The 230,686-nt window shown below is 35.4% G+C and carries 199 protein-coding genes, 2 tRNA genes, 1 pseudogene, 1 riboswitch and 7 other annotated features (2 of these 210 running past the window's edge); of the genes and pseudogenes, 29 read left to right on the plus strand and 173 right to left on the minus strand.

What is annotated here, in order from left to right; genetic code table 11:
* From yajC to safA, 11 genes are all read right to left on the minus strand, one after another.
* Positions 1–258: the 5' portion of a preprotein translocase subunit YajC gene (gene yajC / locus MHH96_RS22260; protein WP_047944300.1), read on the minus strand. Its footprint begins 45 nt before the window's first position; the window shows 258 of its 303 coding nt (coding positions 1–258); it begins with the start codon at positions 256–258; the stop codon falls past the left edge of the window.
* Between the two features lie 29 nt (positions 259–287).
* A complete protein-coding gene (gene tgt / locus MHH96_RS22265; RefSeq protein ID WP_061800802.1) occupies positions 288–1,427 on the minus strand; it encodes a tRNA guanosine(34) transglycosylase Tgt in 1,140 nt (379 codons plus the stop codon).
* Between the two features lie 170 nt (positions 1,428–1,597).
* On the minus strand, positions 1,598–2,626 hold the full coding sequence (gene queA / locus MHH96_RS22270) for a tRNA preQ1(34) S-adenosylmethionine ribosyltransferase-isomerase QueA (RefSeq protein ID WP_061800803.1): 1,029 nt from the start codon (positions 2,624–2,626) through the stop codon (positions 1,598–1,600).
* Between the two features lie 34 nt (positions 2,627–2,660).
* Positions 2,661–2,867: a DUF2905 domain-containing protein gene (locus MHH96_RS22275; protein ID WP_047944297.1), complete on the minus strand. Its 207-nt coding sequence runs from the start codon at positions 2,865–2,867 to the stop codon at positions 2,661–2,663.
* A 51-nt stretch (positions 2,868–2,918) separates the two neighbouring features.
* Positions 2,919–3,914 (minus strand): Holliday junction branch migration DNA helicase RuvB, encoded by a 996-nt coding sequence (ruvB, locus tag MHH96_RS22280; protein ID WP_047944296.1) that lies wholly within the window; start codon positions 3,912–3,914, stop codon positions 2,919–2,921.
* A 40-nt stretch (positions 3,915–3,954) separates the two neighbouring features.
* Positions 3,955–4,566, minus strand: a complete 612-nt coding sequence (gene ruvA, locus MHH96_RS22285; protein ID WP_047944295.1) for a Holliday junction branch migration protein RuvA — start codon at positions 4,564–4,566, stop codon at positions 3,955–3,957.
* 198 nt (positions 4,567–4,764) lie between these two features.
* Positions 4,765–5,295, minus strand: a complete 531-nt coding sequence (locus MHH96_RS22290; RefSeq protein ID WP_061800804.1) for an intercompartmental signaling factor BofC — start codon at positions 5,293–5,295, stop codon at positions 4,765–4,767.
* A gap of 210 nt (positions 5,296–5,505) precedes the next feature.
* Positions 5,506–6,435, minus strand: a complete 930-nt coding sequence (locus MHH96_RS22295; RefSeq protein WP_061800805.1) for an NAD-dependent epimerase/dehydratase family protein — start codon at positions 6,433–6,435, stop codon at positions 5,506–5,508.
* A gap of 271 nt (positions 6,436–6,706) precedes the next feature.
* Entirely contained in the window at positions 6,707–7,381 is a 675-nt protein-coding gene (locus MHH96_RS22300) for a YhcN/YlaJ family sporulation lipoprotein (RefSeq protein ID WP_047944292.1), read from the minus strand.
* 107 nt (positions 7,382–7,488) lie between these two features.
* Positions 7,489–8,469: a phosphotransferase gene (locus tag MHH96_RS22305; RefSeq protein WP_061800806.1), complete on the minus strand. Its 981-nt coding sequence runs from the start codon at positions 8,467–8,469 to the stop codon at positions 7,489–7,491.
* Positions 8,459–10,432, minus strand: a complete 1,974-nt coding sequence (gene safA / locus MHH96_RS22310; RefSeq protein WP_341118031.1) for a SafA/ExsA family spore coat assembly protein — start codon at positions 10,430–10,432, stop codon at positions 8,459–8,461. The genes MHH96_RS22305 and safA overlap by 11 nt, the downstream gene beginning before the upstream one ends.
* Positions 10,433–10,816: 384 nt before the next feature.
* On the opposite strand from safA, the gene MHH96_RS22315 reads away from it, so the two are divergent.
* Positions 10,817–11,359, plus strand: a complete 543-nt coding sequence (locus tag MHH96_RS22315; RefSeq protein WP_047943611.1) for a transcription repressor NadR — start codon at positions 10,817–10,819, stop codon at positions 11,357–11,359.
* Between the two features lie 74 nt (positions 11,360–11,433).
* On the opposite strand, the gene pheA is transcribed toward MHH96_RS22315, so the two are convergent.
* The 30 genes from pheA to MHH96_RS22465 form a co-directional block, all read right to left on the minus strand.
* Positions 11,434–12,285: a prephenate dehydratase gene (gene pheA, locus MHH96_RS22320; RefSeq protein WP_061801222.1), complete on the minus strand. Its 852-nt coding sequence runs from the start codon at positions 12,283–12,285 to the stop codon at positions 11,434–11,436.
* A 115-nt stretch (positions 12,286–12,400) separates the two neighbouring features.
* Positions 12,401–12,856 carry an ACT domain-containing protein gene (locus MHH96_RS22325; protein WP_047943609.1) on the minus strand — a complete coding sequence of 152 codons (456 nt, stop codon included), beginning with the start codon at positions 12,854–12,856 and terminating at the stop codon, positions 12,401–12,403.
* A 180-nt stretch (positions 12,857–13,036) separates the two neighbouring features.
* A complete protein-coding gene (gene obgE, locus MHH96_RS22330; protein ID WP_061801223.1) occupies positions 13,037–14,326 on the minus strand; it encodes a GTPase ObgE in 1,290 nt (429 codons plus the stop codon).
* Positions 14,327–14,517: 191 nt separating this feature from the next.
* The gene (locus tag MHH96_RS22335; RefSeq protein ID WP_061801224.1) at positions 14,518–15,066 is read right to left on the minus strand and encodes a Spo0B C-terminal domain-containing protein; all 549 of its coding nucleotides are present in this window, start codon (positions 15,064–15,066) and stop codon (positions 14,518–14,520) included.
* Between the two features lie 489 nt (positions 15,067–15,555).
* Positions 15,556–15,846 (minus strand): 50S ribosomal protein L27, encoded by a 291-nt coding sequence (rpmA, locus tag MHH96_RS22340; protein WP_016201696.1) that lies wholly within the window; start codon positions 15,844–15,846, stop codon positions 15,556–15,558.
* A 17-nt stretch (positions 15,847–15,863) separates the two neighbouring features.
* Positions 15,864–16,196 (minus strand): ribosomal-processing cysteine protease Prp, encoded by a 333-nt coding sequence (locus MHH96_RS22345; protein ID WP_061801225.1) that lies wholly within the window; start codon positions 16,194–16,196, stop codon positions 15,864–15,866.
* A 12-nt stretch (positions 16,197–16,208) separates the two neighbouring features.
* Positions 16,209–16,517 carry a 50S ribosomal protein L21 gene (gene rplU / locus MHH96_RS22350; RefSeq protein ID WP_016201698.1) on the minus strand — a complete coding sequence of 103 codons (309 nt, stop codon included), beginning with the start codon at positions 16,515–16,517 and terminating at the stop codon, positions 16,209–16,211.
* A gap of 15 nt (positions 16,518–16,532) precedes the next feature.
* Positions 16,533–16,613: a sequence feature (ribosomal protein L21 leader region), on the minus strand.
* A gap of 79 nt (positions 16,614–16,692) precedes the next feature.
* Positions 16,693–18,126 carry an Rne/Rng family ribonuclease gene (locus MHH96_RS22355; RefSeq protein ID WP_144546501.1) on the minus strand — a complete coding sequence of 478 codons (1,434 nt, stop codon included), beginning with the start codon at positions 18,124–18,126 and terminating at the stop codon, positions 16,693–16,695.
* A gap of 146 nt (positions 18,127–18,272) precedes the next feature.
* Positions 18,273–19,139 carry a site-2 protease family protein gene (locus tag MHH96_RS22360; protein WP_144546499.1) on the minus strand — a complete coding sequence of 289 codons (867 nt, stop codon included), beginning with the start codon at positions 19,137–19,139 and terminating at the stop codon, positions 18,273–18,275.
* Positions 19,132–19,902 (minus strand): M23 family metallopeptidase, encoded by a 771-nt coding sequence (locus tag MHH96_RS22365; RefSeq protein ID WP_047943603.1) that lies wholly within the window; start codon positions 19,900–19,902, stop codon positions 19,132–19,134. The genes MHH96_RS22360 and MHH96_RS22365 overlap by 8 nt, the downstream gene beginning before the upstream one ends.
* A gap of 249 nt (positions 19,903–20,151) precedes the next feature.
* The gene (minD, locus tag MHH96_RS22370) at positions 20,152–20,955 is read right to left on the minus strand and encodes a septum site-determining protein MinD (RefSeq protein WP_144546497.1); all 804 of its coding nucleotides are present in this window, start codon (positions 20,953–20,955) and stop codon (positions 20,152–20,154) included.
* A gap of 1 nt (position 20,956) precedes the next feature.
* The gene (gene minC / locus MHH96_RS22375) at positions 20,957–21,634 is read right to left on the minus strand and encodes a septum site-determining protein MinC (RefSeq protein WP_047943601.1); all 678 of its coding nucleotides are present in this window, start codon (positions 21,632–21,634) and stop codon (positions 20,957–20,959) included.
* A 599-nt stretch (positions 21,635–22,233) separates the two neighbouring features.
* The gene (gene mreD, locus MHH96_RS22380) at positions 22,234–22,749 is read right to left on the minus strand and encodes a rod shape-determining protein MreD (RefSeq protein ID WP_047943600.1); all 516 of its coding nucleotides are present in this window, start codon (positions 22,747–22,749) and stop codon (positions 22,234–22,236) included.
* A complete protein-coding gene (mreC, locus tag MHH96_RS22385; protein ID WP_047943599.1) occupies positions 22,746–23,636 on the minus strand; it encodes a rod shape-determining protein MreC in 891 nt (296 codons plus the stop codon). The genes mreD and mreC overlap by 4 nt, the downstream gene beginning before the upstream one ends.
* Before the next feature lie 21 nt (positions 23,637–23,657).
* Positions 23,658–24,680 carry a rod shape-determining protein gene (locus MHH96_RS22390; protein WP_047943598.1) on the minus strand — a complete coding sequence of 341 codons (1,023 nt, stop codon included), beginning with the start codon at positions 24,678–24,680 and terminating at the stop codon, positions 23,658–23,660.
* Positions 24,681–24,848: 168 nt separating this feature from the next.
* Positions 24,849–25,532 carry a RadC family protein gene (gene radC / locus MHH96_RS22395; protein ID WP_095322620.1) on the minus strand — a complete coding sequence of 228 codons (684 nt, stop codon included), beginning with the start codon at positions 25,530–25,532 and terminating at the stop codon, positions 24,849–24,851.
* A gap of 60 nt (positions 25,533–25,592) precedes the next feature.
* Positions 25,593–26,171, minus strand: coding sequence for a Maf family protein (locus MHH96_RS22400; protein ID WP_061801229.1), 579 nt, complete (start codon positions 26,169–26,171; stop codon positions 25,593–25,595).
* A 306-nt stretch (positions 26,172–26,477) separates the two neighbouring features.
* Positions 26,478–27,578 (minus strand): SPOR domain-containing protein, encoded by a 1,101-nt coding sequence (locus MHH96_RS22405; protein ID WP_186325703.1) that lies wholly within the window; start codon positions 27,576–27,578, stop codon positions 26,478–26,480.
* Positions 27,579–27,679: 101 nt separating this feature from the next.
* Positions 27,680–28,135: a type II secretion system protein gene (locus MHH96_RS22410; protein ID WP_251687517.1), complete on the minus strand. Its 456-nt coding sequence runs from the start codon at positions 28,133–28,135 to the stop codon at positions 27,680–27,682.
* A 30-nt stretch (positions 28,136–28,165) separates the two neighbouring features.
* Entirely contained in the window at positions 28,166–28,930 is a 765-nt protein-coding gene (locus tag MHH96_RS22415) for a pilus assembly protein PilO (protein WP_144546487.1), read from the minus strand.
* Entirely contained in the window at positions 28,927–29,577 is a 651-nt protein-coding gene (locus MHH96_RS22420; protein WP_144546485.1) for a fimbrial assembly protein, read from the minus strand. The genes MHH96_RS22415 and MHH96_RS22420 overlap by 4 nt, the downstream gene beginning before the upstream one ends.
* A 2-nt stretch (positions 29,578–29,579) precedes the next feature.
* Complete coding sequence (gene pilM, locus MHH96_RS22425; RefSeq protein WP_047943592.1) at positions 29,580–30,572, minus strand: type IV pilus biogenesis protein PilM; 993 nt, start codon at positions 30,570–30,572, stop codon at positions 29,580–29,582.
* A 67-nt stretch (positions 30,573–30,639) separates the two neighbouring features.
* A complete protein-coding gene (locus tag MHH96_RS22430) occupies positions 30,640–31,386 on the minus strand; it encodes a prepilin peptidase (protein WP_144546483.1) in 747 nt (248 codons plus the stop codon).
* Positions 31,387–31,411: 25 nt separating this feature from the next.
* Complete coding sequence (locus MHH96_RS22435; RefSeq protein WP_095258084.1) at positions 31,412–31,840, minus strand: prepilin-type N-terminal cleavage/methylation domain-containing protein; 429 nt, start codon at positions 31,838–31,840, stop codon at positions 31,412–31,414.
* Positions 31,841–31,943: 103 nt separating this feature from the next.
* Positions 31,944–33,149 carry a type II secretion system F family protein gene (locus MHH96_RS22440; RefSeq protein ID WP_144580359.1) on the minus strand — a complete coding sequence of 402 codons (1,206 nt, stop codon included), beginning with the start codon at positions 33,147–33,149 and terminating at the stop codon, positions 31,944–31,946.
* Between the two features lie 2 nt (positions 33,150–33,151).
* The gene (locus tag MHH96_RS22445) at positions 33,152–34,192 is read right to left on the minus strand and encodes a type IV pilus twitching motility protein PilT (RefSeq protein ID WP_095258083.1); all 1,041 of its coding nucleotides are present in this window, start codon (positions 34,190–34,192) and stop codon (positions 33,152–33,154) included.
* An 11-nt stretch (positions 34,193–34,203) separates the two neighbouring features.
* On the minus strand, positions 34,204–35,868 hold the full coding sequence (locus tag MHH96_RS22450) for a GspE/PulE family protein (RefSeq protein ID WP_095258082.1): 1,665 nt from the start codon (positions 35,866–35,868) through the stop codon (positions 34,204–34,206).
* Positions 35,869–35,895: 27 nt separating this feature from the next.
* Complete coding sequence (locus MHH96_RS22455) at positions 35,896–37,254, minus strand: VanW family protein (protein ID WP_172865360.1); 1,359 nt, start codon at positions 37,252–37,254, stop codon at positions 35,896–35,898.
* A gap of 19 nt (positions 37,255–37,273) precedes the next feature.
* A complete protein-coding gene (locus MHH96_RS22460) occupies positions 37,274–38,008 on the minus strand; it encodes a PRC-barrel domain-containing protein (protein ID WP_095258080.1) in 735 nt (244 codons plus the stop codon).
* 12 nt (positions 38,009–38,020) lie between these two features.
* Entirely contained in the window at positions 38,021–39,274 is a 1,254-nt protein-coding gene (locus MHH96_RS22465; RefSeq protein WP_341118035.1) for a hypothetical protein, read from the minus strand.
* Positions 39,275–39,430: 156 nt separating this feature from the next.
* Here MHH96_RS22465 and MHH96_RS22470 point away from each other — a divergent pair, with 156 nt between their 5' ends.
* From MHH96_RS22470 to MHH96_RS22490, 5 genes are all read left to right on the plus strand, one after another.
* The gene (locus MHH96_RS22470; protein WP_061801238.1) at positions 39,431–39,925 is read left to right on the plus strand and encodes a type IV pilus modification PilV family protein; all 495 of its coding nucleotides are present in this window, start codon (positions 39,431–39,433) and stop codon (positions 39,923–39,925) included.
* Positions 39,909–40,490, plus strand: a complete 582-nt coding sequence (locus tag MHH96_RS22475) for a type II secretion system protein (protein ID WP_047943582.1) — start codon at positions 39,909–39,911, stop codon at positions 40,488–40,490. Before MHH96_RS22470 ends, MHH96_RS22475 begins: the two co-directional genes overlap by 17 nt.
* Before the next feature lie 14 nt (positions 40,491–40,504).
* Positions 40,505–42,553 (plus strand): hypothetical protein, encoded by a 2,049-nt coding sequence (locus tag MHH96_RS22480; RefSeq protein WP_341118037.1) that lies wholly within the window; start codon positions 40,505–40,507, stop codon positions 42,551–42,553.
* A 153-nt stretch (positions 42,554–42,706) separates the two neighbouring features.
* The gene (locus MHH96_RS22485) at positions 42,707–43,384 is read left to right on the plus strand and encodes a helix-turn-helix domain-containing protein (protein WP_047945095.1); all 678 of its coding nucleotides are present in this window, start codon (positions 42,707–42,709) and stop codon (positions 43,382–43,384) included.
* Between the two features lie 5 nt (positions 43,385–43,389).
* Positions 43,390–44,175: an IS3 family transposase gene (locus MHH96_RS22490; protein ID WP_341118148.1), complete on the plus strand. Its 786-nt coding sequence runs from the start codon at positions 43,390–43,392 to the stop codon at positions 44,173–44,175.
* Between the two features lie 126 nt (positions 44,176–44,301).
* On the opposite strand, the gene MHH96_RS22495 is transcribed toward MHH96_RS22490, so the two are convergent.
* From MHH96_RS22495 to spoVID, 6 genes are all read right to left on the minus strand, one after another.
* Entirely contained in the window at positions 44,302–47,154 is a 2,853-nt protein-coding gene (locus MHH96_RS22495; protein WP_341118038.1) for a vWA domain-containing protein, read from the minus strand.
* Positions 47,155–47,421: 267 nt separating this feature from the next.
* On the minus strand, positions 47,422–49,137 hold the full coding sequence (locus tag MHH96_RS22500; RefSeq protein WP_341118039.1) for a sensor domain-containing diguanylate cyclase: 1,716 nt from the start codon (positions 49,135–49,137) through the stop codon (positions 47,422–47,424).
* Between the two features lie 182 nt (positions 49,138–49,319).
* Entirely contained in the window at positions 49,320–50,621 is a 1,302-nt protein-coding gene (locus tag MHH96_RS22505; protein WP_341118040.1) for a bifunctional folylpolyglutamate synthase/dihydrofolate synthase, read from the minus strand.
* 144 nt (positions 50,622–50,765) lie between these two features.
* Complete coding sequence (locus MHH96_RS22510; RefSeq protein ID WP_095322606.1) at positions 50,766–53,411, minus strand: valine--tRNA ligase; 2,646 nt, start codon at positions 53,409–53,411, stop codon at positions 50,766–50,768.
* A gap of 66 nt (positions 53,412–53,477) precedes the next feature.
* Positions 53,478–53,707, minus strand: a binding site (T-box leader).
* A gap of 167 nt (positions 53,708–53,874) precedes the next feature.
* Positions 53,875–54,963, minus strand: a complete 1,089-nt coding sequence (ysxE, locus tag MHH96_RS22515; RefSeq protein WP_235844482.1) for a spore coat protein YsxE — start codon at positions 54,961–54,963, stop codon at positions 53,875–53,877.
* Between the two features lie 191 nt (positions 54,964–55,154).
* Positions 55,155–56,378, minus strand: a complete 1,224-nt coding sequence (gene spoVID / locus MHH96_RS22520) for a stage VI sporulation protein D (protein ID WP_047943577.1) — start codon at positions 56,376–56,378, stop codon at positions 55,155–55,157.
* A 292-nt stretch (positions 56,379–56,670) separates the two neighbouring features.
* On the opposite strand from spoVID, the gene MHH96_RS22525 reads away from it, so the two are divergent.
* Positions 56,671–57,426, plus strand: a complete 756-nt coding sequence (locus tag MHH96_RS22525) for a polysaccharide deacetylase family protein (RefSeq protein ID WP_341118042.1) — start codon at positions 56,671–56,673, stop codon at positions 57,424–57,426.
* A gap of 7 nt (positions 57,427–57,433) precedes the next feature.
* The gene (locus MHH96_RS22530; protein WP_095258072.1) at positions 57,434–58,402 is read left to right on the plus strand and encodes an ABC transporter substrate-binding protein; all 969 of its coding nucleotides are present in this window, start codon (positions 57,434–57,436) and stop codon (positions 58,400–58,402) included.
* A gap of 286 nt (positions 58,403–58,688) precedes the next feature.
* Here the strand turns inward: MHH96_RS22530 and MHH96_RS22535 are convergent, their stop codons facing one another.
* The 8 genes from MHH96_RS22535 to hemA form a co-directional block, all read right to left on the minus strand.
* Positions 58,689–59,441: an ABC transporter permease gene (locus MHH96_RS22535; RefSeq protein ID WP_236691807.1), complete on the minus strand. Its 753-nt coding sequence runs from the start codon at positions 59,439–59,441 to the stop codon at positions 58,689–58,691.
* The gene (locus tag MHH96_RS22540) at positions 59,438–60,181 is read right to left on the minus strand and encodes an ABC transporter ATP-binding protein (protein ID WP_095322604.1); all 744 of its coding nucleotides are present in this window, start codon (positions 60,179–60,181) and stop codon (positions 59,438–59,440) included. The genes MHH96_RS22535 and MHH96_RS22540 overlap by 4 nt, the downstream gene beginning before the upstream one ends.
* A 206-nt stretch (positions 60,182–60,387) precedes the next feature.
* Entirely contained in the window at positions 60,388–61,677 is a 1,290-nt protein-coding gene (gene hemL, locus MHH96_RS22545) for a glutamate-1-semialdehyde 2,1-aminomutase (RefSeq protein ID WP_047943573.1), read from the minus strand.
* A 14-nt stretch (positions 61,678–61,691) separates the two neighbouring features.
* Positions 61,692–62,666 (minus strand): porphobilinogen synthase, encoded by a 975-nt coding sequence (gene hemB, locus MHH96_RS22550; RefSeq protein WP_095258069.1) that lies wholly within the window; start codon positions 62,664–62,666, stop codon positions 61,692–61,694.
* A 15-nt stretch (positions 62,667–62,681) separates the two neighbouring features.
* Entirely contained in the window at positions 62,682–63,446 is a 765-nt protein-coding gene (locus MHH96_RS22555; RefSeq protein WP_095258068.1) for a uroporphyrinogen-III synthase, read from the minus strand.
* Entirely contained in the window at positions 63,439–64,374 is a 936-nt protein-coding gene (gene hemC / locus MHH96_RS22560; protein ID WP_061798674.1) for a hydroxymethylbilane synthase, read from the minus strand. The genes MHH96_RS22555 and hemC overlap by 8 nt, the downstream gene beginning before the upstream one ends.
* 38 nt (positions 64,375–64,412) lie before the next feature.
* Positions 64,413–65,237: a cytochrome C assembly family protein gene (locus tag MHH96_RS22565; protein ID WP_047943569.1), complete on the minus strand. Its 825-nt coding sequence runs from the start codon at positions 65,235–65,237 to the stop codon at positions 64,413–64,415.
* Positions 65,238–65,442: 205 nt separating this feature from the next.
* The gene (hemA, locus tag MHH96_RS22570; protein ID WP_341118047.1) at positions 65,443–66,792 is read right to left on the minus strand and encodes a glutamyl-tRNA reductase; all 1,350 of its coding nucleotides are present in this window, start codon (positions 66,790–66,792) and stop codon (positions 65,443–65,445) included.
* 365 nt (positions 66,793–67,157) lie between these two features.
* On the opposite strand from hemA, the gene MHH96_RS22575 reads away from it, so the two are divergent.
* Complete coding sequence (locus MHH96_RS22575; RefSeq protein ID WP_047943567.1) at positions 67,158–67,646, plus strand: LiaI-LiaF-like domain-containing protein; 489 nt, start codon at positions 67,158–67,160, stop codon at positions 67,644–67,646.
* 176 nt (positions 67,647–67,822) lie between these two features.
* Here MHH96_RS22575 and yihA read toward each other — a convergent pair whose 3' ends face one another.
* The 14 genes from yihA to MHH96_RS22645 form a co-directional block, all read right to left on the minus strand.
* A complete protein-coding gene (gene yihA / locus MHH96_RS22580) occupies positions 67,823–68,410 on the minus strand; it encodes a ribosome biogenesis GTP-binding protein YihA/YsxC (RefSeq protein WP_047943566.1) in 588 nt (195 codons plus the stop codon).
* Positions 68,407–70,734 carry an endopeptidase La gene (lon, locus tag MHH96_RS22585; RefSeq protein ID WP_047943565.1) on the minus strand — a complete coding sequence of 776 codons (2,328 nt, stop codon included), beginning with the start codon at positions 70,732–70,734 and terminating at the stop codon, positions 68,407–68,409. The genes yihA and lon overlap by 4 nt, the downstream gene beginning before the upstream one ends.
* Before the next feature lie 524 nt (positions 70,735–71,258).
* Positions 71,259–72,932 carry an ATP-dependent protease LonB gene (lonB, locus tag MHH96_RS22590; RefSeq protein ID WP_328283439.1) on the minus strand — a complete coding sequence of 558 codons (1,674 nt, stop codon included), beginning with the start codon at positions 72,930–72,932 and terminating at the stop codon, positions 71,259–71,261.
* 396 nt (positions 72,933–73,328) lie between these two features.
* Entirely contained in the window at positions 73,329–74,594 is a 1,266-nt protein-coding gene (gene clpX, locus MHH96_RS22595; RefSeq protein ID WP_047943563.1) for an ATP-dependent protease ATP-binding subunit ClpX, read from the minus strand.
* A gap of 364 nt (positions 74,595–74,958) precedes the next feature.
* Entirely contained in the window at positions 74,959–76,245 is a 1,287-nt protein-coding gene (tig, locus tag MHH96_RS22600; protein WP_047943562.1) for a trigger factor, read from the minus strand.
* Between the two features lie 215 nt (positions 76,246–76,460).
* Entirely contained in the window at positions 76,461–77,483 is a 1,023-nt protein-coding gene (locus tag MHH96_RS22605) for a tetratricopeptide repeat protein (RefSeq protein WP_144546655.1), read from the minus strand.
* 186 nt (positions 77,484–77,669) lie between these two features.
* A complete protein-coding gene (gene leuD, locus MHH96_RS22610) occupies positions 77,670–78,260 on the minus strand; it encodes a 3-isopropylmalate dehydratase small subunit (RefSeq protein WP_047943560.1) in 591 nt (196 codons plus the stop codon).
* Between the two features lie 14 nt (positions 78,261–78,274).
* Entirely contained in the window at positions 78,275–79,687 is a 1,413-nt protein-coding gene (gene leuC, locus MHH96_RS22615; protein WP_047943559.1) for a 3-isopropylmalate dehydratase large subunit, read from the minus strand.
* Positions 79,688–79,952: 265 nt separating this feature from the next.
* Positions 79,953–81,053: a 3-isopropylmalate dehydrogenase gene (leuB, locus tag MHH96_RS22620; RefSeq protein WP_047943558.1), complete on the minus strand. Its 1,101-nt coding sequence runs from the start codon at positions 81,051–81,053 to the stop codon at positions 79,953–79,955.
* Between the two features lie 47 nt (positions 81,054–81,100).
* Positions 81,101–82,636 carry a 2-isopropylmalate synthase gene (locus MHH96_RS22625; protein WP_047943557.1) on the minus strand — a complete coding sequence of 512 codons (1,536 nt, stop codon included), beginning with the start codon at positions 82,634–82,636 and terminating at the stop codon, positions 81,101–81,103.
* Entirely contained in the window at positions 82,623–83,645 is a 1,023-nt protein-coding gene (gene ilvC / locus MHH96_RS22630) for a ketol-acid reductoisomerase (protein ID WP_047943556.1), read from the minus strand. Before ilvC ends, MHH96_RS22625 begins: the two co-directional genes overlap by 14 nt.
* Positions 83,646–83,693: 48 nt before the next feature.
* A complete protein-coding gene (gene ilvN / locus MHH96_RS22635; RefSeq protein ID WP_047943555.1) occupies positions 83,694–84,212 on the minus strand; it encodes an acetolactate synthase small subunit in 519 nt (172 codons plus the stop codon).
* Positions 84,209–85,924, minus strand: coding sequence for an acetolactate synthase large subunit (gene ilvB, locus MHH96_RS22640; protein WP_341118056.1), 1,716 nt, complete (start codon positions 85,922–85,924; stop codon positions 84,209–84,211). Before ilvB ends, ilvN begins: the two co-directional genes overlap by 4 nt.
* 125 nt (positions 85,925–86,049) lie before the next feature.
* Positions 86,050–86,303, minus strand: a binding site (T-box leader).
* A 431-nt stretch (positions 86,304–86,734) separates the two neighbouring features.
* The gene (locus MHH96_RS22645; protein ID WP_047943553.1) at positions 86,735–86,926 is read right to left on the minus strand and encodes a YolD-like family protein; all 192 of its coding nucleotides are present in this window, start codon (positions 86,924–86,926) and stop codon (positions 86,735–86,737) included.
* Between the two features lie 531 nt (positions 86,927–87,457).
* Here MHH96_RS22645 and MHH96_RS22650 point away from each other — a divergent pair.
* Positions 87,458–87,853 (plus strand): general stress protein, encoded by a 396-nt coding sequence (locus MHH96_RS22650; protein ID WP_047943552.1) that lies wholly within the window; start codon positions 87,458–87,460, stop codon positions 87,851–87,853.
* Between the two features lie 318 nt (positions 87,854–88,171).
* Here the strand turns inward: MHH96_RS22650 and MHH96_RS22655 are convergent.
* The 4 genes from MHH96_RS22655 to MHH96_RS22670 form a co-directional block, all read right to left on the minus strand.
* Positions 88,172–88,245 (minus strand) — tRNA-Arg (locus MHH96_RS22655).
* A 166-nt stretch (positions 88,246–88,411) separates the two neighbouring features.
* A tRNA-Arg gene (locus MHH96_RS22660) sits at positions 88,412–88,485 on the minus strand.
* A gap of 131 nt (positions 88,486–88,616) precedes the next feature.
* A complete protein-coding gene (locus MHH96_RS22665; RefSeq protein ID WP_047943551.1) occupies positions 88,617–89,126 on the minus strand; it encodes a metallophosphoesterase family protein in 510 nt (169 codons plus the stop codon).
* 6 nt (positions 89,127–89,132) lie between these two features.
* On the minus strand, positions 89,133–89,738 hold the full coding sequence (locus MHH96_RS22670) for an XTP/dITP diphosphatase (RefSeq protein WP_047943550.1): 606 nt from the start codon (positions 89,736–89,738) through the stop codon (positions 89,133–89,135).
* Between the two features lie 337 nt (positions 89,739–90,075).
* On the opposite strand from MHH96_RS22670, the pseudogene MHH96_RS22675 reads away from it, so the two are divergent.
* A pseudogene (locus tag MHH96_RS22675) lies at positions 90,076–90,855 on the plus strand (alpha/beta fold hydrolase).
* Between the two features lie 103 nt (positions 90,856–90,958).
* On the opposite strand, the gene MHH96_RS22680 reads toward MHH96_RS22675, so the two are convergent.
* From MHH96_RS22680 to gerE, 4 genes are all read right to left on the minus strand, one after another.
* Entirely contained in the window at positions 90,959–92,026 is a 1,068-nt protein-coding gene (locus MHH96_RS22680; protein ID WP_047943548.1) for a GerMN domain-containing protein, read from the minus strand.
* Positions 92,027–92,200: 174 nt separating this feature from the next.
* Positions 92,201–92,998 carry a glutamate racemase gene (racE, locus tag MHH96_RS22685; RefSeq protein WP_047943547.1) on the minus strand — a complete coding sequence of 266 codons (798 nt, stop codon included), beginning with the start codon at positions 92,996–92,998 and terminating at the stop codon, positions 92,201–92,203.
* Between the two features lie 9 nt (positions 92,999–93,007).
* The gene (locus tag MHH96_RS22690; protein ID WP_047943546.1) at positions 93,008–93,466 is read right to left on the minus strand and encodes a MarR family winged helix-turn-helix transcriptional regulator; all 459 of its coding nucleotides are present in this window, start codon (positions 93,464–93,466) and stop codon (positions 93,008–93,010) included.
* Positions 93,467–93,714: 248 nt separating this feature from the next.
* Complete coding sequence (gene gerE, locus MHH96_RS22695) at positions 93,715–93,939, minus strand: spore germination transcription factor GerE (RefSeq protein WP_016201768.1); 225 nt, start codon at positions 93,937–93,939, stop codon at positions 93,715–93,717.
* A 345-nt stretch (positions 93,940–94,284) separates the two neighbouring features.
* On the opposite strand from gerE, the gene MHH96_RS22700 reads away from it, so the two are divergent.
* A complete protein-coding gene (locus tag MHH96_RS22700; protein ID WP_144546657.1) occupies positions 94,285–95,433 on the plus strand; it encodes a hypothetical protein in 1,149 nt (382 codons plus the stop codon).
* Positions 95,434–95,468: 35 nt separating this feature from the next.
* Here the strand turns inward: MHH96_RS22700 and sdhB are convergent, their stop codons facing one another.
* The 3 genes from sdhB to MHH96_RS22715 are packed head-to-tail and all read right to left on the minus strand — an operon-like array spanning position 95,469 to position 98,648.
* Entirely contained in the window at positions 95,469–96,227 is a 759-nt protein-coding gene (sdhB, locus tag MHH96_RS22705) for a succinate dehydrogenase iron-sulfur subunit (protein WP_047941933.1), read from the minus strand.
* A gap of 1 nt (position 96,228) precedes the next feature.
* Entirely contained in the window at positions 96,229–97,992 is a 1,764-nt protein-coding gene (gene sdhA / locus MHH96_RS22710; RefSeq protein WP_047941932.1) for a succinate dehydrogenase flavoprotein subunit, read from the minus strand.
* A 47-nt stretch (positions 97,993–98,039) separates the two neighbouring features.
* Positions 98,040–98,648 (minus strand): succinate dehydrogenase cytochrome b558 subunit, encoded by a 609-nt coding sequence (locus MHH96_RS22715; protein ID WP_047941930.1) that lies wholly within the window; start codon positions 98,646–98,648, stop codon positions 98,040–98,042.
* 587 nt (positions 98,649–99,235) lie between these two features.
* Here MHH96_RS22715 and MHH96_RS22720 point away from each other — a divergent pair.
* Positions 99,236–99,697, plus strand: coding sequence for a YslB family protein (locus tag MHH96_RS22720; RefSeq protein WP_047941929.1), 462 nt, complete (start codon positions 99,236–99,238; stop codon positions 99,695–99,697).
* 76 nt (positions 99,698–99,773) lie between these two features.
* Here the strand turns inward: MHH96_RS22720 and MHH96_RS22725 are convergent, their stop codons facing one another.
* From MHH96_RS22725 to MHH96_RS22815, 19 genes are all read right to left on the minus strand, one after another.
* On the minus strand, positions 99,774–101,003 hold the full coding sequence (locus MHH96_RS22725) for an aspartate kinase (RefSeq protein ID WP_047941928.1): 1,230 nt from the start codon (positions 101,001–101,003) through the stop codon (positions 99,774–99,776).
* Between the two features lie 169 nt (positions 101,004–101,172).
* Positions 101,173–101,355: riboswitch (Lysine riboswitch) on the minus strand.
* Between the two features lie 60 nt (positions 101,356–101,415).
* Entirely contained in the window at positions 101,416–103,188 is a 1,773-nt protein-coding gene (gene uvrC, locus MHH96_RS22730; RefSeq protein WP_047941927.1) for an excinuclease ABC subunit UvrC, read from the minus strand.
* Between the two features lie 301 nt (positions 103,189–103,489).
* Positions 103,490–103,804 carry a thioredoxin gene (gene trxA / locus MHH96_RS22735; protein ID WP_047941926.1) on the minus strand — a complete coding sequence of 105 codons (315 nt, stop codon included), beginning with the start codon at positions 103,802–103,804 and terminating at the stop codon, positions 103,490–103,492.
* 131 nt (positions 103,805–103,935) lie between these two features.
* The gene (locus tag MHH96_RS22740) at positions 103,936–104,895 is read right to left on the minus strand and encodes an electron transfer flavoprotein subunit alpha/FixB family protein (protein WP_047941924.1); all 960 of its coding nucleotides are present in this window, start codon (positions 104,893–104,895) and stop codon (positions 103,936–103,938) included.
* Between the two features lie 13 nt (positions 104,896–104,908).
* Positions 104,909–105,667: an electron transfer flavoprotein subunit beta/FixA family protein gene (locus MHH96_RS22745; RefSeq protein WP_141232338.1), complete on the minus strand. Its 759-nt coding sequence runs from the start codon at positions 105,665–105,667 to the stop codon at positions 104,909–104,911.
* Positions 105,648–107,330, minus strand: coding sequence for a long-chain-fatty-acid--CoA ligase (locus tag MHH96_RS22750; RefSeq protein WP_047941923.1), 1,683 nt, complete (start codon positions 107,328–107,330; stop codon positions 105,648–105,650). Before MHH96_RS22750 ends, MHH96_RS22745 begins: the two co-directional genes overlap by 20 nt.
* A gap of 224 nt (positions 107,331–107,554) precedes the next feature.
* On the minus strand, positions 107,555–107,962 hold the full coding sequence (locus MHH96_RS22755; protein ID WP_047941922.1) for a DUF350 domain-containing protein: 408 nt from the start codon (positions 107,960–107,962) through the stop codon (positions 107,555–107,557).
* Positions 107,963–108,000: 38 nt separating this feature from the next.
* A complete protein-coding gene (locus MHH96_RS22760) occupies positions 108,001–110,352 on the minus strand; it encodes an endonuclease MutS2 (RefSeq protein WP_047941921.1) in 2,352 nt (783 codons plus the stop codon).
* Positions 110,353–110,540: 188 nt separating this feature from the next.
* Complete coding sequence (polX, locus tag MHH96_RS22765; RefSeq protein ID WP_047941919.1) at positions 110,541–112,256, minus strand: DNA polymerase/3'-5' exonuclease PolX; 1,716 nt, start codon at positions 112,254–112,256, stop codon at positions 110,541–110,543.
* A 148-nt stretch (positions 112,257–112,404) separates the two neighbouring features.
* Positions 112,405–112,947, minus strand: a complete 543-nt coding sequence (locus MHH96_RS22770) for a CvpA family protein (protein ID WP_047942150.1) — start codon at positions 112,945–112,947, stop codon at positions 112,405–112,407.
* An 8-nt stretch (positions 112,948–112,955) separates the two neighbouring features.
* Positions 112,956–113,219: a cell division protein ZapA gene (zapA, locus tag MHH96_RS22775; protein WP_047941918.1), complete on the minus strand. Its 264-nt coding sequence runs from the start codon at positions 113,217–113,219 to the stop codon at positions 112,956–112,958.
* 463 nt (positions 113,220–113,682) lie between these two features.
* Positions 113,683–114,642: an ROK family protein gene (locus tag MHH96_RS22780; protein WP_095258059.1), complete on the minus strand. Its 960-nt coding sequence runs from the start codon at positions 114,640–114,642 to the stop codon at positions 113,683–113,685.
* Positions 114,643–114,711: 69 nt separating this feature from the next.
* Positions 114,712–115,728 carry a LacI family DNA-binding transcriptional regulator gene (locus MHH96_RS22785; protein ID WP_047941916.1) on the minus strand — a complete coding sequence of 339 codons (1,017 nt, stop codon included), beginning with the start codon at positions 115,726–115,728 and terminating at the stop codon, positions 114,712–114,714.
* Positions 115,729–115,821: 93 nt separating this feature from the next.
* The gene (locus MHH96_RS22790) at positions 115,822–116,670 is read right to left on the minus strand and encodes a carbohydrate ABC transporter permease (RefSeq protein ID WP_047941915.1); all 849 of its coding nucleotides are present in this window, start codon (positions 116,668–116,670) and stop codon (positions 115,822–115,824) included.
* The gene (locus tag MHH96_RS22795) at positions 116,667–117,650 is read right to left on the minus strand and encodes a carbohydrate ABC transporter permease (protein WP_217275553.1); all 984 of its coding nucleotides are present in this window, start codon (positions 117,648–117,650) and stop codon (positions 116,667–116,669) included. Before MHH96_RS22795 ends, MHH96_RS22790 begins: the two co-directional genes overlap by 4 nt.
* Before the next feature lie 235 nt (positions 117,651–117,885).
* Positions 117,886–119,166 (minus strand): ABC transporter substrate-binding protein, encoded by a 1,281-nt coding sequence (locus MHH96_RS22800; protein WP_095258095.1) that lies wholly within the window; start codon positions 119,164–119,166, stop codon positions 117,886–117,888.
* A 687-nt stretch (positions 119,167–119,853) separates the two neighbouring features.
* Positions 119,854–122,268 (minus strand): phenylalanine--tRNA ligase subunit beta, encoded by a 2,415-nt coding sequence (pheT, locus tag MHH96_RS22805; protein ID WP_047941913.1) that lies wholly within the window; start codon positions 122,266–122,268, stop codon positions 119,854–119,856.
* 16 nt (positions 122,269–122,284) lie between these two features.
* On the minus strand, positions 122,285–123,325 hold the full coding sequence (pheS, locus tag MHH96_RS22810) for a phenylalanine--tRNA ligase subunit alpha (RefSeq protein WP_061798697.1): 1,041 nt from the start codon (positions 123,323–123,325) through the stop codon (positions 122,285–122,287).
* A 65-nt stretch (positions 123,326–123,390) separates the two neighbouring features.
* Positions 123,391–123,642 (minus strand) — a binding site (T-box leader).
* 80 nt (positions 123,643–123,722) lie between these two features.
* On the minus strand, positions 123,723–124,469 hold the full coding sequence (locus tag MHH96_RS22815; RefSeq protein WP_061798699.1) for a TrmH family RNA methyltransferase: 747 nt from the start codon (positions 124,467–124,469) through the stop codon (positions 123,723–123,725).
* Positions 124,470–124,654: 185 nt separating this feature from the next.
* Between MHH96_RS22815 and sspI the strand changes: the two genes are divergently transcribed.
* Positions 124,655–124,861: a small acid-soluble spore protein SspI gene (sspI, locus tag MHH96_RS22820; protein WP_047941909.1), complete on the plus strand. Its 207-nt coding sequence runs from the start codon at positions 124,655–124,657 to the stop codon at positions 124,859–124,861.
* 133 nt (positions 124,862–124,994) lie between these two features.
* Positions 124,995–126,553 (plus strand): IS3 family transposase gene (locus MHH96_RS22825; RefSeq protein ID WP_156485505.1). Its coding sequence is split into 2 segments (ribosomal slippage): positions 124,995–125,634 and positions 125,634–126,553, totalling 1,560 coding nucleotides; the frame shifts between segments, so codons are not numbered across the junction.
* A gap of 207 nt (positions 126,554–126,760) precedes the next feature.
* Here MHH96_RS22825 and xylB read toward each other — a convergent pair.
* Together xylB and xylA are read right to left on the minus strand one after the other, a co-directional pair.
* Positions 126,761–128,260 carry a xylulokinase gene (gene xylB / locus MHH96_RS22830; protein ID WP_047941908.1) on the minus strand — a complete coding sequence of 500 codons (1,500 nt, stop codon included), beginning with the start codon at positions 128,258–128,260 and terminating at the stop codon, positions 126,761–126,763.
* Between the two features lie 182 nt (positions 128,261–128,442).
* The gene (gene xylA, locus MHH96_RS22835; protein ID WP_047941906.1) at positions 128,443–129,750 is read right to left on the minus strand and encodes a xylose isomerase; all 1,308 of its coding nucleotides are present in this window, start codon (positions 129,748–129,750) and stop codon (positions 128,443–128,445) included.
* A 275-nt stretch (positions 129,751–130,025) separates the two neighbouring features.
* Here xylA and MHH96_RS22840 point away from each other — a divergent pair, with 275 nt between their 5' ends.
* Positions 130,026–131,186 (plus strand): ROK family protein, encoded by a 1,161-nt coding sequence (locus MHH96_RS22840; protein WP_061798701.1) that lies wholly within the window; start codon positions 130,026–130,028, stop codon positions 131,184–131,186.
* 277 nt (positions 131,187–131,463) lie between these two features.
* Positions 131,464–132,576 carry an AI-2E family transporter gene (locus MHH96_RS22845; protein ID WP_047941903.1) on the plus strand — a complete coding sequence of 371 codons (1,113 nt, stop codon included), beginning with the start codon at positions 131,464–131,466 and terminating at the stop codon, positions 132,574–132,576.
* 91 nt (positions 132,577–132,667) lie between these two features.
* On the opposite strand, the gene MHH96_RS22850 is transcribed toward MHH96_RS22845, so the two are convergent.
* Positions 132,668–133,753 (minus strand): M42 family metallopeptidase, encoded by a 1,086-nt coding sequence (locus tag MHH96_RS22850; protein ID WP_047941902.1) that lies wholly within the window; start codon positions 133,751–133,753, stop codon positions 132,668–132,670.
* 281 nt (positions 133,754–134,034) lie between these two features.
* On the opposite strand from MHH96_RS22850, the gene MHH96_RS22855 reads away from it, so the two are divergent.
* Entirely contained in the window at positions 134,035–134,388 is a 354-nt protein-coding gene (locus MHH96_RS22855) for a sigma-w pathway protein ysdB (protein ID WP_341118059.1), read from the plus strand.
* 130 nt (positions 134,389–134,518) lie between these two features.
* Here MHH96_RS22855 and MHH96_RS22860 read toward each other — a convergent pair whose 3' ends face one another.
* From MHH96_RS22860 to MHH96_RS22960, 21 genes are all read right to left on the minus strand, one after another.
* Positions 134,519–135,094 carry a TVP38/TMEM64 family protein gene (locus MHH96_RS22860; RefSeq protein WP_047941900.1) on the minus strand — a complete coding sequence of 192 codons (576 nt, stop codon included), beginning with the start codon at positions 135,092–135,094 and terminating at the stop codon, positions 134,519–134,521.
* A gap of 68 nt (positions 135,095–135,162) precedes the next feature.
* A complete protein-coding gene (locus MHH96_RS22865) occupies positions 135,163–135,429 on the minus strand; it encodes a DUF1294 domain-containing protein (RefSeq protein ID WP_082138309.1) in 267 nt (88 codons plus the stop codon).
* 67 nt (positions 135,430–135,496) lie between these two features.
* Positions 135,497–135,853: a 50S ribosomal protein L20 gene (gene rplT, locus MHH96_RS22870; RefSeq protein WP_031534824.1), complete on the minus strand. Its 357-nt coding sequence runs from the start codon at positions 135,851–135,853 to the stop codon at positions 135,497–135,499.
* Positions 135,854–135,879: 26 nt separating this feature from the next.
* Positions 135,880–136,080: a 50S ribosomal protein L35 gene (rpmI, locus tag MHH96_RS22875; RefSeq protein ID WP_016201803.1), complete on the minus strand. Its 201-nt coding sequence runs from the start codon at positions 136,078–136,080 to the stop codon at positions 135,880–135,882.
* A gap of 15 nt (positions 136,081–136,095) precedes the next feature.
* Positions 136,096–136,599 (minus strand): translation initiation factor IF-3, encoded by a 504-nt coding sequence (gene infC / locus MHH96_RS22880; RefSeq protein ID WP_016201804.1) that lies wholly within the window; start codon positions 136,597–136,599, stop codon positions 136,096–136,098.
* A 150-nt stretch (positions 136,600–136,749) separates the two neighbouring features.
* Positions 136,750–136,887 (minus strand) — a sequence feature (ribosomal protein L20 leader region).
* 188 nt (positions 136,888–137,075) lie between these two features.
* On the minus strand, positions 137,076–139,013 hold the full coding sequence (gene thrS, locus MHH96_RS22885; RefSeq protein ID WP_047941898.1) for a threonine--tRNA ligase: 1,938 nt from the start codon (positions 139,011–139,013) through the stop codon (positions 137,076–137,078).
* Between the two features lie 82 nt (positions 139,014–139,095).
* Positions 139,096–139,336 (minus strand) — a binding site (T-box leader).
* A gap of 71 nt (positions 139,337–139,407) precedes the next feature.
* On the minus strand, positions 139,408–140,253 hold the full coding sequence (gene ytxC, locus MHH96_RS22890; RefSeq protein ID WP_047941897.1) for a sporulation protein YtxC: 846 nt from the start codon (positions 140,251–140,253) through the stop codon (positions 139,408–139,410).
* 166 nt (positions 140,254–140,419) lie between these two features.
* Positions 140,420–140,728, minus strand: a complete 309-nt coding sequence (locus tag MHH96_RS22895) for a hypothetical protein (RefSeq protein WP_047941896.1) — start codon at positions 140,726–140,728, stop codon at positions 140,420–140,422.
* Between the two features lie 41 nt (positions 140,729–140,769).
* Positions 140,770–141,699, minus strand: coding sequence for a primosomal protein DnaI (gene dnaI / locus MHH96_RS22900; protein ID WP_341118060.1), 930 nt, complete (start codon positions 141,697–141,699; stop codon positions 140,770–140,772).
* Positions 141,700–141,720: 21 nt separating this feature from the next.
* Positions 141,721–143,127: a replication initiation and membrane attachment family protein gene (locus tag MHH96_RS22905; RefSeq protein WP_047941893.1), complete on the minus strand. Its 1,407-nt coding sequence runs from the start codon at positions 143,125–143,127 to the stop codon at positions 141,721–141,723.
* 105 nt (positions 143,128–143,232) lie between these two features.
* Positions 143,233–143,688, minus strand: coding sequence for a transcriptional regulator NrdR (gene nrdR, locus MHH96_RS22910; protein ID WP_047941891.1), 456 nt, complete (start codon positions 143,686–143,688; stop codon positions 143,233–143,235).
* A 112-nt stretch (positions 143,689–143,800) separates the two neighbouring features.
* The gene (coaE, locus tag MHH96_RS22915; protein ID WP_047941890.1) at positions 143,801–144,406 is read right to left on the minus strand and encodes a dephospho-CoA kinase; all 606 of its coding nucleotides are present in this window, start codon (positions 144,404–144,406) and stop codon (positions 143,801–143,803) included.
* A gap of 146 nt (positions 144,407–144,552) precedes the next feature.
* Positions 144,553–145,188, minus strand: coding sequence for a sporulation membrane protein YtaF (gene ytaF, locus MHH96_RS22920; RefSeq protein WP_047941889.1), 636 nt, complete (start codon positions 145,186–145,188; stop codon positions 144,553–144,555).
* A 78-nt stretch (positions 145,189–145,266) separates the two neighbouring features.
* The gene (gene mutM, locus MHH96_RS22925) at positions 145,267–146,094 is read right to left on the minus strand and encodes a DNA-formamidopyrimidine glycosylase (protein WP_047941888.1); all 828 of its coding nucleotides are present in this window, start codon (positions 146,092–146,094) and stop codon (positions 145,267–145,269) included.
* Between the two features lie 126 nt (positions 146,095–146,220).
* Positions 146,221–148,845, minus strand: coding sequence for a DNA polymerase I (gene polA, locus MHH96_RS22930; RefSeq protein WP_053215650.1), 2,625 nt, complete (start codon positions 148,843–148,845; stop codon positions 146,221–146,223).
* A 933-nt stretch (positions 148,846–149,778) separates the two neighbouring features.
* A complete protein-coding gene (gene pnpS / locus MHH96_RS22935) occupies positions 149,779–151,533 on the minus strand; it encodes a two-component system histidine kinase PnpS (RefSeq protein WP_047941885.1) in 1,755 nt (584 codons plus the stop codon).
* Positions 151,534–152,250, minus strand: a complete 717-nt coding sequence (locus tag MHH96_RS22940; RefSeq protein WP_047941884.1) for a response regulator transcription factor — start codon at positions 152,248–152,250, stop codon at positions 151,534–151,536. It abuts the gene before it with no gap.
* Between the two features lie 225 nt (positions 152,251–152,475).
* Positions 152,476–153,411, minus strand: coding sequence for a malate dehydrogenase (gene mdh / locus MHH96_RS22945; protein WP_047941883.1), 936 nt, complete (start codon positions 153,409–153,411; stop codon positions 152,476–152,478).
* A gap of 186 nt (positions 153,412–153,597) precedes the next feature.
* A complete protein-coding gene (icd, locus tag MHH96_RS22950; RefSeq protein ID WP_047941882.1) occupies positions 153,598–154,866 on the minus strand; it encodes an NADP-dependent isocitrate dehydrogenase in 1,269 nt (422 codons plus the stop codon).
* A gap of 213 nt (positions 154,867–155,079) precedes the next feature.
* Positions 155,080–156,195 carry a citrate synthase gene (gene citZ, locus MHH96_RS22955; protein WP_047941881.1) on the minus strand — a complete coding sequence of 372 codons (1,116 nt, stop codon included), beginning with the start codon at positions 156,193–156,195 and terminating at the stop codon, positions 155,080–155,082.
* Positions 156,196–156,705: 510 nt separating this feature from the next.
* Positions 156,706–157,173 (minus strand): DUF441 domain-containing protein, encoded by a 468-nt coding sequence (locus tag MHH96_RS22960; RefSeq protein WP_047941879.1) that lies wholly within the window; start codon positions 157,171–157,173, stop codon positions 156,706–156,708.
* 191 nt (positions 157,174–157,364) lie between these two features.
* Between MHH96_RS22960 and ytvI the strand changes: the two genes are divergently transcribed.
* Positions 157,365–158,489 (plus strand): sporulation integral membrane protein YtvI, encoded by a 1,125-nt coding sequence (ytvI, locus tag MHH96_RS22965; RefSeq protein WP_047941878.1) that lies wholly within the window; start codon positions 157,365–157,367, stop codon positions 158,487–158,489.
* Positions 158,490–158,712: 223 nt separating this feature from the next.
* Here the strand turns inward: ytvI and MHH96_RS22970 are convergent, their stop codons facing one another.
* Positions 158,713–159,696 (minus strand): aldo/keto reductase, encoded by a 984-nt coding sequence (locus tag MHH96_RS22970; protein WP_095258050.1) that lies wholly within the window; start codon positions 159,694–159,696, stop codon positions 158,713–158,715.
* 307 nt (positions 159,697–160,003) lie between these two features.
* Here MHH96_RS22970 and MHH96_RS22975 point away from each other — a divergent pair, with 307 nt between their 5' ends.
* On the plus strand, positions 160,004–161,179 hold the full coding sequence (locus MHH96_RS22975) for an ROK family transcriptional regulator (RefSeq protein WP_061798707.1): 1,176 nt from the start codon (positions 160,004–160,006) through the stop codon (positions 161,177–161,179).
* Between the two features lie 155 nt (positions 161,180–161,334).
* On the opposite strand, the gene MHH96_RS22980 is transcribed toward MHH96_RS22975, so the two are convergent.
* From MHH96_RS22980 to dnaE, 20 genes are all read right to left on the minus strand, one after another.
* Positions 161,335–161,505 carry a hypothetical protein gene (locus MHH96_RS22980; protein WP_186325646.1) on the minus strand — a complete coding sequence of 57 codons (171 nt, stop codon included), beginning with the start codon at positions 161,503–161,505 and terminating at the stop codon, positions 161,335–161,337.
* Between the two features lie 595 nt (positions 161,506–162,100).
* Positions 162,101–162,946, minus strand: coding sequence for an SDR family oxidoreductase (locus MHH96_RS22985; RefSeq protein ID WP_047941876.1), 846 nt, complete (start codon positions 162,944–162,946; stop codon positions 162,101–162,103).
* 185 nt (positions 162,947–163,131) lie between these two features.
* Positions 163,132–163,932, minus strand: coding sequence for a YesL family protein (locus tag MHH96_RS22990; RefSeq protein ID WP_341118069.1), 801 nt, complete (start codon positions 163,930–163,932; stop codon positions 163,132–163,134).
* 95 nt (positions 163,933–164,027) lie between these two features.
* Positions 164,028–165,656 carry an ABC transporter substrate-binding protein gene (locus MHH96_RS22995; protein ID WP_047941873.1) on the minus strand — a complete coding sequence of 543 codons (1,629 nt, stop codon included), beginning with the start codon at positions 165,654–165,656 and terminating at the stop codon, positions 164,028–164,030.
* Between the two features lie 111 nt (positions 165,657–165,767).
* Positions 165,768–166,637, minus strand: coding sequence for a carbohydrate ABC transporter permease (locus MHH96_RS23000; RefSeq protein WP_047941871.1), 870 nt, complete (start codon positions 166,635–166,637; stop codon positions 165,768–165,770).
* Between the two features lie 13 nt (positions 166,638–166,650).
* On the minus strand, positions 166,651–167,613 hold the full coding sequence (locus MHH96_RS23005; protein ID WP_061798712.1) for an ABC transporter permease: 963 nt from the start codon (positions 167,611–167,613) through the stop codon (positions 166,651–166,653).
* 369 nt (positions 167,614–167,982) lie between these two features.
* Positions 167,983–168,615 carry a Nif3-like dinuclear metal center hexameric protein gene (locus MHH96_RS23010; protein WP_341118071.1) on the minus strand — a complete coding sequence of 211 codons (633 nt, stop codon included), beginning with the start codon at positions 168,613–168,615 and terminating at the stop codon, positions 167,983–167,985.
* A gap of 222 nt (positions 168,616–168,837) precedes the next feature.
* Positions 168,838–169,473 (minus strand): YesL family protein, encoded by a 636-nt coding sequence (locus MHH96_RS23015; RefSeq protein WP_047941867.1) that lies wholly within the window; start codon positions 169,471–169,473, stop codon positions 168,838–168,840.
* A 406-nt stretch (positions 169,474–169,879) separates the two neighbouring features.
* Positions 169,880–170,776, minus strand: coding sequence for a carbohydrate ABC transporter permease (locus MHH96_RS23020; RefSeq protein WP_047941866.1), 897 nt, complete (start codon positions 170,774–170,776; stop codon positions 169,880–169,882).
* Positions 170,777–170,790: 14 nt separating this feature from the next.
* Complete coding sequence (locus MHH96_RS23025) at positions 170,791–171,669, minus strand: carbohydrate ABC transporter permease (RefSeq protein WP_095258042.1); 879 nt, start codon at positions 171,667–171,669, stop codon at positions 170,791–170,793.
* Positions 171,670–171,869: 200 nt separating this feature from the next.
* Positions 171,870–173,189, minus strand: coding sequence for an extracellular solute-binding protein (locus tag MHH96_RS23030; RefSeq protein WP_047941864.1), 1,320 nt, complete (start codon positions 173,187–173,189; stop codon positions 171,870–171,872).
* Between the two features lie 128 nt (positions 173,190–173,317).
* Positions 173,318–174,097: a response regulator transcription factor gene (locus MHH96_RS23035; protein WP_047941863.1), complete on the minus strand. Its 780-nt coding sequence runs from the start codon at positions 174,095–174,097 to the stop codon at positions 173,318–173,320.
* A 1-nt stretch (position 174,098) separates the two neighbouring features.
* Positions 174,099–175,841, minus strand: coding sequence for a sensor histidine kinase (locus MHH96_RS23040; RefSeq protein WP_047941862.1), 1,743 nt, complete (start codon positions 175,839–175,841; stop codon positions 174,099–174,101).
* A 183-nt stretch (positions 175,842–176,024) separates the two neighbouring features.
* The gene (locus tag MHH96_RS23045; protein ID WP_047941861.1) at positions 176,025–176,423 is read right to left on the minus strand and encodes an FxsA family protein; all 399 of its coding nucleotides are present in this window, start codon (positions 176,421–176,423) and stop codon (positions 176,025–176,027) included.
* Between the two features lie 215 nt (positions 176,424–176,638).
* The gene (pyk, locus tag MHH96_RS23050; protein ID WP_047941860.1) at positions 176,639–178,399 is read right to left on the minus strand and encodes a pyruvate kinase; all 1,761 of its coding nucleotides are present in this window, start codon (positions 178,397–178,399) and stop codon (positions 176,639–176,641) included.
* A 117-nt stretch (positions 178,400–178,516) separates the two neighbouring features.
* Complete coding sequence (pfkA, locus tag MHH96_RS23055) at positions 178,517–179,482, minus strand: 6-phosphofructokinase (RefSeq protein ID WP_217275753.1); 966 nt, start codon at positions 179,480–179,482, stop codon at positions 178,517–178,519.
* Positions 179,483–180,203: 721 nt separating this feature from the next.
* Positions 180,204–181,157 carry an acetyl-CoA carboxylase carboxyl transferase subunit alpha gene (gene accA / locus MHH96_RS23060; protein ID WP_047941859.1) on the minus strand — a complete coding sequence of 318 codons (954 nt, stop codon included), beginning with the start codon at positions 181,155–181,157 and terminating at the stop codon, positions 180,204–180,206.
* A complete protein-coding gene (gene accD / locus MHH96_RS23065; protein ID WP_047941858.1) occupies positions 181,151–182,020 on the minus strand; it encodes an acetyl-CoA carboxylase, carboxyltransferase subunit beta in 870 nt (289 codons plus the stop codon). Before accD ends, accA begins: the two co-directional genes overlap by 7 nt.
* 69 nt (positions 182,021–182,089) lie before the next feature.
* Positions 182,090–182,710 carry a FadR/GntR family transcriptional regulator gene (locus MHH96_RS23070; RefSeq protein WP_082138306.1) on the minus strand — a complete coding sequence of 207 codons (621 nt, stop codon included), beginning with the start codon at positions 182,708–182,710 and terminating at the stop codon, positions 182,090–182,092.
* Between the two features lie 157 nt (positions 182,711–182,867).
* Positions 182,868–186,230, minus strand: coding sequence for a DNA polymerase III subunit alpha (gene dnaE, locus MHH96_RS23075; protein WP_047941857.1), 3,363 nt, complete (start codon positions 186,228–186,230; stop codon positions 182,868–182,870).
* A 460-nt stretch (positions 186,231–186,690) separates the two neighbouring features.
* On the opposite strand from dnaE, the gene MHH96_RS23080 reads away from it, so the two are divergent.
* Together MHH96_RS23080 and ytrI are read left to right on the plus strand one after the other, a co-directional pair.
* Entirely contained in the window at positions 186,691–187,023 is a 333-nt protein-coding gene (locus MHH96_RS23080; RefSeq protein WP_016202788.1) for a YtrH family sporulation protein, read from the plus strand.
* A complete protein-coding gene (gene ytrI / locus MHH96_RS23085) occupies positions 187,024–187,533 on the plus strand; it encodes a sporulation membrane protein YtrI (RefSeq protein ID WP_047941855.1) in 510 nt (169 codons plus the stop codon). It abuts the gene before it with no gap.
* An 81-nt stretch (positions 187,534–187,614) separates the two neighbouring features.
* Here ytrI and MHH96_RS23090 read toward each other — a convergent pair whose 3' ends face one another.
* From MHH96_RS23090 to MHH96_RS23100, 3 genes are all read right to left on the minus strand, one after another.
* Positions 187,615–188,547: a DHH family phosphoesterase gene (locus MHH96_RS23090; RefSeq protein ID WP_047941854.1), complete on the minus strand. Its 933-nt coding sequence runs from the start codon at positions 188,545–188,547 to the stop codon at positions 187,615–187,617.
* A 15-nt stretch (positions 188,548–188,562) separates the two neighbouring features.
* On the minus strand, positions 188,563–189,882 hold the full coding sequence (locus MHH96_RS23095; RefSeq protein ID WP_047941853.1) for a CBS domain-containing protein: 1,320 nt from the start codon (positions 189,880–189,882) through the stop codon (positions 188,563–188,565).
* Between the two features lie 556 nt (positions 189,883–190,438).
* The gene (locus tag MHH96_RS23100; RefSeq protein ID WP_047941852.1) at positions 190,439–190,684 is read right to left on the minus strand and encodes a hypothetical protein; all 246 of its coding nucleotides are present in this window, start codon (positions 190,682–190,684) and stop codon (positions 190,439–190,441) included.
* 228 nt (positions 190,685–190,912) lie between these two features.
* On the opposite strand from MHH96_RS23100, the gene MHH96_RS23105 reads away from it, so the two are divergent.
* Together MHH96_RS23105 and MHH96_RS23110 are read left to right on the plus strand one after the other, a co-directional pair.
* Complete coding sequence (locus tag MHH96_RS23105; RefSeq protein ID WP_082138305.1) at positions 190,913–192,013, plus strand: M24 family metallopeptidase; 1,101 nt, start codon at positions 190,913–190,915, stop codon at positions 192,011–192,013.
* 260 nt (positions 192,014–192,273) lie between these two features.
* On the plus strand, positions 192,274–192,885 hold the full coding sequence (locus MHH96_RS23110) for a cupin domain-containing protein (RefSeq protein WP_047941851.1): 612 nt from the start codon (positions 192,274–192,276) through the stop codon (positions 192,883–192,885).
* Between the two features lie 254 nt (positions 192,886–193,139).
* On the opposite strand, the gene MHH96_RS23115 is transcribed toward MHH96_RS23110, so the two are convergent.
* Complete coding sequence (locus MHH96_RS23115) at positions 193,140–193,286, minus strand: hypothetical protein (RefSeq protein ID WP_156485418.1); 147 nt, start codon at positions 193,284–193,286, stop codon at positions 193,140–193,142.
* 109 nt (positions 193,287–193,395) lie between these two features.
* Between MHH96_RS23115 and MHH96_RS23120 the strand changes: the two genes are divergently transcribed.
* The gene (locus MHH96_RS23120) at positions 193,396–193,842 is read left to right on the plus strand and encodes a universal stress protein (protein WP_047941850.1); all 447 of its coding nucleotides are present in this window, start codon (positions 193,396–193,398) and stop codon (positions 193,840–193,842) included.
* 67 nt (positions 193,843–193,909) lie between these two features.
* Here MHH96_RS23120 and argH read toward each other — a convergent pair whose 3' ends face one another.
* The 19 genes from argH to ezrA form a co-directional block, all read right to left on the minus strand.
* Positions 193,910–195,301 carry an argininosuccinate lyase gene (argH, locus tag MHH96_RS23125; protein ID WP_047941849.1) on the minus strand — a complete coding sequence of 464 codons (1,392 nt, stop codon included), beginning with the start codon at positions 195,299–195,301 and terminating at the stop codon, positions 193,910–193,912.
* Positions 195,298–196,506: an argininosuccinate synthase gene (locus tag MHH96_RS23130; RefSeq protein WP_047941848.1), complete on the minus strand. Its 1,209-nt coding sequence runs from the start codon at positions 196,504–196,506 to the stop codon at positions 195,298–195,300. Before MHH96_RS23130 ends, argH begins: the two co-directional genes overlap by 4 nt.
* Positions 196,507–196,827: 321 nt before the next feature.
* Positions 196,828–197,334, minus strand: a complete 507-nt coding sequence (locus MHH96_RS23135; RefSeq protein ID WP_047941847.1) for a MogA/MoaB family molybdenum cofactor biosynthesis protein — start codon at positions 197,332–197,334, stop codon at positions 196,828–196,830.
* A complete protein-coding gene (helD, locus tag MHH96_RS23140) occupies positions 197,327–199,648 on the minus strand; it encodes an RNA polymerase recycling motor HelD (RefSeq protein ID WP_047942139.1) in 2,322 nt (773 codons plus the stop codon). Before helD ends, MHH96_RS23135 begins: the two co-directional genes overlap by 8 nt.
* Before the next feature lie 65 nt (positions 199,649–199,713).
* Positions 199,714–200,550 (minus strand): EcsC family protein, encoded by an 837-nt coding sequence (locus MHH96_RS23145; RefSeq protein WP_047941846.1) that lies wholly within the window; start codon positions 200,548–200,550, stop codon positions 199,714–199,716.
* Positions 200,551–200,733: 183 nt separating this feature from the next.
* Positions 200,734–201,924: an acetate kinase gene (locus MHH96_RS23150; RefSeq protein ID WP_047941845.1), complete on the minus strand. Its 1,191-nt coding sequence runs from the start codon at positions 201,922–201,924 to the stop codon at positions 200,734–200,736.
* Between the two features lie 270 nt (positions 201,925–202,194).
* Positions 202,195–203,178: a class I SAM-dependent methyltransferase gene (locus MHH96_RS23155; protein ID WP_047941844.1), complete on the minus strand. Its 984-nt coding sequence runs from the start codon at positions 203,176–203,178 to the stop codon at positions 202,195–202,197.
* 141 nt (positions 203,179–203,319) lie between these two features.
* The gene (tpx, locus tag MHH96_RS23160) at positions 203,320–203,820 is read right to left on the minus strand and encodes a thiol peroxidase (RefSeq protein ID WP_047941843.1); all 501 of its coding nucleotides are present in this window, start codon (positions 203,818–203,820) and stop codon (positions 203,320–203,322) included.
* 166 nt (positions 203,821–203,986) lie between these two features.
* A complete protein-coding gene (ytfJ, locus tag MHH96_RS23165) occupies positions 203,987–204,439 on the minus strand; it encodes a GerW family sporulation protein (RefSeq protein ID WP_047941842.1) in 453 nt (150 codons plus the stop codon).
* 19 nt (positions 204,440–204,458) lie between these two features.
* Positions 204,459–205,145 (minus strand): DUF2953 domain-containing protein, encoded by a 687-nt coding sequence (locus MHH96_RS23170; protein ID WP_047941841.1) that lies wholly within the window; start codon positions 205,143–205,145, stop codon positions 204,459–204,461.
* A gap of 199 nt (positions 205,146–205,344) precedes the next feature.
* A complete protein-coding gene (locus MHH96_RS23175; protein WP_047941840.1) occupies positions 205,345–205,908 on the minus strand; it encodes an RDD family protein in 564 nt (187 codons plus the stop codon).
* A 12-nt stretch (positions 205,909–205,920) separates the two neighbouring features.
* The gene (gene sppA, locus MHH96_RS23180; RefSeq protein WP_047941839.1) at positions 205,921–206,934 is read right to left on the minus strand and encodes a signal peptide peptidase SppA; all 1,014 of its coding nucleotides are present in this window, start codon (positions 206,932–206,934) and stop codon (positions 205,921–205,923) included.
* 105 nt (positions 206,935–207,039) lie between these two features.
* Entirely contained in the window at positions 207,040–207,966 is a 927-nt protein-coding gene (rarD, locus tag MHH96_RS23185) for an EamA family transporter RarD (RefSeq protein ID WP_047941838.1), read from the minus strand.
* 108 nt (positions 207,967–208,074) lie between these two features.
* Positions 208,075–209,673, minus strand: coding sequence for an amidohydrolase (locus MHH96_RS23190; RefSeq protein ID WP_047941837.1), 1,599 nt, complete (start codon positions 209,671–209,673; stop codon positions 208,075–208,077).
* A gap of 93 nt (positions 209,674–209,766) precedes the next feature.
* The gene (mbcS, locus tag MHH96_RS23195; protein WP_047941836.1) at positions 209,767–211,344 is read right to left on the minus strand and encodes an acyl-CoA synthetase MbcS; all 1,578 of its coding nucleotides are present in this window, start codon (positions 211,342–211,344) and stop codon (positions 209,767–209,769) included.
* Positions 211,345–211,589: 245 nt separating this feature from the next.
* The gene (locus MHH96_RS23200; RefSeq protein WP_031534962.1) at positions 211,590–211,796 is read right to left on the minus strand and encodes an alpha/beta-type small acid-soluble spore protein; all 207 of its coding nucleotides are present in this window, start codon (positions 211,794–211,796) and stop codon (positions 211,590–211,592) included.
* A gap of 121 nt (positions 211,797–211,917) precedes the next feature.
* Positions 211,918–213,126 (minus strand): tRNA uracil 4-sulfurtransferase ThiI, encoded by a 1,209-nt coding sequence (gene thiI / locus MHH96_RS23205; RefSeq protein WP_047941835.1) that lies wholly within the window; start codon positions 213,124–213,126, stop codon positions 211,918–211,920.
* Positions 213,123–214,268: a cysteine desulfurase family protein gene (locus tag MHH96_RS23210; protein WP_047941834.1), complete on the minus strand. Its 1,146-nt coding sequence runs from the start codon at positions 214,266–214,268 to the stop codon at positions 213,123–213,125. The genes thiI and MHH96_RS23210 overlap by 4 nt, the downstream gene beginning before the upstream one ends.
* Before the next feature lie 380 nt (positions 214,269–214,648).
* Positions 214,649–216,352, minus strand: coding sequence for a septation ring formation regulator EzrA (gene ezrA / locus MHH96_RS23215; RefSeq protein ID WP_047941833.1), 1,704 nt, complete (start codon positions 216,350–216,352; stop codon positions 214,649–214,651).
* 406 nt (positions 216,353–216,758) lie between these two features.
* On the opposite strand from ezrA, the gene hisJ reads away from it, so the two are divergent.
* Complete coding sequence (gene hisJ, locus MHH96_RS23220) at positions 216,759–217,565, plus strand: histidinol-phosphatase HisJ (RefSeq protein ID WP_047942138.1); 807 nt, start codon at positions 216,759–216,761, stop codon at positions 217,563–217,565.
* Here hisJ and refZ read toward each other — a convergent pair.
* The gene (gene refZ / locus MHH96_RS23225) at positions 217,548–218,174 is read right to left on the minus strand and encodes a forespore capture DNA-binding protein RefZ (RefSeq protein WP_047941832.1); all 627 of its coding nucleotides are present in this window, start codon (positions 218,172–218,174) and stop codon (positions 217,548–217,550) included. The genes hisJ and refZ overlap by 18 nt on opposite strands.
* Before the next feature lie 226 nt (positions 218,175–218,400).
* On the opposite strand from refZ, the gene MHH96_RS23230 reads away from it, so the two are divergent.
* Positions 218,401–218,883: a GAF domain-containing protein gene (locus MHH96_RS23230; RefSeq protein WP_047941831.1), complete on the plus strand. Its 483-nt coding sequence runs from the start codon at positions 218,401–218,403 to the stop codon at positions 218,881–218,883.
* A gap of 85 nt (positions 218,884–218,968) precedes the next feature.
* Here MHH96_RS23230 and MHH96_RS23235 read toward each other — a convergent pair whose 3' ends face one another.
* Entirely contained in the window at positions 218,969–220,843 is a 1,875-nt protein-coding gene (locus MHH96_RS23235) for a sensor domain-containing diguanylate cyclase (protein WP_047941830.1), read from the minus strand.
* A 716-nt stretch (positions 220,844–221,559) separates the two neighbouring features.
* Between MHH96_RS23235 and rpsD the strand changes: the two genes are divergently transcribed.
* The gene (rpsD, locus tag MHH96_RS23240; protein ID WP_047941829.1) at positions 221,560–222,162 is read left to right on the plus strand and encodes a 30S ribosomal protein S4; all 603 of its coding nucleotides are present in this window, start codon (positions 221,560–221,562) and stop codon (positions 222,160–222,162) included.
* A gap of 68 nt (positions 222,163–222,230) precedes the next feature.
* Here the strand turns inward: rpsD and MHH96_RS23245 are convergent, their stop codons facing one another.
* Together MHH96_RS23245 and tyrS are read right to left on the minus strand one after the other, a co-directional pair.
* On the minus strand, positions 222,231–222,953 hold the full coding sequence (locus tag MHH96_RS23245) for a hypothetical protein (protein ID WP_141232337.1): 723 nt from the start codon (positions 222,951–222,953) through the stop codon (positions 222,231–222,233).
* 322 nt (positions 222,954–223,275) lie between these two features.
* Positions 223,276–224,532 carry a tyrosine--tRNA ligase gene (gene tyrS / locus MHH96_RS23250; protein WP_047944488.1) on the minus strand — a complete coding sequence of 419 codons (1,257 nt, stop codon included), beginning with the start codon at positions 224,530–224,532 and terminating at the stop codon, positions 223,276–223,278.
* Between the two features lie 85 nt (positions 224,533–224,617).
* Positions 224,618–224,842: a binding site (T-box leader), on the minus strand.
* Positions 224,843–224,989: 147 nt separating this feature from the next.
* On the opposite strand from tyrS, the gene MHH96_RS23255 reads away from it, so the two are divergent.
* Positions 224,990–227,932, plus strand: coding sequence for a transglycosylase domain-containing protein (locus tag MHH96_RS23255; protein ID WP_047944489.1), 2,943 nt, complete (start codon positions 224,990–224,992; stop codon positions 227,930–227,932).
* A 410-nt stretch (positions 227,933–228,342) separates the two neighbouring features.
* Here MHH96_RS23255 and ccpA read toward each other — a convergent pair whose 3' ends face one another.
* Together ccpA and MHH96_RS23265 are read right to left on the minus strand one after the other, a co-directional pair.
* A complete protein-coding gene (ccpA, locus tag MHH96_RS23260) occupies positions 228,343–229,341 on the minus strand; it encodes a catabolite control protein A (protein WP_047944490.1) in 999 nt (332 codons plus the stop codon).
* Positions 229,342–229,699: 358 nt separating this feature from the next.
* Positions 229,700–230,686, minus strand: the 3' portion of a protein-coding gene (locus MHH96_RS23265; RefSeq protein WP_047944526.1) for a bifunctional 3-deoxy-7-phosphoheptulonate synthase/chorismate mutase. Its footprint extends 90 nt past the window's final position; 987 of the gene's 1,077 nt are visible here — the last part of the coding sequence; the start codon falls outside the window, past its right edge — the gene reads right to left on this strand; the stop codon is at positions 229,700–229,702.

The following is a 230,686-nucleotide window of genomic DNA, read 5'->3' on the forward strand; positions in this document are numbered from 1 at the left end:
GGATTCTACTACTTCACGAATTGCATTACGATCAAATGTCAGGCGTGAGCCATCTTTTGATTTTAATACAACCGTTCCTTCATCAATTGCATCGATTGTAGCATGCATGCCGCCAATCGTGACAATCTTGTCCCCTTTTTTTAAGCTACTTTGCATATCACGCACAGCTCTTTGACGCTTTTGCTGTGGACGAATTAGCAAGAAATAGAATAGTACAAACATTAAAATAAACGGTAGTAAACCAGCTAAATTTCCCATCTATATTTCCCCTCCTTTCAAATTCTCTATTAAAAGTTTTTAGCGTTTGGTTTATTAAAACCATAACGTTCGAAAAACTCTTCTTTAAAATCTCCTAAACGGTCGTTTCTGATTGCGTCTCGGACATTCTCCATTAAGTTTAACAGAAAATATAGATTATGGTAAGATGTAAGCCTTATTCCGAATGTTTCGTCACATCGAATAAGGTGACGAATATATGCCCGGCTATAATTTTTACAAGTATAGCAATCACACTCAGGATCCAATGGTCCAAAATCTCTAGCATATTTAGCATTTTTCACAACAAGACGGCCTTCACTTGTCATCACCGTACCATTTCTTGCTATTCTGGTTGGTAACACACAGTCAAACATATCAATCCCACGAATTGCACCATCGATTAATGAATCTGGTGAACCTACTCCCATTAAATAACGCGGTTTATTATCTGGCATTAATGGCGTTGTAAATTCAAGGACACGATTCATCACATCCTTAGGTTCCCCAACTGATAATCCACCGACTGCATAGCCAGGTAAATCTAAAGAAACTAAGTCTCTTGCACTTTGTTTGCGAAGCTCTTCGTATTCTCCACCTTGAATAATACCAAATAAACCTTGATCCTCTGGACGTTTATGTGCCTTTAGGCAGCGTTCTGCCCAACGAGAAGTTCGTTCCACTGATTTCTTCATATAATCGTATTCTGCTGGGTAGGGCGGACACTCGTCAAATGCCATCATAATATCTGACCCTAGGGCATTTTGTATTTCCATTGCTTTTTCTGGGGAAAGGAATAATTTATCCCCATTTAAGTGGTTGCGAAAATGTACGCCTTCTTCTTCGATTTTGCGGAAATCACTTAAACTAAAGACTTGAAATCCGCCCGAGTCCGTTAATATCGCTTTATCCCAATTCATGAATTTATGAAGCCCGCCTGCTTCTTTCACAATGTCATGACCTGGTCTTAACCATAAATGATAGGTATTACTTAAAATGATATTTGCTCCCATCGTTTTTAAATCTTCTGGTGCCATTGTTTTTACTGTTGCTAACGTTCCAACTGGCATAAAAGCCGGCGTTTCAAAAGATCCATGGGGTGTATGGACAATCCCCAATCTGGCGCCTGTTTGCTTACAAGTTTTTATGAATTCATAACGTATTGCTGTCAAATTTATTTTCTCCTTCATATAAAGTGAATCTTTCTCAGATTCATGATTAATTTTCCGTTTTTAATGAAAAAATATCTAGTAACTAAAAAACAGTAGAATCGACTATATTATTCTAAAGAATATTACTGCGAAACTCAAGCAATTGATAACCTATCATGATGATCGATTACTTATTGTATAAACATTGCATCGCCAAAACTAAAGAAGCGGTATCTTTCTTTGACTGCTGTTTCATACGCATGAAGAATGTTCTCTCTTCCTGCCAGTGCGCTTACTAGCATAATTAACGTCGATTTAGGCAAATGGAAATTCGTAATCATGCCATCAATTCCTTTAAATTCATATCCAGGGTAAATAAAGATACTTGTCCATCCACTGCTTTCTACAAATTCACCATTATTGGCAGAGGCAATTGTTTCAAGCGTTCTAGTTGAGGTTGTACCTACAGAAATTATTCGTCCGCCTTGACCTCTTACACTATTTAATAAGGCAGCTGTTTCCTTATTAAGCTGATAAAACTCCGCATGCATTTCATGTTTATCTACATCCTCAACGTTTACTGGTCGGAAGGTGCCAAGACCAACATGCAGAGTAATAAAGGCAATATGTACACCCTTTTTCTTTAGTGCATCTAACAATTCTGTTGTAAAATGGAGCCCAGCTGTTGGAGCTGCCGCAGACCCCCTTTCCTTCGCGTAAACAGTTTGATAACGATCTTGGTCGTCTAGTTTTTCTTTAATATAGGGAGGCAGCGGCATCTCGCCAAGCTGATCCAAGATTTCGTAAAAAATGCCCTCATATTGAAAATCAAGAATACGCCCACCGTGTTCCAACTCTTTTACACAAACTGCTTTTAGTGTTCCATCTCCAAAGGAAATAACGGTACCTTCTTTGACTCTTTTGGCTGGCTTGACAAGTGTTTCCCACTTGTCATCTTTTTGCTGCTTCAGCAATAAAACTTCAATATGTGCTCCAGTATCTTCTTTTTCACCATGTAATCTAGCTGGCAATACTCTTGTATCATTTAATACTAAACAATCTCCAGGATTAATATACTCATATATATCTTTAAACTTGCGATGTTCTAAATCGCCAGTTTCTTTATTAACGATCATGAGTCTGCTGCTTGTACGATCCTCTAAAGGCGTCTGCGCAATTAATTCTTCTGGTAAATAAAAATCAAATAAATCTACTTTCATATCTGTCCACCTATTCTCTTTTATACAATCTTTTTTAGCGAAATTTCCCGATAAAATAAAAAACTAAAGATAAAATGATACTAATCACAATACAAGTTGTAATTGGAAAATAAAAAGTTGAATGCTCTTTTTTAATCAAAATGTCACCAGGAAGTTTTCCAATCGGCACAAACTGCATTACTAATCCAATAAGAAATACAATCACACCAATAGTCATTATATACTTAGGAATATCATTCATTATTTTCGTCCTTCATACCGCTTATTCTTTTCTATTATTTAAATGTTTCCATCAATCCAATTTTATATTTAAATGTTCATAAACAAGATGTGTGACGCTTCTCCCTCTAGGAGTGCGCTGCAAGAAACCAATCTGCAGTAAATATGGTTCATAGACATCTTCAATCGTATGTGCTTCTTCCCCAATTGTTGCAGCAATGGTTTCTAATCCTACTGGTCCACCTTTAAATTTATAAATCATTCCTAGTAATAATTTATGGTCAATATGATCTAACCCTAAACGGTCCACTTGCAAAAGTTCAAGGGAATGGTCTGCCAATTCTTTCGTAATCATTCCATCACCCTTTACTTGTGCAAAATCCCGCACTCTTCGTAAAAGGCGATTCGCAATTCGAGGTGTACCTCTTGATCGTCTAGCAATTTCCCATGCTGCAAGGTCCTCTATTCCAATTTGAAGTACATCTGCTGTTCGGGAAACAATATCTTTGAGTTGATCTACCTCATAATATTCCAATCTAGACAGAACCCCAAAACGATCTCTTAACGGTGCAGAAACGGAACCCGCTCTAGTAGTCGCACCAACAAGAGTGAATGGAGGTAAATCTAGGCGAACTGATCGAGCACTGGGACCTTTGCCTATTACAATGTCTAAACAGTAATCTTCCATGGCAGGATATAAGACCTCTTCTATAGCTCGCGGCAAACGATGTATTTCATCAATAAATAACACATCCCCAGGCTCTAAGGCAGTTAAAATTGCTGCTAAATCACCTGGCCTTTCGATTGCTGGACCAGCAGTTGTACGAATATTAACTCCCATTTCATTCGCAATAATCGTTGCAAGTGTTGTTTTCCCTAAACCAGGGGGACCATATAATAATACGTGATCAAGAGCCTCTTCTCTATATTTAGCCGCTTCGATAAACACTTTTAAATTTTCTTTTACTTTATCTTGCCCAATATATTCCTGTAATTGAATGGGTCGAAGACTTTTTTCAAATGATAAATCTTGTGTATCTGCTTCACTTGAAATAATTCGATCATCCATAACATTCACTCCTTTCTTCTAGATAATCGTTTATCCACATTTATCTTTTTAAAAGAAGCTTCAATGCCAATTTGATATAACCATCTGTTGATAATTGTTCCTTCTTTAAATGTGGGATAATTTTTTTGACTTCTTTCTCCGAATATCCAAGTGCGGTTAAAGCAAGCATCGCTTCATCCATTGCTGAATCACTTTCTGCTTTCGCTACATGCCTTTCTACTGTAAATAAATCCGGGGAGAAATCTGGCATAAACTCTGCTAGTTTCCCTTTCAAATCCAAAATCATTTGTCTTGCTGTTTTCTTGCCAACACCAGGGAACTTCACAAGGAATGCTTCATCTTCCGCTTCAATAGCGGATATTACTTGGCTCGGTTCTCCAGATGCAAGGATAGCCAATGCTCCCTTAGGTCCGATTCCTGAAACGTTAAGGAGCTTGGTAAATAAAGCTTTTTCATCTTGCGAACGAAAACCGTATAAGCTAATATTATCTTCTCTAACATAATGGTATGTATATACAGTAATCTTACTACCAGAAAAGGCAGAAAACGAAAATGGATTAGGTGTTTTAATCTGATAACCAATCTCATTATTTTCCACTACGATGTATTCTGGTCCAACAAATTCTACATTCCCTTTTATATATTCGTACAAATTATATTCTCTCCCTTATAAAGAAAACTTCCAAAAGTAGGGCTCCGTGCCCCTTAAGTGTGGGATAAATCCTAGCCCTTATTTTATCATACTATTTTGTAGAACTGCTATTATAGATGATTTTCATAATATTCTTGCAAAAAAAAAGTGAGCAGATTCGACACGTTTACTGTGTTTCCTCTGTTCACTGATAATTCCTTAATTAGTAGTTTCAATTGTTGTTAAGTTTTTAAAGGTTTCAAGTACTTTTACATAACGATCTCTTGATTTAATCGGAATACCTTTTTGTAAATCTTCATGTTGTTTCGACTCCAGCTTCTTTAAATCAAGCTGGAAAAAGGACTGAATAATGTTCTCTTCAGCCGGTTTTCCATTATAAATGGTTAAAATCCCTTCTTCATTAATGCCAAAATAACCATTTGTTTTCAACAATGGAGATATATCATCAACTTCTTGTTTAAAAACAAGCTCTCTGCTTGTCATATCTACCAGCTGCCATTTATCATACTTTGACCAGAAATCTTCCATCGACCATACTGTCTCTTCTATTGTTTCTTCACTCACTTCTCCGTCTAAATAAATCCTTTGCAATACGACTTGCAATTTTTTAGGATTCTCATTTTGAGAGACACCGCTTCCAGTCTTTCCATATACTTGTCCGTTTGATAAAAAGACAGTAAGAATACTGACAAGAAGAACAGTTGAAAATAAAAGGAATCTGGTTTTCATTATAACCACCTCTTCACATTACTCACAACAGCATCTTTATTTCCAAGGAAATAAGGTACTGTCAATCTAAAGTTTGGTTTTAAACAACCTTACTCTCTATTATTCTCACCATAAAAAATAATTTCATTCCTAATTTTTAGCAATCTTATATTGGAGGGTTCTCTCATAGCGTATCGTAGTAACTCTCTCCAGGTGGAATCATAATGAATCCTATTTCAATAGTTCGTTTTTCTGTTTTAGGGCATGTTTTATATTAACCATCGCTAATCTAATCCCCTCTATAAACGACACTTGAGCATGCCATCCAAGATGGACTTGTGCCTTCTTTGTTGAAATTCTACTTTTCTCTCCTTTTTTCAAACCCACGCGAGGAAGAGAATCTTCATTTATCAATGACTGAATAATAGAGACAACTTCTTTCATTGAATATTTTTCCATCGGACAAATATTAAAAATTTCATTCGTGCCTTTATTTAAACTAGAAATAAAGGCTTTAACAGCATCACTAATATGTAAAAAATGTTTCTTATCTTCTCCGTCTTTAAAACAAATAGACGGACGATTTTCCAACACATTTTTGATTGTTGTTTCCACTATACTTTCGTTCTGCTTCTGGAAGGAATATTCTCCATATAAAATAGGAAATCGTAAAATCGTATAAGAAAGACCATATAATGTATGATAATGTTGTATATATTTCTCCACTATCTTTTTCGATAATCCTTCAAATAGCACTGGTTGTAAAACCATATCCTCTGTGATCACATCTTCCAAGTCCCCATAAACTGCTATGGTAGACGGAAAAATAATTTTTCCTACTTTAGCTTCCACACATGCCTCCAGTACTTCAAGCGTACGAGCAATATTCTTCTCTGAATGTTCAAAGGAATCTTTCATTTTGTTAGACATAATTGGCTCATTTGATAAGTCAATTACACAATCGATTTGATACTTTTCCATTAAATCTGCTAATTCCATCTTGTTCAAGAAAGTGTTTACTTGATGATGAACTAGAGAGGACAGGATGCTATTTTCTTTTTTCCGATCAGCTACTATGTAACAAACTTGCTTGTTTGAAAGTTCTTGCATTAGAGCATGTCTAATTTTATTCTCTTGTCCACCTACGATTAGCACTCTCACTATATATCCCTCCGCCATTTTCGGCTTTTAACTAACATTTTAAAGTTCTTTATAACGAATGTATTTTTCATTATAAAGTATATCTCTTTTCTCTTGTAATTTCAATAACTAATTCATTATATAGAACGATCCTTTTTTCTATTATAATCATGCTTTTCTTCTTGTATATTTGGGGGAATATCGTCTATCACTTTTAAAACGTTTCTAATAAAGAACAAATGGACTAAAAACTAACCCCAAGTGGTTATACCACTCAAAGTTAGTTTTTTTATTATCTATTGTCCCTAGCTGGATTTAAATCCTGAAAAATATTTTCAATATTATGGTTAATCGTTTGCCGCGGCTGACCATTTCGAATCGAACGATTTATATCTTCTATACTGTTAAATATTCCTCTATCTGTGATGATTGAAATGTCTCTTCCGTTTAGTGAATCATTTAGTTTGTCTTTTACCTGCGCTTTTGTTTTGGCCACATTCTTTGTATTTTCCACTTCCAATGCAACTAAAACGTTCTCTCCATAAACAAGCGTACGTGCATTTTTTACATTATCCATTTTAGTAACTCGATCGGATATTTTTTCAGCTAATTCTGTGTCATAAGATACTCTTTCATTCTGATCATTTATATTTACGTTATCACGATTGTTGTGATTATTTACATTTCTTACGTTTGTTCTGTTTCTATTGTTTACATTCCGAACATTGGATCCATTTGTATTTCCTTCATCCCCAAAAGTATGGTCCATCATTTCTGTAATTGGTCCATCATTATCGGCATTCCCAACGCCATTGTTTCCTTCATGCTGTTCATTTGAATAATATCCAATTGGCCTAGTATTATTAAGGCGATTTCGATCAGCAGTTTGATCCTCATTTACACCACAACCTGTTAATCCAAAAGACAATGTCAACAGAACTGGAGCAACTAGTTTAACTTTACGCATAGTAGAATTCTCCCCTTCATGTAAAACTTGAGCAACCTTGCTCTCTTTTATCTTCTACTGTTCGGAAAGAAACATACTGTAAAGTCTAGCCAGTCTTTTTTTATGTCTTATGTTCCTACAAGTTGTTGCAGTTTTTGATAAAATTTCTTCCTTTTGTGAAACTGATTGGTTGTTAATAATTGTACTTGTTCTAACAAGTAGGCATTATCTACATCTTTATTTCTGATTATTCTATTCCATTCCCTCAGAATATCTGTCGGATATATTAAAGCCATTAAAAACCATTTATCTTTAAAAAGATCGGCGTAGCCTTGCATACTTTGTAAATCTTGTATAGACCATCCTATATCAGGAAGAATGCGATTAGCAAATTGTAAATAGTCTGCAATTCGTGGACCAATACTAATTAAATCAAAATCAATTAAGTATAATTCATTATTCCTAACACGTAAGAAATTATGATGAGCAACATCCCCATGCAGGATTACGTTTGGGTTTGTATCCAAATAGTCTATTTTGTTTTTTATTGAACCAAATGAATAATCAGCCCATTCCATTATTTCCTTTACTATGTCTTTTTTTACATATTGCTCAATAATTGGTATATTCATTCGATATTCTTCTAGTCTGTGTTCAAATTTTTTCATTAAATGAAAAGTTGGCAAGATATACTTATATATTTCTACCAGTCGCTCTGTAACCGAATAATAATGCTCCAATAATTGAAGTGCTTCCCGTCTATTCCGCTTACTATGATATGAAAAAGAATCTTTATGTGGGGGAAGATATTCAATCAGCCCATACACTTTATTATCGATAACAATTGGCTCCTCATCGAACTCATAAAATTGATATGTCTGTGTAAAACCTTCTTGTTTAAGCGCTCTTGTAAAAGCAACTTGAACTTTGAGTTTTTGATAACTAGTAAAACCTTTTAAAATTATCCAATATTGCTTCGTTTTTATTAGATATACATCATTTCTAATCCTGCTTAATTCGATGATTTGGAACGGTATTTTTTTTTCTAATAAAGAAAGGAGACGATAATAAAAAGTATCGTCCCCTCTATGAAAAAAATCATAGATCACTGCTTTCATCCTCTTGGTATCTTGGCATTCCAAATGGAGTACCTTGATTCATGCCATATGGATTCATAAATGGCGGCTGCCCAATAGTAGGATTATAAGGTGGTGTGAATACTGGAGCATTCCCTCCCGGTCCATAAGCAGGTGATGCCACTTCTGAAGTAATCGCCCCTTCATAAGATGGCGCCTCTTGAACTGGACCATTATTTTCCGTTGAATAGGAGTTTGGCGTATTTCCAACAGCATCTTGAGGATAAGGAGATTGATTTATTGAAGATTGATTATATCCGGTCGGATAGCTTCCCATTTCCGGACCAAATCCTTGTGGCATTCCTCCCATTTCCATTCCTGGATTGAACATCCCCGCCATTGGATGACCTCCTAATTCCGGGCTAAATCCTTGCGGTATTCCTCTCATATCCATTCCTGGATTGAATCCCCCCGTCATTGGATAGCCTCCCATTTCCGGACCAAATCCTTGCGGCATTCCTCCCATTCCTGGATTAAATCCTCCGCCCATTGGATAGCCTCCCATTTCCGGACCAAATCCTTGCGGCATTCCTCCCATTCCTGGATTAAATCCTCCGCCCATTGGATGGCCTCCCATTTCCGGACCAAATCCTTGCGGCATTCCTCCCATTCCTGGATTAAATCCTCCGCCCATTGGATGGCCTCCCATTTCTGGTCCGAATCCTTGCGGCATTCCTCCCATTCCTGGATTAAATCCTCCGCCCATTGGATAGCCTCCCATTTCTGATCCTAATCCTTGCGGCATTCCTCCCATTCCTGGATTAAATCCTCCGCCCATTGGATGGCCTCCCATTTCCGGACCGAATCCTTGCGGCATTCCTCCCATTCCTGGATTAAATCCTCCGCCCATTGGATGGCCTCCCATTTCCGGACTAAATCCTTGCGGCATTCCTCCTTTTCCAGAAACGGCTCCTTGCATCATTCCCTCTACTTGAAAATTGCTTGCTGGAGGGAATGATGGACCACCACAACCACAATCCTCTTTAACAGGAAGTGTAATGGTCGGATGAACTGCTGTGTGGGTAGGGGCATTTACTTTATGCGCTGCACCTGCTACATGGGAAAAAGGTTCTTCTACTTTATGATGAAGATTCTCCTTAGGCAGCTGACTATACTGAACCCATGGTTTTTGATTATTTTGCTGTGGTGCATGATTAACATGGGAAGGTGTCTGATTGATAAAAGCAGAATAGGACGAAGAAGACTCTTCCCAATGGTGTTTTTCTGTATATTCTACTCCAGGAAATGTTGGATAAACTTGGGATCCTATTTGTTCAACCGGAACTCCTTCTGGCGGGCAAACCCCTGGAGGAAAACCGCTTCCTGGCATCATTGGCGATACTTCATAACAATAAGGCTGATAAGGGACAATTGGTGGACATACATCTTTTTGAATTGGTTCTTGATTCGGTAAAACTGGTGCAAGTTTTGGTGGTACAGGTTTTGTCGGTGCTGGTTTTACTGGTGCCGGCTTTACTGGTGCCGGTTTCACTGGTGCTGGTTTCACTGGTGCTGGTTTTTCTTTCATTTCGACATCAATATCTACATCAACATTAGTCATATTCATGGAATAATAATTCGTAACATCAATTTCCGGAATGATTGGAGTAGGCATTTTTGGTGTAAAAGGTTTCTCCTTTGGTACTTCTTTTTTAGGTATTTCTTTTTTTGGTGTTTCTTTTACTGGCATTTCTTTTTTCGGTGCTTCTTTCACAATTGGTTCCATTGTAATCGGCATTTCTTTTTTTGTTCCCATTTGAGGAGCTTCTTTCTTTATACTTCCTCCTAAAGTAGGAACTTTAATTTTCATGCCAGGCATAATCATATCTGTATTAGTCAATTGGGAATTTAACGACTTTAACTCTTCGAAATTCACCCCATATTTTTTGGCAATTTCCCAAAGAGTATCCCCTTTCTGAACAATATGGATCTTCACTATAGATTCCCTCCTATGCATATGTCCATATAGTCTATGTTCACACGGCAAAATGGTTATCATTCTATTCAAAAATCTATGCGTTTTTTTTTAAAATATGTGTTCTAGTCGTACAAAGATTGCTCAGATCTTTGTCCTTCTTTTCGCCAATTAATTTATTCGTTTCCTATGAAAAATAATTTGGTTTATTCATTTAGATATTCTTTTGGTAAAATAGAATGAAGGAAAAATAAATACTGAGTTCTGCCTTTCAAGCAAAACAGGGAGCTGCCACTATTTTTCAAATAAAATACCAATAAATTTGTGTTAATGACTTTACCGTAGATAGCAGATAAAAAAAGGTAATTTTTTAATCAGAGTAACTGCAACAAAAGGAGAGATTGGATGACTGAATCAAAAAAAATGCTTGGTGAAGAAAGAAGGGCTTATATTCTTACTTTACTAAAAGAGAAAAATCGACCTTATACTGGCAGTGAACTTTCAAAATTGACAAATGTTAGTAGACAAATAATTGTTGGAGATATTACACTGCTAAAGGCGAAAAACGAACCAATTTTGGCAACTAGTCAAGGCTATTTATATTTACAAGAATCAAAACCGATGCTCTACGAAAGAATTATTGCGTGTAATCATCCACCAGAAAAAACGGAGGAAGAGTTAAATATCCTTGTTGATAATGGAGTAACGGTTAAGGATGTCACAATTGAACATCCAGTATACGGCGATTTGACGGCTTCTATCCTCGTCTCTAATCGAAAAGAAGTGAAACAATTTATGAAGAAAATTAAGCATACAAATGCTGCTTATTTATCTGAATTAACGGCAGGTATTCATCTGCATACCATTACCGCTCCATCCCTTGATACATTACTAGAGGCAGAAGAAGCTTTACGAAAGGCAGATTTTTTAATGGAAGAAGAAGCTTAAGGTAAATGACAAAAATCACTAAGACTTTAATCGTCATTAGTGATTTTTTTGCATTCTTCGTATAGTGGTTCTATCTATTCCGTCATGTAATAAGGATAACTCCCCAGTATCTTTACTTCACAGCCTATTGCCTCTAATTCTGCAATAGCGCCTGGTATTAATACGTCATCCATTTTTCTATCTAAGTCAATAAGAAAGAAATAATTCCCTAATCCAGTTTTTGTTGGCCTTGATTCAATTTTCACTAAGTTTAGTTTTCTCCATGCAAAGGCAGACAATACTTGATGGAGAGCACCAGAACGATCGGCAGGCAAAGTGACCATAAGACTTGTTTTATGACCAACCAGATGACTTGTTGCTGCTGAATAATGTACAGGATTTTTCGATAAAATGAGAAAACGGGTATGATTATTCATTGAATCATGAATATTATGTTTTACAATCTTCAGACCATATTCTTCAGCTGTTAGCAAATTTCCAATAGCTGCCCCGTTGATATGCGGATTTTCTTTAACAAACTGTGCTGCTGCTGCTGTTGACGTCATATACTCACAAGCAATCCCGTTTAATTCTGTATGTAGAAACTTATGGCATTGAGCAATTGCATGGGAATGACTATAGACTACTTCTATTTCTCTCCATTTGTCTTCCCGGAATGGATGAACCATTATATGTTGTTTTATCGGAACCGTCACTTCCCCATGAATAGGTAAAAATACTTCATGGATTAAATAATCTAATGTAATGTTGACCGATCCTTCTAATGTGTTCTCAACCGGAACTAAAGCAACATCCACTTTATCTTCCATCACAGCATCGAGGCAATTGGGAATGGTTAGAAAAGGAACGGATTCCACCCCAGGAAATTGCTGATTTACCGCCATATTTGTAAATGTTGCTTTTGGACCTAAGTAGCCTACTTTCACTTCTTTCTCCTCCAAAAAAATTATTTATTCTGAATTTAACCTTTATAAAAAGAAGATTGACTGAAAAAGCCATCTTCCTAATAACAACAGGATCTCCTTATAAATAAATGACTTTTTATGCGCCCGTACTCAGAACGTCCACTTTCTCCACAAATTCAAGCATACGCAATCGCTCTAACAACATATCAATGGATATTTCCATTTCTGCGGTATTTAACGACAGTGTTACATTGGCTCTTCCTTGCAGTGGAATCGTTTGATGAATTGTCAGTACATTGCATCCAGCAGAAGCAACAACACTTAGCAATTTAGATAAGGTTCCCGATCGATCTTCAATATAAAAGAATAACGTAATCAATCTTTCTTTCACTATTGTGTGGAAAGGAAAGATGGTATCACGATATTTATAAAATGCACTTCGGCTTAAATCTACCTTTTTTACTGCCTCATGGACAGACTCTGCTTTTCCTCTTTCTAAGAGCTCTTTGGCATCTAAGGTTTTGCGCATTGCCTCTGACAGTACATCTTCTCTTACTATAAAAAATTTATGATCTATTTTACTTTGTTTCATCTGCTCACCCCTATAAGGTATAACGGATACTAATTATGTATGATAGAAATAACTCTGGTTTAACAACTAGACTTTTTCGAATTAGTCATTATTTTCTATTTCGTATGAAAAACTGCCCTCTCGTATTATTCAGCTTTGACGAGAGGGAAGATCTTTCATCTTTTTTTAAACCATGTTTTCTTAGTCAATGAATTCAAATTCATATTCCATTAACTTTACAGTATCTCCATCTTTAGCGCCTCGCTGACGTAATGCTTCATCGATGCCCATGCCGCGCATTTGACGAGAGAATCTGCGAACAGACTCATCACGGGAGAAATCTGTCATCTTAAATAGTTTTTCAATACCTTCACCTGAAAGAACAAAGCTGCCATCTGGATCTCTTGTAATATAGAATTGACGCTCATCTACTTCATGTTTATAAACAACGCGGTGAATACCTGCTTCCTCTTCTACTTCCTCTAATGGGAACTCAGGAGTATTCTCTAATTTATCCGCAATCGCAAAAAGAAGTTCTCGCAGACCTGATCTAGTTAAAGCGGACACTGGGAAAATTGGATAGTCCTCCTCCAATTTTTCTTTAAATACTTTTAGGTTTTGTTCTGCATCTGGCATGTCCATTTTATTAGCAACAATAATTTGCGGTCTTTCTAATAAACGCATATTGTATTCCTGCAGCTCGTTATTAATCGTAACATAGTCCTCATATGGGTCTCTGCCTTCAATAGCAGCCATATCAATCACATGGACAATAACTCTTGTACGTTCAATGTGACGAAGAAACTGATGACCTAATCCGATACCCGAATGTGCTCCTTCAATTAGCCCTGGCAAATCAGCCATAACAAAACTTCTATTATCTTCCGTTTCCACCATTCCTAAATTAGGGGCGATTGTTGTAAAATGATAGTCAGCTATTTTAGGTTTCGCAGCAGATACAACAGACAGTAAGGTAGATTTACCAACACTCGGAAATCCTACTAAACCAACATCTGCTAATACCTTTAACTCCAGAGTAACATCTCTTTCCTGACCTGGTTCCCCATTTTCCGATAATTCTGGGGCAGGGTTAGATGGACTTGCAAAACGAGAATTTCCTCTTCCTCCACGGCCGCCACGTGCAATTACAGCTTGTTGGCCATGCTCAGTTAAATCTGCAATAACTTCCTTTGTATTCGCATCGGCAACGATTGTACCCGGCGGAACCTTGACAATCATATCTTTTGCATTGCGACCGTGCTGATTTTTTGACATCCCATGCTCTCCACGTGGTGCTTTGAAATGACGTTGATATCGGAAATCCATTAAAGTACGCAGACCTTCTTCTACTTGGAATATTACATCTGCACCTTTTCCTCCATCTCCACCAGCTGGGCCACCTTTTGGGACAAACTTTTCTCGGCGAAAAGCTACCATACCATTTCCGCCATCTCCGCCCTTCACATAAATCTTAACCTGATCCACAAACATAAATTTATTTCCTCCTATTAAGAAAAACATAAGCAGCTTATTTGTCTAATAGTGAACAAGGATTAATCCTTATGAAAGGAGGGTTGCTCTCCTCACTAGAAGGACCAATTATTTTATTCCTACAAACATTTGCAGCTATTTTTTCTAAAAATCACAATTTCCTTTTATGCTATTCAAACAAGTCCTTCTTATTATTTACCTGTTTGCTCTCTATCCATCCAAACTTCAAATAGGAGCTCGTCCTTGCTCATTTCAATATTTTCCAATTTCAAATAAGAAAAAGGTTGATGAAGAAATTGAAACATGGATTCACTATCTAGCAGCTCTCCGTTAAAATCAACATACAAACGAAATCCTTCCACCATTGAATGAATGGAAATGTATAGATGATTATCTGCAAAGGGTTTGCTATATTGATTTAACGTTTGGAAAAATAAGGTTGTCCATTCGGTAAGTATTTCATCTTCTGTCCCGCGACATTTTTCTTCGGCCAACACTTCATATTCCAATCGAAAATAATAATTTTCCCAGTTTGCAATTAATAATTTTGTAGCAAATTGTGGAATATTTAGATTAGATAACTTAGCTTCTTGTTTTGTCTCTGTAATAATATCATTAATAATTTCTTTTACTCGATCCGGTTTATTTAAATCCAAATTTCCTTTTATCAATTGAATTTTATTTAGCCAATCATGGCGAACATGTCTTAAAAACTCTATCGTATTCCAGTCTTTATTCATTCTTGTACTCCTACAAAGGTTATTAAGTCTTAGAAGACTGTTTTAAGTAAGTATAACAAAAAATGAATCATCAATGAACAAAAACGATATCTCCATCACGGTAACCACTAAATTATATCCACTTGAACTTTAGGTTTTCATAATGAATAAGGACAAAAAATTCCCGTTTCCTAAAAGGTCTATCCAATTTATACACCAAGTTATTTTGGATTGATTTGATAAAGAAATGTTGAAAGCGAAGTGTATGAAGACTGTGGTAATAACAAACTATATACATAAGAGGCAACCTTTATTCTTGATTGCATACGAAAAAGCAATTGATTTCTCTCTTTTTTCAACACTTAGACAAAAAGCCCCTCCTGCTTTTTGTCTAAGTGTTGAAATCATCCTCCACCTAATCTGGTCACAACATACATCTTAATCAAAAAATTTATCCCTTAACAAACAGATAGGCTGACCCTAAACGAGCCAGCCTATCTGATCATTATCTTATGCTTCTTGTGCTACTGGGTATACGCTAACTTGTTTGCGATCACGACCAAGACGCTCAAATTTAACGATTCCGTCAACTTTTGCGAATAGTGTATCATCGCCACCACGACCAACGTTTACTCCTGGATAGATTTTTGTACCGCGTTGACGGTAAAGAATGCTTCCACCAGTTACTAATTGACCATCTGCACGTTTAGCTCCTAAACGTTTAGAAATGGAGTCACGTCCGTTTTTAGTAGAACCTACCCCTTTTTTAGATGCAAAAAACTGAAGATCTAATCTTAACATTTCGTTCCACCTCCTATTTAATTATAAGTGATAGTTACGTATTTTCCATAGTCTCGTTCAATTGTTTCTAAAGAAACAATCATTCCCTCTAAAAGAAGTTGAATTTTATCTCTTGTCTCTCCCGGAACATTTCCAGGAATCGTACAAGAAATAAAACCTCCATCTTTTCCTTGCTTTATAATGGGTGTAATACCAGTAAGAGAAATAACAGCATTAATGCTTCCAAAAGAAACAGCTGATACTCCAGCACACACTATATCATCCCCACTATTCGCAAAAAGAGCATGACCACTTATCGTAAAGGAATGAATGAGACCATCATTCGATTTGTTAATCGTAATTTCGATCATACAAATTCAACCTTAAGCGTTGATCTTTTCGATAACAACTTTAGTGTAAGGTTGACGATGACCTTGTTTTTTATGATAATTTTTCTTCGCTTTGTATTTGAAAACGATGATTTTCTTTTGACGGCCTTGTTTTTCAACTTTAGCTGTAACAGTAGCTCCTTCAACAACTGGACTTCCTACTTTTACATTTTCTCCGCCAACGAAAAGAACTTTATCAAAAGTAACAGTGTCACCAGCTTCACCGTTTAATTTCTCGATGTAGATAGCTTGACCTTCTTCAACTTTGATTTGTTTTCCGCCTGTTTCAATAATTGCGTACATTAAACTGCACCTCCTTAATAGACTAAGACTCGCCAATGACAGGCGTTTTGCAAAAGCAAAAGCTTCATTACCTGCTATGTGCGGTTGTAGAGCACGGGTGCTACAAACAACATTAAAATACTAACATGTTTAAAAGATACTGTCAATCATATTCTATTATTAGCTTTATGGTGAATCATTTAACCATTCGAATAAAATAGTCTGGCTTTGGAAACTCAGCTATTTCCATTTTAATCATAAAGCCTAATACTTCCTCTAATCGTTTTTTATGATTATTTCCTCCACCCATAAATAGAGCATAGACATCTTGTGAGACGATAACTTCCACAAGTTCCATATCCTTATTGCGATATTCCCATAGCTCTCTTTCTAATTGAAAGGCCATACTACTTGCGCTTTTCACCAAGCCTGTGCCTTCGCAAATTACACACTTACTTTGCAGTGTTTCGGATAAGGATTTCATTGTTTTCTTTCGGGTGAGCTGTAATATCCCTAGTGAAGTAAATCCAATTACTTTCGATTGTCTATTATCTGACTGCAATTCCTTCTCTAGGATATCCATCACTTTCTTTTCTTCCTCGCTCTTCATATCAATAAAATCAATTAATATAATACCAGAAAGGTCTCTTAATTTAATTTGCCTTGCAGCTTCCTTTGCAGCAAGCATATTTGTTTGAAAGACCGTTTGCTCTAACTGATGTTTCCCTTCATATTTACCTGTATTTACGTCAATAATAGTTGCAGCCTCTGCCTGATCGACTATCAGATAGCTGCCATTTGGGAGCCAGACAACTCTTTTCAAAGCTTTATCTATTTCCCTTTCAACATGGTAATAAGAAAATAAATCTTCACTACCTTGATAAAACGAAACAGTTAAATGGGGGTACATTGCTTGCCAATTTTTCCGCTCTTCTAGACTATCGACAATGATTTCTCCCTCTTTCATTTGCTTAAAGAGAATATTCAACTGTTTAGTAAATTCATCATTTTCATGGACAAGCATTATTTTCTTTTGTCTAGCTTTTTGTTCCAATCCTTTATATTCCTGCCGTAATGCTTCGAGCTCCAACCTTAATGTTTCTTCTGAACAATAAGCTGCCGTTGTGCGAAAGATTATGCCTTCGTTGTCTGTTTTTATATGACTCCCTATATTTCTTAACTCTTTTTGCGCAGTATGAGAATGAATCTTTTTAGAGACCGCCACATATCGACCATAAGGCATATACACTAAATGCTCTCCACTAATCTCAATTATCCCCGTTATTTTAGCACCCTTTGGGCCCGCAGCATCTTTTATTACTTGAACTAATATTCTTTCTCCTTGTTTTATATAAGAGGAGACACTTATCTTTTTTTTCTCTTCTAAAGTTCCCTCACTCCGCACAAATGAAATCATTTTCTCTCTCGGCAAATAGGCTCCTTTGCCTTCCCCAATTTCTACAAATGCAGCATTCATTCCGGGAATTACCTTTGTCACTTGTCCCAAATAAATATTTCCAACAGTTGTTTTATATTGCGGCTGCTGGACATATATTTTTTCTACTTTCCCATCTATTAGATAAGCAAATCTATTTTCTCTAGTTTTTATATTAACGATTACTTGATTCAATATCATACATCCTCTTTTTCTGGTTATCTTATTATTGTAGCTTAGATGAAATGTTTTAGTAAACTTAAGGACCTATTCTTGGACAAATTTCAAGTATGCTCTAACTAAAGAGCTATCGTCAGTAATCACCGTTTTCTCTATGTATCCTATAAGAAGCAAAGTATTTCTTTTATTTTCGCCGTTACGTTCTTTTCTTTAAAATAAACATGTAATAGCTCATTCTCATCCAGAATCGCATTGTCTTTCCGCGTGGATCTTACAATAATTGGATGTTTACACCCTCGATGAAATCGTTCTAATACATCCAATACCGAATCGTCTTCTTGGACTTCTAGGGGAAGTAACTTTCTTAATTCATTCGATTTTCCATAATATCGTTCCAGTAAAAATCGCATAAACAAAAACCTTCTTTGCTTCCATTCATAATAAATAGAAAAAACTAAAAAACTAATAATAATCCATGCATTTACATTCTGCGGCATCATAATAAGAACCATTAACAGAAAGATTAAGGTTCCAATAATAGAAAAATAAAGTGTATATTTATGAGATTTTGGAAAGGGATTTTTCAAGGAAAATAAAAGAAACATTAATTTGCCACCGTCCAATGGCCAAATTGGAAGTAAATTAAAGAAAAGAATCATAAAATTATATTGGATAAAGGTTTGATACAAAGATTCTGTGAAAATCCCCCACTGCCATAAAAGAAATCCTAATCCAACCAGCCAAATATGCTGGATCGGTCCAGATATAATAACGATTGCCTCTTCTCGCAAAGGGCGATTTCCGTGTTCATCCATTTCCGCTACTCCGCCAAAGGGTAATAAAGATATTTTCTTTATTCTCCACGAAAAAAATGCGGCAGCAAACGCATGACCTAATTCATGAATAAAAATAATCATAAACAATAGGCATAATTCATAAAAATGGGCAGTCATTACCCCAATAGCAATGACAACCCATAATAGTGGATGAATATGAAGATACTTAAAAACACTAAAAAACCTATTCAATTTCCATCACCTGTAGAGGATCAATAAAATCATCATTTTGCTTAATCGCAAAAAAGAATAGACCTAATGTTTCATCTCCTTCATATCTTGAAGCGTTTCCTACTTTTGTTCCTTTTTTTATATTTTCATATAACTTTACATCCACTTCTTCTAAGTTGCCATACCATGATTCACTCTGATCACTATGCTTTATAACGACTGTTTTTCCAAAGCCTTCTTTCTCGCCAATAAAGGTAATTTGTCCCTCATTAAAAGATTGTACTGTTGTATCTACTCCAGTTTCTATCGCAATCCGTTGTCCGTTTTTCTGAAATTCTTCTAATACCTTACCAGAAGCAGATAAAGCGTATTGCTGCAATCGCTCTGTATCTTGTTCTTTTCCTTTTTGTTCTGGTAAAAAAGCTAATGGTTTTCCGAATTTCTCTTCATACCAATCTGCAACAACCATAAAATTAAATTCTGTCGACATTGCTTGTCTAATCGTATTTTCGACTTTTCCTAATCTTGTGGACGGATGGTCTACAATGATGGCAACAGCAAGAAAAAGAATAGCAGCTCCTAAAATTTTTAACATAAATAAATCTTTTCGAAATAAAGGGTGAATTTTAGGAGGGTAATTTTCCTCTTTTGATGAAAATGTATAGTCGAAGGTATCTTCTTCATCAGACCAAAGTACTCGGTTATCAATATTCTTTTCTATTCTCGCTCGTTCTTTTCTTCTTCTTTCGATTTTTTTTCTAACCTCATCATTTCTTGACCCCATATACTCCTCTCCCCTTACATACTTGTCCTCTTTACCCTATATTTATGTTAAGGAGCTATAAGTTATGCCACTAATAAAAGGGGAATAAAAGAATGGTACTGATTTAAAAAACCCTGTAAAGAAATAAATTGATTACGCATGAATCAATTTATCTCTTTACAGGGCCAGCTATTACGATTATCGCTTATCAACAGATAGTTGTTTCGCAACCGACTTATTTAAACATGTATAAATTTACTATCTTTATACTTATTTAGCACCAAAGAACGTCTTAATTTTTGCAAGCACGCCTTTGGATTCTTCTTCTAATTGCTGCAAAGGAACCGTTTCTCCTAAAATTCTTCTTGCGATATTTCGGTAGGCAATCGCAGATTTACTATTTGGGTTTAAAGCAATCGGCTCCCCGTTGTTAGAAGCTCTTATAACCGCATCATCATCTGCAACAATTCCTAATAAATCAATGGAGAGATGGCTGGTTACTTCATCAATATCTAACATATCGCCATTTTTTACCATATGATTTCTAATTCTATTGATAACAAGCATTGGAGGTTCCATCTGCTCTTCTTTTTCCAATAATCCAATTACTCTATCAGCATCTCTAACAGAAGATACTTCAGGAGTCGTAACCACAATGGCTTTATCCGCGCCAGCGACTGCATTTTGATACCCCTGTTCAATTCCTGCAGGACAATCAATGATGATATAATCATAATCTTGCTTTAAGCGGAGAACTAATTCTCTCATTTGATTTGGTCGTACAGCCGTTTTATCACTTGTTTGCGCAGCAGGTAATAAATATAATAGATCATCAAAACGTTTATCTTTCACAAGCGCTTGATGAATTTTACATCTTTCCTCCACCACATCTACTAAATCATAAATGATACGATTTTCTAATCCCATCACGACATCAAGATTTCGCAAGCCAATATCTGTATCTATTAAACAAACTTTTTTCCCTTGTAACGCAAGTGCTGTTCCAATGTTTGCAGAAGTGGTCGTTTTTCCAACTCCACCTTTACCTGATGTTATAACAATTGCCTCTCCCATCTTAATATCCTCCTTCCAATTTCAGCAAATTCGGTCTTAAATGTGGTAGTACTTGTAATCTATCAATCTTAATGACATTGTCATTCACATACGCACATTCCATTTCTCTTGTTTTTTCAGATAAGGTATTTCCAACCTCTCTCTCAATAAAACGACTAATCCGAATTTGTGTCGGTTTCATAACGGATGCAGCAATGACCGCGTCATCCTTCCCATTATATCCAGCATGAGCTATTCCTTTTAACTGTCCCATAATATAGATGTTGCCGCCGGCGATTACCTTTCCACCTGGATTCACATCTCCAATTAATAATAAATCACCGGGCACCTCTAAAACTTGACCAGAGCGCACAATACTGGTTATCGATTTCAATTCATTTTGTTTTAGCCAGTTCTCCGCTTCTTTCTTTGTCACTAAATTACTATTAATCGATTGAACAGTTAGGTTTTGTTTTTCCTGAATGAGATGAACAATGGTTTCTTTTTGTTCATCTGTTACATATCTATTTCCAAGCTCTACTGTCACTTTTATGTCTCGATTTTCATTATGTAGACTGGAGCTCTCATTCAATTTATACTGTAATTCCTTTAGTAAATCCTCGTACGAACAATTATCATATAGATGCAAACCCAGCCCATTTTTTGTTCCTTTAATTGTTACTAGTTGCCTTTTTTTCATTTCAAGTTGTTCACCTCTGTAAGAAAAGCGTAAGCGTCTCTTTATCCTGCACGGACCTATGGACATAATACATCTATTTTATCAAACAATACTAATAGTCTATCGTTCCTTAGATATAAGACGCAAATGCTCGGATATCGTTATACTTATAAATCTCACTTTGCATAAAAAAGCGCAAACATCCTTATCAAATAAAGAAGGGTTATCGATTCTAAATAAGTATCATGCTGCCTATTAGATGATACTTGTTTCCTAATCGATCCAACAATTTCATTTGATAGATGGTTGGCACTTTAACTTAAAGCATTTACTGCTTTTCATAAATGCTGTTTCAACATGCAAAAATAATGTTTTACTTCTCCGTTCACTTTTTAAACAAGTGTCTTTCATCAACACTATGATATAAGAGTAAGGACTTTAGACCTTTATTTCTAATTCCTTTTTATATCATTCGACAAACGCTTTTAAAATTCCTTTTCGAGCTAAATATATTTCTTCTCAAAAAGAACAAAAGACAAATAGTCACTAATCAAATAAATTTCAGATTGTTGACAACTTAATGTCCAATCTGAAATTTATTATCATGCATTCTAACTATATCATTCTTTTAACTCTGCTGCATACTTCTCAAATAAACGTTTATAAGGATAAGCGACAATGATGATAAAAATAAGATTTAATCCTAAAGACGGCAGAAGCCGTAAATGAAGGAAACTCGCAAAATCAATCGTTGTCAAATTTATCACTTTTATCATTTGATACACAATCATTTCCAGTGCCGAAACAGCGAGTAAATTCATCACAGATACAACAACAATATTACTATGAAAAATTTTCATCAATTTATTAAAAATATAAATGATAAAAGGGAAAGTAAAAAAATAGATACCTAAAATTTCTGTATAAACAATATCAAAAAGCAGCCCAAAAACAAAGCCATATATGACACCAACATTTCTATTACCATAAACAGAAAAGAAAAGGATAGTAATGAGCAAAAAGTATGGGACAAAAATCCAATTTTTACCAAAAGGATCTGTAGGGAGCAACTCAAGAAAAACACTCTCAAAAATAAACATAAAGGAAATTAAACAGCCAATTAAAACTTTTCTCATTGGTCTTCCTCTTTAGGAGATAATGCTGCCCTGTCTACCACCATCACATGCTCAATATCATAGAAGTCCGCTGCCGGCTTAATATATACTTTTTTCTGCAGTCCATTTTCATCTGGCTCTACTTTATCAACTGTACCAATAGCTAACCCTTTTGGAAAGACCCCACCCATTCCTGAGGTTGTAACAAGCTGACCTTTTTTCACTTTCAACCCATTAGGAGCTTCTTCCCAAGTCATAATTAATTGCTTTGTTTCTTTATCATAATCAGCAATAATCCCAAAAACTTCGGATTTTTCTTTCTTCTTTTTATCATCCTCTTTTGACTGAATAAAAGCAGAAATGCGATTAGCTGGATCTTCAGAACTAAGCAGCTGTACAGTTGCAGTATTAGGTGCTACTGACTTTATTTTCCCTATTAATCCAGCAGAAGTGATAACAGCCATATTTTTCTCTACGCCGTCATTTTCTCCTCGATTGATGGTAACTAGTTCTGTCCATTGAGAAGGATTTCTCCGAATTACCGTTGCTTTCATAATTGTATAGTCACTTAATGACTCTTTTTCTTCCAACGTTTCCTGTAATGACTGTACATCTTTTTTGAGACCTTGAACCTGATATTTAAGCTGAGCATTTTCCTCTAGCTTTGCCTTTAATTCTTTATTCTCTTTATATGTATCTTGCAAGGATTGGACATTATCAACAAAACCCACCACATATTGGGCAGGTCTAGATACAAGGGTTTGAACCCAGCCGGTAGTGTCCTTTACGAATTGTTCCGGCCAGGTTAGTTTATTTCGATTACTTAATGAAAACCCTATTAATGCCACGAGAATAATGATGCTAACAAGCAAAATAATCAAGCGTTTATTCATAAAAAACTGTGGCATGCTTCTACACCTCTACTAAAATTATCGTGAATCTTTTGCTTTATTTTTGAATAAATGAATATGGTCTAAAGCTTTACCAGTTCCGATAGCTACACAATCCAATGGATCTTCTGCTATAACAACAGGCATTTTTGTCTCTTCACTGATAACTTTATCAAGATTACGAAGCAATGCTCCACCACCTGTTAGAACAATACCACGATCCATAATATCTGCAGCTAGTTCTGGAGGCGTTTTTTCTAATGTTACTTTGACTGCATCAACAATTGCAGCAACTGTATCTTTTAACGCTTTTGAAATTTCATCTGCAGTAATTTTGATTGTTTTTGGAAGACCAGTTAATAAGTCTCTTCCGCGAATATCCATGTTTTCAATTTGATCTGGATTTCCAGCACTGCCAATTTCCACTTTAATGCTTTCAGAAGTTCTTTCTCCAATCATCAAATTATACGTTTTACGAATATAATTAACAATTGCGTCATCCATCTCATCACCAGCAATCCGAATAGATTGACTAGTAACAATTCCACCAAGGGAAATAATAGCTACCTCTGTTGTACCACCACCGATATCAACAACCATACTACCAGTTGGCTCCCATACAGGAAGATTAGCACCAATAGCAGCAGCAAAAGGCTCTTCAATCGTATAGGCATCTCTCGCACCAGCTTGACGTGTTGCATCAATTACCGCTCTTTCTTCTACAGCTGTAATGCCTGATGGTACACAAACCATTACATACGGTTTGCCAGAAAAATAGCCCTTATTCTTTGTTGCTTGCTTAATGTAGTATTTCATCATCGTTGCTGTTGTTTCATAATCTGCAATTACACCATCCTTCATCGGACGAAGTGCAACAACATTTCCTGGTGTTCTACCAATCATATTCTTCGCATCGTTACCAACCGCTACAATGCTCTTTGTATCAGTTTGTAGTGCGACAACTGACGGTTCTCTTAGTACTATTCCTTTGCCTTTTACATAAACTAGCGTATTCGCTGTTCCTAAATCAATTCCAAGATCTCTTGTTCCAAAACCTAACATAAATGTATCTCCCTTTCTGAAACTAATGCAATATTATAAAGTAGGTAGATGTTCTCCTCTTTGTAATTTCCTTTAATTGTTACTTATCTATATTTTGTCATGTTTAGACATAAATAGCCAAAAAATCATAAATTATATTATAGCTTATTTCTACAAAAAAGAACAGTATCATACATACCCTTTTTCTTTTAAGCTGATAAATTTATTTTCCCCAATTATGATATGATCTAGCAGATCAATCCCAATTATTTTTCCGCATTCCACTAATCTTTTTGTCACTTCAATATCCTCTCTGCTGGGGGACGGATCGCCGGATGGATGATTGTGGAGACAAATGATAGAAGCTGCAGATCTTCTAAATGCTTCTTTGTATACTTCTCTTGGGTGGACGATACTAGCATTTAAACTACCAATAAAAACGACTTGCTTATGCATAACTTGATTCTTGGTGTTTAAATATAAACAGACGAAATGCTCCTGAGTTAGAAATCTCATTTCATTCATCATATATTTGGCAGCATCCTCTGGTGACCGAATACAATATCGATCGGTAAATTCTAAATTGGAAACGCGCCGCCCCAATTCAATTGCTGCCATCAATTGAATTGCTTTTGCCGTTCCAATTCCTTTCATTTCTTTTAACTCATCAAGACTTGCATCCTTCAACAAGCGAAGTCCATCAAAATGGACTAAAAGTTTGTTCGCTAATGTTAATACGGATTCATTTTTGGAACCTGTTTGAATCAAGATAGCAAGCAGCTCATGATTTGCTAAACTTTCTGGTCCCTGTTTCACAAAACGTTCTCTTGGTCGTTCATCATTCGGAAAATCTCTTATTAATAGCGAATCCATTCTTTCTAAGTTCCTCCCTATCATTGGTTTTTGGGAAGAAAAGAATAAGGGACCTTTGATTTATTTAGGCATATTGAAGCCTTTCGCTTTCAATTCGCGTACCGTTCGAGAAATCGGAAGACCGACTACGGTGAAATAATCTCCTTTTATTTCTTTTACGAGCGTTCTGCCTACTCCTTGAATTCCATACGCACCTGCTTTATCAAATGGTTCCCCGGTGTCTAAGTAATCGTGTATTTCATCATCTGTTAATTCCCAAAATAACACGTCTGTTTTTTCATAAAAAGTGGAACATATTCCATTTGCCATAATGGCGACACCAGTGTAGACAGAATGCGTTTTGCCAGAAAGTTCCCTTAACATGCGAAACGCCTCTTCAGGCGAAGCAGGCTTGCCTAATATCGCACCATTAAGATATACTACCGTATCAGCACCTAATATAAATGGATACTGTTCATCGGCATAAATTGCTTCAACCTTTCGTCTCGCTAATTCCATGACAATTTCATTAGGAGAAATAGAAGGATTGAAACTTTCATCTACATTACTACTGGATATTACAAATGGTATTTGGAGTTCTTCAAGGAGCTCTTTTCGTCGAGGAGAAGAAGAGGCCAATATGAGGGTTTGCTTTAACATGATAACACCTACCTACTATTTCAAATTGTGAGATACAGATTAATCCTATCAAAGAATTCGCCGATACACAATTTTGAAACGGAAATTTTTATATAATAGTAAATAAAATGTAATATGACGAAATTTGTAGAAATATTTATACAATTAATATAAAAGATATTTTTGCCTTTTAAGTTGTATTTAGACAGATAATCTTTACTCTAGTTAATAGTTCGAAGCTGTATGGGTGTGGTAGCATTCCCCCATAAACTCCTCTACAAAAAGAAAGGAGCCACCGCTTAATAGACGATGTGCTCCCCTACTCCCTTATAGTGAGACATATACAGCTAAGTAGTCTAGCAATTTCTGGTGAATTTCCGCTATTTCGTTCTCGCTGCTCTTTTCTTTTAATTTTATGGTAAGCTCACCACCTTCGGAAAGATAGGCTGCCATTTTTTTAACTTTTTCATTGGCCAACTTGGCTGTTTTTTTCTCTTCTACAAGAGAGAGTGCCTTCTCTAACTTATTTTTATCCTCCGTTGCAATAGAGTGATTAAATTGAACACTTGTTACCATTTCCAGAATGGCAGAATAGATAGCGGACGATCCTTCAATAACCTCCTTCTCTTCTTTCGATACATTTTTCACTTCATTTCCACTAAATACCATCTCTTTTGCATAAGTATCTTTTACTTGTTTCTGCCATGCTTTCGCATCCTCCAAATTACTCACAACACCAACTAGTAGAAACTGCTGCTTATCTATGGGAAGAATTTGACTCTTCTTCCCTGCATCTGTCAGCTTCTGCTGCTCGCTTTTCGCACGCTCTTCATTAGAGAAAACTCCCTTTTGAAGGACATATGTAGTAATATCCGGTTTGGTTGCACTTTCTGTTACCGACACGGCTTGTCCACCTTTAGTTGTATTGGAAGAATCATTGGCCGAAGCTGTTATTTTTCCATTTGTAGTGCTGCTTTGATCATTGTTTACCATGTTTAATAAAATAAATCCAAAGCTAGTGCCTAAGATGACAGCAAAAAAAACAGCAAAGAAAATAGAGGCAATTACTTCCTTTGGCAACCGCTTTTTCTTTCCCTCTTTCTCCTTTTTGCCTTTTGTTAATGGCTGCTTGTCCTTTTTATTTACAGACGATTGAAAGCTAAACATACTTTTTTCTTTATTTTTTGCTGGAATTTCCTCTGGTGCGGGCAAAATCCAATCAAAACTTTCCTCAAATTCAGCTTCTTGTCCAGCCGCAGACTCTTCTCTAAAAATATCCTGTTTTTTCCCTTCGCTCTTTTGGTCCTTATAAAAAACAGAAGGTTCACTCCGCTCTACTGTGTCCTCATTGTCCTTATTTTGGAATGGACGGTCTTTTCCGTTGATCTTAATCGTTATCGTTTTGCGATTCTCCGGTTTTTCATTCACTCGTCCTACCCCCATTTCCATTTATTTCGTTTATCCTATCATACAAGCAAAAAAAAATAACAAGACTTTTGTCGTCTTGTTATAGAATGATTTCGTCAAATTCAGTTGTTGTTAGACACAATTTGACTTGGAGAAAGATCCTTATATTGTATTGCTTGATCTACTCCCTCTTCTTCTGTACAAAGCTTTCGATTTTCCCCTTTTAAACAAACAGCAATCGCTATGTTATTTTGAAGGGTTACATAGCTTTTATCTGATGGAACTAACTCTCGGTCTGTATCTGGATCATTAAACGTTCCCATATACCCATTTTCAACAAGTTCAAAGTAAGTGATTCTTTCCTTTGCACCTGCTCCACTAGTTGTCGCTTCTTTAATATAAAAATCAGCAGCTTCCTTCATATTCCATGCGTTTGCGATAAAAGCTCGATCGCGCATTTCTCCTATTACTTTTAAGACAGAGGGAATCGCTATTGCGGCTATTATTCCGAGTACGACAATTACAGCAAGCAATTCCATTAAGGTAAATCCCTTATTATTTAGTCTAGTTATTAGCATCGCTAGACCCACCTTCTTTTTTCACTTCCTCTATTGATCTTTACTATTTTCTAATGTTCCAGTATTAAAAGGGTTCTTTCTTTCAGATACCTTTGGTGTATCCAATTGTGGAAGATCCTCTATTAAATCATTTAAAGTAGGATAATAATATACAGACACCGTTAATTCAAAATCTATTTGTTGATCACTTTCTTCAACGGCGATGATTTCTTTTGGTCCAGTAATATTTAAAGAATCAACGGTCATAATACGCTGAGAGGATTCTATTTTTTCTAAAAATTTTTCTAGTTCAAAATAAGTAGATGCTTCTCCTAGCATATTGATTGTTGTTTGATGGATTCCATTTGGGAGGACGATTTCTTCTGTATTTTTCTTTTCATCTGCTTCCCTATTTTCTTCCTTATTTGCATCATCGATTGCTTTATCTGCTGTAGTAACTTCTCCATTTGCAACCTCTTCATCAGCGTTGGATCCATTCACACTTATTTCTAATATATTCGTATCAGAAATAATTTCTGCTTTTTCTATTTCAAGGAGTGCCTGTTCCAATAACCGTTTAACCGGTATCTTTTTCTGCAACTCGATAGTATTCGAACTTGTTTCTGAACCAGTCGACTTTAGTTTGGATTGCAAAATATCCGCTTGCTGCTCGGTCATTTGCAGCTCCATTTTTTTCATGTTCAGCTCATTGGTTAAAGGCATTAAATAGCAATAATAACTATATATCGCTCCTAAGGCTAGGAGAATAATGCTAAATGCAAACCATACCATTTGCTTATGATCGCTTAATCTCATGGGGAATCCTCCCCTTTTTCATTTTCGTCTTTTTGCTTTTCGGTTTCATCTCGCAGCTTTGCTTTATTTAGGACAAATTCGTAACTTGCAAAATAGCGAGGTTCCACTTCTGATTGCTTTAAATTATCAATCGCTTGATCTACTTGATCGCTAATTTTATTTTCAAGTGCATCGGTTGATTTTCCTTCCGTTAAAAGCGCATCGTCTATCCAGCTAATTTCAAGCAAAGAATTTAAATAATAGGCTGCATCACTTTTAGTATCAAACTGGACAATCATGTTTGTCTTATAATCATCAGATACCTTTAATTCCTGAATAAAGCCTCTTTCCGGCAAATTCTTTGTTAATTCCTGCAGAAATAGAACATAATCCACTGAGTGATTATTCGCCCACTTGATTGCTGATTCAAGGCTTTGGACAGACTCTGAACTTTTGTAGCTCTCTAACCTCTGATTGTATGTATCAATCAGATTGGTTGTCATTTTTAACGAATTTTCTGTTGCCGCTAATTCAGCTTTTTTAGTCATATACTGCCAGATAAATAAGCCTATTAATAAAAAAGTAATCAAGAAAGCTAGGATCACCCAAAGCAATTGCGACTTTCTCTTTCGTTCTTTTTTAGGAAGGAGGTTAATTTCTACTAACATTTTTACACCTCTTTTAATCCTAAACCAATGTTTAAAAGGAAACTTGATGGTATAGGCTTATTAGAATCTGATTGGTTCACTTTTAATTCAAGAACAGGAATCTCAAAACGATTCACCATATTTTCAATAATGGCAGAAAGCCATGGATGATCTCCTGTTACTACTAATTTTGTTACTAGTTTGTCGCCCTTATTTAAAGTATATCGATAGAAGCTCATCACTTTTTCTAATTCTTTATAAACATCCTCAAGACCATTCCAAACTTCAGCATGATCACCTGTAAATGTCAGCTTTTCTTGCTGTGATGACTTCTCTGTCGTAACGGTCCAGTGGTCTTCCTCCATTTCTTGTAATAAATGTCTCATCAATAAAGGATAATGTTCTTCAAAAATACTTGCGTTCACTGTTTTAATATCAATTTCAACTAACATGATAATATCATTGTCTTCGACTTTTTCAGAGCGATAGAAATAGCGATACAGAGCTAATGCGGATACATCTGCAGATTGCGGCGATAATTTCGCCTCTTCTAGTAAATCTGCATATTGGGCAACACTTTCTTCTGGTGAAGCAAATAATATAATTTGCTGCTTATTCTTTTCTTTTCCTTTCAATAGATAATAATCAAATACAGGATCCTCGAATGGCAAATGAATCGATGTTCCGAGTTCCATATACAAGTACCCTTTAATTTCATCTTCGCTTACATCTTCAGGAATAGGGAGCTTTCGAATGACAACAGAGGAGTCAGGAACTAGAAAACGAACTTGTTTTTTTGATAGTTTCCATTCATCCACACATTCTTCTAGAATCCATAAAAAATTCTCGACATCCTGAATCACTCCATCATGAATTAATCCAGGCGGCAAATAGCGTTCTCCAAAATTTTGCACTACAACATCTTGGGAATTCTTTATTTCCACAAATCGAATTACATGATCCTTTATGGTTAAGTTAACTACTTTATTTTTTCCAAAATTAAAATTTAATGCCATATTGAAAACTCCTTATTGTTACTAGATGGAGGAAGAAAGATTGCTCCCCAAAAAAGGCATCAGCCATTTAATGAAAAATACTTAAATACCATTGAATAATTTGATTACCAAAATAATAGGTTATGAGAGTTCCTAAGGCTATGTACGGACCGAAAGGAATTGGTTGTTTCTTTTTTGATTTACCAATAGCCATTCCGACAATGCCTCCAATTGTCCCCAGAAAGGTAGAAAGAAAAAAGGAGACAAGAACTAGCTTAGCCCCTAAAACCAAGCCAATTACTGCAAAAAGCTTAATATCTCCTCCCCCCATTCCTCCTTTTGATACAATCGCAATAACTAGAAGAAGCGTAAAACCAACCGCTGCCCCCAGCAAGGAACTCCACCAGGGATGCAAAGGGAGAAAGAATCGTTCGATTATAAAAACAATCGAAAAAAACAGCAGTACTTTATCTGGGATAATCATATATTTCAAATCAGAAACAGTAATAATGATAAATAAAGAAATCAGTGTCCAGGATACAAACAGCTCAGAACTCCAGCCAAGCAGAAGCGGACTAACGACAAAGAGAAGACCAGTCATAAGCTCGAATATAGGATAGAAGGGGGAAATCGATGCTTTACAGCATTTTGATTTCCCCCTTAATAATACATAGCTTAAAACTGGTACAAGTTCCATCACTGATAACGTGCGCCCGCAGCTTGAACAATGAGATCTCGGCCTAACAATCGATTCATTTAATGGCACCCTTAAGCCTACTACATTGTAGAACGAGCCTAGGGTTATGCCGTATAGGAAGATTAGTAGGTAGATCACTTTAACACCTTCACTTTAAACTTATTTACTTAATTTCTATTTGACCTTTCTTTGCATTATTAATTTTTTCAATTGTAGCATTGGTAAATGTAATATTTATTTTTCCTGCCTCAACATTAGTAGCGTTCAAACCAAAAGTTGTCCCGCCTTCTCCTACTGTAACAGTATACTTATCAAATTTCTCTAAATTTACACCACTAACATAACTTGAGAGCTCCTCATCATTAATAGTACCGCCTTTTGCCATATCATTACCCGCAACATAGTTTTTAGCTGCATTAAGGATTGTAATCGCATCAGCCTTAACCGCATCTTCTTTTGATTTTTGAATTATTCCTGAAATACTAGGAATCGCAATCGCTGCAATAATCCCCAAAATAACAATAACTGCTAATAACTCGATAAGTGTTAACCCTTTTTCATTTTTGATTCGTTGCTTAATTAATTGACGCATATATCTTTCTCCTTAAAATTGGTATATTTTGTTTTAAATCCATTACTATTATACTAGATTATGTGTTTTTATTATATCTTTTTTTAATAGAATCGGCTAAAAATTATTGGACATGGTTAAAAATCTCAAACATTGGTATTAGGATAGATGACACGATTGTCCCAACAATGCTTGCAAGAAAAACAATCATAATAGGTTCAATCAAGGACTTTAGTCGATCAGTTGCTGTATCGACTTCTTTTTCATAGAAGTCAGCTACCTTTGCAAGCATTTCATCTAATGATCCTGTTTCTTCCCCTATTGCTATCATCTGCGTCACAAGTGGTGGAAACACCCAATGGGCTTTCATTGGCACAGTTAATGACTGACCTTGTTCAAGCGCACCTCTTGATTGAACAAGGACTTTGGCCATTACTTCATTTTCAATAACTCTTTCGACTATCGAAATAGCCTGTAAAATGGGAACAGAGCTTGAAAATAGTGAACTAAGTGTGCGTGTCATTCTCGCAATCGCTGCTTTCTGCAGAATTTTTCCGAAAATCGGCACTCTTAATAGAAAATAATCGAGATAAAACTTCGCTGCTTTATTATTTCGTATAACCATGATAGCAATAATAAATGCAATCAACAGCAAAGATACAAGCCACCAAAATTTTTGCATAAAGCTGCTTGCCGATAGAACAAATTGTGTAATGGCGGGTAACTCACTATCAAAATCAGCAAACATATCCACAAACGTTGGTACAACACTCACCAATAAAAATATAACAACTATAAAAGCAATAATCGCAATCGCTATAGGATAAGTTAGGGCTGAAATAATTTTTTGCTTTGTGTAATGCTGTTTTTCAAAATGATTAGCTAATCTTTCTAAAGTCTCATCCATACTCCCTGTAGCTTCTCCAGCACGAATCATATTTACAAACATACTGGAGAAAACCTTTCTATGCTTCGCTGCTGCTGATGATAAAGGATTCCCATCCTTTAAATCTTGTTCTACCACTAGTAAAGCCTTACGCAATGCCTTACTTTCTGTTTGCTCAGCAAGTATCGCAGTTGCATCCACTACTGATATCCCTGCTTTTATCAGGGTAGCGAACTGGCGTAAATAAATGACAAAGTCTTGTAGCTTTACAGGACTGCCAAATGTGATTTCCTTTGTTAAAAGAGTTTCAGGAACTTCATTTATTTCTGTTATCTTAATCCCTTTCTCTTTTAACTGCACCATCGCTTCTCTTTTGGATGAAGCTGTTATTATCCCTTTTTTTGTTCCTTTTCGGTCTCTTCCCGTATATTTATAGCGAGCCATATTTATTGCTCCTTTTCTTGTAGATAAGGAAGTGCAGCCTCTCTTAAAACAGCACCAGCATGAACTAATTCTTTTACATTGCTTTCCAATGTATGCATTCCAGCTGCTTTGGAGGTTTGCATAATATTTAAAATCTGATGGATTTTTTCATTACGAATCAAATTGGCTACAGCTGAATTGTTCACAAGAATCTCTGTTGCTGAAACCCTTCCCGATTTATCTGGGGTTGGGAATAGTCGTTGGGCTACAATGCCTACTAAAACAGAAGCCAGCTGGATTCGAATTTGATCCTGCTGTGCGGGCGGAAAAACGTCAATAATTCGGTTAATGGTTGCTGGAGCGCTTGATGTATGTAGTGTTCCTAGTACTAAATGACCTGTTTCCGCTGCTGTAATGGCTGTTTGAATTGTTTCTAAATCACGCATTTCCCCAACAAGAATCACATCCGGATCTTGGCGCAAAGAAGCTCGCAAGCCATTAGCAAAATTATTGGTATCAAATCCAACCTCCCGCTGATCAATAATACACTTTCCATGCTTATGCAAATACTCAATCGGATCCTCCAATGTGATAATATGCTTGCGCATAGTTTCGTTCATATAGGCAATCATCGCCGCTAAGGTCGTTGACTTGCCACTGCCTGTTGGTCCTGTAATTAAAATAAGACCCTGAGGCCTTTCAGCAAATTTCTTTATAATAGCAGGAAGCTTTAAATCATCTAGACTAGGGATCGATGTTGGTACAACTCGAATAGCTAATGCAATGCATGCTCTTTGCTTATATACATTAACCCTAAATCTGGATACTCCTTTTAAACTGTATGAGAAATCAAGTTCACCACGAGCTTGGAATACTTCCCATAACTTCTCAGGAATCATTGTTCTTGCCATTATCTCAGTATCATTTGGTTCTAAATTATTTTTCCCATACCGCTTTAAATCTCCATTTATTCTCATAACAGGAGGAACACCAACTGTAAGATGAATATCAGAAGCTTTTAATTCAAAGCCTACTCTCAATAAGTAATCAATACTATGGTTCAATAATGTCCCTCCTAATCAGGGATAGCTACTCTTAATACTTCTTCTGTAGTCGTAATTCCTTGCTTCACCTTTAATAATCCATCATCAATTAGGAAGATAGTTTTTGCTTTCATTGCAAGATCTCGTAATCTAGAAAAAGATTCACCATTCATAATGACTTTTCTCATTTCATCATTGATAACTAGCACTTCATGAATAGCTACCCTTCCTTTATAACCCGTCATATTACAGGAAGCACACCCTTTTCCTCTAACAACTTTATCGATTGTTAGCCCCCGTTTTGCGAAGATTTCTTTTTCTCTTACTGTTGCAGCATGAACTTGTCCACAGTCTCTACAAACTTTACGAACAAGACGCTGCGCTACAATTCCTGTTACAGATGAAGCTACTAAAAATGGTTCTACGCCCATGTCTAACAATCTTGTAACAGAGCCTAGTGAATCATTTGTATGCAAGGTGCTAAAAACAAGGTGACCAGTTAAAGAAGCACGCACGGCTATCTCTGCTGTTTCTTTATCTCGTATCTCACCAACCATAATTACATTAGGATCCTGACGCAATATTGCTCGTAATCCTTTTGCAAATGTCATCCCTACATTCGTATTTACCTGAATTTGGTTAATTCCTTCTAATTGATACTCTACCGGATCCTCTACTGTAATAATATTGACTTCTTCACTGTTTAAACGGTTTAGTGCTGCATAGAGTGTGGAGGATTTACCAGATCCTGTAGGACCTGTAATAAGTATGATCCCGGTTGGTTTCTCAATAAGATTTGTAAATCTAGCCAAATTTACTTTATTAAAACCAAGTTTATCTAAATCATTTAGTGTACTTCCAAGATCCAAAATCCGCATAACTATCTTTTCTCCATAAATAGTCGGAAGTGTAGAAACACGGAGATCAATGGGATGAAAGTCCAAATTAAACTTCATTCTTCCATCCTGCGGGATGCGGTGCTCTGTAATATCCAAGTTTGCCATAATTTTCAACCGTGCTATCAATACACTCTGCATATGTTTTGGCAAAACTCTTTCTATACGCAATACGCCATCAATCCGATAACGGATTACCACTTTTGTTTCTTGAGGGTCCACATGAATATCGCTTGCCTTTAGGGCAGCAGCATTCGATAATATCTGATTTACTAAGCGGACAATCGGCGTATCTTGTTGTTCATCCATACTATCGCTCACATCTTCGCCAACTGCTCCATTATCAGACAGCAACTCTTCAAACCCTTCGTCCATATCATAATATTTATTGATCGCACGCAAAATATCATCTTTTGTCGCAATAGCTGTCTCAATTTGAAAACCAGTAGATAAGCGCAAATCATCTATTGTATAAAAATCCATTGGATCAGCCATTGCCACATATAACTTTTCTCCTTCTTTTTTTAGCGGAATAATTAATTGTCTTTTCGCTGTTTCCTTTGAAACGATCGTAAATAACTTTGGGTCAAAAGGGTAGCGATACAAACTAACATGTGGAATACCTAATTGAAATTCTAATACCTCGATCAATTGTTGTTCTGTAATATAACCCTTTTGAAGCAGACTATCTCCAAGCCTTTGATCTGGATGCTTGTCTTTAAGTGCTTGCTGCAATTGATCTTCTGTCAACAAGCCAGCCTCCACCAACAAATCTCCTAACCGCTTTCTTATTTGTTTCATTGCTTTAGCTCCCGATTTCTATACTTATTATTTTTCTATTACTGCTTGTGGAGTCTCTTCCTTGTCCTCATCTTCTTTTACATGCTGATTATCCGATTCTGTCTGTGGAGGATTATCTGTCGTTGGATTATCGGTATCCGTCTCTTCCTCCTTGATGTTTTCTTCAGAATCAGAAGGATCATTTAAATCGAGTGAATCTTCGACATTATCTGTATCAATCACTGTTTCCTGTTCTTTTATTAATCCAGAAGCAACTACTTTATTGATTGGAGGATAAAAGTCTTCGCTCATTAAATCTTTTTTCACTTCTACTCCATCGTCATTTTTGGCTAAACGATAGACTTTAATTAAAAGCCCATCTGTTCCTTCTGAAACGGTCCTATATTCATTAAACCCTAATAAAGAATCAAATCGGATAACCGTTTTAGGCTTAAATGCTTGCTGATCGGAGAGAACGACATCATATTTAAATAAAAACGGAACTCCCACTATCGACGCATATAATTTATTGCCAGACATTTTGAATTGAAGCTGATAAGCAGCAGCATTAGGATTATAAAACCGGTAATCCATTTTTTTAGATTGATTGATTTTCGCTTCATAGCCTAATTGGGCATAGTTGGGCAATTGATTACTTATAAACCGCTCTGTAATAGTAAAGTTAGTTGTTAAAACTAGTTGATGAAGAGCTGTCGCAACCATACTTAATGTAGTATCCGAATAAGAATCTGTCTGTTTTCCCATTATATCTAGCAACGAGACCGTTTCTTCTTGACCCACTTTAATACTCGGAAATTGCTTTACCCATTTAGCGACATTTTTCTTATTTTCCTTAACTTCTAATGTAGTATCTGTTAAGATTACTTCTTCTTCCTTTTGGCTGACTAGATATTCTTGAAGCGCAAGTTCGTGATTTCCTTTGTCTAACTGTGAAGCTATCGCTATTAAAGAATCATTCCATTTATTCACAGAAAAAACATCTTCTTCTATGAGATAGGGAGATATCGAATAAAGTAATCCGATTAAATCATCTTGATTTAACGATACAATCAATGAATTGTCTGTGCCCTGATGTATCTTTTCTAAACTTTCTTGGAATTGGAATGTAAATAAATCAGTAGCAAAATCTACTGTTTTTTCTTTATATTTTAATTTTATGGAGGTTGATTGAAGCCATTCTTTTTGAGAATCCTTCAATACTTTTAAAGCTTCTTCTAGTGACATTCCAGAAATATCTACTCCACCTACAGTTGTTCCCTCCGCATAACCTTCCTTGGTCGAAAAAATCCTTTCATATGCATTTACACCAAAATGCGAAAAACTAAAAATAAATGCAGTTGTAACTACCATAGCTACAAATAGCTTTACACTTTGAACGTTTTTCATGAAGTAATGACTCCTTTTGTTATGCATTAACACTCATGGATAGATCAATTACTACACTTGGCCCCGCATTTTGCGCTTTCTCAATATCCTCTAGTGTTAATATAGAACCCTCCGCAGCAATCAATTCACCATCTGCTGCATAAATATCTTTTGTTACTTGTTTATTGAGCAATAATTCTCTTTGTTTTTCTTTTAACCCATTAAGACTAGCTTCATCTTCTCGCTCCACTACTTCCAACCCTTGGAATAAGTGGTCATTTGAAGATACAGCTTCTTCTTGAACAGAATAAGGTGCAGCTACTTCTTCTTTCACAATAATAATATCTTTACCATAGGTGATAACAGTATCGGATGAAATGACTGATTCTCGATCCTCCAGAACAAGTCCAATGATTTCACCTGTCTCTTCGTCAATTTGATACTCTGTCACTTTACCTACAAGATCTCCTTTTCTAGTAATAACATTTGTATCAATAATCGCGATTTTTTTGCTTGCCAGCTCACTAGCAATAGGAATCTGTGTTAAATCAATGATAGAGTTTGCACTTTCGATTGTTACAGCATATTCCCCTACACCGATCACCTTTTTAAAAGGGATTGCTTGAATACTCTCTTGCCATTCTTCTTGCTCTAGTGTTAAAAAATCCACAAAACCTTTTTCTGGATTAATGATTAAAGACTGTACATTTCCTTCTTGTTGTCCGTTAGAGATGCTGATAATCGGTAAACCTTTTAACTGTGTGCTAATTTTCATAATCTATCTCCCCTATACTTTCAGATACTTTTCTTCCATAAATTTAATTTGTTCTAATACAATCGGTTGTTCCATAAATTTTTCTCTAAGCGAATATAATAAATTTTCTAATTTACCCTCTTCCTTATTTTGAACATATACATCAATTAACAAAGCAGAATAAGCAAAATATTCATTTAAAGGAATAGGCTTCTTCAAACACTGAGTTAATACAGTCTCGAATTCTTCCATATCCATGGCATTCTGCAACAGTTCTAATTGTGCTAAAGTATTGTTGATAATCTTATGAGCTAAGCCACTTACCACATTTTCGTGTTTATCACCATCTAATCCAATTTGATTTTCTTGGCTTTGTTCCAGTGAAAGTTCTGCTTGTTCATCCATCATTTCAACAGCAGAATCCTCCTGCACTTCCTCTATATGTTCACTTATAGCAGTCATTTTTTCTGATAGGATTGTTTTCTCCTCTTCCGTTATGGCATTATCCGCTAGATCATTCCAGAGCTGTTCCTGTTCCATCTTTTCCACTGACACTGCAACTTCAGCATCCTCACCAATAGAAAAAAAGATTTCCTCTATTTGATCTTCTTCGTCAATTCCCTCGCTTGTTTTAATAGCAGTGGAAGAATCGTTTTCTTCCAGCATTTTTTCAATTTCAGCTAGATAGTTCGTCTCTACTGGTTCTTTATCTATTTCTTTATCTATTTCTTTATCTATTTCTTTATCTATTTCTTTATCTATTTCTCTATCGATAACTTCTTCCTCTATGGAAAGTAAAAATTCTTCTTCCTGTTTAACAACTTCTAAATGTTTCATCACATCAAGATTCATGCCTATGCTTTCGACTGTTTCCTCTTGAATGATAGCTGCTTCATTTGTTAAAATGTCTTCTTGATTTACCTCTGGAACAAAGGGAATAATATCCTCTTCTAGTTCTACGTCATTCTGAGTAGTTTTTAAATCCTTTGTTTCTCGTGGTTCTTGTCTTTTCTCTATAACAGAATCTTCTACGTCTTCTGGCATGACAAAAAGTATTGTTGACCAATTTTTCAACAAAAGATAGCTTGCACTAATAAGGAATAATAGCATAATTAAAATACTTTGCCAGAAAGAAAATAGCTCCCTTGAAAGTAATCCGATCGCAGAAATACAAAACGCTAATCCAATAATAGTAAATTTCCCTCGATTCGAAAGTCCTAATGGCAAGAAATACAAAACAGGCACAACAAAAATTAAGGACATAAGCGCCAAAATGTATACAGTCATTCATACACCTCCTCTTTTCGAACCATTTATCTAATCATACGACATTTTTTGTAAATTATCTAAAACTTTTGTATTATTTTTTTGATACTTTTCATCATATAATAGCTATTTAGTATTGTATAATAAGAATAGCATTTTTGAAAGCAGGGAAAAAATATGAAAATTCCAAAGCTGATATCTAGTTCTAAAGGATTAACATTAATAGAAGTTTTATTGTCTCTTACTATCCTTAGTATAATCATTTTAGGTATAATGAACTTTTTTACTCAAGCTTATTCTTATACGAATCTTAATCAGAAAAAAACTGCTGGTATAAATGTTGCTAGAAATGCTTTGACATACATGGAACAAACTACCCAAGAAGACTCCTTTATCAGCATAAAAAATAGAATAGATCATAATAAGGAGACAACAGGTGAATTATTCATCTGCAATAATGAGTATAAAGTAATCTGGGACAAAGATAATCAAGCATCCTGTACACCTATTAAAATTAATAATATTGATTATCATGTAATTATTAAGCCTATTTTAGATAAAAATTACAGCAATTTTTTCATTCCTTTAACAGTAACTGTCACATGGAGTGTAAACAAAAAAGAGTACAATACTTCCATGGAGGGAGCCATCAAAAGTGAGGATCTTCGATGAAAAAGGAATAACACTATATGAACTATTGGCAGCCATCACCATTCTTGCAATCGTATTGCCAGTCATCTATGGAGTCTTTCAGTCTGGTTTATCCTTATATAATAAAATTCAGATAGAAGGACAAATCCGAGATGATGCTGATTATGCCGTTTCTATGATGATGAACTCCTTTAATAGCATCCCTTTTGACTATGTAACGATAGAAGGAGATTCAAAAATCAGCTTATATGATACAGAAAAGACTGTATTTGAGAAGAATACTAAAGAGAATTCTTCTTTTTATACTTATGATAAAGAAAAAATAAAACCAGAGAATGCAAAAGTAAGTAGTATTGCATTTGTTGACCACCAGCTTAAAAACGAAGCGATTACTTCTGTTTCGATCAATAATCAAATTCTAGAGGGAAGCGGGGATTTTACCGGTTCTAAAGTAAGGCTTTCCTGTAGTAAAACAGACCCAGAAAATAAAAATCGTTGCCTTCATGGGTTAATCCATATCACTTTTATCATCGATCAAGCACGATTAAATCGACCTTTAACTTTAGAAAGTCAATTTGGCTTTTAAGGAGAATACCATTTATGTTCAATTGGAATCAAAAAGGGAACGCCCTAATTACCGTATTATTAATTTCATTAGTTTTTACAACAATAGGTCTGGCAATTGTAGCATCTAGTATAAGCAGTACAAAAAGGGTAGAAACGAGAGAAACGGACATCAATATTACGTATGAGAGCAAAAAAGTACTCGAAGAAATAACCTATGAAATGGCTAATGCCTTACAATCTTTACCTTTAGATTATCGGCAGATCGATAACCAATATATCGTAAGTGATTCTTTTGATACACAGCTTGCATCCATGGTTATTATGCCAACGTTAAATAAAATTTTAACAAATCAAACGTATAATGAATCGATTAGTTGTCTAAGTGTAGTGGATTTAAGCGATGCTACTAAAGTAGAGATTCCTTCTAATAAAGCGTGTTCTAAAAAAACCTACGATTTGGATAGTACTTATACGATCGATCGAGAATTAGATTTCACCAGAGTGCTAGAAATTATTCTTGTAACCAATAATCCTAACGAAACAGAAGGAAGTATTACAAGAACCTTAAAGAAGCGAGTAATTGTATCTCCCCTTCCTAGCTTTTTAAAGTATGCGCTAGGAGCTTACTCTAAACAGAATGAAGAAGGACTATTTATTAATGGATCACCTAATGTAAATGGCAATATTTATGCAAATCAGCTTCAAATTAGTGATCGGGCGAAATACCAGCTAAAAAATGGTACTAGAGAAGAAAAATCATCTCTTCCCCCTTCTATTACCGGTAATATTTATAGTAGTTCTGCAAACTTAATTCCGGTGCTGAAAGATAAGAATTTCTATAAAGGAGAAGTACCTTCTTTAAATCATGATAGTCAATTTATTAATATTGATTATAATCGTACTTTTATCCAACGAATGGATACTTTGTTAAGAACAGATGATAATTTGAACAATATAACAATTAGAGATATAAGCGAAACAGCTAATTTTCCAAGTCTTCTTCAGAACAAAGTAGCTAGTATCGTAAACGGTCAATCAAACAGTGCTCCCTTGATTGAAAATGTCCCAGAGCAAGAAGCACCTTCTTCTGTATTAGGAGATTCTCTCAAACGTCTCTCCAATAGTTTTCAGATTAAGAGTGACAATAATCCATTAGATTTCAAGGAAAAAGTAAGCATCAACGGAGATACTGTTATTAACAGCAGCAATTATCCTATTACATTCGATAAGGACTTAGTTGTTAACGGTGATTTATATTTAGTAAGCAACAGCCAATTAAAGTTAGCAAATAATATTTATGTATCTGGTGATTTACATCTAATCAATTTTGATGGTGAAATGAATTTACAAGGAAATCTCTTTGTTGCAGGTGATTTAAATATCGAGTCTGCTGCTGACAATAAAAGTAATCCTCATAACGGTGTCAGCATCAACGGAGATATTCTTACAGGGAAGTCTATCCATATCCGTCCTTTAAATACAACCATTTCTTTAAATAGCAATATGATCAGTCTAGATTCATTTACTATAAACGGAGATGAAAAAGGAGAAGAGTCTGGAGAAAATGATATAGTCAAAATTAACTCTGTTGTTTACACATTAAATGAGACCTTTGTTTCCAATATTAATATTCTTGGCTTGCCATATATTGATAAAAGAACGAATGCCCAAAAAGTGGGACAGCTCATTTTATTAGCTAAGGAAAAACTTACGATTACAAGAATGAATGAGTTTAATCATTTCCATCCAATGAAAGAAACTGGTTTTCCTTATCTTCCAGATGAGGAGACAATCATCCAACCTTTAAAAGCTTTCTTTTACACAGAAAAAAAAGCTGAATTATATGGTGTTGGTTCGCTGTTCTATATTAAGGGTGGCGTTTTTGCAAAAGATTCTCTCGAAATAAATGCAATTCGCGCCAACAGAGAGTTCTCTTCCATTTCTGATATCCCAAATTCAAGGGAAGGAATGCTTTCACGATTTATCGTTGATTATGACCAAGATGTTTTATTAAGAGGAATAGATGCACTTCCTATAGTAGATCGACTACAAATTATACCAGATGATTTTGTGATTGAATAATTTGTAGTTAGTTTGAAAGTGATAACCACAAACACCTTTCCTATAAATCATAAAAAACCCGAACAATTACACGAGAGGCTATTTTTGATATGCTCCCCTATAGGTAGACAGATTAAAAAATAAAAATCTGGTTACTTATAGGGGAGTATTTTTATGCCTAGAAAATCTTATTCTGTAGAAGAGAAATATCAAATAGTGAAAGCTTTAGGGGAAGTAAATTCGTCACTCCAAGTTTCATCGATTTATAAGGTGCACTTTTCTACCGTTTTGGAATGGAAATATAAATTTGATACATTCGGTTTAGAAGGACTAAAAGAGACTTCTTCCTGGAAAAAGTATTCTAAAGAACTAAAGTTATCCGCTATTCAAGATTATGCCTCTGGAAATTACTCGATTCGTGAAATTACGAGAATGTATGAAATATCAGATCCATCTGTCCTTAGAAGGTGGATTAAGAAGTATAATAGTCATAGTGAAATAAAAGATACGTCACAAGGAAGGACGAGCTCTATGACTAAGGGAAGAAAAACGACTTGGGAAGAACGAATACAAATTGTGCTAGATTGTTTAGGGAACAAAAAAGACTATCAAGAAGCAGCTAATACTCATCAGGTTTCTTATCAACAAATCTATCAATGGGTTAAGAAGTATGAAGATGGCGGAGTAGATGCATTGAAAGATAGGCGTGGTTCTACGAAAGAGGAATCCGAGCTAACTCAAGAGGAGAAAATAACTCTTCAAATGAAGAAGTTAGAAAGAGAAAATGAGCGATTACGTGCAGAAAACTTATTTTTAAAAAAGTTAGAGGAGATCGAAAGGAGGCAAAAATAAGTCAAATCCAATCGGAGGATAAGTATATCGCTATTCAAGAGATCCATCAGGAAGAGAATATAAGCATTCGTTTACTGAGTGAAATAGCGGGAATTGCACGATCCGCCTATTATAAGTGGCTTCATCGCGTTCCTTCTTCTCAAGAGCTATTGAATGAGAAAATCATGAAAGAGATGAAAATTCTCCATGAAAAAGTGGAGGGCATCTTCGGTTATCGCCAAATGACCCTTCACATGAATAGACAGTTTAAAGAAAGATTGAATCATAAAAGAATTTATCGACTAATGAAAGTGGTTGGCTTACGCTCGATCATTCGTATCAAGAAAAAACGTTATAAACGCTCCGTTCCCCAACAAGTGGCAGAGAATATCTTAAATCGGGAATTTACCGCAACAAAACCAAATGAAAAGTGGGTGACGGATGTGACAGAATTTAAGTATGGTTCATCAAAGAAGGCATATTTAAGTGCCATTCGGGATCTTTATGATGGATCCATTGTTAGCTATGTTTTAGGACATTCGAATAATAATGAACTTGTATTCCAAACGCTTGATCAAGCAACCGTACTTTTATTGGAGGAAGAACATCCAATTATCCATAGTGATCGAGGGTATCAGTATACTTCAAAAGGTTTTAAGCTTAAAGTAGACGAGGCAGAGATAACACACAGTATGTCACGAGTTGGAAAGTGTATTGATAATGGTCCAATGGAGTCTTTTTGGGGGACACTGAAATGCGAAAAGTATTATTTACACAAATATAAGACCTTTGATATGCTCCCCTTTAGGTAGACAGATTAAAAAATAAAAATCTGGTTACTTGTAGGGGAGCATATCATTTACCTCTCCGTAATCATTCGGGTTTTACTTGTGGGATACTTGTGTCCCAATCTTTGGTTCCGCTAGGGTACAAACAATTTACCAGCGTCCATCTCTGTCTTCTCCATTGCCATTATTTCCTTCCTTTTCTTTTACTACTTTGAAAAGGGTAGAATCTTTAGGCTGGGTACCATCTTTTTGCTTTTCTGCAATAGCGGTTATTTCTGCATAACCAACATCTGCTGCTTTCAAATAATATTGTCCATCCTGCCTAATTACTTCCACTGTATCAGGAGCATTAGACAGAACTTGTTCTATATCTTTATCTGTCGCATTAGAAGGATTAAAGATTAAGAGATCATCTACTGCTATAAGCTTGTCATTTGTTCCAGCACTACGTTCGATTGTATAAACTGGCTTCGTAAATGAAATATTCTCTAGTTTTACATAGGGATCTCTAACATGCACCGGAATCCGCTGTATAAGGTTGGATCCATCTGTCGTCTTCACAATTAATTCAGTCGTTCCTGCTGTATTTCCTATTAGTGTATTTTGTCCAGGAATTAAGCTTGAGATAGATGGATTAGCCACAGCTATATCCAAAGTCTTATTCGTAGCATTATTCGGCTCGATTGTTATCGTAAAACTCTTTGTGCCATCAACGTTTATTTCTATCGGATTAGGCTCGATTGTTATGGAAGTTATCGGCCATGCTATTTTAATCGTTTTTACGATCTCTGTATTATTCGCAAACCCACCAGCTGCTTTAATCGATATTGTATTTTCTCCTGATGTTTCAATGCTGATTTTATCTTTTGGCTTGAACGTTTTCCAGCCAGTACTATCAGAACCGTTATCGATTTTATAAGCATAAGTCACATCTTGTCCTGGTATTTTCTGGGTTAATACAGTATCAATAAACTCTGTTGAAGTAGAACCACTCTTATAATGTTTTTTTGTATCCTGTCCAATTAATTCAAAGTCAGGTAAAAAGTGCAAATATGCTTTACTGTTATCCGAATACGTAATTTCAATAGTTTGATTTTTAGATTCTTGTTCAAATACCATTTCTTTTACAGACTTATTGGCAAGATTATAATCATTTGGATATTCGGTATTAGCTAATTTCTTATTTGTTTCTTGTTCCCTTTTTTCGATTATCCCTGCTGCATCTCCAGTATATTTAATCATCGTAAACTCTTTTAATTGTACTTTCATATTCATTGTTTGCGCAGATGGAGATATAGTTGTGGCATTTATAAACTGGAAACGAGAATCCTTAAAATATAAGTCTGCTCTTGGCATACTTAAATTATTTACAGCATAATTGATCTTATATTCAACTGTTCTATTGATTGTCGAAGGAATAAAACTTCCATTCGAGTAATGAATCTCATTCGGTAAAGTAATAACGGCATATCGACTACCATTTTTTGTAATTTCTTTAACGCTATCTGTGGTGACTATGGATACACTATCTGGTAGTGGTTGTTCGATAATTAAATTAGCTAGCGTGCCACTTACTGTATTATTCACAAGACCAATTGGATTCAACGTGTATTTGACATTAAAATGATTCGATTTATCTGATGAATTGCTTGTCTTGATTAAATCATTTAGTTCATTTACTACTTTTTCTAACGTCATGGTCGAAGAAAAACTAGCTGGCGCATCCTCTTTTACTTGGATTATTGTACTTGTTTTCTTTGTTTGCGTATTTCCGTCTAAATCTTTATATTGCAAAGTTATATCATCAAATACATACGTTCCCGTTTCACTAAAAGTCAACGGCAAAGATATATCAATAGAACCTGATGGATCTTGATTGACAGGGAAAAGAATGTCTTTCTTAATAATGATATCTCCCACACTATCTGTTGTTACGTTTGCATTATTACTTAATTTGACCTTGTCACCAAACTTCGAAATATTTATTTTTATCGCAGCTGAAATAGTAGGTGTATTTACTTTTTCCGAAATCGTCTCAAATATTTTTGCAATAGATTGTTCAGATGCTTGTTGGGCTGTTACGCCTGTTGTTTCGGACAATTTATTCAAATAACTCATATCTACTTCCTTGTTTGTTCCAAAACCGATGGAGTAGAGTTTATAGTTATTGGCGGCAAGATTGTTTACTTCTGTTTCGATATGAGATTTTATTGCTTTTTCCACATAACTTAAACTTGTTGAAACGATAGTTCCATTGGATCTAACAGCTCTAGCAGTGTTATTTGTATAAATAGTATACGTAACCGTATCCTTAACCTGCTTATTTGAACATGTTTGCCAGAAATAATAATTTGTGCAAACTTTATCTGTAAATGTTTCCTCCATAATAGAAGAAGTTGGTTCGCCATCTGTTAAAAATACAATATATTTATTAGCATTATTATTGCCGCTTGCCAGCATAGATCCCGCTGTTTGAAAGGACTGAGTATAATTTGTTCCCCCAGTTGCAACGAGACGATTCGCTACATTATTAATAGTCTTTAAATTATCTCTAACATTATCCGCTGAATTATATGCATAAATAGGAAAATAAACCATTTTTTCTTTTTCTACATCCGTTGAAAAGGGAATAAATGCGAATCTATCATATATATTCGGATCTTCACTAAAGTAATCAACAGCCTGTGTAATTGCATTTTTTGCACTTTTAAATTTATATGGATTATAACCAAGCTCGTCCATCGATCCTGATTTATCGAATACAAATGCTAATTCAATGGGAGAACGATTGCTGCTGGTCACTTTCCCTTTTGGAGTCAAACGAACATCTAAATTTCCTTGTGCTACTCCACCACTAGGTTTTACAATAATATTTTGGGATGGGGTAACAGAAAAGCCTACAGATGGAGTAGTGGCAGATGCATTAGTCTCTGTAGTAGGTAAGATGAATAATAATATCAATAACACGATGAAAAATTTACTAGCTAATTTCGTTCTCCTCATAAAATCGCACCCCTATTTATTACCCTTTTACTAGTTTTATTTTATAAACACAATATTACCATCATTATATCAAGTACTTTTGAACTAGTATAGCCTTTTTATAGGGGGAATAAGTTGCATTCTCTAATCGTTCACGATAAATTCTCCAAAAAAAATGAACTTCACCTAGGAAGTTCAAAGAGCTTTTAATTCATTGTCTTTTCATCCAACTATCCATCAGTTAGATAAAAAACTTTCAGGTTATTTGATCCTTTTTGCAAGAAGCCTTTATTTTACATAACCTGCGACACGATTACGTCCTGCTCGTTTAGCGCCCACATATAATGCGCGATCCGCATGACGAATCAAAGCTAACGGCTCATCCGCATCTACTGGCGCATAAGCTAATCCAAGGGAAGCAGTTATATTTACATTCTTTATTTGTTGACGATCGTCGATATTTTGTTTAATGACAAATGGCCTAGAGGCAATCCTCTTGCGGATAAACTCAGCTAAATCAAATGCTTCTTTATTCTCTATATTGCTTAATAGGATGACAAATTCTTCTCCACCATACCTAGCAACCAATCCGTGGTCACCAATAAGATTTTGAATTCTTTTGGCGAAACCTATTAAAATCTCATTTCCAGCTTGATGACCATATTGATCATTAATCGCTTTAAAATGGTCAATATCCAACATGATCAGCGCAAGATTGTCCAAATTCTTTTCATTCAATTTAGTAAACTGCTCACTTAATATTTTTTCAAAATAGCGGTAGTTATAAAGCTTCGTCAGAGCACACCTCTCACTATTTTCCTTTGTTTTTTCAAAATATTTAGCGTTCTCAAGCGCAATGGCAAATTGGCAGCATAAAAGGTCTAAAACCATTAACTTGATGTTTGCAAATGCCTTCTTTTGTCTGCTTCCCAGCAATAATACACCAATTACTTTATTATTTTTATTTAGCGGCATACAGAGTACACTTTGAACGCCCTCCGGCATATATCCCTTGTTTACGATCTGCCATTCCTGCTTAGAATGGTATACTTCTGCTTTTTTCGACGCCAGCACTTTCCCACAAATCCCCTCATTTTCTTTCATTATTTCAGGTAACAGAGGTAATCTCTCTTGCTGCTCCACACGTGATATCATTTCTAAATCTTCATTCGTATTAACTTGATGAATAAACACGAAATCAACTTTAAATAATTCATAAAGCTTTTCGATAAAAAAATCGATTGTTTCATTTACATACAAATTTTGAGATAGCTGATGGCCAATCTCTGCTGTTTTCCGTAAATAATCATTCGCCGTTTGACTAGAATGATATAGTTTTAAAATAAGTGATAACGTGATAAATGGAACACCGATTAAGATTAAGGCAGCTAGCCCGATATATTCATACATAAGATATAAAGCGATGCCTACCGGATATGTGATAATCGTTGTGAATATTTCCCACACCAAATCCTTGGTGATAAATCGTTGCTTTCGCTTATAGATAAAGCGAACAATAAAAAATATCCCCAAAGTATTGAGTAAGAGATAGGAAATGAGATATACACTAATTAAAGCAAATGATTTAAAATTTAAGGCAATATCAAATCCATGTCCGCCTCCGAAACTATAGTAAATAATCCCACTAATAAAGGAAACAAGGAAAAACATAATAGAATTCATCGGTAAGCGGAATAGCGACTTCCTATCTAATTTAGCTTGATAGAGTACAGCTAATAATGCGATTTGAACAAGAATGATTTCCATAACTAATCCAAAGATTAAGAAAACAGATAAAGTTGCCCATTGCAGAAAAAACACTGGAATGCCATTTATAATCATCGGCATACTAGCGACAATTGTCATAAATAGTAAAAAAGCAACTAACTCCCAACCCTTATCATAAATTTGCGGAGGATACAATGTATAAGAAAACCACAAACCAAAAGGAAGGAGGAGTGTCCAAACTGTCCATATTAATTTTTTGTAGACTGGGTTAATCATACACATCTCCCCCTTCCTTTTATATCCATTCATCTATCAATTAAGTTTGTATTTCATCATTTTTATTTACTATATGAAAAGTGAAAACCCCATCATATTCTTAAAATTCCCACATTTTCAGCCTAATAAATATATACTACCTTTTTCTATTCTAATAATCTATATTTTTTTAAGCGATGTAGTTATTTCTGATAATTTTTCCAAAATTCCTTCACTTCCGAAATAAAGTACAAAGATCCCGTTATGAGGAATAGGTCATCTGCTGTAAGCTTTTCCAATTGATTGAGAATAGCTTTCTTCCAATCACTGTTCTGATCCTTTAATGGATGATTACTTTCTTCATATAATGTCTTGCTGCTTGCAGCTCGTGGAAAATCAAATGTAACAAAAGTAATTGTTGTTGCCACTTGATCCAATTTAGCAATCATTTTGTCCGTTTTTTTATCAGAAAGTGCTGCAAAGATAATATGCTTTTTCTTATCTTTATAGCGATTAATTAATACATCTACCAGTGCATCGATTCCTTCTTCATTATGTGCCCCATCTACTACGACAAAAGGATGCTCTGACAGAATTTCCAATCTGCCAGGCCATTTGGATTGAAATAATCCCTTTCGAATACTATCTTCATTTATGGATTCAAAGGTATCCTGCAATAGATGGGCACCCATTACAGCTAGTGATGCATTTTCCACTTGGTGCTTACCAAACATGATAATCTGTAAATCTTCCCATTTAAAAAATATGGACTTTAATCCAAATGATTCACTAGTAGGTGTTGAATGGTATTTATCTATCATAAAATCTTTATCTAATAGATAGATAGGCGCTTTCCTTTCATTTGCCTGATTTACGATTACTTTTTGAGCACCCTTTTGTTTCACTGCTGCAATAATCGGTGTATCTGTTTTAATAATGCCAGCTTTTTCAAAGGCGATTTTTTCATAGGTGTCTCCTAAAATCGCTGTATGGTCTAATCCTATACTTGTAATAATAGAAAGCAAAGGGGAGATGATATTTGTTGAGTCAAAACGGCCACCTAATCCTACCTCATAAATGACAATATCTATTTTATTGATATAAGCAAAATAGTAGAAAGACATCGCTGTAATAATTTCAAATTCAGTTGGTCCGCCAATCTCCATCTGATCCATTTCTTCAACAATTGGTAATAATTTATTTGCTAATACTAAAATTTCTTCGTCGCTAATTGCTATTCCGTTTACACTAATTCTCTCATTAAATTGTTCGATGTATGGAGAGGTAAAGGTTCCAACTGTTAATCCTGCTTGTTGCAGAATATTTCTTAAGTAAGTTACAGTAGATCCCTTTCCATTTGTTCCACCTATATGAACTGTCTTTATCTGTTTTTCCGGATGGTTTAGCTTTTCCATCATCATTTCCATTCTTGTTAACCCAGGCTTTATTCCAAAACGCAAACGAGAATGAATCCAATTTAATGCTTCTTCATAATTATGAAACATTGCTACACCCTCTTATAAGATTAATGATTGCAGTATATGCTCTAATTAACTTTAGCTAGTATTATGAAAAGTAAATGCTTCCTCCATAGAAGAAGGGTGCCTCAAAGGTTTGATAGCGGAGACACCCTTCGTTCTACTATGAAATTAACCTTTTAGTTCATTAATACGCGCTTCCACTGCAGCACGTTTTTCTAAATAATCTTTTTCTTTTGCCTTTTCCTCGTTAATTACTTTTTCTGGCGCTTTTTTTACAAATCCTTCATTGCTTAATTTCTTTTGAACACGTTCTACTTCTTTATTCCATTTCTCTAACTCTTTATTTAATCGAGCTATTTCTTCCTCCATATTAATTAAACCTTCTAAAGGAAGAATGATTTCAGCACCTGTTACTACAGCCGTCATAGCTTTATCCGGAACAGCAATATCTGTATCAATACTTAATGTTTCCGGGTTACAGAAACGCTCAATAAAAGATTTATTTTCAAGAAGGGTAGCTTTTACCTCTTCATCTTTAGCTTTTAATAAAATGCTGATTTTCTTGCTCATTGGTGTGTTTACTTCTGCACGGCTGTTACGAACAGAGCGAATAATCTCAACAAGCAGTTTCATATCATTTGCAGCTTTCTCATCTGTGAATGCCTGATTTACTTCTGGCCAGTCCGCAACGGTAATCGATTCGCCAGCATGCGGAAGGTTTTGCCAGATTTCTTCTGTGATAAATGGCATAAATGGATGTAATAAACGCATTGTATTATCAAGCACGTACGCTAAAATAGAGCGAGTTGTTAGTTTTGCCGCTTCATCATCACCGTATAATGGAAGCTTCGCCATCTCAATATACCAGTCACAGAAATCATCCCAGATAAAGTTATAAAGGACTCTTCCTACTTCTCCAAACTCATAGCGTTCAGATAGACGTGTCACTGTTTCAATTGTTTCGTTCAATCTCGTTAAGATCCACTTATCCGCAACTGATTTTTCACCTGATAAATCAATCTCATCATACGTTAAACCATCCATGTTCATTAACGCAAAACGGGAAGCATTCCAAATCTTATTCGCAAAGTTCCAAGTAGACTCTACTTTTTCAATACTGAAACGTAAATCCTGACCTGGTGAACTTCCTGTTGATAAGAAATAACGTAAGGAGTCTGCACCATACTTAGCAATTACATCCATAGGATCGACACCGTTTCCTAAAGACTTACTCATTTTGCGACCTTGTTCATCCCGAACAAGTCCATGAATTAATACATCTTTAAATGGTCTTTCCCCAGTAAACTCAAGACCTTGGAAAATCATGCGAGATACCCAGAAGAAAATAATATCATATCCAGTTACTAAAGCAGCAGTAGGATAATAGCGCTTATAGTCTTCTGCCTCTGTATTTGGCCAGTTCAATGTAGAGAATGGCCATAACGCTGAACTGAACCATGTATCTAATACGTCTGTCTCTTGTGTCCAATTTTCTATATCTGCTGGTGCTTCATGATTTACATAAACTTCACCTGTTTCTTTATGATACCAAGCAGGAATACGATGTCCCCACCAAAGCTGACGAGAAATACACCAATCACGAATATTTTCCATCCAGCGCATATATGTGTTTTCAAAGCGATTTGGAACAAAGTTAACTTTTTGATCCTCTTTATCTTGCAAGGCGATTGCCTCATCAGCCAATGGCTGCATTTTAACGAACCATTGGGTAGATAGATATGGCTCTACTACTGCCCCACTTCGCTCAGAATGACCAACAGAATGCATATGCTCTTCGATTTTGAATAAAACACCCATTTCTTGTAAATCTTTGACGATTTGTTTACGACACTCGAAACGGTCCATTCCTTCATATTTACCAGCACGCTCATTCATTGTACCGTCTTCGTTCATTACCAGGATTCTTTCTAAATTATGACGGTTTCCAACTTCAAAATCATTAGGATCATGGGCTGGAGTCATTTTAACAGCGCCTGAACCAAAGTCCATTTCCACATAATCATCCGCAACAATCGGAATTTCTCTTCCTACAATCGGTAAAACTACTTTCTTACCAATTAAATGCTGGTATCTTTCATCTTTAGGATGAACAGCAACACCTGAATCGCCTAACATTGTTTCTGGACGAGTTGTCGCTACTTCAATATAACCAGATCCATCTGCTAAAGGATATTTCATATGATAAAAGGCACCTTGTACATCCTTATAGATTACCTCAATATCAGAGAGCGCTGTTTTGGTAGCTGGGTCCCAGTTGATAATGTATTCTCCGCGGTAGATAAGCCCTTTATTATATAAAGAAACGAATACTTCACGAACTGCTTTGGATAGCCCTTCATCTAATGTGAATCTTTCACGAGAATAATCTAATCCTAGACCTAATTTAGACCATTGGGCACGAATGTGACTTGCATATTCCTCTTTCCATTTCCATGTTTCTTCTACAAATTTTTCACGGCCAAGATCATATCTGCTAATATTTTGGGCGCGCAGCTTTTCTTCTACTTTTGCTTGGGTAGCAATACCGGCGTGGTCCATTCCAGGTAACCATAGTACATCATAGCCTTGCATTCTTTTCATTCTTGTCAATATATCTTGTAATGTTGTATCCCATGCATGCCCTAAATGCAGTTTACCTGTTACATTTGGAGGCGGGATTACGATTGTATAAGGCTTTTTTCCTTCATCTGGCTTTGCCTCAAAAAATTTGCCTTCTAACCACCAATCATAGCGACCCTTTTCAATACTTGCTGGATCATACTTTGTCGGCATGGAGATTTCTTTCATTTCCATCCTAATTTCCTCCTTATCCTGTTCCTTCGTACTTTTTAAAAGCAAATAAAAAAACTCCACTCGTCTTAAAAGGACGAATGGAGTTTGTTCGCGGTACCACCTTTTTTCCAATACAAAATAGGTATTGGCTCTTTAAAAGATGATATCGGATACTGTCCGTCTTTTACTAATAAGCACACCGTTCGCAAAAGAAGCTCGAGGGCTACCTTCCAATGGGTTGAATAGAAATCTCACAGCAAATGATTTCCTCTCTTTGAAACAACTTACACTGTACTACTCCCTGTCATTGCTTTAATAATTTATTTTATATATGCTATACTACCGAAAATAACTTAATCTCGTCAATAAGGATTGCCTAAATTTTTTAATTTTATTCATTTCCTTTTTTTGTTTGTCTTTACTTTATGAACACGAGAAAAAATGGTGACAATTATAGTACTCAATAATAATAGACCCAAGTTTTTTAATCCTGGGTCTCTGCTTGTTCCGCAGCATCCTGCTGTGCTTTTTTTTGTCTTTCTATCTCATCCACCCGCATGACAACATATTCGGTATTTTTTAAAAGCCAATATTGTTTAAGCAGCTTTTGAACATATTTCCGTTCATTAATGTCTTTCTTATTTGCTTTCATATATTTCTCACAAACTCGAATAACGGGGCCAGGATGAGCTAAATAACTTAAAAATAATAGCATTTCATCGTATTTTAACGGATTATGCTTAAAGTACGTATATAGCCACTCAATGCATTCATCATTCTGCTTCGGTCCAGTTTTTAAGGAGCGTGAGAGAAATGGAAGTAAATCATGACTTGCCGTTCCATACCTAGCTTTTTCAAAATTAGTAAAGTAACCATATCCTCTATCATCATAAAGAAAATGCTCTGATGACAGTTTCCCATGAATAATGGAGACTCTTGCCTTTTCATCTTCTTTCGTTTCCTCATACCATTCTTTTAGCTTTGTTTCCGAATAGATCAACGCCTGCCGAATGTCATGGTAATACAGACAGAACATTAATTCAAATGGTGACATATACTCTTTATTTTCACATAGCTCAATAAAACCATTTAAAAACTCTTGTTCTTTTTCAATATCTAACTGTGTATTTTCAAAATGCTCCTGTCGATCTTCCTTCTCAATTTTCACTTCTTTCGAAGATAAGATATGAAGTCGTGCAAGCTCGCGAAACATTTGCTGATGCTTCCTGGAATAATTCTCTCTTTCCTCATTTGGTAACCATGGCATTAAGTAAAACAGCTTATTGTCATAAAAAATAGCGTATCTTCCATCCACAGCTGGATAGATCGGGACAATCCGATTATATCCTTTTTGATATAGCATTCGAATATGACGGGTGAAATCTGCACCTTGATGAGGATCCATTCGTTTCAAAGCAAAAGTTCCTTTACTACTGTAAATCTTCGCTACTTTTCCGAACTCCTCTACAAAATTCGGTTCGACTGCATATGGCTTCAAAATTGGTGTATACTTCTTTAATATATTTTGTTCATTCATATCCGCCCACACTTTCTCATAAAGTGAAACTGCCATCTTCTCCGTTTCTATCGATGGTTAGTTGACGATTCGGGCATTTACCATATATTCGATTAACAATCGACTCTATTTTGTTTTCCTCCCCAATTCCTTTCACTCTCTTACTGTTTAAACTTCAAGAGCAAAAGACGGTTGAAAAGCCAAGAAAAACAGTCAAGCAGGATTTTCTCCTGCCTGCTGTTTGTGCCCTATTTCTCTACAAAATTCCTAGGAATATACAAAACTTGCCCCTCATAGATATCTTGATTTGCTTCCATGCGATTTTCTTTTAACAATGCATGGATATTTACATTATATCGGTCACTTAATTTTTCTAATGTATCGCCTTGCTGTACAATACAAACTTTCACTTTTGTATGCTTCTCTTCTTCTTTTCTAGCAAAAAACTCTGTAAAAGTAAGTGACTTTGTTTTATTAAAGAAGCCTTTCTTCTTTTTAGGCTCCTCATTAGGAGAAGAAGATGATTCTTCTAGTTCCTCTTCTTCCAGAACAACCTCTTCTTGCTTTACTTCAGTGGAGGATTCGTGATCTGGTTTTTGAAAGACTTCTTCTGCAGAAAATACTTTTTCTTCACTCCGTAATATGGAAACTTTCATCTCTGGCTCTGCAGGAGTAGTCTCATCCTCCTTTCTAACTGCCTCAGAAAAATAAGGGATCTTTGTATGTTCGTTTGTGCTCCATTCATCCTCCTCTTCTGGAGTCTTTCTAACCTCTAACTCGAAGGAAGAGTATAAGTCATCCTCTGTTTCCTTCTCTTCACGCAATTCTTCTAGTAAGGGACTAACAATTTGAAATGGACTAACCGCAATTTCAACAGGTTCTTCTATGGAATCAGTTAAAACGTCCTCCTCCTCTTCCTTCGAATGATCCCGTACTAGTTCCACTTCTTCTGCCTTCTCTTCCACTATTTCTGCCTCTTTTTCCGTATGCCGTGCTACTTCCAACTCTTCTTCTATTTCCTCCGCTATATCTTCCTCCACTTCTTCAGCAGCCAAGCCAGAAATAGTTAAATCAGCCGTTAAATTTAAGCAGCTTCTTTCGGGAAAAACATAATCAAAAGTGTCAATCTCGATTTCCACATCATCAAGACTTGTCACTCTTTCAAGAGGAATCGTAATATCAACAGGGAAATGGTGTAAAAATTCACATACCCCTTCCTCTCTCTCCATTACAGAATGAACTAATTTAGGAGCCTTAAAAACCTCCTCCTCTTCTTGTTCCCCTTCATTGTAGCGTTTGTATTCACCACTAAGCTCTAAAGAGCCTTGAATGATAATATACTGATCGTTCTCTTGGATCGTTATATTGGGATCAAGTGAAATGGAAAGCAGATCTGCTACTTCCTGTCCTTTTTGAAACCAGACGGACTCTTCCAATGAAAACCGTAAAATAGACGAATTTTCTTGAGACAAAGCGACTCCTCCTCTCATTCCTTTCACGTGTATATCACTATTGTCTTTAAAAACTTATGATTATCTGTAACACTTTATGAATATTTCTTTTATTTGTTTGGCTAAGAAAGAATCGAATCTCAACAAAAAATCTTATTTTTCTGAATTTATACACCAAATTGTTAAAACTATTTATACTTCTAGCCGTTTTTTCCCATTATGGTCCGATATAATAAAAGAAGATTTTGTAAGTTAACAAAATTACTTAAATTGGAAATGCAGGAATTCTGCATTTTATTAAAGAGGAGGTTTTATGATGGCTTTTTCTGTGTTAATGTACCACGAAATAAGAAAAGAGGAAGATTTTCAAGCAGCAGAACTACATCCAATTGATGTCAAACAAGCATATAAGGATTTCTTGCCCTCTCCCCTTTTCATTACACTAGAAAAATTTGAACAACAAATGGAGTATTTATTTAACAATGGTTTCCACACTTTATCTTTAGAGGAAGTAAAGGCATATTATGAAGGAGGCAATTCCTTACCCGAAAAATCAATATTACTTACTTTTGATGACTGCTTTCAATCCATCAAAGAATATGCTTACCCGATTCTAAAAAAATATCAATTTCACGCAACAGCATTTGTGGTAACAGGATGGCTGCATGATAACAAACGCATATTTGCAAAAGATAAATCTGTCTGTTTATCTACAAGTGACCTAGAGGAAATGAAAGACGTATTTGAATATGCCAATCACACACATCAAATGCATATACGTACAAGTGAGTCAGAAAGTCTATTAATGACTTCTAGTAAAGAAACTTTTGCCAAAGATCTAGACGAATGCAACGAACATATTCTAATCAACCATAAAAATGTATTTGCCTATCCATTTGGCCTATTCAATGAATCCAATATACTCACTTTAAAAGAAAAAGAATTTAAACTTGCATTCACTTGTGAAAATGGTCACAATAATATGCAGAGTAATCCCCTTTTACTAAAAAGAAATGCCATTCCTTATTTAATAGACTTAGAGGCATTTAAGAAAATTGTAACCATTTAGGAGGAAGATGATGAAAAAAATATGGACACTATCCTTCATACTCGTTTTCGTTTTAATTACTGCTGCTTGTGAAAAGACAGCCACAACTAAAACAGATAATCCAGAAAATAACACGTCTGAAAAACCATCCAGTGAAGAACTAACTATCGGCATTTTGCCAGCAGAATCAGCAATACCAATTATTTTAGCAAAGGAAAATGGCTACTTTGATAAAGAAGGAATAAATGTTTCCATCAAATCCTTCTCTGCTCCAACTGATCGAAATGTTGCCATCCAAGCGAATGAAGTAGACGGAACAATCGCAGATGTCATGACAGCAGCAGCTTTTATGGAAAATGGCATAAAGATGAAGATTACTTCTGATATAAGTGAAGATTTTAAAATACTATCCTCTCCAAACTCAGGAGTGACAGAGATGAAAGAGTTAGATGGAAAAAATGTTTCCCTTGTGCCGAATTTTATCTTGGAATATATTATGGATGATTTTGCAGCGAAAGAAGACTTCACTTATAATATCGTGGAAATCCCTTCTTTTTCTGGTCGTGCAGAAGCACTTATGGCAGACAAAGTGGATGGAGTTGTCTTTACAGAACCACAGGCTAGCATGCTAGTCAGCCAAGGTGCTCACCTTTTAGGAAGCTCAACAGATGCAGGAATTAAAGGAGGATCCATTCTATTTTCAGATGAACTAATATCCTCTAAACCAGCAGATATCAAAGCGTTTTATAAAGCTTATAATGAAGCTATTGACTATATGAACAATACAAAAGCAAAGGAATATGCTGATATATTAACTAAATACCAATTTCCTGAAGCTATGAGCAACTATTTAACAACAAAAGAAAGCTTTCCTTATGCAAGTGTAGTGCCAAAAAATTCCTTTGATTCCATTGTTCAATGGACAAAAGAGAAAGGGCAAATTAAAGAAAGCTATTCCTATGAAGATTTAACAGACTTTACTTTGTTGCCAAATTAAAAGGGACAATTTTTAGGAAAACAGAGCAGACTGAATACAAGTATACTTGATTTATTTTGATTACGGTTATTATCATAGTAGATTCTCCTTACTGCGTATTGATTGCATTGATACATGCAGCATATAGGAGAATCTTTTTATTTATACAAGCCCTAAAACGCTCCTATAAGAGTTGTGAGAAAACCAAGCCAAATGTATTCAATCTGCGGGTGATTTCCCCAGCCTACTTTCTTAAATTTAAATGGGGCAAATTATCCCCTTCCCCCTAAACTATATTTATCTCTTTTTACTTATAATTCCAAGGTGTCGTTTTTAATTCTAGTTTATCTAATAAAATAAATAGCAATAAACCAATACATCCTAAGGCTACAATTCCTGTGAACATTTCTTCATAATTCATTTTTGTCCAAGCGCTGATAATATAGTAGCCAATTCCATATGTCGTTGCATAGTTTTCGGCAAAAAATAAGGTTGCTAAACTAATCCCTATGCTGATTCTTATCCCCGTAAATATCGCTGGTAGTATTACTGGAAAAATTAAATAGATAAATTGCTGGAAAATAGATGCCCGATAGCCGTTCATCACTTTGAAATAGCTTGCTGGTATTTGTAAGACACCATCTCTGACAGACAAAATGATTTGAAAAATAATAATCCAAATAATTAACATGATTTTAGACTGGTTTCCTAGACCATACAAAATCATAAATATCGGTAAAAATGCTACTTTGGGAATTGGATATATATAATATAAAAAAGGGGATAGCCAGGTATTAACTCGCTTATTTTTCCCTAAAATAATTCCCACTGGAATACCTATTACCAAAGAAATGAATAAAGCAATGAAAATTCTTAACAAACTAGCTCCTGAATGAAGAAGCAATATATATTTTTCTTGCCACATATAAGTAACTGTTAAAAGCGGGGAGGGGATAGTGTGAGACTGGAGGAGAAAATAGACAGTATACCAAAATAAACCGACACTTATAAAACCTAAGAATAGTTGATTCACGATGATTTTTTTCATAATTTTGTTCATACATGTACCGCCGCTAATCTTTTTCGTACTTCAATACAAGCCTTATAGAAGGATAAATTGTCCTTTGCTCTCTCTACTCTAAATAGCGGATTTTCAATCGTCTCAATATCCCCATTATCTTGTAGCAATAAAATAAACTCCCCCAGAAGGACTGCCTCTTCAATATTATGCGTAACAAACAGTAACGTGGTCTGCCGTTTTTCCACCTGCTCAGCAATTAACTGTTGAATTTGTTCTTTTGTCATTTCATCTAATGTAGATGTTGGCTCATCCATTAACAACAAATCAGGTTTATTAATAAGTGTTCTTGCTAAAGCTACCCTTTGCTGCTGCCCTCCACTTAACTCCGTTGGATATTTACTCTCCATCCCACTTAACCCAACTTCTCTTATTAACGCTGTTACCCTATCCTTTATTTCCTGTTTCGCTTTTCTATTATCTAATTTTAAAGGCATTGAAATAGCATCAAATACATTTAACCAAGGAAAAAGGCCTAAATCTTGAAACATAAAGCCAATATCCTTTTGTGGATGCTGGATTCTCTTCCCATCCATTAATATTTCTCCTTCCGTTGGGTTTAAGAAACCAGCGAGAAGATGGAGAAGTGTACTTTTCCCCACTCCAGACTTACCAATTAAAGCATATGATTTGCCCTTTTCTAAATTCAAATTGATTTTATTTATAATAGTAGTATGATCATACGTAAAACTAACGTCCTGCATCTTTACAAATGAATCCATGAAAAAATCCCTTCTTGTCCTATTAATAGTTGCATCATAACATACTATTTCCCTTCATAAAGTGGCAAAAAATCGACAGTTCTAGGTAATTTGAACGCATAGAAAGATGGGAACAACTAAAACAGCCTAAAATCCCGATAAATTGCCATGGGGATTTTAGGCTGTTTTATTTTGCTATAACTAATAAGTTATTTTACAGTTTTAATTTAAGCTTTCAACGTAGAAAAAGCTTGTTCAGCAGCAAGAATCGTATGCTCAATATCCTCATCCGATAATGCCGTAGATAAGAACATCCCTTCAAATTGAGAAGGAGGAAGAAATACGCCTTGTTCTAACATACTATTATAAAAGGCTGCAAAGTAATCTAGATTAGATGTTTTTGCACTTTCATAATCTTTTACATCTTCATTAGTAAAGAAGAAACCAATCATAGAGCCAGCACGATTTACTGTAAACGGAATTTCATATTTTGCAGCTGCTGCTTTTAAGCCTTCTTCTAAACGATCCGCTTTTCGGATAAACTCTTTATACGTATCTTTTGTTAATTGCGATATTGTTTCAAAACCTGCTGTCATTGCAAGTGGATTACCAGATAATGTACCAGCTTGGTATATCGGTCCGCTTGGTGCAATTTGGTTCATAATTTCTGCTTTTCCACCATATGCACCAACAGGTAATCCTCCTCCAATTACTTTTCCGAGACAAGTTATATCAGGGGTAATGCCAAAGTAACCCTGTGCGCATCCGTAGTCCACACGGAATCCTGTCATGACTTCATCAAAAATAAGTAATGCACCATATTCTGTTGTCACATCACGCAGTCCTTGCAGAAATCCTGGCTTTGGAGGAACAACTCCCATATTTCCCGCAACCGGCTCCGCAATAATAGCTGCAATGTCTTCCCCATACATAGAAAAGGCATATTTTACACTCTCTAAATCATTATAAGCAACTGTAATCGTATTTGCTGCAACACTTTCGGGCACTCCAGGACTATCTGGTAAACCAAGTGTAGCTACCCCAGATCCTGCTTTAATAAGCAAAGAATCGCCATGTCCATGATAACAGCCTTCAAATTTCAGAATTTTATTTCTACCCGTATAGCCGCGAGCTAAACGGATTGCACTCATTGTAGCCTCTGTGCCGGAGGAAACCATCCGAACGATTTCGATACTCGGCACACGTTCTTTTACAAGAGCAGCAAGCTCGTTTTCAATTAACGTTGGTGCTCCAAAACTAGTTCCTTTTTCAGCAACCTTTTTAATTCCCTCGACTACTCGATCATCAGCATGTCCTAAAATAAGCGGCCCCCATGATAAAACATAGTCAATATATTCATTGCCATCAATATCAAAGATTTTCGAGCCTTTCCCTGCCTCCATAAACACTGGGTTTCTTTTAACAGATTTAAAAGCACGGACCGGGCTATTTACCCCTCCTGGCATTAACTCTACTGCTTCTTTATATGCAGCTTCTGATTTTTGATAGGAACGCATTTAACTTTCCTCCTTTATTGTTCTTTTAACATACGTGCAACATCTTTAGCAAAATAGGTGATAATTAAATCTGCTCCAGCACGTTTCATACTAGTCATAGTTTCCATTATAATTCTATCTTCCTCAATCCAGCCATTTTGTGCCGCAGCTTTTACCATGCTGTATTCTCCACTTACATTATAGGTAACAATCGGCAAATTCCATTCATTTTTCATATCACGAACAATATCTAAATAAGGAAGACCTGGCTTAACAATAAGAAAATCTGCTCCTTCTGCGACATCACTTTCTGCTTCTCTAAATGCTTCCAGACGATTAGCGGGATCCATTTGATAGGCTTTGCGATCGCCAAATTGTGGGGTACTATCAGCAGCTTCACGGAATGGACCGTAAAAAGCAGAAGCATATTTTACAGCATAACTCATAATTGGTATATCAATGAATCCAGCTTCATCTAAACCTTTTCTAATAGCTGCTACAAAGCCATCCATCATATTAGAAGGAGCAATAATATCCGCTCCAGCTTCCGCTTGGCTGACCGCAGCCTTCACAAGCAATTCTAATGATTCATCATTAAGCACTCTTCCAGCTTCAATTACACCACAATGTCCGTGGCTAGTATATTCACATAAGCATGTATCTGCAATGACAATCATGTCCGGATAGTTGGCTTTAATATATTTGATACCTTCCTGAACAATACCATGATCGTGGAATGCTTGTGTTCCACATTCGTCTTTTTCCTTTGGAATACCGAATAATAACACAGATTTGATTCCCAGCGCCTGAACTTCATCCATTTCTTCCTTCAACCGATCAATTGAAAACTGATAAATGCCAGGCATAGAAGAAATTTCAGTCTTGCTATTTTCTTCTTCTGTAATAAAAATCGGATAAATTAAATCATTCAAATGTACATATGTTTCTTTCACTAATGCTCTCATATTAGCAGATTGTCTTAATCTGCGATGACGTTTAAATTCAACCATGGTCTTACCTCCAAATTATTTTGTTAAATACTGCACTAAATGTTCCAGAATACTATCAGTTGTATATGGCTTTGCTGTAATCGTTACATGCATCCCATAGCTGTGCAAAGTTTCTGTTGTGATTGGCCCAATGCTAATCACAATACACCTTTCCACCCTATCAATCAATTGATGTTTTTTGATGATTTGCATAAAATGATGGGCGGTGGAGGAGCTGGTAAAAAGCAATACCTCTATATCATTCTTCTTTATTTCATCAACAAGCAGCTCTTCACTCTCTAGTGGGAAATACGTTTCATACAATATAGCTTCATCTACTTGTAAACATATTTTCTTTAATTGCTCTGCTAGAAATTCTCTTGATCTGTTTCCTTTTATAATTAAAACTCTCTGTTTTTTTTTCAGCACTGCTGCAAACTCTGTTGCAAACTGTTCAGCAACAAAATATGTCGGCATAAAATCTGCTTGATACCCATATTCCGCAATAGCAGCTGTCGTCTTTTCACCGATAACGGCTATTTGAGCAACAATGGTTAATTCTAATCTGTGCATTTCTTTAAAAAAAGCATCGACTCCATTACGGCTCGTAAAGACAAGCCAATCATATGCTTTATTTTTTAAAGAAGCAATTACTTCATCTGGAAGTTGCTTTTCTCGAAACGCGATTAATGGTACTTCAACTGGAATACCGCCTAAATCAATAATCTGCTTTGACAAGACACTCGCTTGTTTTTTTGATCGTGGGACGAGAATTTTTTTTCCAAGAAGCTGATTAGCCATCGATAATATTCTCCTCTTTCAATCGATCAATCAAGCCCTTTGCACCTTTGTCTGTTAAAATGGCTGCTGCTTGCTCCCCTACTTCTACTGGATTTTCCCCTGATACTTCTTCCTTATATATCTGTTTCCCATCAGGTGAAATAACTAATGCTGTTAATGACACTTCATTTTCTTTCACTTGTGCAAATCCTGCGATCGGAACTTGGCAGCCGCCTTCCATACGCTGTAAAAAGGCTCTTTCTGCATAAACAGTACGCGTCGTATCTTGGTTGGACAGCTTGCTTAGAAGTTCTAATACCTCTTTATCATCTTCACGGCATTCAATAGCAAGGGCACCTTGACCAACTGCCGGCAAGCAGACTTCAGGCTCTAAAAACTCTGTCACTACATCACTTGTCCATCCCATTCTCGCTAACCCAGCAGCAGCTAATATGATGGCATCATATTCTTCTGTTTCTAGCTTATTTAGACGGGTATCTATATTTCCGCGTATCCATTTGATTTCAAGGTCAGGACGAACTGCAAGTAATTGAGCACCTCTTCGCAAGCTGCTTGTCCCAATGACTGCCCCTTCTCTTAAATCTTTTAAAGAGATATGATTTTTACTAATCAAAGCATCTCGATAATCCTCACGCTCAGGAATACAGCCAATGGTTAATCCTTTTGGAAGCTCAGCCGGCATATCTTTCATACTGTGAACAGCAATATCAATTTCCTTATCCAGCATACTTTGCTCGATTTCTTTTACAAATAGCCCCTTTCCTCCAACCTTGGATAAAGTGACATCGAGCACAACATCTCCCTTTGTAACCACTTCCTTCACTTCAAATTCAAAAGAAGAATCTAATTTCTTCAGCTGATTAATTACCCAATTCGTCTGAGTAATGGCAAGCTTACTTTTCCTCGAACCAACAATTATTTTACGCATAAAAGTACCTCCAACATTTCCGTTATGTAGTCTTCCTTTTAATAATGAAAGGTGGAAAAATTACCTACTAACAAGAAATTAATTAACATAATTAAAAAACTAGCAATATTTAAGAGGGCAATATTTTTCCCCCTCATTTTTTGGGAAACTCGTAAATACAAAAAGCTGCTATAGACGAGTAACACAATAAAGGAGCTGATTATTTTCGGATCATACCAGAGAAAATCTGGTTTTTGAATAATGGCCCATTGCACCCCAAGAATTAAACCAATTAATAATAATGGTACACCAAACACACTTAATAAGTAAGATATATGTTCTAGTTTGGCTAAATCAGCGATCCGCATAACTCTCCTTCCCCATTTTTTCTGTTTCAATAAATCATATTGTATACAATAAAGAACAGAAAGAATAAAAGAGATCGTAAACATACCATAGGCTAAAAGGGCTGCTGTTACATGAATGAACAGTAACTCAGAAACAACCTGTTCCGCATGAGTTATGGCAGAATCGCGTGCAGGCGCAAAAGTATGTATTGCCATAACAATAAATCCGACAACATTAGTAAAAAACACAATAAAATCAATTTCCAACCACTTATTTATTACCAAAGAAAAGGTTACCAATACCCAAGAATAAAAGTATAGTCCTTCCATAATTGTGAGAATCGGAAACCTATTCATCTCCATTATATAGATAATTAGGAAAGATGATTGTAATATCCAGACAAATAAAAGTAACCAGAAAGCGACTCGATTTGCTCTCTGGTTATTATGCATAAAATCAAAAAAATATAATAGCACAGATAACGCATAAAGAATAATCGTGAATTCATGGAGCCTAGTCATAAAAATATCCTGCATCAACGCTTCCCCTTCGAACATAAAAGATCATAATACCAAGTTTTTTAACTTAATATAACTCTTATTTCTGTAACCCCATCTATATTTTAACCTAGGAAAAGGAAAGTGAAACTCTGCCCCGACAAAGTTTATTATCGGCTGATTAAAGGAAAGGAATCAAGTGCTTCATTCACACACAGGATAAGCCCTCCAATCATTATCACCATCACACTTGAATAGATGGCTGTGCAATTGGAGAAAATGCTTCTTTTTCTTCTTTCCTTCCTATATCGTTCACTTCTTTCGGTGCATCGGCTTCTAAATTAAAGATTTTCATAAATAGCTGCATCGATTGATCTGCATCAGGTTGAGCCGCTAATTCCTTCGCTTGAAGAATTGGATCTTTTAGCATTTGATTCACAATGCTCTTCGTATGCTTATTTAAAATCTTTCTTTCTCTTTCAGTAAGGTTAGGCAGTTTTCTATCTAGACTTTTCATTGTTTCACTTTGAATAGCAAGTGCCTTCTCACGAAGAGCAGAAATGACCGGCACCACCCCTAATAAGTGAAGCCATTGATTAAACTCGATAATTTCTGCCTCTATCATGATCATAATCTTTTCTGCTACTTTTTGTCGTTCTTGCAGATTTGCTTCTACAATTCCTTCCAAATCGTCAATATCATAAAGGAATACGCTATCTAACTCCGCGATTTCCGGATCTAAATCTCTTGGCACAGCAATATCAACCATGAATAGAGGATTTCCTTTACGAATTTTCTCCACAGCCTTCATCATTGCCTTTGTAATAACAAATGTATTGGATCCAGTTGAACTAATCACAATATCTGCATCTATTAATGCACATTGAAGTTCATTCATTGGTTTGGCCTGACCTTCGAAACGATGAGCAAGAACTTCCGCCTTCTCAAATGTGCGATTTATCACAGTTACGTTTTTTGCTCCATTGCTATACAGATTCTGAATAGCAAGCTCGCCCATCTTTCCTGCACCTAATATAAGGACATTCTTATTTAGCAAGGTCCCAAATATTTTTTTCGCCAATTCTACCGCAGCATAACTTACAGAGACAGCGTTCGCACCAATGTCTGTTTCTGTATGTGCTTTTTTCGCAAAGGTAATAGCTTGCTTAAATAACTGATTAAATACCGATCCAGTCGATTTAATGGATTGCGCTGTTAAGAAGCTAGTTCGTATCTGCCCTAAAATCTGTGTTTCTCCAACAACCATGGAATTTAAGCCACATGTCACTTGGAATAAATGGTTTAATGCACCATCTTGTTCATACACAAATAAATAAGGAACAAACTCTTCTTGTTCCAATTGAAACCACTCTGCTAAAAATTGTTTGATATAATAGCGACCAGTATGAAGCTGATCTACTACTGCATATATTTCCGTACGATTACATGTTGATATAATCACATTTTCTAAAATGCTTTTTTTATTTTGTAATTGATTCATAGCTTCCCTTATTTGCTCTGAATCAAATGTTAAACGTTCACGAATTTCTACTGGGGCCGTTTTAAAATTTAGTCCGACAGCTACTATATGCATTTCTTTATGACACCCCCAAAGTAAGTTAGTACCTAATTTTTCCTATCGAATATTTTTAAACCCTTTATATAAATGGATTAAATTATAATAATTATTAACATGTAGTTATTATAACAAAATCATTTCAAAAATGGGTAACAATTTGCCTATTAATTGTGAACAAATTGTGAATTCATATGGTAAGATATAGTATTGATAATAGAAAAAGAATTATACTTACGTTATTTACTATAATAGTTTGTACTTCTTTTGCAAAATTATCGTTATTTTATTCGTTTTTTTGTACAATATAGCACTTTACTCATTGTACAGTAACAAAAATCTTCTATGTATTCAAGCTTAGTTTTTTGGAAGTGGAGGAAATAATGAAAACACAAAAATGGTTCTCTGGTATCGTATTAATCGGTTTTGGAATTTATTTTATCTTAAAGGAATTTGATATTACTATTCTACCCAATCTGTATACTTGGCCAACCCTGTTAATTATCATTGGAATTGCTTTTCTTTTTCAAGGTTATGGGGGAAAGGATTATGGCGTCATTTTGCCAGGTGTGATTTTAACTGGCTTTGGTTTACACTTTCACTTAGTGAATAAACTTGCTATTTGGCCTGATCATACGGGCACTTTTATTCTGATTATCGCCCTTGGCTTTATTCTTCAAAATCATAAAACAGGTCATGGCTTATTAAATGGTCTTCTTTTTCTTTTGTTAGCTGTTCTTTTGCTCTTCTATCAAGAAATTCTTGGTTCGCTAACATTCTTAAAGATAAGTCCTCACACGTTAAATAATTTAATACCTATTTTATTCATTATCCTGGGGGGATATTATTTAGTTTCGAAAAAGGGGAAATAAAGATGTTCATACATAGTGCAGGGTGTCTTTCAGTAAAACTCACTGCCTGATTTCCTCTTCGCTTTCCGCGGGTCGGAAGTTCTATAGGCTGGCTAATCAGGAAAATATTTCATTTATACACAAATATAAAAAGCGACTCACTTTTCAACCTTACTAGCTGATGTGAGTCGCTTTTTTTATTTATTAGCTAAATGCTCTAGTAATGACCAAACTTTATCTTTTCCTTCTCCAGTTTCAGAAGAAAATAGGATAAGGTAATCATCTGCACTTAGTCCTAATGTTTCTTTTGTTACCTTTAAATGTTTTTGCCATTGAGATTTTGATATTTTATCGGCTTTTGTCGCAATTACCACACATGGAATCCCATAATGCTTTAAAAAGTCGTACATTAAAATATCATCAGCAGTTGGCGGATGGCGAAGATCCGTAATTAAAACTACTGCTTTTAATTGTTCTCTTGAGGTGAAATACGTTTCCAGCATTTTTCCCCATGCTTCTCGTTCCTTTTTCGAAACTTTTGCATATCCATAACCAGGTACATCTACAAAGTGCATGATTTCATTAATTAAGTAAAAATTTAATGTTTGTGTTTTCCCTGGTTTCGAGGAAATGCGAGCTAACGCTTTTCGCCCAAGCATGCGATTAATGAAAGAAGATTTACCAACATTCGATCTACCCGCTAAAGCAAACTCTGGCAGATTTCCTTCCGGATATTGATTGGGTTTTACGGCACTAATTACTATTTCTGCTTGATTTACTTTCAAAGATTTACACTTCCGTTCAACGCGTGTTTTAATACTTCATCTACATGTGAAACAAGGATAAAGTCTAGTTCTTCTCTTACACTTTCAGGAACATCATCGATATCCTTCGCATTATCTTTCGGGATAATAATTGTCTTTAATCCAGCACGATGAGCACCAAGAGATTTTTCCTTTAATCCTCCAATTGGAAGAACACGGCCTCTCAATGTTACCTCTCCCGTCATTCCAACCTCTTTCTTGATTGGCTTTCCAGAAAGAGCAGAAACAAGTGCGGTTACCATGGTGATTCCTGCAGATGGACCATCCTTTGGAACAGCACCTTCTGGAACATGAATATGAATATCATATTTCTCATGGAAATTCGCATCAATGCCCAGCTCTTCCGATTTAGAACGTATATAGCTGAATGCCGCTTGGGCAGATTCCTTCATTACATCCCCTAATTTTCCCGTCAAGACTAATTTACCTTTTCCCGGTGCCAGGGATACTTCAATTTGCAAAGTATCACCGCCAACTGTAGTATAGGCAAGGCCAGTTGCTACGCCAACTTGATCCTCTTCCTCTGCTTGACCATAATGAAAAATTGGCTTACCTAGGAAATCCTCCACATTTTTAGCTGTAATAACGACTTTTTTCTTCTCAGCTGTTACAATCATTCTTGCTGTTTTGCGGCAAATTGTAGCTAATTGTCTTTCTAAAGTACGTACTCCCGCTTCTCTAGTATAGAGACGAACAATTTTCTGGAATCCATCTTCTCTAATTTGAAGCTGTGCTTTCGATAATCCATGATCTTTAATTTGTTTAGGCAATAGATGATCTTTCGCAATATGAATTTTCTCGATTTCTGTATATCCAGCTATCGAGATAATTTCCATTCTATCACGTAATGGACCAGGAATGGTAGCTAAATTATTAGCTGTTGCGATAAACATAACTTTCGATAAATCATAAGTTTCTTCAATATAATGATCACTGAAGTTATGGTTTTGTTCTGGATCTAGTACTTCTAGCATGGCCGAAGAAGGATCACCGCGGAAATCATTAGACATTTTATCAATCTCATCTAATAAAAATACTGGATTAATGGTTTCTGCTTTTTTCATTCCTTGAATGATTCTTCCTGGCATCGCTCCAACGTAAGTTCGTCTATGCCCTCTAATTTCTGATTCATCACGCACACCACCTAAAGAGATGCGGACAAAGTTACGATTTAAAGAACGAGCTATCGAACGAGCAAGACTTGTTTTCCCCACTCCAGGAGGTCCTGCAAGACAAAGAATGGGTCCTTTCAAAGAATTTGTCAGCTTTTGTACAGCTAAATACTCCAATACCCTTTCTTTTACCTTTTCTAAGCCATGGTGATCGTCATTAAGGATTTTTTCTGCCTTAATAAGATCCAAGTCATCCTCTGTTGCATTGGTCCATGGTAATGCCAAGAGCCAGTCAATATAATTGCGGATGACAGAACTTTCTGCAGAGGTGGAAGGAATTTTTTCATAGCGATCTAATTCTTTTAATGCTGTTACCTTTACATGGTCTGGCATACCAGCCTCTTCAATTTTTTCAAGCAGTGTACTGACTTCGCCAGTTTTGCCATCTTTGTCGCCTAATTCTTTTTGAATGGCTTTCATTTGTTCGCGTAAATAGTATTCCTTTTGTGTTCTTTCCATTGATTTCTTTACGCGCTGACCTATTTTCTTCTCGAGGTTTAACACCTCTTTTTCGTTTTGAATAATGTCGATAACATAATTCATTCTCTGCTTATTATTTAAAGTTTCTAAAATTTGCTGTTTTTCTTTTAATTTAATCGGTAGATGGGAAGCAATGATATCAGCCATTCTTCCAGGCTCTTCCATATCGGAAACAGCTGCATATGTTTCATGCGATATTTTTTTAGAAATTTTTATGTATTGCTCAAAATATTGAAGCATTGTTCTCATTAATGCTTCATCTTCTACGTCTTTGGTAGTTTCTTCTTCAAACAAACGTAGACTTGCAGCAAAATAACCATCTTCCTCTATCAATTCTTCTAATTCTGCTCTTTGTACCCCTTCAACAAGAACTCTAATTGTTCCATTTGGCAGCTTTAACATTTGCTTTACCTTTGTTAAAGTTCCCATTTTATATAGATCCTCTTCTTCAGGTTCATCTATATCCATATCTTTTTGCATTGTAAGAAAAATTAAATGGTCTTCTACCATTGCTTTTTCGAGAGCTTGCACTGACTTATCACGACCAACATCTAAATGAAGCACCATCGTTGGATAAACCAGCAAACCTCGAAGCGGCAGGAGGGGGACTACTGTTTTTTTATTTTCCTCCATCACGTTGCACCTCCAGCTTTAAAAATCTCTTTCCTTATATCGCCTATTTCTAATCATTATTTACCACATAGGCTCCCTTTGCATTCTAATGCTTTGTACAATTCTATCTTATTTATGAAAATGTGTCTATTAACTAGGGTTATTAGACAAGCCGTAAAAATAGAACTACTTTTCTCCCTCGATTTTTTTGCTGATCCTTATGGATATGGCTCCTTAAAGAAAGCAGAAAGATAAAAAGAGAAGATTGCAATTAAAAACAAGCCTTCCTTATTTAAAATGGCTTATTTAGACGATTTCCATTCAAGAAAAAAGACTGTTTTTATGCTTATACATATATATTCAATTATATAATAATAATTGGATTTATGAAAATATAGCCTTCATTTAGAGGGATCTTTCTGCACGAAATACATATAAAGCTCGTTTAGATTATTTTCCGCAAAAAAAAAACGCCGACTAACTCTCCCTATACCGAATTAGCCGACCATGACAATGCTTTATTTAAGTAGCATTTTAGCTTAAAATTAGATACTATCTTTCTTTGATAATGCAATGGTGGAAGCTGAGATTGCTTCTTCTTTCCATTCTTCTTTAAGGAGCGCATTCTCCAACACTTCATTTAATGTTTGCACAGGTATAATGGTGATATCCTTTATTTCCTCTAATATCGCCTGCATATTTTCCTGCGGGATAATAACTTTTTGAACGCCCGCAGCTTTAGCAGCTTTCACCTTTGCAACAACTCCGCCAATAGGCTTCACTTTTCCGTGAATACTGATCTCACCAGTCATCGCTACTTGGCGATCAACAGGTTGCTTGTAGATCGCTGAATAAATCCCTGTAGCCATTGAAATGCCCGCAGAGGGTCCATCAATTGGTATACCGCCTGGAAAGTTTACATGGATATCAAATTGATCAGCGGGAACATCCATAGAACGTAAAACAGTAATGACATTTTCAATGGAACCCTTCGCCATACTTTTCCGTCTAATAGACTTGCCTTGTCCACCAATACTCTCTTCCTCGACAATTCCCGTAATATTTATGCTTCCTTTTCCATCTTTTGCTGGAATTACCGTTACCTCAATTTCCAACAGTGCCCCGATATTAGCACCATATACTGCTAGTCCATTAACCGCTCCAATAACGGAATGGTTATTAATTTTCCTTTCCATTCTTGGAGAAAGTTGACTAGAATGAATCACCCATTCTACTTCATCATCTTTTATAAAATCACGATTTTCTCCAATTGCTAGTCCAGCAGATATCTGGACCATATTAACAGCCTCTCTTCCATTTCTTGCATATTCAGAAAGTGTATCAAGGGCTTTCTCACTTATCCGCATCTTCACCTTATCAGCAGCTTTTTTGCCAATTTGAATCACTTCTTCTTTCGTTAATTCTCGAAAAAATACTTCCATACATCTTGAGCGAATTGCTGGAGGTATTTCGTTTGGCGTTCTTGTCGTTGCCCCTATTAACCGAAAATCAGCCGGAAGTCCATTTTTAAAAATATCATGTATATGAGAAGGAATTTGCGTATTCTCTTCATTGTAATAAGCACTTTCCAAAAAAACTTTTCTGTCTTCTAACACTTTTAGAAGCTTATTCATTTGTGTAGAATGTAATTCTCCGATTTCATCAATAAATAGAACACCACCATGTGCATTTGTAACAGCACCTTGTTTTGGCTGTGGGATTCCAGCTTGTCCCATGGCTCCAGCCCCTTGATAAATCGGATCGTGTACAGAACCGATTAATGGATCCGCTATCCCTCTTTCATCAAATCTAGCTGTCGTAGCATCTAATTCTACAAATACAGAGTTTGGTTTAAAGGGTGACTTCTGATTTTTCTTCGCTTCTTCTAATACAAGCCTAGCTGCCGCTGTTTTTCCAACCCCTGGTGGTCCATAAATAATGACATGTTGGGGATTGGGTCCACAGAGAGCGGCTCTTAAAGCTTTGATTCCATCTTCTTGTCCCACAATATCTGAGAAGCTTGTTGGACGTACTTTTTCAGAAAGAGGTTCCGTTAATGATATGGCGCGCATCTTTCTTAATTGATCCATTTCTTTTTTTGATTCCCGATCAATCGAAACTTTTTGGGTTCTCTGGCTTTTTAATAAATTCCAGAAATATAGTCCGATGATAATTCCAAAGAATAGTTGTACAAATAAAGCAATCTCCGCCCAACTCATAAAAAAATTACCTCCTGAAATCTTGTTGTTTTAAAACTTCGCACATGTATTAGCTCAAGTTTCCTTCAATGGTTAGCGATATGTATCTATCCCTACAGCTTGGATGGGAAGGAATTTTTTTTAGACTGAATGCCTGCAATTAATTCGGCAGTCATATCAGTCTATAAATAAATTCTTCCATAAATACTATATACAAATTGTGCCTTGTCTATAAAAAATAGTATCTCCTTCCCTTTGTTGGAATAAACAAGATTTCATGGAAAAAATATATAGGAACGATAAGATAATTGATGATTAGAAATTGAGTATGATCTTGGAGGAATTGTTGCATCCTTCTACTTTCACCAAAAAAAAGAACCAATGATAGATATCATTGATTCTTTCTTGTAACTGTTGTTAAGCTGAAGTTTTTGTTTCTTTATCCACCACTGTTCCATCTTCTAGAACAAGCTTAGGTGAAGCATTATCCGTTACTGTTTCTTTCGTAATGACGCATTTAACAATGTCTTCTCTTGAAGGCAGGTCAAACATTACATCCAACATAATGCCTTCGATAATAGAACGTAATCCGCGTGCACCTGTTTTTCTTTCAATTGCTTTTTTTGCAATTTCTTTCAGTGCTTCTTCTTCAAATTCTAATTCGACATCATCTAATTCCATCATTTTCTTAAATTGTTTTACTAATGCATTTTTTGGTTTTGTTAATATTTCCATTAATGCTTCTTCGTCTAATTGACCAAGACTAGCAATAACTGGAAGACGCCCAATAAATTCAGGTATTAACCCAAAACGTAATAAATCTTCTGGAAGTACTTTAGATAATAAATCTTTATCTTCTATTTCAGCTTGTTTACCATCAGAACCAAATCCAATTACTTTTTGACCTAGGCGTCTTTTAATGATTGGTTCAATGCCATCAAATGCTCCACCACAAATAAAGAGAATATTCGTTGTGTCAATTTGAATGAATTCTTGATGAGGATGCTTTCTGCCACCTTGGGGTGGAACACTTGCTACGGTACCCTCTAGAATTTTTAATAATGCTTGCTGAACCCCTTCACCGGAAACATCACGTGTAATAGAAGGATTTTCAGATTTACGTGCTACTTTATCAATTTCGTCGATATAAATAATACCCTTTTCTGCTTTTTCTACATCATAATCTGCAGACTGGATTAATTTCAAAAGAATATTCTCGACATCTTCCCCTACATATCCAGCTTCTGTTAGACTAGTTGCATCTGCAATAGCAAATGGTACATTTAATATTCTTGCCAATGTTTGAGCAAGAAGTGTTTTACCGCTACCAGTCGGTCCGATTAACGCAATATTACTTTTTGATAATTCTACATCATCAATTTTACTATTTGAGTTAATACGTTTGTAATGATTATAAACTGCAACAGAAAGAGCCTTTTTCGCTTGATCCTGTCCAATTACATATTCGTTAAGAATATCGCGAATTTCTGCTGGCTTTGGTACATCTTTAAATTCTACTTCTTCTTCTGTCCCTAATTCTTCTTCTACGATTTCTGTACATAGTTCTATACATTCGTCACAAATGTATACACCCGGTCCAGCAACTAATTTACGAACTTGATCCTGTGTCTTTCCGCAGAATGAACATTTTAGCTGGCCCTTTTCGTCATTAAATTTAAACATGCCTTCACCCCTTAAAACTTCTTATTGTATATTTTTACCGTTACGGATTATTATTTGTTCAGAAACAAATTTTACTTTTTTCAACAGTTATGTATTGAATTGTATCACATGATAGTAATGTACAGGAAATAATACAACTCGGATTTGCAGTTCTCTATCATCCAATAACGGTAAAATGGATATACTTCTTTAATCATAACCAGATTTCGCTTCTTTAAATCTGGAAAATTATCTCTTATTTGATTGTATTCTCCTGTACGGTTAGAGTAACTTATTTTATAGTTACCCATATTATATGTTATTTAACACTAATATAAAACTAAGGCACGAAATAGTCGCGCCTTAGTTTTTTTACTTACTTCTATTATGCAACAGTTTTACTGTTTTCTACAAGGAAATCGATTGCTTTTCTCATTTTTATGTCCATTTGTAAGTTTTCAACGCCGCCTAGTGCTTGTTTAATAGCATCTACTGGCATATTGTACATTTGAGACATATTTTCAAGTTCAGCATTCACTTCTTCTTCTGTTACTTCGATGTTTTCTGCAGCAACGATTGCTTCAAGTGTTAAGTTTGAACGAACACGCTTCTCAGCGTCTTCTTTCATTTGATCTTTAAGTGCTGCTTCATCTTGTCCTGAGAATTGGAAGTATAGCTCAAGATTCATCCCTTGCATTTGTAAACGTTGTTCAAATTCACTCATCATGCGGTCAATTTCTGTATCAATCATTGCTGATGGAATATCCATTTTCGCATTTTCAGAAGCTTTTTCTACAACTGTATCACGAACTGTGTGCTCTGCTTGATGTTTTTTATCATTTTCTAAACGAGTTTTAATTTTTTCTTTTAATTCAGCTAATGTTTCTGCTTCTTCATCTACATCTTTAGCAAATTCATCATCTAATTCAGGAAGTTCTTTCCCTTTGATTTCGTGAACCGTTACTTTAAATGTAGCAGGCTTACCAGCTAAATCTTCAGCATGGTATTCTTCAGGGAATGTAACTTCAACTTCAGTTGATTCACCAGTTGCAACTCCCACTAATTTTTCTTCAAATCCAGGGATAAACTGACCTGAACCAAGTTCTAATGAGAAGTTCTCAGCAGTTCCACCTTCAAAAGCAACTCCATCTTGGAATCCTTCGAAGTCGATAACAACTGTATCTCCTAATTCAGCAGTTCCTTCTTCTTTTACTACTAATTCAGCTTGTTTTTCTTGCAATGCTTTAATTTCTGCTTCTACTTCTTCGTCTGTAACTGTTGTTTCTACAGCAGGTACTTCTAACCCTTTGTATTCACCTAATGTTACTTCAGGTTTAACAGTAACAGTTGCTTTGAAAATTAAAGATTTTCCTTTTTCGATTTGTTCTACATCGATTTCAGGACGATCAACTGGCTCGATTCCAGTTTCATCAATTGCATTTGCATAAGCTTCTGGTAAAAGAATATCAATTGCATCTTGGTATAAAGACTCCACACCAAAGCGTTGTTCAAACATTCCACGTGGAATTCTACCTTTACGGAAACCTGGAATGTTTACTTGCTTAACTACTTTTTTAAATGCTAAATCTAAACCTTCGTTTAGTTTTTCTGCATCTAATTCAATTGTAAGAACACCGCGGTTCCCTTCTAAAACTTCCCATTTAGCTGACATACTATAAATTCCCTCCAACAATCTATTCTACTTTTTCATTACTTCTACTAATGTATAGATTAACTTCTTTATTCTTGTTTGGCTACTATTTCTATCGAAACAGAAAGAACCTCCTAATGGGAAAAAAGTTATCTAGTAAGAAATATGCATCTTCGCATTTTCTAAATGCAACCATTACATTATATCATAGGTTCTAGTTGTTTCAACATCCTTGCCTAAATATTAGGATAAGAAATTTGCTCCAACTGGTAAATAAACGTTTTTGCTTGTTCAAATTCAGTCTCATCTAGTTCATATAATACAAATATTTCTTCCTCATCCTCTTGGCCAAAATATTGGTTTACAACTGCATGATAAGCCGCAGCCCATGTTTCATCCTTGTATTCTTCTAGTGCAAATGGGTAAAGTAAAAACATTTGTCGATCAATTAACATTTTAATATTTTCAAATAAAATAGGGTTATTACTTTCCACATAATCAACAAGAATAGTAATAATTTTCTTATATTGTTCCTGTTCCTTCATATCCTTTAGTGCTGTTGGTTGTATGACAATCTTTCGGTCAAACTTCTGAATTTCTATTTCTTTTTCATATTCTTGCTCTCTTAAAATATTGATTAGCATCGTTTTTAAAAAAGGATTTTTCTCCATATCAAGAAGATACTGCTTTACTTCTTCTATATATGCACGAATATTTTGGCTGGACATTTTAGCTATTTGCAGCATTTCTTCCTGTGGATCATCTAAGTTCATTAAGCTATTGTTTATGTCTTCAGATTCCTCTTCTCGATAATCATCTGTTTGCGACAGGGATGCAGACTCAGCCATTTTTCTACTAAATAAAAGCATTTTAGAGAAGTGCTCTATTTTATTTGCTGGGATTTGGTGTTCTTCTAACAAACCTTCAATCGTAGTAACTATTTCTTCATATTCATGTAACTGGACCAGAATCATAATATACAATTCAAGTACATGAATATAGTCCCCGTCATCTTGTTTCAGTGTTTCTTTCGCTAGATGTTTTGCCTGTTCCAACAATCCTAATTCATAGTAAGCGAGAATGAGTCCAATGTTTATGTCACGATGAAATGGATTTCGCTCTTTTGCTTCTTCTAAAAATAAAATAGCTTCTTTGAATTGCTTTTCTTGAATTGCATCTAATCCTTTTTGCAATAACCGTTTATCTAAATCGGGAAAAAAAACAACGTTATCCTTTTTTTCCTGCTCCCGTTTCTTCATTCTTTTAACCGCCTATACATATTCTATTTGTTGCTAGTGTAGCTTTTTTTTCTCTCAGATGCAACTTGACTCTTCCATAATGTGGTTGCTGTAATTTTTTCAATCTACAAATAACCATAAAGCAAAAGGAAAGACCCTTAGAAAATAATAATGTGATCTCCTAAGGGTCCTATCTATTTCATTCGATTACTTTGAAATGGTTTTATTTTCGTATTCTGCTATTTTATCACTATATTGAAGGGTGATTTCGATTTCATCCCAGCCGTTAATCAACATTTTTTTCCAATATGGATGAATAGAAAATGATGTGGAGAACCCTTGGTCATCCTCTACCGTTTCATCTTCAAGATTTATATCAAGAAAATAGGGTTGACTTTGGGCAGCTTTTAAAAGATATTCTACTTCGTCTGTCTGCAATTGAATAGGAAGCATCCCATTTTTCAAACAGTTTTGATAAAAGATATCTGCAAAAGAGGGAGCAATAACAACGGAAAAGCCAAAATCCTGCAATGCCCATGGTGCATGCTCTCTTGACGATCCACATCCAAAGTTTTTATTCGCAATTAAAATAGAGGCTCCTTGATTTTCAGGTTGATTCAGTTCAAATTCAGGATTCGGTTCGCCATTTTTCAAATAGCGCCAATCAAAAAATGCAAATCTTCCAAATCCAGTCTTTTCGATACGCTTCAAAAATTGTTTAGGGATAATTTGATCTGTATCCACATTTACTCGATCCATTGCTACTGCTTTATCATAAAGCTTCTTAAAACCACTCATAAGAGACTCCTCCTTTACACTGTTGCTTGTAATTCTGCATTCATTTTGCGAATATCAACAAATCGCCCATTTAACGCTGCTACTGCTGCCATTGCAGGACTGACTAAATGGGTTCTAGCACCAGCTCCTTGCCTTCCCTCAAAATTACGATTAGAAGTGGAAGCACAATGCTCACCGCTTGGAACTACATCGTTATTCATGCTTAAGCACATACTGCATCCTGCATCCCGCCACTCAAACCCTGCTTCAACAAACAGTTTATCTAGGCCTTCTGCTTCTGCCTGTTTTTTAACTTGCTGTGAACCTGGTACAACTAGTGCTCTTACTCCTGGAAAAACTTTTTGTCCTTTAATCACCGATGCAGCTTGTCTTAAATCTTCTATTCTTGAATTCGTACAAGAACCAATAAACACATGCTGTATCTCGATATCGGTGATCGCCATTCCTTCTTTTAGACCCATATATTGAAGGGCACTATGTAAAGCGCGGCGATCCGTTTCCTCTTGGTAAGAATCTGCTGTTGGAATCTTTTCGTCTACTTTAGCAGTCATAGATGGATTGGTACCCCAGCTTACCATTGGCGCAATATCATTGCCATCAATCGTGATAACTTTATCATAAATAGCATCCTCATCTGAAGCTAAATTACGCCATTCTTGTACTGCTTCCTCCCAATTTTTTGGCGCGTGTTTTCTACCTTTTAAATAGGCAAAAGTCGTTTCATCTGGACAAATTAAGCCTGCACGCGCTCCGCCCTCAATAGACATATTACATATAGTCATTCTTTCTTCCATCGATAAATTGCGAATTACTTCCCCTGTATATTCAATAACGTGACCAGTTCCAAAGTTGACTCCATGCTTAGAAAGCACATAAAGAATAACATCTTTCGCATTTACACCAAATGCTAGCTTTCCATTGACCTCTACTTTTAATGTTTTTGGTCTTGTCTGCCATAATGTTTGCGTGGCGAGTACATGTTCTACCTCACTTGTGCCTATTCCAAATGCTAGCGCCCCAAACGCACCATGTGTTGATGTATGACTATCCCCACAGACGATTGTTTTACCTGGCTGTGTTAATCCAAGTTCCGGACCAATCACATGAACAATCCCTTGCTCCGGACTTTGCAGACCAGCTAATGGGATATCAAATTCTAAACAGTTCTTTTCTAATGTCGTCATTTGATTTAAGGCAACTTCGTCATCTATCTTAAAACGGTTAATCGTTGGCACATTATGATCCATTGTGGCAAACGTTCGGTCTGGCCTTCTCACTTTGCGATTTTTCATTCTTAATCCGGAAAATGCTTGTGGTGAGGTTACTTCATGGACAAGATGCAAATCAATATATAATAAATCCGGTTTTCCCTCTTCTCTATGTACTACATGTTTTTCCCAAATTTTATCGATAATGGATTTTCCCATTACTTTACCCTCCAATCCATATTTTTTCCCTGTTGTTGATTAAAGGGCTGTCAAAGTATTCTTTTGACAAGCCCTTTAACATTCTATTTCTCTCTAATATTAGTCCCTTATCCAATCACTGCCACTTTTGACGAACTGTGTTTTTTTATATGCCTGTTGTGCAGTTTTCACATAAATATGAGCTGTTCTCAAGGTGGTTTTCTATTTTTTTCAGCTAACTTGTTATCAGCCAAACTCATAATCCCACAGCATAACAGCAGCCTTTTTATATAACTTGTGTCACTTTAACAAGCTGATGAATTTCTTTCTCTACTGCTTCCACCATCGCAGTTGTCGAAACAATTTTACAATTCGGTGAAAGTATATCTCTTGTTCTATAACCTTGATTTAGAACATTATTTACCGCCTCTTCTATAATCGCAGCTTCTTTCTCCATTTGAAAAGATAATCGCAGCATCATACTTACAGATAAAATTGTCGCAAGGGGATTAGCGATATTTTCTCCGGCAATATCTGGAGCAGATCCGTGGATCGGTTCATAAAGATATGGTCCATCTGCTGACATGCTGCTAGATGCCAGCATTCCTAATGACCCTGTTAAAACAGATGCTTCATCGCTTAAGATATCGCCAAACATATTTTCTGTGACAATCACATCAAATTGTTTTGGATTTCGAACAAGCTGCATTGCTGCATTATCTACAAGCATATGTTCAAGCATAACATCTGGATATTTTTCCGCTATTTTGCTTGCGATTTCCCGCCATACTCTACTAGTCTCTAAAACATTTGCTTTATCAACAGATGTAACTTTTTTTGAACGCGTTTTAGCAATTTCAAATGCTTTCTCGATAACTCGCTCGATTTCTTCATTTTTGTATAATAGTGTATCTACAGCACCAGGTTTCCCATCGATAGTCGTTCGTTCGCTTGGCTTTCCAAAATAGATGCCGCCTGTCAATTCGCGGACAACAACCAAATCTACTCCTTCAATAATATCTGCTTTAAGGGGAGATGCTTCCGCCAAGCTTTCATAACAGGTTGTTGGACGAATATTTGCAAATAAGTTCAATTCTTTTCTTATTTTTAATAATCCTTGTTCTGGACGTTTTTCAACAGGAAGCGCATCCCATTTCGGCCCCCCTACTGCCCCTAAAAGAATTGCATCACTATTTTTACAAATGGCAATCGTCTCATTAGGCAATGGCGTACCTGTTTTATCTGTCGCGCATCCACCAATATCTGCGAATGTAATCTCAAACTGATGACTAAATAATGTCTCTATTGTTTGCAAAATCTTTATAGCGCCTGCTACTATTTCAGGTCCAATTCCATCACCTGGCAATACGGCGATTCTTTTTTTCATTTCTACTCGCTCCCTATATCAAAGCTTGATGTTTTAGCCACGGAATCCTACACCTTTTCAAGAAATTGTTCTTTGGCAAGAATCCCTCTATTAATCGCATTTATATAGGCCTTTGCAGATGCTATTAATACATCTTGGTCTAAACCTCTTCCAGTACTTTCTTTTTCGTCATATTGAACTCTGACAAATACTTGAGCTAACGCATCTCTGCCAGCACCCAGTGACTGAATTCGATAATCTTCCAACTGCACTTGGCCAGATATAGACATTTCCAATGTGTTATATAATGCTTCAACACTTCCAGAACCAGTGCCATGTTGAATAATCAGTTCATTTTTCGGACCGGAAATTTTCACTGTTGCATCTGCTTCATTATCATTTTTATGTTGAACCTTTACGTCCACTAACTCATAATATTTCTCTTCTTTAGCCAGCTTTTTCTCTAATACAATAGCAATAATGTCTTCATCAGAAATTTCTTTTTTATGGTCTGCTAAATCCTTGAATGCCATAAAAAGATCTTTCACATCTTCCTCATTCACTCCCAGCCCTAGTTCATTCAGCTTTGTTTTGAATGCATGGCTGCCTGAATGTTTCCCAAGAACCATATTATTGTTATTTACATTGCCTACAAGCTCTGGAGAAATAATTTCATAAGTCGTTTTCTCCTTAAGAACACCATCCTGATGAATACCAGATTCGTGAGCAAAAGCATTGCGACCAACAATTGCTTTATTTCCAGGAACTAGCATACCGGTTAATTCACTCACAAGTCCGCTTGTTCTACTAATTTCTTTTAAATTAATTCTTGTCTTTTCTTGATAATGATCATTTCTAATATGAAGCGCTACCACAATTTCCTCCATAGAAGCATTGCCAGCACGCTCTCCGATACCATTAATCGTACATTCTACTTGTGTTGCCCCGTTTTCGATAGCTGCCAATGAGTTTGCTGTTGCCATCCCTAAATCATCATGACAATGAGTAGAGAGAGAAACTTTGTCAATAGACGGCACATTATTTTTTAAATATTGAAAAACTTCTCCATATTCGTTGGGTGTTATATAGCCTACTGTGTCTGGAATATTAATAATCCGCGCTCCTGCTTGAATAACTTCTTCTATTATTTCTGCTAAAAAAGGCAATTCTGTCCGACATGCATCCTCTGCACTCCATTGAATAACTGGGAATCTTTCGGCTGCATACTTTACAGCTGAAACCGCTCTTTCAATCACTTGCTCTTTCGAAAGTTTTAGCTTATATTCCCGATGGATGGGACTTGTTGCTAAAAATATATGAATTCTCGGTTCTGCTCCGTCTTTTAATGCTTCCCAAGCAGCATCGATATCGGATGTTACTGCTCTTGCTAGACCAGTAACAGAGCTATTTTTAATAGTGCGTGAAATTTGTTGAACAGATTGAAAATCACCTTTAGAGGCAGCAGGAAAGCCTGCCTCTATAATATCTACATTCAATTTTTCTAACTGTTCAGCAATAACTAGCTTCTCAGCCAAATTTAAATTTACGCCGGGAGATTGTTCCCCATCTCTCAATGTCGTATCAAATATCTTAATTTTTGCCACTACCAACCACTTCTTTCTTTCGCGAGCTTTTAACAAATGGCATCATTGCACGCAATTCTTTCCCAACCTTCTCGATTAGATGCTCGCTCTCTCTATCATTAATTGCGTTGAATACTGGTCTATTCGCTTGATTTTCAAGAATCCATCCTTTTGCAAATTTTCCTTCTTGAATATCTGTAAGGACAGCTTTCATTTCTTTTTTCACCTCATCTGTAACAATACGTGGTCCTGTTACAAAATCGCCCCACTGTGCTGTATCGGAAATAGAATATCTCATTCCCGCCATTCCATCTTCATACATCAAGTCAACAATTAATTTCAACTCATGTAAACATTCAAAATATGCTAATTCTGGTTGATATCCAGCTTCTACTAATGTTTCAAAGCCTGCTTTTACTAGTGCTGTAAGCCCTCCACATAAAACCGCTTGTTCACCAAAAAGATCTGTTTCTGTTTCTTCTTTGAACGTTGTTTCCAGCGCACCTGCACGTAATGCCCCAATCGCTTTTGCGTAAGCAAGTGCAAGCTCTCTCGCCTCACCAGTTACATCTTGATAGATTGCAAATAATGCTGGAACTCCTGCTTCTTGTTCATATGTTCTTCTTACTAGGTGACCTGGACCTTTAGGAGCAACTAATAGTACATCACTCTCACTTGGTGGGACAATTTGATTAAAATGAATATTAAATCCATGGGCAAACATTAAAGCTTGATTTGTTAAGTTAGGTTTAATTTCTTCATTATATACTTTTGTTTGTAATTCATCTGGAAGCAAAATCATCACAATATCAGCCTTAGCTGTTGCTTCTCCAACTGGGAATACGTCAAATCCGTCTTCCACTGCTTTATTCCATGAATTCCCTTTTCTTAACCCGATGATTACTGAAACACCACTATCCTTCAAATTTAGAGCATGTGCGTGGCCTTGTGATCCATAACCAATCACTGCAACTGTTTTCCCGTTAAAATATCCTAAATTTGCGTCTCCGTTATAATACATTTTTGCCATAATTAATCTCCCTTTCGTCTGTAAAATTAGATTTATTTAATATTAGAATTAAACGATAGAATAGTTACTTTTATGAGCTGCTATTTTTTGAGAGCCACGAGGGAAGGCGGTTGTGCCTGTTCTAGCCAATTCTTTAATCCCATATGGTCTAAGCAGTTCAATAAAAGCTTCAATTTTAGATGATTCTCCTGTAATTTGAATAACGAGACTTTCTTTACTTACATCGATTACAGAAGCTCTAAATGGTTCAATTACAGAATATAATTCATGCCTTGTCTGCGGTGTTGCAAGTACTTTAATTAAAGCTAGCTCTCTTTGGACAATTGCTTGATCGGTGATATCCACCACTTTCAAAATATCAATCTGCTTATTTAGCTGTTTTGTGATTTGTTCAATGATGCCATCACTCTCAACATGCACCACACAAGTAATCCTTGAAATTCCTTCATGCTCCGTATGCCCTACCGATATACTTTCAATGTTGTAGTTTCGTTTTGAAAAAAGATTAGTAATTCGGTTTAACACACCAGATTTATTCATAACAGTTAGGCTAATTATTTTCTTCATGGCTTCATCCCTACCATTTCGTGTAATCCTTTACCTGGTGCAATCATTGGATAGACATTCTCATCTGGATCAATACGGAAATCCAATAACACGGGTTCTCTTATCGCTAACACTTCATCTAGAATATTAGCAGCTTCATCAACTGATGTGATTTGATATCCCTTTATTCCATATGCTTCTGCTAAAGCAACGAACGACGGTTGATAAGATTCTTTACTATGTGAAAAACGAGATTCATAGAAAATTTCTTGCCACTGTCTTACCATACCCAACGCCCGATTATTAAAGATAATAATCTTGATTGGCAAATTCAATTCTCTTATTAAGGCAAGCTCTTGACTGCACATTTGGAAGCCGCCATCCCCGCTGATTGCAAGCACTGTTGCTTTTGGATCTGCTAATTGCGCTCCAATACTGGATGGAAGACCAAATCCCATTGTTCCTAAACCTCCAGATGTTACCCATCGATTGGATTCTTTAAAATGATAGTATTGCGCTGCCCACATCTGATGCTGTCCAACATCTGTTGTAACAATCGCTTCCCCTTTTGTTTTTTCAAAGAGCATCTCCAATACTTGCTGCGGTTTTAGAAGATCGGATTCTTTGTAATAATACGGATACTCATTTTTCCAATTTTCAATCTTTTCTAACCATTCTTTATGGTCTGATTGCAAGCCTTTTTGCTTTATTAACATAGTTAATGCTTCTTTCGCATCTGCAACAATTGGAATTTTCGTTGGGATAATTTTGCCGATTTCTGCTGGATCAATATCGATATGGGCTTTAATAGCATTTGGTGCAAAATGAACTAGATTTCCTGTTAATCGATCATCAAATCTTGCTCCAACATTGATTAACAAATCTGCCTCATATAAGGCCATATTAGCGGCATAACACCCATGCATTCCTCCCATCCCAACAAACAACTTATTATCAGCTGGGAAACCGCCTAATCCAAGAAGCGTGTGTACAACTGGAATTTGTTGTTGTTCTGCGTATTCCAGTAATTCTGCACTCGCTTTTGCAAAATTGACACCAGCACCTGCCAAAATTACTGGTTTTTTTGCAGCACTTACAGCTTCAGTTAATTTTCGAATCTGCAAGTAATTCGGCTGTGTCTTTGGCTGATAACCAGGAAGCTCAATATCCTGTTCAGCAGGAACATCCGAAATGGTTGCAGCAATATCCTTTGGAATATCAATTAATATAGGACCAGGTCTTCCACTTGTCGCTATATAGAACGCCTCTTTAATGATTCGTGGAATATCTTCAAGGTTACGAACCTGACAATTATATTTTGTTATTGGGGTAGTGATCCCTAAAATGTCTGCTTCTTGAAAAGCATCTGTACCAATCACCCCTGTTGCTACCTGGCCAGTAAAGACAACTAGCGGTAATGAATCCATCATCGCATCGGCAAGCCCTGTTACAATATTAGTTGCCCCTGGACCTGATGTCGCAATGACTACTCCTGGTTTACCGGAAATTCTCGCATACCCTTCTGCTGCATGAATACCGCCTTGCTCATGTCTAGGTAGAACATGAAATATTTTCGAATCGTAGATCCTATCATAAATTGGTAAGACAGCTCCCCCTGGGTATCCGAAAATAAATTCTACATTTTCTTTCTCCAAAGCCTGCAATAAGAGATCAGCACCAGTTAACGGTTTCACTTGGGCCTTTGTATTTTCAAAGGCAGTCTCCTGTAACATTTGTATAACCTCCCTAAAATACTTTCCTTTTACTTCTTACTACTTTACATAAATACTACCAAGAAAGGCTTTGCTAATAAAAAAACCTTCCCACCTCCAATGATTACTAATGGTTTTTTAGTAAACAAAGGGGTGAAAAGGCATTTCCTTTCCACGGTACCACCCTCATTCATACACTAACGGATAAGTGTATGCACTTTATGAACGGTTCGTTCTCTTTTGATAACGAGTGGAAACACTCGGTTAGCTCTAATAGGGAGACCTTTCAAGCTAACACTCTGAGGTGAGTTCATTAACTATTGGTTCACCGATTTACACCAACCACCGGCTCTCTTTGGAATCCAAATAGAAAACTACTTATCCTCTTCATCGAATTACTATATTTACTATGTTAAACAAAGTCAGTTTGTCATGTTGTCTTTTGGATGTTTTTACAAGTTAAACATCTTGTGTTTTTCATTTATTGAGGTTATCTTACGCTGAATTTAAACAAGAGTCAACACCATTTTTGAGAATTATTTGATTATTTAAACAACAATCCACTAATCAGGAAACGCTTACATTATTGGTCTATAAAGAATGCCTGTACTTTTTAATCGTTCAAAAAATTTTTTAAAATTCTTTTTTTACTGAAAATATATCTACTTTCTTACATTTTCATTTTCCTATGGTGCTCATTATAATAAAATAATTCTTTCTTTTAAAGAAAAGTGTTAAAAAATCTAACATGGTATTTTCATTATGGAACCTTCTCCCTAAAAAAAGAAATGCAATCGTTCCCGAAGAAAGCGATTGCATTAGTGGGTTAAATTAAGATACAGCACAAATATCTTGAATCCACGATAAGCGGATTTGATACGTATTTTCTTTGTCATCTTTTAAATCAATCGTTTGATCGATGAGATTTAACTTCTGAACCTGTCCTTTAATTGTTTCTAATAATCCATTCTTATAATAGTTAATGACTATAAGCCTACTTCTTCCTAATTCCTTGAGAATCATGGTGCATATCTCCTTCTACATTTTTTATATTAATGTTCATCTATTCACATTATTTCATTTCTTGTTTATTTAACTTAAATCTATTATACACAATAATAGTAAGCGTTTTCAAGTAATTTACGTGATTTTCTGAACATTATTTTTCTTACTTCCATTATTACCTATTTTATTTCTCTTTATACCTTTGCAGGTAATTTCATCATCCTCTTTCCTGGAAATTTGTATCCTGAAGGGATTGGAAATTAAGCGCGAACAAACACTTAAATAGGAAAGAGCTATATCTTTTCAACTCTTACATTGTTTGTTAAAAAAGATAACTAATAAAGAGCTTATAAAAGGATTTAATAAAGGATATTTCTCCATCATTATTCTAAAATAAGATAGAAGTATTTTCTTTCCATTTGAAAAACTAACTTGTCAACAATTATAAAAAGGAATCTTTTTTGCCAAAGATATTTACCGTTTATTCTTTTCATAAGTGGGAATATATACTATATGCAAGAATTAATTGTTTAAAGGAGGAATAGGTATATGACAAAAAGTATTGTAGGTATATATGATTCTCCTGAAGCTACAGTAAATGCTATTGAGGAACTACTCTCTAAAGGATATTCACCAAATCATATTTCCGTTATTACAAGAAGTGAACAAACTGCATTAATCGAGCAAGAGACTAATGTAGACACTGCAAGTGGAATTGATGAAGTAGAACCCACATCTTTTTTAGATCGGTTAAAGACTTTCTTTTCCGATACTGATACAGAGCCATATGAAAAAGAGTTACAAGAAGGGAAATACATTGTTCTTCTTGATAATGACGCCGAATCAGAAGAAGAGAAGCTAAATAAATTAAACTTCGATAATAATGAAGTAGAAGTTATGCCATCTCAAACGATGAATACAACAGTAGAACGCAAAAAAGTATAAATAGAAAAAGAGGGTGGACTAAACCCTCTTTTTTTTGAGATTAAATTCACCTCTAACTTATTCCGTTATAGTCAAGCCTCTAATTATAAAAAAGTCAATGCTCCGTTCCAAAGGATTTCGTTATCTACTTTATTTTAAGAAAAGTAGACCAGGAAGTAATTTCTTTTAATTAGGTGAAATTTATTCTTCTTGTACATAAAAATCCTTCAGTTACATTTAAAACTGGAGGTTATTTCAAGCACATTTAAAAATGCTTGGATAATAGAAAAAAGGATTCTGAATCGATGACCGAAGTCATGACAGAATCCTTAATTGGTACGTCCCAGGAGAGATTCGAACTCCCGACCGACGGCTTAGAAGGCCGTTGCTCTATCCAGCTGAGCTACTGGGACATGTTTTATTTTTAATTAATTATTTCAGCGATAACTACCTTTAATAGTATATCATATACCAGGTAATTAGAATAGTTCTTCTAAGCAAATCTTCTGGTTCATTATTCATCTGTAATACATACAAACGTACATCCTGAAACAATCTATTTAAATACTTACAAAAATACGTCCCAGGAGAGATTCGAACTCCCGACCGACGGCTTAGAAGGCCGTTGCTCTATCCAGCTGAGCTACTGGGACATGCTATGTATTTATTCGGTCCTTATGAGGACAATAGTTATTATATGATTATAGCAACATAAAGTCAATAGTTTAGTGAAGCTTTTTTTCCTAATGAGGAATTTTTTTCTTCCTCATTAGGAAAAAGCCGACTAAAAAGGAAATTCACTTGTTAATTCTGGTAGCAATCCACTATAAAAATCATAAACTTCCGTTACAAATCGGTCCATTTCAATAGTTAAAATAACATATGTTTGTTCTTTTCTTCCTCTAGGCAGTCTTAAACTACCGGGATTAATGAAAAGAACATCATCAACTACTTCCATCCCCAAGAAATGAGAATGGCCGAAACAGGCAATATTTGCTCCCACTTCCTTTGCCTTATACAGCAAGTTATTAAGGGAGGATTTGACGCCATATAGATGTCCATGTGTTAAAAAAATCTTTTTGTCTGCAATTTCTTGAGTGGTCTCTGTTGGAAATTTGTCTTCATAATCACAGTTACCTTGAACAGTAATATATCCCTTCATCACTTCTTCACTTGCTGATAGTTCAGAATCTCCACAATGCAGAAATAACTCGACATCTTCTTCATGTCTTTTTTTTAAAGTACCTAACTCGGATACCAATCCATGACTGTCACTTACAATCAAAATTTTCATCCAGTTCTATTTCCCTTCTTTAAAAACAGTCGGAAGCTGTTCTTTTAGTTTTTTCAATGCGTTTGCACGATGACTAATTTTATTTTTCTTCTCAGGCGGCAATTCCGCCATTGCCTTTTCTTCTGCTTCTACATAAAAGATTGGATCATAGCCAAAGCCATATTCTCCTCTTCTTTCCTCCAGAATAACCCCTTCACAAGTTCCAGTAAATGTTAAGGAGTCTTCATTTGGAATCGCAACTGCTAATGTACAACAAAAACGAGCAGTTCGTTTTTCTAATGGTACACCCTCTAATTCATGCAAAACCTTGTCCATATTATCTTGATCATTCTTTTGTTCTCCTGCGTAACGTGCGGAGTATACTCCTGGTCTCCCGTTTAATGCATCAATAACAAGACCAGAATCATCTGAAATAACGACACGATTTAGCAGCTTAGAAATCGTTTCTGCTTTAAGGAGAGCATTTTCTTCAAATGTTGTTCCTGTCTCTTCTACATCTTGGACATCTGGGAAATCTAATAGTGTTTTTACTTCATAGCCAAGTGGTGAAAACATTTGTACAAATTCTTTTGCTTTGCCTGTATTCTTAGTTGCAATAATAATTTCTTTCATTGTAAAACTCCTTTAGTCTCTATTTGTTATTTTCTTATGTTGAACTATGTAAATTATGTACTTTCTTATAGTTTACTACGCTTAAAATCATCCGTCTAATATCAGTATATACCCTTTCTTTCTTATTTCCAAAGGCAGTTTTGTGAAGTTTATGCGATGATATCCATTCGCTCACCTACAGAAAGCAAACCATTATTCCTAGAATCACTTATCACTAAATAAAAATAACACCTTCAAATAAAATTGTTATTTCATTTGAACGAAACAATTTCACCCTTAGAACGTATTTATTATAACAAGCCAATTTATACCACTAATCAAAGAAAAGAGGTAAAACATGTCTTTACACTATCAGGAATATGGTGATAAAAGTGCTCCACTGATGCTATTTATACATGGTGGTGGAGTAAGTGATTGGATGTGGGATAAGCAAATTCAATACTTCACTCATTATCACTGTGTTGTTCCCCTCTTACCTGAACATGGATTGAATAATGATAAAGTTAAATTTACTATAAAAGGGAGTGCAGAAGCATAAATTAAATTAGTGGAAGATAAAGCCAGAGGAAAGAAAGTAATCTTAATTGGATTTTCTTTAGGTTCTCAAGTCATTGTGGAAATGATCAGTATGAAACCAGATATAATGAATCTTGCCATAATCAATAGCGCTTCAGTTAGACCGATTTTATGGGCAAAGAAAATAATAAAACCTACTATTGCATTAACCTACCCATTAATTCAAAATAAAACCTTTTCCAAACTGCAAGCCAGTACACTATATATCAGCGATGACTATTTTGAAAAATATTATGAAGAAAGTTGTCAAATAAGTTCTGATACCCTTGTTCGAGTATTGGAAGAAAATATGTCCTTTCAACTCCCTAAAAATTTTGCAGAGGCCACTGGAAAAATATTGGTTACGGTTGGTGAAAAGGAAAAAGCCATGATGAAAAAATCCGCAAAAGATATTGTGGAGGCAAATTCGAATGGAATCGGCGTGATTATCCCTAATATTGGCCATGGAGTATCTTTCGCTATGCCTGATTTTTTTAATCATATGGTCGAAACGTGGATTCAAAAAGGTGTTTTACCAAATGAATGTAAAGTGATAAGGTAATATTTATTATTTGCTAAGGAAAGTTTTTGTCTCCTAAAAAATAACGCTCATACGAAGAAGGGGATAAGAATATAACCATTCTCATCCCCTTTACCCATTAATATTAGAAGCTACCAGTATTTACATTTTCTGGACGAGTCACTGGTTTAGTTAAGCTTTCCCCTTCTGCGTTCACTAAATCTGCTTCTCCATTCACAGTAACAGCAACACTTTCAATGCCTTCTTGCTCTGTTAAGGATAATACTAATGAATTTAATACTTCATCAGCCAGTACCTTTTCTTCTCCATTTAAGCCACTAGAATATATATTCTCGTTAAAGTTTAACGTAACCTTGCCATCTTCTACAATTGGATCATCCAACAGCTTTACGTCATTAGGTAATAAACTTGTTAGTGCTGCTGCTCCGCCCATACCAGGTCCTTCTATTAGCTCTCCTACTGCAGCAGCGACATTATTTTCTTCGCCATTGCTAATACGCTTCGTTACTGGCACATAATAATAGGAGTCCAACTCTCCGCCAATATAATAAACAGTCAATGGTCTTGTGTTTGTAATGTCTGTGACATCATCTGTATTAATGTTGATGCCATCAGCTCTTGTTAATGCACCTTGAATTGGCGTTTTATTTACAGGCATCTCTGTCAGCTCATGACCATTTAATGAAAGTTTCACACTATCGATGGAATCAAATTGTGTCAATGTCCATGTAATGGATTGCAGGATTTTCTCTTCATCTTTAGCCTCGTATTCTTTGAATTCCTTAGAAAAATCTACAGTAGCCACTTTATCTTTATCTACATTAATACTTATTTTTGTATCTTGAGGAATTACTGCTTGGAAATCATTTGGCAGCAATTCAGAAACTTTCCCACCCTTAACTAAATATTCCAGGCTTTCTTTTGCAATCGAATTCGTTTTTGGCAGGTTTAAAGTTTGAGGAACAACATACCCGTTTTTATCCATTAAGTATAATTCAACTGGCATTGAATCCTCTTTCGCAACTTCACCTGTCGTTTCCTTGTCCGCCTCCTTTTTAACTGCATCCTCTTCATACGAAGTAGTTTGCGGTGGATCGACTTTTTCTTTATCTCCTAACAAGCTACAACCAGAGATCAACACAGATGATATGATAACCGCTGAAACAATGGTCAATTTGTTATTCTTAGACATCTTCATCACTCCTAAGACAGTTTGTACTAATATATATACGAGCCTATATTTTTTTTAGACCGTCTTTAGGATATTTTTTTCAAAAAAAAGACTGTCTCCCTATTTTCATTGCAAAATGTCTAGATAGAAAATCGTCTAAACATGATGTAATGAGACAGAAGGCAGTCTTCTTTATTATGTTAATTTAACTGTTTCAACAGCATGTATTTCTTGATTCAGCCAATTGGACGCGATGCGGGCAAACATCTCTTTTGATCCAGTTGTATAAAAATAATGTTCTACTTGATTCTCTTCAGAAGCAAGTTCATCATGATGGTTGAGAATAGTACTAACTTCGCGGGCAGTTTCTGCTCCAGAACTAATTACCTTAACCTTTTTTCCCATCTCTTCCTGTATAACTTTTGCTAACAAAGGATAATGGGTACAGCCAAGAATTAGAGTATCTATCTCTTTATTCTTTAATGGCCACAGCGTTTCTTTCACAATTTTCCTTGCGACTGGTCCATCATATTCGCCGCTCTCCACTAAAGGGACAAATTTCGGGCATGCTAAACTAACTGTTCTAACTCGATTATTAATCTTCTTTAGTGCTGTTTCATATGCCCGACTTCGAACAGTACCTATTGTTCCAATCATGCCTATATAATTATTTTTCGTTACCTTTATTGCTGTCCGTGCACCTGGAACGATTACGCCAATCACCGGAATAGACAGCTGTTCGCGTATCTCCTCTAGTGCGACCGCAGTAGCTGTATTACAGGCAATCACAAGCATCTTTATATTTTTCTTCAACAGGAACCTAGTCATTTCCCATGTAAATTTCTTCACTTCTTCTCCCGTTCTTGGGCCATATGGACATCTTGCCGTATCCCCTAAGTAAACGATATTTTCAAAAGGAAGCTGGCGCATTATCTCCTTTGCAACTGTTAATCCACCAACCCCAGAATCTATAACCCCTATTGCTCTTTCCAAAAAACCGCCTCATTTTTCTCGCATTACTTGATGTAACCGCATAAAATTTTTCTTTAATTCTTCAATATCTTTCGTTGAGTACTCATTTAATACCTCTTGAAGATAGCCCTGACGCTTCTTGATAACTTCGTCAATTAATCTTTTTCCTTCTTCTAGCATATGAATACGAACCACACGTCGATCATTGGGATCCTTCACTCTTTGGACTAACTGATTTTTTTCCATTCGATCAACTAAATCTGTCGTAGTACTAAACGCAAGGAACATTTTATTAGATAATTCCCCAATCGTCATATCTCCTTCTTCAAATAGCCATTGTAAGGCCACAAATTGAGGAGGAGTCATCGTATAATTACTTAAAATCTCTCTCCCCTTTTGTTTGATAATACCAGATATGTAGCGCATATCCTTTTCGATTGTAGCTATATTCTCTAAGTATTCCTTTACATCTTTCTCTTCAGTCATCATGATTACAACTCCCATATATAAATATACAAATATAATGAATATCCGACAATTTTCTATAAATCAGTACCTTTAATTATAATCTACAATTCTCCCCTCGTAAATGTATAAGGTGAAAAGTTAATGTCCATGTAAAAATTGCCGAATAAAGCCATGATTCCACTACTTATTCACATTAAAAAGAAGATGACCCATATAAGCGGGGTAAGGAGTGGAATTTCCTGCCTGCTTATACATGATCATCTTCTTTATTATAGTTCTAGTTCTCCCATTCTAAGGAGTTCTACAACAGCCTGTGAACGCCCCTTCACGCCCAGCTTCTGCATAGCATTAGAAATATGATTTCGAACTGTTTTTTCGCTTATGAATAAATCACTCGCGATTTCCTTAGTCGTTTTATCTTGGACTAACAGCTCAAATACTTCTCTTTCTCTTTTAGTTAATAATGGCTTGTGAGTAAATTCATTCTCCTTCAAGTAGTGTAACCCTCCTTGCCTTTGCCAGCTATGAACTTTGGGATGGGTATAGTTATAGTCTGAATATATTATGTAGGATGACACCTTGGAGTGACTGGATTTAAGCAAATTAGGAAAGGTTTTTTCGGTTTTTCATCATTAGTACTCCATTTCCATCATTTGACTATAATTTTACGTACTTATGAACTTTCAACACACGAATTTTCAGGATGAAATAGTCAAAATGTAGTACGTGCAATTATAATCACTTTTTCCAAACTTTCTAAAAAACCGTGTTATAATTTAAACAATGAACCTTGGTATCGTAGTAAATTTCTGTTATCAAAGAAAGTTTTGGTGATATAGATGGACTTTAACATTGAATTATTGACAAATTTACATAAAAAAATTCTTCAGGATATGTATTTTGATTATGAAGAGAACAGTACTCCATATATTGATATGGTAACGATTATGGGGAGTCTATTTTACTTTGAACAACAAACGAAAAAGGCGCGAAAAAATAATCACTTAATTGTACCTGTTTTTAATTTAAGTCTCTGGGAAAAAAATAACGATGTCTTAAAAGAGCTAATAGATTGGATAATGGATGAACCAGTTTATCTGAATTTCCAGCAAAATGAAGCAGCGCTGTTGGCTCCATCATTTTTCCTTCCAAATAATCAGGAAGTAACATTGTTTTTGGATGATATGGCATCACTTGTGGGTGTTGCGAAAAATAAATTCCCAGATCTACCCATCGCCTCAGACTACATTCGACTTAAAAACATGAACAATGAACAGAGTAAACAGGAAAAACTAGCTGCTTTTTTGCGCAGTAATGTTTCAGATTCTGGAGAGATCATTCATTTAGGTTCGGCGATTTGCAAGAAGGTCAGAAGAAAACGATCAGCCGCAAGCATATGCTTGCTTGTATCGATTGCAGCAGCAAAAACATATTTTAACGGGAAAGGCAATGTATATGTCTATCAAAATAGCAAAATTAATAAGGACATTTCTATCAATGGGAATGTACTGCTTAAAGCTACTCATCCAAAAACATTTAATTTATTAAATGCTCTTTATTCCGGTTTGGAGCTTGATTTGACTATCCAAACGCCTATCTTACATCGCCCCTTCTATCGTGTGATCAATGAGATGCCTAAAGAATATAAGCTACAAATAAAAAACACGGCAGAGTGTCTCCGGATGAGAGGAGATGGGTATATATCAGCGAAAGTACCATGCGGAATTTGTCTGCCATGCTTGCAAAGAAAAATGGCCTTAGCGGCCAGTAATAATGAAGTATATGATACATTATACCAGTATGATTACGGGCAAAAGACTGCTGATATAAAAAATGAGGAAGATAAACGTATCTTAACAGAGAATCTGCAAGCCCTGGAAGATGCCATTGAATATCTAGAGACAAATGTTAGTAGACTAGCTAGCGAGGAACAAACAATAGCAGAGGAATTCATTTTCGCTTATCACCAATTTAAGGAAAAATATTAACACAAGAAAGACCACCTTAACTGGTGGTCTTTTGTTTAATGATCACTTCCAAAGAACTCTTTAAATGCTTGGAACGTTGTTTCTCGGTTTAAGGCTGCAATCGACGTTGTCAGTGGAATGCCTTTTGGACAGGACTGCACACAGTTTTGAGAGTTACCGCAGTTAGCTAGTCCGCCATCTCCCATTATCTCATGAAGTCTTTCCTCTTTATTCATCTCTCCTGTTGGATGTGAATTAAAGAGACGAACTTGAGAAAGAGGTGCTGGTCCAATGAAATTAGATTTACTATTTACATTCGGGCAAGCTTCTAAGCAGACTCCACATGTCATACATTTCGATAGCTCATATGCCCACTGGCGTTTTTTCTCTGGCATTCTTGGTCCAGGTCCTAAATCATATGTGCCATCAATTGGTATCCATGCTTTAACTTTCTTTAAGCTGTCAAACATGCGGCTTCGATCGACTTGCAGATCGCGCACCACAGGGAATGTTCTCATTGGCTCTAGACGAATCGGCTGTTCTAATTGATCAATAAGCGCTGTACAGGATTGGCGTGGTTTACCATTGATGACCATAGAACAGGCTCCGCAAACTTCTTCCAAACAGTTCATATCCCAAGCAACTGGAGAGGTTTTTTTTCCGTCGCTTGTAACTGGATTTCTGCGAATCTCCATTAATGCAGAAATAATGTTCATATTAGGACGATAAGGCAAAGTAAATTCTTCTACATAAGATGGTGAATTAGGGTCATCTTGTCTTTCAATTTGTAATGTTACTGTTTTTTGCTCCCCCATTTTATTTCACTCCCTCTTTTTGCTTTGAATAATCTCTTTTTCTCGGTTTAATTAAGGAGGTATCTACTTCTTGGTAATGGAAATCTGGTGCCTCATTTGCGCCCACAAATTTAGCCATTGTTGTTTTTAAGAAATCTTCATCATTTCTTTCTGGAAATTCTGGTTTATAATGTGCTCCACGGCTTTCATTTCGGTTATATGCACCGAGGGTAATCACACGTGCTAGCTGAAGCATATTTTCTAATTGACGCGTAAATACGCCTCCTTGGTTAGACCATTTTGCTGTATCATTGATATTAATATTTTTATAACGCTCTAACAGCTCTTGAATCTTGTCATCTGTTGCCAGCAGCTTATCGTTGTAACGAACTACTGTAACGTTATCTGTCATCCATTCCCCTAATTCTTTATGAAGCACATAGGCATTTTCTGTTCCATCCATTTTCAAAATACCCTGCCATTTAGCTTCTTCTGCTTTAATAGCGGAATCATATATGGATGATGATAAATCTTCTGCGCTTTTGCTTAATCCGCTTATATATTTAACCGCATTCGGACCAACTACCATGCCGCCATAAATTGCTGAAAGCAAGCTATTGGCACCTAAGCGGTTTGCTCCATGCTGTGAATAATCACATTCACCAGCAGCAAATAAGCCTGGAATATTTGTCATTTGATCGTAATCTACCCACAATCCACCCATGGAGTAATGAACAGCAGGGAAAATTTTCATCGGAAGTTTACGAGGATCTTCACCAGTGAATTTTTCGTAAATCTCGATAATGCCGCCCAGTTTAATATCAAGCTCTTTTGGATTTTTATGGGATAAATCTAAATACACCATGTTTTCTCCATTGATGCCGAGCTTTTGATCGACACATACATGGAAAATCTCGCGTGTGGCAATATCCCTTGGTACAAGGTTTCCATAAGCTGGGTACTTTTCTTCTAAGAAATACCATGGCTTTCCATCTTTATACGTCCAGATACGACCGCCTTCTCCACGAGCTGATTCACTCATTAAACGTAATTTATCATCACCAGGTATTGCAGTTGGATGGATTTGAATAAATTCACCATTTGCATAATAAGCTCCTTGCTGATAAACAACAGATGCTGCTGAACCAGTATTTATAATGGAATTTGTGGATTTCCCAAAGATAATTCCAGGGCCGCCAGTTGCCATAATAACAGCGTCTGCAGGGAAGGACTTAATCTCCATTGTTTTTAAATCCTGTGCCTTAATTCCTCTGCATACCCCTTCATCATCTGTGATAATTCCAAGGAACTCCCAGCCTTCATATTTCACGACAAGCCCGTCGACTTCGTATCTTCTTACTTGCTCATCCAATGCGTATAGAAGCTGTTGTCCTGTAGTTGCACCTGCAAAAGCGGTTCTGTGATACTGTGTTCCTCCAAAACGGCGGAAGTCCAGTAATCCTTCCGGTGTACGATTAAACATAACTCCCATTCGGTCCATCAAGTGGATAATGCCCGGGGCTGCCTCCGCCATTGCTTTAACCGGTGGCTGGTTTGCTAAGAAGTCACCGCCATAAACCGTATCATCAAAATGCTCCCATGGAGAATCTCCTTCTCCCTTTGTATTCACCGCTCCATTGATCCCGCCTTGAGCACAAACAGAATGTGATCTTTTTACAGGCACAAGGGAAAATAATTCTAAAGGAGTCCCTGTCTCTGCTACTTTGATTGCTGCCATTAATCCTGCTAAACCACCGCCAACGATGATCACTTTCCCTTTCTTCATAACAAACGTTCACTCCTTCATCTATTGCTCTACTAATCTAGTATTTATTAAACAAACGCGAAGATTGCTCGTACACCTACAATTGATAATGCAACAAATATTCCTAGCGTTACATATGTATTAATTCGTTGAGACTTTGGCGAAACAGTAATTCCCCAGCTTACACAGAATGACCATAAACCATTTGAGAAGTGGAAAATCGTGGAGATTACACCCACTAAATAAAATGCAAGCATCCAAGGATTTGCTAAATTTTCACTCATCATGTCATAATTTACTTCTTGGCCTAATTGAGCTGCTACTCTTGTTTCCCAAACATGCCAAACGATAAAAATTAACGTAATGATCCCTGTCACTCTTTGGATATAGAACATCCAATTTCGAAAGAAACTATAATTTTTTGTATTATTTTTGGCTGTAAACGCAATATAAATTCCATAAATTGCATGATACAAAATCGGTAAAAATATTACAAAAATTTCAAGAAAATACCGAAAAGGTAAATGCTCCATAAAGCCAGCTGCCTTGTTAAAAGCTTCTGGACCTCTAGTTGCAAAGTGATTGACAACTAAATGTTGGATTAAAAATACACCTACTGGGATCACTCCTAATAACGAGTGAAGCCTTCTGAATAAAAACTCTCGATTTGCTGCCATAAAATTCCCCCCTAATTGATGACATACTCCCATTGCCCATAAAGCGATAACATAACCAAAAATTCTTACAATTTAGTGACAATTTAATTGTACTCTTAAAAAAAAATGCGGTCAAGAAAACGGATACATTAAATAAATTTTCTTTCGCTTTTTTTCTATCTATATGTCCAAAAAAAGGAAAAATTTCCTCTTTTCTCTTCTTCGCATAAATTTAACATACAAATCAAATAATAGAATCAATGCAAAGGACATGAACAAATATTGATTTTATCGTTATGAAAGCAAAACTTTTTCCTTTAAAAGGAAAAGATATTTTAAAACATAATTTAAAAAATCGCTTATTTTCAAATAGATTTTTCCCGTTTTTTAGTCACCCTAATTCAAAAATCGTTCCCTTTTCTTATGATTTTTTTCCGTTTTTACAGTATACTATTTAGACAATATATTTTATTCTATTTTATTTGGATTCCGTACTTTTGGCATAACCAATGTATGGAAATATCACAAATGCCAAAATGATTACTTTTATGAAGAGACTATCTTGTAATTATGTAAATATAATAGAATCATAGAAAGAGGAGAGCATATTGAGTGATTTAACATCCTTAGAAGAAAAAACACAGGTGGAGTCAGATCCCCTTACTGTTCCCGCATATGGATATGAATTAATTCGAGAGATACTTATCCCCGAATTATTAGGCCGGGATACGCCTGATCTGTTATATTGGGCCGGTAAACGTATTGCCCGATTATTTCCTTTAAATGCTGTAGAAGAAGCGTACGCTTTTTTTCAAAAAGTCGGATGGGGAAATTTAGAAGTAGTTAAGCAAACAAAAAACGAAATTATCTATCAATTATCCAGCGAGCTGATTGAAAAAAGATTAAAGGAAAAAGGGAAATGCACATTTCAATTAGAAGCAGGTTATTTAGCTCAACAATATGAACAGACAAAAAAGGTTATTGCTGAAGCCTTTGAAGATCCAAAAAGAAAAGAAAAAAAAGTAACCATAACGGTTCGCTGGGATAGTAAAGATCCTATAGAAGAGTAAAAAGAACTCTAAAGGAGAGAAGAATTTTAATAGTCTTCCTTCCTTTGGAGTCTTTTTTGCTTCTACTAATCATTTCTTATACATGCACAGGCAATTTGCTTAATTCAAATGCATCGTGAAGAATTTCTACAGCTTTCACCATCTTCTCTTTCTCAATTACTGTTGATACTTTAATTTCGGATGTGCTTACCATTTTAATAATAATTTTTTCTTGTGATAATACTTTAAACATATCTGCTGCAACACCAGGATTTGAAATCATTCCAGAACCGACTATCGATACTTTTGCCAATCCTTGTTCAGAAGTTACTTTATCGTATCCTAATTCCGCTTTATTTTCTTCTAGCACATTCAATGTTTCTTCTAAGTCACTATCTTTTATCGAAAAAGATAAGTTTGTCAGCTGGTCATTTGTTAAGCTTTGAATAATAATATCGACATTTATATGATGGGACGCAAGGGTGGTGAAAATAGTAGAGAGACTTGTTAAGGGATTTCTTAAGCCAAATACCGTCACACTCGTAATATTGTCCTCAAATGCCACTCCGCGTACAACTAAATTTTGTTCCATGGAAACTTCCTCCTCGATGATTGTTCCTTCTTCTTGTTCCATACTTGAGCGAACCACTAATGGTACTTGATAGTTTTTTGCATATTCTACTGCTCTTGGATGTAGGACTCCTGCCCCTAAATTAGCTAATTCCAACATTTCATCATAAGAAATCGCTAATAGTTTTCGTGCACTTTTCACAAAACGAGGGTCGGTTGTAAAAACGCCTGTTACATCTGTGTAAATATCACATTTATCTGCTTTTAAAGCTGCTGCAATCGCAACCGCCGTTGTATCAGATCCACCTCGTCCAAGTGTTGTTATATCCCCTGTGTCAGTCACTCCCTGAAATCCAGCAACTACTACTACTTTTCCTTGTTGTAGCTGTTCTTGTACTTTTTCTGTTTGTATCTTTACTATTCGCGCATTCCCATGAACATCCTCTGTTTCTATTCCTGCTTGCCAGCCAGTATAGGAAATGGCGTCTACTCCTTTTGCCTGTAAAGCCATAGATAGTAAGCTGATGGTAATTTGCTCTCCTGTGGATAGTAAGACATCCATTTCTCTTTTAGATGGCTTTGGATTTATTTCACTTGCAAGCGTTACAAGCGAATCGGTTGTTTTCCCCATAGCGGATACGACGACGACTACATCATTGCCACGATTTCTTTCTTCGATTACTCTTTCTGCTACATGAAGAATTCTTTCTGCACTGCCTACGGAAGTACCACCAAACTTTTGTACAACTAATCCCACTTCATTCCCTACCTTCTTGTAATCTTAGAGGTTTCTTTTTATTTCTCATTACTTTTCTTTATGTACTTTTTATTTCTCTTTGGCTATCTTAATGAATAAAAGACAAATAAAAAAAGCAATGAGAATATCTCATTGCCGTGCAGTTGAATATAATATATTTATGCACAAACAGTGAGATAGCTCTCCAAAACAGTTCCTTGTTTTGACAGTCTTACATTTATTCAATGCAAAACCAGCAAAGAAAGTCATGAGAACTTTCCTTACTTCGGCGATCTATCCCTTTCATAATTCTTCCCTGAAGCTCATTCTTCTCCGAATTATTACTCTTGAAGTTCGCACCTCTACCTTCACTTATTAAGTTATAAGTTGCCATCATTATAGCACAGTGGATTCATTCCGACAAATAAATTTTTTATTCCTTTAATTTAGCAAGTAATTGTTCAGCCACATTTGCGGGAATACCTGCTTCCACAAATTCTTCGATCGTAGCTTCTTTCATTTTCTTCACAGATCCAAAGGTTTTTAAAAGTAATTTTCTGCGCTTTTCTCCAATTCCAGGAATGTCATCCAATAAAGACTGAAAAGCATTCTTCCCTCTTAATTGACGATGAAACGTAATTGCAAAGCGGTGAACTTCGTCTTGGATTCTTTGTAATAAATAGAATTCCTGACTATTTCGCTCAAGCGGGATAATCTCCAATGGATTTCCGAATAGTAGTTGAGAAGTGCGGTGCTTATCATCCTTTACTAAGCCAGCAACTGGAATATCTAAGCTTAATTCATCGAGTAGAACTTCTCTAACTGCTTCAAGATGCCCTTTTCCACCATCAATTAATAGTAAATCTGGAAGTGGCAGCCCTTCTTTTAAAACGCGCTGATATCTTCTTCGAACTACTTCCCGCATGGATTCATAATCATCTGGTCCTTTTACCGATTTGATTTTATACTTGCGGTATTCTCGTTTCGCTGGTTTTCCATCGATAAAGACAATCATCGCTGAAACCGGATTCGTCCCTTGAATATTACTGTTATCAAATGCTTCAATCCGCAGAGGTGTGTAAATCCCCATTTGTCTGCCTAGGTTTTCCACTGCTTTTATCGTACGCTCCTCATCACGTTCGATTAATGCAAACTTCTCTGTTAAAGCATTCTTCGCATTTTTATTAGCTAATAATACAAGTTCCTTTTTTTGCCCTCTCTGTGGCTTTATCACTTTTACATTTAATAATTCTTCGACAATATCTCCTTGGATCTCGTCTGGAAGATAAATTTCCTTTGGTTTAAAATGATTGGCTTTCTCATAAAACTGACCTAGATATGTTAGCATTTCCTCTTCAGGCTCTTGATAAATTGGAAACGTACTTACATCGCGTTCAATTAACTTTCCTTGACGAACAAAAAATACTTGAACACACATCCAGCCTTTATCATAGGAATAGCCAAAAATATCTCTGTCTATTAAATCCGTCATCATCATTTTTTGCTTTTCCATTGTTGCCTCGATATGAGCGATTTGGTCGCGGTATTCCTTGGCGCGCTCAAAGTCTAATTCTTCTGATGCTGCCATCATTTTTTCAGATAGTTCTTTTTTAATATCTTTATATCCACCATTTAAGAACTTGGTGATATCATCAGTCATCTTCTTGTATTCTTGTTCGGTAACCTCATTTACACAAGGAGCTAAACATTGTCCTAAATGATAATATAAACAAACTCTATCTGGCAGCACATTGCACTTACGTAAAGGGTAAATACGATCAAGAAGTTTTTTCGTTTCATTTGCTGCTTGGACGTTTGGATATGGGCCAAAGTACTTGCCCTTATCTTTCTTTACATTTCGAGTTGTAATCAGCCTTGGATGCCTTTCAGCCGTCAATTTAATAAATGGATAGCTTTTATCATCCTTCAGCATAATATTATATTTTGGATCATGCTTCTTAATTAAATTTATTTCTAATATTAATGCTTCAATATTGGAAGAGGTTATGATGTATTCAAAATCTTCAATTTCATTGACTAGTCTTAATGTCTTACCATCATGAGAGCCTGTAAAGTAGGAGCGAACTCGATTTTTTAATACCTTTGCTTTTCCTACATAAATAATGGTACCTTGTCGGTCCTTCATCAAATAACATCCAGGCTGATCAGGTAAGATCATTAATTTATTTTTAATGATGTCGTTCACAATTTTCCCTCCCAGCTCACAAACCTTATAAACGAACATATATACTATCTTCTCTAATTATAGAGAATTTCATCGATTCATCAAGGAAAAAGTATGGAATGGGAATATTTTAGGGAAAACGGTTTATGCTTACATGAAGAATTAGGATTTTATTGCGATGTAATGTTGATAACTTGATCTGCTTTTATCGGATTATTCTTATGCTTCACTTTTATACCACAAGTTTATTTTCTCCATCAAAAAACCTGCAGACACTAGGAGTGTCTACAGGTCTTTCTCTTTCAAAAAAAGAAAGAGTTCATTAAACATGTTTAGCTAATAGTTCAGAAAGAGCTTCTTTTGGTTGGAATCCAACTACTTTATCTACTACTTCACCGTCTTTAAGAACAAGTAAAGTTGGGATGCTCATTACGCCAAATTTAGATGCTGATCCTTGGTTTTCGTCTACATCTACTTTAACGATTTTTACGCTATCTCCCATTTCGCCGTCAAGTTCTTCAAGAACTGGAGCGATCATTTTACAAGGTCCGCACCATGGTGCCCAGAAATCTACTAATACTACACCTGAACCTGTTTCTTCTTGGAATGTTTGATCTGTTGCATGTGTAATGGCCATTTATAATTTGCCTCCTTATTTGATAAACTAACAATATCGAAAGTATACCATGGTTTCTTTGATGATACTAATAATATGTTTCAAATATCATTTTCCCCTACTATCAGCTAATACATTCACCTATAATTAGATCATTCCCATTCTTTTAATAAAGAAGGTATTATTTCAAAAATATCTCCCACAATCCCATAATCAGCTACTTCAAAAATTGGAGCATTTGGATCTTTATTAATAGCAATAATGGTTTTGGCAGACGTAACGCCAACAAGATGTTGAATAGCCCCTGAAATTCCGCAGGCGATGTATATATCTGGAGCCACGGTTTTTCCTGTCTGTCCAAGCTGAATGGAAGCATCACATACTCCTAATTCTACTGCACCTCTGGAAACACCGACTGTTCCTCCAAGAGTGTCAGCTAATTTCTTCACTAGTGCAAATCCCTCTTCATTTTGAATACCTCTTCCAGCGCCCACGATAATTTTTGCATCCACTAAGCCAGCTGCCTTTTCTCTTTTTTGTTCGAGTCCAATTAAAGTAGCTACTGGCTTATCGATATTTACTTTCAAAGAATGGACAGCTGGTTTTGTTTTCTCCTTCTTTGGGAGAGGCTTCCATTTTTTAGGCTTTATTGTTATAAGAAAAGAAGAACCTTCCACTTCTGTTCGTTCCGTTAATTTACCAGAATAAGCAGACCGAGTTATAGACAGTTTGTTATCATGAAGGACAAAACTCTCTATATTTGAAAGTAAGGGTAGATTCCATTTCTCACTTAAATACGGGAAGATGGATCTGCCGATATCATTGTGTCCACATAAAAGAATAGAGGGTTCAAGTTGTTCCCAAACAGATAAGAGGGCTTTTATATATGATTCATTCGAAAATCTAGCTAACAAAGGGTGTTCCACGATAATGATTTGATCGACATCCGTTTCATTCCATTCAGATGCGTTCGTTCTCATATCCTCTCCCATTAGCAAGAGAATTGTTTCTGCCTCCGTTTTTAATTCCTTTGCTGCTGAAATACACTCAAGGGTAATGGAGGCAATTTTTCCTTCTTGATGTTCTCCCACCACAACGATTTTTCCCTTCATATTAACTCCTCCATTACAATGACTTTAATAATTTGGATAAGGAAGCAACTTGATCTTTTATTTCCCCTTGCAACATCATTTTTTTACGATTTAATTGTGGATATGAATAGTGGCTGAGCGTTTTTGCGTGGTTTTCCTTTACCTGGATAAATCGAAAAGGCTTCTTTTTTGCTTTCATGATCCCAGCAAGTGATGGCAATCTTGGAACGTGTAAACTTTGTGGAATGGTAGCTAAAAAAGGAAACGGAACTTGATATGTTTCGATGTCTCCATCTGCATTTCTTTTAATTTTTGCATGTTTTTCCTCTTGTTCGATTCGAATTGCTTTCACAAAGTAGGGAATATCTAATAAAGCAGCAACCCTAGGACCTACTTGACTTGTTGCTCCATCTGTAGAAAAATCTCCTGCTAATAGAACATCGTAGTCTATATTTTGCAAATATTCTTGTATCTTTTTAGCTATATGAGCTGGATGATCTTCATCAGGATTAGATTCTATTAAAACAGCTTGATCTGCTCCCATAGCTAAAGCTGTTCTCAATTGCTTTTCTCCTTCTTTTTTACTTACCATCAGCACCGTTATATGCCCACCATATTTTTCTTTTAATTGTAGGGCTTCTTCTAAACTTATCGCATCTGGTGGATTGATGATAAACTCTTTTTCCTCTACCAGTACTTGTTCTTCTTCAAGTACGAGGGTAGCCTCAGGAGAAACGGTTCTCGATAATAAAACCACAATCTGCAATGATTCATTACTCATTTTCTTCTTCACTTTCTTTCTTCAATTGTCTTCTTAATACTTTTCCTACTGCTGTTTTCGGAAGTTCTTCTCTAAATTCATAAATACGAGGTACTTTAAAAGATGCCAATTTCCTACGCATAAACTGATTCAGTTCTTCTTCTGTAACCGTCATTCCTTCGCGCAATACAATAAATGCTTTCACTGTCTCTCCCCTATAAGGATCCTTCACTCCCACAACTGATGCTTCCATGACAGCTGGGTGCTCATACAAAACTTCTTCAATTTCACGAGGATAGATATTAAAGCCGCCTGCAATGATAATGTCCTTTTTCCGATCGACGATATAAAAATACCCTTTCTCATCCATATATGCGATATCACCAGTTAGTAACCAGCCATCTTTTAAAACCTTATTGGTTTCTTCATCATTGTTCCAATATCCTTTCATCACTTGCGGCCCCTTAATTGCAAGCTCCCCAACTTCTCCCACTGGCAATATTTCACCTGACTCTAATGAAAAAATAGCTGCATCAGTCCCTGGCCAAGGAACACCAATACTTCCTTTTACAATTTCATTGTCCCAAAGAAAATTCACGTGGGTAACAGGAGATGTTTCCGTTAATCCATAGCCCTCTACTATTTTCCCGCCTGTCTTTTCCTCAAATTTCTCAATAACCTCAACTGGTAATGGAGCAGAACCACTAATCGCTCCTTTAATCGAGGAAAGATCGTATTGGCTTATGTCTGGATGATTCATTAAACCAATGTAGATAGTAGGTGCTCCTGGAAAGACAGTTGGCTTTTGTTTATGGATTGTTTTTAACAAACCACTCGCATCAAATTTCGGAACAAGAATCATTTTATATACTTCCATTACTGATAATACAAGAACTGTCATAAGTCCATACACATGAAATAATGGCATGACGGCAAGCATTTTTTCTTTTCCCTTTTCCATCTTATATAGCCATTGTCTGCACATAGAAGTATTGGCTACTAAATTTTGATGGGTGAGAATAACTCCCTTTGGAAAACCTGTCGTTCCGCCAGTGTATTGTAGAATCGCTATATCTTCTTCAAAATTTATCGGTACTTCCTTTAGGACTGATTCTTTGGACTTTAATGTTTGGGTATATAGATGAGTAGAGTTTGATGATGTAATTGTTGGAGGTTTTCCTTGCTCTTTCGCTTGAATGAATGGATAGACAATATTTTTGGGAAATGGGAGATAATCTTTAATAGATGTAACAATAATATGTTCAAGATCTGTTTGCTTCATTACTCTTTCCACTCTGTTGTAGAGCATATCTAATGTTATAATTACTTTCGCCCCTGAATCTTTCATAATAAATTCTATTTCTCGCTCTTGATAAAGCGGATTTACTGGTACAGCAATAGCTCCCGCCTGCAAGATTGCATAGAAACTAATAACTGTTTGTGGAATATTCGGCAGCATTACTGCAACCCTGTCCCCTTTTTTTACACCTAAGTGCTGCAAATATGCTGCAAATTGCAATGTTTTCTTATAAAGTGTTTTAAACGTCATTTCTTTTCCCATAAAATGAATAGCTTTATGTTTTGGATACTCATTTGCCGCGTATTTTAATAATTGTGGGAGAGTATCTGCACGATAATAAACATTTTTGGCAATTTGATCAGGATAAAGTTTTAACCATCTTTTCTCTGTTTCCAACACAATTCCTCCATTTAATTCTATTGTTGTACTAGCTTATTATATGGAGGAACATATTCATTGGATTATGTATAAGCCTACTTTCCCCTTAATTGACACAATTCCGCATAAAAAACAGCCTTTTTAAATGTAACTAAAAAAGCCAAACAATCATGCGAATGTGATTTGTTTGGCTTTTTAGCTGGAATTTTTATGTCCTAGCTCCCTTTAAAATACTATATTTATTAAGAGATACCTGCCCCAATTACAAAAGATAAACCAACAGAAATAATCATAGAAATAAAGCCGACTGCTCGATTATCATTTTTTATTTCATCGTCAATATTAAATTTAGGGGTTAAAAATTCAAAGATGAAATAACCAATTAACAATAGGACAAAACCATATACACCCCAGATAATCATTTTCAGTAAAGAATCATTTTGCATAATCGAATGGCTGAAAACATTCGCTATTCCAAAGATTTTCCCGCCTGTCGCCATCGCAACTGCTAGATTCCCATTTTTTATTTCATCCCAATTATTATATTTTGTTACAAGTTCAAATATAGCTAAAAATACAACAAGGCTTAAAATAACAACACTATAATCGCCGGCCGTTTTTACATATTCATTTTCCCAAAATTGTGCCATAAGGTTTCTCCTCTACCTTTATTCTCCCAAAAGAAAGTTTATTTAAATTCGACAACCGTTACACCACTGCCGCCTTCTCCTGCTTCTCCAAAACGAATCCTTTTTACAGCCCGATGATTTTTCAAATACTCTTGAACACCTGAACGAAGGGCTCCTGTTCCTTTTCCATGAATAATGGAGACTCGTGGATAGCCAGCAAGCAGACTATCATCTATATACTTTTCTACTCGAGCAAGAGCATTTTCGAATCTCTCGCCACGTAAATCTAACTCCAAGCTAACGTGATAATCCTTTCCTTTTATCGTGGTTAGTGGTTTTGTTTCTACCACCTTTGGTGCTTTGATGAATTCAAGATCTTTTTCTTTGACCTTCATTTTCATAATACCAATTTGGACTTGCCATTCTTTATCGGAAACTTTTTCTAGTAATTGTCCTTTTTGATTAAAGGTTAGAACCTTTACTTCATCGCCAGGCTGATAAACATGGTTCGTCTTCGACGCAGCTGGTTGTTTTTGTCTTTCTATTTGTGGTGTTGCATCCTCTAAACGTTTTCTTGCATCAATTAGTTCATGTTCTTTTACTTCTGCTCGTTTTTCGAGCTGCATTTTTCGTAAATCGCCAATAACAGCTTCGGCCTCTTTTTTAGCATTTTCGATAATTTCTTTCGCTTCTCTTTTTGCTTTTTCTTGCAGTGTTTCTTTCTTCTCGTAATATTCCATTACTTGTTTCTGTAAATCACGATGTAGCATTTCCGCTTGTTTTAATAAATCTTTCGCTTCTTCATGCTCTCTTTCCGCTTGCTTACGACTATTCTCCAGGGAGGCAATCATATTCTCGATTTTATTGCTATCCTCGCTTACATGTGACCGAGCTGTATTAATCACATCTTCCTTTAAGCCCAACCGCTTACTAATTTCAAAGGCATTACTTCTTCCCGGTACTCCAATAAGTAATCGATATGTCGGGCTTAATGTTTCAATATCAAATTCCACACTTGCATTTACAACGCCTTCGCGATTATATCCATAAGCCTTTAACTCTGGATAATGAGTAGTCGCAATAACTCTTGCTCCGCGTTTGTTTACTTCATCGAGAATCGAAATAGCTAGAGCTGCTCCTTCTTGAGGATCTGTTCCAGCTCCTAACTCATCAAATAAAACAAGACTTTCATGATCTACTTTTTCAAGAATACTAACAATATTAACCATATGGGAAGAGAACGTACTTAAAGACTGTTCAATGGATTGTTCATCCCCTATATCTGCGTATACAGATTTAAAAACGCCCATTTCCGAACCGTCTAATACTGGAATCTGCAGGCCTGCTTGTGCCATTAAAGTACATAGACCTACTGTTTTTAAAGTTACTGTTTTACCGCCCGTATTTGGTCCGGTAATAACGATAGATGTATAGGAATCCCCAAGAATAATATCATTCGCCACCACAACCTCTGGCGGTATAAGTGGATGCTTCGCTTTAAGCAGAACAATCTTTCCTTCATTATTAATTTTTGGTTTGGATGCTTTTAACCGATGAGCATATTTTGCTTTTGTAAACATAAAATCAATTTCTGCTAATACAGTGACAATATGCAATAGCTCTTCTTCATATTGTGCTACGAGTGCCGTTAATTGCGTTAAGATACGATCAATTTCTTGTTGTTCTTTGACCCGAATAGCTTGAAGTTCATTATTTAGTGTCACTACAGACTGTGGTTCAATAAAGAGGGTTTGCCCAGAGGCACTTTGATCATGAACAATCCCCCCATAATTGCCTCGATATTCTTGCTTAACCGGGATAACATACCGATCATTTCTGATTGTAATAATACTGTCAGACAGCATTTTTTGGGCACTTGAAGAACGAATCATACTTTCTAGTTTCTCTCGTACTTTTGATTCATTTCTACGCAGCTGATTTCTTAATGTTCTAAGGGCATCACTTGCACTATCCATCACTGCACCTTGTTCATCAATAGCCATCTTGATTTCTTCTTCTACTTCGACAAGCACCATGATACTGTCTGTTAAAGTAAACAGTATCGGAATAGGCTCTTCTTCATGAAATTCTTCAATAAATCGTTTCATTTGTCTACTAGCATGAACGGTACTGGCAATCTGATTTAATTCAGCTGGACTAAGCATACCGCCAATAGAGGATCTTTTCACATGGGCGCGGATATCATAGATTCCATCAAGAGGGATGGATCCACGCATGCGATATACCTTAGCAGCTTCATCTGTTTCTTCTTGCCAGCTTACAACTTCATTATAATCAGTAGATGGAACTAATTCCTCCACTTTATTTCTTCCCAATGAAGAAGATGCATGCTCGATTAATTGATCTTTAATTTTATCAAATTCTAACGTTTTAAATACTCTTTCCTGCATGGAGTAATCTCCTTTGCTATCCCCATTTCGGGTTTAATCATATTTTTTATTGGTTCTTCTGACTTTTAGAGCGTTCTTTTCCATTAAGCTATCCCTTTTCAACAGAGAGAATGCTTTTCACGTCATGACTTGGACGGAGGCGAAAACAGCTATACCTTGCAGATTCCCCCATTCTCATCCAAGCATACTTAATTACCTTTATATAAGAAGGCTAATAATTCCTCTTTGGACATAGCATTCAATACAGTAGATTTTTTTATCCAGCCCTTTTTCGCGGTGGATACTCCGATGGCCATATTATTAAGCTCATGCTTATAATGAGCATCTGTATTTATGACAATCTTTACGCCAGCATCCTGTGCCATTTTGACATGTGCTGCATTTAAATCTAAGCGGTTAGGATTACTATTCAATTCCAAGACAGTATTCGTTTCTTTCGCTAATTGAATGAGCATTTCCATGTCAACATCATAACCATCTCTTTTGCCAATTTTCCTACCAGTTGGGTGTGCAATGATATCAACATATTTGTTTTCCATGGCAGCTTTTAATCTATTCATTATCTTATCTTTCGATTGTGAAAAAGCAGAATGGATAGAGGCAATCACAATATCTAATTCTTTCAATAATTCATCATCATAATCTAGTGTGCCATCTGGTAATATATCCATCTCAGCACCAGCTAAAATAGTTATATCTTCATATTTAGCATTTAACCTTTTAATTTCTTTTATTTGCTTTCTCACTCTATCTGGTGTTAATCCATTGGCAACCTTTAAATATTGAGAATGGTCTGTAATAGCCATGTATTGATAGCCTAATTTTCGATTTGCTTCTATCATTTCTTCTAATGTATGTGCACCATCGCTTGCAGTGGTATGCATATGCAAATCTCCTTTAATATCTTCCAAGGAAATAAGCTCACTATCATCTGAATAATTTTCTACCTCTTTTCCATCTTCTCTTATTTCAGGAGGAATAAAGGGCAGTTCGAAATAATGATAAAACGCTTCTTCTGTCTTAAAGGTTTTTATTTCGCCTGTTTCATTATTTTCAACGCCATACTCGCTTATTTTTTCTCCGCGTTCCTTAGCTAGCTGTCTCATTCGCACATTATGTTCTTTTGAACCTGTGAAATGATGTAAGGTTGTTGCAAATTCCTCTGGTTTCACTAACCGAAAGTCGATAGAAACGTCATAATCCAGCCCTAGTATTACACTAACTTTTGTCAATCCTGCTCCTATTACTTCTTTTATAGACGGAAGCTGAAGCAATTGCTCTTTCACCTGATCAGGAGCATTTGTGGCGACAATAAAATCTAAATCTTTAATCGTCTCCCTAACTCTTCTTAAACTTCCGGCTCTAGAGTATTGCACAACCCCTTCCATCTTAGCTAGTTGTTCCTCAATGGAGACTGCTATCGGAATCATAAATGCAATTGGCAGTCGCTCTGGGCGAGATCCGGCATTTTGAAGGGCTTCCATAATTTTTTCTTCTGTCTTTTTGCCAAAACCTTTTAATGCTTGCACTTCTCCTTTTAAGCATGCATTTTTTAAATCCTCTGCATTTTCGACAGACAACTCTTTATATAATTTTGCGATTTTTTTCCCACCGAGACCTGGCAGCTGCAGCAATGGTATTAATCCTTTTGGAACTTCGTCTTTTAACTCTTGTAAAACAGACGACTTGCCTTCTTTTAGATATTCTTCTATAACAGCAGCTGTTCCCTTTCCTATTCCCGGCAGTTCCGTTAGATCGGTTATGTCGGTTAAGTTCAATTCACTTGTTTCAATCGTATTGGCCGCTTTTCGAAAGGCAGAGATTTTAAATGGATTTTCTCCTTTCAGCTCCATATATATCGCAATTTGCTCTAATAATCGAATAATATCTTTATTTGTAATCATCCTTTATCACCCACATATGTAAAATAACTCTTCTTCTCATCTACCTATCATACCATGAACTATATAAATTCAATAATTATGTAGTACCTGTTTAAACTAAACAAAAAAACTCTCTAGCTACATATAAAGCTAGAAGAGTTTCCTCTTTCTATGAAGCCATATAATCAAACCATAAATCTTTTATTTTCTCTGAAAAATATGGAGTGTTTTCTATCATCCATGCGGCAACCGAGGATTCATTTAATTGAGCTTGAATAAAATCAACCGGGATTAAAATAGAAATAAATAATAGAAGGAATAATAGCAAATACGTTTCGACAAATCCTAGGACCGCTCCAGCCCATGTATTTAACTGTTTTAAGATTGGAATACTAGCAACAAAATCTATCATACTTCCAATAATTTGCCAAACGATTTTCACCACAAAAAATATCACAACAAAGGAGAACCCTCTGTAAAAGACGTCTTCTATATTTGCCGTTTGAATAAAAGATTGCAGCAAACTACTTTCTCCTATATTTGGATATGGAATCCATAGTGTTAATTTTTGCGATAGCGGGATGTAATATTTATTAGCAACAATAAACGCAACAATAAATCCTGTTAAGTGTATAATTTGCATAATAAATCCTCTTTTTAGTCCTCTAAGAAGACCAAAAAGCAGCAATATAACCAAAATAATATCTAACATGAACATTGTCAGTCCTTTTCTCTTCTTTTTAATTCTTCCTCTAATTCTTTCACTCGATCTTCTAGCTTTACATAGTCGTTTACTATATTTACTGCGGTAAGTACTGCAAGTTTATTGGTATCAAGTGAGGGATTCAAAACATGAATTTCACGCATTTTTTCATCAACTATGGAGGCAACCAGTCTAACATGGTTAGAAGGTTCTTTCCCTATTATTGTATATTGTGTTCCATATATATCAACATTTGTACGATTTTTAGGGGTATTTGACACGCCCATGCCTCCATTCTAAAGAATCCTAGTTTCTATCATATCATGAATTATTCTTGCTAGGGAAGTCATTCGAATAGATTCTATCTTAAGACTTTTAATAAAGGGCAGGAATTATAATTCACTTGATAAAATAAGAGGCTGGAACAAAACTAGCTTCAAATAGTAAGAAGGGGGGCTGTCCAAAATGTGAGTGAAAGCTAATTTTTTGGACTCCCTTTCATATATATTTCTGAATAAACGCACAAAAAAATCATCCTTTTTTAGTAAAATGAAGTTACCACACAACATTAAAAGAAAGGATGATTTTATGTGCAATCAAATAATTTATACTGGAACTTATAACACGTAAATGACATTCCTTCCAGCTCTAGAAGTGAATGAGAATGAGAAAAAATACTAAAAAGCAATTATCCCCTATGTTTAAACCTTACAACAGAATCCATAATCCAATTTCTATTCGTGCTTAACTAGAAATAGTTTTTAAAGAAGATGTATTCATTTCCCCTTCAGTTACACCACTTAACGGACTAGATGTTCTTTGTAAGAAATGGTATAGAGCTCCAATTAAGTTCGAGTCATTTCCAAATCGGCATGGCTGAACTTGGATGTTTAAACACTCTTCAGTTGGTTTCATAATTTTTAGCTTTTCGTTAATCTGTTCAATAAGCCCTTCGCGTTTACTGATTGCTCCTCCGATTAGAATTTTTGCCGGATCAATAATGTATTGTAAATTATAAATTCCTACAGCTAAGCGCTTAATAAATTTCTCTATTTCTTCCTGTACTTCCCAGTCACCTTCGTCTGCCATCTTAAATACAATTTGCCCGTCCAGAGTAATCGGATCCAAATTTTTCCGTTTCGCAACTTGCTTAATTAAACCTCCAGTTGCTGCAAGAGAACTCCATGATTCCCCTAGCGGCTGATTCAGATAATCCTCTAAAATCATGTAACCAAATTCTGCTCCAAAAAGATGGCTGCCATGACGAATTTTCTTATCTAGAAAAATAGAACCACCAATACCAGTCCCAATTACAATACATATATAATCATCGACTTCTTTTGCAGCACCCATCCATCCCTCCGCTAACCCTGCACAATTAGCATCATTTTCAAGCTCAACAAGTAATTTTGTCCGTTCTTGGATGACATTCCTTATATTTGGCCCATGAATATAAGGAAGAGCTGAGGTTCCTTTAATAAATCCTGTTTCTACATCTACTGCTCCTGGCATACTTAAGGCGATGCCGATTATCTCATTCTTTTCTTGAAAATTCTTCACCACAGTTTCGATTGTATCCACGAAAGAATCAATTCCGTCTTTGGGAGTTGGAACAGAAGACTTTTCTATAAAGTTTCCCAATTCATCCATAAGCGAAAATTTTATTGCGGAGCCTCCCACATCAAATACTGCATAATAGTTCACCAAAAAACCTCCTAACATCCATCCAAGTCTTATTATTCATGTAAGAAAGCTCCTAAATCAGTCCTGAACTCACCTAAAGGCTTTGTTCGTCCCACACGTTTCCCTTACAATAATTTCAGAGTCGGTATACACTGGCTTTAATTTTGATTTTCCTTCTATCAAGTCATTTAGCATAAAAGCAGATAATTTACCGATTTTCTCCTTATCCTGTTTGACCGTGGTCAATTTAGGATCGCTATAGCGGGAAGCAGCAATATCATCACATCCTACAATTCGGATATTTCTAGGTGTATGAAGTCCAGCTTCCTTAATAGCACTTAGTGCACCTAAAGCCATTAAGTCGGATGCAGCAAAAATAGCTTCTGGATAATCTTTCAACTCAAGTATTCTCTTCATTGCGATATAACCACTTTCTTCATGGTAATCTCCATATTGAATCCAATCTTCCCTGATTTCAAGGCCAAACTGATTCATCGCATCCTTGAACCCCTTTAACCTTAGATTAGAAATGACGGATTCACTCATCCCGCCGATATAACCAATTTTTCTAAGAGAATTCAAATAAAAATGTTCTACTACCTTCCTTGATAAATTTACATTGTCCGTCATGACGTAGCTCGCTTTTGGACCAACTAATTCAATATCAATTCCAATACAAGGAAAACCGCTCTCAGCAAGTTCAAATGTAGCATCCTCCACTTCTTCACCTGCAATTATCAAACAACCATCCAAATTAAAGTGCTTGCATCTTGCTAAATAACTTCCTTGAAATTGTTCATTAGAAAACATTAAGATATCGTATCCAAGCAATCCAATATTTTTCTTAAAAGTCGAAATAACTTCATTAAAATATGGATGAGTCATGTCTACATTGATTTTACCTGCATAGATAAGTCCAATGAGACTTGATTTTTTCGTTGCCAGTGACCGAGCCGAAAAATTTGGTGCGTAGCCCATTTCATTAATAACTGTCATGACCTTTTTTCTAGTCATCTCACTTATTTCGCCATAATTATTTAATACTTTCGAAACGGTTGATGGTGATACCCCTGCCAATTGTGCAATGTCCTTTATTGTTAAACTCATCGTTTTATCCCTTCTATTTCCGTCTAAATTCATTCCTAATATTAGATTAATAAAAGTTGGAGAATGAAACAATAGCACGGCAGGAAATAGTCTTTATTTCACAGACCCTTCCGTAATACTTGATATAAATAATCGGTTAAATAATAAGAAAATGACTAATAATGGAACAGTTGCCCAGAACACACCAGATAAAATCATACCGAAATCAATATTATGAGTATTGCCCAACTGTGCCAATGCAACTTGAATAGTATACATTTCCGGATCTCTTAAAACCGTAAACTGCCATAAGAACTCTCCCCAAACAGCAGTAAATACAATAATCCCAAGAGTAGCAAACGCTGGTAAGATAATCGGTAATACAATTCCCCAATAGATACGGAAATTCGAACACCCATCTAATTTCGCTGCTTCTATTAATTCATCAGGAACACCCTCGGATATATATTGGCGCATTAGAAATATCCCTAAAGGATTTAAAAAGGATACAATCATAACTCCTTGTAAGGTATCTAGAAGTCCTATTTTAGAAATTAAGAAGTATTGTGGGATTAACCCTAATTGCGGTGGAATAATCATGGTTACCAAAATCGCAATAAAAAATATGTTTCTTCCCGGGAATCTAAATTTAGCAAAAGCAAAGCCTGCTAATGAACTAATGAGTAGTACTATGATTGTTACAACCAAACACAGTATAAATGAATTCCACATCCCACCAAAAAAATCAATTTGACTTAATACCTTTTTAAAGTTTTCAACCAGCATATTTCCTGGTGTTAAAGTTGGCGGGATTGAATTGTAGGCAGCACTCGGTCTTGTTGCCATGACAAACATCCAGTAAAATGGAAACAACGAAACGATAGCAGCAATAAATAAAAATAAGTAAATGGATAATCTGCCTATGGAAAACTTTTTCCGTTTTCTTTTGTCATGTTTACTCATTTATCCACACCTCTCTTTTTTCTTCCAAATCCTTGCGTTAAACTTAAGTTTATGACAGCAAATAATGAAATGATAACCAATAGAATGATTGCAGTTGCGGATGCTGTTCCAAATGACTGCAATTTAAATGCATCTCTATACAAGTACATAACAATTGTCATAGCTTCGTCCCTTGTGAAAGCATCAGTTCCTAAAAATACAGTCGGTTCAGAGAATAACTGCATGGCACCAACTGTTGAAGTGAATACCGTTAGGATAATAAATGGTTTCATCATTGGGATGGTAATGTAAAAAAGCTGATGAAATTTATTGGCACCATCAATGGTAGCTGCCTCGTATAAATCATTTGGTATACCTTGAATTCCAGCTAGATAGATAATCGTGTTATATCCTACCCACCGCCAGAACACCATAATGGATATCGCAATTTTCGTTCCCCATTCAGAGGCTGCCCAATGGATTGGGTCAAGTCCAAAGAAATGAGTTAATACATAATTGGCTAAAGAAGATTCATGATTACTGAATAACACACTAAAGATAAGGGCTACAGCAACCATTGAAGTTAAATAGGGCATAAAAATTGTTACACGAAAGAAACTTTTAAACTTAAGAAAAGCCATATTCAACAAATAAGCTAAAATAAGGCCGACGACTAACTGTGGAGCTGTTCCCATAATTCCTATAATTATCGTATTATAAACTGATTTCCAAAATAGAGGATCTGTTAGTACAGTCTCAAAATTAGCCAGTCCGTTAAATGTCATCGGGCTTAAGCCATTCCATTTTTGAAAGGCTAGGTAAATACTAAAAAGCATAGGATATAGGCCGATAACTGCAAAAATTATGAAGAAAGGCGCTATATATAAATATCCTGACAGCATATCCTTTTTTTGCTCAGACCTAAATTTTTTCTGCTTTTTATGAATAGGCTGCTTCTTACTGATAGTGTTCACAGTTTCCTTATTACTGATAGGATTCATTTCCCCACCTCTTTTCATATTCAAGGGAGCATGGTACCATATAAACGTCCAAACTTCCCTATCTATCAATCACTATTCTTTTTCCTCACAAAAAAACCAATATGTGAAGAATCGCCGGCCTACCACAAACCTTTTTCTCGCTAGAGGCTCGTATGTGTAAGCCGACCGATTTTTTCGTATTATTTAAAAGTAAGTAGATTTTAGTGACCCTGTTTTTTATAGAACAAATATTAGATTAACGGCTTAATAAATCTTCTGCGCGCTTCACTGCAGCTTTCCATTCTTTTTCTGGATCTGCTCCTTTATTTTGGACATTCTTAAGCGCATTCAATACTTCGCTGTGGATGGAAGCATATTTTTCACCTTTATATCCTATGCCACTAATGTCCTTTGCAGCTTCTGCAAATACTGGAGCTGTTGCTTGACCACCAAAGAATTCATCTGCATTCGTCTTAAATTCTTCCATATCATATACAGATTGGGCAGATGGGAATAATCCATGGCTTTGGAATGATTTTAATTGATTTTCTGGTGATACAAGCCATTCAATAAAATCATAAGCTTCTTGGGAATGTTTTGTTTCAGATGGTACAGCAATGTATGAACCACCCCAGTTTGCAGCAAACTCAGTTGGTAATGTAGCAACTCTCCATTTTCCTACAGCATCAGGAGCATTTCCTTCCATCCATCCTTTTAACCATCCTGCTCCTAACTCTGCCGCAAATTCACCTTTGTTAACGGCATTTGCCCACTCTGGAGTCCACATATCATATTTACCTATGATTCCAAGTTCATTTAAGCGAATAGCATAGTCATATGCTTTTTTCACGTCACTGTCTGCTCCTAAATTTAATTTATTATCAGTAGTCAAGTAAGCTGTTTCGGCAGAATCTAGATAAGCTCTATATGCCATTTCAATACTATCAACAAATGGCAATTTTGTTTTCTCTTTAACTTGTAATCCAGCTTTTTCAAATGCTTCAGGTGAATTAATCAGATTGGCTACTTCCTGTGGATCAGTTGGAAGTCCCGCTTTTTCAAATACGTCTGTTCGGTAGTACAACCCTTTAGGTCCAATATCTGTAGGAAGACCAAATAAGAAATCTCCGTCCTGGTTTTCCCCACTCTTCCATTTCCAATCCAAGTACTGGTCTTTCACATCTTTCGCACCAAGATCATATAAATTTTCGAAACGATCTTGAGCCACTTTAAAACGGTCAAATTGGTCAATCTCTAACATTGTAATATCAGGTGCACCGCTACCAGCAGATAATGCGGTAAAAAGCGCATCATGATGATCAGCTGTTTCAGATGCTTTTACTTTAATTTTAATATTTGGGTTTTCTTTCTCGTATTCTTTTGCTAAATCCTCATAACCAGTCGAGCCAAATGTCCAAAAATCCAACGTGATTTTTTCATCTTTACCACTCGTTTTACTTGATGTATCATTCCCACTACAAGCAGCTAAAGACAGTGCAAGCAATGACGATAAACCTAAGGCAGCAAACTTTTTCATTCTTTTCAAAATCATAACCCCCCAAATTATTTAATATTTTAATAGTTTTTCACAAATATGAGATTTCTATAAAGAAATGAACACCCCCAAAAATGATAGATTTCAATTTCAACGAAATCGGTTTCGTAAACAATTAAAGAAATCGCTTACAAAACATATAATAATATCATTACTTCCAAAAATCAACATAAAAATAACCAATTTACAGAATTTTTTTAAAAAAATATGTGGTTTTAATTTATTTATTCAATATTTCCGCCATAAATAGTGACTTCACAAGAATTACTATTCGAAACCGTTTTCGCAATAATATACTGTTATCTCTTACATCCGCTACGAAAATGCAAATAAAGTAACAAATTTTAATAACGCAAAAGAAGCTAGGACAAATGGATAAAAACGAACGATCTCTAATTGAGTGTCGAAGCAATTTCGTTCCCATACACTACAGACACACGATACGCCGAGAAGGTTGGGCGCTCGCCCCTTGTAAAGCGAAGTGTATTAGTCTTGCGGGTGATAACCCAAATTTTCTTTAATAAAATAAATATAAATCCCTAAACAATTATCGAATATTTTTTAATGTGTACGTATTATTGTTCGGGGTTATTTAGTTGAAAATACTTATGTCCAAGCTTCAATTAAAAAACATCCCAGAATTGAACTCTGGGATGTTTTTTATCCGCCTCAGCCTCTTAGCGAAGCACCAGCTTTTTCTTCTACTGCAGCAAGTACTTTATCATGAGTCTTGCTAATCATTTCATCTGTTAATGTTTGTTCTGGATCAAAATATGTTAAGGAGAATGCAATCGATTTTTTGCCTGCTTCCATTTTTTCACCCTCATATAAATCAAACACTTGAACATCTTTTAGTAACTTTCCACCAGCTTCAATAATAATTTCTTGAAGACTACCAGCTAACACGTCCTTCTCTACAACAAGTGCTATATCTCTTGTTACATACGGGAAACGAGGGATGGACGTATAATGTAATGCTTCTACTTCTACAGCAAATAACTTACTTAGGTCTAGTTCGAAACAATACGTTTCTTTTAAATCTAAATCATTTTGCATTTGCGGATGCACTTGGCCGACAAATCCAATGATCTCCCCATTAAGGACGATTTCAGCTGTTCTTCCTGGATGCATTCCATCCAATTCCGCTCTAGCAAATGTAATTTGCTCATGAACACCTAACTTTTGGAATAACCCTTCTAATACCCCTTTTACAACAAAGAAATCAACAGTTTTCTTCTCTCCTTGCCATGGATGCATACTCCAAATGCCTGTAACTGCACCAGCTAAATGTTCTTTTTCCTCGGGAAGCTCCTGTTCTCCATTCGCTAAGAAGACAACCCCTGTTTCATAAACAGCTATGTTTTCATTTTGTCTTGCTGCATTGTATTTAAGCACCTCTAACAGCTGCGGCACGATGCTTTGACGTAATAATGCACGTTCTTCACTCATTGGCATTGCAAGTTTGATTGGGTTTCTTTTCTCTAAAGCAAAGCTATGCACTTTCGCTTCATTTGTTAATGAATAGGTAATTGCTTGATATAATCCAGCTGACTCTAAATATCTGCGTGCCATACGACGTTTTTTCTGATAAGCAGTTAAAGAACCTGGTGTAGCCGCACCTATTGGCAATGTTTTCGGCAGGTTATCATAGCCATAAAGACGGGCAACCTCTTCGATTAAATCTGCCTCGATAACAATATCATTTCTTCTTGTTGGCACAGTTACCGTGAATGTGTCACCTTCCATTTGTGTTGCAAATTGAAGACTATCAAAAATAGCCGTTACTGCATCCGTCTTTAATGTTGTTCCTAATGTTTGATTGATTTTTCCGAGCGTAATCGAAACTACTTTTGGCTCAGCAGTGAGTGTATCAACTGCGACTTCCCCTTCAAGCACTTCTCCGCCAGCATATAATTGTAATAATTGACAAGCTCTATCTGCAGCTTTACGTACTCGATTTGGATCAATTCCTTTTTCATATCTTGCGCTTGCTTCACTTCTTAAACCAATTACTTTAGAAGATCTGCGAATTACTTTACTGTCAAAATAAGCAGATTCTAATAAAACAGTAGTAGTGTCAGCTTGAACTTCAGAATTCGCACCACCCATTACACCAGCAACAGCTATTCCTTCTTTTCCGTTCGTAATAAGCAGATTATCTTCTGATAATGTTCTATCCGTTTCATCAAGTGTCGTAATTTTTTCGCCACTTTGTGCTCTTCTTACAAGAATTTCCTTTGAGCCAATTTTATCATAATCAAAGGCATGCAGCGGTTGACCATATTCTAGTAAAATATAGTTCGTAATATCGACCACATTGTTATGTGGGCGGATTCCTGCAGCCATTAATTTTCCTTGCATCCATAATGGAGATGGAGAGATTTTGATATTCTTAATTACTCTTGCTGTATATAATGGTACATCTGCATTCTCTTCTACTGAAACTTTAATATAATCAGATGCTTTTTCGTTAATTGTTGGATATTCTGTATTAGGTAATTTTACTTCTTTTTCTAAAATGGCAGCTACTTCATACGCTACTCCAAGCATGCTTAAGCAATCAGCACGGTTTGGAGTTAACCCCAGTTCTAGTACGGCATCATTTCGTTGCAAATATTCTAATGCATTTTTTCCGACCTCTACATCACTTGGAAAAACAAAAATGCCTTGTGCATAGTCTTTTGCGACAATTTTCCCTTCGATACCAAGCTCTTGCAGGGAACAAATCATCCCGTTTGATTCTTCCCCACGCAGCTTCGCTTTTTTAATTTTGAAGTTACCTGGAAGAACTGCGCCAACCTTTGCTACAGCTACCTTTTGGCCTTTATCTACATTAGGAGCGCCACAGATAATTTGGATTGGGTCTCCCTCGCCAACATCGACTAAACATTTATTTAATTTGTCTGCATTCGGATGTTGTTCACGCTCGACAACATAACCGATTACTACATTTTTAATTCCTTCATCAAGAACCTCGACGCCTTCTACCTCGATACCACTCTTTGTAATTTTTTCTGCTAATTCATTAGGACTTATGCCATTTAAATCTACATATTCATTTAACCAATTATAGGATACTAACATTTTTTCTCCTCCACCCTTAATATTCCGGTACTGAAAATTGTTTTAAGAAACGTACATCATTTGTATAGAAATGACGAATATCATCAATTCCATATTTCAACATCGCAATTCGCTCTGGCCCCATTCCAAAGGCAAACCCAGAATATTTCTTAGAGTCAAAACCGGACATTTCCAATACATTTGGATGAACCATTCCAGCTCCTAAAATTTCAATCCAGCCTGTTTTTTTACACACACTGCAGCCAGCACCTTTACAGATAAAACAAGAAATGTCCACTTCAACAGAAGGCTCTGTGAATGGGAAAAAGCTTGGACGTAAACGGATTTCTCTATCTTCTCCAAACATTTTCTTTGCAAAAACTTCAAGCGTACCAATTAAATCACTCATACGAATGTTTTCATCAACCACAAGTCCTTCAATCTGCATAAATTGATGGGAGTGTGTCGCGTCATCATTATCACGACGATATACTTTACCAGGACAAATAATCTTCACTGGTCCTTTCCCTTTATGTTTCTCTAATGTTCTTGCTTGCATTGGTGATGTTTGCGTTCGAAGTAACGTTTCTTCTGTAATATAGAATGAATCTTGCATATCCCTTGCTGGGTGATCCTTAGGCAGATTCAATGCTTCGAAATTATAGTAATCATTTTCCACTTCTGGACCCTCTTCAATGGTATAGCCCATTCCAATAAATAAATCTTCAATTTCTTCTACGACTCTTGTTAGAGGATGGTGATTACCTGTAGAAACAGGACGACCAGGTAGAGTTATATCAATTGTTTCAGAAGCAATTTTTTCTTGAACGAGCGCTTCTTCTAACGCCTTTTGTTTAGCCTCAATGCGGCTAGTAATTTCGTCACGAACAACGTTGACTAACGCCCCCATCTTTGGTCTTTCTTCAGCAGATAGTTTGCCCATTCCTTTTAATACTTCTGTAATTGGGCCTTTTTTTCCTAAATATGCGATACGAATTTCATTTAATTCTTTCATATCGTTACTGCTTTCAATGCGTGTTAGTGCTTCAGCTTGCAATTCTTTTAATTTATCCTCCATTACATTTCCTCCTTATATATGGTTTGTTCTCGCATGAAAATTGGCATAAAAAAACCCCATCCCCAAAAAGGGACGAGGTTATTGTCGCGGTACCACCCTAATTAACTTGTATGTATAATAAAAACAAGTTCACTTCATTTGGATAACGGTAGTCTATACCGGTACATCTTTACATCTTTCTAAAACAAGAAAAATGGTCCCGATGCCGACTCAGGAGGTGAACTTCATTCATGTTTTTAATAAAAATGCTTACAGTCTGCGGCATTTTCTCCCTTAATTAAAAATCATCAATTACTTTTCTCCATCAATGTCTTTATTCATGTAATTTGATTTTAATTATAATATATATCTAATTAGTTTTCAAATGCCTTTTTTGCTTTTGGTTGTAACTAACACATTATTTAAAATAATACATTAAAATACCTGCTGCCACTGCCACATTTAATGATTCACTTTTCCCGTAAATTGGTATATATAAGTTTGTATCAGTCTTACTTAATACTTCTTTCCTTACACCATTGCCTTCATTCCCAACAATTAAACAAAATGAGGCTGTTTTTTCTATCTCCCGATAATCCCTGCCATTTTCAAGGGCAGTCCCATAAATGGGAATATTCCTTTCTTTTAATTCATCCATAAACGATGCTAAATTTGTTTTTATAATTGGCAAGTGAAAATGACTTCCTTGGCCTGATCGAACTACCTTTGGATTATATATATCAACCGTTCCTTCTCCGATAATGACTGCATCGATCCCTGCTGCATCAGCTGTGCGGATAATCGTTCCCAAATTACCGGGATCTTGAACTTGATCAATCGCAATAAAGGTTTGAGCAGTAGACAAAGTTTCTAAATGGCTTTGCTGCTTACATAAGGCCAGAATACCTTGGGGTGTTTCTGTATCTGAAAGTTCTTTAATAATCTCTTTTGTAACGATCGTTATCGGAGTATCTCCATAATCCCAAGCAGGTACATCTATCTCCTCTGAAACGATTAAATCAATAATAGAATTTGCTTTGAATGCTTCTTCCACAAGATGAAAGCCTTCCACCAAAAACGTTTCCGTCTTATCTCTTTCCTTTTTTGTTAATCGTTTTTTCCATTCTTTAATTTGTGGATTTTTTACCGAAAGTATGTGTTTCACTTGCTATTCTCCTTCACAATCACCAATTATTCTCTATTGCTTTTATTATAGCGTAAATAAAATACATAATAAACGCCATTAGTGAAATGCTAAAAATAGATATGTTTTACAAAAACTCTATTCCATATTATTCAATAAGGTGAATGGATATGGATAGGTAACAATGAGAAAGAAGGGTGCTTATTATGAATTTAAATTTACGTAATGCAATAATCCATAATGTTTCTGGCAATTCTCAAGATGAATTAAAAGATACAATCGTGGATGCTATCCAAAACGGAGAAGAAAAAATGCTGCCTGGTTTAGGCGTTTTATTCGAAGTAATTTGGAAAAATTCTTCTGAAGAAGATAAAGTAGAAATGCTGCAGACATTAGAAAATGGACTAAAGTAAAAACAACTATTCCAATTATAAACCCGAACGATTATTGGGAAATGCCAATATAATAGGATTTTCTCTGATATGCTCCCCTATAGGTAGACAGATTAAAAAATAAAAATCTGGTTACTTATAGGGGAGTATTTTTATGCCTAGAAAATCTTATTCTGTAGAAGAGAAATATCAAATAGTGAAAGCTTTAGGGGAAGTAAATTCGTCACTCCAAGTTTCATCGATTTATAAGGTGCACTTTTCTACCGTTTTGGAATGGAAATATAAATTTGATACATTCGGTTTAGAAGGACTAAAAGAGACTTCTTCCTGGAAAAAGTATTCTAAAGAACTAAAGTTATCCGCTATTCAAGATTATGCCTCTGGAAATTACTCGATTCGTGAAATTACGAGAATGTATGAAATATCAGATCCATCTGTCCTTAGAAGGTGGATTAAGAAGTATAATAGTCATAGTGAAATAAAAGATACGTCACAAGGAAGGACGAGCTCTATGACTAAGGGAAGAAAAACGACTTGGGAAGAACGAATACAAATTGTGCTAGATTGTTTAGGGAACAAAAAAGACTATCAAGAAGCAGCTAATACTCATCAGGTTTCTTATCAACAAATCTATCAATGGGTTAAGAAGTATGAAGATGGCGGAGTAGATGCATTGAAAGATAGGCGTGGTTCTACGAAAGAGGAATCCGAGCTAACTCAAGAGGAGAAAATAACTCTTCAAATGAAGAAGTTAGAAAGAGAAAATGAGCGATTACGTGCAGAAAACTTATTTTTAAAAAAGTTAGAGGAGATCGAAAGGAGGCAAAAATAAGTCAAATCCAATCGGAGGATAAGTATATCGCTATTCAAGAGATCCATCAGGAAGAGAATATAAGCATTCGTTTACTGAGTGAAATAGCGGGAATTGCACGATCCGCCTATTATAAGTGGCTTCATCGCGTTCCTTCTTCTCAAGAGCTATTGAATGAGAAAATCATGAAAGAGATGAAAATTCTCCATGAAAAAGTGGAGGGCATCTTCGGTTATCGCCAAATGACCCTTCACATGAATAGACAGTTTAAAGAAAGATTGAATCATAAAAGAATTTATCGACTAATGAAAGTGGTTGGCTTACGCTCGATCATTCGTATCAAGAAAAAACGTTATAAACGCTCCGTTCCCCAACAAGTGGCAGAGAATATCTTAAATCGGGAATTTACCGCAACAAAACCAAATGAAAAGTGGGTGACGGATGTGACAGAATTTAAGTATGGTTCATCAAAGAAGGCATATTTAAGTGCCATTCGGGATCTTTATGATGGATCCATTGTTAGCTATGTTTTAGGACATTCGAATAATAATGAACTTGTATTCCAAACGCTTGATCAAGCAACCGTACTTTTATTGGAGGAAGAACATCCAATTATCCATAGTGATCGAGGGTATCAGTATACTTCAAAAGGTTTTAAGCTTAAAGTAGACGAGGCAGAGATAACACACAGTATGTCACGAGTTGGAAAGTGTATTGATAATGGTCCAATGGAGTCTTTTTGGGGGACACTGAAATGCGAAAAGTATTATTTACACAAATATAAGACCTTTGAGGAACTTTCTCTTGCGATAGATGACTATATCCAATTTTATAATAACAATAGATATCAAAAACGATTAAACGGCCTTAGCCCTATGGAATATAGAGTTAAAGCCGCTTAGATCTTTTTTATTATTTCCACTGTCTACTTGACAGGGGGCAGTTCACTCATAATTATTCGGGTTTTTATTCATTAGAATAGAAGGTTAGACTGAATACACTTCACTTTCATCTGGCGAGCACTGAGCCTCCCATAGGAGGAGGCTACGTGTTTTTTCCTAATAAAGATTTTTCTTATAGAAATGTCAGCTTAGCCTTTTAACAAAAAACTATTCCATTAACGCTTGTAGTCTATGCGAAGTTTCTTTCGTCGCTGCATAAACTTCTTTATAAATATTATATACTTGTTCGTATTTTTTCACATTTTCTGGAATAGGCTGAAATTCTTCTTTATATTGAACGAACTTTTCTACACACTCATTCATCGTTGCAAACCACCCTAATCCAACTGCAGCAACCATCGCCGCACCTAAACCTGGTCCTTGTTCCACTGTTAAATTAACAACTGGCGTATTAAAAATATCTGCTTGAATTTGTAGCCACTTGCTGTTTTTTGCTCCTCCGCCTACGGAAACAATGCGTGCAAACTGCTTATTCGCATTTTCCTCCATCAAAATCTTACTATCATTCAATGAAAAAGTAATACCTTCAACAACAGCGCGTGCAAAGTTATCTAGTGTATGCCTTGCATCCATGCCAATAAAACTGCCTCTTATTTGGCTATCTGTATAGGGTGTTCTTTCTCCCATTATATAAGGAGTAAACACTAATCCATCTGAACCGATTGGAATATTATCAATATTTCCAAGTAATTCATCATAACTTTTCTCTGCTGCAAACGTATTTTTAAACCAATTTAAACTATAACCAGCAGATAATGTTACCCCCATGGAATAAAAACTGTTTTTTATTGCATGATTGAAATAATGAACTTTCCCTGCATAATCTTCTTTACCATCTTGTTCATAGGAAAGAAATACACCTGATGTTCCGATACTAGCTAATCCCATACCTTCTTTAACAATGCCTGCGCCAACTGCTGCACAGGCATTATCTGCTCCCCCAGAAAATACAGCAATATCATTTGTAAAGCCATACTTTTTTGCAAGCTCTTCTTTCATTATGCCTATTTTGTCAGAGGACTCAACAAGCTTAGGAAAAATACCTAAAGGAAGATCAAATAATTCAGCAATTGATTCACTCCACATCTTTTCTTCTACATTCAGCATTAATGTTCCAGCAGCATCTGAATACTCCATTTGCTTATTACCGGTTAAATAAAATCCTAAAAAATCTTTAGGCAATAGAAAGTGCTTTGCTTGTTCCCATATAGTCGGTTCATTTTCTTTTACCCATAACAGCTTAGGCAAGGTAAATCCTTCTAGTGCTTTGTTCTTTGTGATGCTAATAACTTCTTGTCCTGCCTTATCCATTATCTCCTGACATTGCTTACTTGTTCTTACATCATTCCATAAGATAGCATTTCTGAGGGGAGTTCCATTTGCATCTAATAAAACTAAGCTATGCATTTGTCCAGAAAAACTAATTCCTTCTGTTTTGGATGCTGCTTCTGGAAATGCTTCAATAATTTCTTTTAGCACAATGTCTAATGCTTCTATCCAAACATTTGGATTTTGCTCACTATACTTCGGCTGTGGAGTTAAAAGCTCATACTCAGAGCTCTTTGTGATAAGAACCTTCCCTTCTTTATCCACTAACAATCCCTTTAAGGAACTTGTTCCTAAATCAATCCCTATTACATATGACATTTATAAACGCTCCCTCCTGAAGACCAATGCAAAGGGATGTCTCATTCATAGAAATTTCGACCTTCACAAGTATTTCTAGTAGATTTTTTCAATGAGCTACTACTAATAAACTTGTGATGCCAACTCCTTCTATTTGAGACACCCCTTTTATTGATGTTATTCTACTTGTTTTTCTATTTGTATTATACTAAATAATCATTCAAACGAGATTTTAAGAATTCTAGATGATTTGGCTCATTTTCAATTTGATCATGCTGTAATGCATATTCAGTTAATGTTTTCAGATTTTCTTTTCCGTCTACAATAGATTTACCAATTCCAGTTGTATAGCTCTTATATCTGCGTTCAATTTCTTTATCGAAGAAACCATCTTCTTTTAGTTTTGCAGCTGATTTAAGTCCGCGTGCAAATGTATCCATACCAGCAATATGTGCAAGCACTAAATCTTCCATAGAGAATGAAGAACGGCGAACTTTCGCATCAAAGTTAATACCCCCTGGAGCAATTCCTCCATTTTCAAGTACTTGATACATTGCCAGAGTTGTATCATAGATATTAGTTGGGAACTCATCTGTATCCCATCCAAGCATTACATCTCCTTGGTTCGCATCTAAGGATCCAAGTGCATTGTAGCTTCTCGCAACGGCCATTTCATGTTCAAAAGTATGTCCTGCTAATGTAGCATGGTTTGCTTCTAGGTTTAGTTTAAAGTGTTTATCAAGATTGTATTTTTGCAAGAAGGCCATTGCCGTAGCAGCGTCAAAATCGTATTGGTGTTTGGATGGCTCCATTGGTTTTGGTTCAATTAAAAACTGAACTTCATGGTTTAATTCTTTGGCATAATCAACTGCCATATGGAAGAAGCGAGCCATATTATCTTGTTCTAATTGTAAATCTGTGTTTAATAAAGACTCATATCCTTCACGTCCACCCCAGAATACATAGTTTTTGCCGCCAAGCTTCTTACTGATTTCTAAGCCTTTTTTCACCTGTGCTGCAGCATACGCAAAAACTTCTGCATTGGATGAAGAAGCAGCCCCGTGTACAAAGCGAGGGTTTGTAAACATATTAGCTGTATTCCACAGTAATTTAATCCCTGTTTGATCCATTTTTTCTTTAATTAAATCTGTGATTACATCTAAATTATCGAAGAACTCTTGAAGCGTATCGCCCTCTGGAGCAATATCCACATCATGAAAGCAGAAGAATTCAAAACCCATTTTTTCCATTAATTCAAATCCAGCTTCTACACGATTTTTTGCTGTTTCCATTGGTGTTTCGCCAAACCAGTTACGAACATTTGTAGCAGCACCAAATGGATCAGAACCATCCTGCGTTAATGTATGCCACCATGCCATACTGAAACGCAAATGTTCTTTCATCGTTTTTCCTAATACAACTTCTTCTGGATTATAATGACGGTATGCATAAATATTCTCTGTTTTTGGTCCTTCATATTTTACTTTTTTAATCATTGGAAAAAATTCCATTCTAATTCCCTCCTATTTGTTATAAAAATCATGATCATCTTTAACTTACTTTTTCTTTTCTCAACTATTTTCTACAAATCTATTTAATTTACTTTCTATTTGTTAGTTCAATATACTAACTGAATTCATCATAAATCTAACTTCGTTTTTTGTCAAGCGCTTACAATATCAAATTTGTTAATTTATTAACAAATTTGATAGAAGAATTATAATTAGTATGGTAACCTAACAATACATACATCGTTACTAGGTGATAAACTGTTTGGAGGAAAATAATGGTCACAGACAAATATGTAATTAGAGAACAAAATGCTTCTCTTGTTATGGAGCAAATTGTTCAGCATGCCCCTATCTCTCGGGCAACCCTTTCGGCTAATATTGGGTTAAATAAAGCAACTGTTTCTGATATAACAAAGAAGTTACTTGAAGAGAAACTAATAGAAGAAATCGGAATTGGCGAAAGTAGTCACTCTGGGGGAAGAAAGCCAATTCTTTTACAACTAAATAAGAAAGCTGGTCTTTCGATTGCCATAGAGCTTGGCTATGACTTTATTTCTACAATGGTTACTTATTTAGATGGAGAGGTGGTTTTTTATAATAAAGAAAGGGGTACGTTTATTAAGAAAGAAAATGTTCTTTCCCATATTTCTGATATTATTGAAAAATATGAAAAAATAAGTAATCTGACAACCTATGGTATCGTTGGGATTGGGATTGCTATACATGGTATTGTTAATAAAAATAATATTTTATTTACTCCTTATTATGATTTAGAGAAAATAGAACTTTATGAAGAGTTAACGAAACTGTATCAGTATCCTATTCATATTGAAAACGAAGCTAATTTAACTGCCATTGGAGAGTCTACTTTTTCAACAGAATTTAATAACTTAATTAGTTTAAGTATCCATAGTGGTATTGGTGCTGGAATTATTATTGATGGGCAATTGTTTACAGGTTTAGACGGAAGAGCTGGTGAAGTTGGTCATTCTATTCTTTATCCAGATGGCAGAACTTGCCCTTGTGGAAATAAAGGCTGCTTAGAGCAATATTGTTCCGATAAGGTTCTTCTTGAGCAGTTTAAAGAGTTAAAACAATTATCCGATGTTACGCCAGATTTATTAGCTGAGCATTACTATGCTAATGATTTAGCAGTACAAGAACTGATTCAGCAACATTGCTATAATCTTTCAAAAGGGTTAAATAATATAATGACTTCTTTTGCTCCAAAGATTATATACATGAATAGTTCTGTCATTCGAAGAGTCCCTGATATACTTTCATTCATTCGTGATAACCTAGAAAGTTCTTTTAATAAAGATATTGTCATTGAAAATTCACGTCTTGGTTCTAAGGCATCTTTATTCGGCGCTACCGCTTTAAACATTCGTAATTTCTTAAATATTTCCCATTTAAAAATTATCAATGTAGAGTAACACGGCTTTTTTGCTTAAGTTAAAGGATGATACAATCCTTTGCTCCTTTCAACAAATTGGAGTGGATTGTATCATTTCTTTTTGTTTCTACCTATATCCTTCCCAAAATACCATTATTTTTTATATTTTTTTGAAACTTTTTTCCCAGCTATTTCGTTAATATCATGATGGATTTATAGGGTGCTATAATCGTTTTATATAATGCATAACTATCATTACAAGAAATAGAGCGAATATGCTATACTTGCTATACAAAATATGAAAAAGGTGAAAAATTTTGACAAAAAAGAAGTTTCATTATTGGTTATTACAAGTTCTTATCATTGTTGCGATTGTTTATCTATGCACAAAAATTTCATTTTTATTTAAACCAGTGGCAGTGTTATTTTCAACTCTTTTTGTTCCCATTATCATTACTGGTTTCTTATACTTTTTACTTAATCCAATCGTTAAGTTTTTGCAAAAAAATAAAATTCCAAAGACACTTGCCATTATTATTCTATATGTTGGTGTTATCGGAATTTTGATTTTGGTTATTGGCAGTATCGTACCTATGATCAGCAAAGAATTTAGTGAGTTATTTAAAAATATACCTAAATATGCTGATGAAGCAGTGCAATATTTCCAATACTTAAATGATACAAAACAGTACAAATGGATTATGAATCAAGAATATGTAAAAATTGAAGATATAACAGAAAACCTAAAGGCCTATGCTCAAACAATTCCAAGCAATATAACAAATGGAATCGGTAAAATCATTAGTACTATGACTAATATCACCATTACAATTGTTACAGTTCCATTTTTACTTTTCTATTGTTTAAAAGATGGCAGCAAATTTCCGGAGGCACTCTCTAAATTTTTCCCTGCGTCTTATCGTAAAGAAGGATTACATATTATCAAAGATACAAGCGAAACAATTGCTGCCTACATACAAGGACAAGTTATTGTAGCTCTATTTGTAGGAACCTTGGCTTTGATTGGTTATTTAATAATCGGTCTTGATTATGCGCTTGTAATGGCTTTACTTGTGGCTGTAACAAACATGATTCCATATGTTGGACCATTAATCGGTGGTGCGCCTGCTGTTATTATCGCTATTTTCACATCACCAACACAAGCCTTACTAGTTATTATCGTCATTACCATTGCTCAACAGATTGAAGGAAATATTCTATCTCCTTTAATTCTTGGAAAAAGATTGGATACACATCCAGCAACCATTATTATTCTGTTATTAGTAGCCGGAAATTTAGCAGGTATTTTAGGAATGATTCTTGCAGTACCAACTTACGCTGCTGTTAAAACGATTGTAATCAATATTAACCGTCTGCTCAAAGCAAGGAAGGCAGCGATCTTGAATACTAAGATACCTCCACTAGAATAAAAATCATGTGGTTATTAGGATAAGATATATGACTTGTTGATAAAGCTTCTTAAAAAAGGGAATTTGATTAAAAAATCAAATTCCCTTTTAATTATGCAAATGTTAATGAATTTACTGTTTCACGATCTAATTTTTTAATTACCTCAACGATTAACTTAACAGCATTTTCATAATCATCACGGTGCAGCATTGCAGCGTGTGAATGAATATAGCGAGTTGCAATCGTGATAGATAAAGCCGGCACTCCCTTATGCGTTAAATGAATGGAGCCTGAGTCTGTTCCACCTGCTGGCACACTGTCAAATTGATAAGGAATATTTAACTCATCAGCAGTATCTGTAACTAAGTCACGTAGTCCTTTATGAGACACCATGGAAGCATCATATAAAATAATCTGAGGACCTTTGCCCATTTTACTTAATGCTTCTTTTTCTGTTACTCCTGGTGTATCACCAGCAATACCAACATCTACGCCAAAACCAATGTCCGGCTCAATAAAGTTTGCAGCTGTTTTCGCTCCACGAAGGCCAACCTCTTCCTGAACTGTGCCCACACCATAGACTATATTAGGGTGATTGCTGTCTTTTAAATTCTTTAATACATCTATCGCAATAGCACAGCCAATACGATTATCCCATGCTTTTGCAAGCAGCATTTTTTCATTATTCATAACCGTAAACTCAAAATATGGAACGACCATATCGCCCGGTTTTACGCCCCACTCCATTGCTTCCTCTTTAGAAGATGCGCCAATATCAATAAAGATATCTTTTAGGTCGATTGGTTTCTTTCTTGCTTCTGGACTTATTACATGAGGTGGTTTTGATCCTGTAATACCAGTGATCTCTCCTTTGCTTGTCACAATTGTTACTCGTTGGGCTAACATTACTTGTGACCACCAGCCGCCTACTGTTTGAAAATAGAGAAAACCTTTATCATCAATACGGGTTATCATAAAACCAATTTCATCAAGATGACCTGCAACCATTATTTTCGGTCCATTTGCTTGGCCAACTTTCTTAGCAATTAAGCTTCCTAAATTATCTGTTGTTACCTCGTCTGCATATTCTGCTATGTACTTTTTCATGACCTCTCTGGGTTCTTTTTCATTTCCTGGAATCCCTTTTGCATCAGTAAGGTCTTTAAGCATTGTTAATGTTTCATCTAATTTCGCCATTATTTCGACTCCCTCAATATAATATATTCTTCATCATTATACTAGAAAATAATTATAGTACAAAGTATAAGATACTTCTTAAGTATAGCTTTATTCAAAAGAGGTTACTCCTTCGTCTTACGGGTATAGAAAAGAACACTTGCTTATATTATGTATCAATTCTTTGTTTCTATTTATTTTTATTTCTTTTTTAAAATATTTTTCTAAAAATGAAACCTTTTATGTTCTCTTTCGTATTCTATTAGTTAATCCTGAAAATTTAAGTTACTGGAGGCTCTTTTATGAAATGGCTTTTGTTAATCGTTCTTCTCTCATTTCTTATTTATGGGTTATTTCGACTCACTTCTTTCTTAACGAATCCGCAGCGAAGATTAACATTCGCGCAAAAGCGTGGAACATTTTATTTGTTTGATAAAAAAGATAATATAAGAATGAATCTCTTACTAACATATAAAGGTCATATGCTTGAGGGGGAAAAATACGCTGCTGCTGAAGAAGTGGATCACATTTTACTCTTTCCTACAAATCCTTATAATACAAAGTTGTCCACTCAAGATAAAGCCGATATAGAACAGTCACTATTGTCTATCTATCCAAAGGCAAAAATCGAATGGACACGGTTTAAAAAGTCGTAAATAACGGAAGCTCGAACTTCCGTAATCAACCAAATAAACCCCTGAACCATTATACATGCATACAAGAAAGCTTCGTATAATGGTTCAGGGGTTATATTCATTTAAGAAAGAAGGTCTTAAATTCTCCTTTTTATTCATGGGCCTCTTTAAAAAATTCTCTCCATTTTATTACCGTAATTTTTTCCCGTAAGATATAAACAAGTATCGCTAACGCAAACAAAATGATCACAACCATTGTCAACGAGAATTGACTGATAAATTGGCCAAAAATAGTATAGAAAAATGCTAAAGGAATATTGCTTATAAAAGAAGTTTTACTATATTCCTTTAAACTTTTTCTTTTTTCCAACAAGCAGAAATTTAATAAATGATAATGAAACACAGGGATCAATCTTAAAACGGAGATTTGTCCGAGTGTTAAATTACGATATTCACCAAACCATCTTTTTTTTAGATGAGATAGTTTGTTATGAGTTTTTGGCAAGCGGTGAATGACCGCATAGAATAAGAGACAATTAATGGTTAAGCCGATAATAGAATAGATGGTACCAAGCGTCACTCCAAATAAAACTCCTCCCGCAATACAGACTAGAATAGGAGGAATAAACAAAAATTGCCGAAGTGTATGGAATAAAATAAAAATAATCGGTGCTAATATCCCACTAACTTCTACCATTACAAATAGGACTGATAACTGCTCTTCCATCTTATCACCTTCTGCTCTAAAGAATCATGTTGTTATTACAGTGTATAAGAAAAGAGATGAGAATATGCCTAAACATTTAGTACATAAAGTACAATCCCAGCTTCTAGTAATGTCAAGAGAGGTAAACCATATTTGAAAGAAACATGCTTTGTTTTATGACGAAACTTTTTCATTCCAATAAATAAACCCAGCGCTCCAAATAGAATAGCCGTAATCCACAATGTTTTTTCACTTATCCGATACTGATGCTTAATTGCTCTTTTTTTATCTATCCCCATTAGAGAGTAAGCGAATATATTCACGACTGCCAAATAGATTAATACATATGTAATCACATGTTCTCCCCTTTCGCAAAAAAGTATAGAAAAAAAGAAGGTATAAGGTACCTTCTTTTTAAAAAACTTATTTTAAGTTTTGTTTTGCAACTGTTGCTAATTCAGCAAATGCTTTTTCATCACTTACAGCAAGTTCAGCAAGCATTTTGCGGTTTACTTCGATACCAGCTAATTTTAATCCGTGCATTAAACGGCTATAAGAAAGACCGTTAATACGAGCAGCTGCATTGATACGAGTAATCCATAATTTACGGAAATCACGTTTCTTTTGACGACGATCTCTGTATGCATACATTAATGATTTCATTACTTGTTGGTTTGCAACTTTGTATAATGTATGTTTTGAACCATAATAACCTTTAGCTAATTTAAGAACTTTTTTACGACGTTTGCGTGTAACTGTACCGCCTTTAACACGTGGCATATTATTTCCCTCCTATATTGAAAAAATTACTTAATGTTGTCTAATAAATGACGAATGCGTTTGAAATCGCCTTTGGATACTAATCCAGCTTTGCGAAGTTTACGTTTTTGCTTAGTAGATTTGTTAGCAAATAAGTGACTAGTATAAGCTTTTGAGCGTTTTAATTTACCAGAGCCTGTCTTTTTGAAACGTTTAGCAGCTCCGCGGTGAGTTTTCATTTTTGGCATTTGGTATTCCTCCTCTTACTTGTCGTTTTTAGGCGCTAAAGTCATGAACATGCTTCGACCGTCCATTTTCGGATGTGATTCCACAGTGGCAACTTCTGCACAAGCTTCTGCAAAACGAACAAGTACACGTTGACCGATTTCCTTATGTGTAATAGCACGTCCCTTAAAACGGATGGATGCTTTTACTTTATCGCCTTTTTCTAGGAACTTAATAGCATTACGAAGCTTTGTATTAAAGTCATGCTCATCTATAGTTGGACTAAGGCGAACCTCTTTAATATTAATGATTTTTTGATTTTTACGTGCTTCTTTTTCTTTCTTTTGCTGTTCAAACTTGTATTTACCGTAGTCCATGATTCGAGCTACTGGCGGCTTTGCGTTTGGAGCAACAAGAACCACATCAAGATTAACACGTGTTGCAATTTCAAGAGCTTCAAATTTCGTTTTAATCCCAAGCTGTTCTCCATTTTGGTCAATAAGACGAACTTCTCTAGCACGAATGCCTTCATTTAAAATCATATCTTTGCTAATAGTTAAACACCTCCAAGGTTAATGACGAATACAACGTTCGGGTCAAGAATAATCTATTCTAGGTCACCTTCTCTAGATTAGATACTAATTGACACTTGACTCCCAAGTTGACATCGTAGGCTTTGTAATCTTTATCATCCAAATAAAAAAGTGTGGATGATCAATTCACCCACACTTACGAAACAAAAGTAATACCTAAAATGTTTTACGTAATACCTGTTAACTACTTGGAATCTGTGTCAATCAGGTGAGAAGCGGGTGCTTCTTCTTTTCCTCAAACTCGTATTCAATTTACCTTAGTAACTATATCACAATTGATATCTATAAGTCAACGAAAGAAATATCACAACGAGAAAAATTTTATCAAAATAATGGATTCAATGCAATACTTTTTATACATAAATTCAGAAAAGCTCGGAATATAGGTTGAAAATCAGAAATTCCGGCTTGGAAATACAACTCATTTAATTCGATAATTTCACTTCTTGTGTTAAATTTTCTAAGAAATCTACATAAGAAACTGTTTCTGATTTTTGTTCTCCGTATTTGCGGACATTTACGGCTTTGTCTTCTACTTCATTGTCTCCCACTACTAGCATGTATGGAATTTTTTTCATTTGTGCTTCACGAATTTTATAGCCGATTTTTTCGTCGCGCTCATCCAGCTCAACGCGGAAACCGTGTCTTTGTAAGTTTTCTTGCACCTTTTTTGCATATTCAAAATGTACAGAAGGTGATACTGGAATAACTTGTACTTGTACTGGTGATAACCAAGTAGGGAATGCTCCTTTGTATTCTTCAATCAAGAATGCAATGAAACGCTCCATTGTTGACACTACACCTCTATGGATAACTACTGGACGATGCTGCTTTCCATCTTCTCCAACATATGTTAAGTCAAAGCGTTCTGGTAATAAAAAGTCCAATTGGACAGTAGAAAGTGTTTCATCCTTTCCTAAGGCAGTCTTCACTTGCACATCTAATTTCGGACCGTAGAATGCTGCTTCTCCTTCTGCTTCAAAGTAATCTAGACCTAGATCGTCCATTGCTTCTTTCAGCATGCTTTGTGCTTTATTCCACATCGCATCGTCATCAAAGTATTTCTCTGTATCTGCAGGATCACGATAAGATAAACGGAACGAGTAATCTGTAATATTAAAGTCTTTATATACTTCTAGCACTAAGTTTACAACACGCTTAAATTCATCTTTAATTTGGTCTGGTCTTACAAAAATATGGGCATCATTTAGAGTCATTCCACGAACACGCTGTAATCCAGATAAAGCACCAGACATTTCGTAACGATGCATTGTGCCAAGCTCTGCGATACGGATTGGTAACTCGCGGTAGCTGTGAATATCATTTTTGTATACAACCATATGATGCGGACAATTCATCGGACGAAGAACTAGCTGCTCATTATCCATTTCCATCACAGGGAACATATCTTCTTGATAGTGATCCCAGTGTCCAGATGTTTTATATAAATCAACACTTCCCATGATTGGTGTATACACATGGTTATACCCTAATCGCTCTTCTTTATCTACAATATAACGTTCTACAATGCGTCTGATTGTTGCGCCTTTTGGCAGCCATAGCGGCAAGCCTTGTCCGACTTTTTGAGAAGTCATAAATAAATCTAATTCTTTTCCGATTTTGCGATGATCTCTTTCTTTTGCCTCTTCTAAAAAGCGTAAGTGCTCTTCTAACTCATTCTTCTTAAAAAAGGCAGTTCCATAAATACGTTGAAGCATTTTATTATCGCTGTTCCCTCTCCAGTATGCACCTGCAATGTTCAGCAATTTAAACTCTTTTAGTTTTCCAGTAGATGGTACGTGAACACCGCGACAAAGATCAATAAATTCTCCTTGTTGGTATAATGTTACTGTCTCGTCTTCAGGAATTGCATCGATTAACTCTAGTTTATATTCATCATCCATTTCTTTAAAAAGCTCAATCGCTTCTGCGCGACTTACTTCTTTGCGGACAATCTCCAGATTTTCGTTAATAATTTTTTTCATTTCTTTTTCAATAGCCGGTAAATCTTCAGGTGTTAACGATTGCTCTAAATCAATATCATAGTAAAATCCATTTTCGATAACTGGCCCTACACCGAGCTTAACATTTCCATAAATTCGTTTAATAGCTTGTGCCATTAAGTGCGCAGAGCTATGGCGTAAGATTTCTAAAGCATCTGGGCTATCCGGTGTAATGATTTCAAAAGAAGCATCCTCTAGTATAGGTCTTTTCAAATCATATAAAGAGCCATTAATTTTCCCTGCTAGTGCTTTTTTTCTTAAGCCTGGGCTAATGGAACCCGCAATATCTTCTGTTGTAGTCCCTTCTGGAAACTCCTTTACCGCTCCGTCTGGAAATGTAATCTTAATTAATTCTGACATGAAACTTCCTCCTTTATTTTTGCCATTAAGCTTTTCTTGTACGATAAGAACCGATTAAAACGCAAAAAAACCCATCCCTATGCGAAGGGACGAGTTTTATAGTAAAAACACGTGGTTCCACCCTAATTCCCAAACAATGAAAATGTCTGGCTTTAGTTTAAACAGATAACGGCTGCTGAAACCGCCAGTCATTACTGAGGATAATCCCGTTCCTGACTGAAGTTTAAAGGTGGTAAGCAATCTTATCGTGTTAGGAAGTTCCCAGCATCCTTCCCTCTCTTGAAACCGTACAAGAAAACTATTGTCCTTATCATTACATGTATAAGTTATAGTTAATTTATGTACGTTATTATATGCTTATCTAGACATAAAATCAAGGGAATTAAAGGGAAACTTACTTCATTTCTGTCTGTGTGCTTATTCTTAGAAAAAACTGTTCTTTATCTAAAAGTTGTACTCGTTCTTCAAAAATATTTAAAATAGTTCGCACAATAGGTAATTCTCTATCCTCTGTATACAAAAAGATAGTTTTCGGTGCGATCGCAAGCAATGGTCCTAGAGAATAGGGATCGATATAATGGGTAGAAGAAACAACATTTTTTTGATCATACAGCATCATTAGCTCTTGCTGGGGAATTTCCCGGTATTCTGTATCAAAAAATTGTATTTCTAGATCAATTAACACATGAATATGATTCACTTTTGCAGCCTTTTTGGAAAGGGAATTTCGCAAAGTATGAATAAACACCTGATATTCTTGTTCCATTTTGTACTCATCAATCGATAATTCTATGTATTTTATCAACTTTCCAATAAAAGACTTTAATCGAAAGGTCACAAAGGAATCAAAGGAAAATTCTTTATGTTGTTCTATTATGAAGTTATTCATACACTCTGAAAGACAACTCTTTATGTTTATCTCTTTTATTAAAGTGGTAAGTCCTTCCCGCTCTTCCTCCACTAAACTGTGAAGTATTTCTAATATACTCCGCTGTTCTAGTTCATCCATATAGAAATAACGATTTTTTAATATTTCTCTCGCCCAATCATCTGTTTTTATATGCAAGATAAAAGCGGTTAAGCATTTCTTTATCTCCTGACTGCTTCCATCTGTTTTAACGACTATACACTTATTGTCGTCGTCCACTCTGTCAAACGACTCCACATATTTTACCTGTTTCTTCAGTATGCGCAAAAATCTCAAAGCATCTTTTTGATCATGAAATTGAATTTCAATCAACCGTATCCCCCCTTTATAAAGAAGTCCTCGATTTCATATATATGGGGGGGAGGTAGAAAATAGACTTAAAATATGTATGCAGATTAATGGACGATTATAAAAAATAGTTAAAAAACAAAAAAGACAGACTATCCACTTAGTCTGTCCTCACCACTTTATAAACCAATCATAAAAAAAATAGGATAGCTCCTAATACGAGAGCATACAAAATAATATATCCTATATACAATTTTTGAAACGAAATAGAACGCTTTTCGCATCGAGTTCTAATATATGCAAGTAATCTTCTATTCTTTGTTATATACGTATAGGTTAAACCAAATACTAATAACGCTAGGATTATCTTATAGATTCCCGGGCTGTAAAAAGATAGAAAAAAGGGAATTAACAATAACAATATCGTTATTGATACAAAGAAAAGAAACTGATTATATCGCTTTATTGCTAATTTTTCCGCATTTGAAATTTCCGTCAACACACATTTCTCCTTCATAGAAATTGAAACTTTTTAACTTATTATAGTCGCTTATTTTTCCCTTTGACGCGAATAGGTGTAGATAAATAACGAATTCTCTCCATTACTCTCATCGCTTTCATCTTTTCCTCTTCTCCTCTTTGCGAATAAGTAAGATGATGCTCTAAGCCACTAAAGTCAAAATTGGACGTAAATAACGTTGGTAAATTCTCTAACATTCTGAACTGCAAAATCGGCCCAAGCACCTCATCTCGAATCCAACTAGACATTGTTTCTGCTCCGATATCGTCCAGCATTAAAATAGGCTCACGTTTTATACTTTCGATTTTATCATTTAATGTACTATCAGCAATGGAGCTCTTCATTTCTCTAAATAATTCAGGAACATATACAATCATAGAGGAAATTTGCTTTTGTGAAAGCTTATTAGCAATTGCTCCTAAAATATACGATTTTCCTACACCAAACTCTCCATAAAAATAGATCCCTTTATGTCTTTCACCAGGTTTATAATCTTCTACAAATCGGATAGCCGCTTCCACTGCCTCCATTCTCTCTCCGTCAAGATCAATGGTATTAAAGGAAGCCTCTAGAATATCCTTTGGTACATATAAGCTTTTAATCAGCTTCTCTTTTTTCTTCTGATTATCTTCCGTCAACTTACGGGGACAACGGTCATACTGAATCTCTATATTCCCTCTGACTATTACTAGACTAGGATGGTATCCCTGCATCATATTTACACATTCCTGAAGACTAGGGCATTTATTACAAGCTTTGCTTTGATTGGCATATTCATATAGCTTTATCATGCCAACATCAACTGCATTGGAAGTAAGCTCATCCTCATGCTCTCGTAGAAAGGCTCTTACATCAGGATGTGCAAGCACTTCCTGCTTCATAGCACGGTATCGTTCCTGAAAATTATTACCCTCACCAAATTTCTTTAAGGTATCGTTAATTCTTTCCACCGTTTACTCCACCACCTGATATTATAATTTTTTTATGCGTTCTTCCAGCTCACGCTTTTTTTGTTCCAAATCTTGATCGTTTGCTTCCTTAGAAGAAGTATTTCCCTCCGTTTTCTTCGTTCCTTCGTTATCCTGATTTTGCCCAAACCATTCGGGAATTTTTTCTGTCCGAATAACTTTTCGGGTTGACTTCGACTGTGGATTTTTTTTACCTTGAGCCCATTCCATATATTGCTTATGCTCTTTTTTGGCTAGAGCCATTGCCTCTTTTACTGTACGGATATTCTTTCTAACCCATTGGCCAGCAATCTTCTCCATATATCCCTTTGTCAATTTCATATCTGTTTTTAGCATAACATATTGAATTAGTACATTGATTACACCTGGAAGCAGCTTCTGCGAAAACATTATTTCTTCGATTATTTGCAAATCTGTTTTGGAAGGTTCTGCCCCTCCTGAAACGTCCTTCAACACTTGACGCGGGGAGGTATGATCTAAATAATAGATTAATTCTTCCTCTTGTGATTTTGGCGCATCAGTTGATGAATAATCCTTTTGCGGCTGTTTCCGATCCACTAACATCGGCAGCAAGTCATTATGTTGAAATTGATACCAATCACGAGCAGCTATTCTCAGTTCTTCAATATCAATCTCATCCTGTTGGTTAATCGCACTAATGACAATATTCTTCATTTGAATCGGATCAATTCCATAAATAAAGGCAAGATTATGGATTGCTTCCTTCACCTTTTTCGTAAATGCCTTTTTCGATAATAAAGAATCGTGTATTCCTGCATATAACAATTCAAAGTCAAAATCGCTCTTAGTAATTTGTATTCCAACTTGTTCTTCTCTTCCCATATAGGTTTGATCAGCAGTCTCTTCTTCCTCTAATTCATGCATTGCTCGAACAGCTCCACTATGATCAGACACAAACACCTCTTGGAAGGCTTTCGTTATGGGCTGAAAACTAGGATCCACGATTTTTTCATCCGAAAAGAATTTTTTCAATCTGCTATACTGTGCTTTTCCAATTTTTCTATATAAATAAACATTTAACATTCCATCAAGAAAATACTGAGCTGGTGATAAAGGCGGCTGTAGTTCATAGATAAACGACCGATTGCCATCTTCTTTCTTTAAATATGTTTTTAAAAGACCTATTCCTTCTAACTTTAATCTTGCTTCATATATATCATTTAAACCACAACTCATAAAATTCATTAAGCTATGATGTGTATTTGTCAGAGACCACAAGCGATTTTCTTCCACTTCTGCCCATAAGGTCATGTATAAAGCTAAACACTTTGTCCCAATTAATGGTTGATATAAGAAGGTGATTGTCTTTCGATCATAATCACTCAACAGTCCATTCACCGCTACTCGATATCTATCGACGGGAAGCAGGTCTTGCCAATGCTGAGACATACTCATCCTTCCTTTCTATTTCAATCCTTTCCGCCACAGGGAGGAAAGGCAAAAAAGAGCCAAAGAAATCTTTAGCTCCCTTAGTAATCTTTTCCATGTAACTTTTTAATCTTTTTTAATTAATTCTTTCAATTCATCAATAAACACATTAATATCTTTAAATTGGCGATATACAGATGCAAAACGTACATACGCTACTTCATCGATTTTCGCCAGTCGATCCATTACCATCTCACCGATTGCTTCACTTTTTATTTCGGAAGCAGCATTACTGCGAAGTTCTTTCTCTACTTCTGCTGTTATTTCCTCTAATTGTTTTAAAGCTACCGGTCTCTTCTCACAAGCTCTTATTAAGCCGCGCAATATTTTATCCCTGCTAAATTCTTCACGCGTCCCTTCCTTCTTCACTACAATCAAAGGAATTTCTTCTACCTTTTCAAAAGTAGTAAATCGATTCCCACAAGCTTCACATTCTCTTCTTCTTCGAATCGATTTATACTCATCAACTGGTCGTGAATCAAGAACGCGGGTGTTATTATGTTGACAGGTAGGACATCTCATCTCTATTATCAGCTCCGAATTCTTTGTTCCATGTATATACTTATCTTCATATTATATAAAATTACAAGCTTGTACAAGTAATTATCTAAAATTCTCTATTAAAAGATGAAATTCAGCGAGGGGAAACTCCCCATTTTTTTAAAATTCTATTTGCTTGGTGGATTGACTCTTCCATCGATCCATTATTATTAATTACTTCATCAGCAAGTGCAAGTTTCTCCTGTAACGGCATTTGAGCGTTTATTCTTTTAAGCGCTTGCTCATAACTTAAATCGTTTCTTTTCATTAATCGCGCAATTTGAGTATCCTGATCTACATATACTAAGATTGTTCGATCAACTGTATGATTTAATTTATTTTCAAACAGCAAGGGAATATCTAAAATCACCACTTTTTCGCCAGCTTCCACTGCTTGTCTCTGCTTCTCCTCCATCCTTCTTCTAACATCAGGATGCACAATACTATTAAGCACACGCCGTTCCTCTTCATTTGAAAAAATAATTTCTCCCAGCTTTTGGCGATTTAGCGTTCCATCTGAATGTAAAACTTCCTTACCAAAATGAGCCGCTATTTTTATATATGCTGGTTCTCCTTTTTCCACAGCGAGTCTTGATTCAATGTCCGCATCGATAATCGGAATATTTAGTGATTGATAATAAGAGGAAATTGTTGATTTTCCACTCGCAATTCCTCCCGTTAATCCAACTATTAACGTCATAAAAATACCTACCTTATTGATTTTTAGTATGTAACAAAATCGAGAAAAAAGCCTTCTCTTTTTAAAGGAAAGAAGATAGATAATTCTAAAGGCGATTAGCCAAGGAGGTTCACCGCCTTAAAAAAACCAATTTCATAAATAAAAAATTAAAGTTTAAAGATGCCAATAATGATTAGGATAATCCCAGGAATAAAGGAGAATTTATCCATATAACTTTTCTCTGAAAGAAATCTCCCTAGATAAATCCCTAATAAAACAAAGGAAGTACTCATAAAAATCACAGCAAGCGTTAAAAGTAATGGAGGAAATCCTAGCATAGAAGCACCAATTCCAGCTCCAAATGCATCCAAAGACAAGGCGAAACCTAACACAACTGCTTCTAGCCCAGTAATTGTTCCTGATTTATCAAAATCGGCTGTTAATGGCTTCTTTAAAATATTGATGACAATCCCTAAAGATTTTATTTCAAAATTAATAATATTCTTTTCTTCTGTTAGTATTTCTTTTTCCTTGCTTGGCTTAAAATATTGATAAAGAATCCAACCACCTAATAGGATTAAAATAATCCCACCTATACTCTCTGCAAACGAAGGGGAGAATATCCTTGAGATAACATGACCAACTAACATCGCAATCAGAAGTGTCAAACCGGAACAACAGGCGATAATCAAAATAGAATTTAGGGGCATTTTCATTTTTCGAAGTCCGTACGTAAAACCAACACTAAAGCTATCGATGCTAACAGCGATTGCTAATAATAAAAGAGAAAACACCTGGACCATAAAGATAAGCTCCTTCCAAATCAATAGTAATATACTATATGGAAAGAGCCCATCCAATGTTAATTCAGGATTATTGTTTTATTTTTTTTGGCAATTAGGACAAAAAACGGTTCCTCTTCCACCGACTATAATTCTTTCTAAAGTATGGCCACATACTTTGCACTCTTGGCCTTTACGACCATATACATATAGTTCAAGCTGGAACATTCCAATTTGTCCTTGGGTGTTTACATAAGAGCGGATCGTACTACCACCTTTTTCAACCGCTTCAGATAAAGTAGCAATGATTTCTTTATATAATTTTTCTATTTCTTTCTCTTCTAGAGAACTTGCTACTCTCTCCGGATGAATGCCACTCCGGAATAAAGATTCATCTACATATATATTTCCTAACCCAACCACAATCTTTTGGTCCAACAATGCTGTTTTGATACTGCGATTCGTTTTGGATAAACGCTCTGAAAAATTCGCTATCGTAAAGTCAGCAGCAAAAGGTTCAGGTCCTAATTGGGAAAGGGGCATGGCGTTTAATTCTTCCCCTTTTTTAAATAAATGCATAGTACCGAATTTCCGGACATCTTTATATCTTAGCTCTGAACCATCTTCAAAAAAGAAAATAACATGTGTGTGCTTATCAACTGGCTCTTGCGCTTGAAAAACTCCATATTTACCTTCCATTCGCAAATGGGAGACGATGGTAAAATCATTTGTTTCAATTAATATAAATTTCCCACGTCTTTTAACATCTAAAATGGTTTGACCAACCAATGCATCTGAAAATTCTTCCACATTTTCTGGTTTTTTAATCATTTTTGCCCATGATACAACCACTTCTTTTATTATTTTATTTTGCGTCAGCTGTTTCAGCGTTTTACGTACCGTTTCAACTTCTGGTAATTCTGGCACTTCTATCTCCTCCTTTCTTGTAAAAAATTTCTTTTGTATTTTATGGTTCGTAAAATTTGTTACTTTAAACCATCGCCTAATTATTACCATTGAAAAAATAGTAATCTTTTGGAAAACAAGACTTTATTATTTCGCATCATACCAAGTTGGGCCGTAAGAATAGTCCACTTTTAAAGGCACACTTAATTCAACTGCATGTTCCATTACATCTGGAACAATTTCTTTTAGCTTGTCTATTTCGTCTTTAGGAGCTTCAAAAATCAATTCATCGTGAACCTGCAGCAATAGTTTTGCTTTCAAACCTTCTACTTCCAAGCGCTTTGCCATATCAATCATCGCCTTTTTGATGATATCAGCTGCACTTCCTTGGATTGGTGTATTCATCGCCGTTCTCTCTGCAAAACTGCGAAGATTAAAGTTTCTGCTCGTGATATCAGCTAAATATCTTCTTCTCTGAAGCAAAGTGGAGACATAGCCTTTTTGCTTTGCATCTGCTACTATTTCTTCCATATAATTTCTTACTCCTGGATAACTTTCTAAGTAACGCTCAATAAATTTCGCCGCTTCTTTTCTTGTAATATGCAGACTTTGGGAAAGACCATAATCACTAATACCATATACAATACCAAAGTTAACTGCTTTAGCGTGTCTCCGCATATTGGAGGTTACTTCGTCAGCTTCTACATGGAAAACAGACATAGCTGTTTCTGTATGAATATCATGATCTTCTCTAAATGCTTCGATTAATTTCTCATCATTAGCGATATGAGCAAGTACCCGTAACTCTATTTGACTATAGTCAGCCGCAAAAATAACCCAATCCTCTTCTGTCGGAACAAACGCTTGTCTTATTTTTCTTCCTTCTTCTAAACGAATCGGGATATTTTGCAAATTAGGATCAATCGAGCTTAAGCGACCTGTTTGTGTTAGTACCTGGTTAAATCTTGTATGAATTCTTCCATTATGGACCACTTTTTGCAAGCCTTCTATATAGGTTGATTGCAATTTCCCCAGCTGTCTATATTCTAATATTTCTCTAATTACTTCATGTGAACTAGCAAGTTGCTCTAATACATCAGCAGATGTGGAATAGCCTGTCTTCGTTTTCTTGACAACTGGCAATCCAAGTTTTTCAAATAAAATCACACCAAGTTGCTTCGGAGAATTAATATTAAAGGTTTCACCAGCCAGCTCATAAATTCGACCTTCAATTTCTTTCAACCTTTCGGAAAGCTCTTGCCCCATTGCTTTTAGTCGAGATACATCCACCTTTACTCCAGTTGATTCCATATCAGCAAGTACCAAGCTTAAAGGCATTTCTAAATCGTAAAATAAAGCTTCTTGATCGTTCTTTCTCAATTCATCTTCCATTTTCTCTTGAATAGCCTTCAAAGCGAATGCTTTTCTCACGAGATGGTCTGCTAATATTTCTTGTTCGGGAACCTTTCTTTTTGCTCCTTTTCCATAAAATACTTCATCTGATTGCAAATTAGTAAAATCATATTTTTTAGCAACAGAGGCAACATCTTCAATGGTTGCAGAAGGATCCGCTAAATATGCTGCGATAAGAACATCAAATGTAATTCCTTTTAAATGAATTCCTTGATGACGTAACGATACTTCCGATCTTTTAGCATCATAAACAATCTTTTCTTTCTTTTCATCTTCTGCCCAATTTTTAAAAGCAGACGACTTTAAAGCATGGTCAATTGGAAGATAGTATGCGCCGTTATCATTTAAAAGAGAAATTCCCAGAATAGGTGCATAATGATAATTATCTTCTAGTACTTCAACATACATCATATTTCTATCAGAAAAAATATCCTCTGTGATATTTTCCACTGTTTTAAATTCGATATCTTCTAATACAAGTTCTTCTTTTTCTGGTGCATCTCCTAATTTTTCAAGAAGAGAATTAAAGCCAAGTTCTTTAAAAATCTCCTTTAATTTCTCTATTTGCATGCCCGGAAATTCTGTATCTTCTAATGTTATGGTTAAAGGAGCTTCTCTGAAAATAGTAGCAAGTTCTTTACTCATTAAAGCTTGGTCCTTAAATTCTTCTAACTTTTCCTTCAGCTTTTTACCACTTACTTTGTCAATAGATTGGACTAAATTTTCTAAGGAATCAAATTCCTTCAGCAGTTTGATAGCTGTTTTTTCACCAACACCAGGAACACCCGGAATATTATCTGAGCTATCCCCCATTAGACCTTTCATATCAATAATTCGGTCAGGTGTCAGTCCATATTTTTCTTGGATATGGCTTGGAGTATAGGACTCCATATCTGTAATTCCTTTTCTGGTGATATAGACAGTTGTCTTATCCGAACTTAATTGGGTTAAATCTTTATCTCCAGAAATAACAACCACTTCAAAACCATCTTTTTCTCCTTGAAGAGAAAGTGTTCCGATAATATCATCAGCTTCATAATTTTCTAATTCGTAATGATGGATACCATAGGATTTCAACAACTCTCTAATATAAGGGAATTGCTCCGATAATTCTGGTGGCGTTTTTTGACGCCCCCCCTTATATTCACTAAACGTTTTATGACGGAAAGTTGTTTTCCCTGCATCAAAGGCAACAAGAGCATGTGTTGGCTTTTCTTCTTCGATAATTTTCATAAGCATCATAGTAAAACCATAAACAGCATTAGTGTGCACACCTTTATCATTGTTTAATAGAGGCAAAGCAAAAAACGCTCGATACGCAATACTATTACCGTCAATTAAGATTAATTTCTTTTTCAAGAAATCCTCCTCCATCCTTTTAATAAGGTATATTTTCTCGTATATAAACGGGGATTATTACACGACTCAATACTATTTATTTTACATGACATATTCATAAATGTAAAAAAGCAGAGATTGTGATAAAAGAGGTCTTACTAGACACGTGCATATTTCACCCTACAAGGAAATATGCGTGCAGTACACATCTTTTAACAACAAACTCCGCTATTTTTACAGAAGAAAAAAACAATTTAGGTATATCGACACTGGCATGGATTAGAGGATCACAATTCTACCACCAATCATTTACGATTCCTTTCCTGCCATACCCACTATTAAAAGGGGAAGCCAAAAGCGGGGTAGCTTTCAGCTTAAGTCCTTAACCAAATGGATAAGGGGGACTTCAAAAATAATTGTACCAACAAAGTGTAAACCCACCATAAACCAAATGTAAAAACAATGTAAAGGAGGTAGAAAAGTGGAGGAGGCTGTTTATCGGTGTACAAACTGGAGACTATCGACTGAGATAAAGGATACACGACGAACGATAGAGAGTCGATATTGACTTATCGTAGGGAGATCGTCGGAAGTTTGCTAACCGATAGGCTCCGCAGCTAGACAATGAAAAGCGGAAGGTACCGTTTAGCGCCTTGTAAACTGGAGCGATTCTCTCAAGATAAAGGATACACCATGAACGCTAGTGAATGGATGTTGACTTATCGTAGAGATAATCGTGAAGTTTAGCTGGCGCTGGTACCTGGAGCTAGACAAGTAGAAAAGCGGAGGAGGCTGTTTATCGGTGTACAAACTGGAGACTATCGACTGAGATAAAGGATAATCTTCTTTCTGAAAATAATTAAAACCCCAAACAATTATACGAAATTTTCAGCACTTTACGTATAATCGTTTGGGATTATATTTGGTTAAAAAACTTAATCTCCAGTCTATTTCCTAAAATGGAAATTCCTTATGTAAAATAACAGTGAAGGTCGTTCCTTCTCCCATTTTACTCTCTACTTGAATGGTTCCTCTATGAAGTTCTACTAAATGCTTCACGATCGCCAGTCCTAATCCAGTACCTCCAGAATTTCTACTTCGAGCTTTATCCACCCGATAAAAGCGTTCAAATATTCTAGGAATTTCTTCTTGCTCTATTCCAATCCCAGTATCTTGGATTTTCACTTCGATTTTCCGTTTCTTTTCCACGACATAGACAGTGATTTCTCCATCATTCGGGGTATAGATGACCGCATTCGTTATAAGATTTAGAAAAACTTGCGTTAATCTACTTCTATCACCCTCAATTTGAATAATTTCATTCGCTTGAGGAAAAAATAGCTTAATATTTTTCGCTTCTGCTCTACCTTTCAACATTTTTGTCGCTTTATTGAGAATTTCCACCAGATTAAACTCCTCTTTATTTAAGGCAAAATGGTGTTGTTCCAATTTTGATAGATCGAGAAGGTCTTGAATTAACGTCTGTAATCGGTGACTCTCTTTTAAAATAATTCGTAAAAATTCCTCTAACGTCTCTTTATCTTCCATAGCACCGTCAAGAAGTGTTTCCGAGAAGCCTTTAATAGAAGTAATAGGTGTTTTTAATTCATGTGAGACATTGGCTACAAAGTCTTTACGAATTTGCTCGAGCTTTTTCAATTCTGTTATGTCATTAAAAACAAGTAAAATCCCCATCCATCGGTCATTCGTCCCTATAATAGGCACTCCGTATACTTGGAAACTTTTTTTCTCATTTTTAATTTCAAGGGTCATTTCTCGGATTACCTTATGCTCAGTCATAAATATTTCTTCCGCTAGATCCATCACTTGTCTGTATGGAATGACTTTGTAGTATTGTTTATAGAGATAATCAGCAGAACGGACAAAGAACATATCCTTATAGGATTTATTGATTAAATTGATATATCCTCTGCTATCAATTAATAGTAATCCACTACTAATACTCTCAATCAATGTTCCTAAACGATCTTCTTGAATTTCTTGTGCTTTTACCATCTCTTGCATATCTTTAGCTACTTTATTTAGCGAAGAACTAAGTACTCCTGTTTCATCTACTCGATCTTCATAGGTTCTCGCATGATAATTACCATTCGCTAAATCGACAGCAACTTTAGTAGCCGACTCAATGGGTCTTATATAACGATAAATTAATTTATAGCCAATTAAATAAATCACTAAAAGCGACAAGAAAAATGAAGCAAAAATAATCCAATTAATGTGCTGATAAGCATTTTCTATTTCTTCGATTTTTGCACCAATTAATAGATATCCTAATCTCCCCTCTTCACCAGTTAACTTTTGTTGATAAAAATGAAAGTTAGGATTTCCATTAATAGTTACCGCTTTAGCTTTTTCATTTGAAAGCAGTCTCTGCATTCGATTTTCATATTCTGTATCTGTCTGCAGTTCTCCTTCGTTGAAGAGAATCTCTCCAGTTTCATCCATAACAGTAATTTGTATATCTAATGCTTCGCTATATTCTTGTAATAAACGATTATTAATGTCTAACCCTTCGCCATTTTGCATTATTTGATTTGCGATTAAAGTGCCTTCTCGTTTCAATCGACTGTCAAAGGAGTCCATAAACGTCTTTTTATTATATGATTCGATAAATATTGCTACGAACAAAAACACGATAAATATAGTAAATAAAACACTCGCCATTAATCGAGATTTAAAGCTCTTCATTTACTTTGGTTCCTCTAACTTATAACCTAATCCACGAATCGTTTTAATATATATTGGTTTTTTCGTATTCTCTTCAATTTTTTCACGTAAGTGACTAATATGTACATCTACAATTCTTGTATCTCCGACGAAGTCATAATTCCAAACTGCACTTAATAGTTGATCCCTTGTAAGAACTCTTCCCTTATTTTTTACAAGATATAATAATAACTCAAACTCTTTCGGAGTTAACTCTAATAAGTCTCCTTTGAAATATGCTTCATAATAATTAGGAAGAACTCTTAGTTCGCCTATTTTTATACCATCGTCCTCTTCTTCGTCTACTTCATCCGAGGCTGCTGGCACTTGCATTTGAATTCGTCTTAATACAGCTTTAATTCGAGCAATGACTTCACGGGGGCTAAAAGGTTTAGTCATATAATCATCTGCACCTAGTTCAAGCCCTAAAACTTTGTCAAACTCATCGTCTTTAGCTGTTAACATTAAAATAGGAGTTAACACTTTCTGTTGGCGTAATTCTTTACAAACATCCATCCCATCTTTTTTTGGCAGCATTAAATCTAGTAAGATGACATCTGGATTAGCAGTTAGTGCTAGATTCAATCCTTCTTCTCCATCCATGGCAGTTAATACATCATAACCTGCCTGTTGTAAATTATACTTAAGTAGAGTTACGATAGATTGTTCATCATCTACAACTAAAACCTTTTTCTTCATATACAGCCTCCAAATATGTTAATTCCCCTAAAGTCCCCTTATACCTATTTTCATTATAATATATTGTTCACTAAAAATGGAAAAAACATTTATTTCCTGTTTACAAATAGGAAATACTACTTAAACCTTTTCGTATTCGTCTCTGATAAAGCATCGAGCTTTATTGATTAAATGAAATACAAAAAATCGGCTAGCTCTTTTTTATCGAGCTGCCGACTTTTATACTTAATTTAATACTGTCAATACACTACGAACGGAGTGAACAGATTTATCTAGAGCTGCCTTTTCTTCCTCTGTTAACTCCAGTTCGATAATTTGTTCGATTCCGTTTCCGCCAAGAATTGTAGGTACACCTAGATAAAGATCGTTATAGCCATATTCTCCTTCTAAATAAGCGATGGTAGGTAGGATACGTCTTTGACTTTTAATTATAGCTTCACACATATCTACCACAGAAGCTGCTGGAGCATAATAAGCGCTTCCGTTTCCAAGTAAATTTACAATTTCCGCTCCGCCAATTCTTGTTCTTTCAATAATCTCATCCAAGCGATGTTTTGGAATTAGTGCTTCTAATGGAATACCACCTGCATAGGAATACCGTATAAGCGGAACCATATCATCACCATGTCCGCCTAATACAAATCCTGTAATGTCCTTAACGGAAAGATTTAACTCCATTGCCACAAAGCTTCGAAAGCGTGCTGTATCTAAAACACCCGACTGCCCAATTACTCTATTTTTAGGAAAGCCCGATTCTTTATAAACAGTATATGTCATAGCGTCAACAGGATTAGTGAGCACGATAATAACAGAATTAGGCGAATATTGAACAATTTCCTTAGTTACCGATTTCATAATTGCTTGATTTGTCTGCACAAGATCATCTCTACTCATACCCGGCTTTCTAGCCATACCAGCAGTTATTACGACAATATCAGAATCAGCTGTATCTTTATAGTCGGAAGTTCCCGTTATATTTGCATCAAACCCTTGTACAGGACTTGCTTCAAACATATCCAATGCTTTTCCCTTTGTGGAGTTTTCATTTCGCGGAACATCTAATAATACGATATCACCAAGTTCTTTTTGAGCAAGCAAAAAAGCAGTTGTGGCCCCAGTAAAGCCTCCACCAATGATGGAAATTTTCTTACGTTTAACCATATTATTTCCCCCTTATTAGACCGAGAATGAATGAAGCCCCCAATAAGCAGATACTAAGCAGAGTCCCCTTTTACTCTATTTAGTAAATACTTTTCCCAGCTTATCTCATTCTAATCCAATACCGTAAATCTTCTATTTTGGACAAAAAGGAAGAAGAGATGAGACAATCTCTTCTTCAATTTGTTATTAATTCATGTTCTTAATTAATTCATCACCGAACTCGGAACATTTCACTTCTGTAGCACCATCCATTAGACGAGCAAAGTCATATGTAACAACTTTGGAAGCAATTGTTTTTTCCACGGATTGAATCACTAATTGTGCAGCTTCAGTCCAGCCTAAATGTTCAAGCAATAGAACACCTGAAAGAATAACAGAAGATGGATTTACTTTATCTAAACCAGCATATTTAGGAGCAGTTCCGTGTGTAGCTTCAAAAATAGCATGGCCAGTTTCGTAATTTATATTTGCTCCAGGAGCAATACCGATTCCACCCACTTGTGCTGCTAAAGCATCAGAAATATAATCTCCGTTTAGATTCATTGTCGCAACTACATCAAATTCTTTTGGACGAGTAAGAATTTGTTGTAAGAAAATATCAGCAATAGAATCTTTAATAATGATTTTACCTTCTGCTTCTGCTTGAGATTGCGCTTTATTTGCTGCATCAGAACCCTGTTCTTCTTTAATACGATCATACTGGGCCCATGTAAATACTTTATCTCCAAATTCTTTTTCAGCTAATTCATAACCCCAGTTTTTAAATGCGCCTTCTGTATATTTCATAATGTTTCCTTTATGTACTAGAGTTACCGATTTACGACCTTCTTTAATCGCATAATTAATCGCAGCTCTTACTAAACGACTTGTTCCTTCTTCTGATATCGGCTTAATTCCAATTCCAGATGTTTCAGGGAATCTAATTTTATTAACTCCCATCTCTTGTTGTAAAAAGTTAATTAATTTAGAAGCAGCCTCTGAGCCCTTCTCATATTCAATTCCTGCATAAATATCTTCAGTATTTTCACGGAAGATAACCATATCTGTATCTTGAGGTCTTTTTACCGGAGAAGGAACTCCTTCAAACCATCTTACTGGACGTAAACAAACAAAAAGATCCAATTCTTGGCGCAAGGCAACGTTTAAAGAACGAATACCGCCACCAACTGGTGTAGTCAATGGTCCTTTTATAGCAATTAAATACTCTCTAATTACATCCAATGTTTCAGAAGGTAACCATTCCCCTGTTTCATTAAATGCTTTTTCACCAGCTAATACTTCTTTCCAAACAATTTTCTTTTCCCCATTGTATGCTTTTTCAACAGCTGCATCCAAAACTCTTGATGATGCTGCCCATATATCTGGTCCAATTCCATCTCCCTCAATATAAGGTACAATCGGATTTGCTGGTACATTTAATACTCCATCTACTACTGTAATTTTTTCTCCTTGCATGTTTCTATCCCTCCGTAAAAAATAGTTTCCTTTTCCAATGTAACAACGTTCATTGGAAAAAGAATGAAATAAATTTATTATAACAAGCTTTTATAAGCTAATTATATTTACTATTCTGACGAATAAAAAAGGAAAACGCCAATACGCAAAGTAAATTAACCCATCATTAAGTATATATTATTCTATTACTCTATGGGAAATTATATCCTTTTTTTATCGCTCTTGAACTGGAATATATTCCAAACGCTCTGGCCCAATATAATCTGCTCTAGGTCGAATAAGGCGATTATTATCATACTGCTCCAGAATGTGAGCCAGCCAGCCAGAAACTCTGCTTACTGCAAAAATCGGGGTGAATAAGTCATGATCAATACCTAAACTATGATAAACAGAAGCTGAAAAGAAATCTACGTTTGGAACTAAATTTTTCTCTTCTTTTAACAGTGTCTCAATCTTAACACTCATATCATATAATTGAGGTTCACCCGTCAATTGTGTTAATTTTCTTGCCATTTCCTTTAAATGTTTGGCACGAGGATCGCCCTTTCGATATACTCGATGGCCAAATCCCATTATTTTTTCTTTGTTGGCCATCTTTTCTCGAATATATGGCTCCACATTTTCAATGCTTCCGATTTCTTTCAGCATTTTCATTACTGCCTCATTTGCCCCGCCATGCAACGGTCCTTTTAATGCCCCAATAGCTGAAGTAATTCCAGAATATACATCAGACAATGTAGCTACACACACTCTTGCAGTGAATGTAGACGCATTCAATTCATGATCAGCATGAAGTACAAGTGCTTTATTAAAGGCTTCAATAGCAATCGCCTCTGGTTCTTTGCCATTAAGCATATAAAGGAAATTAGCAGCAAATCCTAAATCTTTTCTTGGCGAAATTGGTTCCAGCCCTTTTCTTAATCTTGAAAAAGCTGTTACGATAGTCGGAATTTTCGCTTGAAGTCTTACAGCTTTTAAATAGTTTGCTTCAGAATCCATTGCATCGGCGTGTTCATCATACGCTCCTAGTAAAGACACACTTGAACGAAGTACTGCCATTGGATGTACGTTATTTAATGGCATTAGCTTCATTTGTTCAATCAAAGAAACAGGTAATTCAGCATTATCTGCCAATTCTTGTTTTAGCTTTGCCAGTTCCGTATCAGTTGGCAACTTTTGATGCCATAATAAAAACACTACTTCTTCAAAACTGGAATGCTCTGCTAACACATCAATATCATAACCCACATAAGCAAGTGAATCATCTATAATGGAACTGATAGAAGATGTTGTAGCAATAATCCCCTCAAGCCCTTTTGTAACAGCCATACATATCTCTCCTTTACAACTTTTCTTTAATAGTTAGTACAACTCATTCAAACTCCCAGTATTGTCCCTGTTGTAGTTACCAATATTGTGAAAATCTGTAAAACAAAACAATGGAATTCATCTTAAATAAATGTTTACTATTTTGTTAGATTAACTGAATATGTACCAAAAAATCAATTAATAATGTAATTCGGATTTATTTTATAAAAAGATGGAGGGAGTTTTTTTCAAAAATTAAAGTGAGCATAAACTAATTGAAAATGCTTACATTTTCAATTAAAAAAATAAACTATTTGGTACGTTATAGATGAGATAAACTGTAACTACACATTCATTATAAACAAAAAACTTCAAAATGTCTCATATTTTATACTTAAAAACTGTAGATATAGTAAAAAAAATTTTTTCTAATTCTCCTTTACACTATATTTCTTTCTTTTTAAAATTATACCATAAATTCCTATAGCCTGTCTTTTATCTTACAACGGTAAATTAGAATAAGAGAGCGGATTAGGTTATCCACTCGACTACTTTAATGGCTGCATACGCTATTCCCGCCCCAATCAATGGTCCTACTGCCACTCCATTGAAAACCGATACAGACAAAATAGTTCCTAGAACAAGTGCTGTTGTAATTTCTGGAGAATCGGCTAGTAAACTAACTCCTCCTTTTGCGAGCAGAGCAACCATAATTCCAGAAATTAAAGCTATCCATGCATACGGTGATTTAAAGGTAGCTGTAAGATCTTTAAAACCAATATCTCCAGTGGCTATCGGAACAAGAACAGCTATCGTAATAATCGTTACGCCCCAATTGATACCTTTAGATTGAATCAATGAAAATAACTTACTATCTACCCCAATTAGTTTCAGCACTAATAAGAAAATAACTGCGATAATCAAGGAATTGTTTTTAGCTATAAGAGCAATTGCTAACAGCAAATATAGAAATAAATATGGCTGGCTAAATAAAAACATAACTAACTCTCCTTTTCGAAAGCAATTGACTTAAAAATTCTCTCTTCTTTATTTAAATTAAAAAGCAGGAATTTCGATTAAAAAAGCATAAGTATAGAGAATATAAATAAAAAGGAATATATATAATCTATATCTAGTTCCTAATCACTAATGACCCATTTTCTATTATACTAAAAACGGGAGGATTGACTTTGAATTTAACTTATCTTAACCGAACAATTCGGTTTATCATAGTGATAGCAGCTACATTCCTATTATTTGTTAGCTTTTTTTATTTATCCAAAGTAACTTATCCTTTTATTATTGGATTTCTGATTGCTTTTTTAATGAATCCACTCGTTAATTTTCTACAATTCAAATGCAAATTACCAAGGGCTTTTGCTGTTGTTTTAAGTATTTTACTCATTTTATCCGTTTTTGCTGGTTTGGTTTCTTTACTAATTGCTGAAATTGTAGCAGGAGCTGCCTATCTTGGAGAAGTTGTTCCCAAACATATAGACATCATTATTCGATACATAGAAGATTTGTTCGCAGCGCAAATTATTCCATTATATAATAAAATTTCTCAAACGTTCAATAATCTCGGTACTGGTCAACAAGATACCATTATGACAAATATAGATAAAGTGGGCGAACAAGTTGGAACGGTAATGGGAGATTTTTTACAATCCTTCTTTCTTAATATTCCTATTTTCCTGTCCTGGTTTCCAAATGCAGCAAGCGTCCTCATTTTTTCTCTATTAGCTACTTTTTTTATCAGCAAGGACTGGGGACGGTTATCATTAAAATTTGGAAAGTTCTTTCCTTCCAAGTGGTTAAATAGTGGTAAAACAGTATTCTTTGAATTAAAAAAAGCTTTGTTTGGTTTTTTAAAAGCCCAATTAACGCTTGTTTCCATTACGACTGTCATTATTCTAATTGGTCTGTTAATACTTCGAGTGGATTATGCTATTACTATTGCACTGTTAACTGGAATTGTAGATATTATCCCCTATCTCGGTACAGGGTTAATCTTTGTTCCATGGATTATTTACGAAATTATCACAGGGCAGATTGTGCTGGCAATTGGATTGTCCGTGCTATATATTATTGTTTTAGTTCAAAGACAAATCATGGAGCCAAAAATCCTTTCTTCCAATATCGGACTTGATCCATTAGCTACTTTAATTGCCTTATTTGTTGGTTTTAAGCTTTTTGGTTTTATCGGACTTATTGTTGGTCCAGTTTCCCTCGTTATCGTGACTTCCCTGCATCGAGCAAATGTATTTCATGATATATGGAAATTTATTAAAGGGGATAGTGAAATACCAAAATAAACGCATATAAAAAAAGAAGCTGGAATATTAACATTCCAACCAATTTATACCGAACAATTATACGGAGATGCTAAAAAACACTTCGTATAATTGTTTGATTTTTTATTCATTAAAAAAGGTTTGTAGTAACGAGCCGCAGACTGAATATACTTCACTTTTCATAGGACTATATCTAAGCCGCTTTGTTTTGCCCCACCTTTTCTATACTTAGTATGTTAACCATTTAATAAGGACCTCTAATAGCGTTTTTGACCTTTTCCTCATAAAATGTTCTCAATCTCTGTAATTCCTCTGTATTAAATGGTTTTTCCTCTAATGCCTTTAAATTCTCATTGATTTGCTGACGATTTTTGAAACCAGGAATGACACAAGAAATACTCGGTTGATCCAATATCCAGCGTAATGCTGCCGCTGCCATTGATTGACGACTTTCTCCAATCCAAGCAAGCTCATCTGCTAATGCAACGCCTTTTTCAAATCCAAGTCCAGCAAATGTTTCTCCTACATTAAAAGCTTCCCCATTCTCATTAAATTTACGATGATCATCTTTCTCAAAAGTATGCTCCTTTGTAAATTTCCCAGTAAGCAATCCACTAGCCAACGGAAGGCGCACAAGAATACCGACCCCCTTCCTCTTTGCTTCAGGAATCAATAACTCAAGTGGCTTTTGTCGAAAAATATTAAAAATTATTTGTAGAGCCTTAACGTTAGGATTCTGCAAGCATATAAGTCCTTCTTCCACTGTTTCGACACTTACTCCATAATGGCGAATTTTACCTTCCTCTTGTAATTTATCAAGCACTTCAAAAACTCGCCCATCTTTTAAAATTTCTGTTGGTGGACAATGGATTTGATATAAATCGATTGTTTCTCTATTTAATCGCTTCAAACTATTTTCACAGTACTGGCGTACCCTTTCCTCCGAATAAGTCTCATTTGCGAAAATATCGCCGCCACGACAAAACTTAGTGGCAATATGAATTTGATTCTCTTTCCCCTTCGTTGCCTTAGCAAGAAGCTCTTCGCTATGTCCATCTCCATACACATCGGCCGTATCAAAAAAATTTACGCCTTTTTCCATCGCCATATGTAAGGATTTTAATGCCTCTGTATCATCGACTTTTCCCCATGAACCACCAATAGCCCATGTACCGAAACTTACTTCACTGATTTTTAGACCTGTATCCCCTAAATTTCTATAATTCATTTCCATTAGCACCTCCACCAGCTATGATATTTTTGATTTTTCTTGAATGGCCACTATAAAAAAGAAGCTAGAATTTTCTCAAGTAAAATACCCTATTTTTCCTCTAAATAGATAACCACTTCTATAGAAATTATATCAATTGCATATAAGTTTGTATATTAAATAAACAAACTAACTTTATCAATCCCTCTGTTTGGTTAATAGATAAACTGTAGTATAATTAATCAATTAGTAGAGGACGACCTTTCGGAAAGAAATGATATTCCTATGAAGTTCAGAAATAGAATAAGAGGGGATTGCGAACAGGATGCATATTACTTGGAATCAGCAGTTAGTAAAAAAAGAAAATAAGTCACTTTGTTTAAATTTAATCAAGAACACTGCTCCTATTTCTCGAGCAGATATTGCCCAGCAAACAGGATTAACAAAAGGGACTGTTTCCTCCTTAGTATCAGAGCTTATTAACGAACAATTGATCTATGAATCAGGACATGGTGAATCTAATGGCGGAAGACGACCTGTTATGCTGCTATTTAATGAGATGGCCGGTTATTCCATTGGTATTGACTTAGGTGTTAACTACATTTTAGGAATTTTAACTGATTTGCAAGGAAATATCATATACCGTATAAATGAAAAATATGAAAATTTATCTTATGAAGATACACTCCGAACAATAAAAAAGATTATTACTACTTTGATAAACGCTGCTCCTAAATCTGTTTATGGAGTAATTGGCATAGGGATTGGGGTACCAGGGATTACAAATATGGACGGTGACATTCTCCTCGCTCCAAACTTAGGTTGGAATAATGTTTCACTAAAGAGCCAGCTGGAAGAAGAATTCCATCTTCCTGTGTTAGTTGAAAATGAAGCAAACACTGGGGCCTATGGAGAAAAGAAATTCGGAGTAGGTCAGCCTTATCAAAATTTAATCTATGTAAGTGCAGCCATTGGAATTGGCGCTGGAATTATCATTAATGGAGAATTGTATAAAGGAGCACTCGGATATTCTGGAGAAATCGGCCATATGACCATTCAAAAGGATGGATTAGAATGCCGCTGCGGCAATAAAGGTTGCTGGGAACTTTATGCTTCCGAACAATATCTACTTAACAAAGCTGTCGAATTAAAGTTAAGCATAAATGGTCAGGTTTATTTGAATGATTTGATTGAGCTTGCCGACCAAGGAAATACCCAAGCTATCCATTTATTTAATGAAGTTGGCTATCATCTAGGTGCTGGAATTATTAATATTATTCATATCTTCAATCCAGAGCAAATCATTATTGGCAATCGACTTACCCTAGCTAAAAAATGGATAGAGCCACAAGTGAAAAAAATAATTAACAATTATACTCTACCCTTTCACCATTCCCAGCTTGCTATCCAATTCTCTGATATCAATTTTGCTTCCTCTGCATTAGGTGCTGCAGCCTTCTCAACTGAGAATTTTTTAAAATTTATGCTTCATCCAGAATAATAATATCTCTTTAAATTTAGATGAAGCATATATATATTAAGTTATTTTGGCTTTATTATTCGATATTTACTACTTAAAAGCAAGTAAACTAGAAAAGGATAAACAATTATCACCTTAGATACTTTCGCCTTTTTTAATCAATGTATTCCAAAAATTCAGCCATTTTTAGGGTGAAAAAGTCCATCTGCCACTAAGGAAGCCGTTGCATTTGTAGCAATTAATCCATTTGGATGAAGGGATTTCTCTACAAATGCCGCTTCATCTATTTTATATCTTATCTGAAAAAAAGCGCTGTATTTTATTAACATCTTCTCTTTCCCGCTCATTTCTTCCACTCAAGTCCAATTTATGCGGCAACTCGATAGGAATCCCTATAAAAATGCCATAATCCTTTCTAATAATACATTTCCATTTTATACGATTTTCTTATCTCTCCTCTTCTCTACTTTTATAAAATATTTTAGACATTATTCTTCAGCTTAACAAAATTTCGAATACTGCCCATTAGAATAGACCGCTATCGTTTATAAATAATCACGGTTAGATCCCAACATTACTTCCTGACTCAAGGTTGAATAAGTATTTAGCCTCTTTCTAAAAGCTTAGAGATACTTGGATAAAGAAATTCTCCAAATAGAATACAAAAATCCCAACTGGTTGAGCATAATGAAATTTTCCGGGAAATATTATTTTGATAACATGTTCCATCTTTTTTCCTATGTTTAACCTCGGCTTCTGGCCATTCTAGAAAATGATGGGTTTACCAAAGTGAATATTTAACTATTTATATTTATAGGATAATAGTGAGGATTTACCTCAACCTACTACTAAGGGGACTAAATAAAACTATAAATCTACAATTTCTTTAAGGATTAGTGGAAGATCTTTTAAAATTTAATCTGTTATTATTAGAGAGTATGTTTAAACACCTGAGTATGCCATAAATCCTCCATCAACTGGCACACTAATCCCCGTAACAAATCCACTTGTTTCTTCATTCACTAGCCATAGTAATGTTCCCAATAAGTCCTCTGGTTTTCCTAATCTTTTTACTGGTGTATGAGCTAATATTTTCTTCGTCCGCTCTGTATAAGACCCGTCTGGATTTTTAAGCAGTGCTTCATTTTGCTTTGTTAAGAAAAAACCTGGAGCAATTGCATTGACCCTAATTCCTGTTTCAGCCATATGAACAGCTAACCATTTTGTAAAATTCTCTATCCCAGCTTTAGCTGCACTGTAAGCAGGTACTTTCGTCATTGGACTTGGAGCGCTCATAGAGGATATATTTATAACTGTTCCACTTTTTCCAACCATTTGTTTCGAAAATATTTGGGTAGGAATTAATGTACCGATTATATTTAAATTAAATACAAAGGAGAATCCCTCCATTGTTAAATCAAAAAAACTAGTAATTCCTTCTTTATCAAGATCTTCTAATCGCAGAATTTCTTCTGAAGTAATTCCCTTTGGATGATTTCCTCCAGCCCCATTAATAAGAATGTCGCAGTTTCCAAAAGTATCAAAGACTATTTTTTCCGCTTCCTTCACACTATTTACATCTACAACATCACATGCTATAGCAATCGCCATACCACCTTCGTTATTAATTTCCTCCGCTACCTTTTGTGCTTTTTCATATGTACGATTCAAAATGGCTACCTTTACTCCTTGTCTGCCTAACTCTTTCGCCATACAGCCACAAAGTACGCCCCCACCTCCAGTAATAACTGCTACTTTTCCGGATAAATTCTTCATTAATGGTAACATTTTATCTTCCTCCTAACTTTTTTCTCATAATCTCTAAACTACTTCTCTTTCCATCTATATGTATCCTTCTAAATCAAAATTTCTTTTGAATGAAATGAAGAGTTTTTAAACTATTTTTTATATAGAGTCATTTCTTAGTACTTCTCCTTTTAAAACACTTTTAAAATCGATCTCGATTCTTTCATTTATGAACCTCGAATAGGTGGTGCATCATATTTTTTACTTATATTGTTAGAAGGAGATCTTTTCAAAAAATTACGATCTATATGTTTAAGCAGCTCTCTAGAATTAAACGTCATTATCCATGCAAGCAAACTAGCAATGAAAACAATTAAAAAATCAGTAGTGATTACTGTTGCAACAGCAGTTAAAAAGAGAATCAATATATTACCTATTGTTTCTTTCCATTTTATGAATAGATAATACGCAGACAACTTTATTAAATCCCTTATTCGAAAAGTATATTTCGCATTAATTATTAACATATTTATACTAAGCATTGTCCAGATAAGCGTAAGTGCAAGCACAACAATAAAAATGATTTGATTAACTGGTGTTATGGTTATTTGAAGGTATTGTAAGTCGATGAATAAGACAAAGAATACAGCTAAGATTATTATCCACAGAAAAAATGTGCCTTTTAAATTCGATCGATATCCATAGAAAAAGTCAGTTGTCGGTGATAGCTCTTTCGTTCTTACTAATTTCTCCATCGAATAAAGCAGTCCAGATATAGCAGGTCCAGACGGTATTAAGGCAAGAGCATAGATGAGTATATTTGAAAACGATGGTGTTAATGTCATGAAGAAAAAAATAAAGATGAGATTTGTTACGACAAAATAGATATTCGTTAGTAAAATCCAGTACACATAATTACAAAATGTATATAAAATTCCTTGCCCAAACTCTCTTTGCTGCTTCATCCCTGTCACCTTCTTTCCGAATATAATAATATTACCAGCAGTGTGTGTTTCTTTATTCCCCACTGCTGGTTAGCCTCACATAACAGAACTCTTAGGAGTAGTTTTAAGTTAGTTCTTCTTGCCCTTCATTAGGATGGCTAGGAATTAACTTATCCATTTTATTTGTTATTTTTCTTGTATTCTTGATATGTCTTATTTGCGGTATCCACATATTGCTTTAATCCTTGACTTTGTAATTCTTTTACAAAAGCATCAAACTCACTTAAATCACGTGTTCCCAAAATAAACTTTAATGTATTTTGATTCGTATAGTCTTTTAAAGGTGTACTTTGTAATGTTGCTTTTTCTCTGTCTTCAATTGAATATGGAATTAACGGATCAGTTGGAATTGGTGTTTTTACTGCTTTCATATCATTTTGGAACTTAATCTCTTCTTCACTCATCATCGAATGAAGTAAATCGGTTGTTCCTCCATAGGAAAAAACTCCACCAGAGAATCCATAGTCAACCCGTAAATCCTTTGTTCCCTTTGGATTTAATCCATTGTAATTAATATCATCCATTAATTTTCTTACTCCATCTTCCTTTGTGAATGTTGTTCCTTCTACTCCCCATTTAGTGAATTCCTGCCCTTCATCACTGTAATATAGCCAGTCAATAAACTGAAGAATTGCTTCAAAGTTTTCACTTTCTTTAATTTTGGAGGTAATCATTACACCATTTTCTAATCTAGAGCCTGACATTAATTGACCAGCAGGACCGCCGGGAACAGTAATTTTGGAGATAGAATATTTCCCTTTACCTAACGTTTTATCCATATCAACTCGATGGAGGTTGATTGTTTGAGAATTTCCATTTATAATGAATGATTTTCCTGTTACAAATTTCTGTACCGCTTGATCATCGCTTTGTGTAAAGCTCTCTTCATCTAACAATCCTTCTTCTACTAATTTGTGAAAGTATGTGAGCATTTCTTTATAGTTATTTGTTGTTGCTGCATACACAAATTTATCAGCATCTTGATCATACGATAATCCATTTCCAAATCCCCAACCAGCTTTCGTTCCGAAACTTGTTGCAGCAATATTTAGTGTACTGTTAAATGTAAAACGATCAGAGAATGGAATAGAATCTGGATAGATTTCTTTTAATTTCTTCATTGCTGTATATAATTCATCCCAAGTTGTTGGAATAGCAATATTATTTTCTTCAAAGATATCGGTTCTTACAATTAACGTATAATCTGGCCAAACCTCTTCATGTAAACCTGGCAAGACATAGAACTTCCCATCATTTTGTCGTAATGTATCTAATTCTGGACCCATATCCCATTTTTCAATTTTTTCTTTGAAGTGAGGCATTTTATCAATGTAATCGCTTACCGGAAGTGCCGCCCCCGATGCCACGAAGGCAGCTTCTTCTCCTGGATAGGTTTTTGGAATAACGATTGGGGCTTCTCCTGAACTAATTAACAAACTTCTCTTTTGCGTATAATCACTTAATGGAACAATTGTCGGCTTCAAGGTAACATTCGTAATTTCTTTTATCTTATCCCATAATAGCCAGTCTTTTTTATACGGATATGTCGGCTGATCCATAAATAAAATAGATAAATCAAATGGCTCTGTTGCTTTAAATGTGTCACCTGCGGTATATGATTCCATTGCACCTTTTGTTGCTACTTCCACTTCCTTACTTGCTGAATCATCCTTTGAACAAGCAGCAGCAATTATTACGAACACTATTAGACCTAGAAATAACCCAACCTTTTTCCAACTTTCTTTCATGGCATTTCCTCCCCTTATATATATAGGAAAAGCGTAAGTTGTTTCCTTGAAACAGGCATATGGAATAATAACCTACGCTGAACTCCCTAACTTTGGCAGGTCCTATTTTGACTATTTAATAGAGCCTAGCATTACTCCCGAAACAAAATATTTCTGTACAAATGGATATACCGTTAATATTGGCAATATCGTTAAGACCATTGTTACGGATTTAATATTAGCGGAAATTTGAGTTAAATTATCAGCGGAAGTAGCACCTGCTGACATTCCACCTGTTGTTCCCGCAATCATATTCCGCAAATAAATCGTTACTGGAAATAATTCTTTTTTATCCATATAAATAAAAGCGCTGAACCAAGAGTTCCAATAAGCTACTGCGTAAAATAACACCATAGTGGCGATTACTGCTTTACTCAGGGGCAATACTATTTTTAGTAAAATACCATATGTGCTTAAACCATCAATAGAAGCTGCCTCTTCTAATTCTTCTGGCATATTTTCAAAAAAGGATTTCATGATCAGCATATTATAAATACTAATTGCACCCGGAATGACAATAGCCCACATTGTATTGGCAAAGCCTAATGAGTTGATTAAAACATAATTGGGAATTAAGCCGCCATTAAAGAACATCGTAAATACGGCAAATACAGTTAAAAACCTGCGTCCTACTAATCTTCTTTTAGAAAGCGCATATGCAAACATTGTTGTTAAAAACATGGAAATTATTGTGCCTACCACTGTGTATACAACCGTATTTTTATAATTAATCCAAAACATGGTGTCAGAAAGAACCTTCTCATATGTGTCTACATTGAATCCTTTTGGTATTAAATTTACCTGTCCAGAATTAATATAAGACTCACTACTAAAGGATTGTGCAACTACATTTATAAATGGATATAAAGTACAAAATATAATAATTAAGAGAATACAAACATTAAAGACTTTAAAAACTTTGTACTGTTTCGATTCTTTCATTAAATCTCCCTCCCTACCATAAACTTCTTTCTGTTAGTTTTCTTGATATGCTGTTCGCCGTTAATACAAGCACTAAGCCAATAATAGATTCAAATAATCCAATAGCTGCTGCATAGCTAAAATTATTGGATTCTAAACCAACACGATATAAATAAGTTGAAATAACATCAGAAGTTTCATAGGTTAATGGGTTATAAATTAATAAGATTTTTTCAAAGCCAATTGCAAGAAAGCTGCCAATATTCAAAATCAATAGGGTAACAATAGTTGGCAATATCCCTGGTATCGTAATATGAAGGGTTTGTTTCCATCTGTTCGCACCGTCAATTTTTGCTGCTTCATATAAGGAATCGTCAATCGTTGTTAATGCCGCTAAGTATAGAATGGCCCCCCATCCCATCCCTTGCCAGACTTCAGAGGTAACATAAATTGTCCGGAACCATTCTGGACTTTGGATAAAGCTTATTTTTTCTCCGGTGAAAAATTCGACTATTCCATTAATGGAACCGTTTAGAGCTGTTAATTGCAAGATCATTCCAGCAATAATAACAATAGATAAGAAATGCGGTAGATAGGAAGCTGTTTGTACAAACTTCTTAAACTTTTTGGATTTAACTTCATTCAAAAGAAGAGCGAATATAATGGGCATAGGAAAACAAAATAACAAGGTAATTCCGCCCAAAATTAATGTGTTTTTAAATACATTCCAAAAAACTGGGTCGTTAATAAACATATTAAAGTAATAAAACCCAACCCATTGTTCACCATAAATTTTTCCACCTGGCATATATCTTCTAAAAGCAATAACATTTCCTAACATTGGACCATATTTAAAAATAATTAAATAAATAAGCGGTAAGACTAATAATGAATAGAGCTGCCAATCCTTTCTAATTGCAGCTAATGTTGTTTTAAATTTGTTTCTTTTTGTCTTCATTGTTTTATTTACATGTGAATGCACAACCTCTGTTTCCATAAGTACCCCCCTCTGTTTTAATAATATCTATAGCCTTTTGCTAAATCTTTCTATAGCAGCTGACTATTATAAAGCTTCATCTTTTTAGAGGATGAAGCAAACACACATAAAAATTAAAGCGCTTACTTTATTTTGCATCAATACCCCTTATAAAATAGCTAATAGATGGTGCAAGCAATATTTATGATGATAATCTCGGTAATGGAGTGATCAGTGAAATGAGAAAATTTAACTTGTTGTATGAAGTAGATTTTTGTCAACTTGATTTTAGCCATACTAGTATGGCAGATTAACCAAAAAAATATTGTTATTTAAATAATCTGAAACAGTGGCTTTTCTTTTATGTAATGTACAGGAATATGCGGAAAATTATTTGCTATTAGATTGGTTAGTATTCCATGCCAGGTTCTTCACTAACTGCATGCCAATTAGGATAAATGCTTTTTTCTTTCCTTGTTGGAGGGCATCTCTGACATACTCAGGAGACTCCCATTCTGGTCCTTCTCCTGCAATAATCAGGTCTAAATTTTGATTTTGAAATAAAGGGATCACTACTTCGCCTCCTCCGCGATAACCTGCTAACAAGCCAATTCTTTGGCATTCCATGGATAACTCCCCCACAACTCTTACAAACGGGGCATCAAGCTTATCTTTCACGTATTTTGCAATATCAGCGACAGTTTTCTTTGGTGTGACAATAGTGGTTGCGATGGACAGATGCTCTTCGACATGATTCTCCCATTCCAGTTTTTGAATTAATCCCGCCATAACGCCATCTGGATTGTAACGATGATAATAATCATGAAAGCGAAAAATATGGATAGCAGTATCTTCTATTAATTGGAGCTTAGTCATGTATACTGAATCTTTCTCATATAATTTTTTCCAATTCTCATGGCTGTAAAATGGTCCTTCATGGCTTATAATCATATTTGCTCCAATAGATATCGCTTTCTCCAATACTTGCTGCGTCAACATGAATGCGGTTACAATTCCTTTCACATTAGAATCTGCTGAACCTTTTTATTAATACATCTGTTGTGGATTCAACCATTTTTGCGGGCTCCAATAACTTATCTATTACTTCTTGAATAGTTGTCATTCTATCTCTCCCATCAAGTTAATCCAATTATACCACGCTCAAGTTTGTTTATTCAATATACAAACTATATTTTTTTTACAACTTTTACTATATTTTATAATCAATAAGTCATTGACTTCCTCTTATTCTGTGATCGCTTTATTCATATTCTGTTTTTGCAACCGCTGAAAAAGCAGAATACTACTCGACATTAGTATACATGCTGCGGAAATTCCACTAAAAAAAGGGAGAAGTCCAGGAATATATAATAATAGAAAAATATCTGCTGCTAACCCAAGTATAATCAATAATGTAATATGGATATTTAGAATTCCTAGAAAAAAGGAGTATTTAAAGTAATCGATGAATCTTAACTGATAATGTACATAGACAGGAAAGAAGAATAAAAGAGTGATAGCATATATGCATGTAATAAGTAGTAAAATACTTATGGAAACAATCCGAATAAATCCCCCTAAATTTAAGATTAGATAGTAATCTACATACAAGATTATACCAGCCACTATAAATACGAATCCAAAAGTATTACTTTTGATAAATTCGCTTTTATAGACAGATAGATATGTTTTCCAAATAGGAACTTCCGTTTCTTTCCGAAACCATTTACGGACAATGGTAAAAAGTGCAACTGTTGCTGGCATAAAACCAAATAGGAAAAGACCACTTGCAGTGAACATAATCCATAACAAATTAACGGAAGCCAGCTTCATTATCCATTCACAGATGGTATATAATTTTCCCATTGGTTTTGTTGTCATACTATCCCCTCTTCTTTCTTTTTCCTTCTAAGCATTGTTTTCTTATTTGCGGATTAGAACCTTTTCTGCCGCTCGTCTAACCAAAGTATGTTTGTTACACCTCTTGGATGATATTTGCTTCCCGCAATTTCTCCTGAAATTATTTGATCGCTCCAACTCCAAATGGATGGTTCTGGATATGTGAGCCATTCCACATAGAGCCGTGTATACTTTCTTGATAGGAAAAGCTTGATATGGTTCCTTTTTTAAGCACCAATTTAAATATTGTGTTTCGGAGAACGGCCAAATTCTAATTCTAATCCATCCCCTATACATGGAAAACCTAATGTAAAGTTTGAGAATGCTCCAATCGGAGAATGGTGCGCATCAAAAAAATATTTTGAAGTCGGATGAACCCCTCCCTTTATTATCCTTTTACAGACCCAGCTGCTAAACCTTCTACAATTTTATTACTTAATAAAATGAAAGCGATTAAAATAGGAATAATGCTAATCATTAAAGTTGCTCCAATTGCTCCCCAATCTGTTAAATATTGACCTACGAAGTTATTTACACCAACTGTTAATGTCTTCCATTGATCAGAGCTAATGAACGTATTAACAAATACAAATTCATTCCAATTATAAATCATATTTATAATAACAACTGTAGCCATAACAGGAGTCGTCATTGGCAATGTGATTTGAAAGAATATACGGTGAATCGAACAACCATCCATTACAGCGGCCTCTTCTAATTCTCTTGGCAGTGCCTGATAGAATCCTAATAAAATCATGATAGTTAGCGGCAAATTAAACGCTGTATAGGATAAAAGAATAGAAATAGGATTATCAATTAGCTCCAAGTTATTAAAAAAACTAAATAAAGGGATTAACGTAGAATGTAATGGAATCATAATGCCCACCATAAACAAACCAAGAACAAGTTTACTTAACTTCCAGTGCATTCTTGTAATCGCAAAGGTAACAAAACTTGCTAATATAACCGTCAAAACTACTGCTACAACTGTAATCCATACACTATTGAAGAAATATAAGCTGATATTTCCTTGGGTCCATACTTTTACATAGTTCCCCCATTGTGGGTCTTTCGGAAGAGCAAATGGAGATAAGCCGAAAACTTCTTGATTCGTTTTTAAGGAAAAGAAGAATAACCAAACGAGTGGGTATATTTGAAAAATGGCAATTACTCCAAGCACTAGATACAAAATACCGTATCCAATCTTACTTCCCAGAGATCCTTTCGTTTTAGGAGATGTGGATAATTCAGTTTTATTTTGTTTTTTCAGGATTACTTCACTCATGATTACCTCTCTCCTTAATACTGAGCATCTTCTTTTGATGCTGTTAATTTTTGTATAACCCATGTCATCACAAGACAAATGATTAATAACGCAAAGCCAATGGCACTACCGTAGCCAAAATCATATGTTTTGAATGCTTCTTTATACATATAAGAGGCCATCACTTCACTTGCTCCATTTGGTCCTCCACCAGTCATAACATAGATTAAATCAAAATATTTTAAAGATCCTACAATGGCTAAAACAATAGTTACTTTTATTACTGGTGCAATTAATGGAATTTTGATTTTATAAGCAATTTGTAATGGGGTTGCCCCATCAATTTTAGCTGCCTCAATAATTTCATCTGCTACTCCTTTTAAAGCTGCATAATAAATAATGATGTAAAATCCAGCATATTGCCAAACAATTGGAATGAAAATGGAGTATAGTACTAAATTGGGATCCGCAAGCCATAAGGGTGTATTTTCTACTCCAAACATGGTTAAAAGCTTGTTCAGCATTCCATTTGTTGGATCAAAAATTTTCAACCATAGCTGTGCAATAGCTACAGACGATAATAACATCGGAATTAAATATATTTTGCGAAGAATTCCAGCTCCCTTAATCTTGCTTGCTAATATAAGTGAAATTACTAAATATGCAATAAGACTTACTGCAGAAAAAACAGCTAATAAAACGGAATGATACGTACTAGACCAGAACATTTTATCTTTCATAAGCTGTATATAATTATCTAAGCCAATAAAAGTCTTAGCCCCGATACCATCCCAATCCATTAAGCCATAATATCCTGTTAATACAATAGGAATATAGATTAAAACCAAAATGAGCAACAGTGCAGGGAGCACATAAAGAGTGATTACCCATTTGTTTGACATCACGTTTTTCATTTTCTGCTTTCCCTCCTTATTGATTGGGAGGAGCTTTGTTAAATGATATATAATTGTTCATGAGTTATTCATGTAACCAATATCATCGTTTAACAGAGCTTTCTCAAAAATCAATAATGTATCTTCCCAATTATCTAAAGTGATTATCTTTTAAATAGTGGAATCCACCTTTTTTTTCGATAGATTCCACCCATTCTTTATTATTCTTCTTCCGCTAAAGCTTGCTCTTGTTTGGCTGTAAATTCTTTTGGTGCTGCCTGACCGCCAAATAGTGATTGGATCATATCTAAGTGCACTTGTGCAACACTAGAGCTCATTTGAACATCTGCATATAATGTTAAATTAGAAGCATTTCCAAGGTCATTTAAAATATCGATATACATTTGATCTAGTTCAATATTGGAAGTGTCTACAACTGTCGCTGGAATTACACCTGCATCCTTAACAGAATTTTTGCCCCATTCTTCTACTAAATATGCGACAAATTTTTTCGCTTCGTCTTTTACCTTTGATTTTTCAGAAACAAATAGTCCAACCCCAGGGCCACCTACAAAACTGTTTATGTCTCCTTTTCCGCCTACATATGTTGGAAACTTAAAGTATCCTACTTTATCTTTAAATTCTTGCGTAACATCTGGGCTTGTTGTATAGTTTGGCAATTCCCAAGTCGCCATTAAATACATAGCTGCTTGTTCATTCATAAAGTACCCTTTTGCCTCATCATTTGAAAGACCATTAAACCCTTTGACAAATCCGCCCATATCTACTAATTTTTTTACTTCTTCGGCTGCTTGAACAAGCGCTGGGTCTTCAAAGCTTCCAGTACGATTAATTGCATTCGTTAACACTTCAGGCCCACCAATTCTATCTGCAAGATACATATACCACATAGAACCAGTCCAACGGTCTTTATTACCTAAAGTAATTGGTGTAACGCCGTTATCAGCTAACGTTTTAACAATATTTAAAAACTCATCATACGTTGCAGGAACTTCTAAATTATATTTCTCAAAGATTTCTTTATTGTAATAAACAGGTGTGATATTTAATTCAAGTGGAAGACCATATGTTTTCCCATCCATAGCAAATGCCTCTGTTGTACCTGCAACAAATTGGTCTTTAAAATTGCTATCAATTATATCATCTAACGGAGCAAACATTTCTCCTTTAACGAACGGCTGCATATATCCTGCTGCCCATGTCACCCCAATATCTGGTAGTTCATTTGAAGCTGATAATACTTTAATTTTATCTTTATATTGCTCGTTTCCAAGAATTTCTGTCTGAATTTTTACATCTGGGTGGTCTTTTTCATACTGTTTAATGATATCGTTTACAATAGTGTACTGTGCTTTTGAACTTCCCTCTGGCCAAAGATGCATGAATTTAATCACTGTTTTATCTCCATTTTTTGAAGCGTTTTCATTTTTGGAAGATGTGGATGAAGAACATCCTGCTAAAACTAAAACCAGCAATAAAGCAACAGATAGACATGCTGACAGTGCTTTTCTATGAAACATTTAAACTACCCCCTATACTTTCCTTTTTAATTATTCCTTCTAACAATCTAAAGTCTATCATTAATGATTTTTCTAAAAAAGGTAACAATGATTAGGAAAAGTTCTACTATTTTTAGAAAGCCCTTTCATTATTTTTCGTTATTTATTTTTCGGTAACCGCTCGGTGTTATTCCTTCTAATTCTTTAAATATTTTAATAAAATATTTGGCCGTTTTGTATCCTGACTCTTCTGCAATATCCGTAATGGAAAGTTTTGTGGAGATAAGTAGATTTTTCGCATGCTGAATTCTTCTTCTGGTGATATATTCACTAAACGTTAACCGAATCTCTTCCTTAAACAGCACACTAAAATAACTTGGATTCAAATACACATGGGCGGCTACGTCACGTTGTGTCAATTCCTCATTTAAGTGATTATCAATATATTGCAAGGCTTTCTGGATTGGCTCTCTTACTGATTCATTTGTTACTCTTGCATCAATCAGCTTATTATCAACTACTCTTGAGATAATATCATTTCTGTCTTTATCTCTATCAATCTTAAGAGCATCTTCGACGGCTTCTATTAATTTCTGTTTACTAATTGGCTTTAATAAATAATTAATAACGCCTAAGCGAAGAGCTTCTTGCGCATATTCAAATTCTGAATATGCTGAGATAACAATAACAACAGGCAGATGTTTTTGGCTTTTGATAGTTTTCAACATCGTTATTCCAGTTATTTTAGGCATGCGAATATCTGTTAGAAGAATATTTATTTTTTGTTTTTGCATTATATCAATGGCCGATTCTGCATTTTCCGAAATTAAAATTTGATATTGACCGCTAGACCAATTCTCTAGTGCTTTTTTGATTCCTTCTCTCGATCTCGGTTCATCATCAACAATCAATATTGTTTTTGCATGCATCTTACATACCCCCATCTTTTGGAATTTCAAAAGAAATGAATGTACCTTTATTCTCCATACTTTCTATCATTAATCCCTTTTGCTGTCTTTCCTGATAATAGAGCGTAAGCCTTTTATATACATTAGAAATAGCCATTCCCTTACCTGTGATTGAAGTAATTCCTTCCTTTTCCATCGATTCCTTAATCTGCTTTAATTTAGACTCGCTTATGCCAATTCCATCATCTCTAACTATTACCTTTATGTTATTATCTATCTCTCCTTGTTGCACAATAACGTCAACAGTACATTGTCCTACCTTATTCTCTGCTCCGTGCAGGACAGCATTTTCTACTAATGGTTGTATTAAAAATTTGGGGATTTTCACTTCTTCAAATACCTTTGGAAGCTGTATTTGCCAATTCAGTTGTTCTCCAAATCGCATTTTCATTATTTCCATATAGTCTTCAATATGGGCAATCTCCTCTTTTATGCGAACCCACTCATCCTCTGTAGATCGTGAAATGGTATAGCGAAATAAATTAGACATGGTAACAACGAGTTCGGCTAATTCTTCTTCGTCATTTTCCTCTAATGACCAATGGAGAGCATCTAATGTATTAAATAGAAAGTGAGGATTAATTTGTGCTTGCAAAGCTCTTAATTCACTACGGTTTCGAGTAATTTCTTTTTGATAAACCATGGTGATTAAATGGTTTGTTTCTTTTACGAGCTGATTGTATGTACTATTTAATTCATTTATTTCATTTACAGAGGGAATCTTTGGTGTCAGCGGCAAAGACCCTTCACTTGCAAATCTCATTGTGTTCGTTAAGCGGATAATCGGGCGAGTAATCATGTTAGAAAGAAAAAAAGAGCATACAAAGAAAATCATTAATCCAATTATGCCAGCAAGAAGAATGCTTGTGCGCACAACCGTTATGCCTTCCGTTAGCGTCTTATAGGGAGTTAAAATAAGGACAGTCCATCCTGTCATATACGAAGAATTTTTCGTAATCATGTAATCCCTTTCATTTATCTGCACCGTTTTTTTCTTAGTCTGTAAAATGAACTCACTTGATTGCTCATAATTAGTAATAATCGGTTTACTTAATTCATCTAAAAGAATAAAATACTGATCCGTTTTGTCTGTTAATGTTTGATTAGCAAACTGAAAATAATTAGCATAAATACTAAAGAGTAAATACCCTCCATTTGTAAAACTGCGATTAATTAAATTTACTCTTCTTATAGCAAGAAAATAATTGCTGTCATTTGGATCTTCTCCAATCCAAACTAGACTTCCCTTTGCTTGGTCCGCTTTTTCTACCCAATTAGCATGCAAATCGGTCATTATTTTTGCATCATCAAGTGGTAGTATTCGTTCCTGTTCCCTGGTAAATAATTGAAATGAAAAAATCCCATCAGAATTGGCTGTAATTGTATTAACAGTGCCCATTAATTCTTGTTTTTCATAGAAGGTCACTTTCTTTTGTTCGTATTCCTTTGTTAGCAGCTTTTGTACTTTATCATTCGTCGCCGCTAATTTCGAGGCCATATTTAATTGCTCATACAGTGTCTCAATTCTTCCACTTGCTTCCACTGCGACTTGCTGAATTTGTTTTTCTGCATTATTTTCTAATAAAGTAGATACTTGATTAAATATCAATATACTTACAAATAAAAGCACGACTATCATTACGGATAAAAATACAAATAAAATTTGATTTCGGAGTGTATTCCATTTCCTTAATAAGCTGAACATAGATTTTTATCGCCTTTCGCCCCATTTGCAACTTATTATACCAAAAATCCTTTTTACTTTGTTTATTCATTATACAAATAAACATAATAATTATTCTGCTATCTAAAATTTTTATCTTTTATTTAACCAAAAAAAGAGCCTGACTATTTACTATTGTAAAAAATTCAGCCTCTTCTTTTATTCTTATTTATATGAATGGATAATGGTAACTCGATTTCTCTTTTGCAGCTTTCTTTGTATATTTCTTATAAATAAATTCTTTCCAATTCTTCTCGTTGGCGGAAATAGAATAAGGACACCTGCAATATCTGTTAAAAATCCTGGAAACAGCAATAAAAGCCCGCCAATAAGAATACAAAAGCTATCTAATATCGCATCTCCTGGCATGATTCCCTGATTTATTTGCATTTGTACATTACGTATCGCCTTTAAACCTTGTTTCTTCAGTAAAATACCGCCTAGAATTCCAGTGCCTATTGCAATAATTAAGGTTTCTGGTATACCAATTATGTTTCCGGCTATCAGAAAAACCACAAGTTCAATTAGTGGTAATAGCAGCAAGCTGATCATAAAATTTCTCAAATTGTCACCATCCTCCTTTTCATTTCCTTTTTTTATTATACCTTTTTTTTATCTGGTCTGATAGTAAGCTGCCTTCCTTTTCCCTGTTAAATAATGTAATAACGTGTTGCTGCTTATAGTCGTTACCTTGGATATTTAAGAACTGAAAAAGAAGAGTAGCCATTGCCTAAAGATTATTAGGTATGGCTACTCTTCCAATTTTTATGCTTTACAGATTAAAGTACGCTCGCATGTCCGCTATATACGTAGCCGCTACGAGAATCAACTGTAATATCTAAGCCATCTTTTAAGATGCTAGTTGCGTTTTCTACTCCTACAATAACAGGAATTCCAATATTTAATCCTACAACCGCAGCATGACTTGTTAAGCCACCTTCTTCAACGATTAAGGCACTGCATTTTTCTAATGCTGGTACCATATCGCGATCTGTAGCATTTGTTACAAGAATAGAACCGAAATTAACTTTATCTAGTGCTTCTTTTGCACTAGTAGCAATTACTGCTTTACCAAAGGCTGTTTTGCGGCCAATTCCTTGTCCTTTAGCAAGTACATCGCCAATTACATGGATTTTCATGATGTTTGTTGTACCTGCTTCTCCCACAGGAAGCCCAGCAGTAATCACAACTAAATCACCATGTGTAACAATTGAGCTGTTAACACCTTCTTGAACTGCTACATCTAGCATTTCATCTGTTGATTCTGATTTTTGGCTAAGACGTGGATATACTCCCCAAACTAGCGCTAATTGTCTTTGAATTTTTGCATCATATGTTACTGCAATAATTGGAGCTTCTGGACGATATTTAGAAATCATTCTTGCAGTATGACCACTGCCAGTTGGTGTGATTACTGCTTTTACTTCTAAATTTAACGCTGTATGAGCAACAGATTGTCCGATAGAGTCTGTAATAGAATGCTCTGAATCTTTGCTGCGTTTTGAGAGGATTTCTTTATAGTTTAATGCCTCTTCTGCTCTTGCTGCAATATTATTCATTGTTTGTACTGCTTCCACAGGATATAATCCTGCAGCTGTTTCTCCAGAAAGCATAATAGCATCTGTTCCATCAAAAATTGCGTTTGCTACATCACTTGCTTCTGCACGAGTTGGACGTGGATTACGCTGCATAGAATCAAGCATTTGCGTTGCTGTAATAACAGGTTTCCCTAATGTATTACATTTTTTAATTAGCATTTTTTGAACTAATGGTACTTCTTCAGCAGGAATTTCTACCCCTAAATCTCCACGAGCAACCATTAGCCCATCAGAAACCTCAAGGATTTCATCAATATTATCCACACCTTCTTGGTTTTCGATTTTAGGTATGATATGGATATGAGAAGCATTATTATCTTCTAATAATTGCTTAATTTCTAGAACATCAGATGCACGACGAACGAAAGATGCTGCAATGAAGTCAATTCCTTGTTCAATACCAAAAAGGATGTCATTTGCATCTTTTTCTGTGATACCAGGAAGATTTACAGCAACACCAGGTACGTTTACACCTTTTTTATTCTTCAAAGTCCCTGAATTTAATATTTTTGTATGTATTTCTCCAGCAGCTTTGTCTATTTTCGTTACTTCAAGGCCGATTAAACCATCATCTAATAGAATTTTGCTACCTGGCTCCACATCATCAATTAAACCTTCGTAAGTAACAGAGAATTTCTCTGTAGTACCTTCAACTTCTGTCATAGATACGATAATATCATTACCAGCAACTAGTTCAATAGCGCCATCCTTCATGTTGTTTGTTCTAATTTCTGGACCTTTTGTATCTAAAAGAATCGCGATATTGTTACCAGTAATTTCAGCAGCTTCACGAATGTTTTTTATTCTTGCTCCATGCTCTTCAAAATCACCATGTGAAAAGTTAAGGCGTGAAACATTCATTCCAGCTTCCATTAATTGCGTTAATTTTTCTACGCTTTCACTTGCAGGACCAATAGTACATACAATCTTCGTTTTACGCATTAATAATAACCTCCGATAAATATTAGTAAAAAATAATAGCGAACTAAAACAGGATTTTAGGAATTTATGGATGATCTAATCATAAAATGCACTAGATAATCATAAATTCCTACTGATTTAAATGGATAATTCTTTTGATAAGTGATATAAATTATTATCAATCGTATGTTTACGTGCTAACGCTTCAATGATATCATAATCAACCAATTGATTTTTTTCGATACCAACAGCTCTTCCACCTTTGCCTTCTACTAAAAGCTCAACTGCATATGCACCTAGACGACTAGCTAACACACGGTCTTGGGCTGTAGGTGATCCACCACGCTGCATATGTCCTAACACAGACACACGAGTATCGAAATCTGTATTTTCTTCAATCAATTTACCGATTTCAACACCGCTGGCTACTCCTTCAGCTACGACAATAATACTATGCTTTTTACCACGCTCTTGACCTTTTTTCAATCTGCCTACAATTTCCTCCAAGTTAAAGCCTTCTTCTGGAATAAGAATTGTTTCAGCACCACCAGCTAAACCAGCCCATAATGCGATATCCCCAGCATTTCTTCCCATTACCTCAATGATGAATGTTCTCTCGTGAGATGTAGCTGTATCACGGATTTTATCAATCGCATCAATAACTGTGTTTAATGCAGTATCGAAACCGATTGTGAATTCTGTTCCTGGAATATCATTGTCAATTGTTCCTGGAACTCCAACACAAGGGTAACCTTGTTCTGTAAGCGCCTTCGCACCCATATAAGAACCATCTCCACCAATGACTACTAGTCCATCGATATTATGTTTCTTTAATTGCTCAATCCCTTTTTGTTGTCCTTCTTTTGTTTTAAATTCTTCACAACGTGCAGAGAAAAGGAAGGTTCCACCACGATGGATTATATCACCAACTGAACCAACTTCTAATTTTCTGAAGTTGCCACTAATTAGCCCAGCATAACCACCAACTACCCCATATACTTCCACACCATGGAATATCGCTTTACGAACTACGGCTCTAATAGCTGCGTTCATTCCTGGTGCGTCACCGCCACTTGTTAATACACCAATTCTTTTAACTGTCAATTTCCTCACCTCATAATTTCATTAACAAATAAATTATGTAGCATAACATACATATACTATTATATAACAAATTACTTGTCTGTAACATTTTTCACAAAATTTACATATATAATTTATGTAATGCTAACTTTTGTAAATTAATCAAGAAATTGGCTTTTCTCTATTAATTTATCTTACATTTATCCAATTATCCATTAAACAATTCTACCATATCATGAAGAATCGTGTATCTCAACTTAATATGAAAAAAAAATAAAAGACGGAATAATCAGCAAAATGCAAACGTTTTATCTATCACTATTTTGTAGCTATTTCCCCTTATCGCAAACTTTAAACCTATTAACTGGCATTCAGAAAAGAAAAATCATAAAAATAGTGTTAATAGTTTTAAAATAAAATAAACATTTTTTATTCTGCAAACTACATTTTTACCTTCTTACCGCATTTTCATACCAATAAAAAAAGAAGAAAAAACAAAAATACTTCCCAAATTGGATCGGACAAACGTTTTCCGCTATTTGATTATGTGTGTTTAGATTAGAACTCGTCCATAACGTTATAATTAAACGATGCACTGGGTGGGAAATTAAAACCTTTTGACGCATAAAAAATGAATAAAAACCCCCCAACAATCATACGAAATAGTTTTACTATCTCCGCATAATTATGGGGGGTTATCTTCGCTTGGAAATTTATTCTTAGTCTCGTTTAAAAACTCTTATCAATGATTTAAATAGACACCCATATTTTTAAACTTAGCATAGCGGTTATTCACAAGTTCTTCCTTTGTCATTCCTTTTAATTCTTTCAGAGATGCATATAATACTTCATCAATTTGTTCTGCTTGTTCTTTTATATTATGGTGTGCTCCACCTTTTACTTCCTTAATGATGGAATCAATAATGCTTAACTCTTTTAAGTCAGGTGCAGTAATCCTCATTTTTTCAGCTGCTTGTTTAGCCTGCCCAGCATCTTTCCATAAAATAGATGCGGCTCCTTCTGGTGTAATAACTGAGTATGTGGAGTTCTCTAGCATGTGAATATGGTTACCAACGCCAAGTGCTAAAGCACCACCACTACCACCTTCTCCAATTACAATACAGACAATTGGGACTTCCATCGATGCCATTTCAAATAAATTTTTGGCAATAGCTTCACTTTGTCCTCTTTCCTCTGCAGCTTTACCAGGGTATGCACCTTTTGTGTCAATAAAACAAATAATGGGACGATTGAACTTATCCGCTTGCTTCATTAGACGCAGGGCTTTTCGATATCCTTCTGGATGAGGCATTCCAAAATTTCTGCGAATATTTTCCTTTGTATCTTTTCCTCTTTGATGGCCGACAATCGTTACTGGTAATCCTTTGTATTTCGCAATTCCACCTACAATTGCCTCATCATCTCCAAAGCCTCTATCTCCATGTAATTCGATAAAATCGGTAAACAAATGGGGAATATAGTCAAGGGTCGTTGGTCTATTTGGATGTCTAGCAATTTGAACTCGATCCCAAGGCTTCATATTATCGTATACATCTTTTTCCAATTTTTTTAAGCGTATTTCTAATTTTTCAATCTCTGTACTTAAATCAACATTTGCATTTTCCGAGAAGTCTTTTAATTCTTGGATTTTATCTTTCAATTCATTAATTGGTTTATCAAAATCTAATCCTACCATTCTAATTCACCACCTGTTTGATGCATTTCAAGCACGAGGCTAAGCTTCTCTTTTAATTCTAATCTAGGTATTACCGCATCTAATTGACCATGCTTTAGTAAAAACTCTGCCGTTTGGAAGTCCTCCGGAAGCTCTTCTCCTATCGTTTGTTCAATAATACGACGTCCCGCAAAACCAATTAATGCACCTGGTTCAGCAAAATTATAATCTCCAAGTGAGGCAAAGCTTGCAGAAACGCCTCCTGTTGTTGGGTGGGTCATAATGGTAATATATAAACCGCCATTATCGCTAAATCGTTTTAATGCTACACTTGTTTTCGCCATTTGCATAAGACTTAGCACGCCTTCTTGCATTCTTGCTCCACCAGAAGCCGTAAAAATTATAAAGGGTACCGAAAGCTCATCAGCCTTTTCGACAGCGAGGGTAATTTTTTCTCCAACTACTGAACCCATACTTCCCATCCGGAAAGAAGAATCCATTACAGCTATTACTACTTTTCTGCCATTTATTTCACCTGTTCCTGTAACAACAGCTTCATTCATATTCGTTTTTTTAATATCGCCGGCAATTTTATCTTCATAACCAGGAAACTGCAAAGGATTTCCGGTTCTCATTTCTGCATTTAGCTCAACAAAAGTTGCTTCATCCAAAATGCAATTCATTCTTTCATAAGCCTTCATAGGCAGATGATACCCACAGTTTAAACAAACCTTATGATTCTTCTGTAATTCACGTGTATACATTATTTTCTTACAATTAGAACATTTTGTCATAATCCCTTCTGGAACTTCATTCTTTGATAATTCTGAAGGTAATGTTGCATACTTAAGTTTTTTTGATTTCGAAAATATTCCCTTAATCAATATGGAAACCTCCCCATAAGTAACAATTTAGATTTGAATCGGATTCCTATCATTTCCAAGCACCAATAATCAGTTAAAATTATTGTAATTACTAAATACACTCCATAATTGCATTTGATTCTTTTTTTTTAATGAATCTAAAAGAAGGAGGTAATCCTCCCTCTTCCATTCTTTCGCAGGAATTGTTAGTGAATGATAATAGTCATTTAAAATAGTCCATAAACGATGGACCAAGAAATTATCAGCTATTTTAATGATTTGAAAGAAAAACTCACTTTCTGATATTTCTCGTTCATTTACCAACTGTTTTAAATGTGCCAATTCATCTTCTGTAATTTTTTCCATGGCAATATATAGAGCATTTAATTGAATATAGTTCTTTGTTTCCAAAACGTCTTGTTTTGCTTTATCATTCTGCAATATAAAAGTACTGATCAATTCTACTAATTTATGACCTTGAAAATCACGAAGAAAGGTTCCTTCCCCTTTTCTTGTTTCAATCAACCCAAGCAGCTCTAATGCTCTCAGAGCTTCCCTGATGGATGATCTGCCTGCATGCAGGGTTTCACTCAATACTCGTTCAGAGGGAAGCTTGTCCCCTGGTTTCAGGCCGTTTTGATCAATCATTTCTCGTAAATGATTCACGATATCCACATATAATTTGGATTCCTTTGAAGATGATTCATTCACCTTATGTCATCACTCACTTCTTTCTTGCCTTTTTTGGCAATGTTTTAAGAAAATAAATAAAGTATAAGTACAAAATATCCAATCCAAAAATTTAGGCTAAGTGGTCTGACCAGTCAGCTTATTAAACAATATAACAACTTTTTAAAGTTGTAAAGTTTTATTCGGATAAGAAAACGCGATTAGCACCTAGTAAAGTAGATAATTCAGCGATACATTCCTTACTTGGTGAAATTTTATATTCTTCGTTTAAAACGATGTTTTTTCCTGTTTCCTCATAATGAATAATAACTGGAGTAGTTCCCGGGAATTTTCTCATAACCGCCAGTAACTCTAATCTTTGGTTCATCATATGCTTCTCATTCATCACTTTAATAAACAACTTATGTTCCTTTTTAGAAAGTGACTGGACAATCGTCCTCATCGATTCAACTAATTGAATAACAAATTGTTTACTGCCGTTTCTTTCTTCACATTTCCCTTCTAAATATACGATTTCACCCGAGTTAAGCAGACTTTGATATTTCTTAAAAATAGTTGGAAATATAACACCTTGCATTTCTCCGCTCTGATCACTCAGCTGGATAAATGCCATCGGCTCCCCTTTTTTAGTGCGAATGATATTTATTTCTGTTATATAGACAATGCTTTTATGTTTTTTTCCTACTTCCATTCCATTAATAGCAATGGTTTGCAAAGTTGCTTGATACGGCTTATAGATAGACACAGGATGGTCTGATAAGTAAAATCCTAAGGCATCTTTTTCTAAAGCTAATTTATCTTCCACTCTGAGTGGTTCTACTTCTACATATTTCGGTTTAAAAAAGAAATCATCCTCACTAAATAAATCATTTTGCTCTTCATCCTCTGGATGAACTAATTGGGCGTGCTGTATGGCTACATCAATAGATGCCAGCAAAATAGCACGATCTACTCCGAATTCATCGAAGCTTCCGGAATAAATAAGCATTTCCAAGACTCTTCTGTTAACCGTCTTCGGGGAAACTCGTATACAAAAATCAAACAAATCTTCAAATTTTTTCTGACTTCTCGCCTTTAATATTTCTCTTAATACATTTCCGCCAATACCTTTTATGCCTGCTAAGCTATAACGGATTTTATTCTTTTCTACACGGAAAAAGTAATTACTTTGATTAATAGAAGGCGGAGTCAGTTCAATATTCATCTGTTTTAACTCTTGAATATACTGAATTATTTTCCCTGTGTTTCCAAGGGAAGATGTTAATAGTGCCGCCATAAAATACAGGGGGTAGTTTGCTTTTAAATAGGCAAGCTGATAAGCAATCATACTATATGCTACTGCATGACTTCTATTAAAACCATAGTTGGCAAAACGCACAATTAACTCATATATTTCATTCGCTGTTTTTTCATGATATCCTTTTCTTTCTGCTCCTTTTACAAAATGAATTCTTTCTTTTTCCAGAATTTCCTTTTGTTTCTTACTCACAGCTCGTCTTAACAAATCCGCCTCTCCTAGTGAGAACCCAGCCATTTTAGAAGCGATTTGCATAATTTGCTCTTGATAAACAATCACTCCATAGGTGCTCTTTAGTATCTCTTCTAAATCAGGATGATAATAGTTTATCGATTCTTTGCCATGTTTTCTATTGATGTAATGCGGTATATTCTCCATAGGTCCAGGACGGTAAAGCGCATTAACAGCTACAATATCTTCAAAATTAGTTGGCTGTAACCTCTTTAATACATTGCGCATTCCTTCTGATTCCAATTGAAAGATCCCTGTTGTATCTCCTCTACTTAATAGCTTGAAAACATTTGGGTCATCAATTGGTATTTTTCTTATATCTATTCTTTTCTTTGTTGCTTTATAAAGCATATCAAGAATAGCTTCAATAAAAGAAAGATTTCTTAAACCAAGAAAATCCATTTTCAATAAGCCAAGTTCCTCTAAATATTCCATGCTATACTGTGTTAAATAAATATCGTCATGACCACCTTGAATCGGAATAATATCAACAAGGGGCTGTTGACTAAGAACCACGCCGGCAGCATGGGTTGATGTATGCCTTGGAAGCCCTTCGATTTTACATGCAGTATCAAATAGTTTTTGATTTCGAGGAGATGATTCAACAAATTGCTGCAAACGGATGGATTCTTGATAGCTTTGTTTGAGATTAACACCTAGTTTAGATGGGATCATTCTTGACAGTTCATCCAACTCTTTAACAGATAAGCCAAAGGCTCGCCCAACATCACGCAAAGCTGCTTTAGCAGCAAGCGTACCAAAGGTAATAATTTGCGCAACATGCAGCTCTCCATATTTATTTTTCACATATGAAATAACTTTATCCCGCTTATTATCAGGAAAATCAATATCGATATCTGGCATGGAAATTCTCTCTGGATTTAAAAATCTTTCAAAAAGCAATTGATATTTAATAGGATCTATATCTGTAATATGTAAAACATAGGCAACGATTGATCCCGCAGCTGACCCCCTTCCAGGACCTGTTAGAATTCCGTTCTCTCGCGCAAACTTCATAAAATCCCAAACAATTAAGAAATAGTCACTATAATTCATTCTCCCAATGATGTCCAATTCATATTCCAACCGTGCTGTGTGTTCTGGAGAAGGATGAGAATATCTGTCATTTAAACCAGCCATACATAATTCTCTTAAATAACTAAGAGCATTTTTTCCTGCAGGTACAGTATATTTAGGTAAGGTAGCAAGTATGCCATTCATTTCAATCTGACAAGACTCTCCTACCTTCCATGTGTTTTCCAGAATATCTGGTTGATCATTGAATAATGTAATCATTTCTTCTTTGTTTTTTAGATAATGCTGATTAGAACTCCATTCATCTTGCTCTATATCGGAAAGCTTCTCCCCATTTTTGATTGCCTTTAAGCATTCATAAGCAAAATGGTCCTCCTCCTCCAGGTAAAATACATTATTTGTTGCTACCAGCTTGACTTTTTCTTCAGAAGCTAATCTGAGTAACTTTTCATTTAGTGCATCTTCCACCGCAATGCCGTGTCTTTGAATAGATAAAAAGCATTGACCAGGTTCAAAAATGGACTTCCATAGCATTAATGTATTTCTTGCTGATTCCGTATCATCCCTCAGTAAATTTTGTTCAATCTCCCCATCAAATCCAGGTGAGATTGCAACGAGACCTTTAGCATAATGCTTTAACCATTTCACAGGAATTCCCTGTGGATTTTTTGTTTGAACAGCACTCGTAATTTTCAATAAATTTTTAAATCCTAGACTAGTTCTAGCTAATAAGACCAATGGATAAACATTATCTTCTTCCCATTCACTTATTACATCTACTGTTAGTCCGATAATCGGTTTTATCCCTTGCTTTAATGATTCTTTATAAAAAGAAGCTGCACCATACATCACATTGCGATCTGTTAAAGCAATAGAACGATAGCCATGCTTTTTAGCATTTGTAACTAACTCTTTTATCGAAAGCGTGCTAGATAAAAGGCTATATGCACTAGATACTTGAAGATGTATAAAAGACATAAATTAATTCACCACTTTTCTTAAAAAATTTTTTTCCTTATAACAAAAAAATATATAAAAATGCTAGAGAAGATGTCATTTTTGCTTTATTTACAAACCTTTTTACCACTTTAAAGGCTATTCCCTTAAAAAAGCAATCATTGTTATTCTATCTTATTAGTTTGCCTCAAAATAAAAGACTTTTTCCTTTCATTATAGATGTTCACAGCAAAAAAAGAAAATATGTTCTCTTTATTAAGGAATGACGTGAAACTTCAACACTTGTATAATCGACCTTTAAATTCATTCATAAATGCAATAGATTGTCCATAATAATAAGAAGAAGAATAGAAGATTACAAGATATGAGAAAAATATACAACCGTGAGAATAAATATTTTGCTCTATGGAGAAGACTTCATTCTATTTGATTTATTGCCTGCTTAGAAACAAAAACTAATAAAAGTTAGAGAGGTAAACGTATGAATCAACAACCATTCTTCCCTACCTTCATCGAAAGCTACTTTATTGCCTTAGGGGTTATTTTAGGAGGCGCACTTTTAGGTGGACTTGCTGCATTTCTAACCGGAAAACCACTCCTTACTGAAATCATACGCATTTCTGGAATCATCAAAATTTGGGCGATTGTTACAGCGATTGGCGGGACCTTTGATGCTATTGATACGATTGAAAAAGGAATCTATGATGCTGGCACAAAAGACCTATTCAAACAAATCTTATTAATCGTTTCTGCTTTCGGAGGAGCTCATACAGGCATTACAATTATTAAGTGGATTACACAGGAGTATATATAAATGAGAATTCCACCATATTATAAAAATCAGGCTGTACAACGTTTTTTTGCCGGAATGGTTATCGGTGGAGTAATCAGTTGGTGTATTTTTGTCTTTATTTTCGGTGTATGGCAGGAACGATATAGCTCGGAAATTAAAACACAAAAAGCAACTATTGAGGATTTAGAAAGAGAGAAAAAAATATGGCAAGAGGAATTTGCTGCACAAAATAAAACGACCGAAGAAAAGCTGACAGTGGAGGATATCGTTGTAAAGATAAACAATACAGATAAAGAAAAATATGATATTAAACCCTTTAATGCCTTAGAAATGGAAGATGCCATTAAAGAAGATTTATCGACCATTATTGCAAAAGACCTCGATATGGTCTATAAAAGTCGCGCACTGTTAAAAAAGTCGATTGAAAACAAAGTAGTTGTTTCCGATAAAAAGCGTTATAAATTTAAAGTAACAGAGTTGATTATTTATACAACGGTTCATGTCGAATTAAGAGTCACCTTTGGCGATTAAAAAGAGGTGCAATCCATTATAACGTAACGGATTGCACCCTTTTTCTTTCTTGTTGAATAATTAAGCCATAAGAAAACTACCTTATTTACAAACTGCTTCTAAATCCTTCACTACTTTACAGGCATCCTCCCATTGATTAATGGTTGCGCCTGAGGCCATTGGATGTCCTCCACCATTATATTTTTTTGCAATTCCATTAATAACTGGTCCTTTTGAACGCAATCTTACACGAATTTGATCTGCTTCTTCAATAAAAAAGACCCATGCTTTTAAACCTTTTACACTCCCTAGACTGCTAACAAGTAACGATGCCTCTGCAGGAGTTGCCTGAAATTGAGCTAATATTTCCTTATTGAGCTTCATACTTGCTACTCCATTTGCATGAACTTGAAAATTTTGCAGAACATAGCCACTCAGCTTGACAATATGGGGATCGAGTTCATACATTTGGTCATACATTTCTGTGCGCGAAAAAGAATATTTGATTAATTCTCCGGCATAAAGAAATGTTTTTTCCGATGTACTTGGATATAGAAATCTCCCAGTATCTCCAACAATTCCCGCATATAGCAGCCTTGCAGCCTCATCACTCATCTTTAGCCCCTGATCTTCTCCAAACAAATAAAACTCATAGATCAACTCACTTGTCGAACTAGCTGCAGTCTCTACCCAAACTATATCGCCATATGCATCATCATTTGGATGATGGTCGATCTTTATTAGCATTTTCCCAGTCAGATAGCGCTGGTCACATACTCTTTCTTGATTAGCTGTATCACATACAATGACCAGCGCATCAGCATAGGTGCTGTCATCAATGACATCGAGTCTTCGTAAAAAGTTTAAGGAAGCTTCTTCTTTTCCTACCGTATAGACGTTTTTATCGGGATAAGAAGTTTTTATAATTTCTGCTAATCCACCTTGCGATCCATATGCATCTGGATCTGGACGGACATGTCTATGAATAATGATAGTATTAAAGGCTCTTATCGCATCTAGTATTTTCTGTTTCATTTATTTCTCCTTTCATTAATGACGATCGATTAATTGACACATCATCATCGCTTTTCCAACAAGTACTCCGTGGTTAAAAACTTCTACATCGACTTTCCCAAATTTTCGTCCAACTTCTAAAATTTTGGGAACTATTTCAATAACACTATCCATTTGAACTGGCTTGATAAAATAGATGGTCATATTTTCGACAACTAAATCACCTTTTTTAAACCCTCTAAGTACTCTGTTCGCCGCTTCGGAAACAATCGTTGTAAACACCCCATAAGATATGGTCCCTAAGTGATTCGTCATCTGCGGAGTTACTTCACAGGAAAAGGCTGTTTCCCCTTTGTTTTTTCCTTTAGTCAACAAGACATGCTTTGTGACAATATCATCAATCGTTTCGCCAATTTGAGGCTGTCTTTGGTTCATTTGCAGCGCTTTTAATACATCTTGTCTACTAATAATCCCTTCTAGCTTGTTTGCTTCATCTACAACTGGCAAGACTTCAATTCCTTCCCATACCATCATATGCGAACAAGAAGCAACACTTGTTTTGCCACTAACCGTCATTGGGTGTTTTGTCATGACTTTATCGATCGTCATATCCATCGATTTTCCAATGATATCCTTTGATGTAATCATCCCTTGTACTTTTAAACTATGATCCACTACTGGGAACCGACCGTGTAACGTTTCTTTATTATATTTATGCCACAAAGCAACATCATCCGTTGTCTTTAAGTAAATCGTTTCTTTAAGCGGTGTTAAAATATCTTCTACTAAAACAATTTCTTTTTTTATGAGCTGATCATAGATTGCCCGGTTTATCATCGTTGCAACAGTAAATGTATCATAGCTTGTTGAAATAATCGGGAGCTGCAAATCGTCTGCTAAACGTTTCACATGTTCCTCTGTATCGAAGCCACCTGTAATTAAAACCGCAGCACCAGCTTTTAATACATGTTCATGTGCCCGCACACGGTTCCCTATAATCAAGAGATTTCCAGGACCTGTATAACGCATCATTGCATCTAATTTCATTGCCCCAATAACAAAACGATTTAAGGTTTTATGTAAACCAGCTCTCCCACCAAGAACTTGTCCATCCACAATATTAACTACTTCTGCATAGGTTAACTTCTCAATATTTTCTTTCTTCTTTCGTTCAATTCTAATTGTACCAACTCTTTCAATGGTACTTACATACCCTTTATTCTCTGCTTCTTTTATCGCTCTATAAGCTGTTCCTTCACTTACATTTAATGCTTTCGCAATTTGTCGAACAGAAATCTTTTCTCCTACTTGTAATTCATCAATATAATTTAATATTTGCTCATGTTTTGTAGCCAAATTACCACCCTCTTTTAAGAAAAGCACACTGCTTCTCGCAGACAAACTTAGAAAATTCTATTGGTTAAACTCTCTCGTTTGTTCTATGCGAAAACTGCCTGTACTAGACATTTTCATACCATTTATTTCTATTACAATTTATCCATCTATGTTTCAATAGTTTTCGGCTAACTATTAATTTCTTTCATTTAAAGCTGCCTTCTTTAATATCTATGATTTCCCTAGGTAAAAAATCTATTGAAAAAAGCTTGTATATCTTTATTATAGAGTGAACTACTAGGGTATTCAATGAATTCTCTGTTAATCGCCATTAAAACATTCAGTCATTTTGTTTTTTGAGTGGAGTATGTCTTTTGTGGACATCTTTATTTCTTATTAAAATATTACATGCTAAAAGGGCTGGAAGAAAATAATTCCAGCCGTAAATAAATCGAACCACATTATACGGATATCGGCAATAAAGACCCGCATAATCATTTACCAGCATACGGACCCTTATTTATTGATAACGGGAGATAGATTTTCGTTTTAGTTCTATCTCTCTCCTCTTTTCATCTTATTGGTAATAATAGATTTTCTTCTTTTTCTGTGCTTTACTATAGGACCTTTTGGCTGGTCGTGGTTTTTTAGGGGTATATAGTAATGCAGTTAAATTTCCCGCTACTACCATTAAGGCAAAGGCTAGCCATGTAACCGAAAATATTCCTTCAGCCCCGTTACTGAAGGGAGAAAGTCTTGGCATTCCATAATATAAAAGGACACCACATAATAATATACATAGTAAATATCTATTCTTATTCATAGTCGCTAAAACCTCCTTGATACTATCCTATGCGGACAAGGACAAAAAAAGTATTTAAAAATTAGCTAAAGCATCTGATCACACAGAAAGTTTCGTAAGTCTAAATATTTACATACACGACTTATGTTGATAATCTTATAGGATAAGAATAATATTTAACTGGTCCTACAATATAAGGAAATGGAAAAAAGTATAGACTTGTTAAGAAACACTTGGAGGTAGGTTGAATTGGAAAAAAAAATAGCGTCTCTAGCAAATTGGATGAAGCAGGAAGAAATTGATTTCACTTTTTTAACTTCTACAGATAATATTTTCTATTTTAGCGGATTCTATAGTGATCCACATGAAAGATTATTGGCTTTGATTGTCTTCCCAGAAAACGATCCGATATTAGTTTGTCCTGCAATGGAAACAAATGATGCTAAAAATGCCGGGTGGAGCTATGATATCATCGGCTATAGTGATACAGAAAATCCATGGGAGGCTATTCAAAGTATGGTTCAAAGCCGTACAAACCGTACAACAAAAGTAGCTCTTGAAATAGATCACATGAATGTGGCAAGATATCAGGCACTTCAAACGTCATTTCCAAACATTGAAGGATATGTTTCAGCAGAAGAAAAAATTAATACTTTGCGCATGATAAAAACATCAGATGAATTAGCTAAGATAAAAGAAGCTTGTAAATGGGCTGATTTCGCTATAGAAATAGGCTGTAATGAAATAGCAGAAGGCAAATCTGAAATGGAAATTCTAGCTGCAATTGAATATGAATTGAAGAAAAAAGGAATTGGTAAGATGTCCTTTTCAACCATGGTTTTAACTGGTGTGAACGGCGCTTCCCCTCATGGTAATCCAGGAGAGACAAAAATCAAAAAAGGAGACCTAGTATTATTTGACTTAGGGGTTGTTGTTGATGGATATTGTTCCGATATAACCAGAACAGTGGCATTTGGCGACATTAATGATAAGCAAAAGGATATTTATGATACAGTTTTAAAAGCTCAGCTTACAGCGATTGAAGCCTCTAAGCCAGGCGTTTCTTGTGCTACTGTTGATCTAGCTGCTCGAAACACAATAAGAGAAGCAGGTTATGGCGAGTTTTTCCCTCACCGTTTAGGGCATGGATTAGGGATTAGTGTTCATGAATTCCCTTCCTTAACTGAAACAAATTCCCTAGTTTTACAAGAAGGTATGGTATATACAATCGAGCCGGGAATTTATGTACCGAATGTTGCAGGAGTTCGGATAGAAGATGATGTTTATGTTACAAAAGATGGAGTGGAGATTTTAACTAAATTTCCGAAAGAGCTTCAAATTATTCAATAAATGGTAAACAAGAAAATCCGCCTGTTTTTTAATATCTGTCATGCGGATGTTAACCACAAACCTGTTTTCTAAATAACCCCAACGATAATTCGGAGTTTCCCCTAGCATCTCCGTATAATCGTTGGGGTTTATATGTGAATGAAATACTCATGCCCCCAAAAAAACGAATCTATTATCTTCTCTTTTAATGTACTTGCACCTAAATTTATATTTTACATAAGATACCTAAACTTAAAAAGGAATAAATGGGGGAGAAGAGAATGGTTAAATATGTAGATTATACAGATCCAAAAATCCAATACCATTTTGATGTAAATAAAAGTAATTTTTTCACAAGAGATAGTCATAACTATATTAATGTTTTAGGAGAACAACAGTTAAATTCGTTAGAGAATGTGTCATTGCTAGATATCTATTTAAGCAGAGATATTGTAGTTGAACCACATATTCACCAAAATGCGGCAGAGCTCGTATACTGCATTTCCGGTTCTGCTACTGTTTCACTATTAAATCCTTTTACAAAAAAAATCCTAAACTATACCATTACGCCTGGCCAAGTAGCTAATGTTCCCCAAGGCTGGTGGCATTATGAAATCGCAAATACAAATAAGACACATTTATTAGCTATATTCAATGCACCTACACCTGAAGCAATCTTTGGCTCTGATTTACTTCGTCTAACTCCTCCAGACTTAATGGCACATACTTATTCATTGGATCTTCATAAGTGGAAATCCACCATCTCTCCCATTAATAAAACAACAATTCTTGGCCCAGTGATTAGTAGAAATAGTTCTAGTCAAAATTATTATGCAGACGCCCCTTATCCTCAGCCTATCTACCAGCCTTACTACATTCCAAGAAATTACTAACAAGTTGAGTGCAGATGATGGATTAAAAATTAGGGCAGTTATTTATTTAAAAAGGACGATTTGTTTTGCAACAGTACTCACAGGCTAAATGGTATATATTGCTTTCCACCAGGAGAGCGTTGAGGGAGGTTCAGCCTCCTCCATTCAGCCGCAGGTCATAGTAACTTAAAACTAGTTTATCTTAAATGATAGGTGGAATTAGTTATTATTCGCCTATCAGTTAAGGCTCAGGCTCTTCCTACAGTCTTTTTTGTTTAGTCCTTTATTTGTTTCTGCTCTTTATCCAAGAAGGCATCAACCGCACCGTCGTTATAGGATTCCATCACTTGGGCAGTTACTTCTTCGCTTCCTTTTTCATCAAATTGAAAATCATTCTGTATACTTTCATTTTGTTTGTGCATCTCTATTCCTTCCTTTCTTATTTTTCCCCCTATTATTTGATTGAAAAGTTAAACTTATGCATGAATTGGGTATATAATAGAAGTAGATAAACTTAAGGAGTGAATGCTTATGAACGTAAACTATCAAAACATTATTGTGGCAGTAGATGGTTCTGACGAGGCTGATAACGCTATAAAGAAAGCGATTTCAATCGCAAAAGAAAATAATGCTAGACTTGTCATTGCCCATGTTATTGATACGAGATCTTTTGCAACAGTAGCTGCGTACGATCAATCCATTGCAGCTAAATCAGATGAATTCGCAAATGAGCTCTTAGATAAATATATTGTTCAAGCAACTGCAGCAGGAATTGAGAATGTTGTAAAGGCAATTGAATTCGGTTCTCCAAGAGCAGTAGTTCCTCGAGAAATTGCGACAAAGTACAAAGCTGATTTAATTGTGTGTGGAGCGACAGGTTTAAATGCCGTTGAGAGATTTATTATCGGCAGTGTCTCTGAAGGAATTACCAGAAATGCTCCTTGTGATGTTTTAATTGTTAGAAGCAGTGATCAATAGAAATAAAAAGAAGAAAATTCTATTATTGAAAGCAGTGTTTGCAATCAAATAATAGAATTTTCTTCATTTACTTCACTTCTTCTTTTTCCCAAACGCAAAGCTTTGCTTTTTCAATCGCCTGCTTTATTTGGGTAAATCCAGTTCCGCCAGCACTATTTCGTCTTTCAACTGCCGTTCTGGGATTCAATACATGGTAGATATCCTGTTCAAATAAGCTGCTCGCCGCTTGTAGTTCTGTAATACTTAAATCCTGCAAATAACATTTTTTATTCACACAGTATAGAACCAATTTCCCTACTACTTCATGTGCCTCTCTGAATGGCATCCCTTTTTCTGATAAATAATCAGCTAATTCTGTAGCATTAGAAAAGTCATTTTTCGTGGCATTTTCCATTCCTTGCTCATTAACCTTCATTGTTTGAATCATACCAGCAAAAATGCGCAAAGAGCCAACCACCGTTTTTACGGTATCAAACATCCCTTCTTTATCTTCCTGCATATCTTTATTGTATGCTAAAGGCAAACCTTTCAATACAGTTAACAAGCCCATTAAATTTCCATAAACCCGTCCGGTTTTTCCTCGGATTAATTCAGCCATATCTGGATTTTTCTTTTGGGGCATAATGCTGCTTCCCGTGGAAAAACTATCGTCTAATTCAATAAATTTAAATTCTTGAGAAGACCAAAGAATAATTTCTTCACTAAAGCGCGATAGATGCATCATTAAAATAGAACTAGTCGATAGAAATTCTAGAATAAAGTCACGATCGCTTACTGCATCCATACTATTTTCATAAATGGAATCAAAGCCAAGTAAGTCAGCACTATAGGAACGATCAATAGGAAAGGTTGTTCCTGCTAAAGCACCTGCACCTAGTGGTGATACATTAATTCTCGTTACATTTTCCTGATATCGCTGTTTGTCTCTTTCAAACATCCAGAAATACGCCATTAAATGATGCGCAAAAGAGATAGGCTGGGCACGCTGAAGATGTGTATAACCAGGCATTACTGTTTCAATATGATGTTCTGCCTTTTCCAGCAACGAGCTTTGCAGCTCATTCAATAATTGGATAATTTGTTTCACTTGTTTTCGCAGGTAAAGATGCATATCTGTTGCAACCTGATCATTTCTACTTCTACCAGTATGGAGCTTCCCACCTACAGGACCAATTAAATCCGTTAATTTACTTTCTAAATTAAGATGGATATCTTCTAGTTTTACAGAAAAAGATAATTCATCCTTTTCTGCTTGCTTTTTTAGAGTAAGTAATCCATTTTTGATTTTCTCTGCCTCTGCTACTGACAATATCCCTGTCTTAGAGAGCATTTCCACATGGGCAATGCTCCCTTCTATATCTTCTAACACTAGTTCTTGATCAAAGGAAATGGACGCCCCAAATTCATCTACCCATTCCTCGGCAGATTTTGTAAATCTGCCTCCCCATAACTTCTTCACACAGACACCTTCTTGTCGTTTTCCACAATGCTTTGAACCTTTGTAGGAAGTCCCCAAAGTTTAATGAAGCCAACCGCTGCTGCATGATCAAACTCATCGTCGGAAGTATACGTAGCAAGTTTTTCATCATATAAAGAATACGGTGATTTTCTTCCTTCTACAATCGCATGCCCTTTAAATAGTTTCACGCGAACCGTTCCTGTCACGTTTTTCTGGGTTTCTTGCAAGAAAGCTTGCAATGCTTTTGTAATTGGAGAGAACCAAAGTCCCTCATAAATAACTTCTGTGATTTTCTTTTCGATAACTGGTTTAAAATGAGCTACTTCTTTTACAAGCGTAATATCTTCTAATTCTTTATGTGCTTTCATCAATGTTAAAGCACCTGGACATTCATACACTTCTCTTGATTTAATTCCTACTAATCTATTTTCTACATGATCGATTCTACCCACACCATGTTTTCCAGCGATCTTATTTAACTCAAGAATTAGCGCAGATAAAGAATAAGTAATACCATCTATGCTGACAGGAACACCTTCCTTAAATTCAATTTCAATAATATCTGCTTGATCAGGAGCATTTTCGAGACTTACCGTTAAGTCATACGCTTCTTCTGGAGGGGCAGCCCAAGGATCTTCTAAAATTCCACATTCATTGCTTCTTCCCCATAGATTTTGGTCTATAGAAAATGGACTATCCAAGTTAACCGGGATGGGAATATTTTTTTCTTTTGCATAAGCAATTTCTTCTTCACGAGACCATCCCCACTCACGGACTGGTGCTAATACTTTTAAATTAGGATTTAATGCTTGGATAGATACTTCAAAACGCACTTGGTCATTTCCTTTTCCCGTACATCCATGTGCGACCGCAACAGCATTTTCTTTTTCTGCAACTTCTACTAATTTTTTGGAAATTAAAGGTCTTGATAATGCAGAAACAAGGGGATACTTTCCTTCATAAAGGGTATGTGCCTGCATAGCAGTAAGTGCAAAATCCTGTGCGAATTCTTCTTTTGCATCGATGACATAAGATTGAACTGCACCAACCGAAAGTGCTTTTTGTTGTATAAAGTTCAAATCCTTTCCTTCACCAACATCTAAGCAGCAAGCTACTACATCATAACCTTGATCCTGTAACCATTTTATTGCTACAGATGTATCTAATCCTCCTGAATATGCTAAGACTACTTTTGGATTTGCCATTACCTAATTCCTCCTATATGCGAATAAATATTCATTTATTTATATTTTTATTCAAAAACTATATGTATCACTTTAACAACTTTCCCTAATAATTTCAATAGAATTTTTATAAAAATTTAAATAATTTTATTTTTATACACACAAAAAGATAGGAAGTCTCAGTATACATCCTATTAATAAACTAATTATTTGTATCTATAAAAATAAACTTAATCTTTTATGCATTATTTTATACATTTCATTAGTAGATAAATTCTATTTTTATATATAAAAATAGGTCAATCCTTTTCTTTACTTGAAAAGTTATTGACCTTTTTATTATTATTTATGCAATTCGCTGACAACATGACTTAATTCAGGAAGGATTAATTTGTTCATCGCAAGCCGTACAGCACCTGTAGATCCTGGAGTACAAAAAATGACCGTATTATTAATCGTTCCAGCAATCGCTCTTGATAATATAGCACTAGAGCCTATATCTTCTGTATAGCTTAACATTCGAAACAGTTCTCCAAATCCATCTAATTCTTTTGTTAGGAGAGGTTTAATGGCTTCGATGGTAATATCCCTGGGTGAAATTCCTGTCCCTCCATTTAAGAGAATACAATTAATTTCAGCTGATTGTACCCCCGTCATTATTTCGTGTACAATTTGTTCTTTCTCATCCCTTACGATGACATACTTTTGTATAGAATGGTTTTCCTGTTCTAACAGATCAATCATCAATTTTCCGCTTTTATCATTTTCCTCAGATCTTGTATCACTAACGGTTATCACTTTACAGCCAACCTGTAAGTATTGATGCTTCGTATGGATTTGTTTATTCATATTCCCCACTCTTTCGCTCGTTTTCTTTCTCCACTGTAAAATATGCTTTATGTGCCTTATCCAATAATAACGTGGCTTTGTCGCGTGTAAATAAATGAAGGCGATGCATTGGTCTTGTCATTGCAACATATAAAAGCTTTAAATCTATTTCTTCTTGGGAAAAAGACTCATTTAACGTAAAAAGAAGAACTGCGTCAAATTCCAGTCCCTTGGAAAGGTAGCTTGGTACTATAATTAAATATTTCTTTTCAAGCTCTTCATTTTCTTGAAGAAATTGGACATTAGGCACTTTTCTTTTTTGCATCTCTTTCAATATTGCTCTACATTCTTCCTCTGTTTTACCAATAATAGCAATGGAGTGATAACCGTCATTATGCAGTCGATCTGCTACTTGAATCATTCTGTCAATCAATTCTTGTTTTTGCTCATATAAATGAACAGTCGGTTTTTCTCCATGGCGGACAACTGGTTTCACTTTGGGCAAATCTTCATTGACTAAATGCAAAATTTCATTTGCCAAAAACATAATTTCAATCGTAGTCCGGTAGCTTTTTTGCAAGGTCATATAATTCGCGCGCGGAAAAATAGTTTGCTGTAATGTCTGCCAGTTCTGTAATCCCCGATAGGAGTGAATCCCTTGTGCTAAATCTCCAACAAGGGTAAACATATCTGTTTCTAGTCCTGCTTTTAAGGCATATAGCTGAAATTCGCTATAATCCTGCACTTCATCAATGACAATATTCTTCGCTCGATATTCTTTATCTATGCCAAATATTTTATACTGCAAATAAAATAATGCCCCTAAGTCCTCGATTTCCACTTTCTTTTGTTTTAATATCTTTCGCTGGAAGGCAATCAAATAATCTAATTGCTTTTCTGTTAGCGAATCTTCCGTATATTTTCTAAGGAGCTCCTTATCCGCAAATAATCTGGAATAATACTCATATAAATCGGTTGTCTCCATTGTCTTCATATATCTTCTAACAGCAGTTGAAGCTTCTTTTTTTACAGTTGCTATTCTTTCTGCCTTCGTGTCTAGAAAATAGACAACTTTCTCTTTCCGCTTTGAATCTTCTTTTATCTTTAAGGCACGATCTAATGCATCTTCATACTTATCTTCCAACTTACTTAAAATTATTTTCTTTTTCCGTTTTAAATCAGCTTGTAAGATTCCCTTTATTTTCTCCTTCCGTTTGATTAAGGGAAGATAATCGTATTCCTTCTTAAATAAACGCTCCAGTTTCTTTGCTCCATATAACGGGAATTTTTCTACCCGAAAATCTTCTTTTGGACTCATTTCATTACATATATCCACTAAATATTTATCCATTACCTTTTTATATTCTAAAGATCCTTTATAACGGGAAAGCCACTTAACCAGTTCTTCTTGTTTGTTCTTATGATTTATAAATGTTAGTAATTTCTTATTTGACTGAATTACTTTCATTTTCTTTCCAATGCATAGTAAAACATAATCTAGGAATGTCGTTTGACGAATCTTCTCTACTCCCAAATCAGGCAGCGCTTGTGCAATATAACCGATGAACATATTATTTGGCGCAATAATCATTAATTGCTCAGGCTGAAAATATTTTGCATAGTTATAGATAAAATAGGATATTCGGTGTAAAGCAATAGTGGTCTTTCCACTTCCGGCCGCTCCTTGGACAATGATTGGCCGATTTAGATCTGCTCGAATTATTTCATTTTGTTCAGCTTGAATAGTTGAAATGATCTCTGTTAGTCGCTGGTCTGCTTTTCCAGCAAGAGATTGCTGCAATAATTCATCTGTTGTAGTTAAATCAATATCCTGATAATGAAGGAGCTCTCCTTTTTCAATTTTAAATTGTCTTTTTAATGATAAATGCCCTTCAATCGTTTCTTCATTCACTTCGTATGAAACTTCGCCCAATCGTCCATCGTAATAGACATTTGCAATTGGTGAACGCCAGTCTACAATTATTGGTTTTTGTGTGTCCTTTTCAAAAAGCGAAGTTTTTCCTAAATAATAGACATTCTTTTGGGATTTCCCTTTCATTTGATAATCAATCCGCGCAAAATAGGGAGTATCTAAAATACGTTTTAAAATACTTAACTCGGTTGTTGCAAGCTGTAAAAACTTACTATTCGTTAAATAGTTGATATAACTCAAACTACTGTCAAGCGCCTCTTCATTGCTTATGGATTCTCGCACATTTTCCTGTAATGTCCCTTGATTGATCTGCGCCTCATGCAAAACAATATTCATATAATTTTTCGTATATTCAAGTCTTTCCCTTTCCTGTTCCCATTCGTCTAATGAAAAGTCTTCCATAGTTTCCCCTTTCTCCATTTATAAGAAAATTTCCATCCGCACCTTTTTGGTCCCGGTTGCTACACTTATCTTAAAGACGGATAAATTCCATCTCGTTTACTTAGTAAATAGCTTTTTTGATAAAAATGATGTGCCAATTCCGTCATCTCTTTCGTAAAATGGTAATTCGCCGCTGCTCCTATTATGGTACCAGCCATACTCGATTTCCTTTTAAAAAATAAGATAAATGAAAGCTTTATCAGCTCACTTAATAAAGAGTGCAGCATCTTTTCCTGAACTATTTCATCCTTTCCATCATAAAAGAAACCTTGCTGTTCTTTCTCCAATTCATCCATTAGCTCATTCCATGCTTCTTTTCGCTGCTCATGCGGTAAACACCCTGCACAGAAAACTTTCAATGCTGTCATGATTTCATTGGGACTATCAGCTGGTCTCCCATATAGCGAAGCAAGAACCTGAACGGATCGAAGATTAATAATAAGCATCGAGAGAAAATCGCCCATGAAAAAACCAGTATGCTTCGAAGCCAAAGCCCCTTGGGCCGAGGCAAGCATCCTGTAATGAGCCATTTGTTTTTCTGCAATGGATTGTAATTGGTCTATACTCAATTTTGTCATATCTCTTAAAGTGAAGATTGATTCATTATGTACTCTTGCCTGCTGCATAATTTTTTGAGCGGTGTTTCGTTGAAATGTGGAATTAATTAAGATGGCATGAAGATGGAATAAGATATTATTAAGTGATCGTACAATTTTTTGTTTTTGCCATTCAGGTAAATAGGATAAGCCAGTATCTATGTAATCAGAATAAAGATGGAGAATTTTGATTGATCGTTCACTTTTCCGTTCATTTTCCCATTGCTCTAATTTATCCAAATAATAAGCTTCAGCTTTTGTAAGCATTTAATCCCCCCTGAATAATAAGAATCATTCCTTATTTTACTAAAAGAAGCCAATAAAAGACAATATATTTATCCATTCAAGTAGTATTCCTTTTTTAATAGGAAAAAGACAATCTTTCTCGTACATTATGCTACGAAAAAGATTGTCTTCTAATTTTTCATCCTAGACCTTTGTACGCTTAACTTAAATACCAGCTAATCTACAAACGTCTCTTGCAATCATTACTTCTTCATTTGTTGGGATTACCATTACTTTTACTGGAGAATGTGGATAGTTAATGAATGACTCTTCACCAGAGATTTTATTCAATGTTGGATCCCAATAAACTCCCATAAATTCAAGCCCTTGAAGAACTCTAGCACGAACAATTTCACTGTTCTCACCAATACCAGCAGTAAAAATAATTGCGTCTACACCGTTCATTCCAGATGCATATGATCCAATGTATTTATGGATGTTATCTGCAAAAATTCTCAATGCAAGTTCCGCACGATCGTTGCCTTCTTTTGCTTGCTCTGTAATATCACGTAAATCACTGGAGAAACCAGAGATTCCTAAAAGACCACTCTTCTTATTTAATACTTGTAATACTTCATCAGCAGATTGATCTGTTTTTTCCATGATAAACGGAATTAACGCAGGGTCAATATTACCAGAACGAGTTCCCATTGTAACACCTGCAAGAGGAGTGAATCCCATTGAAGTATCAACAGACTTTCCACCTTCAATAGCTGCAATACTAGCACCATTTCCTAGGTGACATGAAATTAAGCGTAATTGGTCAATAGGACGGCCTAATAATTCAGCAGCACGTTGAGACACGTATTTATGGCTTGTACCATGGAAACCATATTTACGAATTCCATATTGCTCATAATATTCATATGGAAGGCTGTATAAATAAGATTTTTCCGGCATTGTTTGATGGAATGCTGTATCAAATACTGCTACAGCCGGAACATTTGGCAATACATGTTGGAATGCACGAATACCAGTTAAGTTAGCTGGATTGTGTAAAGGTGCTAATTCAGATAAAGTATCAATTTTACCAATTACATCATCTGTAATTACTGCAGAATCAGCAAATTCTTCTCCGCCGTGAACAACACGATGGCCAATTCCTTCGATTTCATCTAAAGATGCGATAATGCCTAATTCTGTTAATTTGCCTAAAAGAATCTTAACAGCGACATCATGATCAGGAATTTCTGTAACTTCCTTGATTTTTTCTCCGTTGACAGAGATATTAAATACAGCATCAGTTAATCCAATGCGCTCTATTAAACCTTTTGTAATTACTTCTTCACTTGGCATTTCGAACAATTGAAACTTTAGTGAAGAACTACCAGCATTAATCGCAATTATTTTTGCCATAAAATGATTTACTCCCCTTTTGTATAACAACTTTTTATTTACTTTGCCTGACATTGAACAGATCGAATCATACAACAGACAAGATTTACTTCTTTCAGTTTTTCATTAAAACATTCTACTAGAAACATTTCAAGCACATTATGCCCAGTTATTCATTTTTTTTTAGATTTTCGTCGATTTTTCGAAAAAAAGACAAATTTGCGCCGATTATCTTCTATATAATAAAAGGAAACTGTCTTATAACACTTAACGTAATTTAAATTATTATCCTTACTTATTTGCTTGTATCCATGTGTCCAATTCACTTAAAACTTGTTCCATTGCACGCATATTAGAGAAGCTTGGAACTTTTGCAAGTAAAACTTGCTTTGGTGCTACTATATTATTCCCCTTTTTCTGTAGAATCAATATACTTTTTGCGGACTGTTTATTTTTGAAAAGCGTTTCCGGCAATTGCATTATTGCTTGTATGTGTACTTCTTCTTTTATATAGTCATGAAGTTTAGCCGCTTGCTCTGACTCAAATAAGTTATTAGGAATAACAAAGAAAGCATAGCCCCCAGGCTTAACATAATTTATACTTTGTTCGATGAACAAATGATGTGCATATGTATGCCCATCTTCCGCTTTCACTTTAAATTCATTCGCACGAATATCGTTCGGATAATACCCTACTGGTAAATCACTTACGACAACGTCGACTGGATCAATAAACAAATGCTCTAAGCTATCTTGGTTAAAAAATTCAATCGGTTGTTCCTGAAGATTCGCATTTACTAATGCTAACTGTAAAAGCAAGTCATCAATATCAACACCGTAGGCTGCAATATTCTTACCGACTTGATGGTTCATCGCAGTTGTTAATAGATTGCCTGTCCCAACTGCCAAATCTAATAACCGAAGCTCTTCACTCGTATAAAACTTTTGTACTAAATAACCAAAGAGGATTCCAATTGAATCTGGTGTCATTTGATGATTAGGCTGTGTATTTTCTTTCATTCCTTTTAAAATGACTAATTGAAATGCTTTACGAATTTCCTCTTTTGAATATTTAGCCAAGTGAATCGTTTCATATGATTTTTTTAATCTTTTTTTACTTAATTCACTTAACTCTTCCTGTAAAATCGCTTCTTGAAAAATATTCTCTCCTGTTAAAGCTAAAGATTCTAAATACGTATATTCTAGTTCTTCTTGTATAATCAATGCTGTTTCATTAAAAACTGTAAATAATTCTTCTACTGGAGAAATGTTCATGTTATCACCTAATTATTATAGATTTCTTATAAAATAAACCAAATAAAAAGAGTCTGTCCCTTTTAAAAGGCCAAACTCTAGCTTATCATACGGTTAAGAAATTAACCAGATAATCGATTGTATTATCTGCCGTTCGGCAAATTAATTAGCTTCTTTTACTGCTGCGATTGCTGCCTCATAATTTGGATGATTGCTTCCTTCACTTACATATTCTACGTATGTTACCGTATCATTAGCATCTACTACGAAAACAGCACGTGCTAATAATCGCAATTCTTTCATCACAACACCATATGCTTCCCCGAAAGACAAGTCTCTATGGTCTGATACGGTAATAACATTTTCCAACCCACTTGCTGCACACCATCTTCTTTGCGCAAAAGGTAAATCGACACTTACTGTTATTACTTCCACATTTTCAAGCTTGGAAGCTTCTTCATTAAATTTTCTTGTTTGCGCATCGCACACACCTGTATCAACAGAAGGAACTACACTAAAAAGACGAATCTTTCCTTTTGAGCTAGCTAAAGTCACTTCTGACATATCATTCGCTAATACAGTAAATTCGGGAGCTTTGTCTCCAACTTTAATTTCGTTCCCAATCAGTGTGACTGGATTATGTTTAAATGTTACATTTGCCATTTGTCTCTCCTCCATATTCATATGTAATTACTATCATCATATCGATAGTTGCTACTATTTGCAAAAAATACGAACTGTTTAAGGATATTTACAGGCAAAGTGAAACGAGCTCACCGATTCTTGTGAACTCGTTTTGCTAACAATTAAATTCGCAGTTTGCTGAACATTAAAATTCAATATCTTCTTTTTGTTGCTGTGATTGTCCTTCACTACTGTTGGAATTAGAAGATAAATCTTTCTTGGCAAACATTTGCTGAATTTTATCAACAGCTTGTGGAGCAATATCCAAGATTTTTTCATAAAGATGGGTACTTTCATCTAAGTGGACCATTTTTACTCCTTGAGCATTTACAATTAAAAATGCAATTGGTGTAATACTAACTCCACCACCGCTACCTCCACCAAAAGGATGCTTTGTTAAAGAATCATTTAATGAATGATTCTCTAACGTAAATTCGCTCCCTCCGGCCGCAAATCCAAATCCAACTTTAGAAACAGTTAAAATAACGCTGCCATCTGGTGTTTCGACAGGATCGCCAATAATCGTATTGACATCAATCATTTCTTTTAAATTTTCCATCGCAGTTGTCATTAAGCCTTGAATCGGATGATCTGACATTTTCCTATTCCTCCATTGTCTATTGTTTACTTTGGATAGACGTTTCATTTGTTTTAAAATTAGGGAAACCATCTTTCCAATATTTCACCAGTTTAATTCCTGCCATCATAGCATGCCCTAACCGAAATTGAATCATACAAGAAAATAATGTTTCAGAGGCAACTCCCTGAAATTGAGGATAGATATTTATTTTCGGCATATCACGCAGCTTCATATAATTACTCATCATTCCGATGATACTGCCTTTTACTGCCCAAATTGCACCCGAAACCATCCCTGTATGCGCCGCATCTCCTAGGCCCACAATGGAGCTCCATTCTATATTCTTTATTGTTAGTTTTGCTAAAAACGCTCTTACTATGCGGTGAAAATGAACAACATGATTTAATAACTCTTGGGAATTTGATAAAAAATTTAATAAATCTGAGCCAGAAAATTGTTTCGTATCCTCCATTGTCTCTTTTTTGCCTGTTATTTCTGTTTCTTCTTCTATTACTAATGAAGGAGAGTCCTCATCTATTTTGATTAGTGGTATCGTCTTCTTATACCGAATAATTCCAAATAACGCACGAACTTCTATTTTTAAATCATCGTTATCTTTCTTATGGTAATAGCGGATATGTATCGTTAATTTAAAAAAACATAAAGATAGTAGAAGTAATAAAAAAGCACCAATAATAATAGCTAGAATGAAAAGAACTTTCATTTTGGCAACACTTCCCTTCAGCTTATTATTATTGGATAAAGCAGCCAAAATTAAACATGCTAGGTCTGCAGTTAATTACCAGAAAGCGTGTTTCACAAAATCAATAAAAAAACCCAAACAATTATACGAAAATTACCATTTCCGTATAATTGTTCGGGTCTATATTCGTTAAAATACTGCAATCCTCGTCTCATTTTTGTTATCGGTCATGTACTACTGCCGTATCAGCAAATATATCATGAAGTCCTTGTTTCTTTGGTAAGAAGGCAACTAATGCATATAAAATGAAAAAGCTGCTAGAGATAAATCGACCTATCCACTCACGGAAAAGAATAGTATCCCATGTTAGTTTTTCTTTGTTTATCGGTACAACTTTTAATCCAAAAATCATTTTCCCTAATGTTTGTTTCAAAAACTTTGTCATTAACACAAAATATAAATAAAACGTAATAGCTGTACAAATGTTTACTGTTGAGAAAATCCCTGATTCGTATAACGGGATATCGGCTATTCGTAAAATCGGATAGATTAGAATTCGATTGACACTTGAAACAATAATTAAATCTGCTAGATATGCCCAAAAGCGCATCCAGAATCCTGCATACACATAAGGAGCTTCCCCCAATGGCAACTTCTTTTCTTTTGGTACATTTGGTGTCTGCTCATCCCTATCTACTGTTTCCTTATATGAAATAGTAGATTCTGACACTGTTTCTCCCTTTAAAGAAGTTTCAGTTTCCAACTTTTCATGTTCATTACTCAATTAGTTCCCCTCCTATTCTGCATATAAATACATTAGTCGAGGTGAGTTAGCATTTGTGACGATTTTTAATATATTTGCTAATTCTTTATCCTCACTTGTAATTAATTTTTTCGCAGTCACGCCAAACAAGGAACCAAAGCCAGTATTGTCCGTATACTTAACAACCGCAGCATCATTTAATTGATAGTCTGCTTTCATCTTTTCTACCACATCATCAAAATAACCAAAATCATCAATTAAATTTAATTCCTTCGCTTGTCTTCCATCATAGATACGACCATCTGCGATTTTCTTCACTTCTGCCTCTTTCATACCTCGTCCATCTGCGATGACTTTAACGAAACCAGCATATGAATTATCAATTAATCGTTGTAAAATGTCTCTTTCTTCCTCTGTCATTTCTCTAGTAGAACTCATGATATCCTTGTATTTACCACTTTTAATTGTAACAAATTCAACACCATACTTTTCAGCTAGACCTTCAAAATTATATCCACTCATAATAACACCAAGCGAACCAGTTAATGTTTCAGGACTTGCAAAAATTTTATCAGCAGGGGCTGAAATATAATAACCTCCAGAAGCTGCCATTGATCCCATTGAGACATAAACAGGTATTTTAGCTTCCTTTTGAATTTCCACTATTTTATCGTGAATCTGTGCACTTTCCACTACTCCTCCACCTGGAGAGTTCACTTTCAAAATAACCCCTTTTACACTTGGATCTTCTTTTATATAATCCAGCTTTTCCATAAAGGAAGTATGGTTATATCCAGCTGCTGAAAAAAGAGAATCAGCATCACCAGTATCCTGTATCGTTCCAGACACTTCTAAAACTGCTATTTTATTAGCGATATTTCCATCCTCTATGTATTCTTCTACATAAGGCGCTTTACCTTCACCTAGAAATTGTCCAAATAACTCTTCCACATCGGTTGTAAATGCTATTGATACCAAACTAGTAATAATGGAGAAGGCAAAAATAACACCTGCTATGCCTAAAGCTGCCCAACGTTTTCCATTCATTCACTCAAAACCCCCTAATATTCGTTCTCTTTCCTTTACGTTCTACCAAGAAAAATGTTTCAGAAAAATGCATAATTCCAACTATAGTATTTTATTATTTTTCTCTTATGCTATTCCTTTAGCTTCTTCTTTCTTTTCTGCTGAAGAAAATAGCTTTGTTCGCGAAAGAGAATAAATCGTTAATGCAGACCAAATAAATATAAATGCTAATAAGTGTGCCGTTGTAAATGGTTCGTGATAGACAAATACACCAAGAATTAATGTTAATGTAGGTGTTAAGTATTGTATGAATCCTAGCATGGATAAAGGAATCCGCTGCGCTCCCTTAGCGAAAAATAATAACGGAACAGCTGTCAACACGCCTGATATAATTAACAAAAAGTCTAAACTGGTTGAAACAGCCAAAAAGGCATGATTCCCTTTTGCAAATAAATAACCGATATAAAGGAGCGCAAATGGGGTAATAAACATGGTTTCCAATGTTAATCCTACATCGGAATCAACTTTGATTAATTTTTTTGCCAAGCCATATAAACCAAATGTCATTGCTAAAGAAATTGCTATCCAAGGAAAGGCTCCATGGGCGAATGTAATAATACAAACTCCGATTGCAGCTAATAGTACGGATACATACTGGATCTTCGATAATTTTTCTTTCATCACAAAAATGCCTAATAATACACTTACTAATGGATTTATATAATACCCAAGACTCGTTTCGATTATTTTGTTGGCATTTACCGCCCAAATATAGATAAACCAGTTACAACTAACTAGCACAGAAGCTATAAATAGCATAATCGCCTGTTTTTTTTGATACTTAAATGATCGTAGTGTTTGAAAAAACAATGTCCATTTCCGTGTAATAGTAAGTAAAATACACATAAAAATAAACGACCAAAATATTCTATTTGCAAGAATTTCATCTGCTCCTACTCCTTGCAGATGTTTCCAATATATCGGAAACAGCCCCCATATTAAATAGGAAATCCCCGCAAAGATGACCCCAATCCGAACATTATTTTTCTCCATTTTTCATCGCTTCTTTCTATAATCGAAATATTCCATATTATATACATTTTTTTGGAGGCTGACAATCAATCTTTTTTAGAAATCTTTGTAATGGATTAACTTCCTCTGTTAATTACGTTCGTACATTATTTCATTTCCCACAATGGTTTTCGTTACTTCGATTTGCTCTATTTCATGTGAGTTCACGTGAAATATATCCTTATTTAAAATCGTAAAATCCGCTACAAACCCTTTCTCAATCTTCCCCCGATCCTCTTCATGACAAATAGCATAGGCACTCCCTTTTGTATACAGGCAAACTGCTTCATAAATCGTCAAAGCCTCTCCGGGAATATATCCTTTTCCTTGTTTATCCTCTTGGTTAGATCTTGTCACTGCTGCTTGAATTCCTACTAAAGGATTCACATTTTCAATTGGAGCATCTGAACCACCTGCACAATGCAATCCTTCTTCTAATAATGTTTTCCAAGCATAACAGTATGCTAAATTTTCCTCTCCCAGTCTATCGATAACCCATGGGAAATCGGAAGCTACAAAGCTAGGCTGGATATCTAATATTAAAGGTAATCCCTTCATACGTTCGATTAAATCCTTGCGCAGCATGGTTGCATGGATAAGACGATCTCTCCCAGACCCTTGCAAGGGATACTTTTCAATAGCATTCAACACCATCTCAAAGGCAGCATCCCCAATGGCATGTACAGCAATCGGATTTTCTTTTTCTCTTGCCTTTGCTACTAGGTCATCTAACGTTTCTTGGGTAAAAATACTTACTCCATTTGTCGAAGGATCATCATGATACGGTCTACTTAAAAAGGCGGTTCTTCCTCCGAAAGCGCCATCTGCAAATATTTTCATGCTACCAAACTCTACCCATTCGGAACCACCTAAGTATTTCCCACCATCTTCTTTCATCTCTTCAAACACTTCATGGTGCACAAGCAGATGAGCTCTAAATAGATTGCCCTCTTCTTCTATTACTTTTTTAAAGGACTGATATGTTCCTTTATATCCATGATAGTAATTTAAGTCTTCTGTATGAGCTCCAGTAAGGCCTAATCGGTAAGCATCTTTAATTCCTGCTCGTAATGCATTCTCCACATATTCGTCTGTTACTTTTGGTAGAACACTTGTGATTAATTCTTGAGCTTGATCTTTAAATACGCCATTAAGGTTGCCTAATTCATCCTTCTCGATAACTCCACCAAATGGAACTGGTGTATCATTTGTAATATTGGCAATCTTCAAAGCATATGAATTCACCGCAATCGCATGCTTGCATATTCGGTTAAGGAGAACGGGATGATTGGGAACATGTTGATCAATGTCCTTAGCTGTCAGGACTTTCTGTTCAGGCCACATGTTTTCGTTCCAACCATCTCCGATAACCCATTCGCCTTCTTTAATATCCTTTGCATAACTAGCTAGCATTTGTAAAGCTTCCTCTTTCGAGGTGCAAGCAGATAAATTTAGTCTTAAAAGTTTTTCTCCGTGACCAATTAAATGCATATGACTATCAACAAAACCTGGTAGAAGCACATCACCTTTTAAGTCTATTTCTTCCTCTATGCTTTCTCCATGTTTTTCTAACAAATATTCCTTATCACCATAGTCTACTATATATTGTCCATCTGTTAAAATAGCTTCTACCAGATCTCCTTCTTCTTTAAGTGTATATATTTTCCCACCATAAATAAGTTTTCTCACGTCAATCCCTCCCCATTTTCACTTTTCTTTTTACAAAAAGGACACTCTTAAAAGTGCCCTTTTTGTCTCCCTGCTTCAATTCAATATACTGTTTTAGTACTTACTATTTTTTTCATTCTCTCTTAATTCAACTCGTCTAATTTTACCTGAAGTTGTTTTTGGCAGCTCATTCATAAATTCTATTTTACGAGGATATTTATAAGGAGCCGTTAATTTCTTGACATGGGATTGCAGCTCTTTCGTTAATTCCTCGTTTCCTTCCATTCCATCTCTAAGAACGACAAATGCCTTCACAACATTCCCTCTTATTGGATCTGGACTTGCTACGACCGCACATTCTTTCACCGCTTTATGTTTAACAAGAGCATCTTCCACTTCAAATGGTCCAATCGTATAGCCAGAACTGATAATAATATCATCTCTTCTACCTTCGAACCAATAATAACCATCTTCATCTTTTCTCGCACGATCCCCTGTGACGTAATACTCCCCGCGAAATTGATTTTGTGTTCTTTCTGGTTCTTTTAAATATTCCTTAAACAACGCTGGCGTATCTTTGTGAACTGCTATATCTCCAACTTCACCAACTGAACAAATTTCACCATCTTCATTGATGATTTCCACCAAATTTCCTGGTGTTGGTTTTCCCATGGAGCCAGGTCTTAATTCGACTCCTTTTGTTATCCCAACTAATAATGTATTTTCTGTTTGTCCATATCCATCACGTACATCTAGGTGGAAATGTTCTTTAAATACATCAATTACTTCCCTGTTTAATGGTTCGCCAGCAGAAACAGCACTTCGTAATTGGTTTAATTGATACTTATGAATATCCTCCACTTTCGCCATTAGACGATACTCTGTTGGTGTACAACAGAAAACATTCACTTCATATTTCTCCAAAAGTTGTAAATATTTTTCTGGATTAAATCGTCCATGATAAACAAGTCCAATTGCTCCAGATCCTAATACTGATAATAAAGGACTCCATACCCATTTTTGCCATCCAGGTCCTGCTGTTGCCCACACTAAATCTCCTTCTTCAATACAGAGCCAATTTGGAGCAGCTGTTCTTAGATGAGCATATGCCCATCCATGCGTATGTACAACACCTTTTGGATTCCCCGTTGTTCCTGAAGTATAGGAAATAAAAGCCGTATCTGTTTTCAATGTAGGAGCTAACTGCAGCTCGTCAGAAACATCTTCTGCTCTTGCATCTAAATGCATCCAGCCTTCTTTTCCTTCTCCCAGCACAAAGCGTTTAATCATATGTATATCTTCTACTAGTTCTAATTCGCCTATGAAAGGATAATAACTAACAACTGCTTTTACGTCTCCATGCTTGATCCGGTATTGCAAATCTTTGGCCCGCAGCATTTCAGAACTTGGTAAAATCGTTAACCCTAGTTTTAAAGCTGCTAAATATACTTGATATGCTTCTATTATTCGTGGAACAATAACAAGCACGACATCTCCTTTTTGTAACCCTTCATCCTTAAATACATTTCCTATTCTATTTGCTGCTTTCATTAAAGAGGAATATGTAACTTCTTTTGTTTCGCCTTCTTCGTTCTCCCATTTCAATGCTAGCCTATCTGGATTCTGGGCAAATTTCTCAATCTCCGAAACAAAATTATATTGTTTGGGAGCTATTAAATCTTCCGTCTTCATAACCTATTCCTCCTGATTCTAATTGTAAATACTTAACCCATTATACTACCCCATTTGTATTTTTTAAATTATTTAAATTTCAAAGCACTAGGAAATTGATAGTTTTTCAAAGAATTACTCTAAAATCTACATGAAAGTTCAATAGAAACTCACTCTGCAAAATGATAAAGTGTTTCTTTTTATAAAAATATCGTAAAGAAAAGAGCAAGGCATAACACCTTGCTCTTTGTAGCCATTTTATTCAATTATTTAGAGAAACCGCCGCCTAATTGTTGCTCAGCCATTTGAACTAAACGTTTAGTGATTTCACCACCAACTGAACCGTTAGCGCGAGAAGTTGTTTCAGCACCTAAGTTTACACCAAACTCAGTAGCGATTTCATATTTCATTTGATCTAGAGCTTGAGAAACTCCAGGTACTAATAATTGATTTGAATTGTTGCTGCTTGCCATGTGTATCACCTCCTTGTGATAATAGAATGTGTAATACACATGGCATTCATTCGTTTTAATTACTGGTAATTCTTCACAAAAATATTGGGGATTTTTGTTAGCAAAAGTTATGATGCTCCACTTAGAAAAGGGAATCCATTTCTGTGTTTATTTTATTTTCTTCTCTTTTCAGGATTATCGTTTCCACATTTTTGACTGCTTCTTCAATCAAAGGCTCAAAATCAGTAAAGCTTTCGTAATACTGTATTTTTTCCTTTTTCGGTTTTGTTTTTGGAGAAGAAGGTACAAATACTGTACAACAATCCTCATATGGACGAATGGAGATATCATGGGTATCAATTTTCTTTGCCCATTCAATAATTTCCGTTTTATCTGTTGTTATTAAAGGTCTTAAAATAGGAGTATTTGTCACGTCATTGATTGCATACATACTTTCTAACGTTTGGCTCGCCACTTGACCTAAGCTCTCACCCGTAATGATAGCTAGTGCTTCTTGCCTTTTCCGAATTTCGTCTGTGATTCTTAACATAATTCTTCGTGTTGCAGTCATCGTATAGTTCTCTGGAATTTGTTTATGAATCAACTGCTGGATTGTCGTAAATGGAACAATATGCAAGACAAAATGTCCGTTAAAACGAGCCAGTTTCTCCGAAATATCAATTACCTTTTGTTTAGCTCTTTCACTAGTAAATGGCGGACTAAAGAAATGTACTCCCTCTACTTCTAATCCCCTTTTCATGGACAAGTATCCAGCTACCGGACTATCCAATCCTCCAGATAACATCAACATCGCTTTTCCACTTGTTCCTGAAGGTAATCCTCCTGCTCCTGCTATATTTTCACAGGAAAGATAGATCGCTTCTGTTCTGACTTCAATTTGGACATTTATATCAGGGTTTTTAACATCTACTTTTAAACCAAGGATATTTTTTAATAAATGACCACCAATCGCCTGATTTATTTCATTAGTATCAAGTTCAAACCCTTTGTCTGCACGTCGAGCACTTATTTTAAAAGTAGATCCTTCCTCATATAAAGAAGTAACAATATCTAAAGCAGCCGCTTTGATTATTTCGATATCTCTTTCTAGCTTTATTGCAGGACTAAAAGATTGAATGCCAAAGATATTTTTAAGAACTTTGGAAATCTCCTCCACATCTTCCCCATTTAATAATACATACATTCTTTCTCTTTTTGCTTCAATAGACACAGCTGGAAACGCCTCTAAAGCCTTGGCGATTGTCCGTCTTAATTTATCTACAAATTGTTTTCTATTTCTTCCCTTTGTTGATAGTTCCCCATAGCGTATTAAAATACGATCATATTTCATTTCATTACACCTCTCAACCATTCTTTGATATCTTGTATAGCAGCCACTACTTTTTCCATTTCTTCCATTGTGTTTGCATACGAAAAACTAATTCGAAAAGAGCTTTCAGCAATTTGTTCGGATACACCCATACCTAATAATGTCTTACTAACTTTATTAGTTTTGGAGGAACATGCACTCGTTGTAGAAATATAAATATCACGTTCTTCTAACGCATGAACAAATACCTCTGCTTTTATTCCTTCAATAGAGAAATTAAGAATATGGGGCACACTTTTTCCTAGAGCTGGCGAATGGATAGAGACACCATCTATTCTAGCTAGCTGTTCACGCAAATAAAGATTTATCTGTGTTAGGACAGACATTTTCTTTTTTTGATTTTGTAGCTGCATTCGTAATGCCTTGGCAGTTGCTACTGCTCCAGCTACATTCTCGGTCCCACTTCTAAAAGCATTTTCTTGACCACCACCTGCTAATAGCGGTTGAATCCTTTTACCTTCTTTTATATATAGAACGCCATTTCCTTTAAGTCCATGAAATTTATGAGCTGAAATCGTATAAGCGTCTATATTTGCTTTCTTTAAAGAAATTGGCTGCTTTCCAATTCCTTGAACGCCATCCACATGAAAAAAAACATGCGGATAATTAGATAAAAACCAGCCTATTTCTTCAATCGGCTGAATTGAACCTACTTCATTATTAACATGCATCACCGAGACAAGGATGGTTTCTTTACGAATCTGTTTGATTATATCCTCTGCAGAAACTTGTCCATATTCATTAACGGGTACATACGTAATAGTAAATCCATCTTCTTCTAATTGTTCCATTACCTTGTGAATAGAATCATGTTCAATAGTTGTCGTTATTATATGATTTCCTTTTCCTTTAAACGTACGCGCTATCCCTTTTAAAACAGTATTATTCCCTTCCGTTCCTCCTGAAGTAAAAAATATTTCATTACTTTTTACTTCTAAGAGCTCAGCAATTTGTTCCCTTGCCTGTATTAGTAATTTCTCCGCTTCCATTCCTATCCCATGGATCGAGGATGGATTCCCAAAATACTTTTGAGATACAGTAGTATATGCATCAAGAACTTCTGAAAAAGGTTTAGTTGTAGCACTATTATCTATATAGATCATTACATCGGGAGTTCCTTTCCTTAAAAAAGTTAACTTTACTTAGTTAAATGGATATATTTATTAACAGCCATTTTGCTGTACCACATCATAAAAACAAAATCTTTTCTAGAAGGTAGTTTCCTTTTAAAAGAGTATTTATCGATTGAAAACTGCAACTGCTTTTTTATGTTCTTTGACAGGATATCCGATAAGTCGAACGCTTCACAACAGATGCCCATTACATTTAGGTAATAAGCCCCACCATGAAAGTTTTACTTTATAATGCTACCATATGTTAAAACTTTTGCAAATACACGGATAAGCTACTATGATTTCTTCATTACATAAAAAAAGTCTGAGTTTATTTCCTCAGACTTTTTTGCACATATTGCATTAGCTTTCTAATGTTGATTTTCTTTCCATTCATTTGACCAAGCTTCGATTTTATTCATACTGCCTGGCTCTATTTCTTCGATGGTGGCTGCTGCATATTGCAATGCTTCTTTATAGCGATAGTGTCTAAAATGAGCTTCTGCTTCTAATAAACCTTGATGGACTTTTTGATATTTACGACGATACCTGTTTCCATATTGAATAATTTTCTCTGCTAAATAAACTGTTTCAACCAATTCAATTGTTACATTTACTAGCATTGTCACTTTTTCTTCGGTCACATCAATTATCTTTTTCACTTCAACCATATTTAATGGCGTATGTTCTAGCATTCTTTTTGCTTGATCAATACTCTCTTTTGCTTCTTGCATTAGTTGATTGTATTCCTCTGTGACACCTGGCAAATTGCTATTTGTCACGCTTCTTACCGCATCTGCCACTTGTTTACTTAATTCTCTTAAGCGATTATGGGCAGAAACTTCGTCTTTACGAAGAGCATGCAGCTTTTCAAATAGTGCTTTTTGTTCTAAAGAGGCACTTTCTAACTGTTCCTTTAAATCTTTTAACTCTTCTCCCAAAAGTGTATGTGCTGCAGATTCGGTCAGTAATTTATGCTCTAATACTTCATATTGCTTGAATAGAAAATTTAATTTCTTCTCCAACTTAAATTGAAGCTCAATATCTTCATTATCTAAATTATAGTTCTTTTGTAACAAGCCAACCTCGACTTGAAGCTGCGCATTTCCTTGCTGCACATCTGCTAAGATTTCTTTTGTTGCATTCATATTGATATGGCAATAATTTTTTGCCAGCACTTCTTTTTCTAATAAGTCATAAAGTAAATCTAGCTTATCCTGAATTTCAGAAACAACCTTCTCTACGGCCTCCACATTTCCTTCCTTTAAATCTGTTTCTGTGGAAGCAAGTTCATTAGTTAAACTTGCTATTTCTTCATCCATCTGCAAATGTTCTAAAATGTATCCTTGCTCCAGCATATCTGCATAGCCATCTTTTAACTCATCAAGTTGTTCAGGCAGCTTCGTTTGACATTCAATTAATAATGGAGGAATTTTTTCAATCAAATAAGTAATAGTAGATAAGCGATCTTGGATTTTATAGACTATTTCTCTTGCTTCTAAATAATCTCCATTATTCGTTTTCTCCTCATAAGTAATAAATAATTCCGCTATTTCTTGAATCATTGTTTCAATCTTTTTCTCTGTATCACCAAAAGTATGGCGATGGGCTAAAAGATTTTTTTTACTGACACGATAGGATTCTTTTAGTTCTTCCATTTCTGTGCGGTTTTTTTCTTCACTACCGACAAGGTTATTAAGCTCTTCTAATAGTGTATCAATTCTTTTATCCACACTTTCCATTTTCATCCGAATTATATCTTGTGTCTTCTTCGCTCTTGGAAAATTATATTTATCAATATAACTCTCTGTATCAAAAAGCAGCTCTTCAATTTCAGGTAATTCAGCCGTAACGATATCGTCCCATTCTTGTCTCCATCTTTCAAATAACTCTTCAGTTTGTCCAATCATATTCAATTGTTTAACCTTCGCGAGTTCTTCCAGTACTGGACGATTCATGATATTTATTTTCCAGTTTTCTAATTCATCGACTCCGTTATAATACTTTCTTTTAATAAAATATCCCGCTACGAATAGGCAAATAACTATCCCTATTCCTCCAATTATGTAATTCATTTGAAGCCCCCTGTTCATACACCGGCCATAATTCCGTATCTATTTTCACTATTTTTTATCAAAATTAAGCAGCAGTAATCCGTAAGTAACAACAATGGATTAAATGCCCTAAAAAACTAAATAGGTTCAACAAATCTGTACGATAACAAAATAAGAAAAAAAATTAAGAGATGTCTCCCTATAAGCAAGTAAAATTCTTTGTATTTATGATAACATGTAAACGACAATTTTTGACTATTATTTTACGTTTTTTTCATAATTTTGTATTCTTTTTTCAAAGTTCGATAGTTATCTTAATTATATAAGGATTAATTCAAAAAAACACGCAGGAAAACTTCTTTATTTACCTTGCTGTTAAATTAAGTATATATTGAATATAGAAGGAATAGAAAGGATGGTAATTACGTTGAAGAAGGACGGACATATTCATACACCATTTTGCCCCCATGGAACGAAGGATTCTCTTAGACAATACGTTGAACAAGCAATTATGCTCGGTTTTACGGAAATGACTTTTACAGAGCATGCGCCATTACCAAAAGGTTTTATCGATACCACACCAACACAGGATAGTAGTATAACGCTGGAAGCACTGCCATTCTACTTAAAGGAAGTTCAGCATATCAAGAAAGAATATGAAGAAAGAATAAAGATCAATATAGGACTCGAGATTGATTATATAGAAGGATTCGAACTAGAAATAAAAGATTTTCTAGCTGAATGGGGACATTTTTTGGACGACAGTATCCTAAGTGTTCACTTTTTGAAAGATCCATTATCTAATCGCTATGATTGTGTGGATTATAGTCCTGAGTATTTTGGACATATGGTGAAACAGTATGGAGGAGTTTCAAGACTATATGACTGCTACTATCAAACACTTCTTAAATCGATTAAAGCAGATCTAGGCCCAGCCAAGCCAAAACGACTAGGCCATATCACCCTTATACATAAATTCCAGCAGCTTTATCCCCAGGAGCAGAACTTTCAAACCATTATTTTCACCATTTTAGATGAAGTGAAAAGCCATGGATATGAACTGGATTATAATGGGGCAGGCGTAAATAAGCCATATTGCAAAGAACCATATCCTCCTAAGTGGATTGTCAAGGAAGCGATAAACCGTCAAATCCCTTTAGTATATGGATCTGATGCTCATCAGGCAAAAGATTTAGGGCAAGGCTGGGACGTTATGTTATGGAATAATCAATAATTCTTTTTCGTTCAAACAAACAACATCGCGAATCCATCGGTGGATCTCTTCTATATACTTTCTTTTAAAGTAGTCCTCATTTAGAAAAATATGAAGAACCTCGGTCACATAATAAGAGTGTATAAAGGGCATCGAGAGTAGTCCTTTTAATTGAATGATACTATAAGAAATAGATTGTTTTCTAAATTCTTTGCTCTCGATCCCCTTTTCAAGGATTTGCGTAAAAATATATCTTTCTTTCACATAATAGGTGGACATTATTTCTCTTACAACTTGGGAATCGATGGATACCTCTCGTAAAACAAATCTTGTCAGCTGTGGATTTTTACATTGATAGGAAATAATGCAATCCACCATTTTTTTTAATTTCTCTGTTGGACTATCAGACTGAAGAAATACTTCTTCAAGCAGTTCTAAATACGTTTCAAAAAAGTTCATATAGCAATACTCTAATAATCCTTGTTTCCCATTGAAATAATACGATATATTGGCAATATTTACATTTGCTAATCCAGCAATATCACGTATAGAAGTACCATGATAGCCTTTTTGATTAAATAAAGAAATGGCTGCTTCTACAATGGCATCCCTTGTTGAAATTTCTTTCATCTAGTCTACCTCTTTTCTGTTGCGAATCATTAAAAAGTATGGTTGAATAATAAAAACTTCTATATAATTGAGAAAGACTGTTTTTATGAAGACAATCGTTTTCTATTTAATTACAATTTCTTTATCAGCGGAAAGAATCCTTTAAAAACCTTCCGACAAAGTGCTGGATTCTTCTGTATTTATCGTCAAAAAAACACATTTAAAACGAGAAAGATTGGTGATATACATGTTTAGTGTCGAAACATATAATGGTAACCGTGAACAACAGTATCAATTAGTTGAAAAGCAATTACGTGCTTTATTAGAGGGAGAACATAATGCTATTGCGAATCTTTCTAATGCATCCGCATTATTGAATCAATTTTTGCAAAACATCAATTGGGTGGGTTTTTATCTAGTGGAAGAAAATGAACTAGTTCTTGGACCATTCCAAGGATTACCTGCTTGTGTTCGAATTCCATTTGGGAGAGGGGTTTGTGGTACAGCCGCTCACAATAAAGAAACAGTAAGAGTTGAAGATGTCCATCAATTCCCTGGCCATATTGCGTGTGATGCCGCTTCTCAATCCGAAATTGTAATCCCATTAGTAAAAGAAGATGGCACATTAATTGGAGTGCTTGATATCGATTCCCCAGAAAAGAATCGATTTGATGAATTGGATCAAAAATACTTAGAATTATTCGCTTCTACTTTAGTTAAGTATTTATAATAATAGGAATAATTTTGTTATTGTCAGCTTGCAAAAAAGGTGTTTTATCTTTCCTCTGGAGAAAGGTAAAACACCCTTTTATTCTCTAAATAAGAAGAGTATTTTGAATGATAACCTTATCTTTTCCTGTTTCTTTTGCCGTATACAAGGCTTTATCAGCACGCTTAAAAAGAGTATGATACGTATCATTACTTTGTTTATTCCAATAAGCAACCCCGCATGAAATGGTTACTGCTGGTTTAGAATTTCTCCTTACCTTTTTTACTAATCTTTCTGCAATAGTTACACCTAAAGAGAGAGGAACTCTAGGGAGGTAAATAGCTAATTCCTCTCCCCCCCATCTAGAGCCAATATCAGAACTTCGAATATTATCTTTTATAATATTCGCTACCTGAATAATAATATCATCGCCAATTTGATGACCATATGTGTCATTTATCAATTTAAAATCATCAATATCGATTAAAATAAACGTTCCTTCTTTATCTTCCAGTAAAGACATTTGGATTTTTTCATCCAAATAATTTCTTGAATATAATTTTGTTAAATGATCTGTAACAACCATTTTTTCTAATTCTTCTCTTAACAAAGAATTGGTTAAGGCAAGGGTAGAATGATGAATCAATGATTGTAATAGTTTAAATGTATCAAAAGAAAAATGATAGGCAGAAGGATGCATGACAATCGCAACCCCCTTTAATACACCTGTCTGCATCATTGGCACAGCCATAATGGATTTATATCGTGCTCCCTCAAGCTGCATACTAAAATCTCCTAGAAACAGAGAATCTTTCTCGATCTGAATTTTTTCTTTAACATATTTAATATATTGCTGTGATTCTTGATTAAAAAAGAAAGAGGAGCTCCCGGACAGCACTTTTGTAGAATTGTTTTCAAGTGAAAATAAGATAAATCCTACTTCTTTTGCATCAAAACTAGCAGATATTCTTTCACAAATATAGTTCATCATTTCATTTAAACGTAAATTGGAATTTAATTGATGAGAAGCCTCATTAATTAGTTGCAAATCAGTAACTAATTTTTTAGATTGTTGATATAACTGAGCATTTTCCAAAGCCCCTCCTGCTGTATTAGCTAATAAAGAAATAAATTCCACTTCGTTTTTCGGAAAGGAGATTGCATTCGGAACAATAATTTGCAAAACGCCATATACACCTTGTTTTCCTTTCAAAGGTGCATAGATAACCGAACTTTTTTCCCTTTTCAAGTTTTCGAATTGTAATTCAGCTGTAACATAAGCCTCCATTGCAGCCATATTTTCGCCATTGTATTCTAAGTCCTTAACTGGTAAATCTGTTGGACTATTGTTATCATGGGAAAGCAAAAGAAAATAATGATAGAATGGGTAAACTTCCTTTAAAGTGAAGATAACTTCTCTTAATACGTCTTCCATCATCATGGATGAATGAAACTTCTCCGTCACTTTAAATAACTGCTTGTATTTCTTTTTTTCTTTCATTGTATCCACAATATTCTGCATGTTTGTAAAAAAGATTCCAACTTCTTTACCTGCCATATCAAACAAAAGACTCTCTCCATGGGGGTCATCCAATAGTTCCTTCTTCATTTTAATTGCTAAAATATAATCAACTTGTTCTTTTTCCTTGTTCTTAAGTGCTAACAACATATAATCATGTACCGAATCATCTTTTATAGAAGTTCGAGAGAATTTATATTCACATAGAAAAGATATGTCTTCATTCAGATAAACAGCCTGCTCCTTAGAATTCTTTATTACAGTTGAAGACACAATCGTCCAATTCGCATTCCATTCTTCGATAGAATATAAAGTTACTTCAACGGCACCAAGTACTTCTTGGATTGCTTCAAGTGCTGCTTGCATGATGATGCCGATGTTTTCATTTATCACTTTCATACTATATAAATCAAAAAAACGACTTTTTAACATTATTATTTTTTGGTGGCCAAGGAAGTCCATGTATTTATCACCTAATTCACCTAACTATTCTTTCTTTGATTATTTATTCCTATTTTTAGCTAGACAAAATAAACCAATATATTCCATCTCGTCGTAAATAAATTCCATCCATTTTAGTTATTCAATAATAAATATAGTTTTGGAATTCAATCGTAAACAAATTTCTGAGAAACAAACCACATAATTAAAAACAGGGAAATAATTTCTTTGAGGACGTAAACTAATAATGCTAAAAACAAAAACAGTTCTAATTACTTATAATATATACCTATTCAAACAGGAGGAATATTACTCATAAAAGCCTTCAAAGCATTACAACACAATAGGCTTTTCATGAAAATATGTATATGAACAAGTGATTTCTGGGAAATATCACCTAAATGTATAAATCTAGTTAAATTATACTAATTATATCATATTGGCAATAAATAGGTAGAAAAAAATATAAGTGATATTCTAAAATTTTTCCTGATAGTAACCTATCAGCAAATACTACTTGACTTTTCACCTATAAAAAACATATAATATTCTTTGTGTAAAATAGCGCAGCATATGTAAACACTTTTTGTCTTATTTTGTTCCTCAAATATTAATTTGATGGTGTATTGGGTAACCCTTGGCTGCTAGGGCGAAGGTACAGGAAGACAAAATAATCAAAAAGAAATGTTACATCTGTTTTTATTTTACCAAATAAAAACATGAAGGAGGAGTCAATTATGGCTCGTTATACAGGTCCAAGCTGGAAACTTTCTCGTCGTCTTGGTATTTCTTTAAGTGGAACAGGTAAGGAGTTAGATAAACGCCCTTACGCTCCAGGACAACACGGTCCAAACCAACGTAAAAAATTATCAGAATACGGTTTACAATTACAAGAAAAACAAAAACTTCGTCACATGTATGGTGTGAACGAACGTCAGTTCCGTAATCTTTTTGATATCGCAGGTAAAATGGCTGGTAAGCATGGTGAAAACTTCATGATCTTATTAGAAACTCGCCTAGATAACGTTGTTTACCGTTTAGGTTTAGCTCGTACTCGTCGTCAAGCACGTCAATTAGTTAACCATGGTCATATCTTAGTAGATGGCAAACGTCTTGATATCCCATCATACCGCGTTAAGGCTGGTCAAACTATCACTTTACGTGAAAAATCTCGCAACCTTGAAGTTGTTAAAGAAGCAGTAGAAGTAAATAACTTCGTACCTGATTTCTTAACTTTTGATGCAGATAAATTAGAAGGTACATTCACTCGTTTACCAGAACGTTCTGAATTACCAGCTGAAATTAACGAAGCTCTTATCGTTGAGTTCTATTCTCGTTAATAGAATTGCTAAAAAAAGTCCCTTTTTCCTTTTGGAAACAGGGCTTTTTTTATGATATATTTCTTTTTCTAGTCACAATTGTTTTTTCCTCCCAAAGGAAAAAGTAGTTCTCCCCAATTAGTCTTCTCTTTCAATTTTGGTCTTTTCACTAAAATATTGTTTATATATAATCCCTCTTCATAAAAAAATGTCGCTACTTGCACTTGGTGAAAAAAAGGAAAGAATAAATCTTTTATTCTCATTTCTATATCCCTTGAATATTTAATATTCGGCAGGCTAATTTGAATAACAGTCTTTTCTCTTTTTTGTTGATATACAAGCCAATATTCATGGACAACCTGGTTTATTATTTGCTGAAATCCCCATTTTTCCTTCTTCTTTTCTTCCCTGCTAGTAAGACTTATTTTATCACCTAATATCTCTTGATTCTTAAATAGTTCTATTATACCGTCTTTTTGGAAATCCACACTCCATTCGGGGGAAACAAGATCTCCTGTTAGAATTGTCGGAAAGCAGTCCATTCGATCTTCTACTTTTGTTTGTTGATTTAAATAATCTATTATCGCCATATAGGATGACCGACTATCACATTGATTCACTTGCATGAGGATTTGTTCATATATATCCTGGCGTAAATTAATTAAAGTAACAACATTATTTTTCCACTTCACTTTATCAAAAAGCATTTGAAATTCCGGAATCACATAGCTGCTCTCAAAACGACTTAAAGGGTATTGAAAAGCGATGGAATAATGATCCTTTTCATAATACTTCATCATAAACATTCGCATTACAACATACTCTAAAAAAGGAGACGGTACATTTAAGACTTCACTGTTTAGTTTCATCGATTACACAGGAAAAGTAAGTCTATTACATCTTCCCGTTTCTCCCTCCTTCAACAATTGTTTATTTTAAGTATAAAACAATTTATTGGATAAACAGATTAGAAATGGAAAAAAATATATCTTTTTCACATTTTAGACAATATATTGTAACAAAATGTTGCCATTAAAAATGCAGGATAATGAAAAATAATTCCTCATTTCATTAAACACCATTATTTCTTTTCCAAAAAACCATCCTAAAAGTTACCTTTTAGGATGGTTGCCATTAAAACTTAATTAAATAATATTTTTTCTTGCCTCGTCGAATCACGGTAAACTGTCCTTCAATTCGATCTTCTTCTGTAAGTGCATAATCTAGTTCCTGTTTGCGCTCTCCATTAATATAGACAGCACCATTTGTTATATCTTCGCGCGCTTGTCTTTTTGAGGATACAATACCAGCAGCCACTAGTATATCAACAAGCAGAGCTTCTCCTTCTGTATGTTCATATGTTGGCACATCTTTAAAGCCTTGTTTGATTTCTTCTGCCGTTAAATTTTTTATGTCTCCACTAAAAAGCGCTGCCGTTATTTTTTGTGCCTGTTCTAGTGCAGCTTCTCCATGAATTAATTTCGTCATCTCTTCCGCTAATGTTTTTTGTGCTTTGCGGAGATGAGCCTCTTCTTGCACAGATTTTTCTAATTCCTCAATTTCCTCTTTAGAAAGGAAAGTAAAGAATTTTAGATACTTAATCACATCAGCATCTGCTGTGTTAATCCAAAATTGATAAAATTCATAAGGAGTGGTTTTTTCAGGATCTAACCAAATAGCACCACTTTCCGTTTTACCAAACTTTGTACCATCTGCCTTTGTCACAAGCGGAATGGTTAAACCAAACGCCTTAGCCCCTTCTGACATGTTCTTTCTAATTAATTCTAATCCTGTGGTAATATTTCCCCATTGGTCGCTTCCGCCAATTTGCAATTTACAATCATGATGTTCATATAAATGTAAAAAGTCTAATGCTTGTAAAATTGTATACGTGAATTCAGTAAAGGAAATTCCTGTTTCTAAACGATTAGCAATGGTATCTTTTGCTAACATATAATTTATTCCAATGTGTTTTCCATAATCACGTAAGAATGTAACAATATCCATTTTCCCTGCCCAATCATAGTTATTGACCATAATTGCAGCATTTGTTCCCTCAAAATCAAAGATTCTTTCCAATTGTCCTTGCAAGCATTTCACATTATAGCCAATAACATCTAATGTTTGCAGCTTTCTTTCTTCGCTTTTTCCACTCGGATCCCCAATTAAACCTGTTGCGCCACCTACTAATACAATAGGACGATGTCCTGCGTTTTGAAAACGTCTTAACGTTAAAAACGGTAATAGATGTCCAATATGCATGCTATCAGCAGTAGGGTCTACTCCACAGTATAAACTAGTCATTTCTTTTTCTAATTGTTCTTTCAAGCCTGCTTCATCTGTCTGTTGGTAAGTAATACCTCTCCATTGAAGATCTTCTAGTAAATTCATGTATATTCCTCCATTTTAAAGTAAAATATCCTTGTCCTATTTTTCGTTATTGATTAAATAACACAAAAAGTCCCTGCATCTAATATGCAGGGACGCCAAATCAGCGCGGTACCACCCATAACTTGAGAAAATAGATTCTCCACTTCATTAGAATAACGGTCCACGCCGTTCACTGCTACTAATTTAAAATAACTTTCCCAGTGAAAGCTCCAGGAGGTAATTCATTCTTTTATTTATGCCATTTTGCACCGACCAATGGCTCTCTGTTTATAGTGATAAAAGAACTACTTCTTCCCTTCAAAGCAATAACGAATCAATATATAGTTAGTTTATTTTTATCACATAAAAGCTGTTAATGTCAAACAATTATTCGAAGAAACAGGAAAAATATCGAACTCTGTCTATATTCCCCTCTCCTTTATGCTATAATGTATGTGATTTTAGGGGGAATGATACCATGAACGAAAGGCCGAAGTGGAAAAATGCTTTAAACCATTTTAAAAACTTCTTCACCAATAAACGAACACTGAAAGGAGCCCGTTTAACTTATGAAGTAACATGGAATGTGACTTTGCTCTTTATCATCATTACTGTGGTAGGGGGTGCATTTGGGCTCGGAATTGGTGCAGGATACTTTGCATCACTTGTTAAGGATGAGCCAATCCGTCCTTACACAACTATGCAGAAAGATATTTATAATTACGAAGAAACTTCAGAGCTATTCTTTGCTAACAATGAGTATTTAGGAAAAGTGCCTACAGACCTTGAGAGGGAGGAAGTAAAAATTAAAGATGTTTCTCCCTATTTAAAAGATGCTGTTATCGCTACTGAAGATGAAAATTTCTACACTCATAACGGAGTAGTTCCAAAAGCAATCTTCCGTGCATTATTTCAAGAAGTAGCTAACTCTTCTACGCAATCTGGTGGAAGTACGTTAACACAACAGTTAATAAAGAATCAAATTTTAACTAACGAAGTCTCTTTTGAACGAAAAGCAAAAGAAATTCTCCTAGCACTGAGGCTAGAGAAATTCTTTGAGAAGGATGAAATATTAGAAGCTTACTTAAATGTTTCAACCTTAGGAAGAAATTCATCTGGCAGAAACATTGCAGGTGTACAGTCTGCAGCAAATGGTATATTTGGTGTAGATGCAAAGGATTTAACTTTGCCTCAAGCTGCATTTATCGCAGGGCTTCCACAAAGTCCATTTGGTTACACTCCTTTTACACAAGAAGGAAAATTAAAAAAGAATTTAGAACCAGGTTTAAATCGAATGAAAACAGTTTTAAACCGAATGTATGACCAAAAGAAAATCTCTAAACAAGAATATGATACTGCCATGAAGTACGACATAACAAAGGATTTTATCGGACCGCAAAAAAATCCAATTGAAGATTATCCGGCGGTAATGATTGAAATCCAACAAAGAAGCATAGAAATTATTGCCGAATTGTTAGCAAAAGAAGATGGATATACAAAAGAAGACTTACAAGAAGACGATGTATTAGCAGAACAATATACTACACTTGCTGACCGTCAAATCCACCAAAATGGATACAAAATTCATAGTACTATTAATAAGAAAATCTATGATATTCAACAAAAGACAGTCAAAAACTTCTCTCTTTTTGGACCAGATAAAAAACAACAAGTGATTGATCCAGAAACAAAAGAAAAAGTTACTATTATGGAACCTGTAGAAACTGGAGCCATTCTAATTGAAAACAAAACGGGGGCTATCATAAGCTTTGTTGGAGGGCGTGATTATAATCGAGAAGCAACAAATCATGCCACACGCAGTGTCAGACCAAATGGTTCAACCATGAAACCACTTTTAGTTTATGGTCCAGCAATTGAACTGGGAACATTATCGCCTGGAAGTGTTTTACCAGACGTTCCATTAAGATTAAATCCTAGTAAACCAGGGAGTATTTGGCCAAACAACTATGACTCGCGATTTCATGGTTTAGTAACAGCAAGATATGCACTACAGCAATCATACAATGTTCCAGCAGTAAAAGCATATATTGATATATTGCCACAGAAACCAATTAAATTCTTAGAAAAAATGGGCGTTTCGTCATTAACTCCTGCTGACGCTTCAAACAGGGCTACTGCTATCGGCGGACTGGAGGATGGTATTACTGTTGAAGAAAATACCAATGCCTTTTCTACCTTTGCTAATAGTGGGAAATTTATCGATGCTTATATGATTGACAAGATTGAAGATAAAGATGGCAATGTTATTTATCAGCATGATGTAAAACCTGTCGATGTATTTAGCCCACAAACCGCATACTTAACATTAGACATGATGAGAGATGTGATGAATCGCGGAACAGCCGCTGCCGTAAACAGCCGCCTAAAATTTAATTCTGACTGGGCAGGTAAGACCGGAACAGCCCAAAACTTTACAGATTCTTGGTTAGTTGCGACAAATCCAAATGTAACTTTTGGAGTTTGGACAGGTTATGATACACCAAAATCTTTAGAAACATCTGGTTTATCATACAGTAAACGTAATAACTACTTGTGGGCAGATTTACTAAATGCTGCATATGACGTTGCACCTGATCTTGTAGCCCCGTCCAAAAGCTTCAAGATGCCTGGTGGAATCGTAAGACAATCTGTATGTTCTATTTCTGGACTACTGCCTTCTGAAGGGTGCTCAAAAGCCGGATTAGTGACAACTGATTTATTCAAGTCAGGAACGGTTCCATCTAAGAGGGACGACAGTTTAGTTGCAGGTAAATATGTAAAAATCGGTGATAAGAAATACATGGCTTTAGATTCTACTCCAAGTGAATTCGCTGAACCAGGATTAATGCTAAATCCAGACTATATCGAAAAGCTATTTGGTATTCGTATCAGCGATCCAAGTATTCTGAGCGAGAACAATCAAAAGCTTAAAAATCTTATCATTCCAAGCAATAAAATTGAAGAGAATGGGAAGACTCCTAGTCCACTAAAAATCAATCTTAAAGGTGACACTATTACATGGAGCAAGCATAGCGAAAAAGATGTAATTGGTTACCGGGTCTATAAAAATGGCAAAAAAGTAAAGAGTTTAAAAACAGCAAATACGTTAAGCTTTAAAGGTGGTAATGGAAAATATATCGTTAAAGCAGTTGATATTGCTGGTAAAGAATCAAAGGCATCAAATGAAGTGGTAATTGGCAATTCGCAAGAAAAACAAAAGGATCAATCTAAACAGGAAAATCAAGAAAAACAAAAGGATCAATCTAAACAGGAAAATCAAGAAAAAAAGACGAGCACTAAAGAGCAAACAGCGAACAAGCCAAATAATGACAAACCCAAAGACGACAAGCCAACAGAAAATAACCAGCAAAACAATAAAGAACAAACAGAAAAGCCTGATAAAAAGACAGAAAATAATTAACTCCAATAAGGTTAGAACATAAGTATTTCAATCAAATATAACCTCAAACAATTATACGTACACACTAAAAAGTATTTGTATAATTGTTTGAGGTTTTTATTTATTTTAAGAAAGAAGGTTTGTGGTAATACCCCGCAGACTAAAATACATTTCGCTATCCATAAGATGAGCGCTAAGCCTCCTTGCTTCGTTAGTTCCTGCGGGAAGCCAGAACAAGCTTTAGCCTCCACACGCTAAAGCTTGTTCCCCGGCGCATCGAGTGTCTGTAATAGAATGACTTGGTTTCGCCACTAAATTCTTTATCCATTAAATATTTTATTCCAGCCACTTTCCTCGTTTCCTTTTTTTCTTCAACAAAAAAGACCAAAACTGGATGTACAATCCAGTTTTGGTCTTTTCCGTATCTGAACTTATTTTGTAGATTTTCGAGATTCTATACGGTGTGGAAGTGTAACAATATGATCTTCTACTGTTTCTTTATTCATATATTTAGTAAGCAATCTCATAGCCACAGCACCGATATCATACAATGGTTGTACAACAGTTGTTAGTTGCGGGCGAACCATTAATGTTAATTTTGTATTATCAGAGGTAACAATTTCAAAATCCTCAGGAACTTTATAGCCTTTGTCTTCTGCTCCATGAATGACACCTAGCGCCATTTCATCTGAGCCAACAAAGATTGCCGTTGGTTTATTATCACCTTCGATTAATTTATCGAAAGCTTCCATACCAGATTCATAGCTATAATCTCCTTCAACAACTAAAGACTCATTAAATTCGATTCCAGCTGCTTCTAATGCCTTTTTATAACCGCCTAATTTCTCATTTTTGTTGATTGGTTCTTCTAAGGATCCAAGGACAATTCCAATAGACTTATGGCCCTTTTCAACAAAGCTAGTTACTACATCATACGTAGCTTGCGCATAATCAATGTTAACAGAAGAAATCTTTTTGCTTTCTTCGATACTAGCCGCAAGCACAATTGGTACAGGAGACTTTTCAAATTCAGTAACATGTTCCTCAGTTATATTGCCACCCATAAATACAATACCATCCACTTGTTTGCCTAACATGGTATTTAATAAGTGCAGCTCTTTATCTTTATTTTGATCAGAGTTACTTAAAATAATATTATATTTATACATTGTAGCAATATCCTCAATTCCTCTTGCTAATTCCGCAAAGAATGTGCTTGAGATATCAGGGATAATTACTCCAACTGTAGTGGTTTTCTTACTTGCTAGCCCTCTTGCTACAGCATTTGGACGATATCCTAATCGATCAATAACTTCTAATACCTTTTTTCTTGTTGTTGGCTTAACGTTTGGATTTCCATTAACAACACGGGAAACGGTTGCCATAGAAACACTAGCTTCTCTTGCGACATCATATATTGTGATATTCATTGTGATTTTTGCACTCCTTTTAGTCGAACTATTTCTTTCTATTATTTTATGGCAAGAAGCTACTTTCTTAATCATAAAAGATTCCCAATTTAGCTAATCTTGTCTAATTATGTACTAATGATACGATATAGCAGGAAAACCCGCAATGACAAGCTTTCATTTTTTTTCAAAAAAAACGACTTTTTTTCGCTTTTTTAGCAAAAAAAATTTTTTATTAAACATTCTTCCATTCAGTTTACCATAAAATGATGAAAAATATAAATGAATTTGTCATACTATCAAATTCTTATTAAAAAAAGTATTTCTATAAAAAAACTCGTAAGTGTTTCTAAACACTTACGAGGCATTTATCATATTTTTATGCATTTACATATGGTGTAGCTTGTAACGCACGGTAAAATTCATCGAATTGCTCAATATCCATTTGCTGTGCTGAATCAGATAATGCGACAGCAGGATCTGGATGAACTTCTGCCATTACTCCATCTGCCCCAATTGCTAAAGCTGCTTTCGCACAAGGTAATAATAAATCCTTTCTTCCAGTTGAATGTGTTACATCAACAAAGACAGGAAGATGTGTTTCTTGTTTTAAAATTGGAACAGCAGAAATATCCAATGTGTTTCTTGTTGCCCGTTCATACGTACGAATACCACGTTCACAGAGGATAATCTGATCGTTTCCTTGTGACATTATATATTCTGCGGCATTGATAAATTCTTCAATGGTTGCCGCTAAACCACGTTTTAATAGAATCGGTTTTTTTACACTTCCTGCAGCTTTTAACAGCTCAAAGTTCTGCATATTACGAGCACCAATTTGAATAACATCAATATAATCTAACGCCGTTTCAATGTGTTCCGTACTAACAATTTCACTAATTACTGCTAAATCGTATTCATCTGCCACTCTTTTTAAGATTTTCAAGCCTTCTACACCAAGTCCTTGGAAATCATATGGAGATGTTCTTGGCTTAAACGCGCCACCACGAAGAAGCTTTAACCCTTTAGCTTGTACGGACGCTGCCACTTGAGCAACTTGTTCATATGATTCTACTGAGCATGGCCCAAACACAAATTTAGGTGTACCGTCACCAATTTTTGTTCCTTTTATATCAACAATAGTATCCTCTGCTTTTTTCTTACGAGATACTAATAACGCTTTACTGTCATCTTCTTGTTGTAATTGTAAGCCCATTTTGAAAATTTGCTTAAACAAATGTGAAATTGTCCCATTATCAAATGGTCCATCATTTTTATTTAAAATATGATCGAGCATTTTTCTCTCGCGAACAGGATCATATCGATGTGCACCGTGGGTAACTTTTGTTTGGGCTATTTTTTGCAC

The sequence above is a fragment of the Niallia sp. FSL K6-0212 genome (assembly GCF_038007605.1).
In the GTDB taxonomy this organism is placed as follows: domain Bacteria; phylum Bacillota; class Bacilli; order Bacillales; family Cytobacillaceae; genus Niallia; species Niallia circulans.

Coding starts and splice junctions, on each gene's coding strand:
- queA (WP_061800803.1), bottom strand. CDS start 2,626: ATGAAAGTAGATTTATTTGATTTTTATTTACCAGAAGAATTAATTGCG.
- MHH96_RS22275 (WP_047944297.1), bottom strand. CDS start 2,867: ATGAATGATATTCCTAAGTATATAATGACTATTGGTGTGATTGTATTT.
- ruvB (WP_047944296.1), bottom strand. CDS start 3,914: ATGGATGATCGAATTATTTCAAGTGAAGCAGATACACAAGATTTATCA.
- MHH96_RS22290 (WP_061800804.1), bottom strand. CDS start 5,295: ATGAAAACCAGATTCCTTTTATTTTCAACTGTTCTTCTTGTCAGTATT.
- MHH96_RS22300 (WP_047944292.1), bottom strand. CDS start 7,381: ATGCGTAAAGTTAAACTAGTTGCTCCAGTTCTGTTGACATTGTCTTTT.
- MHH96_RS22315 (WP_047943611.1), top strand. CDS start 10,817: ATGACTGAATCAAAAAAAATGCTTGGTGAAGAAAGAAGGGCTTATATT.
- MHH96_RS22325 (WP_047943609.1), bottom strand. CDS start 12,856: ATGAAACAAAGTAAAATAGATCATAAATTTTTTATAGTAAGAGAAGAT.
- obgE (WP_061801223.1), bottom strand. CDS start 14,326: ATGTTTGTGGATCAGGTTAAGATTTATGTGAAGGGCGGAGATGGCGGA.
- MHH96_RS22335 (WP_061801224.1), bottom strand. CDS start 15,066: ATGAATAAAGACTGGAATACGATAGAGTTTTTAAGACATGTTCGCCAT.
- rpmA (WP_016201696.1), bottom strand. CDS start 15,846: ATGTTAAGATTAGATCTTCAGTTTTTTGCATCTAAAAAAGGGGTAGGT.
- MHH96_RS22345 (WP_061801225.1), bottom strand. CDS start 16,196: ATGATCGAAATTACGATTAACAAATCGAATGATGGTCTCATTCATTCC.
- rplU (WP_016201698.1), bottom strand. CDS start 16,517: ATGTACGCAATTATTGAAACAGGCGGAAAACAAATCAAAGTTGAAGAA.
- MHH96_RS22365 (WP_047943603.1), bottom strand. CDS start 19,902: ATGGGGTCAAGAAATGATGAGGTTAGAAAAAAAATCGAAAGAAGAAGA.
- minD (WP_144546497.1), bottom strand. CDS start 20,955: ATGGGAGAGGCAATTGTTATAACATCAGGTAAAGGTGGAGTTGGAAAA.
- minC (WP_047943601.1), bottom strand. CDS start 21,634: ATGAAAAAAAGGCAACTAGTAACAATTAAAGGAACAAAAAATGGGCTG.
- mreD (WP_047943600.1), bottom strand. CDS start 22,749: ATGAGAAAAGTTTTAATTGGCTGTTTAATTTCCTTTATGTTTATTTTT.
- mreC (WP_047943599.1), bottom strand. CDS start 23,636: ATGCCACAGTTTTTTATGAATAAACGCTTGATTATTTTGCTTGTTAGC.
- MHH96_RS22390 (WP_047943598.1), bottom strand. CDS start 24,680: ATGTTAGGTTTTGGAACAAGAGATCTTGGAATTGATTTAGGAACAGCG.
- radC (WP_095322620.1), bottom strand. CDS start 25,532: ATGGATTCGCTATTAATAAGAGATTTTCCGAATGATGAACGACCAAGA.
- MHH96_RS22400 (WP_061801229.1), bottom strand. CDS start 26,171: ATGTTAAAGCAAACCCTCATATTGGCCTCTTCTTCTCCTCGACGAAAA.
- MHH96_RS22410 (WP_251687517.1), bottom strand. CDS start 28,135: ATGCTAATAACTAGACTAAATAATAAGGGATTTACCTTAATGGAATTG.
- MHH96_RS22415 (WP_144546487.1), bottom strand. CDS start 28,930: ATGAGATTAAGCGATCATAAGCAAATGGTATGGTTTGCATTTAGCATT.
- MHH96_RS22420 (WP_144546485.1), bottom strand. CDS start 29,577: ATGTTAGTAGAAATTAACCTCCTTCCTAAAAAAGAACGAAAGAGAAAG.
- pilM (WP_047943592.1), bottom strand. CDS start 30,572: ATGGCATTAAATTTTAATTTTGGAAAAAATAAAGTAGTTAACTTAACC.
- MHH96_RS22435 (WP_095258084.1), bottom strand. CDS start 31,840: ATGCGTCAATTAATTAAGCAACGAATCAAAAATGAAAAAGGGTTAACA.
- MHH96_RS22440 (WP_144580359.1), bottom strand. CDS start 33,149: ATGGCTCGCTATAAATATACGGGAAGAGACCGAAAAGGAACAAAAAAA.
- MHH96_RS22450 (WP_095258082.1), bottom strand. CDS start 35,868: ATGAAACAAATAAGAAAGCGGTTAGGAGATTTGTTGGTGGAGGCTGGC.
- MHH96_RS22455 (WP_172865360.1), bottom strand. CDS start 37,254: ATGAAAAACGTTCAAAGTGTAAAGCTATTTGTAGCTATGGTAGTTACA.
- MHH96_RS22460 (WP_095258080.1), bottom strand. CDS start 38,008: ATGAAAATTAGCACACAGTTAAAAGGTTTACCGATTATCAGCATCTCT.
- MHH96_RS22465 (WP_341118035.1), bottom strand. CDS start 39,274: ATGACTGTATACATTTTGGCGCTTATGTCCTTAATTTTTGTTGTGCCT.
- MHH96_RS22470 (WP_061801238.1), top strand. CDS start 39,431: ATGAAAATTCCAAAGCTGATATCTAGTTCTAAAGGATTAACATTAATA.
- MHH96_RS22480 (WP_341118037.1), top strand. CDS start 40,505: ATGTTCAATTGGAATCAAAAAGGGAACGCCCTAATTACCGTATTATTA.
- MHH96_RS22485 (WP_047945095.1), top strand. CDS start 42,707: ATGCCTAGAAAATCTTATTCTGTAGAAGAGAAATATCAAATAGTGAAA.
- MHH96_RS22495 (WP_341118038.1), bottom strand. CDS start 47,154: ATGAGGAGAACGAAATTAGCTAGTAAATTTTTCATCGTGTTATTGATA.
- MHH96_RS22500 (WP_341118039.1), bottom strand. CDS start 49,137: ATGATTAACCCAGTCTACAAAAAATTAATATGGACAGTTTGGACACTC.
- MHH96_RS22505 (WP_341118040.1), bottom strand. CDS start 50,621: ATGTTTCATAATTATGAAGAAGCATTAAATTGGATTCATTCTCGTTTG.
- MHH96_RS22510 (WP_095322606.1), bottom strand. CDS start 53,411: ATGGAAATGAAAGAAATCTCCATGCCGACAAAGTATGATCCAGCAAGT.
- ysxE (WP_235844482.1), bottom strand. CDS start 54,963: ATGGCAGTTTCACTTTATGAGAAAGTGTGGGCGGATATGAATGAACAA.
- MHH96_RS22525 (WP_341118042.1), top strand. CDS start 56,671: ATGATGGCTTTTTCTGTGTTAATGTACCACGAAATAAGAAAAGAGGAA.
- MHH96_RS22530 (WP_095258072.1), top strand. CDS start 57,434: ATGATGAAAAAAATATGGACACTATCCTTCATACTCGTTTTCGTTTTA.
- MHH96_RS22535 (WP_236691807.1), bottom strand. CDS start 59,441: ATGAACAAAATTATGAAAAAAATCATCGTGAATCAACTATTCTTAGGT.
- MHH96_RS22540 (WP_095322604.1), bottom strand. CDS start 60,181: ATGGATTCATTTGTAAAGATGCAGGACGTTAGTTTTACGTATGATCAT.
- hemL (WP_047943573.1), bottom strand. CDS start 61,677: ATGCGTTCCTATCAAAAATCAGAAGCTGCATATAAAGAAGCAGTAGAG.
- hemB (WP_095258069.1), bottom strand. CDS start 62,666: ATGGTTGAATTTAAACGTCATCGCAGATTAAGACAATCTGCTAATATG.
- MHH96_RS22555 (WP_095258068.1), bottom strand. CDS start 63,446: ATGGCTAATCAGCTTCTTGGAAAAAAAATTCTCGTCCCACGATCAAAA.
- hemC (WP_061798674.1), bottom strand. CDS start 64,374: ATGCGTAAAATAATTGTTGGTTCGAGGAAAAGTAAGCTTGCCATTACT.
- MHH96_RS22565 (WP_047943569.1), bottom strand. CDS start 65,237: ATGCAGGATATTTTTATGACTAGGCTCCATGAATTCACGATTATTCTT.
- hemA (WP_341118047.1), bottom strand. CDS start 66,792: ATGCATATAGTAGCTGTCGGACTAAATTTTAAAACGGCCCCAGTAGAA.
- MHH96_RS22575 (WP_047943567.1), top strand. CDS start 67,158: ATGAAAACACAAAAATGGTTCTCTGGTATCGTATTAATCGGTTTTGGA.
- lon (WP_047943565.1), bottom strand. CDS start 70,734: ATGGAGGAAAATAAAAAAACAGTAGTCCCCCTCCTGCCGCTTCGAGGT.
- lonB (WP_328283439.1), bottom strand. CDS start 72,932: ATGAGTTGGGCGGAGATTGCTTTATTTGTACAACTATTCTTTGGAATT.
- clpX (WP_047943563.1), bottom strand. CDS start 74,594: ATGTTTAAATTTAATGACGAAAAGGGCCAGCTAAAATGTTCATTCTGC.
- tig (WP_047943562.1), bottom strand. CDS start 76,245: ATGTCAGCTAAATGGGAAGTTTTAGAAGGGAACCGCGGTGTTCTTACA.
- MHH96_RS22605 (WP_144546655.1), bottom strand. CDS start 77,483: ATGAAGAAACGGGAGCAGGAAAAAAAGGATAACGTTGTTTTTTTTCCC.
- leuD (WP_047943560.1), bottom strand. CDS start 78,260: ATGAGTGGTTTTAAGAAGCTTTATGATAAAGCAGTAGCAATGGATCGA.
- leuC (WP_047943559.1), bottom strand. CDS start 79,687: ATGGGAAAATCCATTATCGATAAAATTTGGGAAAAACATGTAGTACAT.
- leuB (WP_047943558.1), bottom strand. CDS start 81,053: ATGAAAAAAAGAATCGCCGTATTGCCAGGTGATGGAATTGGACCTGAA.
- ilvC (WP_047943556.1), bottom strand. CDS start 83,645: ATGGCAAAAATGTATTATAACGGAGACGCAAATTTAGGATATTTTAAC.
- ilvN (WP_047943555.1), bottom strand. CDS start 84,212: ATGAAGAAAATAATTAGCCTAACTGTTATGAATAAATCTGGTGTGTTA.
- ilvB (WP_341118056.1), bottom strand. CDS start 85,924: ATGTTACAGGAGACTGCCTTTGAAAATACAAAGGCCCAAGTGAAACCG.
- MHH96_RS22645 (WP_047943553.1), bottom strand. CDS start 86,926: ATGATTCTCAAGGAATTAGGAAGAAGTAGGCTTATAGTCATTAACTAT.
- MHH96_RS22650 (WP_047943552.1), top strand. CDS start 87,458: ATGACAAAAAGTATTGTAGGTATATATGATTCTCCTGAAGCTACAGTA.
- MHH96_RS22665 (WP_047943551.1), bottom strand. CDS start 89,126: ATGAAAATTTTGATTGTAAGTGACAGTCATGGATTGGTATCCGAGTTA.
- MHH96_RS22670 (WP_047943550.1), bottom strand. CDS start 89,738: ATGAAAGAAATTATTATTGCAACTAAGAATACAGGCAAAGCAAAAGAA.
- MHH96_RS22680 (WP_047943548.1), bottom strand. CDS start 92,026: ATGTCTAAGAATAACAAATTGACCATTGTTTCAGCGGTTATCATATCA.
- MHH96_RS22690 (WP_047943546.1), bottom strand. CDS start 93,466: ATGATGACTGAAGAGAAAGATGTAAAGGAATACTTAGAGAATATAGCT.
- MHH96_RS22700 (WP_144546657.1), top strand. CDS start 94,285: ATGGACTTTAACATTGAATTATTGACAAATTTACATAAAAAAATTCTT.
- sdhB (WP_047941933.1), bottom strand. CDS start 96,227: ATGGGGGAGCAAAAAACAGTAACATTACAAATTGAAAGACAAGATGAC.
- sdhA (WP_047941932.1), bottom strand. CDS start 97,992: ATGAAGAAAGGGAAAGTGATCATCGTTGGCGGTGGTTTAGCAGGATTA.
- MHH96_RS22715 (WP_047941930.1), bottom strand. CDS start 98,648: ATGGCAGCAAATCGAGAGTTTTTATTCAGAAGGCTTCACTCGTTATTA.
- trxA (WP_047941926.1), bottom strand. CDS start 103,804: ATGGCCATTACACATGCAACAGATCAAACATTCCAAGAAGAAACAGGT.
- MHH96_RS22740 (WP_047941924.1), bottom strand. CDS start 104,895: ATGAAGGGAAAAATCGTTGTGGTGGGAGAACATCAAGAAGGAAAAATT.
- MHH96_RS22755 (WP_047941922.1), bottom strand. CDS start 107,962: ATGGCACAATTTTGGGAAAATGAATATGTAAAAACGGCCGGCGATTAT.
- MHH96_RS22760 (WP_047941921.1), bottom strand. CDS start 110,352: ATGCAGGAAAGAGTATTTAAAACGTTAGAATTTGATAAAATTAAAGAT.
- polX (WP_047941919.1), bottom strand. CDS start 112,256: ATGATTACAAATAAAGATATTATTCGATTATTAGAGCAAATTGCGATA.
- MHH96_RS22770 (WP_047942150.1), bottom strand. CDS start 112,947: ATGTTAGATATTATTTTGGTTATATTGCTGCTTTTTGGTCTTCTTAGA.
- MHH96_RS22785 (WP_047941916.1), bottom strand. CDS start 115,728: ATGAGTTTAACAATAAAGGACATTGCACAATTGGCAGGGGTATCACCA.
- MHH96_RS22790 (WP_047941915.1), bottom strand. CDS start 116,670: ATGAGTAAACATGACAAAAGAAAACGGAAAAAGTTTTCCATAGGCAGA.
- MHH96_RS22795 (WP_217275553.1), bottom strand. CDS start 117,650: ATGAATCCTATCAGTAATAAGGAAACTGTGAACACTATCAGTAAGAAG.
- MHH96_RS22800 (WP_095258095.1), bottom strand. CDS start 119,166: ATGAAAAAGTTTGCTGCCTTAGGTTTATCGTCATTGCTTGCACTGTCT.
- pheT (WP_047941913.1), bottom strand. CDS start 122,268: ATGTTAGTATCCTATAATTGGTTAAATGAATATGTAGATTTAAATGGC.
- pheS (WP_061798697.1), bottom strand. CDS start 123,325: ATGGAGGATAAATTAAAAGAATTGCAAGCTGAAGCACTAACACGCATT.
- sspI (WP_047941909.1), top strand. CDS start 124,655: ATGAATTTAAATTTACGTAATGCAATAATCCATAATGTTTCTGGCAAT.
- xylB (WP_047941908.1), bottom strand. CDS start 128,260: ATGTCATATGTAATAGGGATTGATTTAGGAACAAGTTCCTTAAAGGGA.
- xylA (WP_047941906.1), bottom strand. CDS start 129,750: ATGGAATTTTTTCCAATGATTAAAAAAGTAAAATATGAAGGACCAAAA.
- MHH96_RS22840 (WP_061798701.1), top strand. CDS start 130,026: ATGGTCACAGACAAATATGTAATTAGAGAACAAAATGCTTCTCTTGTT.
- MHH96_RS22850 (WP_047941902.1), bottom strand. CDS start 133,753: ATGGCGAAATTAGATGAAACATTAACAATGCTTAAAGACCTTACTGAT.
- MHH96_RS22855 (WP_341118059.1), top strand. CDS start 134,035: ATGAAATGGCTTTTGTTAATCGTTCTTCTCTCATTTCTTATTTATGGG.
- MHH96_RS22860 (WP_047941900.1), bottom strand. CDS start 135,094: ATGGAAGAGCAGTTATCAGTCCTATTTGTAATGGTAGAAGTTAGTGGG.
- rplT (WP_031534824.1), bottom strand. CDS start 135,853: ATGCCACGTGTTAAAGGCGGTACAGTTACACGCAAACGTCGTAAAAAA.
- rpmI (WP_016201803.1), bottom strand. CDS start 136,080: ATGCCAAAAATGAAAACTCACCGCGGAGCTGCTAAACGTTTCAAAAAG.
- infC (WP_016201804.1), bottom strand. CDS start 136,599: ATGATTTTAAATGAAGGCATTCGTGCTAGAGAAGTTCGTCTTATTGAC.
- thrS (WP_047941898.1), bottom strand. CDS start 139,013: ATGTCAGAATTAATTAAGATTACATTTCCAGACGGAGCGGTAAAGGAG.
- MHH96_RS22905 (WP_047941893.1), bottom strand. CDS start 143,127: ATGTCTCAGCATTGGCAAGACCTGCTTCCCGTCGATAGATATCGAGTA.
- nrdR (WP_047941891.1), bottom strand. CDS start 143,688: ATGAGATGTCCTACCTGTCAACATAATAACACCCGCGTTCTTGATTCA.
- coaE (WP_047941890.1), bottom strand. CDS start 144,406: ATGACGTTAATAGTTGGATTAACGGGAGGAATTGCGAGTGGAAAATCA.
- ytaF (WP_047941889.1), bottom strand. CDS start 145,188: ATGGTCCAGGTGTTTTCTCTTTTATTATTAGCAATCGCTGTTAGCATC.
- pnpS (WP_047941885.1), bottom strand. CDS start 151,533: ATGAAGAGCTTTAAATCTCGATTAATGGCGAGTGTTTTATTTACTATA.
- MHH96_RS22940 (WP_047941884.1), bottom strand. CDS start 152,250: ATGAAGAAAAAGGTTTTAGTTGTAGATGATGAACAATCTATCGTAACT.
- mdh (WP_047941883.1), bottom strand. CDS start 153,411: ATGGTTAAACGTAAGAAAATTTCCATCATTGGTGGAGGCTTTACTGGG.
- icd (WP_047941882.1), bottom strand. CDS start 154,866: ATGCAAGGAGAAAAAATTACAGTAGTAGATGGAGTATTAAATGTACCA.
- citZ (WP_047941881.1), bottom strand. CDS start 156,195: ATGGCTGTTACAAAAGGGCTTGAGGGGATTATTGCTACAACATCTTCT.
- MHH96_RS22960 (WP_047941879.1), bottom strand. CDS start 157,173: ATGTTTTTATTTAGCCAGCCATATTTATTTCTATATTTGCTGTTAGCA.
- MHH96_RS22970 (WP_095258050.1), bottom strand. CDS start 159,696: ATGAATTATAGAAATTTAGGGGATACAGGTCTAAAAATCAGTGAAGTA.
- MHH96_RS22975 (WP_061798707.1), top strand. CDS start 160,004: ATGCATATTACTTGGAATCAGCAGTTAGTAAAAAAAGAAAATAAGTCA.
- MHH96_RS22980 (WP_186325646.1), bottom strand. CDS start 161,505: ATGAGCGGGAAAGAGAAGATGTTAATAAAATACAGCGCTTTTTTTCAG.
- MHH96_RS22985 (WP_047941876.1), bottom strand. CDS start 162,946: ATGTTACCATTAATGAAGAATTTATCCGGAAAAGTAGCAGTTATTACT.
- MHH96_RS22995 (WP_047941873.1), bottom strand. CDS start 165,656: ATGAAAGAAAGTTGGAAAAAGGTTGGGTTATTTCTAGGTCTAATAGTG.
- MHH96_RS23000 (WP_047941871.1), bottom strand. CDS start 166,637: ATGAAAGAATCGAAACAGTACAAAGTTTTTAAAGTCTTTAATGTTTGT.
- MHH96_RS23005 (WP_061798712.1), bottom strand. CDS start 167,613: ATGGAAACAGAGGTTGTGCATTCACATGTAAATAAAACAATGAAGACA.
- MHH96_RS23015 (WP_047941867.1), bottom strand. CDS start 169,473: ATGACAACAAAACCAATGGGAAAATTATATACCATCTGTGAATGGATA.
- MHH96_RS23020 (WP_047941866.1), bottom strand. CDS start 170,776: ATGAGTGAAGTAATCCTGAAAAAACAAAATAAAACTGAATTATCCACA.
- MHH96_RS23025 (WP_095258042.1), bottom strand. CDS start 171,669: ATGAAAAACGTGATGTCAAACAAATGGGTAATCACTCTTTATGTGCTC.
- MHH96_RS23030 (WP_047941864.1), bottom strand. CDS start 173,189: ATGTTTCATAGAAAAGCACTGTCAGCATGTCTATCTGTTGCTTTATTG.
- MHH96_RS23035 (WP_047941863.1), bottom strand. CDS start 174,097: ATGCATGCAAAAACAATATTGATTGTTGATGATGAACCGAGATCGAGA.
- MHH96_RS23040 (WP_047941862.1), bottom strand. CDS start 175,841: ATGTTCAGCTTATTAAGGAAATGGAATACACTCCGAAATCAAATTTTA.
- pyk (WP_047941860.1), bottom strand. CDS start 178,399: ATGCGTAAAACGAAGATTGTATGTACTATTGGTCCTGCAAGTGAAAGC.
- accA (WP_047941859.1), bottom strand. CDS start 181,157: ATGGTAGGATTAGATTTTGATAAACCAATTAATGAATTGAAAGATAAA.
- dnaE (WP_047941857.1), bottom strand. CDS start 186,230: ATGTCTTTTATACATCTTCAAGTATCTAGTGCATATAGCCTTTTATCT.
- MHH96_RS23080 (WP_016202788.1), top strand. CDS start 186,691: ATGAATCAACAACCATTCTTCCCTACCTTCATCGAAAGCTACTTTATT.
- ytrI (WP_047941855.1), top strand. CDS start 187,024: ATGAGAATTCCACCATATTATAAAAATCAGGCTGTACAACGTTTTTTT.
- MHH96_RS23090 (WP_047941854.1), bottom strand. CDS start 188,547: ATGAAACAGAAAATACTAGATGCGATAAGAGCCTTTAATACTATCATT.
- MHH96_RS23100 (WP_047941852.1), bottom strand. CDS start 190,684: ATGAATAAGAATAGATATTTACTATGTATATTATTATGTGGTGTCCTT.
- MHH96_RS23110 (WP_047941851.1), top strand. CDS start 192,274: ATGGTTAAATATGTAGATTATACAGATCCAAAAATCCAATACCATTTT.
- MHH96_RS23115 (WP_156485418.1), bottom strand. CDS start 193,286: ATGCACAAACAAAATGAAAGTATACAGAATGATTTTCAATTTGATGAA.
- MHH96_RS23120 (WP_047941850.1), top strand. CDS start 193,396: ATGAACGTAAACTATCAAAACATTATTGTGGCAGTAGATGGTTCTGAC.
- MHH96_RS23130 (WP_047941848.1), bottom strand. CDS start 196,506: ATGGCAAATCCAAAAGTAGTCTTAGCATATTCAGGAGGATTAGATACA.
- MHH96_RS23135 (WP_047941847.1), bottom strand. CDS start 197,334: ATGAATAAACAAATCCATACGAAGCATCAATACTTACAGGTTGGCTGT.
- helD (WP_047942139.1), bottom strand. CDS start 199,648: ATGGAAGACTTTTCATTAGACGAATGGGAACAGGAAAGGGAAAGACTT.
- MHH96_RS23145 (WP_047941846.1), bottom strand. CDS start 200,550: ATGCTTACAAAAGCTGAAGCTTATTATTTGGATAAATTAGAGCAATGG.
- MHH96_RS23150 (WP_047941845.1), bottom strand. CDS start 201,924: ATGGCAAAAATAATTGCGATTAATGCTGGTAGTTCTTCACTAAAGTTT.
- MHH96_RS23155 (WP_047941844.1), bottom strand. CDS start 203,178: ATGAACATTTCTCCAGTAGAAGAATTATTTACAGTTTTTAATGAAACA.
- tpx (WP_047941843.1), bottom strand. CDS start 203,820: ATGGCAAATGTAACATTTAAACATAATCCAGTCACACTGATTGGGAAC.
- ytfJ (WP_047941842.1), bottom strand. CDS start 204,439: ATGTCAGATCATCCGATTCAAGGCTTAATGACAACTGCGATGGAAAAT.
- MHH96_RS23170 (WP_047941841.1), bottom strand. CDS start 205,145: ATGAAAGTTCTTTTCATTCTAGCTATTATTATTGGTGCTTTTTTATTA.
- sppA (WP_047941839.1), bottom strand. CDS start 206,934: ATGAATGGAAAACGTTGGGCAGCTTTAGGCATAGCAGGTGTTATTTTT.
- rarD (WP_047941838.1), bottom strand. CDS start 207,966: ATGGAGAAAAATAATGTTCGGATTGGGGTCATCTTTGCGGGGATTTCC.
- mbcS (WP_047941836.1), bottom strand. CDS start 211,344: ATGAAGACGGAAGATTTAATAGCTCCCAAACAATATAATTTTGTTTCG.
- MHH96_RS23200 (WP_031534962.1), bottom strand. CDS start 211,796: ATGGCAAGCAGCAACAATTCAAATCAATTATTAGTACCTGGAGTTTCT.
- thiI (WP_047941835.1), bottom strand. CDS start 213,126: ATGAAATATGATCGTATTTTAATACGCTATGGGGAACTATCAACAAAG.
- MHH96_RS23210 (WP_047941834.1), bottom strand. CDS start 214,268: ATGATCTATATAGATAATAGTGCTACAACTAAACCTTTTTCAGAAGTT.
- ezrA (WP_047941833.1), bottom strand. CDS start 216,352: ATGAATTACATAATTGGAGGAATAGGGATAGTTATTTGCCTATTCGTA.
- refZ (WP_047941832.1), bottom strand. CDS start 218,174: ATGAAAGAAATTTCAACAAGGGATGCCATTGTAGAAGCAGCCATTTCT.
- MHH96_RS23230 (WP_047941831.1), top strand. CDS start 218,401: ATGTTTAGTGTCGAAACATATAATGGTAACCGTGAACAACAGTATCAA.
- MHH96_RS23235 (WP_047941830.1), bottom strand. CDS start 220,843: ATGGACTTCCTTGGCCACCAAAAAATAATAATGTTAAAAAGTCGTTTT.
- rpsD (WP_047941829.1), top strand. CDS start 221,560: ATGGCTCGTTATACAGGTCCAAGCTGGAAACTTTCTCGTCGTCTTGGT.
- MHH96_RS23245 (WP_141232337.1), bottom strand. CDS start 222,953: ATGCGAATGTTTATGATGAAGTATTATGAAAAGGATCATTATTCCATC.
- tyrS (WP_047944488.1), bottom strand. CDS start 224,532: ATGAATTTACTAGAAGATCTTCAATGGAGAGGTATTACTTACCAACAG.
- MHH96_RS23255 (WP_047944489.1), top strand. CDS start 224,990: ATGAACGAAAGGCCGAAGTGGAAAAATGCTTTAAACCATTTTAAAAAC.
- ccpA (WP_047944490.1), bottom strand. CDS start 229,341: ATGAATATCACAATATATGATGTCGCAAGAGAAGCTAGTGTTTCTATG.